The 226,540-nt window shown below is 56.1% G+C and carries 210 protein-coding genes, 3 tRNA genes, 1 other RNA gene, 10 pseudogenes and 1 riboswitch (1 of these 225 cut by a window edge); of the genes and pseudogenes, 97 read left to right on the top strand and 127 right to left on the bottom strand.

All coding sequences use genetic code 11. The features are described 5' to 3' along the window. A protein-coding gene (gene kdsD, locus DBY73_RS09495; RefSeq protein ID WP_112010909.1) for an arabinose-5-phosphate isomerase KdsD crosses the window boundary here: on the bottom strand, positions 1-363 show its beginning. The gene continues 624 nt to the left of window position 1, outside the view; the window shows 363 of its 987 coding nt (coding positions 1-363); it begins with the start codon at positions 361-363; its stop codon lies beyond the left edge, outside the window. Between the two features lie 13 nt (positions 364-376). Then, positions 377-1,354 (bottom strand): calcium/sodium antiporter, encoded by a 978-nt coding sequence (locus tag DBY73_RS09490; RefSeq protein WP_112010908.1) that lies wholly within the window; start codon positions 1,352-1,354, stop codon positions 377-379. Between the two features lie 225 nt (positions 1,355-1,579). On the opposite strand from DBY73_RS09490, the gene mlaF reads away from it, so the two are divergent. The 7 genes from mlaF (at position 1,580) to murA (ending at position 6,372) form a co-directional block, all read left to right on the top strand. Next, positions 1,580-2,392 carry a phospholipid ABC transporter ATP-binding protein MlaF gene (mlaF, locus tag DBY73_RS09485; protein WP_112010907.1) on the top strand — a complete coding sequence of 271 codons (813 nt, stop codon included), beginning with the start codon at positions 1,580-1,582 and terminating at the stop codon, positions 2,390-2,392. 7 nt (positions 2,393-2,399) lie between these two features. Then, entirely contained in the window at positions 2,400-3,182 is a 783-nt protein-coding gene (gene mlaE, locus DBY73_RS09480) for a lipid asymmetry maintenance ABC transporter permease subunit MlaE (RefSeq protein WP_112010906.1), read from the top strand. A 4-nt stretch (positions 3,183-3,186) separates the two neighbouring features. Further along, entirely contained in the window at positions 3,187-3,735 is a 549-nt protein-coding gene (mlaD, locus tag DBY73_RS09475; RefSeq protein WP_112010905.1) for an outer membrane lipid asymmetry maintenance protein MlaD, read from the top strand. Positions 3,736-3,753: 18 nt separating this feature from the next. After that, positions 3,754-4,389, top strand: coding sequence for a phospholipid-binding protein MlaC (gene mlaC / locus DBY73_RS09470; RefSeq protein WP_112010904.1), 636 nt, complete (start codon positions 3,754-3,756; stop codon positions 4,387-4,389). After that, positions 4,389-4,682, top strand: a complete 294-nt coding sequence (gene mlaB / locus DBY73_RS09465; protein WP_112010903.1) for a lipid asymmetry maintenance protein MlaB — start codon at positions 4,389-4,391, stop codon at positions 4,680-4,682. The genes mlaC and mlaB overlap by 1 nt, the downstream gene beginning before the upstream one ends. 126 nt (positions 4,683-4,808) lie before the next feature. After that, complete coding sequence (gene ibaG, locus DBY73_RS09460; RefSeq protein WP_042322109.1) at positions 4,809-5,063, top strand: BolA family iron metabolism protein IbaG; 255 nt, start codon at positions 4,809-4,811, stop codon at positions 5,061-5,063. A 49-nt stretch (positions 5,064-5,112) separates the two neighbouring features. Then, positions 5,113-6,372 carry a UDP-N-acetylglucosamine 1-carboxyvinyltransferase gene (gene murA, locus DBY73_RS09455; RefSeq protein WP_112010902.1) on the top strand — a complete coding sequence of 420 codons (1,260 nt, stop codon included), beginning with the start codon at positions 5,113-5,115 and terminating at the stop codon, positions 6,370-6,372. A gap of 61 nt (positions 6,373-6,433) precedes the next feature. Here murA and sfsB read toward each other — a convergent pair whose 3' ends face one another. Both sfsB and ispB read right to left on the bottom strand, forming a co-directional pair. Next, positions 6,434-6,721 (bottom strand): DNA-binding transcriptional regulator SfsB, encoded by a 288-nt coding sequence (gene sfsB, locus DBY73_RS09450; RefSeq protein ID WP_112010901.1) that lies wholly within the window; start codon positions 6,719-6,721, stop codon positions 6,434-6,436. Positions 6,722-6,950: 229 nt separating this feature from the next. Further along, on the bottom strand, positions 6,951-7,922 hold the full coding sequence (gene ispB, locus DBY73_RS09445; protein WP_112010900.1) for an octaprenyl diphosphate synthase: 972 nt from the start codon (positions 7,920-7,922) through the stop codon (positions 6,951-6,953). Positions 7,923-8,178: 256 nt separating this feature from the next. Here ispB and rplU point away from each other — a divergent pair, with 256 nt between their 5' ends. The 4 genes from rplU (at position 8,179) to cgtA (ending at position 11,017) form a co-directional block, all read left to right on the top strand. Next, positions 8,179-8,490: a 50S ribosomal protein L21 gene (rplU, locus tag DBY73_RS09440; protein ID WP_010436026.1), complete on the top strand. Its 312-nt coding sequence runs from the start codon at positions 8,179-8,181 to the stop codon at positions 8,488-8,490. Between the two features lie 19 nt (positions 8,491-8,509). Beyond that, positions 8,510-8,767, top strand: a complete 258-nt coding sequence (gene rpmA, locus DBY73_RS09435) for a 50S ribosomal protein L27 (protein WP_004385076.1) — start codon at positions 8,510-8,512, stop codon at positions 8,765-8,767. A gap of 95 nt (positions 8,768-8,862) precedes the next feature. Further along, positions 8,863-9,828, top strand: a complete 966-nt coding sequence (locus tag DBY73_RS09430) for a DMT family transporter (protein WP_112010899.1) — start codon at positions 8,863-8,865, stop codon at positions 9,826-9,828. 16 nt (positions 9,829-9,844) lie between these two features. Continuing rightward, positions 9,845-11,017, top strand: coding sequence for an Obg family GTPase CgtA (gene cgtA / locus DBY73_RS09425; RefSeq protein ID WP_112010898.1), 1,173 nt, complete (start codon positions 9,845-9,847; stop codon positions 11,015-11,017). Positions 11,018-11,056: 39 nt separating this feature from the next. Here cgtA and pmrB read toward each other — a convergent pair whose 3' ends face one another. The 3 genes from pmrB to dacB are packed head-to-tail and all read right to left on the bottom strand — an operon-like array spanning position 11,057 to position 14,195. Further along, entirely contained in the window at positions 11,057-12,100 is a 1,044-nt protein-coding gene (pmrB, locus tag DBY73_RS09420) for a two-component system sensor histidine kinase PmrB (RefSeq protein WP_112010897.1), read from the bottom strand. Beyond that, a complete protein-coding gene (pmrA, locus tag DBY73_RS09415; RefSeq protein ID WP_112010896.1) occupies positions 12,097-12,759 on the bottom strand; it encodes a two-component system response regulator PmrA in 663 nt (220 codons plus the stop codon). Before pmrA ends, pmrB begins: the two co-directional genes overlap by 4 nt. Positions 12,760-12,761: 2 nt before the next feature. Next, positions 12,762-14,195 carry a serine-type D-Ala-D-Ala carboxypeptidase gene (gene dacB, locus DBY73_RS09410; RefSeq protein WP_112010895.1) on the bottom strand — a complete coding sequence of 478 codons (1,434 nt, stop codon included), beginning with the start codon at positions 14,193-14,195 and terminating at the stop codon, positions 12,762-12,764. Between the two features lie 248 nt (positions 14,196-14,443). Between dacB and greA the strand changes: the two genes are divergently transcribed. After that, positions 14,444-14,920, top strand: a complete 477-nt coding sequence (gene greA / locus DBY73_RS09405; protein WP_112010894.1) for a transcription elongation factor GreA — start codon at positions 14,444-14,446, stop codon at positions 14,918-14,920. Between the two features lie 152 nt (positions 14,921-15,072). On the opposite strand, the gene yhbY is transcribed toward greA, so the two are convergent. Then, a complete protein-coding gene (yhbY, locus tag DBY73_RS09400; RefSeq protein ID WP_003861814.1) occupies positions 15,073-15,366 on the bottom strand; it encodes a ribosome assembly RNA-binding protein YhbY in 294 nt (97 codons plus the stop codon). A 127-nt stretch (positions 15,367-15,493) separates the two neighbouring features. Between yhbY and rlmE the strand changes: the two genes are divergently transcribed. The 6 genes from rlmE to DBY73_RS09370 all read left to right on the top strand — a co-directional run bounded on the left by rlmE (position 15,494) and on the right by DBY73_RS09370 (position 21,086). Beyond that, a complete protein-coding gene (gene rlmE, locus DBY73_RS09395; RefSeq protein WP_112010893.1) occupies positions 15,494-16,123 on the top strand; it encodes a 23S rRNA (uridine(2552)-2'-O)-methyltransferase RlmE in 630 nt (209 codons plus the stop codon). Positions 16,124-16,222: 99 nt separating this feature from the next. Then, the gene (gene ftsH / locus DBY73_RS09390; protein ID WP_112010892.1) at positions 16,223-18,157 is read left to right on the top strand and encodes an ATP-dependent zinc metalloprotease FtsH; all 1,935 of its coding nucleotides are present in this window, start codon (positions 16,223-16,225) and stop codon (positions 18,155-18,157) included. Between the two features lie 98 nt (positions 18,158-18,255). Continuing rightward, positions 18,256-19,104, top strand: a complete 849-nt coding sequence (gene folP / locus DBY73_RS09385; RefSeq protein ID WP_112010891.1) for a dihydropteroate synthase — start codon at positions 18,256-18,258, stop codon at positions 19,102-19,104. Further along, positions 19,097-20,434 (top strand): phosphoglucosamine mutase, encoded by a 1,338-nt coding sequence (glmM, locus tag DBY73_RS09380; RefSeq protein ID WP_112010890.1) that lies wholly within the window; start codon positions 19,097-19,099, stop codon positions 20,432-20,434. The genes folP and glmM overlap by 8 nt, the downstream gene beginning before the upstream one ends. Positions 20,435-20,658: 224 nt before the next feature. Continuing rightward, positions 20,659-20,991 (top strand): preprotein translocase subunit SecG, encoded by a 333-nt coding sequence (secG, locus tag DBY73_RS09375; RefSeq protein WP_023333590.1) that lies wholly within the window; start codon positions 20,659-20,661, stop codon positions 20,989-20,991. 8 nt (positions 20,992-20,999) lie between these two features. Beyond that, positions 21,000-21,086: transfer RNA gene (locus DBY73_RS09370), tRNA-Leu, on the top strand. A 159-nt stretch (positions 21,087-21,245) separates the two neighbouring features. On the opposite strand, the gene argG is transcribed toward DBY73_RS09370, so the two are convergent. After that, on the bottom strand, positions 21,246-22,592 hold the full coding sequence (gene argG, locus DBY73_RS09365; protein ID WP_112010889.1) for an argininosuccinate synthase: 1,347 nt from the start codon (positions 22,590-22,592) through the stop codon (positions 21,246-21,248). A gap of 286 nt (positions 22,593-22,878) precedes the next feature. On the opposite strand from argG, the gene DBY73_RS09360 reads away from it, so the two are divergent. The 12 genes from DBY73_RS09360 (at position 22,879) to mtr (ending at position 36,551) form a co-directional block, all read left to right on the top strand. Then, a tRNA-Met gene (locus DBY73_RS09360) sits at positions 22,879-22,955 on the top strand. A gap of 207 nt (positions 22,956-23,162) precedes the next feature. Next, positions 23,163-23,615 carry a ribosome maturation factor RimP gene (gene rimP / locus DBY73_RS09355; protein ID WP_146745759.1) on the top strand — a complete coding sequence of 151 codons (453 nt, stop codon included), beginning with the start codon at positions 23,163-23,165 and terminating at the stop codon, positions 23,613-23,615. A gap of 28 nt (positions 23,616-23,643) precedes the next feature. Beyond that, a complete protein-coding gene (gene nusA / locus DBY73_RS09350; protein WP_112010887.1) occupies positions 23,644-25,146 on the top strand; it encodes a transcription termination factor NusA in 1,503 nt (500 codons plus the stop codon). A 24-nt stretch (positions 25,147-25,170) separates the two neighbouring features. Then, on the top strand, positions 25,171-27,858 hold the full coding sequence (infB, locus tag DBY73_RS09345) for a translation initiation factor IF-2 (RefSeq protein ID WP_112010886.1): 2,688 nt from the start codon (positions 25,171-25,173) through the stop codon (positions 27,856-27,858). A gap of 88 nt (positions 27,859-27,946) precedes the next feature. Continuing rightward, complete coding sequence (gene rbfA, locus DBY73_RS09340; RefSeq protein ID WP_112010885.1) at positions 27,947-28,351, top strand: 30S ribosome-binding factor RbfA; 405 nt, start codon at positions 27,947-27,949, stop codon at positions 28,349-28,351. Beyond that, the gene (gene truB, locus DBY73_RS09335) at positions 28,351-29,295 is read left to right on the top strand and encodes a tRNA pseudouridine(55) synthase TruB (RefSeq protein ID WP_112010884.1); all 945 of its coding nucleotides are present in this window, start codon (positions 28,351-28,353) and stop codon (positions 29,293-29,295) included. The genes rbfA and truB overlap by 1 nt, the downstream gene beginning before the upstream one ends. A gap of 148 nt (positions 29,296-29,443) precedes the next feature. Further along, on the top strand, positions 29,444-29,713 hold the full coding sequence (gene rpsO, locus DBY73_RS09330) for a 30S ribosomal protein S15 (protein WP_096755535.1): 270 nt from the start codon (positions 29,444-29,446) through the stop codon (positions 29,711-29,713). 242 nt (positions 29,714-29,955) lie between these two features. Further along, positions 29,956-32,094 (top strand): polyribonucleotide nucleotidyltransferase, encoded by a 2,139-nt coding sequence (gene pnp / locus DBY73_RS09325; RefSeq protein WP_112010883.1) that lies wholly within the window; start codon positions 29,956-29,958, stop codon positions 32,092-32,094. A gap of 109 nt (positions 32,095-32,203) precedes the next feature. Then, positions 32,204-33,088 carry a lipoprotein NlpI gene (gene nlpI / locus DBY73_RS09320; RefSeq protein ID WP_112010882.1) on the top strand — a complete coding sequence of 295 codons (885 nt, stop codon included), beginning with the start codon at positions 32,204-32,206 and terminating at the stop codon, positions 33,086-33,088. 107 nt (positions 33,089-33,195) lie between these two features. Beyond that, positions 33,196-33,276 carry a protein YrbN gene (yrbN, locus tag DBY73_RS09315; protein WP_097397692.1) on the top strand — a complete coding sequence of 27 codons (81 nt, stop codon included), beginning with the start codon at positions 33,196-33,198 and terminating at the stop codon, positions 33,274-33,276. After that, complete coding sequence (locus DBY73_RS09310; RefSeq protein WP_112010881.1) at positions 33,269-35,164, top strand: DEAD/DEAH family ATP-dependent RNA helicase; 1,896 nt, start codon at positions 33,269-33,271, stop codon at positions 35,162-35,164. Before yrbN ends, DBY73_RS09310 begins: the two co-directional genes overlap by 8 nt. Positions 35,165-35,306: 142 nt before the next feature. Next, the gene (mtr, locus tag DBY73_RS09305) at positions 35,307-36,551 is read left to right on the top strand and encodes a tryptophan permease (RefSeq protein ID WP_112010880.1); all 1,245 of its coding nucleotides are present in this window, start codon (positions 35,307-35,309) and stop codon (positions 36,549-36,551) included. 56 nt (positions 36,552-36,607) lie between these two features. Here the strand turns inward: mtr and DBY73_RS09300 are convergent, their stop codons facing one another. The 3 genes from DBY73_RS09300 to DBY73_RS09290 form a co-directional block, all read right to left on the bottom strand. Continuing rightward, complete coding sequence (locus DBY73_RS09300; RefSeq protein ID WP_112010879.1) at positions 36,608-37,615, bottom strand: luciferase-like monooxygenase; 1,008 nt, start codon at positions 37,613-37,615, stop codon at positions 36,608-36,610. Positions 37,616-37,693: 78 nt separating this feature from the next. Then, positions 37,694-38,572 (bottom strand): U32 family peptidase, encoded by an 879-nt coding sequence (locus DBY73_RS09295; protein WP_112010878.1) that lies wholly within the window; start codon positions 38,570-38,572, stop codon positions 37,694-37,696. A gap of 7 nt (positions 38,573-38,579) precedes the next feature. Next, a complete protein-coding gene (locus tag DBY73_RS09290; protein ID WP_112010877.1) occupies positions 38,580-39,575 on the bottom strand; it encodes a peptidase U32 family protein in 996 nt (331 codons plus the stop codon). Between the two features lie 220 nt (positions 39,576-39,795). Here DBY73_RS09290 and DBY73_RS09285 point away from each other — a divergent pair, with 220 nt between their 5' ends. Then, positions 39,796-40,320, top strand: coding sequence for an SCP2 domain-containing protein (locus tag DBY73_RS09285; protein WP_112010876.1), 525 nt, complete (start codon positions 39,796-39,798; stop codon positions 40,318-40,320). Continuing rightward, positions 40,314-40,817 (top strand): N-acetyltransferase, encoded by a 504-nt coding sequence (locus DBY73_RS09280; RefSeq protein ID WP_112010875.1) that lies wholly within the window; start codon positions 40,314-40,316, stop codon positions 40,815-40,817. The genes DBY73_RS09285 and DBY73_RS09280 overlap by 7 nt, the downstream gene beginning before the upstream one ends. Here the strand turns inward: DBY73_RS09280 and DBY73_RS09275 are convergent. Continuing rightward, positions 40,804-41,133, bottom strand: a complete 330-nt coding sequence (locus DBY73_RS09275) for a GIY-YIG nuclease family protein (RefSeq protein WP_112010874.1) — start codon at positions 41,131-41,133, stop codon at positions 40,804-40,806. The two genes, DBY73_RS09280 and DBY73_RS09275, sit on opposite strands and share 14 nt — an antisense overlap. A gap of 14 nt (positions 41,134-41,147) precedes the next feature. Between DBY73_RS09275 and DBY73_RS09270 the strand changes: the two genes are divergently transcribed. Then, positions 41,148-41,582 (top strand): YhbP family protein, encoded by a 435-nt coding sequence (locus tag DBY73_RS09270; protein ID WP_112010873.1) that lies wholly within the window; start codon positions 41,148-41,150, stop codon positions 41,580-41,582. Here the strand turns inward: DBY73_RS09270 and DBY73_RS09265 are convergent. Continuing rightward, positions 41,562-42,080 (bottom strand): type 1 glutamine amidotransferase domain-containing protein, encoded by a 519-nt coding sequence (locus DBY73_RS09265; RefSeq protein ID WP_112010872.1) that lies wholly within the window; start codon positions 42,078-42,080, stop codon positions 41,562-41,564. The genes DBY73_RS09270 and DBY73_RS09265 overlap by 21 nt on opposite strands. 128 nt (positions 42,081-42,208) lie before the next feature. On the opposite strand from DBY73_RS09265, the gene DBY73_RS09260 reads away from it, so the two are divergent. Beyond that, positions 42,209-42,853 carry an NAD(P)H-binding protein gene (locus tag DBY73_RS09260; protein ID WP_146745758.1) on the top strand — a complete coding sequence of 215 codons (645 nt, stop codon included), beginning with the start codon at positions 42,209-42,211 and terminating at the stop codon, positions 42,851-42,853. Positions 42,854-42,894: 41 nt separating this feature from the next. Continuing rightward, a complete protein-coding gene (locus DBY73_RS09255; protein WP_112010871.1) occupies positions 42,895-43,932 on the top strand; it encodes a permease in 1,038 nt (345 codons plus the stop codon). A 50-nt stretch (positions 43,933-43,982) separates the two neighbouring features. Here DBY73_RS09255 and dolP read toward each other — a convergent pair whose 3' ends face one another. Genes dolP through DBY73_RS09235 form a run of 4 tightly spaced genes read right to left on the bottom strand, consistent with a single transcriptional unit; the run spans position 43,983 to position 47,671 of the window. Continuing rightward, a complete protein-coding gene (dolP, locus tag DBY73_RS09250) occupies positions 43,983-44,558 on the bottom strand; it encodes a division/outer membrane stress-associated lipid-binding lipoprotein (RefSeq protein WP_112010870.1) in 576 nt (191 codons plus the stop codon). A gap of 9 nt (positions 44,559-44,567) precedes the next feature. After that, positions 44,568-45,158 carry a DnaA initiator-associating protein DiaA gene (gene diaA, locus DBY73_RS09245; RefSeq protein WP_003861754.1) on the bottom strand — a complete coding sequence of 197 codons (591 nt, stop codon included), beginning with the start codon at positions 45,156-45,158 and terminating at the stop codon, positions 44,568-44,570. Positions 45,159-45,179: 21 nt separating this feature from the next. Next, positions 45,180-45,575, bottom strand: coding sequence for a YraN family protein (locus DBY73_RS09240; protein ID WP_112010869.1), 396 nt, complete (start codon positions 45,573-45,575; stop codon positions 45,180-45,182). Next, positions 45,533-47,671, bottom strand: coding sequence for a penicillin-binding protein activator (locus tag DBY73_RS09235; protein ID WP_112010868.1), 2,139 nt, complete (start codon positions 47,669-47,671; stop codon positions 45,533-45,535). The genes DBY73_RS09240 and DBY73_RS09235 overlap by 43 nt, the downstream gene beginning before the upstream one ends. A gap of 62 nt (positions 47,672-47,733) precedes the next feature. On the opposite strand from DBY73_RS09235, the gene rsmI reads away from it, so the two are divergent. Further along, complete coding sequence (gene rsmI, locus DBY73_RS09230) at positions 47,734-48,597, top strand: 16S rRNA (cytidine(1402)-2'-O)-methyltransferase (RefSeq protein WP_112010867.1); 864 nt, start codon at positions 47,734-47,736, stop codon at positions 48,595-48,597. Positions 48,598-48,651: 54 nt separating this feature from the next. Here the strand turns inward: rsmI and DBY73_RS09225 are convergent, their stop codons facing one another. The 11 genes from DBY73_RS09225 to kbaZ form a co-directional block, all read right to left on the bottom strand. After that, a complete protein-coding gene (locus tag DBY73_RS09225) occupies positions 48,652-50,541 on the bottom strand; it encodes an enterotoxin (protein WP_112010866.1) in 1,890 nt (629 codons plus the stop codon). Positions 50,542-50,558: 17 nt separating this feature from the next. Further along, a complete protein-coding gene (locus tag DBY73_RS09220) occupies positions 50,559-51,731 on the bottom strand; it encodes a PatB family C-S lyase (protein WP_112010865.1) in 1,173 nt (390 codons plus the stop codon). Positions 51,732-51,743: 12 nt separating this feature from the next. Further along, positions 51,744-53,315 carry a maltose/glucose-specific PTS transporter subunit IIBC gene (malX, locus tag DBY73_RS09215; protein WP_112010864.1) on the bottom strand — a complete coding sequence of 524 codons (1,572 nt, stop codon included), beginning with the start codon at positions 53,313-53,315 and terminating at the stop codon, positions 51,744-51,746. A gap of 120 nt (positions 53,316-53,435) precedes the next feature. Continuing rightward, positions 53,436-54,308 carry a tagatose-bisphosphate aldolase subunit KbaY gene (gene kbaY, locus DBY73_RS09210; RefSeq protein WP_112010863.1) on the bottom strand — a complete coding sequence of 291 codons (873 nt, stop codon included), beginning with the start codon at positions 54,306-54,308 and terminating at the stop codon, positions 53,436-53,438. A 12-nt stretch (positions 54,309-54,320) separates the two neighbouring features. Continuing rightward, positions 54,321-55,466: an SIS domain-containing protein gene (locus DBY73_RS09205; protein ID WP_112010862.1), complete on the bottom strand. Its 1,146-nt coding sequence runs from the start codon at positions 55,464-55,466 to the stop codon at positions 54,321-54,323. A 246-nt stretch (positions 55,467-55,712) separates the two neighbouring features. Then, a complete protein-coding gene (nagA, locus tag DBY73_RS09200; RefSeq protein WP_112010861.1) occupies positions 55,713-56,846 on the bottom strand; it encodes an N-acetylglucosamine-6-phosphate deacetylase in 1,134 nt (377 codons plus the stop codon). Continuing rightward, positions 56,843-57,277, bottom strand: a complete 435-nt coding sequence (gene agaF / locus DBY73_RS09195) for a PTS galactosamine/N-acetylgalactosamine transporter subunit IIA (RefSeq protein ID WP_112010860.1) — start codon at positions 57,275-57,277, stop codon at positions 56,843-56,845. The genes nagA and agaF overlap by 4 nt, the downstream gene beginning before the upstream one ends. Positions 57,278-57,292: 15 nt before the next feature. Then, positions 57,293-58,171 (bottom strand): PTS N-acetylgalactosamine transporter subunit IID, encoded by an 879-nt coding sequence (agaE, locus tag DBY73_RS09190; protein ID WP_112010859.1) that lies wholly within the window; start codon positions 58,169-58,171, stop codon positions 57,293-57,295. Continuing rightward, positions 58,161-58,940 carry a PTS N-acetylgalactosamine transporter subunit IIC gene (gene agaW, locus DBY73_RS09185; RefSeq protein ID WP_112010858.1) on the bottom strand — a complete coding sequence of 260 codons (780 nt, stop codon included), beginning with the start codon at positions 58,938-58,940 and terminating at the stop codon, positions 58,161-58,163. The genes agaE and agaW overlap by 11 nt, the downstream gene beginning before the upstream one ends. A gap of 10 nt (positions 58,941-58,950) precedes the next feature. After that, positions 58,951-59,424: a PTS N-acetylgalactosamine transporter subunit IIB gene (agaV, locus tag DBY73_RS09180; RefSeq protein WP_112010857.1), complete on the bottom strand. Its 474-nt coding sequence runs from the start codon at positions 59,422-59,424 to the stop codon at positions 58,951-58,953. A gap of 20 nt (positions 59,425-59,444) precedes the next feature. Beyond that, positions 59,445-60,752 (bottom strand): tagatose-bisphosphate aldolase subunit KbaZ, encoded by a 1,308-nt coding sequence (gene kbaZ, locus DBY73_RS09175; RefSeq protein WP_112010856.1) that lies wholly within the window; start codon positions 60,750-60,752, stop codon positions 59,445-59,447. Positions 60,753-60,991: 239 nt separating this feature from the next. Between kbaZ and DBY73_RS09165 the strand changes: the two genes are divergently transcribed. Then, complete coding sequence (locus DBY73_RS09165) at positions 60,992-61,795, top strand: DeoR family transcriptional regulator (RefSeq protein WP_112010855.1); 804 nt, start codon at positions 60,992-60,994, stop codon at positions 61,793-61,795. Between the two features lie 107 nt (positions 61,796-61,902). On the opposite strand, the gene garD is transcribed toward DBY73_RS09165, so the two are convergent. After that, complete coding sequence (gene garD / locus DBY73_RS09160) at positions 61,903-63,474, bottom strand: galactarate dehydratase (RefSeq protein WP_112010854.1); 1,572 nt, start codon at positions 63,472-63,474, stop codon at positions 61,903-61,905. Between the two features lie 356 nt (positions 63,475-63,830). Here garD and garL point away from each other — a divergent pair, with 356 nt between their 5' ends. The 11 genes and pseudogenes from garL (at position 63,831) to DBY73_RS09105 (ending at position 77,025) form a co-directional block, all read left to right on the top strand. Further along, complete coding sequence (gene garL, locus DBY73_RS09155) at positions 63,831-64,601, top strand: 2-dehydro-3-deoxyglucarate aldolase (RefSeq protein WP_112010948.1); 771 nt, start codon at positions 63,831-63,833, stop codon at positions 64,599-64,601. Positions 64,602-64,623: 22 nt separating this feature from the next. Then, entirely contained in the window at positions 64,624-65,517 is an 894-nt protein-coding gene (gene garR, locus DBY73_RS09150; RefSeq protein WP_112010853.1) for a 2-hydroxy-3-oxopropionate reductase, read from the top strand. Positions 65,518-65,569: 52 nt separating this feature from the next. Further along, an RNA gene (rnpB, locus tag DBY73_RS09145) (RNase P RNA component class A) lies at positions 65,570-65,946 on the top strand. Between the two features lie 686 nt (positions 65,947-66,632). Beyond that, positions 66,633-67,555 (top strand): annotated as a pseudogene (tdcA, locus tag DBY73_RS09140) (transcriptional regulator TdcA). A gap of 110 nt (positions 67,556-67,665) precedes the next feature. Next, complete coding sequence (gene tdcB, locus DBY73_RS09135; protein ID WP_112010947.1) at positions 67,666-68,655, top strand: bifunctional threonine ammonia-lyase/L-serine ammonia-lyase TdcB; 990 nt, start codon at positions 67,666-67,668, stop codon at positions 68,653-68,655. Positions 68,656-68,664: 9 nt separating this feature from the next. Further along, positions 68,665-69,996: a threonine/serine transporter TdcC gene (tdcC, locus tag DBY73_RS09130; RefSeq protein ID WP_112010852.1), complete on the top strand. Its 1,332-nt coding sequence runs from the start codon at positions 68,665-68,667 to the stop codon at positions 69,994-69,996. 30 nt (positions 69,997-70,026) lie between these two features. Continuing rightward, the gene (gene tdcD / locus DBY73_RS09125; RefSeq protein ID WP_112010851.1) at positions 70,027-71,235 is read left to right on the top strand and encodes a propionate kinase; all 1,209 of its coding nucleotides are present in this window, start codon (positions 70,027-70,029) and stop codon (positions 71,233-71,235) included. Between the two features lie 15 nt (positions 71,236-71,250). Further along, the gene (pflB, locus tag DBY73_RS09120) at positions 71,251-73,545 is read left to right on the top strand and encodes a formate C-acetyltransferase (protein WP_112010850.1); all 2,295 of its coding nucleotides are present in this window, start codon (positions 71,251-71,253) and stop codon (positions 73,543-73,545) included. A 152-nt stretch (positions 73,546-73,697) separates the two neighbouring features. Further along, on the top strand, positions 73,698-74,108 hold the full coding sequence (locus DBY73_RS09115; protein WP_112010849.1) for a hypothetical protein: 411 nt from the start codon (positions 73,698-73,700) through the stop codon (positions 74,106-74,108). 260 nt (positions 74,109-74,368) lie between these two features. Beyond that, positions 74,369-75,702 (top strand): annotated as a pseudogene (locus DBY73_RS09110) (hypothetical protein). Between the two features lie 21 nt (positions 75,703-75,723). Continuing rightward, the gene (locus DBY73_RS09105) at positions 75,724-77,025 is read left to right on the top strand and encodes a serine dehydratase subunit alpha family protein (protein ID WP_112010848.1); all 1,302 of its coding nucleotides are present in this window, start codon (positions 75,724-75,726) and stop codon (positions 77,023-77,025) included. Positions 77,026-77,125: 100 nt separating this feature from the next. Here the strand turns inward: DBY73_RS09105 and DBY73_RS09100 are convergent, their stop codons facing one another. Further along, the gene (locus DBY73_RS09100; protein ID WP_112010847.1) at positions 77,126-77,827 is read right to left on the bottom strand and encodes a pirin family protein; all 702 of its coding nucleotides are present in this window, start codon (positions 77,825-77,827) and stop codon (positions 77,126-77,128) included. A gap of 104 nt (positions 77,828-77,931) precedes the next feature. On the opposite strand from DBY73_RS09100, the gene yhaJ reads away from it, so the two are divergent. Continuing rightward, positions 77,932-78,834, top strand: a complete 903-nt coding sequence (gene yhaJ / locus DBY73_RS09095; RefSeq protein WP_112010846.1) for a DNA-binding transcriptional regulator YhaJ — start codon at positions 77,932-77,934, stop codon at positions 78,832-78,834. Positions 78,835-78,874: 40 nt separating this feature from the next. On the opposite strand, the gene DBY73_RS09090 is transcribed toward yhaJ, so the two are convergent. From DBY73_RS09090 to DBY73_RS09040, 11 genes are all read right to left on the bottom strand, one after another. Next, on the bottom strand, positions 78,875-79,240 hold the full coding sequence (locus DBY73_RS09090; protein WP_112010845.1) for a DUF805 domain-containing protein: 366 nt from the start codon (positions 79,238-79,240) through the stop codon (positions 78,875-78,877). A 226-nt stretch (positions 79,241-79,466) separates the two neighbouring features. Further along, positions 79,467-80,453 carry a glutathione S-transferase family protein gene (locus tag DBY73_RS09085; RefSeq protein ID WP_112010844.1) on the bottom strand — a complete coding sequence of 329 codons (987 nt, stop codon included), beginning with the start codon at positions 80,451-80,453 and terminating at the stop codon, positions 79,467-79,469. Positions 80,454-80,525: 72 nt separating this feature from the next. Beyond that, positions 80,526-80,918 (bottom strand): DoxX family protein, encoded by a 393-nt coding sequence (locus tag DBY73_RS09080; protein WP_181573221.1) that lies wholly within the window; start codon positions 80,916-80,918, stop codon positions 80,526-80,528. A 253-nt stretch (positions 80,919-81,171) separates the two neighbouring features. Then, positions 81,172-81,468: a YqjK-like family protein gene (locus DBY73_RS09075; protein ID WP_112010842.1), complete on the bottom strand. Its 297-nt coding sequence runs from the start codon at positions 81,466-81,468 to the stop codon at positions 81,172-81,174. Continuing rightward, positions 81,465-81,863 carry a phage holin family protein gene (locus tag DBY73_RS09070; protein WP_112010841.1) on the bottom strand — a complete coding sequence of 133 codons (399 nt, stop codon included), beginning with the start codon at positions 81,861-81,863 and terminating at the stop codon, positions 81,465-81,467. The genes DBY73_RS09075 and DBY73_RS09070 overlap by 4 nt, the downstream gene beginning before the upstream one ends. A 2-nt stretch (positions 81,864-81,865) precedes the next feature. Continuing rightward, a complete protein-coding gene (locus DBY73_RS09065) occupies positions 81,866-82,171 on the bottom strand; it encodes a YqjD family protein (protein ID WP_112010840.1) in 306 nt (101 codons plus the stop codon). Between the two features lie 29 nt (positions 82,172-82,200). Next, the gene (locus DBY73_RS09060) at positions 82,201-82,569 is read right to left on the bottom strand and encodes a DUF1090 domain-containing protein (RefSeq protein WP_112010839.1); all 369 of its coding nucleotides are present in this window, start codon (positions 82,567-82,569) and stop codon (positions 82,201-82,203) included. Positions 82,570-82,723: 154 nt separating this feature from the next. After that, positions 82,724-83,107, bottom strand: a complete 384-nt coding sequence (gene mzrA / locus DBY73_RS09055) for an EnvZ/OmpR regulon moderator MzrA (RefSeq protein WP_112010838.1) — start codon at positions 83,105-83,107, stop codon at positions 82,724-82,726. Positions 83,108-83,109: 2 nt separating this feature from the next. Then, a complete protein-coding gene (gene yqjA / locus DBY73_RS09050; protein ID WP_112010837.1) occupies positions 83,110-83,772 on the bottom strand; it encodes a DedA family general envelope maintenance protein YqjA in 663 nt (220 codons plus the stop codon). Positions 83,773-84,116: 344 nt separating this feature from the next. Beyond that, a complete protein-coding gene (exuR, locus tag DBY73_RS09045) occupies positions 84,117-84,893 on the bottom strand; it encodes a transcriptional regulator ExuR (protein ID WP_112010836.1) in 777 nt (258 codons plus the stop codon). 123 nt (positions 84,894-85,016) lie between these two features. Continuing rightward, positions 85,017-86,315 carry an MFS transporter gene (locus DBY73_RS09040; protein WP_112010835.1) on the bottom strand — a complete coding sequence of 433 codons (1,299 nt, stop codon included), beginning with the start codon at positions 86,313-86,315 and terminating at the stop codon, positions 85,017-85,019. 475 nt (positions 86,316-86,790) lie between these two features. Here DBY73_RS09040 and uxaC point away from each other — a divergent pair, with 475 nt between their 5' ends. Both uxaC and DBY73_RS09030 read left to right on the top strand, forming a co-directional pair. Beyond that, on the top strand, positions 86,791-88,203 hold the full coding sequence (uxaC, locus tag DBY73_RS09035; RefSeq protein WP_112010834.1) for a glucuronate isomerase: 1,413 nt from the start codon (positions 86,791-86,793) through the stop codon (positions 88,201-88,203). Positions 88,204-88,220: 17 nt separating this feature from the next. Further along, positions 88,221-89,708 (top strand): altronate dehydratase family protein, encoded by a 1,488-nt coding sequence (locus DBY73_RS09030; RefSeq protein ID WP_112010833.1) that lies wholly within the window; start codon positions 88,221-88,223, stop codon positions 89,706-89,708. 92 nt (positions 89,709-89,800) lie between these two features. On the opposite strand, the gene sstT is transcribed toward DBY73_RS09030, so the two are convergent. The 4 genes from sstT to DBY73_RS09010 all read right to left on the bottom strand — a co-directional run bounded on the left by sstT (position 89,801) and on the right by DBY73_RS09010 (position 94,062). Next, a complete protein-coding gene (gene sstT, locus DBY73_RS09025; RefSeq protein WP_112010832.1) occupies positions 89,801-91,042 on the bottom strand; it encodes a serine/threonine transporter SstT in 1,242 nt (413 codons plus the stop codon). 232 nt (positions 91,043-91,274) lie between these two features. After that, on the bottom strand, positions 91,275-92,240 hold the full coding sequence (locus DBY73_RS09020) for a TerC family protein (protein WP_112010831.1): 966 nt from the start codon (positions 92,238-92,240) through the stop codon (positions 91,275-91,277). Between the two features lie 249 nt (positions 92,241-92,489). Then, complete coding sequence (locus DBY73_RS09015; RefSeq protein ID WP_112010830.1) at positions 92,490-93,488, bottom strand: Gfo/Idh/MocA family oxidoreductase; 999 nt, start codon at positions 93,486-93,488, stop codon at positions 92,490-92,492. Positions 93,489-93,558: 70 nt separating this feature from the next. Then, positions 93,559-94,062 carry a M48 family metallopeptidase gene (locus tag DBY73_RS09010; RefSeq protein ID WP_112010829.1) on the bottom strand — a complete coding sequence of 168 codons (504 nt, stop codon included), beginning with the start codon at positions 94,060-94,062 and terminating at the stop codon, positions 93,559-93,561. Between the two features lie 83 nt (positions 94,063-94,145). Between DBY73_RS09010 and rlmG the strand changes: the two genes are divergently transcribed. Further along, a complete protein-coding gene (gene rlmG / locus DBY73_RS09005) occupies positions 94,146-95,282 on the top strand; it encodes a 23S rRNA (guanine(1835)-N(2))-methyltransferase RlmG (protein ID WP_112010828.1) in 1,137 nt (378 codons plus the stop codon). A gap of 121 nt (positions 95,283-95,403) precedes the next feature. On the opposite strand, the gene DBY73_RS09000 is transcribed toward rlmG, so the two are convergent. Further along, complete coding sequence (locus DBY73_RS09000) at positions 95,404-97,425, bottom strand: NADPH-dependent 2,4-dienoyl-CoA reductase (RefSeq protein WP_112010827.1); 2,022 nt, start codon at positions 97,423-97,425, stop codon at positions 95,404-95,406. A gap of 213 nt (positions 97,426-97,638) precedes the next feature. On the opposite strand from DBY73_RS09000, the pseudogene DBY73_RS08995 reads away from it, so the two are divergent. Both DBY73_RS08995 and lsrG read left to right on the top strand, forming a co-directional pair. Continuing rightward, positions 97,639-97,797: pseudogene (locus DBY73_RS08995) on the top strand (3-hydroxy-5-phosphonooxypentane-2,4-dione thiolase LsrF); the annotation flags it as partial. After that, positions 97,794-98,087, top strand: a complete 294-nt coding sequence (gene lsrG / locus DBY73_RS08990; protein ID WP_112010826.1) for a (4S)-4-hydroxy-5-phosphonooxypentane-2,3-dione isomerase — start codon at positions 97,794-97,796, stop codon at positions 98,085-98,087. The pseudogene DBY73_RS08995 and the gene lsrG, both read left to right, overlap by 4 nt. 31 nt (positions 98,088-98,118) lie before the next feature. Here lsrG and DBY73_RS08985 read toward each other — a convergent pair whose 3' ends face one another. The 19 genes from DBY73_RS08985 to ygjG all read right to left on the bottom strand — a co-directional run bounded on the left by DBY73_RS08985 (position 98,119) and on the right by ygjG (position 118,120). Continuing rightward, entirely contained in the window at positions 98,119-98,745 is a 627-nt protein-coding gene (locus DBY73_RS08985) for a hypothetical protein (RefSeq protein ID WP_112010825.1), read from the bottom strand. Continuing rightward, the gene (locus DBY73_RS08980) at positions 98,742-99,452 is read right to left on the bottom strand and encodes a molecular chaperone (protein ID WP_112010824.1); all 711 of its coding nucleotides are present in this window, start codon (positions 99,450-99,452) and stop codon (positions 98,742-98,744) included. The genes DBY73_RS08985 and DBY73_RS08980 overlap by 4 nt, the downstream gene beginning before the upstream one ends. Continuing rightward, complete coding sequence (locus DBY73_RS08975) at positions 99,445-99,975, bottom strand: fimbrial protein (RefSeq protein WP_112010823.1); 531 nt, start codon at positions 99,973-99,975, stop codon at positions 99,445-99,447. The genes DBY73_RS08980 and DBY73_RS08975 overlap by 8 nt, the downstream gene beginning before the upstream one ends. A gap of 9 nt (positions 99,976-99,984) precedes the next feature. Beyond that, the gene (locus tag DBY73_RS08970) at positions 99,985-100,521 is read right to left on the bottom strand and encodes a fimbrial protein (RefSeq protein ID WP_112010822.1); all 537 of its coding nucleotides are present in this window, start codon (positions 100,519-100,521) and stop codon (positions 99,985-99,987) included. Continuing rightward, entirely contained in the window at positions 100,522-101,535 is a 1,014-nt protein-coding gene (locus DBY73_RS08965) for a fimbrial protein (RefSeq protein WP_112010821.1), read from the bottom strand. Next, positions 101,536-104,154: a fimbrial biogenesis usher protein gene (locus DBY73_RS08960; protein ID WP_112010820.1), complete on the bottom strand. Its 2,619-nt coding sequence runs from the start codon at positions 104,152-104,154 to the stop codon at positions 101,536-101,538. It lies immediately after the preceding gene. 42 nt (positions 104,155-104,196) lie between these two features. Further along, positions 104,197-104,883, bottom strand: a complete 687-nt coding sequence (locus DBY73_RS08955) for a fimbria/pilus periplasmic chaperone (protein ID WP_112010819.1) — start codon at positions 104,881-104,883, stop codon at positions 104,197-104,199. A gap of 89 nt (positions 104,884-104,972) precedes the next feature. Next, entirely contained in the window at positions 104,973-105,515 is a 543-nt protein-coding gene (locus tag DBY73_RS08950) for a fimbrial protein BcfA (RefSeq protein WP_112010818.1), read from the bottom strand. Between the two features lie 740 nt (positions 105,516-106,255). Further along, a complete protein-coding gene (locus DBY73_RS08945) occupies positions 106,256-107,962 on the bottom strand; it encodes an O-antigen ligase family protein (RefSeq protein WP_181573219.1) in 1,707 nt (568 codons plus the stop codon). Then, entirely contained in the window at positions 107,959-108,681 is a 723-nt protein-coding gene (locus DBY73_RS08940) for a molecular chaperone (protein ID WP_112010817.1), read from the bottom strand. Before DBY73_RS08940 ends, DBY73_RS08945 begins: the two co-directional genes overlap by 4 nt. Further along, the gene (locus DBY73_RS08935; RefSeq protein ID WP_112010816.1) at positions 108,674-109,183 is read right to left on the bottom strand and encodes a fimbrial protein; all 510 of its coding nucleotides are present in this window, start codon (positions 109,181-109,183) and stop codon (positions 108,674-108,676) included. Before DBY73_RS08935 ends, DBY73_RS08940 begins: the two co-directional genes overlap by 8 nt. Further along, on the bottom strand, positions 109,183-109,713 hold the full coding sequence (locus DBY73_RS08930) for a fimbrial protein (RefSeq protein WP_112010815.1): 531 nt from the start codon (positions 109,711-109,713) through the stop codon (positions 109,183-109,185). The genes DBY73_RS08935 and DBY73_RS08930 overlap by 1 nt, the downstream gene beginning before the upstream one ends. A 14-nt stretch (positions 109,714-109,727) precedes the next feature. Next, positions 109,728-110,735 carry a fimbrial protein gene (locus tag DBY73_RS08925; RefSeq protein WP_112010814.1) on the bottom strand — a complete coding sequence of 336 codons (1,008 nt, stop codon included), beginning with the start codon at positions 110,733-110,735 and terminating at the stop codon, positions 109,728-109,730. Then, positions 110,735-113,371, bottom strand: a complete 2,637-nt coding sequence (locus tag DBY73_RS08920; RefSeq protein ID WP_112010813.1) for a fimbrial biogenesis usher protein — start codon at positions 113,369-113,371, stop codon at positions 110,735-110,737. Before DBY73_RS08920 ends, DBY73_RS08925 begins: the two co-directional genes overlap by 1 nt. A gap of 26 nt (positions 113,372-113,397) precedes the next feature. After that, positions 113,398-114,111 carry a fimbria/pilus periplasmic chaperone gene (locus tag DBY73_RS08915; RefSeq protein ID WP_112010812.1) on the bottom strand — a complete coding sequence of 238 codons (714 nt, stop codon included), beginning with the start codon at positions 114,109-114,111 and terminating at the stop codon, positions 113,398-113,400. Positions 114,112-114,150: 39 nt separating this feature from the next. Further along, positions 114,151-114,693, bottom strand: a complete 543-nt coding sequence (locus DBY73_RS08910) for a fimbrial protein (RefSeq protein WP_112010811.1) — start codon at positions 114,691-114,693, stop codon at positions 114,151-114,153. 59 nt (positions 114,694-114,752) lie between these two features. Next, positions 114,753-115,316 (bottom strand): fimbrial protein, encoded by a 564-nt coding sequence (locus DBY73_RS08905; protein ID WP_112010810.1) that lies wholly within the window; start codon positions 115,314-115,316, stop codon positions 114,753-114,755. 284 nt (positions 115,317-115,600) lie between these two features. Continuing rightward, positions 115,601-116,290: a winged helix-turn-helix transcriptional regulator gene (locus DBY73_RS08900; RefSeq protein ID WP_112010809.1), complete on the bottom strand. Its 690-nt coding sequence runs from the start codon at positions 116,288-116,290 to the stop codon at positions 115,601-115,603. Between the two features lie 450 nt (positions 116,291-116,740). After that, positions 116,741-118,120 (bottom strand): putrescine aminotransferase, encoded by a 1,380-nt coding sequence (ygjG, locus tag DBY73_RS08895; protein ID WP_181573218.1) that lies wholly within the window; start codon positions 118,118-118,120, stop codon positions 116,741-116,743. Positions 118,121-118,554: 434 nt separating this feature from the next. On the opposite strand from ygjG, the gene DBY73_RS08890 reads away from it, so the two are divergent. After that, entirely contained in the window at positions 118,555-120,075 is a 1,521-nt protein-coding gene (locus DBY73_RS08890; RefSeq protein WP_112010807.1) for a PAS domain-containing methyl-accepting chemotaxis protein, read from the top strand. A 239-nt stretch (positions 120,076-120,314) separates the two neighbouring features. Further along, positions 120,315-121,874, top strand: a complete 1,560-nt coding sequence (locus DBY73_RS08885; RefSeq protein ID WP_112010806.1) for a methyl-accepting chemotaxis protein — start codon at positions 120,315-120,317, stop codon at positions 121,872-121,874. On the opposite strand, the gene DBY73_RS08880 is transcribed toward DBY73_RS08885, so the two are convergent. Beyond that, positions 121,871-122,359 carry a PadR family transcriptional regulator gene (locus DBY73_RS08880; RefSeq protein ID WP_112010805.1) on the bottom strand — a complete coding sequence of 163 codons (489 nt, stop codon included), beginning with the start codon at positions 122,357-122,359 and terminating at the stop codon, positions 121,871-121,873. The two genes, DBY73_RS08885 and DBY73_RS08880, sit on opposite strands and share 4 nt — an antisense overlap. A 146-nt stretch (positions 122,360-122,505) precedes the next feature. Between DBY73_RS08880 and DBY73_RS08875 the strand changes: the two genes are divergently transcribed. Beyond that, positions 122,506-123,270 carry a siderophore-interacting protein gene (locus tag DBY73_RS08875; protein WP_112010804.1) on the top strand — a complete coding sequence of 255 codons (765 nt, stop codon included), beginning with the start codon at positions 122,506-122,508 and terminating at the stop codon, positions 123,268-123,270. On the opposite strand, the gene DBY73_RS08870 is transcribed toward DBY73_RS08875, so the two are convergent. The 5 genes and pseudogenes from DBY73_RS08870 to DBY73_RS08845 form a co-directional block, all read right to left on the bottom strand. Further along, positions 123,271-124,440, bottom strand: coding sequence for a DNA repair protein (locus tag DBY73_RS08870; RefSeq protein ID WP_112010803.1), 1,170 nt, complete (start codon positions 124,438-124,440; stop codon positions 123,271-123,273). 402 nt (positions 124,441-124,842) lie between these two features. Beyond that, positions 124,843-125,880 (bottom strand): hypothetical protein, encoded by a 1,038-nt coding sequence (locus tag DBY73_RS08860; RefSeq protein WP_112010801.1) that lies wholly within the window; start codon positions 125,878-125,880, stop codon positions 124,843-124,845. Continuing rightward, positions 125,867-126,885: pseudogene (locus DBY73_RS08855) on the bottom strand (tyrosine-type recombinase/integrase). Before DBY73_RS08855 ends, DBY73_RS08860 begins: the two are co-directional and overlap by 14 nt. Further along, a pseudogene (locus DBY73_RS08850) lies at positions 126,882-127,040 on the bottom strand (Repressor protein CI); the annotation flags it as partial. The pseudogenes DBY73_RS08850 and DBY73_RS08855, both read right to left, overlap by 4 nt. Before the next feature lie 143 nt (positions 127,041-127,183). Continuing rightward, positions 127,184-127,259: transfer RNA gene (locus tag DBY73_RS08845), tRNA-Ile, on the bottom strand. Between the two features lie 124 nt (positions 127,260-127,383). On the opposite strand from DBY73_RS08845, the gene mug reads away from it, so the two are divergent. Next, positions 127,384-127,890: a G/U mismatch-specific DNA glycosylase gene (gene mug / locus DBY73_RS08840; RefSeq protein ID WP_112010800.1), complete on the top strand. Its 507-nt coding sequence runs from the start codon at positions 127,384-127,386 to the stop codon at positions 127,888-127,890. A 104-nt stretch (positions 127,891-127,994) separates the two neighbouring features. Here the strand turns inward: mug and rpoD are convergent, their stop codons facing one another. The 3 genes from rpoD to rpsU all read right to left on the bottom strand — a co-directional run bounded on the left by rpoD (position 127,995) and on the right by rpsU (position 132,081). Beyond that, positions 127,995-129,839 (bottom strand): RNA polymerase sigma factor RpoD, encoded by a 1,845-nt coding sequence (gene rpoD / locus DBY73_RS08835; RefSeq protein ID WP_112010799.1) that lies wholly within the window; start codon positions 129,837-129,839, stop codon positions 127,995-127,997. 165 nt (positions 129,840-130,004) lie between these two features. Further along, entirely contained in the window at positions 130,005-131,750 is a 1,746-nt protein-coding gene (dnaG, locus tag DBY73_RS08825) for a DNA primase (RefSeq protein ID WP_112010797.1), read from the bottom strand. 115 nt (positions 131,751-131,865) lie between these two features. Continuing rightward, positions 131,866-132,081, bottom strand: a complete 216-nt coding sequence (gene rpsU / locus DBY73_RS08820; RefSeq protein WP_001144069.1) for a 30S ribosomal protein S21 — start codon at positions 132,079-132,081, stop codon at positions 131,866-131,868. Between the two features lie 237 nt (positions 132,082-132,318). On the opposite strand from rpsU, the gene tsaD reads away from it, so the two are divergent. Then, complete coding sequence (gene tsaD, locus DBY73_RS08815) at positions 132,319-133,332, top strand: tRNA (adenosine(37)-N6)-threonylcarbamoyltransferase complex transferase subunit TsaD (protein ID WP_112010796.1); 1,014 nt, start codon at positions 132,319-132,321, stop codon at positions 133,330-133,332. Between the two features lies 1 nt (position 133,333). Here tsaD and plsY read toward each other — a convergent pair whose 3' ends face one another. Then, a complete protein-coding gene (gene plsY / locus DBY73_RS08810; RefSeq protein ID WP_006178600.1) occupies positions 133,334-133,960 on the bottom strand; it encodes a glycerol-3-phosphate 1-O-acyltransferase PlsY in 627 nt (208 codons plus the stop codon). A gap of 107 nt (positions 133,961-134,067) precedes the next feature. On the opposite strand from plsY, the gene folB reads away from it, so the two are divergent. Both folB and bacA read left to right on the top strand, forming a co-directional pair. Further along, the gene (gene folB / locus DBY73_RS08805; protein WP_112010795.1) at positions 134,068-134,436 is read left to right on the top strand and encodes a bifunctional dihydroneopterin aldolase/7,8-dihydroneopterin epimerase; all 369 of its coding nucleotides are present in this window, start codon (positions 134,068-134,070) and stop codon (positions 134,434-134,436) included. 104 nt (positions 134,437-134,540) lie between these two features. Beyond that, positions 134,541-135,362, top strand: a complete 822-nt coding sequence (gene bacA, locus DBY73_RS08800; protein ID WP_112010794.1) for an undecaprenyl-diphosphate phosphatase — start codon at positions 134,541-134,543, stop codon at positions 135,360-135,362. 13 nt (positions 135,363-135,375) lie between these two features. Here the strand turns inward: bacA and DBY73_RS08795 are convergent, their stop codons facing one another. Both DBY73_RS08795 and DBY73_RS08790 read right to left on the bottom strand, forming a co-directional pair. Then, positions 135,376-136,617 carry a multifunctional CCA addition/repair protein gene (locus tag DBY73_RS08795; protein WP_112010793.1) on the bottom strand — a complete coding sequence of 414 codons (1,242 nt, stop codon included), beginning with the start codon at positions 136,615-136,617 and terminating at the stop codon, positions 135,376-135,378. Between the two features lie 60 nt (positions 136,618-136,677). Then, a complete protein-coding gene (locus tag DBY73_RS08790; RefSeq protein WP_112010792.1) occupies positions 136,678-137,298 on the bottom strand; it encodes a TIGR04211 family SH3 domain-containing protein in 621 nt (206 codons plus the stop codon). A gap of 237 nt (positions 137,299-137,535) precedes the next feature. Here DBY73_RS08790 and DBY73_RS08785 point away from each other — a divergent pair, with 237 nt between their 5' ends. From DBY73_RS08785 to hldE, 3 genes are read left to right on the top strand one after another with little or no spacing between them, the layout of a single operon-like run. Then, a complete protein-coding gene (locus DBY73_RS08785) occupies positions 137,536-138,837 on the top strand; it encodes an inorganic triphosphatase (protein ID WP_112010791.1) in 1,302 nt (433 codons plus the stop codon). A 21-nt stretch (positions 138,838-138,858) separates the two neighbouring features. Further along, on the top strand, positions 138,859-141,714 hold the full coding sequence (gene glnE / locus DBY73_RS08780) for a bifunctional [glutamate--ammonia ligase]-adenylyl-L-tyrosine phosphorylase/[glutamate--ammonia-ligase] adenylyltransferase (protein ID WP_112010790.1): 2,856 nt from the start codon (positions 138,859-138,861) through the stop codon (positions 141,712-141,714). 40 nt (positions 141,715-141,754) lie between these two features. Beyond that, the gene (gene hldE, locus DBY73_RS08775) at positions 141,755-143,185 is read left to right on the top strand and encodes a bifunctional D-glycero-beta-D-manno-heptose-7-phosphate kinase/D-glycero-beta-D-manno-heptose 1-phosphate adenylyltransferase HldE (protein ID WP_112010789.1); all 1,431 of its coding nucleotides are present in this window, start codon (positions 141,755-141,757) and stop codon (positions 143,183-143,185) included. 77 nt (positions 143,186-143,262) lie between these two features. Here the strand turns inward: hldE and ubiK are convergent, their stop codons facing one another. Next, positions 143,263-143,559 (bottom strand): ubiquinone biosynthesis accessory factor UbiK, encoded by a 297-nt coding sequence (gene ubiK / locus DBY73_RS08770; RefSeq protein ID WP_112010788.1) that lies wholly within the window; start codon positions 143,557-143,559, stop codon positions 143,263-143,265. A gap of 120 nt (positions 143,560-143,679) precedes the next feature. Then, a riboswitch (FMN riboswitch) is annotated at positions 143,680-143,830 on the top strand. 107 nt (positions 143,831-143,937) lie between these two features. Here ubiK and ribB point away from each other — a divergent pair. Then, on the top strand, positions 143,938-144,591 hold the full coding sequence (gene ribB, locus DBY73_RS08765) for a 3,4-dihydroxy-2-butanone-4-phosphate synthase (protein WP_112010787.1): 654 nt from the start codon (positions 143,938-143,940) through the stop codon (positions 144,589-144,591). A gap of 44 nt (positions 144,592-144,635) precedes the next feature. Here the strand turns inward: ribB and DBY73_RS08760 are convergent, their stop codons facing one another. From DBY73_RS08760 to zupT, 5 genes are all read right to left on the bottom strand, one after another. Further along, positions 144,636-145,697 (bottom strand): type 1 fimbrial protein, encoded by a 1,062-nt coding sequence (locus DBY73_RS08760; RefSeq protein WP_112010786.1) that lies wholly within the window; start codon positions 145,695-145,697, stop codon positions 144,636-144,638. Beyond that, a complete protein-coding gene (locus DBY73_RS08755) occupies positions 145,681-146,442 on the bottom strand; it encodes a molecular chaperone (protein WP_112010785.1) in 762 nt (253 codons plus the stop codon). Before DBY73_RS08755 ends, DBY73_RS08760 begins: the two co-directional genes overlap by 17 nt. A gap of 9 nt (positions 146,443-146,451) precedes the next feature. Beyond that, positions 146,452-148,890, bottom strand: coding sequence for a fimbria/pilus outer membrane usher protein (locus tag DBY73_RS08750; RefSeq protein ID WP_112010784.1), 2,439 nt, complete (start codon positions 148,888-148,890; stop codon positions 146,452-146,454). Positions 148,891-148,958: 68 nt separating this feature from the next. After that, the gene (locus tag DBY73_RS08745) at positions 148,959-149,516 is read right to left on the bottom strand and encodes a fimbrial protein (protein ID WP_112010783.1); all 558 of its coding nucleotides are present in this window, start codon (positions 149,514-149,516) and stop codon (positions 148,959-148,961) included. Between the two features lie 346 nt (positions 149,517-149,862). Continuing rightward, positions 149,863-150,636 carry a zinc transporter ZupT gene (gene zupT, locus DBY73_RS08740; RefSeq protein ID WP_112010782.1) on the bottom strand — a complete coding sequence of 258 codons (774 nt, stop codon included), beginning with the start codon at positions 150,634-150,636 and terminating at the stop codon, positions 149,863-149,865. Between the two features lie 131 nt (positions 150,637-150,767). Between zupT and ygiD the strand changes: the two genes are divergently transcribed. Beyond that, positions 150,768-151,556 (top strand): 4,5-DOPA dioxygenase extradiol, encoded by a 789-nt coding sequence (gene ygiD, locus DBY73_RS08735; protein ID WP_112010781.1) that lies wholly within the window; start codon positions 150,768-150,770, stop codon positions 151,554-151,556. Positions 151,557-151,599: 43 nt separating this feature from the next. Here ygiD and DBY73_RS08730 read toward each other — a convergent pair whose 3' ends face one another. The 3 genes from DBY73_RS08730 to tolC form a co-directional block, all read right to left on the bottom strand. Further along, the gene (locus DBY73_RS08730; protein WP_112010780.1) at positions 151,600-152,760 is read right to left on the bottom strand and encodes a glutathionylspermidine synthase family protein; all 1,161 of its coding nucleotides are present in this window, start codon (positions 152,758-152,760) and stop codon (positions 151,600-151,602) included. Positions 152,761-152,762: 2 nt separating this feature from the next. Beyond that, entirely contained in the window at positions 152,763-153,428 is a 666-nt protein-coding gene (locus DBY73_RS08725; RefSeq protein WP_112010779.1) for a DUF1190 family protein, read from the bottom strand. 186 nt (positions 153,429-153,614) lie between these two features. Continuing rightward, a complete protein-coding gene (tolC, locus tag DBY73_RS08720; RefSeq protein WP_112010778.1) occupies positions 153,615-155,093 on the bottom strand; it encodes an outer membrane channel protein TolC in 1,479 nt (492 codons plus the stop codon). A 203-nt stretch (positions 155,094-155,296) separates the two neighbouring features. Between tolC and nudF the strand changes: the two genes are divergently transcribed. Genes nudF through parE form a run of 5 tightly spaced genes read left to right on the top strand, consistent with a single transcriptional unit; the run spans position 155,297 to position 159,704 of the window. Beyond that, complete coding sequence (gene nudF, locus DBY73_RS08715; protein ID WP_112010777.1) at positions 155,297-155,929, top strand: ADP-ribose diphosphatase; 633 nt, start codon at positions 155,297-155,299, stop codon at positions 155,927-155,929. Next, positions 155,926-156,348 (top strand): DUF1249 family protein, encoded by a 423-nt coding sequence (locus DBY73_RS08710; protein ID WP_003862516.1) that lies wholly within the window; start codon positions 155,926-155,928, stop codon positions 156,346-156,348. Before nudF ends, DBY73_RS08710 begins: the two co-directional genes overlap by 4 nt. Positions 156,349-156,375: 27 nt before the next feature. Beyond that, positions 156,376-157,203, top strand: coding sequence for a 3',5'-cyclic-AMP phosphodiesterase (gene cpdA, locus DBY73_RS08705; protein ID WP_112010776.1), 828 nt, complete (start codon positions 156,376-156,378; stop codon positions 157,201-157,203). Next, positions 157,203-157,784, top strand: a complete 582-nt coding sequence (yqiA, locus tag DBY73_RS08700; protein WP_112010775.1) for an esterase YqiA — start codon at positions 157,203-157,205, stop codon at positions 157,782-157,784. The genes cpdA and yqiA overlap by 1 nt, the downstream gene beginning before the upstream one ends. 27 nt (positions 157,785-157,811) lie before the next feature. Then, a complete protein-coding gene (gene parE, locus DBY73_RS08695; RefSeq protein WP_112010774.1) occupies positions 157,812-159,704 on the top strand; it encodes a DNA topoisomerase IV subunit B in 1,893 nt (630 codons plus the stop codon). Between the two features lie 108 nt (positions 159,705-159,812). Here parE and DBY73_RS08690 read toward each other — a convergent pair whose 3' ends face one another. Then, the gene (locus tag DBY73_RS08690; protein ID WP_112010773.1) at positions 159,813-161,951 is read right to left on the bottom strand and encodes a TonB-dependent siderophore receptor; all 2,139 of its coding nucleotides are present in this window, start codon (positions 161,949-161,951) and stop codon (positions 159,813-159,815) included. Between the two features lie 382 nt (positions 161,952-162,333). Here DBY73_RS08690 and DBY73_RS08685 point away from each other — a divergent pair, with 382 nt between their 5' ends. The 5 genes from DBY73_RS08685 to DBY73_RS08665 are packed head-to-tail and all read left to right on the top strand — an operon-like array spanning position 162,334 to position 167,007. Continuing rightward, positions 162,334-163,146: an ABC transporter ATP-binding protein gene (locus tag DBY73_RS08685; RefSeq protein WP_112010772.1), complete on the top strand. Its 813-nt coding sequence runs from the start codon at positions 162,334-162,336 to the stop codon at positions 163,144-163,146. Next, positions 163,143-164,126, top strand: a complete 984-nt coding sequence (locus DBY73_RS08680; protein WP_112010771.1) for an iron ABC transporter permease — start codon at positions 163,143-163,145, stop codon at positions 164,124-164,126. Before DBY73_RS08685 ends, DBY73_RS08680 begins: the two co-directional genes overlap by 4 nt. Next, positions 164,123-165,163: an iron ABC transporter permease gene (locus tag DBY73_RS08675; RefSeq protein ID WP_112010770.1), complete on the top strand. Its 1,041-nt coding sequence runs from the start codon at positions 164,123-164,125 to the stop codon at positions 165,161-165,163. The genes DBY73_RS08680 and DBY73_RS08675 overlap by 4 nt, the downstream gene beginning before the upstream one ends. 9 nt (positions 165,164-165,172) lie before the next feature. Next, entirely contained in the window at positions 165,173-166,123 is a 951-nt protein-coding gene (locus DBY73_RS08670) for an iron-siderophore ABC transporter substrate-binding protein (RefSeq protein ID WP_112010769.1), read from the top strand. Further along, positions 166,120-167,007: a MurR/RpiR family transcriptional regulator gene (locus DBY73_RS08665; RefSeq protein WP_112010768.1), complete on the top strand. Its 888-nt coding sequence runs from the start codon at positions 166,120-166,122 to the stop codon at positions 167,005-167,007. Before DBY73_RS08670 ends, DBY73_RS08665 begins: the two co-directional genes overlap by 4 nt. A gap of 344 nt (positions 167,008-167,351) precedes the next feature. Here the strand turns inward: DBY73_RS08665 and DBY73_RS08660 are convergent, their stop codons facing one another. Continuing rightward, complete coding sequence (locus DBY73_RS08660; protein ID WP_112010767.1) at positions 167,352-168,191, bottom strand: AraC family transcriptional regulator; 840 nt, start codon at positions 168,189-168,191, stop codon at positions 167,352-167,354. A gap of 166 nt (positions 168,192-168,357) precedes the next feature. Here DBY73_RS08660 and DBY73_RS08655 point away from each other — a divergent pair, with 166 nt between their 5' ends. Genes DBY73_RS08655 through DBY73_RS08645 form a run of 3 tightly spaced genes read left to right on the top strand, consistent with a single transcriptional unit; the run spans position 168,358 to position 172,687 of the window. Beyond that, on the top strand, positions 168,358-170,172 hold the full coding sequence (locus tag DBY73_RS08655; protein ID WP_112010766.1) for a DUF2264 domain-containing protein: 1,815 nt from the start codon (positions 168,358-168,360) through the stop codon (positions 170,170-170,172). 33 nt (positions 170,173-170,205) lie between these two features. Then, positions 170,206-171,471: an oligosaccharide MFS transporter gene (locus tag DBY73_RS08650; protein ID WP_112010765.1), complete on the top strand. Its 1,266-nt coding sequence runs from the start codon at positions 170,206-170,208 to the stop codon at positions 171,469-171,471. Between the two features lie 28 nt (positions 171,472-171,499). Beyond that, positions 171,500-172,687 carry a glycoside hydrolase family 88 protein gene (locus DBY73_RS08645; RefSeq protein WP_112010764.1) on the top strand — a complete coding sequence of 396 codons (1,188 nt, stop codon included), beginning with the start codon at positions 171,500-171,502 and terminating at the stop codon, positions 172,685-172,687. Between the two features lie 27 nt (positions 172,688-172,714). On the opposite strand, the gene lysM is transcribed toward DBY73_RS08645, so the two are convergent. The 5 genes from lysM to qseB form a co-directional block, all read right to left on the bottom strand. Next, positions 172,715-173,155, bottom strand: coding sequence for a peptidoglycan-binding protein LysM (lysM, locus tag DBY73_RS08640; RefSeq protein WP_112010763.1), 441 nt, complete (start codon positions 173,153-173,155; stop codon positions 172,715-172,717). Positions 173,156-173,271: 116 nt separating this feature from the next. Further along, entirely contained in the window at positions 173,272-173,586 is a 315-nt protein-coding gene (locus DBY73_RS08635; protein WP_112010762.1) for a putative quinol monooxygenase, read from the bottom strand. 30 nt (positions 173,587-173,616) lie between these two features. Continuing rightward, positions 173,617-174,198 carry an NAD(P)H-dependent oxidoreductase gene (locus tag DBY73_RS08630; protein WP_112010761.1) on the bottom strand — a complete coding sequence of 194 codons (582 nt, stop codon included), beginning with the start codon at positions 174,196-174,198 and terminating at the stop codon, positions 173,617-173,619. A gap of 104 nt (positions 174,199-174,302) precedes the next feature. Beyond that, positions 174,303-175,640, bottom strand: a complete 1,338-nt coding sequence (gene qseC / locus DBY73_RS08625; RefSeq protein WP_112010760.1) for a quorum sensing histidine kinase QseC — start codon at positions 175,638-175,640, stop codon at positions 174,303-174,305. Next, entirely contained in the window at positions 175,637-176,296 is a 660-nt protein-coding gene (gene qseB / locus DBY73_RS08620) for a quorum sensing response regulator transcription factor QseB (protein ID WP_112010759.1), read from the bottom strand. The genes qseC and qseB overlap by 4 nt, the downstream gene beginning before the upstream one ends. Before the next feature lie 138 nt (positions 176,297-176,434). Here qseB and DBY73_RS08615 point away from each other — a divergent pair, with 138 nt between their 5' ends. From DBY73_RS08615 to DBY73_RS08595, 5 genes are all read left to right on the top strand, one after another. Beyond that, entirely contained in the window at positions 176,435-176,836 is a 402-nt protein-coding gene (locus DBY73_RS08615) for a YgiW/YdeI family stress tolerance OB fold protein (RefSeq protein WP_112010758.1), read from the top strand. A gap of 118 nt (positions 176,837-176,954) precedes the next feature. After that, complete coding sequence (parC, locus tag DBY73_RS08610) at positions 176,955-179,213, top strand: DNA topoisomerase IV subunit A (protein ID WP_112010757.1); 2,259 nt, start codon at positions 176,955-176,957, stop codon at positions 179,211-179,213. Between the two features lie 161 nt (positions 179,214-179,374). Then, the gene (gene plsC / locus DBY73_RS08605; RefSeq protein WP_112010756.1) at positions 179,375-180,112 is read left to right on the top strand and encodes a 1-acylglycerol-3-phosphate O-acyltransferase; all 738 of its coding nucleotides are present in this window, start codon (positions 179,375-179,377) and stop codon (positions 180,110-180,112) included. Positions 180,113-180,173: 61 nt separating this feature from the next. Continuing rightward, positions 180,174-181,586 carry a cell division protein FtsP gene (gene ftsP, locus DBY73_RS08600; RefSeq protein ID WP_112010755.1) on the top strand — a complete coding sequence of 471 codons (1,413 nt, stop codon included), beginning with the start codon at positions 180,174-180,176 and terminating at the stop codon, positions 181,584-181,586. Between the two features lie 188 nt (positions 181,587-181,774). Then, complete coding sequence (locus DBY73_RS08595) at positions 181,775-183,952, top strand: YgiQ family radical SAM protein (protein WP_112010754.1); 2,178 nt, start codon at positions 181,775-181,777, stop codon at positions 183,950-183,952. A gap of 59 nt (positions 183,953-184,011) precedes the next feature. On the opposite strand, the gene dkgA is transcribed toward DBY73_RS08595, so the two are convergent. Then, a complete protein-coding gene (gene dkgA / locus DBY73_RS08590; RefSeq protein ID WP_112010753.1) occupies positions 184,012-184,839 on the bottom strand; it encodes a 2,5-didehydrogluconate reductase DkgA in 828 nt (275 codons plus the stop codon). Between the two features lie 106 nt (positions 184,840-184,945). Next, positions 184,946-186,109 (bottom strand): alcohol dehydrogenase, encoded by a 1,164-nt coding sequence (gene yqhD / locus DBY73_RS08585; protein WP_112010752.1) that lies wholly within the window; start codon positions 186,107-186,109, stop codon positions 184,946-184,948. Positions 186,110-186,304: 195 nt separating this feature from the next. On the opposite strand from yqhD, the gene DBY73_RS08580 reads away from it, so the two are divergent. After that, positions 186,305-187,204, top strand: coding sequence for an AraC family transcriptional regulator (locus DBY73_RS08580; protein WP_112010751.1), 900 nt, complete (start codon positions 186,305-186,307; stop codon positions 187,202-187,204). Positions 187,205-187,249: 45 nt separating this feature from the next. Here the strand turns inward: DBY73_RS08580 and yghB are convergent, their stop codons facing one another. Both yghB and metC read right to left on the bottom strand, forming a co-directional pair. Continuing rightward, positions 187,250-187,909 carry a DedA family general envelope maintenance protein YghB gene (gene yghB / locus DBY73_RS08575; protein WP_112010750.1) on the bottom strand — a complete coding sequence of 220 codons (660 nt, stop codon included), beginning with the start codon at positions 187,907-187,909 and terminating at the stop codon, positions 187,250-187,252. 142 nt (positions 187,910-188,051) lie between these two features. Next, positions 188,052-189,239: a cystathionine beta-lyase gene (metC, locus tag DBY73_RS08570; RefSeq protein WP_112010749.1), complete on the bottom strand. Its 1,188-nt coding sequence runs from the start codon at positions 189,237-189,239 to the stop codon at positions 188,052-188,054. A gap of 249 nt (positions 189,240-189,488) precedes the next feature. On the opposite strand from metC, the gene exbB reads away from it, so the two are divergent. Further along, positions 189,489-190,220, top strand: coding sequence for a tol-pal system-associated acyl-CoA thioesterase (exbB, locus tag DBY73_RS08565; RefSeq protein ID WP_112010748.1), 732 nt, complete (start codon positions 189,489-189,491; stop codon positions 190,218-190,220). Positions 190,221-190,226: 6 nt separating this feature from the next. Then, a complete protein-coding gene (gene exbD, locus DBY73_RS08560; protein WP_112010747.1) occupies positions 190,227-190,652 on the top strand; it encodes a TonB system transport protein ExbD in 426 nt (141 codons plus the stop codon). A gap of 37 nt (positions 190,653-190,689) precedes the next feature. On the opposite strand, the gene DBY73_RS08555 is transcribed toward exbD, so the two are convergent. Continuing rightward, complete coding sequence (locus tag DBY73_RS08555; protein WP_112010945.1) at positions 190,690-191,130, bottom strand: cytoplasmic protein; 441 nt, start codon at positions 191,128-191,130, stop codon at positions 190,690-190,692. Between the two features lies 1 nt (position 191,131). Further along, complete coding sequence (locus DBY73_RS08550) at positions 191,132-191,536, bottom strand: hypothetical protein (RefSeq protein WP_112010746.1); 405 nt, start codon at positions 191,534-191,536, stop codon at positions 191,132-191,134. A gap of 103 nt (positions 191,537-191,639) precedes the next feature. On the opposite strand from DBY73_RS08550, the gene DBY73_RS08545 reads away from it, so the two are divergent. After that, a complete protein-coding gene (locus tag DBY73_RS08545; RefSeq protein WP_112010745.1) occupies positions 191,640-192,143 on the top strand; it encodes an ESA_00282 family adhesion-associated protein in 504 nt (167 codons plus the stop codon). An 81-nt stretch (positions 192,144-192,224) separates the two neighbouring features. Beyond that, positions 192,225-192,713, top strand: coding sequence for a TIGR00645 family protein (locus DBY73_RS08540; protein WP_112010744.1), 489 nt, complete (start codon positions 192,225-192,227; stop codon positions 192,711-192,713). Positions 192,714-192,836: 123 nt separating this feature from the next. On the opposite strand, the gene DBY73_RS08535 is transcribed toward DBY73_RS08540, so the two are convergent. Next, positions 192,837-193,877, bottom strand: coding sequence for an aldo/keto reductase (locus DBY73_RS08535; RefSeq protein WP_112010743.1), 1,041 nt, complete (start codon positions 193,875-193,877; stop codon positions 192,837-192,839). Between the two features lie 163 nt (positions 193,878-194,040). Further along, entirely contained in the window at positions 194,041-196,464 is a 2,424-nt protein-coding gene (locus tag DBY73_RS08530; protein ID WP_258458416.1) for an autotransporter outer membrane beta-barrel domain-containing protein, read from the bottom strand. A 699-nt stretch (positions 196,465-197,163) separates the two neighbouring features. Between DBY73_RS08530 and DBY73_RS08525 the strand changes: the two genes are divergently transcribed. After that, positions 197,164-198,708, top strand: a complete 1,545-nt coding sequence (locus DBY73_RS08525) for a methyl-accepting chemotaxis protein (protein WP_112010741.1) — start codon at positions 197,164-197,166, stop codon at positions 198,706-198,708. 85 nt (positions 198,709-198,793) lie between these two features. On the opposite strand, the gene DBY73_RS08520 is transcribed toward DBY73_RS08525, so the two are convergent. Then, positions 198,794-199,126, bottom strand: a complete 333-nt coding sequence (locus DBY73_RS08520; protein ID WP_112010740.1) for a glycine zipper family protein — start codon at positions 199,124-199,126, stop codon at positions 198,794-198,796. Positions 199,127-199,230: 104 nt separating this feature from the next. Then, the gene (gene yghU, locus DBY73_RS08515; RefSeq protein WP_112010739.1) at positions 199,231-200,100 is read right to left on the bottom strand and encodes a glutathione-dependent disulfide-bond oxidoreductase; all 870 of its coding nucleotides are present in this window, start codon (positions 200,098-200,100) and stop codon (positions 199,231-199,233) included. 203 nt (positions 200,101-200,303) lie between these two features. Here yghU and gss point away from each other — a divergent pair, with 203 nt between their 5' ends. Beyond that, positions 200,304-202,166 (top strand): bifunctional glutathionylspermidine amidase/synthase, encoded by a 1,863-nt coding sequence (gene gss, locus DBY73_RS08510; protein WP_112010738.1) that lies wholly within the window; start codon positions 200,304-200,306, stop codon positions 202,164-202,166. Positions 202,167-202,214: 48 nt separating this feature from the next. On the opposite strand, the gene pgaD is transcribed toward gss, so the two are convergent. From pgaD to pgaA, 4 genes are read right to left on the bottom strand one after another with little or no spacing between them, the layout of a single operon-like run. After that, positions 202,215-202,652: a poly-beta-1,6-N-acetyl-D-glucosamine biosynthesis protein PgaD gene (gene pgaD / locus DBY73_RS08505; protein ID WP_112010737.1), complete on the bottom strand. Its 438-nt coding sequence runs from the start codon at positions 202,650-202,652 to the stop codon at positions 202,215-202,217. Continuing rightward, the gene (gene pgaC / locus DBY73_RS08500) at positions 202,649-203,980 is read right to left on the bottom strand and encodes a poly-beta-1,6-N-acetyl-D-glucosamine synthase (RefSeq protein WP_112010736.1); all 1,332 of its coding nucleotides are present in this window, start codon (positions 203,978-203,980) and stop codon (positions 202,649-202,651) included. Before pgaC ends, pgaD begins: the two co-directional genes overlap by 4 nt. Continuing rightward, entirely contained in the window at positions 203,973-205,910 is a 1,938-nt protein-coding gene (gene pgaB / locus DBY73_RS08495) for a poly-beta-1,6-N-acetyl-D-glucosamine N-deacetylase PgaB (protein WP_112010735.1), read from the bottom strand. The genes pgaC and pgaB overlap by 8 nt, the downstream gene beginning before the upstream one ends. 8 nt (positions 205,911-205,918) lie before the next feature. Continuing rightward, on the bottom strand, positions 205,919-208,357 hold the full coding sequence (gene pgaA, locus DBY73_RS08490; protein WP_112010734.1) for a poly-beta-1,6 N-acetyl-D-glucosamine export porin PgaA: 2,439 nt from the start codon (positions 208,355-208,357) through the stop codon (positions 205,919-205,921). Between the two features lie 618 nt (positions 208,358-208,975). Between pgaA and DBY73_RS08485 the strand changes: the two genes are divergently transcribed. Then, positions 208,976-209,554 (top strand): LuxR family transcriptional regulator, encoded by a 579-nt coding sequence (locus DBY73_RS08485; protein ID WP_112010733.1) that lies wholly within the window; start codon positions 208,976-208,978, stop codon positions 209,552-209,554. Between the two features lie 188 nt (positions 209,555-209,742). Here DBY73_RS08485 and DBY73_RS08480 read toward each other — a convergent pair. The 16 genes and pseudogenes from DBY73_RS08480 to DBY73_RS08415 all read right to left on the bottom strand — a co-directional run bounded on the left by DBY73_RS08480 (position 209,743) and on the right by DBY73_RS08415 (position 218,251). Further along, positions 209,743-210,584: pseudogene (locus DBY73_RS08480) on the bottom strand (DUF4942 domain-containing protein). A gap of 128 nt (positions 210,585-210,712) precedes the next feature. Beyond that, positions 210,713-211,204 (bottom strand): annotated as a pseudogene (locus DBY73_RS08475) (DUF5983 family protein). Continuing rightward, positions 211,201-211,578, bottom strand: a complete 378-nt coding sequence (locus tag DBY73_RS08470) for a TA system toxin CbtA family protein (RefSeq protein WP_112010732.1) — start codon at positions 211,576-211,578, stop codon at positions 211,201-211,203. The pseudogene DBY73_RS08475 and the gene DBY73_RS08470 overlap by 4 nt, the downstream one beginning before the upstream one ends. A gap of 92 nt (positions 211,579-211,670) precedes the next feature. Further along, the gene (locus tag DBY73_RS08465; RefSeq protein ID WP_112010731.1) at positions 211,671-211,901 is read right to left on the bottom strand and encodes a hypothetical protein; all 231 of its coding nucleotides are present in this window, start codon (positions 211,899-211,901) and stop codon (positions 211,671-211,673) included. A 2-nt stretch (positions 211,902-211,903) separates the two neighbouring features. Further along, positions 211,904-212,275 (bottom strand): annotated as a pseudogene (locus DBY73_RS08460) (type IV toxin-antitoxin system YeeU family antitoxin). Positions 212,276-212,297: 22 nt separating this feature from the next. Continuing rightward, positions 212,298-212,519: a DUF987 domain-containing protein gene (locus DBY73_RS08455; RefSeq protein WP_112010730.1), complete on the bottom strand. Its 222-nt coding sequence runs from the start codon at positions 212,517-212,519 to the stop codon at positions 212,298-212,300. A 14-nt stretch (positions 212,520-212,533) separates the two neighbouring features. Further along, complete coding sequence (radC, locus tag DBY73_RS08450) at positions 212,534-213,013, bottom strand: DNA repair protein RadC (protein WP_112010729.1); 480 nt, start codon at positions 213,011-213,013, stop codon at positions 212,534-212,536. An 11-nt stretch (positions 213,014-213,024) separates the two neighbouring features. Beyond that, entirely contained in the window at positions 213,025-213,498 is a 474-nt protein-coding gene (locus tag DBY73_RS08445) for an antirestriction protein (protein WP_112010728.1), read from the bottom strand. Between the two features lie 16 nt (positions 213,499-213,514). After that, entirely contained in the window at positions 213,515-213,769 is a 255-nt protein-coding gene (locus DBY73_RS08440) for a hypothetical protein (RefSeq protein WP_112010727.1), read from the bottom strand. After that, positions 213,769-214,586, bottom strand: a pseudogene (locus DBY73_RS08435) (DUF932 domain-containing protein). The gene DBY73_RS08440 and the pseudogene DBY73_RS08435 overlap by 1 nt, the downstream one beginning before the upstream one ends. A gap of 210 nt (positions 214,587-214,796) precedes the next feature. Beyond that, complete coding sequence (locus DBY73_RS08430; protein WP_258458415.1) at positions 214,797-215,432, bottom strand: hypothetical protein; 636 nt, start codon at positions 215,430-215,432, stop codon at positions 214,797-214,799. Further along, entirely contained in the window at positions 215,432-215,614 is a 183-nt protein-coding gene (locus DBY73_RS22385) for a hypothetical protein (protein WP_309300354.1), read from the bottom strand. Before DBY73_RS22385 ends, DBY73_RS08430 begins: the two co-directional genes overlap by 1 nt. Positions 215,615-215,653: 39 nt before the next feature. Further along, positions 215,654-215,815, bottom strand: a complete 162-nt coding sequence (locus DBY73_RS22380; protein WP_309300353.1) for a hypothetical protein — start codon at positions 215,813-215,815, stop codon at positions 215,654-215,656. Further along, on the bottom strand, positions 215,815-215,979 hold the full coding sequence (locus DBY73_RS22375) for a hypothetical protein (protein WP_309300352.1): 165 nt from the start codon (positions 215,977-215,979) through the stop codon (positions 215,815-215,817). The genes DBY73_RS22380 and DBY73_RS22375 overlap by 1 nt, the downstream gene beginning before the upstream one ends. Positions 215,980-216,280: 301 nt before the next feature. Continuing rightward, complete coding sequence (locus DBY73_RS08420; RefSeq protein ID WP_258458414.1) at positions 216,281-217,162, bottom strand: GTPase; 882 nt, start codon at positions 217,160-217,162, stop codon at positions 216,281-216,283. Positions 217,163-217,276: 114 nt separating this feature from the next. Beyond that, positions 217,277-218,251, bottom strand: coding sequence for a hypothetical protein (locus DBY73_RS08415; RefSeq protein ID WP_146745755.1), 975 nt, complete (start codon positions 218,249-218,251; stop codon positions 217,277-217,279). Positions 218,252-218,912: 661 nt separating this feature from the next. Here DBY73_RS08415 and DBY73_RS08410 point away from each other — a divergent pair. Both DBY73_RS08410 and DBY73_RS08405 read left to right on the top strand, forming a co-directional pair. Next, a complete protein-coding gene (locus tag DBY73_RS08410; RefSeq protein WP_258458413.1) occupies positions 218,913-219,635 on the top strand; it encodes an inovirus Gp2 family protein in 723 nt (240 codons plus the stop codon). Between the two features lie 128 nt (positions 219,636-219,763). Then, positions 219,764-219,984, top strand: a pseudogene (locus DBY73_RS08405) (AlpA family transcriptional regulator). Positions 219,985-220,262: 278 nt separating this feature from the next. Here DBY73_RS08405 and DBY73_RS08400 read toward each other — a convergent pair. After that, positions 220,263-221,861, bottom strand: a complete 1,599-nt coding sequence (locus DBY73_RS08400) for a hypothetical protein (protein WP_112010725.1) — start codon at positions 221,859-221,861, stop codon at positions 220,263-220,265. Positions 221,862-222,695: 834 nt separating this feature from the next. Then, positions 222,696-222,782, bottom strand: coding sequence for a magnesium transporter protection protein MgtU (gene mgtU, locus DBY73_RS22320; RefSeq protein WP_258458424.1), 87 nt, complete (start codon positions 222,780-222,782; stop codon positions 222,696-222,698). Between the two features lie 77 nt (positions 222,783-222,859). Here mgtU and DBY73_RS08395 point away from each other — a divergent pair, with 77 nt between their 5' ends. Both DBY73_RS08395 and DBY73_RS08390 read left to right on the top strand, forming a co-directional pair. After that, the gene (locus tag DBY73_RS08395) at positions 222,860-223,594 is read left to right on the top strand and encodes an IS6 family transposase (protein ID WP_112010724.1); all 735 of its coding nucleotides are present in this window, start codon (positions 222,860-222,862) and stop codon (positions 223,592-223,594) included. Positions 223,595-224,350: 756 nt separating this feature from the next. After that, positions 224,351-224,815 carry a lysis protein gene (locus tag DBY73_RS08390; RefSeq protein ID WP_181573216.1) on the top strand — a complete coding sequence of 155 codons (465 nt, stop codon included), beginning with the start codon at positions 224,351-224,353 and terminating at the stop codon, positions 224,813-224,815. A 185-nt stretch (positions 224,816-225,000) separates the two neighbouring features. Here the strand turns inward: DBY73_RS08390 and DBY73_RS08385 are convergent, their stop codons facing one another. Then, the gene (locus DBY73_RS08385; RefSeq protein WP_112010722.1) at positions 225,001-225,360 is read right to left on the bottom strand and encodes a helix-turn-helix transcriptional regulator; all 360 of its coding nucleotides are present in this window, start codon (positions 225,358-225,360) and stop codon (positions 225,001-225,003) included. A 326-nt stretch (positions 225,361-225,686) separates the two neighbouring features. Between DBY73_RS08385 and DBY73_RS08380 the strand changes: the two genes are divergently transcribed. Beyond that, a complete protein-coding gene (locus tag DBY73_RS08380; protein ID WP_112010721.1) occupies positions 225,687-226,484 on the top strand; it encodes an antitermination protein in 798 nt (265 codons plus the stop codon). The last annotated feature ends 56 nt before the right edge of the window (positions 226,485-226,540 follow it).

The raw sequence follows: 226,540 nt of genomic DNA, 5'->3' as shown, positions 1-226,540 counted from the left end.
CCGCTTCAGGACTGGGATCAGCGCCAGTATTTCGTTGGACTCGCCGGAGTTTGACAGGGCAATAACCACATCCTGAGGCGTCACCATTCCCAGATCGCCGTGCGCGGCTTCACCAGGGTGAACGAAAAACGACGAAGTCCCCGTGCTGGCGAAGGTGGCCGCCATTTTGCGTCCAATGTGGCCGGATTTCCCCATCCCCATCACCACGACTTTACCCGCACAGTGGAATATCTTCTCACAGGCCAGGCTGAAATCCTGATTAATATACTGATCTAACTGCGCCAGACCTTCACGTTCAATCTCCAGAACGTTTTTTCCCGCTTTCTGAAAGTCAAAACCCGGCTGCAATTCTATTTGCGACATAATGCGTTTCCGTTTACCCAGAGAGAAGAGGCGAAAGCCAGTAGAGCATCGCCATCCATACGATAAAACCACCCGTCAGCAGCGCGCCCGCGCCTTTGCCGATCTGTCTTTTACGCCGCCAGCAGAGCAGGGCGAAAATCACGCTGACCAGCAGCATCACCCCGTAGTCGCGTGAGAAAGCCAGCGGATTAAACGCGCCTGGCGATATCAGGGCAGGGAGGCCCGTCACGATGGCAATGTTGAAAATGTTGGAGCCGATAATGGTGCCAATGGCGATATCGTCTTCGCCCTTGCGCGCGCCCGCGATGGCGGTAGCAAGCTCCGGCAGGCTAGTGCCGATGGCGATAACCGTCAGGCCAATCGTCAGCTCGCTCATCGCGAAGTAGTTCGCCAGCACCGTGGCGTTATCCACCACCATTCGCGTTGCCATCGGCATAATAATTAGCGCGACGCCGAGCCAGAGCAGGGCAACGGGCAATGTTCCTTCTCGCGGGAGCTCCGCCACATGTTCGCGCGTGAGGCTATCGCTGCCCTGTTTTTCAGCCAGGCTCGCTATCTTAACGCTGTAAAACAGCCAAACCACGGCCAGCGCCAGCAGGAAAATGCCATCCCCAACGCTAAGCACGCCATCATACAATACGCAGCCCGCCAGCAGGCTTACGATCAACATTAGCGGCAATTCTCGGCGCAGAACATCAGAATGTACGCGAAATGGATGCAGCAGCGCCGCCAGGCCTAAAATGAGCAGAATATTGACGATGTTAGAGCCGAGCCCGGTACCAATAGCGAGATCGACCTGGCCATGAAGCGAAGCCGACACTGACACAATGATTTCGGGAAGAGAGGTTCCCACGCTGACGACCGTCATGCCAATAATCATGGGCGGCATACCGATCAGGCGGCACAATATGGATGCAGCAAATACTAAACGGTCAGCACTGTAGACCACTAAAAGTAAACCGATTATTAACAGTGCTGTCGCTAAAAGCATCAAAAGTCCTTTCTTCAGGTATACTCGCCGGTCCACCACGCTGAATGTGTGGCGCTGCATACAGTCTGAACGTAACGAATTCCTAATTTTGACTTTATGCGCCGGAAAAGTAAAACAAATGCCAGCTTTCGCTAACCTCGATAGTGATTATTCTGTAAAAATATCGGGTTTAGGGCTGAATTAAGCGCCATGCTTAACGTGTACCTGGTAAGAAAGGAACCATAAATGAGCCAAACGACGGCGAATTTGGTCGATGTCCGTGGTGTCAGCTTTTCTCGCGGCAACCGATTGATATTTGATGATATTTCGTTGACCGTTCCCCGTGGCAAGATCACTGCCATCATGGGGCCATCAGGGATCGGTAAAACAACGCTGCTACGCCTTATTGGTGGTCAAATTCCCCCCGATAGCGGCGAAATTCTCTTCGACGGTGAAGACGTGCCGAAGATGTCCCGCTCGCGCCTGTATACTGTGCGCAAACGCATGAGTATGCTTTTTCAGTCCGGGGCGCTGTTCACCGATATGAACGTCTTTGACAACGTGGCTTATCCGCTGCGCGAGCATACCCGCTTGCCGCCGGCGCTGCTGAAAAGCACGGTGATGATGAAGCTCGAAGCGGTTGGCCTGCGGGGCGCGGCAAAGCTGATGCCGTCTGAGCTTTCTGGCGGTATGGCCCGCCGCGCGGCGCTGGCGCGTGCAATCGCGTTAGAGCCGGATTTAATCATGTTTGACGAACCGTTCGTCGGACAAGACCCGATCACCATGGGCGTTCTGGTCAAGTTAATTTCTGAGCTAAACAGCGCGCTTGGCGTGACGTGCGTCGTGGTCTCTCACGATGTGCCGGAAGTGTTGAGCATCGCAGATTACGCCTACATTGTGGCAGATAAAAAGATCGTCGCGCACGGGAGCGCTCAGGCGCTGCAGGAAAATGGCGATCCGCGCGTGCGGCAGTTCCTGGACGGCATTGCGGATGGTCCCGTACCGTTCCGCTATCCTTCCGGCGACTATCGCGACGATTTACTGGGAATAGGGAGTTAAGCCACTCATGCTGTTAAATGCGTTGGCCGCTCTTGGACACCGTGGCATAAAAACCATCAGGACGTTCGGGCGAGCCGGATTGATGTTGTTCAACGCGCTGGTCGGTAAACCGGAATTCCGCAAGCATGCGCCTTTGCTGGTGCGTCAGCTCTATAACGTCGGCGTGCTGTCGATGGTGATTATCATCGTTTCGGGGCTATTCATTGGTATGGTGCTGGGGCTGCAGGGCTACCTTGTCCTGACGACCTACAGCGCTGAGACCAGCCTCGGCATGCTGGTGTCGCTCTCTCTCCTGCGCGAGCTGGGGCCGGTGGTCGCCGCGCTGCTGTTTGCCGGGCGGGCAGGGTCGGCGTTAACGGCGGAAATTGGCCTGATGCGTGCGACCGAGCAGCTTTCCAGCATGGAGATGATGGCCGTCGACCCGCTGCGACGCGTGATCTCACCGCGCTTCTGGGCCGGAGTTATCTCGCTGCCGCTGCTGACGATCCTCTTTGTGGCCGTCGGTATCTGGGGCGGCTCGCTGGTGGGCGTTCACTGGAAAGGTATTGATGCCGGGTTCTTCTGGTCCGCCATGCAGGACGCTATCGACCTGCGGATGGACCTGATTAACTGCCTGATTAAAAGCGTGGTATTTGCCATCACGGTTACCTGGATCGCACTGTTCAATGGTTACGATGCGATCCCTACGTCGGCAGGCATTAGCCGCGCAACTACGCGTACTGTCGTTCATTCGTCGCTGGCCGTACTGGGCCTGGATTTTGTGCTCACCGCACTGATGTTTGGGAATTGAGTTCATGCAAACGAGAAAAAATGAAATTTGGGTCGGCGTGTTTCTGCTTCTGGCACTGCTGGCAGCGCTGTTTATCTGCCTGAGAGCGGCGGATATCACCTCTGTCCGCACTGAGCCTACCTATCGCGTTTATGCGACCTTCGACAATATCGGCGGCCTGAAGGCGCGCTCGCCCTTGCGTATTGGCGGCGTGGTCATCGGGCGCGTAGCCGATATTACCCTGGATGAGAAAACCTATCTGCCGCGCGTGGCGATGGACATTGAGGAGCGCTATAACCATATCCCTGATACCAGTTCGCTCTCTATCCGCACGTCGGGCTTGCTAGGGGAACAATATCTGGCCCTTAACGTCGGTTTTGAAGATCCAGAGCTGGGAACGACTATCCTTAAAGACGGTAGCGTGATTCAGGATACGAAATCCGCCATGGTGCTGGAGGATATGATTGGTCAGTTCCTTTACAACAGTAAAGGTGATGATAAAAAATCTGACGATGCCCCGGCGCAGAGTGAAGATCATAGCAACGCCGCACCGGCCCCGGGCGCGACGAATTAATTTCAGGAGAAGTGATTCATGTTTAAACGACTGTTAATGGTTGCCATGTTGGTCATTGCCCCTCTCACTGCGGCGCACGCTGCGGATCAGAGCAACCCGTATAAGCTGATGAATGAGGCGGCGAAGAAAACCTTTGACCGCCTTAAAAACGAACAGACTCAAATTCGCGCTAACCCTGATTATCTGCGCGATGTGGTCGATCAGGAACTGCTGCCATACGTGCAGATTAAATATGCCGGCGCGCTGGTGCTGGGCCGCTACTACAAAGACGCCACCCCGGCGCAGCGTGAGGCTTACTTCGCCGCGTTTCGTGAATACCTGAAGCAGGCTTACGGTCAGGCGCTGGCGATGTACCACGGTCAGACTTACCAGATTGCCCCTGAGCAGCCGCTGGGCGACGCCACTATCGTGCCGATTCGCGTCACCATTATCGATCCAAACGGCCGTCCACCGGTTCGCCTGGACTTCCAGTGGCGTAAGAACAGCCAGACCGGTAACTGGCAGGCGTACGACATGATCGCAGAAGGCGTGAGCATGATCACCACCAAGCAAAATGAGTGGAGCGATCTGCTGCGGACTAAAGGCATTGATGGCCTGACCGCGCAGCTGCAGTCTATCTCTCGCCAGAAAATTTCCCTGGACGAGAAAAAGTAATGACTCAGCAGCTTAGCTGGTCACGCGAGGGGGATGCCCTGAAGCTCTCTGGCGAGCTCGATCAGGACCTGCTGAACCCTCTGTGGGATAAACGCCACGAAGCGATGCAGGGCGTCAGCGTGATTGATCTGAACGGCATCACGCGGGTGGATACGGCAGGTATTGCGCTGCTGGCACACCTGGTCGACGTAGGTAAAACGCAGGGTATGCGCGTAACGCTTTTAGGCGCAAGCGACAACGTCGTGACCCTTGCACAGCTCTACAATTTGCCGCAGGACATTTTGCCGCGCTAACTTTTTCAGTACGTTACTTCTTAAAGCCCCGACTGTTTTCGCGTCGGGGCTTTTTGCTTGTTTAAGACGACGCCACTTTGCTCTAAGATGTTGAGCTTGTTTTCACAATCAGATGATGTAGAACCCATGGAAAATAATGAAATCCAGACAGTGCTGATGAATGCACTCTCCCTTCAGGAAGCCCACGTCTCTGGCGATGGCAGTCACTTCCAGGTTATTGCTGTGGGTGAGATCTTCGACGGAATGAGTCGTGTGAAGAAACAGCAGGCTGTTTACGCGCCGCTGATGGAATACATTGCGGACAACCGCATCCACGCCCTGTCGATTAAAGCGTTCACCCCGCAAGAGTGGGCACGCGATCGCAAACTAAACGGTTTTTGAGCCGGGGGCTAACGCCCACGGCACGGTTGAATTATAAGAGAGTAATCAGATGGACAAATTTCGTGTACAGGGACCCACGCGTCTCCAGGGCGAAGTCACTATTTCTGGCGCAAAAAACGCCGCGCTGCCAATCCTTTTTGCTGCGCTGCTTGCCGAAGAGCCGGTAGAGATCCAGAACGTACCGAAGCTTAAAGATATCGACACCACCATGAAGCTGCTGACTCAGCTGGGTACTAAAGTTGAGCGCAATGGTTCCGTCTGGATCGATGCCAGCAAGGTAAATAATTTCTCCGCACCTTATGACCTGGTAAAAACCATGCGTGCGTCCATCTGGGCGCTTGGCCCGCTGGTGGCGCGCTTTGGTCAGGGTCAGGTTTCCCTGCCGGGCGGCTGCGCGATTGGCGCGCGTCCGGTCGATCTGCACATCTTTGGCTTAGAGAAGCTCGGCGCAGAGATCAAGCTGGAAGAAGGTTACGTTAAGGCCTCCGTGAACGGTCGTCTGAAAGGCGCGCACATCGTCATGGACAAAGTGAGCGTGGGCGCGACCGTGACCATTATGTCTGCGGCAACGCTGGCGGAAGGCACCACCATCATCGAAAACGCCGCGCGCGAGCCGGAAATTGTGGATACCGCGAACTTCCTCGTGGCGCTGGGCGCGAAAATCTCAGGTCAGGGCACCGATCGCATCACCATTGAGGGCGTAGAGCGCCTGGGCGGCGGCGTGTACCGCGTGCTGCCTGACCGTATCGAAACCGGCACCTTCCTGGTGGCCGCCGCGATTTCCGGCGGGAAAATCACCTGCCGCAACGCGCAGCCAGATACGCTGGACGCCGTGCTGGCGAAGCTGCGTGATGCGGGTGCCGATATTAAAATCGGTGAAGACTGGATCAGCCTGGACATGCACGGCAACCGTCCTAAAGCGGTCAACGTGCGTACGGCACCTCACCCGGCATTCCCGACGGACATGCAGGCTCAGTTCACCCTGTTAAACCTGGTGGCGGAAGGAACGGGCTTCATTACCGAAACTATTTTCGAAAACCGTTTCATGCATGTTCCTGAACTGATCCGTATGGGCGCGCATGCGGAGATTGAAAGCAACACGGTCATTTGCCATGGCGTTGAAAAACTGTCCGGTGCGCAGGTGATGGCGACCGATCTGCGTGCGTCTGCAAGCCTGGTGCTGGCGGGCTGTATTGCGGAAGGGACAACTTTGGTGGATCGTATTTACCACATCGATCGCGGCTATGAGCGCATTGAAGACAAGCTGCGCGCGCTGGGTGCGAATATCGAGCGGGTGAAGGGCGAGTAAGCGTTCCGCAGCCCCCTGCCTGAAATGGCCGGGGGATTGCTGTTCCTGTCAAATAAGCGCGTCAGCTCTGGGGCGCTTTCTTTGTTTTCTTCTGACGCATCATGCGCGTTCTGTCGATAAATTCGTGGGTAACGGGATCGTGGTAACGCGATGGCCAAATGATCCATGGATGCGTCTCTAGCGCCGTCGCGATGATCAACTCACCTTTTGGCCAGGGCCTGGTTAACGCATTCGCCAGCGTTGAAGAGCTCAGCCCGCTCCGGCGTGATTCAGCGGCCAGCGATGTCCCTTTTTTGCGCAATGCTGCGATGATATCAGCTGAATGCCAGTCGATAAGTTTCATATCCATAAAGCTGTCCTTGTGTTCGTATTCGTCCACGCCATCTCTGATGAAATGACAGGACTACTATACCGATTTAGTCCGTTCGCTCTAAAAAGTTCGAGTAACTAAAAGCAATATTCAGAATAAGACATGCCTTTATTCATGCGGCCTGTAAGCCGGTTAATTAACGCGTATATGTATTTTATTGGAGCTTATTGGAGCCTCCCCGCAAGGCTGCGGGGAGTGAGGAAAGGGATTAACGATCGCGCTGAACGGCGATGTGGGCCAGGCCAATTAACGCATCACGCCATGGGCTGTCTGGAATGACCTGCAAAGCAGCAATAGCTTTATCGGCTTCTTCTTCAGCGCGCTGGCGCGTCCATTCAAGCGAGCCACAGATTGCCATTGTTTCCAGTACTGGTTCCAGAAGATGTCGACCGTTTCCTTGTTCAATCGCTTCACGGATCATTTTGGCCTGATCGGCAGAGCCGTGGCGCATGGCATGCAGCAGCGGCAGCGTCGGTTTACCTTCGTTAAGGTCATCCCCGACGTTTTTGCCCAGCGTTTCACCATCCGCGCTGTAATCCAGTAAGTCATCAATCAGCTGGAACGCGGTGCCCAGATAGCGGCCATAATCCTGTAGGCCTTTTTCCTGCGCCTCGGTGCAGCCTGCCAGTATGCCTGAGCACTGCGCGGCGGCCTCAAACAGGCGCGCTGTTTTGCTGTAGATGACGCGCATGTAGTTTTCTTCGGTAATGTCCGGATCGTTAACGTTCATCAGCTGCAGGACTTCACCTTCAGCAATCACGTTGACGGCCTCAGACATCACTTCCAGCACTTTGAGCGAGCCGAGGCTGGTCATCATCTGGAAGGCGCGGGTATAAATAAAATCACCCACCAGGACGCTGGCCGCGTTGCCAAACGCCGCGTTCGCGGTGGCTTTGCCGCGACGCATATCGGATTCGTCCACAACGTCATCGTGGAGAAGCGTCGCCGTGTGGATAAATTCGATCAATGCGGCGATGGTCACATGCGCATTGCCCTGATAGCCAACCGCCCGCGCAGCCAGAATGGCAATCATCGGGCGAATGCGTTTACCGCCGCCGCTAACGATGTAATAGCCCAACTGATTGATCAATTGAACGTCAGAGTTGAGTTGCTCCAGGATTGCTGCATTTACACCCGCCATATCTTGCGCGGTTAACTCGTTGATTTTTTCTAGATTCATCGCAAAAGCCGGGCTTTTTATCCTGTTTATCCCACATCACATGGGTAACTGAGGGTTTCGGTTTATCAATAGTAGTGATGATTGTACTGAAAAAATGGCGCAGATAAACGTTACCGTACGTGTTGTGTTTTTTTTCTTCATGTATTGATGGTAGCACTTGTCAAAGGCTCGCGTTTTGCGTAATATTCGCGCCCTATTGTGAATATTTATAGCGCACTCTGATTCATACGAGGATGTGCGCGGAAGCGGAGTTTATATGTACGCGGTTTTCCAAAGTGGTGGTAAACAACACCGAGTAAGCGAAGGTCAGACCATTCGCCTGGAAAAGCTGGACATCGCAACTGGCGAATCTGTTGAGTTCGCAGAAGTTCTGATGATCGCAAACGGTGAAGAAGTCAAAATCGGCGTTCCTTTCGTTGATGGCGGCGTTATCAAAGCTGAAGTTGTTGCTCATGGTCGTGGCGAGAAAGTTAAAATCGTTAAGTTTCGTCGTCGTAAACACTACCGTAAGCAGCAGGGCCACCGTCAGTGGTTCACTGATGTGAAAATTACTGGCATCAGCGCCTAAGACCTGAGGAGAGATTTAAATGGCACATAAAAAGGCTGGCGGCTCCACTCGTAACGGTCGCGATTCAGAAGCTAAACGCCTTGGCGTTAAGCGTTTTGGTGGCGAATCCGTACTGGCGGGTAGCATCATCGTTCGTCAACGTGGTACCAAATTCCACGCTGGTAACAACGTAGGTTGCGGTCGTGACCACACTCTGTTTGCTAAAGCAGACGGTAAAGTGAAATTTGAAGTTAAAGGCCCGAACAACCGTAAATACATCAGCATCGTTGCTGAGTAAGGTTTTCTCGGTCCGGTAACGGATTAAAGCCCCGCAACACGTTGCGGGGCTTTTTACATTGGAAACCCGGAAAATTTTCTGTAGGGAAATCGGGCATGAAGCAGCAGGCCGGCATTGGTATTCTTTTGGCGCTCACCACCGCAATGTGCTGGGGTGCTCTGCCAATTGCAATGAAGCAGGTACTGGAAGTGATGGAGCCTCCTACGGTGGTGTTTTATCGCTTTCTGATGGCAACCATCGGTCTGGGGGCGATTCTCGCCGTTAAAGGCAAGCTGCCGCCGCTACGTCTCTTTCGTAAACCGCGCTGGCTGGTTTTGTTAGCTATCGCGACGGGCGGTCTGTTTGGCAACTTCATTCTGTTCAGCTCTTCCCTGCAGTATCTTAGCCCTACGGCGTCTCAGGTGATTGGTCAGCTTTCTCCAGTCGGCATGATGGTTGCCAGCGTCTTTATCCTCAAGGAGAAGATGCGTGGAACGCAGATTATCGGGGCGAGCATGCTGCTCTGCGGCCTGGTGATGTTTTTCAACACCAGCCTGGTTGAGATTTTTACCCGCCTGACGGATTACACCTGGGGTGTAATTTTCGGGGTGGGTGCAGCAACGGTCTGGGTGAGCTATGGCGTCGCGCAAAAGGTGTTATTGCGTCGTCTGGCCTCACAGCAGATCCTCTTTTTGCTGTACACTTTGTGTACGATAGCATTATTGCCGTTAGCGAAGCCGGGTGTGATTACCCAGCTCAGCGACTGGCAGCTGGCGTGCCTCATTTTTTGTGGCGTAAACACGCTGGTCGGCTATGGCGCGCTGGCCGAAGCAATGGCGCGCTGGCAGGCAGCGCAGGTGAGCGCATTAATCACGCTGACTCCGCTGTTTACGCTGTTATTTTCAGATTTGCTTTCAATGGCCTGGCCCGATGTTTTCGTCAGACCGATGCTCAACCTGTTGGGCTATCTCGGTGCGTTTGTCGTGGTTGCGGGCGCGATGTATTCCGCCATTGGTCATCGTCTCTGGGGGCGCTGGCGCAAAAATGAAGCGGTTGTAACGATCCCCCGCTCAGGCGAATGATTTACGGAGAAGTAAAATGAAGTTTGTTGATGAAGCGACGATTCTGGTCGTGGCAGGTGATGGCGGTAACGGTTGTGTCAGCTTCCGCCGTGAAAAATATATTCCACGTGGTGGCCCTGACGGCGGCGACGGCGGAGATGGCGGCGACGTGTGGCTTGAGGCGGATGAAAACCTCAACACGCTGATCGACTACCGCTTCGAAAAATCTTTCCGTGCAGAACGTGGCCAGAACGGTCAGAGCCGTGACTGTACCGGCAAGCGCGGTAAAGATGTGACCATTAAGGTGCCGGTCGGTACGCGCGTAATTGACCAGGGTACGGGCGAAACCATGGGCGATATGACCAAACACGGTCAGCGCCTGATGGTGGCAAAAGGCGGTTGGCACGGTCTGGGCAACAGCCGTTTTAAATCTTCCGTGAACCGTACGCCGCGTCAGAAAACGATGGGTACGCCGGGCGATAAGCGTGACCTGCAGCTGGAGCTGATGCTGCTGGCTGACGTGGGTATGCTGGGTATGCCAAATGCCGGTAAATCGACCTTTATTCGCGCGGTTTCTGCGGCGAAACCAAAAGTGGCGGACTATCCGTTTACCACGCTGGTGCCGAGCCTGGGCGTTGTTCGTATGGATAACGAGAAGAGCTTCGTGGTTGCCGACATTCCGGGGCTGATTGAAGGCGCAGCGGAAGGTGCCGGTCTGGGTATTCGCTTCCTGAAACACCTTGAGCGCTGTCGCGTGCTGCTGCACCTCATCGATATCGATCCTATCGACGGTTCCGATCCGGTTGAAAACGCGCGCATCATCATCGGTGAGCTGGAAAAATACAGCGAAAAACTGGCGAACAAACCTCGCTGGCTGGTCTTCAATAAGATTGACCTGATGGATAAAGCGGAAGCTGAAGCGAAAGCCAAAGCGATTGCTGAAGCGATGGGTTGGGAAGATAAATACTACCTGATTTCCGCAGCCAGCCAGGTTGGCGTGAAAGATCTCTGCTGGGACGTGATGACCTTCATCATTGAGAACCCAATCGTTCAGGCAGAAGAGGCGAAACAGCCAGAAAAAGTCGAATTTATGTGGGATGACTACCACCGCCAGCAGCTCGAAGAGCTGGAAGCGGAAGAAGAAGACGACTGGGATGATGATTGGGATGAAGACGACGAAGAAGGCGTCGAGTTCATCTACAAGCATTAATCACTTCGTGTAAAAAAGCCCCTCCTTGAGGGGCTTTTTTTATTCCAGCGTCGAAGGTAACCAGCAGCTGGCGATTAAGCCTCCGTCAGCACCGTTCTCCAGCGTTAAGCGGCCGCGATGGATCTGTACGATGCGTTGAACAATACTCAGTCCCAGGCCGCTGCCGCCGTAGCGCTGATCGAGCCGGCGGAACGGTTCGGTAATAGACTGTCGATGCGCTTCATCAATACCCGGTCCCTGATCGATGACGCTCACCAGCGTACCCTGTTCCTGCTCAGCGAGCTTCACCTCAATGGTCGTACCGGCAGGACTGTAGCGGGCGGCATTCTCGAGAAGATTCCTCAGCATCAGCCGCAGCAGTACGGGGTCTCCCTGAACCGTCAGCGGAACTTTCCCCGGCCAAATCACCGTGTGTTCTTTGCCTTCATGCCCGAGGCCTAGCGGCGCAATGATGTCGTCGCTCCAGTTGACGGTATCGTAATACCCGCTGGCCATCGCCTGCCCGGCGCGGGCAAGCATCAGCAGCTGCTCAACGGTGTGCATGAGCTGATCGATGCGGTTAATCAACGGGGCGGCCTGACTCACTCCTGACTGAGCCATGAGCTCCAGATGGAGCTTAATGCCTGCCAGGGGCGTGCGCAGCTCGTGGGCGGCATCCGCCGTGAAAAGGCGTTCCTGTTGGATAGTATGGTCCAGCCGTGCGAGAAGCTGGTTGAGGGACGCGGTAACCGCACCAATCTCTTCCATATCGGAGTACATGGGAAGGGGCGTCAGGTTATCAGCCGAGCGGTTCGCCAGGCTGGCGCGCAGCTTGTTAAGCGGACGGATAATCCAGCTCACCGCCCAGAACGAAAAGAGAAGCGTAAAGCCAACCATCACCAGAGAAGGGACCAGCAGCGAGGCGATGGCTTCGCGGATCTCTTTCTCTACGTGGTTATTGCGCGCTTTAGCCGACAGCGTTTCGTTCACCAGAAAACCAATTTGCTCTCGGCTTTCATGCCATAGCCAGATCACGCTTATCAGCTGGAAAAAAAGCAGAATGACCGCCAGCAAAACCATCAATCGCCGACGCATGCTGTTCATTTTTGGCTCTCCAGTCGATAGCCCACGCCGCGCACGGTTTTAATTCTGTCTTTACCGAGCTTGCGGCGCAGGTTATGGATATGCACTTCAAGCGTGTTTGAGCCCGGATCGTCCTGCCAGGAGTAGATGTCCTGCTGTAGGGTTTCACGGTGCACCGTTTGCCCGCTGCGCATGATGAGGCGCGTGAGCAGGGCGAACTCTTTTGGCGTGACTTCAACAGGCTGGGACTGGCGTAGCACCTGCTGGGTTTGCAGATTCAACGTAATATCGCCGTCAGTGACCAGGTTATCGCTATGGCCCTGATATCGGCGGATCAGCGCGCGGACGCGTGCCTGAAGCTCCGCAAGGGCGAACGGCTTCACCAGGTAGTCGTCCGCGCCGGAGTCGAGGCCGTTAATTCGATCTTCTATGGCATCGCGCGCCGTGAGGATCAGCACCGGATTTTCGACGCCGCGCCGACGCCACTGGCTGAGCTGCGTGGCGCCGTCTTTATCCGGCAGGCCTAAATCAAGGATCACCAGGCTGTACTCGCCGCTTTGGATGAGCGAATCCGCCTCTGCCGCCGTGGCGGCACAGTCGAGTGCATATCCTTCATTGGCTAGCGCCAGCGCTAGCCCTTCCTGCAATAACAGGTCGTCTTCGACGATAAGCAGTTTCATCGCTAGTTATTCTGGTAGATGTCCTTGTAAAGCCTGCTTTCGAAACGTACCAGCGGAATACGACGATTACGCTGGTCGGCCGGTTCGACCGCATAGCCGGAAAGATACTGTACGAATGCCATGCGTTGACCGCTGGCCGTGGTGATAAAGCCTGCAAGGTTATATACGCCCTGCAGCGAGCCGGTCTTCGCGGAGACTTTGCCATCAACACCCGCGGCGTGAAGCCCGGCGCGGTACTGAAGGGAACCGTCATGTCCGGCAAGCGGCAGCATCGAAATAAAGTTTAGTTCAGTGTCGTGCTGAGCAATGTACTGAAGCACCTGCATCATGGTGGCGGGAGAGATTAAATTATGGCGAGACAGCCCGGAACCATCGACGGCAATCGTATTGCCAAGATCGATCCCTGCCTGCTGACGCAGGATCTGGCGAACGGCATCCGATCCTGCGCGCCACGTTCCCTGCACGCCGAAGCGCGCGTGTCCAACCATGCGAAACACCGTATCGGCAATCATATTGTCCGATTTTTTCAGCATAATCCTAAGGAGATCGTGCAGGGGCGCTGACTGCTTAGTCGCGATCACCGTGCCCGGTTCATTAACCTGCGTCTGGCGCAGCAGCGAGCCGGAGTAGGTAATTCCCACCTGCTTCAGCTCATCTTTCAGAATGGCTCCGGCATAGCCCGCACCGTCCTGAATGGCGAAGGCCAGCGGCAGCGGATCGGCGCGCTGCGTCAGGCAGCCCGTGAGCGTGTAGCGGTTAAGATCGCCCGGTACGACGTCCAGCTCGCAGTACTGAGCGTCCGGCGAGCCTTTTGCCAGCGTACGTACCTGGCTAAACATCGTGACGGGGTAATAGGAGGCCACGCGAATAAACGCCAGGTCATTCGGTTTCGGTGCGCTGTACAGCGAAACGGAGAAACAGTTGCGGTCAACAATAGCCGCAGCTGGCGGTGCGCTAAAGCACTGCGTCATGTCGTTCCAGGGCCAACCGGGGGCTTTATCATGGCTGGCGAAAATGGAGGTGTCGATCAGCACGTTGCCATCGATCCTCTGTACGCCAGATTTTTTTAGCACCGCCACCATGTTGCGGATATCCTGGCGCTTAAAGGTTGGATCGCCGCCAAACCGGGCGATAAGGTCGCCTTTCAGTTCACCGCCGTCGACGCTGCCTTTGGTCTCAAGGGTGGTGGTAAAACGGAAGTCGGGCCCGAGCTGTAACAGGGCGGCGAGCGCAGTGATGACCTTCTGAGTACTGGCAGGCAGGGCCATCTGTTGACTGTGATAGTCAATCTCCGGAGTCTGTGCGCCAACCTTCTGCACCATGAGTGCGAGGTTCGCGCCAGCGGGCAGCTGATTTATATACTCATCAACATTCGCGGCCTGAACGCTGAACGTGATACTGGTAGTCAATCCGATGATAAATCTGGAAAATCGCATAGTCTCGCGCTAACAACCCGAAAACAAACCGTCATACTACGGTGCATGGCACTGCAAAGTAAACGATGACCCATAGTGAACTTCGCGGTAAAATGCGTATCAAATTGAAAAATTGCTGCTGACCTGGGGCTTTGCTCCCGGGTCGGTTTTCTTTTTGCTTCTGGCCCGCTCATGGTTCGATGTACGTGGGAACAGGGGCCGGAGCAGGTGATGCTGCTCCCAACAGGAATGTTCAAGAGGTATAACAAATGCAAGCTATTCCGATGACCTTACGTGGTGCCGAAAAACTGCGCGAAGAGCTGGATTTTCTGAAATCCGTACGTCGCCCTGAAATCATCGCCGCTATCGCGGATGCGCGCGAGCATGGCGACCTGAAAGAGAACGCTGAATACCACGCCGCGCGCGAGCAGCAGGGTTTCTGCGAAGGACGAATTAAAGATATCGAAGCGAAACTGTCCAATGCGCAGGTTATCGATATCACTAAGATGCCAAACAATGGTCGCGTGATCTTCGGTTCTACCGTCACCGTGCTGAATTTAGACAATGACGAAGAGCAGACTTACCGCATTGTGGGCGACGATGAGGCCGACTTTAAGCAAAACCTGATCTCGGTGAATTCCCCGATTGCGCGTGGCCTGATCGGTAAAGAACAGGACGACGTTGTGGTGATTCGCACGCCAGGCGGCGAAGTAGAGTACGAAATTATCAAGGTTGAGTACCTGTAATTCGCCTCTCTGCTAAGATGTTGATACATTGTAAAGAAAAGAAAAAGGCCGCGTAGCGGCCTTTTATCAACTCAAGGAGCATGGCATTTTGCTCCCCTGCTAAAGAAAAACCCCTCGTTTTACACAGAAAACGTGTTTAATTCAGGATATCCTTAGCGAGGTAGCGAGATTTTACGCTCTTTAGATGGGCGATAGAGCACCAGCGTTTTACCGATGACCTGTACGTTACAGGCACCGGTTTCACGCACGATGGCTTCCACGATCAGGTTTTTAGTGTCTCTGTCTTCAGAGGCGATTTTCACCTTGATCAGCTCGTGGTGCTCCAGCGCTTGTTCAATCTCGGCGAGCACCCCTTCGGTCAAACCATTGTTGCCAAGCATGACTACAGGCTTGAGCGGATGTGCCAGACCTTTAAGGTGCTGTTTTTGTTTAGTACTCAGATTCATCGTATATTTTTGCTTACGTTGGGATTGAAAACGGTTCATTCTACCGCCATCTCCCTTATATCGCCAAATAGCTGCGTAGAAATTTACGTCACAGGCAAGCAACGATGAACCAGGACGGAAATGTTAAATGACAGGTAAAAAGCGTTCTGCCAGCTCCAGCCGCTGGCTTCAGGAACACTTTAGCGATAAATATGTTCAGCAGGCGCAGAAAAAGGGGTTACGTTCCCGCGCCTGGTTTAAACTTGATGAAATACAGCAAAGTGACAAACTTTTTAAACCGGGGATGACGGTAGTCGATCTCGGTGCAGCACCCGGAGGATGGTCCCAATACGCAGTGACACAAATTGGCGGAGCGGGGCGCATCATCGCATGCGATCTTTTACCAATGGATCCTATCGTTGGCGTTGATTTCCTTCAGGGCGATTTTCGTGATGAATTAGTGCTGAAAGCGTTACTCGATCGCGTGGGTGACAATAAAGTTCAGGTTGTCATGTCCGATATGGCGCCAAATATGTGCGGAACACCGGCGGTGGATATCCCCCGCGCCATGTATCTGGTGGAATTGGCGTTAGAAATGTGTCGAGATGTACTGGCGCCAGGTGGTAGTTTTGTAGTGAAGGTGTTCCAGGGCGAAGGTTTCGAGGAGTATCTAAAGGAAATTCGCTCCCTGTTTACGAAGGTCAAAGTTCGTAAGCCGGACTCTTCCCGGGCTCGTTCTCGTGAAGTGTATATTGTAGCGACCGGGCGTAAACCATAACCGGCAGATTTCAAACGAAAGTTTGAATGAAACTGGATATAGAGTATCCTGACGCTGTTTTTAACACAGTTGTAATATGAGGTTAATCCCTTGAGTGACATGGCGAAAAACCTAATACTCTGGCTGGTCATTGCCGTTGTGCTGATGTCAGTATTCCAGAGCTTTGGGCCCAGCGAGTCGAATGGCCGCAAGGTGGATTATTCTACCTTCCTGCAAGAGGTCAACCAGGACCAGGTTCGCGAAGCGCGTATCAACGGACGTGAGATCAACGTTACCAAGAAAGATAGTAACCGTTACACGACCTATATTCCGGTGAACGATCCTAAGCTGCTTGATAACCTTCTGACCAAAAACGTCAAAGTGGTCGGTGAGCCGCCAGAAGAACCAAGCCTGCTGGCTTCAATCTTCATTTCCTGGTTCCCGATGCTGCTGCTGATCGGCGTCTGGATCTTCTTTATGCGCCAGATGCAGGGCGGCGGTGGCAAAGGTGCCATGTCGTTCGGTAAGAGCAAGGCGCGCATGCTGACGGAAGACCAGATCAAAACCACGTTTGCTGACGTCGCAGGCTGTGACGAAGCGAAAGAAGAGGTTGCCGAACTGGTTGAATACTTGCGTGAGCCGAGCCGTTTCCAGAAGCTGGGCGGTAAAATCCCGAAAGGCGTGCTGATGGTTGGCCCTCCGGGGACCGGTAAAACCCTGCTGGCGAAAGCCATCGCGGGTGAAGCGAAGGTGCCATTCTTTACTATTTCAGGTTCTGACTTCGTTGAAATGTTCGTGGGTGTCGGTGCATCTCGTGTGCGTGACATGTTCGAACAGGCCAAAAAGGCAGCGCCGTGCATTATCTTCATCGATGAAATTGACGCCGTAGGCCGCCAGCGTGGCGCAGGCCTGGGCGGTGGTCACGATGAGCGTGAACAAACGCTGAACCAGATGCTGGTTGAAATGGATGGCTTCGAAGGTAACGAAGGTATTATCGTTATCGCGGCGACTAACCGTCCTGACGTACTTGACCCTGCGCTGCTGCGTCCAGGCCGTTTCGACCGTCAGGTTGTGGTTGGTCTGCCGGATGTTCGCGGTCGTGAACAGATTCTGAAAGTCCATATGCGTCGCGTACCGCTGTCTCCGGACATCGATGCAGCGATCATTGCGCGCGGTACGCCGGGCTTCTCTGGTGCTGACCTGGCTAACCTGGTTAACGAAGCGGCGCTGTTTGCTGCTCGCGGCAACAAGCGCGTCGTGTCCATGGTTGAGTTCGAGAAAGCAAAAGACAAAATCATGATGGGTGCGGAACGTCGCTCCATGGTGATGACGGAAGCGCAGAAAGAGTCCACGGCATATCACGAAGCCGGTCACGCGATTATTGGTCGTCTGGTGCCGGAACACGATCCGGTGCATAAAGTGACGATTATCCCGCGCGGTCGTGCGCTGGGCGTAACGTTCTTCCTGCCTGAAGGCGATGCAATCAGCGCCAGCCGTCAGAAGCTGGAAAGCCAGATTTCAACCCTCTACGGCGGTCGTCTGGCAGAAGAGATTATCTACGGTGTAGAACACGTTTCGACCGGTGCGTCCAACGATATTAAAGTGGCGACTAACCTGGCGCGTAACATGGTGACCCAGTGGGGCTTCTCCGACAAACTCGGTCCGCTGCTGTACGCAGAGGAAGAGGGCGAAGTATTCCTGGGCCGCTCTGTGGCGAAGGCGAAACATATGTCCGATGAGACTGCACGTATCATCGACCAGGAAGTGAAAGCGCTTATCGAACGTAACTACGCTCGTGCACGTCAGATCCTGAACGACAATATGGACATTCTGCATTCGATGAAAGATGCGCTCATGAAGTATGAGACCATCGATGCACCGCAGATTGACGACCTGATGGCTCGCCGCGAAGTGCGTCCGCCAGCAGGCTGGGAAGATCCAGGCGCTTCCAACAATTCTGACAATAATGGCACCCCGCGTGCGCCGCGTCCGGTTGATGAACCGCGTACGCCAAACCCGGGCAACACCATGTCAGAACAGTTGGGCGATAAGTAAGCCACTGCTGTTGAAACGTTTGTCTGTACCTCAAACCCTGGAGCTTGCTCCGGGGTTTTTCATTTCTGTAAAACCATATCATTACCAGGGATTTTGCCATGAAACTATTCGCCCAGGATTCGCATCTCGATCTCTCACATCCCCATGTGATGGGTATCCTGAACGTTACGCCTGATTCATTTTCTGACGGCGGCACGCATAACACGCTCATCGAGGCGGTTAAGCACGCTAATTTAATGATCAACGCGGGCGCCACCATTATCGATGTTGGCGGCGAATCAACGCGTCCAGGCGCGGCGGAAGTTTCTGTGGAAGAAGAGTTGGCCCGCGTGGTGCCTGTGGTTGAAGCTATCGCACAGCGGTTTGAGGTGTGGATTTCTGTCGATACGTCCAAACCGGAAGTGATTCGTGAGGTGGCGAGAGTGGGTGCTCACATCATAAACGACATTCGCTCTCTCACCGAGCCCGGCGCCCTTGAGGCAGCTGCGGAGACCGGGCTGCCGGTTTGCCTGATGCACATGCAGGGGCAGCCCAAAACTATGCAGGAAGCGCCAAAGTATGCTGATGTCTTCACCGACGTAAATCGCTTCTTTATTGACCATATTGCACGCTGCGAGCGTGCTGGTATCCCAAAAGAGAAATTGCTGCTCGACCCGGGATTCGGTTTCGGTAAAAATCTCTCTCACAACTATGAGCTGCTTGCGCGCCTGTCAGAATTTCATCATTTCGGTCTGCCGCTGCTGGTGGGGATGTCGAGAAAGTCGATGATTGGGCAGTTGCTGAACGTCGGGCCAGGCGAACGCCTGAGCGGGAGCCTGGCCTGTGCGGTGATTGCGGCGATGCAGGGAGCACACATTATCCGTGTCCATGACGTCAAAGAAACAGTAGAAGCCATGCGCGTGGTGGAAGCCACGCTGGCTGCGAAGGAAAACAAACGCTATGAGTAATCGTAAATATTTTGGTACCGATGGTATCCGTGGGCGCGTAGGCGATGCTCCGATCACCCCTGATTTCGTTCTGAAGCTCGGCTGGGCTGCGGGCAAGGTTTTGGCACGTCACGGATCGCGTAAGATTATCATTGGTAAAGACACCCGCATTTCAGGCTATATGCTGGAGTCCGCGCTGGAAGCGGGCCTGGCCGCGGCAGGCCTTTCCGCTTCGTTTACCGGCCCAATGCCAACGCCTGCCGTGGCGTATTTGACACGCACTTTCCGCGCCGAAGCGGGCATTGTCATCTCAGCTTCTCACAACCCGTTCTATGATAACGGTATTAAATTCTTCTCCATCGACGGCACCAAGCTGCCGGACGAAGTTGAAGAGGCCATTGAAGCCGAGATGGAAAAAGAGATTACCTGCGTCGATTCCGCCGAACTGGGGAAAGCCAATCGTATCGTCGATGCGGCAGGCCGTTATATTGAATTTTGCAAAGGGACTTTCCCGAACGAGCTTAGCCTTGCCCACCTGAAAATTGTGGTGGACTGCGCAAACGGCGCGACCTACCACATCGCCCCTAACGTGTTCCGCGAGCTGGGCGCAAAAGTGATTACCATTGGCTGCGAGCCGGATGGCCTGAATATCAACGAAGAAGTGGGCGCAACCGACGTTCGCGCACTTCAGGCGCGCGTGCTGGCGGAAAAAGCCGATCTGGGGATCGCCCTGGACGGCGACGGGGACCGCGTGATCATGGTTGACCATGAGGGAAATAAGGTCGATGGCGATCAGATCCTCTATATCATTGCGCGTGAAGGGCTGCGTCAGGGCCAGCTGCGCGGCGGTGCTGTCGGCACGTTGATGAGCAACATGGGCCTTGAGCTGGCGCTGAAACAGCTCGGCATCCCGTTTGTCCGTGCGAAAGTGGGTGACCGCTACGTGCTGGAAAAACTTCAGGAGAAGGGCTGGCGCATCGGCGCGGAAAACTCGGGCCACGTGATCCTGCTTGATAAAACCACCACCGGTGACGGCATTGTGGCGGGCCTTCAGGTTGTCGCGGCGATGGCGCGCAACCACATGAGCCTGCACGATCTGTGCAGCGGCATGAAGATGTTCCCGCAAATTCTGGTTAACGTGCGCTTTACCGCTGGCAAAGGCGATCCGCTGGAAGATGCAAATGTGAAGGCAGTGATGGCGGATGTCGAAGCTACGCTGGGTTCACGCGGGCGCGTTCTGCTGCGCAAGTCAGGCACCGAGCCCCTCATCCGCGTCATGGTTGAGGGTGAGGATGAAGCGCAGGTGACAGAATTAGCGCATCGCATTGCCGATGCGGTAAAAGCTGCATAAGTTTTCATTTTAAGTGTTTAAAAAGGCGGCGCTTGCCGCCTTATTTTTAAGCATTTAATGGCTTTTTGCTGTTTTTTTCCGCAGTTGATACAATGCGTCAAAAATGCCCTTGCGAAGGTGATTCGCTTTGGTTAGTATTCACACCCGCTTCAGTGGGAAACACGAAATCCTGCTAATTGGTCGAAGCATTGGTATGCGGCAAATCCGCAAGGAACAGGTTGATTATGTACGAAGCTCTTTTAGTTATTTTCCTTATTGTAGCCATCGCTCTCGTAGCGCTGATCATGCTGCAGCAAGGTAAAGGCGCTGATATGGGAGCCTCTTTCGGAGCAGGCGCTTCCGGTACGCTGTTTGGTTCAAGTGGTTCTGCGAACTTCATGACCCGCACAACGGCGATTCTGGCTACGCTGTTCTTCATCATCAGTCTGGTGCTTGGCAATATCAACAGCAACAAGACCAGCAAAGGAAGCGAGTGGGAAAATCTGAGCGCGCCAGCGAAAACTGAGCAAACTCAGCCAGCTGCACCGGCTAAGCCGACCAGCGATATCCCACACTAAGTATCTGTACCGAGGTGGTGGAATTGGTAGACACGCTACCTTGAGGTGGTAGTGCCCTAACGGGCTTGTGGGTTCGAGTCCCATCCTCGGTACCAATATTCCAGAAAAAAGACGTCGAAAGACGTCTTTTTTTTCGTCTGTATATGGTGTGTTTTCGATCTTTAGTAGGGGGGGTAGCGCTGCGCTTACCGGGCCTACGAAATACCCAATAAAAAAGGCGTCCATCGGACGCCTTTTACACTTCACATTAGCGATTACTTCTTATCGCTATGTTCCAGGTTTTCAACCTGCGGAAGGCCGTTACCGGAGCTGGCAGAGAGCAGGCCGTTTTCAACATAGTTGAAAAGCTTCTCACGGGTATCGGTGATGTCCAGGTTACGCATGGTCAGCTGGCCAATACGGTCATCCGGAGAAAATACTGAATCACCTTTCTCCATCGTCAGGCGCTCTGCCTTGTAGGTCAGGTTGTCCGACACCGTATTCAGAATGGAGTAGTCGTTACCGCGACGCAGTTCCAGCGTCACTTCACCGGTAATCGCGCTTGCCACCCAGCGCTGCAGCGCATCACGCAGCATCAGCGCCTGTGGATCGAACCAGCGGCCCTGATACAGCAGCTTGCCCAACTGGCGGCCGTGAGAGTGATACTGCTCGATGGTATCTTCGTTGTGAATACCGGTCAGCAGACGCTCGTAGGCAATGTGCAGGAGTGCCATTCCCGGGGCTTCGTAGATGCCGCGGCTCTTCGCTTCAATAATACGGTTTTCGATCTGGTCGCTCATGCCCAGACCGTGGCGGCCGCCGATGCGGTTAGCTTCCAGCATCAGTTCAACGTCGTCAGCGAAGGTTTTGCCGTTCAGCGCAACCGGGTGACCGCGTTCGAAACGCACGGTGACTTCTTCCGCCTGAATTTTGACGTTTTCATCCCAGAACTTCACGCCCATGATCGGGTTAACGATCTTCACGCTGGAGTTGAGGAACTCGAGATCTTTTGCCTCGTGCGTCGCACCCAGCATGTTGGAGTCCGTAGAGTACGCTTTCTCGACGGACATCTTGTAGTCGAAGCCGCAGGCAATCATAAATTCAGACATCTCATGACGGCCACCCAGCTCGTCGATGAAGTCAGTATCCAGCCACGGCTTGTAAATTTGCAGCTCGGCGTTGGTCAGCAGGCCGTAACGATAGAAACGTTCAATATCATTGCCTTTATAGGTGCTGCCGTCGCCCCAGATATTCACGCCATCTTCTTTCATTGCCGCAACCAGCATGGTGCCCGTTACCGCACGGCCCAGCGGCGTGGTGTTGAAATAGGTCAGGCCGCCGGTGGTGTTATGGAACGCACCGCACTGAATAGCCGCAATGCCTTCGGCAACCAGCTGCTTACGGCAATCAATCAAGCGCGCGTTCTCTGCGCCATACTCCATGGCACGACGAGGAATGGCGTCATAATCGTCCTCATCCGGCTGACCCAGGTTCGCAGTATATGCATAAGGAACCGCTCCCTTTTGGCGCATCCACAGCAGTGCAGCGCTGGTATCCAGGCCGCCAGAAAAAGCGATGCCAATACGTTGTCCAACCGGGAGATGCTTGAGAATCGTCGTCATAAATTAAAACCCTGCTTGATTGACTGATAAGAGACCGCTTTCGCTCTCGATGCATGTTTATGCAAAATAAGTGAGTATTCATTTAATCATCTTTTATCGATGACCGAAAGAGACTCGTGCGTTTTTTGTAAAAATTTCCCTCTGTTTACTCTCCCGGAAGTTGGGTTGACAGAGAGGGGGCACTATCAATATACTGAACGCCGATTTAACGTCCCGTCTTCGGTACCAAATCCCAGCATTATTTGCAAATTCTGACCAAAACGCGTAGAATTTGCCACGTTTCAGGCGCGGGGTGGAGCAGCCTGGTAGCTCGTCGGGCTCATAACCCGAAGGTCGTCGGTTCAAATCCGGCCCCCGCAACCACTTTCCCATTAAGTTCTTTTTCAAATATACTGTGAAGACGTTGAGCCTTCGTAGCTGGATTTGAAAAAATGCTTACGGAGAGTGCTCCAGGCCACAGTTGTGGCTATAGGGTTCAGTTATCTAAAGCCCCGATTTATCGGGGTTTTTTGTTATCTGACTACAGAATAACTGGGCTTTACGCCCTTTTTTTATGTCTTGGGGGTGGGCTTGTCCACATTAGAGCAAAAATTAACAGAGATGATTACTGCACCAGTCGAAGCACTGGGCTACGAACTGGTCGGCATCGAATTTGTTCGCGGCCGTACATCGACGCTGCGCATCTATATTGATAGTGAAGATGGCATCAATGTTGATGATTGTGCTGATGTTAGCCACCAGGTGAGTGCGGTTCTTGATGTTGAAGACCCAATTACCGTTGCGTACAACCTGGAAGTTTCCTCACCTGGCCTCGATCGTCCGATGTTCACGGCCGAGCACTATGTGCGCTTTACCGGTGAAGAAGTGGCTCTCGTTCTGCGTATGGCCGTACAGAACCGCCGTAAATGGCAGGGAATAATCAAAGCCGTTGATGGTGAAATGATCACGTTAACAGTCGAAGGCAAAGATGAAGTGTTCGCGCTGAGTAATATCCAGAAGGCGAACCTGGTTCCCCACTTTTAACAGTCTGGATTGAGGTGAAAAGCCCGCGATGAACAAAGAAATTTTGGCTGTTGTTGAAGCCGTCTCCAATGAGAAATCACTGCCGCGTGAGAAGATTTTCGAAGCGCTGGAAAGTGCACTGGCTACAGCAACCAAGAAAAAATATGAACAAGAGATCGATGTTCGCGTAGAAATCGATCGTAAAAGCGGTGACTTCGATACATTCCGTCGCTGGGTTATCGTAGAAGAAGTGACCCAGCCGACCAAAGAGATCACGTTGGAAGCAGCGCGTTTCGAAGACGAAAGCCTGAACGTTGGCGAGTACGTTGAAGATCAGATTGAATCTGTCACCTTTGACCGTATCACCACGCAGACCGCGAAACAGGTTATCGTTCAGAAAGTCCGTGAAGCCGAGCGCGCGCTGGTTGTCGATCAGTTCCGCGATCAGGAAGGCGAAATCGTCACCGGCGTGGTGAAAAAAGTGAACCGCGACAATATCTCTCTGGAACTGAAATCCGAAGGGATGCCGGGAAGCGCTGAAGCGGTGATTCAGCGTGAAGACATGCTGCCGCGTGAAAACTTCCGCCCGGGCGACCGTATTCGCGGCGTTCTGTATGCCGTTCGCCCTGAAGCGCGTGGTGCGCAGCTGTTCGTCACCCGTGCTAAACCCGAAATGCTGATTGAGCTCTTCCGTATCGAAGTACCGGAAATCGGCGAAGAAGTTATTGAAATCAAAGCGGCTGCGCGCGATCCAGGATCTCGTGCGAAAATCGCGGTGAAAACGAACGACAAGCGTATCGACCCGGTCGGTGCTTGCGTCGGTATGCGCGGTGCGCGCGTTCAGGCGGTTTCTACCGAGCTGGGCGGCGAGCGTATTGATATCGTTCTGTGGGACGATAACCCGGCGCAGTTTGTCATTAATGCAATGGCTCCAGCGGATGTAGCGTCTATCGTTGTTGACGAAGACAAGCACACCATGGACATCGCTGTTGAAGCGGGCAACCTGGCGCAGGCGATCGGCCGTAACGGTCAGAACGTACGTCTGGCGTCACAGCTGAGCGGCTGGGAACTCAACGTCATGACCGTTGACGACCTGCAGGCTAAGCATCAGGCGGAAGCCCATGCCGCGATTGATACCTTCACCAAATACCTGGACATTGACGAAGATTTCGCCACCGTTCTGGTTGAAGAAGGTTTCTCTACGCTGGAAGAACTGGCCTACGTGCCAATGAAAGAGCTGCTGGAAATTGACGGTCTGGATGAACCAACCGTTGAAGCCCTGCGTGAACGCGCTAAAAACGCACTGACCACCCTGGCGCTGGCTCAGGAAGAAAGCCTTGGCGATAACAAGCCGGCTGATGACCTGCTGAATCTGGAAGGTCTTGATCGTGCGATTGCGTTCAAGCTGGCTGCCCGTGGTGTTTGTACGCTGGAAGATCTCGCTGAGCAAGGCGTTGATGACCTGGCTGATATCGAAGGTTTAACCGACGAGAAAGCCGGCGAGCTCATCATGGCCGCACGTAATATTTGCTGGTTCGGCGACGAAGCGTAATAAACTGTAGCAGGAAGGAACAGCATGACTGATGTAACTGTAAAATCGCTGGCTGCTGAGATTCAGACCTCCGTGGACCGCCTGGTACAGCAATTTGCTGATGCAGGGATCCCGAAGTCCGCTGAAGACTCGGTGACCGCGCAAGAAAAACAAACCTTGTTAGCGCACCTGAACCGTGAACACGGTTCTACGCCTGACAAATTAACGCTGCAGCGCAAAACGCGCAGCACGTTAAATATCCCGGGTACCGGTGGAAAAAGTAAGTCGGTACAAATTGAAGTCCGCAAGACACGCACCTTTGTAAAACGTGATCCGCAAGAGGCAGAACGCCTTGCCGCGGAAGAGCAGGCACAGCGTGAAGCGGAAGAACAAGCTCAGCGTGAGGCAGAAGCAACTGCCAAGCGTGAAGCAGAATTAAAAGCTGAACGTGAGGCCGCAGAAAAAGCGAAACGCGATGCCGGTGATAAGGCGAAGCGTGACGCTGCGGAAAAAGACAAAGTGAGCAATCAACAGACCGACGAAATGACAAAAACCGCCCAGGCTGAAAAAGCCCGCCGTGAAAATGAAGCTGCCGAGCTGAAGCGTAAAGCGGAAGAAGAAGCACGCCGCAAGCTTGAAGAAGAAGCGCGTCGCGTCGCTGAAGAAGCGCGTCGTATGGCAGAAGAAAATGAGAAGAATGGCGTGAATACCGCTGAGCCGACTGAAGACACCAGCGATTACCACGTGACCACTTCTCAGCATGCCCGTCAGGCTGAAGACGACAACGACCGTGAAGTTGAAGGCGGCCGTGGCCGTACTCGCAGCACGAAAGCTGCGCGTCCAGCGAAAAAAGGCAACAAGCACGCTGAATCTAAAGCTGACCGTGAAGAAGCACGTGCGGCCGTTCGCGGTGGTAAAGGCGGTAAGCGTAAAGGTTCCGCTCTGCAGCAGGGCTTCCAGAAGCCAGCGCAGGCCGTTAACCGTGACGTTGTGATTGGCGAAACCATCACCGTTGGCGATCTGGCGAACAAGATGGCGGTTAAAGGTTCTCAGGTCATCAAAGCGATGATGAAACTGGGCGCAATGGCCACCATCAACCAGGTCATCGATCAGGAAACCGCGCAGCTGGTTGCCGAAGAGATGGGCCACAAGGTTATCCTGCGTCGTGAAAACGAGCTGGAAGAAGCGGTAATGAGCGACCGTGACACTGGCGCAGCGGCTGAACCGCGTGCACCGGTTGTGACCATCATGGGTCACGTTGACCACGGTAAAACGTCTCTGCTCGACTACATTCGTTCCACGAAAGTGGCATCCGGCGAAGCGGGTGGTATTACCCAGCACATTGGTGCATACCACGTAGAAACTGACAACGGCATGATCACCTTCCTGGATACCCCAGGCCACGCCGCGTTTACCTCTATGCGTGCTCGTGGTGCTCAGGCAACGGATATCGTTGTTCTGGTTGTTGCAGCAGACGACGGCGTGATGCCGCAGACCATCGAAGCTATCCAGCACGCGAAAGCGGCGCAGGTGCCTCTGGTTGTTGCAGTCAACAAAATTGATAAGCCAGAAGCCGATCTGGACCGCGTTAAAAACGAACTGTCTCAGTACGGCGTTATGCCGGAAGAGTGGGGCGGCGAAGCGCAGTTCATCCCTGTTTCTGCTAAAGCCGGTACCGGTATCGACGACCTTCTGAACGCCATCCTGCTGCAGGCTGAAGTTCTGGAGCTGAAAGCGGTGCGTAAAGGTATGGCGAGCGGTGCGGTTATCGAATCCTTCCTGGATAAAGGTCGTGGTCCGGTTGCAACCGTGCTGGTCCGTGAAGGTACGCTGAACAAAGGCGATATCGTTCTGTGTGGCTTCGAATATGGCCGCGTGCGTGCGATGCGTAACGAACTGGGTCAGGAAGTGCTGGAAGCGGGTCCATCCATTCCGGTGGAAATCCTCGGTCTGTCCGGCGTTCCGGCTGCTGGTGATGAAGTGACCGTCGTGCGTGACGAGAAGAAAGCGCGTGAAGTTGCACTGTACCGTCAGGGCAAATTCCGTGAAGTTAAACTGGCTCGCCAGCAGAAATCTAAGCTTGAGAACATGTTTGCGAACATGGCTGAAGGCGAAGTTCACGAAGTGAACATCGTTCTGAAAGCTGACGTTCAGGGTTCTGTGGAAGCGATCTCCGACTCCTTGCTGAAGCTGTCTACGGACGAAGTGAAAGTGAAGATCATCGGTTCCGGCGTAGGTGGTATCACCGAAACCGACGCCACCCTGGCTGCTGCGTCCAACGCGATTCTGGTTGGCTTCAACGTGCGTGCTGATGCCTCTGCTCGCCGCGTGATCGAAGCGGAAAGCCTGGATCTGCGTTACTACTCCGTCATCTATAACCTGATCGACGAAGTGAAAGCAGCGATGAGCGGCATGCTGTCTCCGGAACTGAAACAGCAGATCATTGGTCTGGCTGAAGTTCGTGACGTGTTCAAATCACCGAAATTTGGTGCGATTGCCGGCTGTATGGTTACCGAAGGCAACATCAAGCGTCACAACCCAATCCGCGTACTGCGTGACAACGTGGTTATCTACGAAGGCGAGCTGGAATCCCTGCGCCGCTTCAAAGATGACGTTAACGAAGTCCGTAACGGCATGGAATGTGGTATCGGCGTGAAGAACTACAACGACGTTCGCGTTGGCGATATGATCGAAGTGTTCGAAATCATTGAGATTCAACGCAGCATCGATTAATCCACGTTGTGGGCCGGGTTAGCGAAGCGCCACCCGGCAATCATTTCAAAAGGGGCCTTTAGCCCCTTTTTTGTCTGGAGAATTTATTATGGCGAAAGAATTTGGTCGCCCGCAGCGCGTGGCGCAAGAGATGCAAAAAGAAATTGCGCTCATCCTGCAGCGTGAAATCAAAGACCCACGCGTCGGCATGATGACGACGGTATCCGGCGTAGAAATGTCCCGTGACCTGGCCTACGCCAAGGTATTCGTGACGTTCCTGAACGATAAAGACGAAGAAGCCGTTAAAAACGGTATCAAAGCCCTGCAGGAAGCCTCCGGATTTATCCGCTCTCTGCTCGGTAAGGCGATGCGCCTGCGTATCGTGCCGGAACTGACCTTCTTCTACGACAACTCGCTGGTTGAAGGTATGCGTATGTCCAACCTGGTGACCAGCGTGGTGAAACATGACGATGAGCGTCGTGTTAACCCAGCGGACGACAGCAAGGAGGACTAATGAGTCGTCCTCGTCGTCGCGGTCGCGACGTGCACGGCGTGCTGCTGCTGGATAAACCCCAGGGTGCATCCAGCAACGACGTGCTGCAAAAAGTGAAGCGCATTTACAACGCCAACCGCGCGGGACACACCGGCGCGCTGGATCCGCTGGCGACGGGCATGCTGCCCGTCTGTCTGGGTGAGGCGACGAAGTTTTCCCAGTATCTGCTCGACTCCGATAAGCGCTACCGCGTTATCGCGAAGCTTGGCCAGCGCACGGATACGTCCGATGCTGACGGTCAGGTGGTCGAAGAGCGTCCGGTAACCTTCAGCGTGGAACAGCTCGACGCCGCGCTGGAAAGCTTCCGCGGAGATACGCAGCAGGTGCCGTCGATGTATTCGGCGCTGAAATACCAGGGCAAGAAGCTGTACGAATATGCGCGCCAGGGAATCGAGGTGCCGCGCGAAGCTCGCCCGATTACCGTATATGAGCTGCTCTTTATTCGCCACGAAGGTGATGAGCTTGAACTGGAGGTTCACTGTTCGAAAGGAACCTACATTCGCACCATCATCGATGACCTGGGCGAAAAGCTGGGCTGCGGCGCGCACGTGATTTACCTGCGCCGCCTGGCCGTCAGTAAATATCCGGTAGAGCGTATGGTCACGCTGGAGCATCTTCGTGAGCTGGTTGAACAGGCTGAAGAGCAAGGGATCGCGCCGGCCGATCTGCTGGACCCTTTACTGATGCCGATGGACAGTCCGGCAGCGGACTTTCCGATCGTTAATCTTCCTTTAACCTCGTCCGTGTACTTTAAGAACGGAAACCCGGTTCGCACCGCCGATGCGCCGCAAAACGGCCTCGTCCGCGTCACCGAAGGTGAGGACGGTAAGTTCATCGGGATGGGCGAAATGGACGGCGAGGGCCGCGTGGCACCGCGTCGTCTGGTAGTGGAGTATCCTGCTTAACGGCTCACCTTGCGGTAAGCAGGGGAGACGAGTAGAATATTGCCGCTTAACGTTCCGAAAATTGTTTAACAATCGACGGAGCGTGCACATTGGGAATGCTGAATTAGAGATCGGCATCCCTTCATTCTTATTACTTTGGAGTTTTAAAATGTCTCTAAGTACTGAAGCTACAGCTAAAATCGTTTCTGAGTTTGGTCGTGACGCGAACGACACCGGTTCTACCGATGTTCAGGTTGCTCTGCTGACTGCACAGATCAACCACCTGCAGGGTCACTTCTCTGAGCACAAAAAAGATCACCACAGCCGTCGTGGTCTGCTGCGCATGGTTTCCCAGCGTCGTAAACTGCTCGACTACCTGAAGCGTAAAGATGTTGCGCGCTACACCGCGCTGATCGAGCGTCTGGGTCTGCGTCGCTAAGTTTTGCGAGTTTCAGAAAAGGGGGCCTGATGGCCCCTTTTTTCAACCAGACGGCAGCAATTCAATGGAAACTATTGTATTGTTGCTATAAATGATCTTCATTGCAGAGGTTCGCGCGGCTAATGAGAGGCTTCACCCATGGGGGTGTTGGTTGTCATTAGTCGCGAGGATGCGAAGAAGATCGGGTTAAATCGTCAGCACACCGGTGGTGTGCTGTCATTCATTTAAGAAAGGACAGAATTTTGCTGAATCCGATCGTTCGTAAATTCCAGTATGGTCAGCACACCGTCACGCTGGAAACCGGCATGATGGCGCGTCAGGCGACCGCTGCCGTTATGGTAAGCATGGATGACACTGCGGTATTCGTTACCGTTGTTGGCCAGAAAAAAGCAAAACCAGGTCAGGACTTCTTCCCTCTGACCGTTAACTACCAGGAGCGTACCTACGCTGCCGGTAAAATCCCGGGTGGCTTCTTCCGTCGTGAAGGCCGTCCAAGCGAAGGCGAAACCCTGATCGCGCGTCTGATTGACCGCCCGGTTCGTCCGCTGTTCCCGGAAGGCTTCGTAAACGAAGTGCAGGTTATCGCAACCGTTGTTTCCGTTAACCCACAGGTTAACCCGGACATCGTGGCAATGATCGGTGCTTCTGCTGCTCTGTCACTGTCTGGTATCCCATTCAATGGCCCAATCGGTGCGGCGCGCGTAGGTTACATCAACGACCAGTACGTGCTGAACCCAACTCAGGAAGAGCTGAAAGAAAGTAAGCTGGACCTGGTGGTTGCCGGTACCGAAGCAGCTGTTCTGATGGTTGAATCCGAAGCTGAACTGCTGAGCGAAGACCAGATGCTGGGTGCCGTTGTCTTCGGCCACGAGCAGCAGCAGATCGTTATTCAGAACATTAACGACCTGGTGAAAGAAGCCGGTAAACCACGCTGGGACTGGCAGCCTGAAGCGGCAAACGATGCGCTGAACGCACGCGTTGCTGCACTGGCAGAATCTCGTCTGAGCGATGCGTACCGCATCACCGACAAACAGGAGCGTTACGCTCAGGTTGACGCGATCAAATCTGAAGTGACTGCAACCCTGGTTGCTGAAGATGAAGCGCTGGACGCTAACGAGATTGGCGAAATCCTGCACGCAATCGAGAAAAACGTTGTGCGTAGCCGCGTACTGTCCGGCGAGCCGCGTATCGATGGCCGTGAAAAAGACATGATCCGTGGTCTGGACGTACGTACTGGCGTACTGCCGCGTACTCACGGTTCTGCGCTGTTCACCCGTGGTGAAACGCAGGCGCTGGTTACCGCGACTCTGGGTACCGCACGTGACGCACAGAACATCGACGAACTGATGGGCGAGCGCACCGACAGCTTCCTGTTCCACTACAACTTCCCTCCGTATTCCGTAGGGGAAACCGGTATGGTTGGCTCGCCGAAGCGTCGTGAAATTGGTCACGGTCGTCTGGCGAAACGCGGCGTACTGGCCGTTATGCCGGAAGCTGATAAGTTCCCGTACACCGTACGTGTGGTGTCTGAAATCACCGAATCCAACGGTTCTTCATCAATGGCTTCCGTGTGCGGTGCTTCTCTGGCTCTGATGGACGCTGGCGTGCCAATCAAAGCCGCCGTTGCGGGTATCGCGATGGGTCTGGTGAAAGAAGGCGACAACTTCGTTGTTCTGTCTGACATCCTGGGCGATGAAGATCACCTGGGCGATATGGACTTCAAAGTGGCGGGTTCCCGCGACGGTATCTCTGCGCTGCAGATGGATATCAAAATTGAAGGTATCACCAAAGAGATCATGCAGGTTGCGCTGAACCAGGCTAAAGGTGCACGTCTGCACATCCTGGGCGTGATGGAACAGGCGATTAACGCGCCGCGTGGTGACATTTCCCAGTTCGCACCGCGTATCCACACCATTAAGATCAGCCCAGACAAGATCAAAGACGTTATCGGTAAGGGCGGTTCTGTGATCCGTGCGCTGACCGAAGAAACTGGCACTACCATCGAAATCGAAGATGACGGCACTGTGAAGATCGCAGCGACCGACGGCGAAAAAGCGAAATACGCTATCCGTCGTATCGAAGAGATCACCGCAGAAATCGAAGTGGGCCGTATCTACAATGGTAAAGTGACCCGTATCGTTGACTTTGGCGCGTTCGTTGCCATCGGTGGCGGTAAAGAAGGTCTGGTCCACATTTCTCAGATCGCTGACAAGCGTGTTGAGAAAGTGACCGATTACCTGCAGATGGGTCAGGAAGTTCCGGTTAAAGTTCTGGAAGTTGACCGCCAGGGCCGTATCCGTCTGAGCATCAAAGAAGCAACCGAGCAGACTCAGTCAGCTGCTGCGCCAGAAGCACCGGCCGCAGAACAGCAGGGCGAGTAAGTTGCCATTTGCCCTCTGCTTCGGCGGAGGGCCTATTATCAGGCAGGACGCCTTGTTAAGCCGCCGGGGGACAGGACGTTCATCCAATTGTTGTCTTCGGGAGTGGGAAATGAAGCCTTTTTTGCGCTGGTGTTTCGTTGCGACAGCTTTAACGCTGGCAGGATGCAGCAACTCTGCCTGGCGTAAGAGCGAAGTCCTCGCAGTGCCTTTGCAACCGACACTACAGCAGGAAGTGATTCTGGCACGCATGGAACAAATTCTTGCCAGTCGGGCTTTAACCGATGACGAACGCGCACAGCTTTTATATGAGCGCGGAGTGTTGTATGATAGTCTCGGTCTGAGGGCATTAGCGCGGAATGATTTCTCACAAGCGCTGGCAATTCGACCTGATATGCCTGAAGTATTCAATTACTTAGGCATTTATTTAACGCAGGCAGGCAATTTTGATGCTGCCTATGAAGCGTTTGATTCTGTACTTGAGCTTGATCCAACTTACAACTACGCGCACTTGAATCGCGGTATCGCATTGTACTACGGCGGTCGTGATAAGTTAGCGCAAGATGATCTGCTGGCGTTTTATCAAGACGATCCTAACGATCCTTTCCGCAGCCTGTGGCTTTATATCGTTGAGCAGAAGCTTAATGAGAAGCAGGCAAAAGAGGCACTGAAGCAGCGCTTCGACAAATCGGACAAGGAACAGTGGGGATGGAACATTGTCGAGTTCTACCTGGGGAACATTAGCGAAGCAACGCTGATGGAACGCCTCAAGGCGGACGCAACGGATAACACCTCGCTCGCTGAGCATCTCAGTGAAACCAACTTCTATTTAGGTAAGTACTACCTAAGTCTGGGGGATATGGACAGCGCCACGGCACTGTTCAAATTAGCGGTTGCTAACAACGTACACAACTTCGTTGAGCACCGTTATGCATTGTTGGAATTATCGCTCTTGGGCCAGGAGCAAGACGACCTGGCAGAATCGGACCAGCAATAGCTGACGACATAGACATCAGCCCGTAATCTTTTGATTGCCATCACCTTAACTGGTGAGGGCGTTGTTGTTCGTCAATACACCTACTTTGAGCCGGTTCACACTTTTCAATGAAAATTGCTAATCATTTTCACGATGAGCTAAGTAGACTGGCCGCCATTAATATCGAGGCACTTGTACTACATGGCTGAATTCGAAACCACTTTTGCAGATCTGGGCCTGAAGGCTCCTATCCTTGAAGCCCTTAACGATCTGGGTTACGAAAAACCATCTCCGATCCAGGCTGAGTGTATCCCACACCTGCTTTCTGGTCGTGACGTGCTGGGCATGGCCCAGACTGGTAGCGGTAAAACTGCGGCGTTCTCGCTGCCGCTGCTGAACAACATTGATCCGGACCTGCGTGCTCCGCAGATCCTCGTCCTGGCTCCAACCCGTGAACTGGCTGTTCAGGTTGGCGAAGCAATGACGGAATTTTCTAAACATATGCGCGGCGTAAACGTGGTAGCCCTGTACGGCGGCCAGCGTTATGACGTGCAGTTACGCGCCCTGCGCCAGGGCCCACAGATCGTTGTCGGTACGCCGGGTCGTCTGCTGGATCACCTGAAGCGCGGTACTCTGGACCTCTCTAAGCTGAGCGGTCTGGTACTGGATGAAGCAGATGAAATGCTGCGTATGGGCTTCATCGAAGACGTAGAAACCATCATGGCGCAGATCCCAGAAGGTCATCAGACCGCTCTGTTCTCTGCCACCATGCCAGAAGCGATTCGCCGCATTACCCGCCGCTTCATGAAAGAGCCGCAGGAAGTGCGCATTCAGTCCAGCGTTACCACGCGTCCTGACATCAGCCAGAGCTACTGGTCTGTGTACGGCATGCGCAAAAACGAAGCGCTGGTTCGTTTCCTGGAAGCGGAAGATTTTGATGCGGCGATTATCTTCGTTCGTACCAAAAACGCGACTCTGGAAGTGGCTGAAGCCCTGGAGCGTAGCGGCTACAACAGCGCAGCGCTGAACGGCGACATGAACCAGGCCCTGCGCGAGCAGACTCTGGAGCGTCTGAAAGACGGTCGTCTGGATATCCTGATTGCAACCGACGTGGCAGCACGTGGTCTGGACGTTGAGCGTATCAGCCTGGTTGTGAACTACGACATCCCAATGGATTCCGAATCTTACGTTCACCGTATCGGTCGTACCGGTCGTGCGGGCCGTGCGGGTCGTGCGCTGCTGTTCGTTGAGAACCGCGAGCGTCGTCTGCTGCGTAACATCGAACGCACCATGAAGCTGACCATTCCGGAAGCCGACCTGCCAAACGCAGAGCTGCTGGGCAAACGCCGCCTGGAGAAATTCGCCGCGAAAGTACAGCAGCAGCTGGAAAGCAGCGATCTGGACCAGTACCGTGCGCTGCTGTCGCAGATTCAGCCAACCGCTGAAGGCGAAGAGCTGGACATGGAAACTCTGGCCGCAGCACTGCTGAAAATGGCGCAGGGCGAACGTAGCCTGATCGTGCCACCAGATGCGCCGATGCGTCCTAAGCGTGAGTTCCGTGACCGTGACGATCGTTTCGAACGTCGTGGCGACCGTAACGACCGTGGCCCGCGCGGTGACCGTCCAGAGCGTGGTGGTGAAGACCGTCCACGTCGCGAGCGTCGTGACGCTGGCGATATGGAACTGTACCGCATTGAAGTGGGCCGTGATGATGGCGTTGAAGTGCGTCATATCGTTGGCGCGATCGCTAACGAAGGCGACATCAGCAGCCGTTACATCGGTAACATCAAGCTGTTCGCATCCCACTCTACCATTGAGCTGCCAAAAGGCATGCCGGGCGAGGTTCTGCAGCACTTTACCCGCACCCGCATCCTGAACAAGCCGATGAACATGCAGCTGATGGGCGATGCGCAGCCGCGTCCTGACCGCGGTGGCGAACGTCGTGGCGGTGGCCGCAGCTTCGGTGGCGAGCGTCGTGAAGGCGGTCGCAGCGAAGGTCGCGGTGGAGAAGGTCGTCGTTTCTCCGGCGAACGCCGTGAAAACCGCGGCCCGCGTCGCGAAGAAGGCACCAGCCGTCGTCGTTTCGGTGACGCGTAAGCCTTACGCTTCTGACGTAAAGTAAAATATACAGCCCCGATAAACGCTATCGGGGCTTTTTTTATTTCTTTTGTACTCTTGTACTGGTACAGTGCTGCACATTAACATGCGTCACCGCATTATTGACTGGAGAAAAGGCTGTATGGCGACACTTACCACCACCCAAACGTCACCTTCGCTGCTTGGCGGCGTGGTGATTATCGGCGGAACCATCATTGGTGCTGGGATGTTCTCCCTGCCCGTGGTCATGTCCGGGGCGTGGTTCTTCTGGTCGCTGGCGGCGCTGGTCTTTACCTGGTTCTGCATGCTGCATTCCGGGCTGATGATCCTCGAAGCCAACCTGAACTACCGCATTGGCTCAAGCTTCGACACCATCACAAAAGACCTGCTGGGCAAACGCTGGAATCTGATTAACGGCATATCCATCGCGTTTGTGCTCTACATTCTGACCTACGCCTATATCTCGGCGAGCGGCTCGATTCTGCACCACACCTTCTCGGAGATGTCGCTGAACGTCCCTGCGCGTCTGGCCGGGCTATGCTTCGCGCTGGGCGTGGCGTTTATTGTCTGGATGAGCACCAAAGCGGTCAGCCGCATGACGGCGATCGTGCTGGGCGCCAAGGTGATTACCTTCTTCCTGACCTTCGGCAGCCTGCTGGGGCACGTCACGCCGACCACGCTGTTCAACGTGGCGGAGACCAACGCCTCTTACACGCCGTACCTGCTGATGACCCTGCCGTTCTGTCTGGCGTCGTTCGGCTACCACGGCAACGTGCCGAGCCTGATGAAATACTATGGTAAAGACCCGCGCACCATTGTGAAATGCCTGGTCTACGGCACGCTGCTGGCGCTGGGGCTGTATGTGATTTGGCTGCTGGGGACGATGGGCAACATCCCGCGTCCGGCATTTATCGGCATAGCGCAGAAGGGTGGCAACATTGATGTGCTGGTGCAGGCGCTGAGCGGCGTGCTGAACAGCCGCAGCCTGGATTTACTGCTGGTGGTGTTCTCCAACTTTGCGGTGGCGAGCTCTTTCCTCGGCGTGACGCTCGGCCTGTTTGACTATCTTGCCGATCTGTTTGGCTTTGATGATTCCGCGCTGGGCCGCTTCAAAACCGCGCTATTGACCTTCCTGCCGCCGATTTTAGGGGGCCTGCTGTGGCCGAACGGCTTCCTGTATGCCATCGGCTATGCAGGACTGGCCGCCACAGTCTGGGCTGCCGTTGTGCCGGCGCTGCTGGCGCGAAAGTCGCGTAAACGCTTCGGTAGCCCGACGTTCCGCGTCTGGGGCGGTAAGCCGATGATTGTGCTGATACTGGTGTTCGGCATCGGCAACGCGGTGGTACACGTGCTGTCGAGTTTCAATCTGCTGCCTGTGTATCAGTAAAACGTGCGGTTTAAACCCCTCTCCCTCTTCCACAGGGAGAGGGAGAAAAGCAAAAACTACCCCACCAACTCCTCTTTCACCTGCATCGCCAGATCGAACGAGTGCAGGCGCGCCTGATGATCGAAAATCTGGCCGTTAACCATAATTTCGTCCGCCTGCGTCTCGCGCAGCACCGCTTCCAGCCCGTGACGCACTTTTGTCTTATCACCGACCAGGGACATGCTCAGCGCCTGCTGCACGCCATACTGCTCTGACGCAGACCACAGCTGATGCATATTTTCCACCGGCGGCGGCAGCTGGCCCGTCTCGCCGCGGCGCAGCTTCATGAACGCCTGCTGCATTGAGGTGAACAGGAATTCCGCATCGCGGTTGCTGTCGGCGGCAATGATATTGATACACACCATCGCGTACGGCTTCTCCAGCCGCGCGGACGGATTGAAGTGGGTACGGTACAGATGCAGCGCCTGGTGCAGCATATCCGGCGCGAAGTGCGAGGCAAACGCAAACGGCAGCCCAAGCTGGGCGGCAAGCTGCGCGCTATACAGGCTGGAACCCAGCAGCCACACCGGGATCTTCTCACCGTAGCCCGGCACCGGGCGCACGTGCGGGTTAGGATCGCGCGCGTCGAACCAGTCCACCAGCTCCGCCACGTCGCGCGGGAAGTTATCGATATCGCCGCTCATATGTCGACGCAGCGCACGCATAGTCGGCTGATCGCTGCCCGGCGCGCGGCCAAGTCCAAGATCGATACGGCCAGGGTAGAGCGTATTCAGGGTGCCGAACTGTTCGGCAATTACCAGCGGAGCGTGGTTCGGCAGCATTACGCCGCCGGAGCCGAGGTGAAGCGTCGTGGTGTTTGCGGCCAGATAGCCGATCAGCACCGAGGTTGCGGCGCTGGCGATGCCCACCATGTTGTGGTGCTCCGCCAGCCAGTAGCGGTGATAGCCGCGCTTTTCGACCAGTTGAGCGAGATCGAGAGAGTTTGAAAAGGCGTCTCGAGCCGAGGAGCCCTGAGGGATCGGCGCCAGGTCCAGCACCGAGAATGGAATGGTTTTATCAGTCATAGCAGCTCACTTTGTCGACAGCGTATCTTTAATAGTGCATTAAAAATGCAAACACGCTGTTAACAAAGTGAGCTTTTTTTACGCCTGTAATTCTAACCCGGCGAGGCGTTTCCAGTAGCCGTTACAGTCGCTGTTGGCGGTTAACGGCAGCGGTGCCGCCCCATTTTCGTTAGCGCGGAAGGCGTCAAGCATCGCAAACACGCTATTATCCAGCGGGGATAAGCGCACCACGTCCACCAGGCCGTCCATCGACGCCAGCTCGTTGCCCAGGTTGTAAACATAGCCGCTCATGGTCTGAATGCCGTTTAGCACAAACACCTGCTGGTTCTCCTGCGACAGCATGCTGCGCCCGTTCGGATACTTAATGCAGCAGGTCTCGCACTCGTCTTTCGGGCGATCTTCGGAACGCGCGGTAAAGCAGCGGGCAGAGTAGGCCAGCGGAAGATGACCGTAGCTCAGCACTTCTACCTCAAACCGATCGCGGATGCCCAGCGTTTCGCACTGGTCCAGCAGGTTAACGAGCCAGTCGCGGGAGAGTTCGACCGGCATGCACCAGCGCGTCATGCCCTGCTTCAGCAGCAGGCGCAGCGTAACCGCGTTGTAGCAGTTTAGCGCATGCCCCGCGACGAACGGCAGATTGCGTTCGGCGCACAGGTTCACTACGCCGAGATCGCTCGCTTCCAGGAGGAACTCGCCGTTCTCAACGTAGCGCTTCAGCTCGCCCAGCTCGGAAGAGGCCTGTACCAGCGCGAGCGTCGAGAGCACCACCTGCTTGCCGCTTCCCGCCAGGCTTTTCGCCATATCCAGCCAGTCGCCCACTTTGGTGGCGCGGCGCTTGCTGCACACGGCCTCGCCGAGATAAATCACGTCGGCGCTGCTGGTGGCCGCCTGCTGGTAAAAGTCTTCCAGCGTCTCTTTTGGCCAGTAGTACAGCACCGGCCCTAATGAATATTTCATGGTTATCTCACTGCCATTTACGGTGATACGCGCCGAGCGTGGTTTGGGTGCCTTCAGACATGGCGCCCAGCGTCTCCATCCACGCGGGCTGCGCGGCGTAGTTCTGCGGGTCGGCCATGCAGCGGTCGATCGCCTGACGCCACACTTTCGCCACCTGGCTTACGTAGGCCGGGCTGCGCTGGCGTCCTTCAATTTTCACCGACGCGATGTTGGCGGCCAGCAGCTCCGGCAAAAGCTCCAGGGTGTTAAGGCTGGTCGGCTCTTCCAGCGCGTGATAGCGCTCGCCGTCCACCAGGTAGCGGCCTTTGCACAGGGTAGGGTAGCCCGCGTTTTCGCCGTCCTGATAGCGGTCGATCAGCACGTCGTTCAGGCGCGACTCCAGCCCCTGCGGCGTTTGCTGCCAGCGAACAAAGCGGGCAGGCGAGCACGCCCCAACGGTGTTAGGCGATTCGCCGGTTAAATAGGACGAGAGATAGCAACGGCCTTCGGCCATGATGCACAGGCTGCCAAAGGCGAAGATTTCCAGCGGAACGGGCGTGACGCGCGCGAGCTGCTTCACCTGGTGAATGGAGAGTACGCGTGGGAGCACCACGCGGGCCACGTCAAAATGACGGTGATAAAAACGCACGGCCTCTTCGTTCGTGGCGGAGGCCTGAACGGAGACGTGGCGCTCAATATGCGGGTAGCGTTCTGCCGCATACTCAAGCATGGCGAGGTCGGCCAGGATCAGCGCATCGGCACCCAGCTGCGCCGCCATATCGACCGCATGCTGCCAGCGGGCGTAGCCGTCAGGATGGGCGAAGGTGTTAATGGCGATATGCAGCTTGCGGCGATGCTGGTGAACGAAGGTAACGGCTTCCTGAAGCTTTTTCTCCGTAAAGTTTAGGCCAGCAAAATGGCGGGCGTTGGTGTCATCCTTTAGCCCGATGTAGACCGCGTCGGCCCCATTTTCGATGGCCGCCTTAAGCGCCGGAAGGTTTCCGGCAGGGCAGAGCAGCTCCATAATGTTTCCTGCTGTTGACGATCGAAGCGATCGCAAAATTGTTAACGAGCTGGGATTTTAATTAACCCCCAGGCGACAATTTTTGATTTAAGGCAGCTAATGGCGTATTGATGACACCAATAATGGAGTAAGCCGGACGTCGGTTTGTTGATTTATGCCGCTATGTTCCGCCGGGGATATGGCAAAATAACGGGACTATAGATATCAGGGAGTAAAGCTCGTGCTGGATAAACTGCGTTCGCGTCTCGTACAATTTGGCCCATCAATGCTGAGCGTGCCGGTCAGGCTGGCGCCGTTTGCGCTAAAACGCCAGGTGCTGGAGCAGGTACTGAGCTGGCAGTTCCGCCAGGCGCTGCAGGACGGTGAGCTGGCGTTTCTGGAAGGGCGCTGGCTGAGTATTCACATGCGTGATATCGGGCTGCGCTGGTTTACCTCCGTGGAAAACGATCAGCTGATCGTTCGCGAATCCGCCGAGGCGGACGTGAGCTTTAGCGCCAACGCCAGCGATCTGCTGATGATTGCCGCGCGCAAGCAGGACCCGGATACGCTCTTCTTCCAGCGCCGTCTGGTCATTGAAGGCGATACGGAGCTTGGCCTGTACGTTAAGAATTTAATGGATGCCATTGAGCTGGAGCAGATGCCGAAAGCGCTGCGCATGATGTTGATGCAAATGGCAGATTTTGTTGAGGCCGGGCTGAAAACCCCGCCGGACGGTAAACACACTTCAGTAGGTGAGCCATGCTGATTCGAGTCGAAATTGGGATTGATGCCCCGGGTATCGATGCACTGTTGCGCCGCGCCTTCGCGAGCGATGCCGAAGCTCAACTGGTCCACGATCTCCGTGAAGATGGTCTGATCACGCTGGGGCTGGTGGCCACCGATGACGAAGGTCAGGTGGTCGGCTACGTTGCCTTTAGCCCGGTGCTCGTGCAGGGCGAGGATCTTCAGTGGGTCGGAATGGCCCCGCTGGCGGTCGATGAAAACTATCGCGGACAGGGGCTGGCGCGCCAGCTGGTCTTCGAAGGGCTGGATTCGCTCAACGAGTTTGGCTATGCGGCCGTTGTTGCGCTGGGCGATCCGGCGTTCTATGGCCGTTTAGGCTTTGAGCCGGCGGCGCAGTACGATTTGCGCTGCCGCTGGCCGGGTACCGAATCCGCCTTCCAGGTGCATCGTCTGGCGGATGACGCGCTGAGCGGCGTGAGCGGGCTCGTTGAGTATCACGACCACTTCAATCGCTTTTAACCAGGCTCTCGCGCAGCGCCTCAAAGGTGCCGTCTCCGCTAACGAGACGCTCTTTCTGGCGCTTCGTCAGCTGCTTGATGCGGTATTCCAGCCTGAGCGCCAGCGATCTGTCTCCCGCGGGCGCTGAAAACGCCAGCTGAAGCTCGCCTTTCCCCCGCAGCGCCTTTGCCCCTTTCCCCGTCTGATGCTGCAGGAAACGCCGCGCGACGTCGGTAGTTATTCCGGTATACAGTGCATTATCAGCAGTTCGGACAAGATAGAGAAACCAGCACACGGTAGGCATATTCAGTATGTTAAGGTGAGCGCACCATAGCATGAGAGGGAGCAAAAATGGAAACACTTGACGCCATTAGCCGCTGGCTGGCGAAGCAGCACGTTGTGACCTGGTGCGTGTACGATGAAGGGGAAATGTGGTGCGCGAACGCGTTCTACTACTACGATCCGGAGCGCGTCGCGTTTTATGTCATGAGCGAAGACAAAACGCGTCATGCTCAGATGACCGGTCAGCAGGCGAACGTGGCGGGTACGGTCAACGGCCAGCCGAAAACGGTGGCGTTGATCCGCGGCGTGCAGTTCAAAGGTGAGATCCGCCGTCTGGGCGAAGAAGAGAGCGACGCGCCGCGTAAACGCTACACGCGCCGCTTCCCCGTTGCCGCTGCGCTAAAAGCCCCGGTGTGGGAAATCCGCCTTGATGAGCTCAAATTTACCGACAACACCCTGGGCTTTGGCAAGAAGCTACACTGGCTACGCGCCGAGCAGGCGTAGCGCTTCGCGGTTAAACGCCGGGAGATCGTCCGGGGTGCGGCTGGTGATCAGCTGATCTTTGTCGTTGACCACCTCCTGATCGTAAAACTCCGCCCCCGCGTTTTTCAGATCGATTACGATCGGCTTCACGGCGGTGAGCTTGCGCCCGCGCACCACGTCAGCGCTGATCAGCAGCTGCGGGCCGTGGCAGATGGCAAATACCGGTTTACCGGTCGCGACAAAGTCGCGGGTAAAGGTAACGAAACGATCGTCCCCGCGCAGCGAATCCGGCGAATGGCCGCCAGGGAGCAGCAGGGCGTCGAAGTCAGACGGGCTCACGCTGTCGATGGTTTCGTCAATGGTGACTTTCGCTTCGCCCTTATGGCCCGTCACCGTTTTGCCCGCCTCTTTCTCGATGGTGATGACCTCATGTCCCGCCTTGCGAAACGCCTCGGCTGGCGACGTAAATTCTGAATCTTCAAACTCGTCGGTAATCAAGACTGCGATTTTTTTACCCATGGTTCCTCCGTTGTTTTCGCTTCAGACTGTTTTTTTCCCGTTTGTGGTAAATACTTACCGGTAACAGACTGTTAAGTGTGGTAGAGCAGGCTGAAATCGCAAACGGACAATTCTGTAAAGGAGATAACATGAGCCAGGTATTAATAACGGGTGCCACCGGGCTGGTGGGCGATCACCTGCTGCGGCTGCTGATTCAGGATCGCCGGGTGAACTTTATTGCGGCCCCCACGCGTCGCCCGCTGGCCGACGTGTCCGGCGTTTTCAACCCGCACGATCCCCAGCTTACCGACGCGCTTGCGCAGGTGCAGGACCCGATTGATATTGCGTTCTGCTGCCTTGGAACAACCCGACGCGAGGCGGGCAGCAAAGAGGCCTTTGTCCACGCGGACTACACGCTGGTGGTGGATACGGCCCTGACGGCGAAAAGGCTCGGCGCGAAGCATTTCCTCGTGGTCAGCTCCATGGGGGCCAACGCCAGCTCGCCGTTCTTCTACAACAAGGTGAAAGGCAAAATGGAAGAGGCGCTGATCGCCCAGAAGTGGGAGCGCCTGACGATTGTGCGCCCGTCGATGCTTCTTGGGCACCGCGACAAGCGGCGCGTTAACGAGTCTATTTTTGCCCCGCTGTTTCGCATTTTCCCCGGCAACTGGAAATCCATCGAAGCCCGGGACGTAGCGCGCGCGATGCTGAAAGAGGCGCTTTCGCCGTCGCAGGAAGGGGTGAATATTATCCCGTCGGCAAAACTGCGTGAAATCGCGCAGGGCGAGGCGTAAACTCCCCCCGGCTAATTAAACAACACTCTCCGGGGAATGCTATGACTGGTCAGTCTTCATCTCAGGCGGCAACACCTGTTCAATGGTGGAAGCCCGCGCTCTTCTTTCTTGTGGTCATTATTGGCCTCTGGTACGTGAAATGGCAGCCGTATTACGGCAAAGCCTTCACCGCCGCCGACACCCACAGCATCGGTAAATCCATTCTCGCTCAGTCTGATTCCAGCCCGCTGCAGGCGGCGTGGGATTATGCCGTGGTCTATTTCCTTGCCGTCTGGAAGGCGGCCGTGCTCGGCGTGATTTTAGGATCCCTGATTCAGGTGCTGATCCCACGCACCTGGCTGATTAAAACCCTTGGGCAGCCGCGCTTTCAGGGCACGCTTTTGGGCACGATTTTCTCGCTTCCGGGCATGATGTGCTCCTGCTGCGCCGCGCCCGTCACCGCGGGCATGCGCCGCCAGCGCGTCTCGATGGGCGGAGCGCTGGCGTTCTGGATGGGTAACCCGCTGCTCAACCCGGCAACGCTGGTGTTTATGGGCTTTGTGCTGGGCTGGTATTTCGCGTTTATTCGCCTGGTAGCAGGGCTGCTGACGGTGCTTATCGTGGCGTCGCTGGTGCAAAAGCTGGTGAAGGAGAGCCCAACGGAGCCTGCAACCGTTGAGCTGGACATCAGCGAACCGCAGGGCGGCTTCTTCGCGCGCTGGGGTAAGGCGCTGTGGCAGCTTTTCTGGAGCACGATCCCGGTTTATATCCTGGCGGTGCTGGTGCTTGGGGCCGCGCGCGTGTGGCTGTTCCCGCACGCGGACGGCGCTATCGACAATACGCTTATGTGGGTGGTGGCAATGGCGGTTGCGGGCTGCCTGTTTGTGATCCCGACCGCCGCGGAAATCCCGATTGTACAGACCATGATGTTAGCCGGAATGGGCACCGCGCCTGCGCTAGCGCTGTTAATCACGCTGCCTGCGGTAAGCCTGCCGTCGCTAATTATGCTGCGCAAGTCATTCCCGGCAAAAGCGCTGTGGCTGACCGCGGGGCTGGTGGCGTTAAGCGGAGTCATTGTGGGAAGTATTGCGCTGCTGTAAAAAAAAGCCCGGTAGCGCGAGCGCTTACCGGGCCTGCGTTCAGGTGTTGATTACTTGATGTAGGTAAACGCGGTGGTGACGTGCTTCACGCCGCTCACCCGGCTGGCGATATCCGCCGCCGCCTTCCCTTCGCGATCGGTTACCAGACCCAGCAGGAACACTTCACCGTTCTCGGTGGTCACCTTCACGTTAGAGGATTTCACCTGGTCGGAGCCCAGCAGCTGGGAGCGCACTTTGGTGGTGATCCAGGTATCAGATGACGCGGTGCCCAGGCTGATCGGCTGGCCCTGTCGGATTTCATTGAACACTTCCGTGGTGCCCTCTACGCCCATGGCTATCTGTTTCGCACGGCTGGCGAGATCCATGTTCGGCGCCTGGCCCGCCAGCAGCACTTTGCCCTGGTAAGCCGTCACGTTGATACGCGCTTCTTTCTTAATCTGTTCGTCTTTCGACAGCGCGCTGTTAACGCGCAGCTCCAGCGTACCGTCGTCCACCTGGGTACCCACGGTACGCGGGTCGGTCGCGGCCTTGGTGCCCACGGCCGCGGTGCCCACAACGGCCGCAGCGATGCATCCCTGAAGTAACAGCGCAGACGTGAGGACCGCGAGGGTCGATAAAGCCTTCATGAGAACTCCTTAATCATCCTGGTGAGGGAAAAGCGTGTTATCGATCAAATCGCATAAGCAGTTCACCGTCAGCATATGCATTTCCTGAATGCGCGCGCTGCGGTGAGACGGAATGCGGATCTCCACGTCCTGCGGCCCCAAAAGGCCCGCCAGCTCGCCGCCGTCATAGCCGGTTAAGGCAACGATGGTCATATCGCGGGTCACGGCGGCTTCAACGGCTTTGACGATGTCACGGCTGTTCCCGCGAGTGGAAATCGCCAGCAGCACGTCTCCGGCATGGCCTAAGGCGCGCACCTGCTTTGCGTATATTTCGTCGTGCAGGCGATCGTTTGCAATCGCTGTTAAGACCACATTATCGGTATTAAGTGCAATGGCGGGTAAACTTGGACGTTCTGTTTCAAAACGATTGATCATGCTGGCAGCAAAATGCTGTGCGTTGGCGGCCGACGTACCGTTGCCACAACAGAGGATTTTGTTACCGTTCAGCAGAGACTGTACCAGCGTCATGGCCGCGCGCGAGATCGCGTCTGGAAGCGCCTCCGCTGCGGCAATCTGCGTTTGAATGCTTTCTGTGAAGCACACTTTAATTCGTTCGAGCACGTTATCCCTTTTAAATCTTATTTATGCGTCTTCGCCAAAAGCGTTTTTAAGCCAGTCGATCTCATTTCCGGTGAAGGCTACCACATCGAACCGGCAATCCACAGTATCAAAACTCCCATTATGGCGGGCAAGCCACAAGTGGGCAGTCTGTAATAATTTATGTTGTTTGGCGAGCGTCACGCTGGCGGCAGCACCGCCAAAACGGGACGACTGTCGGTAGCGTACTTCGACAAACACGGTCACCCGACCGTCCTTCATGATGAGGTCAATCTCGCCGCCGCGCCCGCGGACGTTGGCGGCGATAAAGCGCAGTCCTTTGCCTTCAAGCCAGCGGCGCGCTTTGAGCTCCCACGCGTCGCCGGTCTCTTTACGGCTTAACTGGCCGGGACGATTTGCCCCTGCTGGTATTTGAGCCATGATAACTTCCTGTTGATCACGCAGTCCTGGGTTGCGGTCAGATCGCCGGTATTGCCGTTAAGCTCAAAGCCCGGCACCTGACGCATCTGGCTAAAGTGGTTGGCCAGCGCCCACGCGTCGGCGCCCATCGCGTACAGGCGCGCCAGCGAGTAATCGTTACGTACCGCGCCGAGCGCCTGCTGCATCAGCTGCGGGTTGCTGCCTGCCAGCATCGGGATTTCGCTGTACTGCAGGCCATCCATCTCCAGACGGAAGTCCGGGCCCGCGGTGCCCTGCGCGCTGCGGGAGCTGGCGTAGAGCGTTGCACCGCTCTGGCTGCCGTTTCGCATGGCAATCATCGGTTTGATAAAGGCAATCTCTTCCGGCGTGGCGACGATGTAGGCCGCGTCCACCTTGCCGCCGCCGCTAATCTGCGCGTCGGACGGTGGCGCAGGGATGGTCAGGCCGCCGATGGTCACGCTCTGCTGCTGCGGCAGGCTGGCGGTCACCGGGCTGCCGTTCAGCGCGATACCCGCGCCGCCGTTCACGCCCGCGCGCAGCTCGTTGGCCGAGCCGAATTTTTGCTGCAGCACGATGCCGCCGCCCAGCTTCTGCCACTCGTCGGCAAAGGCGCTGGCGACGCGATCGCCCAGCGCGCTGCGAGGCAACAGCAGCAGCGGAGCCTGTTTGCCCTGCTCGTGGATATGGCGCGCGGCGTCGCGGGCTTCGTCTTCCGGAGAGAGGGCGAAGTAGCAGATGTTGGCGCGGTTCTGCACCTGTTCCGGCTGGTTGAGCGCCAGCACGTTCAGCGTGGTATTGCTCTTCATCAGCTCCTCCACGTTGTTTTTCAACAGCGGGCCAACGACGATGCTGGCACCGTCTTTCTGAACCTGGGCGAGAACCTGATCCAGCGGCTGAGCGCTGGTGTCATAGATCTTCAGCTCGGCACCCGGGTTGGCGCTGGTGGTGACCGGCGCCTGAGGCTGTGCCGCGGGCTGAGGTTGTTCCGCTGCGGAGGGCTCGGCGGCCGGTGCGGCCTGGGTGTTAGCCGGAGCCTGAGCCTGAACCGGAGCAGCAGGCGTCGGGGCTGTCGACGGCTGGGTCGTTGGCGCGGTGACCGGGTTTTGCATCGTTCCTTGCGCCGGAGCCTGAGCGGCGGTCAAATCACTGGTTTCTGCGGCGGACGGGCTTACCACGTCGTTCACGTTGGCCGCCTGCGCGGCCTGCATCGGTACGGCGCTGCCCGTGACGGCAGTGGTGCCGTTTTTGGCAGCCTCAAAACCCTGCTGGATGGCGCGGCTAAATACCGCCGCCTGGCCGTTCAGCGGCAGCAGAAGCGCGATTTTGCTGGCGGAGGCAGGCCTGAAGTTCTGCACGTTCACCAGCTGCGTCGGCAGCATTTTTGCTCCAGGGTTTTGCGGATAGCGGGTGTGCCAGTCGGTAATCCCGGCTTTCAGCATCTTCGGATCGCTGCGGTTGTTAAACCACATCTGCTGCAGATCCAGCCAGCCCTGCAGGACGTTTTCATCAGCGTTGATCACCAGCGCCTGCGCCTGTTCCTGCGTCATGGAGGAGAGGGCCTGCCAGGTGGCATCAATGTTTTGCTGCTTGTCTTTCCCCGCGAGCAGCGGTTCTTGCGCGATCAGCGCGCGGAGAAGCTGCAGGGAAGGGCGGCCCTGCTCGGCGGTAATGCCTGCCTGCCAGAAGCGGGCCTGCTGGTTTTTATCCAGCGCGCTAATATCGATGGTGCCGAGGATCTTCTTCGCCCCGTCATACTCTTTCTGCGCGACCTTCAGCTCGGCGGAGAGCAGGCTTTGCTCGCGGCGCTGCGTATCGTTCAGATCCTGCGGAAGCTGGTTAAACAGCTCAGCGGCCCGCGCGGTCTTGCCCTCTTTCAGCAGTGCACGAATGGCGAGTAATTGCCAGTTGGTCTTGGTATCATTTGAACTCTGCGACATTTGCTGCAGGTAATAGCCGGAGTCAGCCTGGGCTGCGCCCTGCATATGGGCAGCGCTCTGGTCCGGCGCCTGGGTGCCACAGCCTGCAAAGATCAGGGCTGCCAGCAGAACAGGCACGCTGCGCGCGGCTTTTTTTCGAAGAAACGTTAACGGTACCATACTGTATCCAGTGATTTTTTTTACGCAATGCTCAATATTAAATCGGCAATACGGACGAAACAATGAAACAACACGAATCGGCAGATAATTCTCAAGGCCAGCTTTATATTGTACCTACTCCTATCGGGAATTTGTCTGATATTACCCAACGTGCGCTCACCGTACTGCAAGCTGTTGATTTAATTGCCGCTGAAGATACCCGCCACACAGGTTTACTCCTCCAACACTTCGCAATTAACGCCCGCTTGTTTGCCCTGCACGATCACAATGAGCAACAAAAAGCCGAAACGCTGGTGGCAAAGCTGAAAGAGGGGCAAAACATCGCGCTGGTTTCCGATGCCGGAACGCCGCTGATCAACGATCCGGGCTATCATCTGGTGCGCACCTGCCGCGAAGCGGGCATCCGCGTGGTGCCGCTGCCGGGTCCGTGCGCCGCCATTGCCGCGCTAAGCGCCGCGGGCCTGCCGTCCGATCGCTTCTGCTATGAAGGCTTCCTGCCCGCCAAATCCAAAGGCCGTCGCGACGTGTTAAAAGCGCTCGAAGCCGAACCGCGCACCCTGATTTTTTACGAATCCACCCACCGCCTGCTGGAAAGCCTGGAAGATATGGTGACGGTCTGGGGCGGATCCCGCTACGTGGTGCTGGCGCGCGAGCTGACCAAAACCTGGGAAACCATCCACGGCGCGCCGGTAGGGGAGCTGCTCGCATGGGTGAAGGAAGACGAAAACCGCCGCAAAGGCGAGATGGTGCTGATCGTTGAGGGTCATAAAGCACAGGAGGATGCCCTGCCAGCCGACGCGCTGCGCACGCTGGCGCTGCTGCAGGCTGAACTCCCGCTCAAGAAGGCCGCCGCGCTGGCCGCGGAGATCCACGGCGTGAAGAAGAACGCGCTGTATAAATATGCACTGGAGCAGCAGGGGGAGTAAGTCCCCTGCTGTCGATTTGCCGGATAGCGTCTGCGCGTTACCCGGCCTTCCTGTCTATTTCAATGGCAGCGCCTCAAACACCAGCGTCTCCAGCGGCTGCAGGGTAATGACCACCGGTTTTTTATACTCGGTCGGCACGGTTGAATTGCTGCCGTACACCGCCTTCAGGCTGAACTGCGCCGCCTCTCCCGTCGGGATCTCAAAGTCTTTCGTCAGATCCAGATAGTAGCTTTGCGGTTTGTCCGACGGGTTGCGCAGGCCGAGGATAGCTTTGTCCTTGCTCCACGATGCCCAGCCGTAAACCGCAAGCGCCGTCGGGTCGCCGCCAATCCAGTGGGTGTCGACCAGCACGCTGGCGTTATCCCGCGACCACTTCGCCGCTTTCGCCAGCGTGTCCCACTTCGCCTTGTTCAGCATTGACGGGGTAATGTACAGCTCCTGCAATTGGGTGCCGGTGGCGAAATAGCTCCACACCTGATCGGCAAAATCGCTATCCGTCTGTACTTTCTCCAGCCCGTAATAGGCGTGTTCAGCGCTGACGATCCCGTGGTACATCAGCGAGTTCAGCGGGAACAGCGGGCCTTTGCGCACGATGGAGCGATAGGTTTCGGCATCGCGGTAGGTCATCCACTGCTGCACCGGCGTGCCGGGGCCGTACAGGTTGATATCGTCGCCCTGCCGCCAGATGGAATCGGCGTAGAACAGCCAGGACGGGCTGGCGTCGGTACCGGTGGTCAGGTTGATGAACAGGTTCGGATTCGCGCTGCGCATGTTGTGCAGCAGTGCGATTGAGGCGTCAAAATCGGAGGCAAACGGACTGCCCTTGATGTGCGAGTTGGCGTTCCCCATGCCGTCCAGCTTGAACGAGGTAATGTGCTCGTTTTTAATCAGCTTAACGATCTGCTCGTTAAAGTTCTTAAAGTAGTTCGGGCCAGACAGCGCCAGCTTGCCGTCCACCGTTTCAAAACCGTACTCTTTGGCGTGGGAGACGCGAACGTCGCGCGGCTTGTTGTAGCCGCCCCACGGCGAGAGCCACAGGCCGACCGAGCTGTGCAGGCTGTCGGCTTTTTCCTTCACCTTGCCAAAGCCGTTGCTGAACGCCGGGCCAAACAGCCAGCGGCCGGTAAGATCGTCCCAGCCGTCGTCAAGCAGGAACGCATCCAGCGCCACGCCGCGCCCGGTGATAAATTCCTTATTCCACTCGTCCATTCGCCCGAGCACGTCCTGCTCGCTGTAGGGGGTAAAGAAGCCAATATCCATCCAGCTGTTGTAGTGCAGGTACGGCTTATACGGGCGCGGTCGCACGTCGTTGACGAAGGTATTCACGCTGCGGCGCAGCTGGCTGGTTTCCGGGAAGGTACCGAAGTAGGTGGTATAGCTGACCGGCGTCTCGGGCTGGATCGGCGTTTTCAGCTCCACGTTCAGATTGGTGGTGGCCTCGTAGGCGTAGGTATTCACGATCGGCTTATCCGGCAGGATAAAGAACGAATCGGCGACGATCGGCGAGCTGTTGATCGCGCCGTCAACGTAAGGGGCCTGAGACTGCTTTTTGGTTGGGAAGAAGGTGATTTTTGCCACCTCGCGCGGCTGGCCAACGGCCGCGACGGTGTAATCAATGCTGGCGTACTTTCCCTTCACCAGGTTCAGCGCCACGGTCACGTTAAAATCCGGGCGGGTGAAGTTGATGACGATGGCGTTGTCGCGTTTTTCCACGCCTTCGATTTTAAAATCCGCGGCGTGGATTTTAGTTTCATCCGGCAGCGTCAGGAAAAACAGCTCCTGCGGCGCAAGCGGATGATCGGCGAGCTTGTCTTTCACCACCGCCGCGGCGTTGGCATCGTCAAACGAAAGGGCAATCTTGTCGTTTTCCAGCGCGTAGTTCGCCGCCAGCGCGCCGTGTGAAGCCAGCAGGGCAAGCATCGAGAGTGTGAGCACGTTTTTCATCAGGGCAAGATCCTTATTTAATAATGCGTCAGCATTCGTTGAATGGACTGCTCCAGCCAGTAGCGCTGGGTGCCGAAATTAATGCGCAGGTAGTTTTCGCCGTTTTGCACGTAGTGGCTGCCGTCTTCAATGACCACGCCGGCCTGGCGGGCGAAGTGTTCCGTCAGCTGCGTCGCGCTGCGCTCGTCCGCGCTGACGTCTACCCACGCCAGGTACGATGATTCCGGGTTCATCATTTTCCAGGCGGGGAAGTGGGTCTGGATGGCATCCGCCAGATAGCGCGCGTTCCCGCGCAGATAGTCGTTCAGCGCGTCCAGCCACGGCAGGCCGTGCCGGTAGGCGAAGATAATTCCCCATACGCCGAAAATGTTGGGCGAGGTAATGGAGTTTTTCTCCAGCTGCTGGCGAAAGCGCTGGCGCAGGGTCGGGTCGGGGATCATCGAATAGGACGTTTTCAGGCCGCCGAGGTTGAAGGCCTTGTTCGGCGAGGTCAGCACGATCAGGTTCTCCCGCGCGGCGCAGCCCGATGCCAGACAGCTGACAAACTCGCCGTCCAGCAGGTGTTCCGCGTGAACCTCATCGACCACCAGGATCGTGCCGTAGCGCTGGCAAAGATCGGAGACCTGGCGGATCTCATCGGCGCGCCAGATCCGGCCCGAAGGGTTGTGCGGCGAGCAGAAGAACCACAGCGTCGGACGCTGCGTCCTGAGCTGCTCTTCAACCAGGTCAAAATCGAGGTGATAGCGGTTCTCTTCCACGCGCAGCGGATTCGCGAGCACCCGCACGCCCTGGCGCTGCGTGGCCATTGCGAACGGGTCGTATACCGGCGTGTTCATCATCACGCAGTCGCCGGGCGCGCAGAACGCCTGCACCGTGTAGTGCAGCGTGGAAACGGTGCCGTAGGTGAGGGTAATCCACGATTTCTCCACCTCAACCCGATGGCGCGTTTGCTGGAAGTTAATCACCGCGTCGTAAAACTCGTCGAAGCACCACGTGTAGCCGAAGGTGCCGTGCTCCACGATGCGCTGAAAGCCCTCAATCACCGCGGGCGGCGAGGTGAAATCCATGTCGGCAATCCACAGCGGGATAAACCCCTCCGGGACGCTGCCGAAGCGCGAGCAGACGAACGCGTGGTCCCACTTGCGGCACTTGTCGCTTTTGCGCTCAATGATTTTGTCGAAATCAAACACACCAACCCCCTGTTAAATTAACGCTTCAATGCCGGTTTTCACGCTCTGCACCTGCGGACCAATGATCACCTGCACGCTGTGCGCATCCAGCACCACCACCGACAGGGCGCCCGCTTCCTTCAGCGCCTGCTGGTCGATAAGCCCCATATCCTTTACCACCAGGCGCAGGCGGGTGATGCAGTTGTCGAGCGACTCAATGTTCTCTTTGCCGCCCAGCGCGCGCAGGATCAGCCCGTGATCGTATTTTGATTTTCCCCTTGCCCGGGTGTTGGCCTCCACGGCCTGCAGCGCGCCCTGAGGATCCACCTCGCGTCCCGGCGTTTTGATATCGTGCCTGAGGATGTACCAGCGGAAGACGAAGAAGTAGATGGCAAACCAGGCAATGCCGACCGGGAACACCAGGTACCATTTGGTGGACATGCCCTGCATCACGCCGAAGATCAGCAGGTCGAGGATCCCGCCGTCGGTATTACCGATGGTCACGCCCAGCAGCGCCATCACCATCAGCGCCAGGCCGGACATCACGATGTGGAAGGCGTACAGCGCGGGGGCGATAAACAGGAACAGAAACTCGATCGGTTCTGAAATGCCGGTCACCACCGACACCAGCACGCCGGAGAGCAGCAGGCCCTTAATCACCGGGCGGTTTTCCGGCCGCGCGGTGCGATAGATGGCGTAGGCGACCGCCGGAAGGCCAAAGATAAAGGTTGGCATAAAGCCCTGCGACAGGAACGCGGTGACGTGCGGGCTGAACGGCAGGCCCGCCTTCAGCTCGGCGTAGAAGATGTTCAGCGCCCCGGCGACTTCGTGTCCGTTAACCATCTCGATGCCGCCCGCGGGCGTGAAGCGCACCATTGCCAGCAGGATGTGGTGCAGGCCAAACGGCTTGAGCAGCAGCACGCCGACGCCGTAGAGGAACGGGCCAAAGACGCTGGTGCTCTGGATGATGTGGCCGATTCCGGCGATGCCCATCGCAACGTATTCCCACAGCAGCGGAATAAAGAGGCCCACGAGGGAGAGCGTCAGGGCGGTGATAATCGGCACGAAGCGGATGCCGCTAAAGAAGGCGAAGGCGTCGTGCAGCACCGTGTCCTGAAAGCGCTCGTGCAGGAAGTAAGTGATTACCCCCACGACGATGCCGCCCAGCACGCCCATTTCCAGAGTTTGGATCCCGAGCACGATGGACTGGCCCACCTGGCGCATGGTAGCGGCATCGGCGAGCTGGTGGGTGGCGGTCAGGTAATAGTTGATGCTCATGTTCATCAGCATGTAGCCAACAAACCCGGCAAACGCGCCCACGGCCTTATTGCGTTTGGCGAGGCCCATAGGGATCGCCATGGCGAACATCAGCGGAAGATAGGTAAAGGCGAAGCCGCCCACCATCGCGATAAAGCCAAAGGTCAGCTGCGTGAGTTCGCCGCCGAGAAAAGGAAAGCTTTTAATCGTGGAAGGGCTGGTTACCGAGCTGCCGATGCCCAGCAGCAGGCCCATAAACGCCAAAAGGGAGACCGGAAACATAAAGGTCTTTCCCAGGCTCTGAAAAAACGCCCACGCTTTCGATTTAAATGACTTTTCCTGTGTCATGTAGGGTACTCCTCGGAATTTTTTTATGGTAATGGAAGGCGCGGTCGTGAATAAGAACGCGCCTTCATATTTGCGAGGCTTATAGTTATTTTTTAGGTACTGACGTAATGCGCGATGGGATCAGGCTTCTGCCGGTAGCAGCAGTCGGTTAGCCGAGCCGCAAACGGTGATTTTGCTTTTCACCACCTCCTTCATGGCGTTCATGCCGACGCGCATGTAGTAGCGCGGATCGTTGCCCTGCGGGTTTTCGGCAAACCACTCTTTCACCGCGTCGGCAAACGCAATTTTCAGCTCGGTCGCCACGTTCACTTTGCACACGCCCAGCTCGATGGTGCGGCGCACGTCCTCGTCCGGTACGTCGCTCGCGCCGTGCAGCACCAGCGGAATGCTGACCACCTCGCGGATTTCCGCCAGCCGCTGGAAATCGATTTTCGGACGCCTGGTATAGAGCCCGTGCGCGGTGCCGATGGCGACGGCCAGGCTATCAACGCCGGTCAGCTCGACGAAGCGCTTCGCCTCCTGCGGATCGGTCAGAAACGCGCTTTCGGCATCGACGCTCATGTCATCCTCCACGCCGCCCAGGCGGCCCAGCTCGGCCTCTACGCTGCAGTCGTTGAGGTGGCAGAAATCGACCACCGATTTCACCAGCTTCACGTTTTGCTCGAACGGATAGTGGCTGCCGTCGATCATCGCGCTGCGCACGCCCGCGTTCACCTTGCGGCGAATGTCGTCCAGCGACTCGTGGTGGTCGAGGTGCAGCGCCAGCGGCATGTCGTACGTCTGCGAGTAGGCGCTGCACAGGGCGTAGATCTCCTCCAGCGCAATGTGCTTAAAGGTGCCTGGCGTGCCGGCGAGGATCACCGGCGATCGCATTTCGCTGCACGCTTCGAGGATCGCCTGGATCGTCTCGGCGTTATGAATGTTGAACGCGGGCACGGCGTAGCCTTTGGCCTGCGCGTCCTGCAGAAGGTACTTAGTTGAGATAATGCTCATGATGCGGTCCTCTTAGGCCTGCCACGGATGAATAATGACGCCCTGTACGACGCGGTTTACGGTGCCGCTGGCGGACGGCGTATCGGGAGTGTTGCCCACGCTCAGGGACTGGGTGAGCGCGAAGACCTGGGCATACATCAGGAAGCAGAAGGCCTGCTCCACGTCGATAAACGTCCGTGACGGCGGCAGCAGAATGTGCGGCCCGGCTTCGACAATCGGATCGCTTTCTGCGGCAATCGCCACCACGCGCATCGCCTGGCGATCCCTGCGCAGCTCGGCCAGCAGATCCAGATCGTACCGGCGCGTATACGGGTGGCTGGAAACAAACGCGACGATCAGCGTTTCGCCGTCCACCAGCGATTTCGGCCCGTGGCGGAAGCCGGTAGGGGAGTCATAAAACGCGGCCAGCTTGCCCGCCGTCAGCTCCAGCACCTTCAGCGCCGACTCGCGCGCGGCGCCCTGCAGCCCGCCGCTGCCGAGGTAAACAATCCTTTTCCACGGCTCGCTGCCGAACACGCCCTGGCTGAAATCGCCTAACGACGTCAAGATCGCCCGGCAGCGATCGGCCACGTCGCGGAAGGTGGTGGCGTTGATCGTCTCAGGCGCGAAAACCGCCAGGCAGCTCGCCATCATGGTGGTGATGCTGCTGGTCATCGCAAAGCCGCGATCGTGCGTCTCGGCGGGCATCAGCAGGGCATAGGCGTTATCGCTATCGATCGCGTTCTGGTACAGGCTTCCCGCTTCGTTGCAGGTGATAGACAGGTGGTAGCACTCCGGCACGAACTGATTTGCCAGCTCGACCGCCGCGACGCTTTCCGGGCTGTTGCCGGACCGGGCAAACGAGACCAGCAGCAGCGGGTGCGCCGCGCTGAAGTAATCCATCGGATTGGTGACCAGATCCGTCGTGGGCACGGCGCTGATGTTTTTCCCGGTGTGGCTGGCGAGCCACGGCGCGATAATGTCGCCGATAAATGCGGAGGTTCCCGCGCCGGTCAGCACGATCCGCAGGTCGCTTTTGCGCAGCAGCGGCGTCAGGAAGTCGTCGATCGAGGAACGCAGGCTGTCGATGTTGTTGAGCGAGCGGAGCCAGCTGTCGGGCTGCTGGCGGATCTCGCTTTCTGTCCATGTGCCGGTTGCGGCGGTATTCATTTCAGGCATAACTCAGTCCTTAGTCGCGTGAATGTCACTTCAGACGCAGGCAAACGTATTGCTATCTTTCGTTTCGTTTCACTTATTCACTTCAGCAGTTAAATAAAATCTATAGAAAAGAAATCGAAAGTTCAATGAAAGAAAGGAAATAAAACGAAAAGTGTGATCGCAAAGGAAATGCGAACAACGAAGGAAAGGAAAAGAAAGGCCTTGCGATTGGACGTCGCAAGGCCAAATGGACAGACAATGAAAGGTCTACAGGGGGAGAGCCTGACCTTCAATCCAGATATTTTGCAGGTGTAAACCGTCGTCCAGCGCGATCAGGTTTACGCGCTTGCCCGGCCTCAGCGAGCCAAGCTCGCCGTCAATGCCCAGCAGGCGGGCCGGATGCAGCGAAGCCATATGTATCGCCTCTTCAGGCGCTGCGCCTGCCAGCTCGACCATATTCCTCACGGCGGCATCCAGCGAAAGCGTGCTGCCCGCCAGCCCCCCGGACGCGGTGCGCACCACGCCGCTTTGCATAACAACGTATTCACCGCACAGCGTGTACCGCCCGTCGGGCATGCCTGCGGCCTGCATCGCGTCGGTGATTAACACTACGCGATCCTTCGCGCAGCAGGTGCAAAGCCGCATGGCGACCGGATGAACGTGATGACCGTCGGCAATCAGCTCCAGCCAGGCCCGCGCATCGGTAAGCCCTGCGCCCACCATGCCCGGCTCGCGATGGTGCAGCCCGGTCATGCCGTTGTAGCAGTGCACCAGCCCGTCCGCTCCCGCGTCAAACGCGGCGCGGGTTTGCTCGCACGTGGCGGCGCTGTGCCCGAGCATAACGCGCACGCCCCGCTGCTTGAGGTGGCGAATTGCCGCGAGCGCGCCCGCTTTTTCCGGTGCCAGCGCCACCGCGCGCAGCGTGTTCCGCGAGACGGCAATCAGCGCGTCCAGCCCGGCGATGTCCAGCTCCCGAAACAGCTCCGGCGGGTGGGCGCCTTTGTTCTGCGGCGTAAAATACGGGCCTTCCAGATAGCTGCCGAGAACCCTCGCGCCGGGACCGCCGGACTTCACCCGTTGGGCGATGCGCCCAAGTGCCGCATGAATGGCCGCCAGCGGCGCGGTGACGGTCGTGGGCAGAAACGCCCCCACGCCTTCGCGCGCCTTGTGCATGGCTAAGGTATCAAGCACGCCGGGCGCATCGTCCATCACGTCCACGCCCGCACCGCCGTGGACGTGGATATCGATGTAGGCCGGGCAAAGCCGCTCGGCCTCGCGGGCCGTCACGCCCGCAGGAATCGGTTCGATCGCCGTGATGATGCCGTTATCCATGCGCAGCTGGTGGTCGGTAAGCCAGCCCTGTTCCGTGAGCAGGCGGCGCGCGCGCAGCAGCTGGCTCATATGCCTTCCTCGGCGGGAGCGTCCTCGCGACAGCGCGCCAGCTCGTCAACCAGGCTGGTCAGCCCGCGGTGTCCGCACGCCAGCGCCTGCAGGCGAAACGCTTCGCTGCTGAGCCCGTCGCGCTCCAGCACCATCTCCAGTAAGAGCTGAAGATTGGTGCCGGTTATTACTTCGCTACCCGGTCTTTGCATCGCCAGCGTCGAGGCCACGCGAAACGGCGTGCCGCCCAGCAGATCGGTGAGAAACACAATGTCGTGCCGCGCGTCCAGGCCGTTAACCGCCTGCTCAAGCTGTTCGGTGAGCCGCGCCGTGGTGGACGTCTCGGGAAAATCGATAGCGATAAACTGCGGCTGCTCGCCGAGGATCTGCTTCATCGCCTGCTCAAGCCCGCTGGCAAAGCCGCCGTGACCCGTCAAAATAATGCCTAACATCGCAACCTCTTTGCTTTACAGGAAGTGAAGGAACTTGCCGACCACGCCCAGCACCACGGTGATGCCAATCAGGCGCAGCGGGCTCCAGCCGCGGCGCACCAGCCAGAACATGGTCAGGGTGTAGACCAGCGGCAGGAAGGCGGGCATCAGCTTGTCGATGACGTCGGTTTGCAGCTTGACGACCGCATCACCGGCCTTAATCTCCAGCGTGGTGTTGAGGCGCACGTAGGTCGCCACCAGCGCGCCGATGACCGTCATCCCGACGATGGACGCCGCGTGACCAACCTTTTTGGTGTTGGCTTTTATCAGCGGGATCGCCGCCACGCCCATACGGTAGGCGTAGTGCGCCAGGCCAAACCGCAGGCCGAGGTGGACCACGTTAAACAGCACGATAAAGACCACGGCACCCAAAATGGAGCCCTGAAGCGCCAGGCTGGCGCCGATACCGCCGCAGATGGGTAGCAACGTGAGCCAGAACATGGCGTCGCCGATGCCGCCGAGCGGCGCGCCCACGGCAATCTTGGTGCTCTGAATGCTGTTCACGTCCTGCTTGGAGCGCTCCATCGCCAGGATAATGCCGATCACAAACGTCACCAGGAACGGATGGGTATTGAAGAAGCCCATGTGGCCTTTCATGGCGCGCGCGAGGTCCCGCTTGTTGGTGTGGATCTTTTTCAGCGCGGGCAGCAGTCCGTAAAGCCAGCCGGAGGCCTGCATACGCTCGTAGTTAAACGAGGCCTGCAGCAGCATGGAGCGCCAGGCCACGCGGTTGATGTCTTTTTTCGTCAGCTCGGCGCCGATGCCCTGGTCTTCGTAGACGTTTTCATTGACGCCGGTGAGCAGGGTTTCCTCGCTCTCGGACGCGCCCGGCAGAACGGTGTGATTAGATGCCATCTTCAAATTCCTCTTTTTGCGCAGCGGGAGCAGACGGTTCAGGCGATTTTCGCATCAGGTCGATCAGCGCCATGGCCAGCGCGGCGGCGGCAATCGCCAGCACCGGCAGCTTCAGCCAGGCCGCGGCGACAAAGCCGATAATGAAATAGGGGATATAGACGTTTTTCATCATGATCTTCAGCAGCACGGCGAAGCCGATCGCGGGCATGATGCCGCCCGCCACGCCGAGGCCGTCAATCAGGCGCTCCGGCAGGACGTCAATGGCGGTTTTCGCGTGTTCCGCGCCGAAGTAGATCGGCAGGAAAGCGCACAGGAAGTAGAAGAGGCCGAGCGCCAGCAGCGCCAGGTAGTTAACCCGCTCGATGCCGCGGGTATCGGCATTGGCCGCCATGCGGTCGCAGCGGGACATCACCCCGGACATCACCGAGAACAGGAACGTAATCCCCATCTGTACCGCCACCGCGAACGGCACGGCGACCCCTACGGCGACGTCCGGCTTAACGCCCGTGGTGATGGCGAACGTGGTGCCAACAATGGTGCCGATAATGACGTTCGGCGGCTGCGCGCCCGCCAGCGGGGCCAGCCCCATCCAGACCAGCTCCAGCGTACCGCCGGTTAAAATACCGGTGTGCAGATCGCCCAGTATCAGGCCGACCAGCGGCCCAAGCACCACCGGGCGGTGCATATGCGTTAACCCGTTAAACATGTCCAGGCCCGCGATAAAGGCAAGGATGCCTAACGCGAATGCCTGCAATAGACTGATTTCCATTGTGAATCCCTCAGAGTAGTGTAAAGAGATCCAAAGCAGTTTCTGTTGGAACGCCCTGAACGAAGCATTCCACACCGGCGGCCTTCAAACCGTTAAAGGCCGCAACATCGTTAGCGTCTACAGATACCGTTTTGGCAATTTGCCGTTTGCCATTGGCGTAGTGCATGTTTCCCACATTGATACGGGTGACGGGAACGCCGCCTTCCACCAGCCGGAGAAAATCCGCGGGCGATCTGCAGACCAGCAGAATTTTCTGCCGATCGGCGGCGCGGTGAATGTTGTCGATCGTTTTTTGCAGCGACCAAAAGCGCACGGCGATCCCTTCCGCGAGCACCATTTCCATCAGGTTTTGCTGAACCGGATCCTCTGCAACCTCGTCATTGGCCACCAGCACCAGGTTTGCCCCCGCAAACCCCACCCACTGCACGCCGACCTGACCGTGGATCAGGCGTTCATCGATGCGGCATAAAACAATGTTTGGCATAGCGTTTTCCTCGTTTTTAATTATGCGTTTTGAGCCGTTACGCCTTCACAGGCGGTGTGATACTGCCGGAGTATGTCCTGAATGTGGTCAATGATGAGTTCCCGCGGCGTGGAGTTGAGAGCGCCCTCGCGAACTTTTCCGTACTGCAACGGCAGGTACTGGCTGATCAGCGGCAGCGGGATCGGCTCGTCTGCCAGGTTGCGCACCAGCCGATCGAACGCGTCATCAATCTGCGCGTCGGGCCAGTAATAGCGAACGCGGTCAGAGTAGCTGTAGCCGCGCGCCAGCCGCCTCGCGTTGCCGTCGCCGTGGTAGTGGCTTTGCCAGTATTCCGGGCGGTCGAGCATGACGTTTTCCAGCACGTGGCGCAGGCCGGAGCTGGCTTTGGCGGGCAGCAGCTCCTCTTCAATGGCGGCAAGCGAAAACAGCGCTTCACGCAGGGCGAAGGTGAGCGCCGGGCCGACCTTGAGGATCGCGAAGTGATCTTTCACCAGCTGGCGCAGGGCCTGCGGCGTCTGGTAGTCCGTGGAGTGCGCTTCAAATACCAGCGTGTCGTAGGCTTCCACCATCCTGCTGAGCGCGACGGCTTTCTGCGGCTGATAGTCGCAGACGTTCGCATGGTCGAACTCGACGCCGGGCTGCACCACCAGGCCGATGATGCGCGGCCAGATGTCGCTTAGCCCTTCCTTTTCGAAGGCGTGACGATGCGCCTCAAGGGTGGCGCGTGCCGCCTCCGGCGTGGTGACTTCCAGCTCGGTCAGCGTTTCGTGCGCGCCGCCGGGGACGGGAACCTCGGTGCCGATGACGTAGACCAGGTCGGATATGCCAAAGCACTCACGGCAGGTCTTTTCGGCAATCCTGGCCAGACCCGCCGCGCGTTCGGCGACGATGGCGTCGGTTAAGGGGATCGGATCGTCTTCACAGGACATGCTGCAGTCGAGGTGGATCTTTTTGAACCCGGCGGCGACGTAGCTTTTGATCAGATCTTCCGCGTTCGCCATCGCCTGCTGCGCCGGCTGGTTTTGCCAGCGGTTCGGGCCAAGATGATCCCCGCCGAGGATCAGCTGCGAGGTTGGGAAACCGAGCGACTCGGCCAGCCGGCAGACAAACCCGTAAAAATCGGCGGGCGTCATGCCGGTGTAGCCGCCAAACTGATCCACCTGGTTGGAGGTGGCCTCAATCAGCAGCGGCGTTTGATGCGTATGGGCGTAACGAATTGCGGCTTCAAGAACCAGCGGATGCGCGGAACAGACGGCGTAGATCCCGTTGGTATTCCCCCGTTTATGGTGTTCCACCATTTCTGTCAGATGTTTCACTTTCCTCTCCATTTCGGATGGTGACGGCATTCATCTTTCGTTTTGTTTCATTTGATACTGCATTATGGTGTGGTAAAAATAAAACGAAAGATAATAGTTTTCCGATCTGTTTCACAAAAGAAACATAATGAAAGGTTTCAGCGCCCGTATTGTTGTCATCCTGGGGTGAGGGATAACTTGCATTTGCGTAAAAGAAAGGCGTTAATAGGCAAAACGAAATGAAACGAAAGTTTATTGATTAAGGAGCTCGTATGAGCAGCACCGATTCATCCGCGGAAAAGCGCATCACCGGCACCAGCGAAAGGCGAGAGCAGATTATTCAGCGGTTGCGGGCGCAGGGAAGCGTGCAGGTTAACGATCTTTCTCATTTATATGGCGTTTCCACCGTGACGATCCGTAACGATCTGGCGTTTCTTGAAAAGCAGGGCATTGCGGTTCGCGCCTACGGCGGCGCGCTGATTTGCGAAGGCAATGCGCCAGGCGCGGAGCCTTCTGTTGAAGATAAAAGCTCGCTGAACACCGCGGTGAAGCGCAGCATTGCGCAGGCGGCGGCCGATCTGGTGAAGCCGGGGCATCGCATCATTCTGGACTCGGGTACCACGACGTTTGAAATCGCCCGCATGCTGCGCCAGCATACCGACGTGATCGCCATGACCAACGGCATGAACGTGGCGAATGCGCTGCTGGAGGCGGAAGGGGTGGAGCTGCTGATGACCGGCGGACACTTACGCCGTCAGTCGCAATCCTTCTACGGTGACCAGGCGGAGCAGTCGCTGCAAAATTACCACTTTGACCTGCTGTTTCTCGGCGTCGACGCCATCGATCTCGATCGCGGCGTCAGCACCCACAACGAAGACGAGGCGCGGCTAAACCGCAAGATGTGCGAGGTGGCGGAACGCATTATCGTCGTGACCGATTCCAGCAAGTTTAACCGCTCAAGCCTGCACAAGATTATCGATACGCAGCGCATTGATATGATTATCGTTGATGAAGGGATACCGGTTGAAAGCCTGGAAGGGTTGCGTAAGAGCGGAATTGAGGTGGTGCTGGTGTAAGGGAGTGCTACCCCTCACCCTAACCCTCTCCCCAAAGGGGAGAGGGGACCGTTCGGTGCGATTTTCACCCTCTCCCCAAAGGGGAGAGGGCAGGGTAAGGGGAATCATCACGTCACCGGAGCCGGGTTAAACACCGCCAGCTGGTTATGCAATCCCCACTGGTCGGAAAACGTTTTTTTACGCCCGCTCGCCACGTCCAGAATGAAGTGGAACAGCTTCCAGCCCACGTCCTCAATGCTCTCTTCGCCCGTGGCAATGGTCCCCGCGTTAATGTCCATTAGATCGTACCAGCGGTTTGCCAGCTCGGTGCGGGTCGCCATCTTGATCACCGGTACCGCCATCAGCCCGTACGGCGTGCCGCGCCCGGTCGTAAATACCTGCACCGTAATGCCGGACGCCACCTGCTGCGTGCCGCAGACGAAATCGCTGGCAGGGGTCGCCGCGTAGATTAGCCCGCGCTTCGTCGGACGCTGGCCCGGCGAGAGCACTTCGACAATCGCGCTCTGGCCGGACTTGGCAATCGAGCCGAGGGCTTTTTCCACCACGTTCGCCAGGCCGCCCTTTTTGTTGCCCGGAGACGGGTTCGCGCTGCGATCCGTTTTGCCCATATCCAGATAATTATCGTACCAGGCCATCTCCTCCAGCAGGCGCTTGCCCACTTCTTCGTTGACGGCGCGGGGCGTGAGCAGGTGAATGGCGTCGCGCACTTCGGTCACCTCGGAGAACATCACCGTGGCGCCGCAGCGCACAAACAGGTCCGACGCATAGCCGACCGCCGGGTTGGCCGTGACGCCGGAAAACGCGTCGCTGCCGCCGCACTGCGTTCCCACCACCAGCTCGGAGGCCGGGCAGGTTTCGCGCTGGCGCTGGTTGAGCTTCTCCAGATGGCGCTCCGCGACCTGAATAATGTCGTCGACCATCGATCTAAAGCCCACGTGACGCTCGTCCTGCAGGCGCACGATGCTGGCGCTGTCCACCGCAATAGCCTGCACGTCCTCCGTGCCCTGGAGCAGGCGTTCAGGCTGAAGCTTCTCGCAGCCCAGCCCGATGACCATAATCTCACCGCCAAAATTGGGGTTCAGGGCGATATTGTGAATGGTTCGGATAGGCACCACGGCGGCGGGCGCGTTGATCGCCACGCCGCAGCCGTAAAGGTGGTTAAGACCGACCACGCCATCGACGTTCGCGTATTTCGGCAGAAGGTCGCGCTCGATAATTTTCACCACGTAATCCACAACGCCCGCCACGCAGTGCACGCTGGTGGTAATGCCCAGCAGATTTTTGGTGCCCACGCTGCCGTCGGCGTTGCGGTAGCCTTCGAAGGTATAGCCCTCCAGCGGCGGGAGCGGCTCCGGCACGCGCGTCGCCAGCGGCAGCGTGTTCAGCGGCGGGGCTTCGGGCAGTTCAACCAGCGATTCCTCTACCCAGCTGCCGCGTGAGATAGCCCGCACCGCGTGGCCGATCGTTTCGCCATAGCGCACGATTTCGCCGCCCGCGGGAATATCCACCAGCGCAACCTTATGCCCCTGCGGGATATGCTCAATCAGCGTCAGCCCATCGGGAAAGCGGGTTCCGGCCTTCAGGCCATTGTCGTTAACAATAATCGCCACGTTATCGGTGTCGTGAACTTTTATATAAAACGCCGTCAGCGGCGATTGTCGAATTTCAATGTCGGCCATTGCTCACTATTCTCCAGCAAAGAGTCTGATAATCATTGCAGCCAATTTTCTTATGGCAGAAATAAATACGCGGCTTTCAGAAATAAAGCATGTCAGGAGAATAGACGAGAAAATGTGATAGCGATCGCGCCCGAACCCGCGATGTCTGATTCTGTGCATCAGCGCCCAGTGGTTCGTGCATATGCTCAAAATATTATAAAAATGCGGCGTGATGCTTGAGCATTAAAACAATGTGCCGCCGGGAAGCGGGCATTATACTGAATGTCGATTTTATCACGCTGAAATTACGTCAGAGAATAAAAAAGCGGGCAAATATAAATACCGAATACGGCTGCGGAATTAAAAAGGTAAACGCGATGAATAACGATATCTTCCCGAACAGGTTTAAAGCTGCGCTGGCGGCACACCAGGTCCAGATTGGCTGCTGGTCCGCGCTGGCGAACCCCGTCAGTACCGAAGTGCTCGGCCTGGCCGGATTCGACTGGCTGGTGCTGGACGGAGAACATGCGCCAAACGACATCACCACCTTCATTCCACAGCTGATGGCGCTAAAGGGCAGCAGCAGCGCGCCGGTGGTGCGCGTGCCGACCAACGAACCGGTGATTATCAAACGCCTTCTGGATATCGGTTTTTATAACTTCCTGATCCCGTTTGTGGAAACCGAGGAAGAGGCGGTACGGGCCGTGGCTTCAACCCGCTACCCGCCGGAGGGCATTCGCGGCGTTTCCGTTTCTCACCGCGCCAATATGTTCGGCACCGTGCCGGACTACTTTGCGCAGTCGAACAAGAACATCACCATTTTGGTGCAGATTGAGAGCCAGCAGGGCGTGGATAACGTTGACGCCATCGCCTCCACCGACGGCGTAGACGGTATCTTCGTCGGGCCGAGCGACCTGGCCGCGGCGTTAGGCCACCTGGGCAATGCCGGTCATCCCGAGGTGCAGCGGGCGATCCAGCACATTTTTGCGCGTGCCAAAGCGCACGGTAAACCGTCCGGCATTCTGGCCCCGGCTGAGGCGGACGCGCGCCGCTACCTTGAGTGGGGCGCGACCTTTGTGGCCGTCGGCAGCGACCTGGGCGTGTTTCGCACCGCCACGCAGAAGCTTGCGGACGCTTTTAAAAAATAACCATCCTTGAGGAAAACAGATTATGACGCTGAAAGTGGGTTTTATTGGCCTGGGCATCATGGGCAAACCAATGAGCAAAAACCTCATCAAAGCCGGTTACTCGCTGGTGGTTTCCGATCGTAACCCTGAATCGGTGGCTGAGGTGATTGCCGCCGGTGCGGAAGCGGCGTCCACCGCGAAGGCCATTGCCGAGCAGTGCGACGTGATTATCACCATGCTGCCGAACTCTCCGCACGTGAAAGAGGTCGCGCTGGGAGAGAACGGCATTATTGAGGGCGCGAAGCCGGGCCTGGTGGTGATCGACATGAGCTCCATTGCGCCGCTCGCGAGCCGCGAAATCAGCGAGGCGCTGAAGGCGAAAGGCGTGGATATGCTGGACGCGCCGGTCAGCGGAGGCGAGCCAAAAGCGATCGACGGCACGCTGTCGGTGATGGTGGGTGGCGATAAGGCTATTTTCGACAAATATTACGATCTGATGAAAGCGATGGCCGGCTCGGTGGTGCATACCGGCGAGATCGGCGCGGGCAACGTGACCAAGCTGGCAAACCAGGTGATTGTGGCGCTGAACATCGCGGCGATGTCGGAAGCCCTGACGCTGGCAACCAAGGCCGGGGTTAACCCCGATCTGGTGTATCAAGCCATCCGCGGCGGCCTGGCGGGCAGCACCGTGCTGGATGCGAAAGCGCCAATGGTGATGGATCGCAACTTTAAGCCGGGATTCCGCATCGACCTGCACATTAAAGACCTGGCGAACGCACTGGATACCTCCCACGGCGTGGGCGCGCAGCTGCCGCTAACGGCTGCGGTGATGGAGATGATGCAGGCGCTGCGCGCGGACGGCATGGGCACCGCGGACCACAGCGCGCTGGCGTGCTACTACGAGAAGCTGGCGAAGGTGGAAGTCTCCCGCGCGTAAGGATGCATACCCAAGGGTGACAGCGGGGCGCAAACCCTCTATACTGCGCGCCGAAGCTGACCAGACAGTCGCCGCTTCGTCGTCGTCCCTTTCGGGGGAGACGGGCGGAGGGGAGGAAAGTCCGGGCTCCATAGGGCAGGGTGCCAGGTAACGCCTGGGGGGGAAACCCACGACCAGTGCAACAGAGAGCAAACCGCCGATGGCCCGCGCAAGCGGGATCAGGTAAGGGTGAAAGGGTGCGGTAAGAGCGCACCGCGCGGCTGGTAACAGTCCGTGGCACGGTAAACTCCACCCGGAGCAAGGCCAAATAGGGGTTCACATGGTACGGCCCGTACTGAACCCGGGTAGGCTGCTTGAGCCAGTGAGCGATTGCTGGCCTAGATGAATGACTGTCCACGACAGAACCCGGCTTATCGGTCAGCTTCAACTTCTTCCAGAACCCCGCTCCGGCGGGGTTTTTGCTTCAGGGAGTGCAGGTCGGGTAAGCGCCGCGCCACCTGACAACCCCACAAACGACATCAATTCTCATTTTTGCGACGCTAAGCACATTTCACTGCTTTCCTTTCGTCGATGCGCTCACCCTGCCTGTATACGATCGCAATCACAAAATTTCGCGCTGAAAAGGTGCTGATTTTTAGTGTTGTCAATTTGTTGGCGATGTTGATTCATTGGGGTGAAATGTTTTCTTATTTGATAAATAAATATTGAATATCAAAACATTTACCTGATGAATGTGTGACCTGTTCCACTGTTTATGCTGCGCTGCACTTATTATTATTCCCTTATTTGATAAATTACAAAAATGTTTTAGGCAACATTTGGTTGTTTATTCACCTTTAATTGATTGAAAGTTAGTCTTTATTGATATTCTGTTGAGGAAGGAAATATTTAAGGTTATCGCCATAAAATAAATTTATTACTGCTATTTTTATTGACGTATATCAGCGAAAAGTCATTAAGAGTGCAAGCTAACGTATTGATATTATTTGTTTTTTATTGGTTTTTGTAGGGTGTGTAATTAGTGCGAAAAGACGAATTGTGAGTAACAGCACATACCCTTCACGACAATATTGAGTAGAATCCACGGCGTCATAGGGAAATAAGCGCAGAATATTATGAACACTATTATTCTACCGAAAACACAGCACCTCGTGGTATTTCAGGAAGTCATTAAAAGTGGCTCCATAGGTTCTGCTGCAAGACAACTTGGCCTGACGCAGCCCGCCGTCAGCAAAATCATCAACGATATTGAATCCTACTTCGGCGTAGAGGGATGGTCCGCAAAAATACCGGCGTGAAGCTGACCGCCGCAGGTCAGGTGCTGCTGTCGTACTCTGAGTCGATCACCCGCGAAATGAAAAACATGGTGAGCGAGATCAACAGCCTCAGCTTTAGCACCGTCATGGACGTCTCGTTTGGCTATCCGTCGCTGATTGGTTTCACCTTCCTGTCGGAGATGATCAAAAAGTTCAAGGAAGTGTTCCCGAAGGCGCGCGTTTCGATGTACGAAGCCCAGCTCTCTTCGTTCCTGCCCGCCATCCGCGACGGACGTCTGGATTTTGCCATCGGCACGCTCAGCGATGAGATGCTGCTGCAGGACCTTCACGTCGAGCCGCTGTTTGAATCCGAGTTTGTGCTGGTGGCCAGCAAATCACGAACGTGCACCGGATCGACAACCCTGGCATCGCTCACGCATGAACATTGGGTGATGCCGCAAACCGATATGGGCTACTACAAAGAACTTCTGACCACCCTGCAAGACAACCACATCAGCATTGAAAATATCGTCCAGACCGATTCGGTCGTTACCATTTATAACCTTGTCCTCAATGCCGACTACCTGACGGTTATTCCTCGCGACATGATTGCGCCGTTCGGTTCCGATCAGTTTATCGTGCTGCCGGTTGAGGACGAGCTGCCCGTGGCGCGCTACGCCGCCGTGTGGTCAAAAAATTACCGCATAAAAAAATCGGCTTCCGTATTAGTCGAGCTGGCTAAACAATATTCATCCCAGAACGACGCGCGACGACGATGTTGAATTGATCCGTTAATCCATCAGAACGTTTTTAAAACACCCAGAGCGGCATTATTGAGGCTCTGAAATCCAGGCTTTGCCCGAAAACAATGAATTATTATAACGAGGATATTATGCACATTACCTACGACCTCCCGGTAACCATCGACGATATTCAGGACGCCAGAAAACGCCTGGCAGGAAAAATATATAAAACCGGCATGCCGCGCTCGAATTACCTCAGCGAACGCTGCAAGGGGGAAATCTTCCTCAAGTTTGAGAATATGCAACGTACCGGCTCGTTTAAGATCCGCGGCGCGTTTAATAAATTAAGCTCGCTGACCGATGCGGAAAAACGCAAGGGCGTAGTCGCCTGCTCGGCGGGTAACCACGCCCAGGGCGTTTCGCTCTCCTGCGCGATGCTCGGCATTGACGGAAAAGTGGTGATGCCGATGGGCGCGCCAAAATCTAAAGTCGCCGCCACGCGTGACTACTCGGCGGAAGTGGTGTTGCACGGCGAGAACTTCAACGACACTATCGCCAAAGTGAGCGAAATCGTCGAGACGGAAGGGCGCATTTTCATCCCGCCTTACGACGATGCCAAAGTCATAGCCGGGCAGGGCACCATCGGCCTCGAAATTCTCGAAGACCTCTACGACGTTGATAACGTGATTGTGCCCATCGGCGGCGGCGGATTAATCGCCGGGATCGCCACGGCGATTAAATCCATTAACCCGACGATTAATATCATCGGCGTGCAGTCTGAAAATGTGCACGGCATGGCGGCATCGTATTATGCCGGCGAAATAATGAACCATCGCGTCACCGGCACGCTCGCGGACGGATGCGATGTTTCTCGCCCGGGTAATTTAACCTTCCAGATCGTTCGTGAACTGGTTGATGACATTGTGCTGGTCAGCGAAGACGAAATTCGCGACAGCATGATTGCCTTAATTCAGCGAAATAAAGTGATCACCGAAGGCGCAGGCGCGCTGGCCTGCGCGGCGCTATTAAGCGGCAAGCTTGACCACTACATTCAGGGGCGAAAAACCGTCAGCATTATTTCCGGCGGCAATATCGATCTTTCCCGTGTTTCCCAAATTACCGGCTTCGTTGACGCGTAAGGATGACCTATGAGCAACACTGAAAGCATTACCGTTGGCCAGACAAAAACGTCCACCTGGCGTAAGTCTGATACCACCTGGACGCTCGGCCTGTTTGGCACCGCCATTGGCGCAGGCGTGCTGTTCTTCCCGATCCGCGCAGGGTTTGGCGGCCTGATCCCCATCCTGCTGATGCTGTTACTCGCCTACCCGATTGCCTTCTACTGCCACCGCGCGCTGGCGCGCCTGTGCCTGTCCGGCAGCAACGTCTCCGGGAACATTACGGAAACGGTGGAAGAACATTTCGGCAAGACCGGCGGGGTGGTGATCACCTTCCTCTACTTCTTTGCGATTTGCCCCCTGCTGTGGATTTACGGCGTCACCATTACCAACACCTTTATGACCTTCTGGGAAAACCAGCTCCAGCTGCCCGCGCTGAACCGTGGCTTCGTGGCGCTGTTCCTGCTGCTGCTGATGGCCTTCGTTATCTGGTTCGGTAAAGACCTGATGGTGAAGGTGATGAGCTTCCTGGTGTTCCCGTTTATCGCCAGCCTGGTGCTGATCTCCCTGTCGCTCATCCCTTACTGGAACTCCGCGGTCATTGACCAGGTGAACCTGAGCGATATCGCCTTCACCGGCCACGACGGCATTCTGGTGACGGTCTGGCTGGGGATTTCCATCATGGTCTTCTCCTTTAACTTCTCGCCGATTGTCTCCTCATTCGTGGTTTCGAAGCGCGAAGAGTATGAGCCAGAGTTCGGGAAGGAATTCACCGAGCAGAAATGTTCCAAAATCATCAGCCGCGCCAGCATGCTGATGGTGGCGGTGGTGATGTTCTTCGCCTTTAGCTGCCTGTTCACGCTCTCCCCGCAGAACATGGCGGAGGCCAAGGCGCAGAACATTCCGGTGCTCTCCTACCTGGCCAACCACTTTGCGTCAATGTCGGGCAGCAAGTCGACGTTTGCCACGGTGCTGGAGTACGGGGCGTCCATCATCGCACTGGTGGCGATCTTCAAATCCTTCTTCGGCCACTACCTGGGCACGCTGGAAGGGCTGAACGGCCTGGTGCTGAAGTTCGGCTACAAGGGCGACAAGAAGAAAGTGTCGGTGGGCAAGCTGAACACTATCAGCATGATTTTCATCATGGGCTCCACCTGGGTGGTGGCCTACGCCAACCCGAACATTCTTGACCTTATTGAAGCGATGGGCGCGCCGATTATCGCCTCGCTGCTGTGCCTGCTGCCGATGTACGCCATCCGCAAAACGCCCGCGCTGGCGAAATACAAAGGCAGAACGGAGAACATCTTCGTCACCGTTGTCGGCCTGCTGACCATTCTGAATATCGTTTACAAACTGTTCTAAACCAAGGCTCAGGATGAGCGGAGCAACACCATGATTGAGTTTCCGGTAGTACTGGTTATTAACTGCGGATCGTCCTCCGTGAAGTTTTCGGTGCTGGACGCCACAAGCTGCGAGGCCCTGGTGACGGGGCTTGCAGACGGTATTAACACTGCAGAGGCCTTTATTTCCGTGAACGGGGGCGAGCCGGTAAAGCTGGCTCGCCAGGACTACGAAGGGGCGCTGGCCGCCATCGCCCTTGAGCTGGAAAAACGCGACCTGATGAGCAGCGTGGCCTATATAGGCCACCGCATTGCCCACGGCGGCGCGCTGTTCAGCGAGTCGACCCCGATCACCGATGAGGTTATTGAGCAGATCCGCCAGGTTTCACCGCTGGCACCTTTGCACAACTACGCCAACCTGAGCGGCGTGGAGGCGGCGGAGCGCCTGTTTCCGAACGTGCAGCAGGTGGCGGTTTTCGACACTAGCTTCCACCAGACGCTGGCGCCGGAGGCGTATCTGTACGGCCTGCCGTACCGCTACTTCGAAGAGCTGGGCGTGCGCCGCTACGGCTTCCACGGCACCTCTCACCGCTACGTGGCGGGCCGGGCGCACGCGCTGCTCGGGCTGTCGCCTGACGACAGCGGGCTGGTGATTGCCCACCTGGGCAACGGCGCGTCCATCTGCGCGGTGCGCAACGGTGAAAGCGTGGATACCTCGATGGGCATGACGCCGCTGGAAGGGCTGATGATGGGCACGCGCTGTGGCGACGTCGATTTTGGCGCGATGGCGTGGATCGCCCAGCAGACGGGGCAGTCGTTTGAGGATCTGGAGCGGGTGGTGAACAAGGAGTCCGGGCTGCTGGGGATCTCCGGCATCTCTTCGGATCTGCGCGCGCTGGAGAAGGCGTGGCACGCGGGGAACGCGCGCGCCCAGCTGGCGATCCAGACCTTTGTCCACCGCATCGCGCGGCATATTGCCGGGCACGCGGCGTCGCTGCACCGTCTCGACGCGGTGATATTCACCGGCGGCATTGGCGAAAACTCAGCGCTAATCCGCGCGCTGGTGGCCGAACGCCTTCAGGTCTTTGGCATCACCCTGGACGAGGCCCAAAACGCCCTGCCGGGCAGCGCGGCCGAGCGCGTGATTTCCAGCGCATCCTCCCGGGTCGCCTGCGCGGCAATCCCGACCAATGAAGAAAAAATGATCGCGCTCGACGCCCTCCGCCTTGGGAAGGTTGCGTCGGCTGCGGCTTACGCCTGATAAAGCGAGAATCTCATGAAAGTAACGATCGATACGGGCGTCGCGCCCTACAGCGACGCATGGGCCGGGTTTCGCGGTGAAGAATGGAAAAACGCCGTTAACGTGCGCGATTTTATTCAGCATAACTACACCCCTTATGAAGGCGATGAAGCTTTCCTCGCGCAGGCGACGCCTGCAACGACGGCGCTCTGGCAGAAGGTGATGGTCGGCATTCGCCGGGAGAATGCCACCCACGCGCCGGTGGATTTTGACACCAATATCGCGACGACGATCACCGCCCACGGGCCGGGCTACATCGACCAGGATCTGGAGACGATTGTCGGCCTGCAAACGGACAAACCGCTCAAGCGCGCGCTGCATCCGTACGGTGGGATCAACATGATCCGCAGCTCGTTCGAAGCCTACGGCCGCGAGATGGACCCGCAGTTCGAATACCTGTTCACCGACCTGCGCAAAACCCACAACCAGGGCGTGTTTGACGTTTACTCGCCGGAGATGATGCGCTGCCGTAAATCCGGCGTGCTGACGGGCCTGCCGGACGGCTACGGGCGCGGGCGCATCATCGGCGATTACCGCCGCGTGGCGCTGTACGGCATCAGCTACCTGGTGCGCGAGCGCGAGCTTCAGTTCGCCGATCTTCAGGGCAGGCTGGAGCGCGGTGAGGATCTGGAAGCGACGATCCGCCTGCGCGAAGAGCTGGCGGAGCACAGGCGCGCGCTGCTGCAGATCCAGCAGATGGCGGCGAGCTATGGCTTTGATATTTCCCGCCCGGCGATGAACGCCCAGGAAGCGGTGCAGTGGCTCTATTTTGCCTACCTCGCGGCGGTGAAATCCCAGAACGGCGGGGCGATGTCGCTCGGGCGCACGGCGACGTTCCTCGACATCTACGTCGAGCGCGACATGCAGGCCGGACGCCTGAGCGAGCAGCAGGCGCAGGAGCTGATCGACCACTTCATCATGAAGATCCGCATGGTGCGCTTCCTGCGCACGCCGGAGTTCGACACGCTCTTCTCGGGCGATCCGATCTGGGCGACGGAGGTGATCGGCGGCATGGGGCTGGACGGCCGCACATTGGTCACCAAAAACAGCTTCCGCTATCTGCACACGCTGCACACCATGGGCCCCGCGCCGGAGCCGAACCTGACGATCCTCTGGTCAGAACAGCTGCCGATCGCCTTTAAGAAATACGCCGCACAGATGTCGATCGATACCTCATCCCTGCAGTATGAGAACGACGATCTGATGCGCGCGGACTTCAACAGCGATGACTACGCGATTGCCTGCTGCGTAAGCCCGATGATCGTCGGCAAGCAGATGCAGTTCTTCGGCGCGCGCGCCAACCTCGCGAAAACGCTGCTGTATGCGATCAACGGCGGCGTGGACGAGAAGCTGAAAATCCAGGTCGGGCCGAAAACCGCGCCATTGCTGGACGACGTGCTGGAGTACGACGCCGTGATGGCAAGCCTGGACCACTTCATGGACTGGCTGGCGGTGCAGTACATTAGCGCCCTGAACCTCATTCACTACATGCACGACAGGTACAGCTACGAAGCCTCGCTGATGGCGCTGCACGACCGCGACGTCTATCGCACCATGGCCTGCGGCATCGCCGGGCTGTCGGTGGCGGCGGATTCTCTGTCCGCCATTAAATACGCCACCGTGAAGCCGGTGCGCGACCATAACGGGCTGGCGGTGGATTTCGTGATTGAAGGGGACTATCCGCAGTACGGCAACAACGACGATCGCGTGGACAGCATTGCCTGCGACCTGGTTGAGCGCTTTATGAAAAAAATTCGGGCGCTGCCGACCTACCGCAACGCGGTGCCGACCCAGTCGATCCTGACGATCACCTCGAACGTGGTGTACGGCCAGAAGACCGGAAACACGCCGGACGGACGCCGCGGCGGCACGCCGTTTGCGCCGGGCGCAAACCCGATGCACGGGCGCGACAGAAAAGGGGCGGTGGCGTCGCTAACCTCCGTTGCCAAGCTGCCGTTTACCTACGCGAAGGACGGTATCTCCTACACCTTCTCGATCGTGCCGCAGGCGCTGGGCAAGGATGAGCCGGTGCGTAAAACCAACCTCGTGGGGCTGCTCGATGGATATTTCCACCACGAAGCCACGATAGAGGGCGGCCAGCACCTGAACGTTAACGTCATGAACCGGGAGATGCTGCTGGATGCCATCGAGCACCCTGAGAACTACCCGAACCTGACGATTCGCGTATCGGGCTATGCGGTGCGGTTTAACGCGCTCACCCGCGAGCAGCAGCAGGACGTAATTTCAAGAACGTTTACGCACGCGATGTGACGCCAGCCAGACCCTAAGCCCCCTCCCGCGAGGGGGCTTTTTTGTGCCCGAAGAACATACAAAATTGTTTATATAATTAATCACACATATTCATCCGCTCTTGCAAAACAATGTGCCTGCTTTTCACTACAACAAAATGTAAGGACAGTAAGATGATGAAAATGACCCGTATTGCGCTGGTGGCTGCGTCCCTGACGGTGTGCAGCTTTGCGGCCCAGGCTGCCAACGTAGATTCTGCCCCGGCTCCGGCGCAGGATCCGCTGGTGCAGCACCTGAAGCTGAGTAAAGATCAGGTGAAGAAGATTGAAAATCTCCACCAGACGCTGGAACAGAACGTCAGCAAAATCCCGATGACCGGCGTTAAGGACGGCGCGCTGATTGAGATGTTCCATGCCGGAAAATGGAATGAAAGCACGGTAAAAAGCCAGCTTTCTGCCTTCAGCAAAATTGAACAGCAGGCGCGCTACTACCGCGTGAAATACTACTTCGACGTCAGCCAGGTATTGACGCCGGACCAGCGCAAGCAGGTGAAGGCCGATATGGCGAAGGCGCTGTCTGAGTGATGTCCCACCCGCGCCTGGCGCGGGTTTTATTCCTTGATCGCCGTCACTTTTAGAAAAATTATGATTTTATCCCCTCAGTAGAAGTAAAATTTCCTCCTGGCAATCTAAATCCGCACAAATATTGTGACTTTTTTCTCCCGCGCTCTCGCTATGATCGTTTCACACCAATAACAACCGCCTGCATCCGTCTGGCTCGCTATCGCTGGCAGCCTGAACCTATAAAAATTAAATACTTACCCTACAAAATAAGCGAGTGTCTTATGGATACGGCAACAAACGGCAGTGTGGTTGTGAATGATTCCCCCGCGGCACGGCGGGCGGGAATGAGTGAAAGTGAATGGCGAGAGGCCATTAAATTCGACAGCACCGATACCGGCTGGATCATTATGAGTATCGGAATGGCCATCGGCGCGGGGATCGTTTTTCTCCCGGTACAGGTTGGCCTGATGGGGTTATGGGTCTTTTTACTCTCGTCGATAATCGGCTACCCGGCGATGTATCTTTTCCAGCGTCTGTTTATTAATACGCTGGCGGAATCACCGGAATGCAAAGATTACCCGAGCGTGATCAGCGGCTATCTGGGTAAAAACTGGGGCATTTTGTTGGGCGCGCTCTATTTCGTGATGCTGGTGATCTGGATGTTCGTCTATTCAACGGCGATCACCAACGACAGCGCCTCCTATTTGCATACCTTCGGCGTGACGGATGGATTGCTCTCCGAAAACCCGTTTTACGGCTTATTCCTGATCTGCATTCTGGTGGCGATTTCGTCGCGCGGCGAGAAGCTGTTGTTCAAAGTCTCCAGCCTGATGGTGTTGACCAAATTATTCGTTGTTGCGGCACTGGGGCTGTCAATGATTGGCCTCTGGCATTTAGCCAACGTCGGCATGCTGCCGCCGATGGGGCTGCTGATCAAGAACGCCATTATTACGCTGCCGTTTACCTTAACCTCCATTCTGTTTATTCAGACGCTAAGCCCGATGGTGATCTCCTACCGTTCGCGGGAGAAATCCGTCGAGGTGGCGCGGCATAAAGCCCTGCGCGCGATGAATATTGCCTTTGGCATTCTGTTTGTAACGGTCTTTTTCTACGCCGTCTCCTTTACCCTGGCGATGGGGCACGATGAGGCGGTCAAAGCCTACGAGCAGAATATCTCCGCGCTGGCGATTGCGGCGCAGTTTATCAGCGGCGACGGCGCGGGCTGGGTCAAAATCGTCAGCGTTATTCTCAATATTTTCGCCGTCATGACCGCCTTCTTCGGCGTGTCTATCTCGGCTTTCGCGAGGCGACGCAGGGCATTGTGATGAATATCCTGCGCCGCAAAATGCCTGCAGAGAAAATTAATGAAACCACCGTCCAGCGCGGCATCATGCTGTTTGCCATTCTGCTGGCCTGGAGCGCAATTGTTCTCAATGCGCCCGTATTAAGTTTCACCTCAATATGCAGCCCGATATTTGGGATGGTGGGCTGCTTAATTCCGGCATGGCTGGTCTATAAAGTCCCGGCGCTGCATAAATATAAGGGCGCGTCGCTGGTGATTATTATCATCACCGGGCTGCTGCTTTGTGTTTCTCCTTTCCTCGCGTTTTCCTGAGGAGTAAATAAGGTCGTAACGATGTCTGAGCAAATGAATCCTTTTTGGCAGTCGTTTATTCGTGCGGTGCGGGAAGAAGTTAAGCCCGCGCTGGGGTGTACGGAACCGGTATCGCTGGCGCTGGCCTGCGCGATGGCCGCAGAGCAGCTGACGGGAGAGGTCACGAAGATCGAGGCGTGGGTTTCGCCAAACCTGATGAAAAATGGCCTTGGCGTGACGGTGCCCGGCACCGGAATGGTCGGGCTACCGATTGCGGCGGCGCTGGGGGCGGTTGGCGGTAACGCGCAAGCCGGGCTGGAGGTATTAAAAGATGCCTCCGCCGACGCGCTGGCCCGCGCCAGGGCGCTGCTTGAGGCCGGGCAGGTGCAGGTGAAGCTGCAGGAGCCGTGCGATGAGATCCTCTACTCCCGCGCCTGCGTGCACGCCGGTGATGCGTCCGCAATGGTAACCATCGCCGGTGGCCATACGCGCGTGGTGGAGGTGGTGTTCGAGGGCGAAACGCGCTTTACGCTTGATGAGCAGCGAAATGCGGTGAACGACGATCCGCTGGCGGCGCTCGCGAACGCCACGCTGTCTCAGATCGTGGAGTTTATTGAGCAGGTTCCGCTTGAGGCGATACGCTTTATCCTGGAGGCGGGGCGGTTAAATGACGCGCTTTCCCGCGAGGGGCTCAGCGGAAGCTGGGGCCTGCACGTGGGTGCGACGCTGAATAAACAGCGCTCGCGCGGATGGGTGGCGCAGGATTTGGGTTCGGACATTGTGATCCGCACCAGCGCGGCCTCGGATGCGAGAATGGGCGGCGCAACGCTTCCGGCAATGAGCAATTCGGGATCGGGAAATCAGGGGATCGCCGCCACCATGCCGGTGGTGGTGGTGGCGGAGCACGTCCAGGCCGATGATGAACGCCTCGCGCGGGCGCTGATGCTCTCGCATCTGTCGGCGATCTATATCCACTACCAGCTTCCGCGCCTGTCGGCGCTGTGTGCGGCCACGACGGCGTCGATGGGGGCAGCGGCGGGCATGGCGTGGCTGCTGGACGGGCGCTACCGGACGATCGCCATGGCGATCGGCAGCATGATCGGCGACGTCAGCGGAATGATCTGCGACGGCGCGTCCAACAGCTGCGCGATGAAAGTCTCGACCAGCGTCGGCAGCGCCTGGAAAGCGGTGATGATGGCGCTGGACGATACGGCTGTCACGGGTAACGAAGGCATTGTGGCGCATGACGTAGAGCAATCTATCGCCAACCTGTGCGCGCTGGCGTGTCGTTCAATGCAGGCGACGGATACGCAGATTATCGAGATTATGGCGAGTAAGGTGTAGTTCGTTCCCCTCACCCCAACCCCTCTCCCCAAAGGGGCGAGGGGCTCGATCGTTCCCTCTCCCCTTTGGGGAGAGGGTTAGGGTGAGGGGTAAGGTTTAATCACACCGGCAAATCAATCAGCAGCGCGCGCAGCGGCGTGTCGGCAACCAGCGTGATATTCGCTTCATCACGAATAAACGCGCCGTCGCCGCAGGTGAGCGCTTCTTTCTCTTCCGCGTGCGTGACCGCATGCACCGTACCGTGTATCGATTGCAGATAAGCGCGCGGGCCGTGAAGCTGGAAGCTCGCCTGTTCGCCTTGCTTCAGCTCAATATGGTGTAGCCATACCTGCTGGCGCAGCTGCAGGCTGCCTTTGCTGCCGTCCGGTGACGCAATCAGCTGCTGCTTATCACCCGTGAGATCTATCTTTTGCACCAGCGGGTTTTCCCGCTCCGGGCAGGCATCCAGCCACAGCTGCATGCGGGTCAGCGTTTTATCTTTGCTGAGATTATGCTCGCTGTAGCTCATGCCGGGCTGCGTTGAAATCAGTAACGCTTCGCCCGCCTTGGCCTGGACATGATTGCCCTCGCTGTCGCGGTATTCTGCCTCGCCTTCCAGGATCAGGTTCAAAATATCGACTTTCGGATACGCGCGCGGCTGGAAGGAGGCGCCCGGCGCGAGCACTTCCTGGTTTAACACGCGCAGAGAGGCGTACCCGAGGAGTTTAGGGTCAAAGTAGTGTCCAAAAGAAAAGGTGTAGCGGGCCTGCAGCCAACCGAAATCGGCTTGTCCGCACTCTTTTGCCGTTCTTGTCGTAATCATAAACTTGACCTCTCTTTACACTAAAACAATGGTAAAGGTATGGACGCTTCATTGTTAGCCAGATATTCTGCCCGGTATGTTCAAATTTCCTGAATGAGAACGAGATGGCTAAAGAGAGAGCATTGACGCTTGAGGCGCTCCGCGTGATGGACGCCATTGACAGGCGTGGCAGCTTTGCGGCAGCGGCAGATGAACTGGGGCGCGTACCGTCTGCCCTGAGCTACACCATGCAAAAGCTGGAAGAGGAACTGGACGTAGTGCTCTTTGACCGTTCGGGTCATCGAACAAAATTCACCAATGTTGGCCGCATGCTGCTGGAGCGCGGGCGCGTGCTGCTGGAAGCGGCGGACAAGCTGACGACCGATGCCGAAGCGCTGGCGCGCGGTTGGGAAACGCATCTGACGCTGGTCACGGAAGCACTGGTGCCGACCGAGGCGCTGTTCCCGCTGGTGGATCGCCTTGCGGCTAAGGCGAACACCCAGCTGTCGATCATCACCGAAGTGCTGGCAGGCGCGTGGGAGCGCCTGGAAACGGGCAGGGCGGATATCGTTATTGCGCCGGATATGCACTTTCGCTCGTCGTCAGAAATCAACTCGCGCAAGCTCTACAGCATCATGAACGTCTACGTTGCCGCGCCGGATCACCCGATTCACCAGGAGCCGGAGCCGCTCTCTGAAGTGACCCGCGTGAAGTATCGCGGCGTGGCGGTGGCCGATACTGCGCGCGAGCGTCCGGTGTTAACGGTGCAGCTGCTGGACAAGCAGCCGCGCCTCACGGTGACCTCGCTGGAAGATAAGCGCCAGGCGCTGCTGGCGGGACTGGGCGTGGCGACGATGCCGTACCCGTTCGTCGAAAAGGATATTGCCGAAGGGCGGCTGCGCGTCGTGAGCCCGGAATACACCAGCGAAGTCGATATTATTATGGCGTGGCGGCGCGACAGCATGGGCGAGGCAAAATCGTGGTGTCTGCGCGAAATTCCGAAGCTCTTTGCGCACTACAATAAATAAGCATGTGGGCCCGGTAGGCGTAAGCGCCACCGGGCTATTTTTATGCGTTGAGCTTAGGGTCCGGACCAAAGCGGTTTTCGCCCGGCGTTCCGCTCTGACAGTTGAAGATCAGGATCACCAGCCAGCCAATAATCGGGATCAGCACCAGCAGCAGCCACCACGCGGAGCGATCGGTGTCGTGCAGGCGGCGAAACAGCACGGCCCATGACGGCAGCAGCACGAGCAGGCCATAGATCGTCGTCAGTACCCCTTCACCGCTCGCGCGCTCCCAGCCGAGGATCCTGTCGACAATACCCAGCACCATGATGAGGACGAAGTTCACCAGAACGAACATCCAATATTCTTTGCGGCGGGCGCGGCCACCGAATCCAACGTAGTTGCGCAGTACTTTTAAATACCAGTCCATTTTTCCTTGCCTCAATAGTCAGTCAATCACTTGTTTTTTAAGCGATCAAAGTAAGGATAGATGGAGATGGTGAATTAAAAAAGGGCATCTACCCGTCATACTTCACGTTGCCTGTGCGTTGGCTGTCCTCGCTCACCCCAGTCACGTACTTATGTACGCTCCTGGGGATTTGCTGCGGAGCCGCCTTCATGCAACACGAATTATTTAGGGTATATATACAGAATATTTATCCAAAACGGACGTCGCGCCCGTGCGGCTCATCCAGATCCTGCCACGGGCCGATGGAGATAATGCCCGTTGGGTTAATGGTCTTGTGGCTGCGGTAATAGTGGGTGCGGATGTGGTCAAAATCGACCGTTTCGGCAATGCCGGGCATCTGATAGATGTCGCGCAGGAAGCCGTACAGGTTCAGATAGTCGCTGATGCGGTGCTTGTCGCACTTAAAGTGGGTGACGTACACCGGATCGAACCGCACGAGCGTGGTCCACAGGCGAATATCGGCTTCCGTCAGGCGATCGCCCGTCAGGTAGCGATGCTGGCCGAGGATCTGCTCCAGGCGTTCCAGTGATTCAAACACCTTCCCCACCGCTTCGTCGTAGGCTTCCTGGCTGGTGGCAAACCCGGCCTTATAGACGCCGTTGTTCACGTTGTCGTAGATCCAGCCGTTCAGCTCGTCAATTTCATCGCGCAGTTCAACCGGGTAGTAATCCCCGGCCCGGGCACCGTGGGCGTCAAACGCGGTGTTGAACATGCGTATGATTTCAGCCGATTCGTTGCTGACGATAGTCTGGTTTTTCTTGTCCCAGAGTACCGGGACGGTCACGCGTCCGGTGTAGTGCGGATCGGCGCGAAGATAGAGCTGGTAGAGGAAATCGTGGTGATAGAGCTCGTCGCCCGTTGCGGCCGGGAAATTATCGTCAAAGGTCCAGCCGTTTTCCAGCATCAGCGGGTTGACCACCGAAACGGGGATTAACGACTCCAGCCCCTTCAGCTTGCGGACGATCAGCGTGCGGTGCGCCCACGGGCAGGCGAGGGAAACATACAGATGATAGCGGTCTTTCTCGGCCGCGAAGCCGCTTTCGCCGCTCGGACCGGCCGCGCCGTCGGCGGTTAGCCAGTTGCGGAAGGCCGAAACGGAGCGCTTAAAGCGACCACCGGTGGATTTGGTGTCATACCAGACATCCTGCCAGACGCCGTCTACGAGTTGTCCCATTTTTTTCTCCTCCGTCAGATAGCAAAAGCGAGGAGAGATCTCCTCGCTTTATGTTCAGTCAGTATAGCGTGCTTACCACTTCTTATTCAGAACGCGGTCGATGCTGAATGCGCCAGGACCGGTGATAGCCAGCAGCAGGAAGCCGCCCGCGATGGTCAGGTTTTTCATGAACATCAGGGAGTTCACGCCTTCCGCAAAGTTGCTGTGGAAGATGAACGCCGTCAGCAGGGTGAAGCCTGCGGTGAACAGCGCGGTGGTGCGGGTCAGGAAGCCGAACAGAATGGCCAGTCCGCCGCCAAACTCAAGAAGGATGGTCAACGGCAGCAGGAACCCCGGCACGCCCATCGCTTCCATGTACTGCTGGGTACCCGCATAGCCGGTGATTTTGCCCCAGCCCGCGGTGATAAACAGAATTGGCATCAGAATACGCGCTATCAGAACACCAACATCTTCTAATTTTTTCATTTTACTCTCCAGGAAACCGCTTTTACGGCTAATTATTTTTTATGTGCAAATTCGGTGATATACCGCGTATTTGCTGTCGATGGAGAGGAGTGTAAACGGGGCGGTTGGCAATTGTTAGCAAGGAAAACTGTCAATCTTTTTCAAAGAAATTGAGTAAAGAGGCGTGCGGGCTGGCGCCCTCATCCAATCCCTCTCCCACAGGGAGAGGGTGCAAAAACAAAAAACGGTAACCAGGGTTACCGTTTTGCTTTTATCACCGTAGCTGCTGCTTGCGCAGCGTTGTCTTGACCAGACGCCAGGCGCTCCAGGCGCCAAAGCCGCGGCGGGCCCAGCGGACCAGCAGATTGGGATGACGTATGGTCCAAATCGCCATCACGCTGCTGCCCACCAGCGCCCACGAGCGCAGGCTCAGGATCGTATTCCAGCCGCGATCGTAACGCTCCGTTAGCGCCAGCCAGTCACGGCGGCTGGCGGACAGATCCAGCCGCTGCTGCTGGATCTGGCTTAGCAGGTATGCTTTTCGCTTTTGACGTTCGGCTGTGCTGCTCACGGCTTGTCATCCTCCAGCAGCGCGCGGTCGTTGGCAAGCTCCTGGCGCGTATGGCGCAGGAACGTGGACTGGCGCGCTTTACGCATCGTCCACAGACCGCCAATCAGCGCGGCGACCAGCAGGACAACGGTGGTGGCAATCATCGCATTCAGCCGATACTGCGGGTCAATGGCCCAGATGATCAGCACCATCAGGCTCATCAGCCCAAATGCGGCGAAGAGCATGGTCAGCCCGAGCATTAGCAGCATCTGGAAAAGGTTCGCTTTCTCCTCTTCCAGCTCTACCACCGCCAGACGAACTCGCGTTTCGGCAATGCCGACCAGCGTGGTCAAAATACGCTGGCCGATGCCGAGGACGTTTTTAGCAGGCCCTTGTGCGTGACGAGGATCTTCCATAATTAACGACGCGTCAGCAGAACGCCCAGCACGACGCCAATCGCGGCGCCAATGCCTACGCCGGTCCACGGGTTATCACGCACGTATTCGTCTGCACGCGCCGCGGCCTCGCGGGTCTGTTTTGCCAGCGCATCGCCGGTTTCACCCAGACGATAGCGGCTCTCTTTCAGCGCGCTTTCCGCTTTGCTGCGCAGCTTGCTCAGCTCTTCTTTCGATTTATCGGTCGAGGAGTTCAGCACCTCTTCCAGCGTATCGGCCAGGGATTTCAGTTCAGCGCGCAGATTTTCTGAAGTCGTATCTTTTGACATGATTCTCTCCTGTTGAGATTTCCGTTAACTCAATAATCGCGAGCTTCCAGCGCTTTCAGGTCATCCTGCGCCTCTTTCAGCTTTCTTTCGCGCTTGGTAATTTTATCCGCATCACCTTTCTCTTTCGCTTCCTGCAGGTCTTGACGGCGCTCGGCTATCTCGTCCTTCTGTTCAGCGATTTTTTTCTGGTGGTCGGCACGCAGCTGGCTGTCCGTGCAGTTGGCTTTTACTTCGCTCAGCGCTTTTTTCAGCCCGTCGATCCGGTGCTGGTTGTGATGCTTTTCGGCATAACTGATTTCACGCTGTATATCCTGTTCCTTCTCCTGACAAAGAGAGTTCGCGAAGGATGCTGTGCTTAACGAAAAAAGGGCCAGAGCCAGAGTGATGCGGTATTTCATTATTGAAACCTTCCATTGTGTGACGGCAAACCTGGAGGTATTGCCGTTTTCCAAAGTCATGCGGAGAACATTTGAGGGGTGCTCCGCGTACTTAAGCATAGTAAGTAAACGGCATATTCACCAAAGTCAGTGAAAAGATTCGGAATCCTGGTAATTAACCAAACCGATGCGATGTGTCGCGTAAGCGTGACAGCCACGCCGCTGGCTGGCTGTCATCATCCTGCTGCGCAATGATGTACCCCTGCGGCAGCGTGCGGTCCAGCACCGCTTTTGCGGCGGCGCTTTGCGCGCTGGAGTCAAATTTTATCAGCAAAACGTCGTCCTGCGGCGTGATGCTTTTAAAGCGGATACCGTTTGCATCCAGGTGATGCCAGATGGAAAAACCGTCCGGCACGCTGGCGCCCTGGTTCACGGGACGAATCGCCAGCGTAGATTCTTGATGCTGCAGCGCAGTCCAGAGCAGAACCAGCGTGCTGAACATAATCAGCGCAGCAAGAGCCCAGGAAAAACGACGAAGCGCGCGCGGTGAGATAGCCATGGTTAGCCCTTGGCCCCGTATTTTTTCTTCCACAGCACCACCAGCGAGCCGACCAGGCCAAAGACCAGCAGCACCACCGGAAGCAGCATCAGGCATGACATCAGCTGATCTTCGTATTTCATAAACACCGGCGTTTTGCCCAGCGCGTAGCCCAGCGTGGTGAGGATCAGCACCCACAGCAGGCCGCTCATCCAGTTGAAGAACTGGAAGCGCGCGCTGCTCAGGCCGGAAAGGCCAGCAATGGTTGGCAGCAGCGTTCGCACGAAGGCAATAAAGCGGCCCATCAGCAGCGCGGAGAGCCCGTGCTTGTGGAATAAGTGGTGCGCGCGCTGGTGGTAATGTGCGGGAAGATGCGAGAGCCAGTTTTGTACAATGCGCGTGTTACCGAGCCATCGTCCCTGGATATAGCTCACCCAACAGCCCAGGCTGGCGGCAATCGTCAGCAGCAGAATAGTTTGCGGAAAGGCCATCGCCCCTTTCGCGCACAGGACGCCCACCAGCACCAGCAGGCTGTCGCCCGGTAAGAACGCGGCAGGCAGCAGTCCGTTCTCAAGGAACAGAATCATAAATAAAACGAAATAGAGCATGCCAATCATGGACGGGTTGGCCAGCGTTTCGAAATCCTGAGCCCATAAGGCATTCAGTAGTTGGGTCAAAAGTTCCATTCAGTGTTCCTGGAAATCGGTTAACGTCACGCCTGTTATCCGGGAAAAACAGTACGGCGACATTCTAGTGATTTCATTATGGTCGCTCGCGGACACATGGGTGGTGGCCAGAACTGTTCCCTGTTAATTGGCTGGTAAGCAAGCACTAACTTACTAGAAAGCAAATTGAATCCAATTGTAACAAAGCCCAACGATTCTCGTCACAGAAATTGCATGAGCAAACTGATTTTGGCGTAAGCCCCGGAAGTGAGCGAGGGATTTTACAAAGGCTGACACAATATATGTTTTGCTTACCCACCGGCGCAGGAGTGCGCAGCGATGGGCTTTGTCAGCGAAGCGGGGCGCTATTTTGCCTGACTGGTGGCCGTATCGAGGTGAACGACAGGATTATCGGCAAAAAGATAGCGGTCAGCGTTAAATTCGAAGTCGTCGCTGGTTTCGTTAAACAGCATCTGTTTGGTATTTTCCAGGTGCTGCCACATTGCCAGCTTTGCCGCGTGCGGGTCTTTGCGAATCAACGCTTTAAGAATTTGATCGTGATCGTCACACCAGTTATCCACGGTGCGTGAATCGATATGATCGTGCAGTTTTTTCCAGTACGGGTTGTGAACGCGCTGAGTCCACATTTTTTCCACGATTGCCGCAAGCGCCGTATTTTGGGTTGCCAGCGCAACCTGAACGTGGAACTGCAAATCCCACTCTGAATCGCGGAAACATTTTTCCTTACGCGCTTTCTCCTGGATTTCCATCAGCTTCATGATGTCCTGCTTGGTCACCTGGGTGGCGGCAAACTCGGCAATGTTGCTTTCAATTAGCTGGCGAGCCTGGAGCAGCTCAAACGGACCGTAGCTGGCAAATTCCAGGCTTTCGTCCGGGACGGGCGAGTGTTTGGCCTGGTTGGAGATCACGTGGATGCCGGAACCTTTGCGCACTTCGACATAGCCTTCTACTTCCAGCATGATGATCGCTTCACGCACTACGGTGCGGCTGACGCTTTTTTCATCCGCGATAAAGCGCTCGGCGGGGAGTTTGTCACCAACAAGATAGACGCCTTGCTCAATGCGATCTTTCAGCTCAGCGGCAAGTTGCTGATATAAACGGCGGGGTTCGGTGATTTCCATATGCGCTCCAGGCAGGGTACGGCGGAGTATTTGTTATACCACTTTTGCAGGCCAGTCTCCAGATTTCGCCATCAAAAAAGCCGCCCGGAGGCGGCTTCTACATACCCGGCGGTAAAAAGGTTGCTAACTCTGCGTCGCCGGCCCCCGGAGGGACTCTCTTTCCAGCTCCTCGGCGGATTTGCTCTTCAGCACCGTCCAGATCACCACGGCTCCCATCAGGTCGAAAATGGCCAGCACGGCGAACAGCGGGCTAAAGCCGATGGTATCTGCCAGGGCGCCCACCACCAGCGCGAACAGGGTGCTTGCGGTCCAGGCGGCCATGCCGGTCAGGCCGTTGGCGGTGGCCACTTCGTTACGGCCAAAGACGTCGGATGAGAGCGTAATCAGCGCGCCCGACAGGGACTGGTGCGCAAAGCCACCGACGCACAGCAGGGCGATAGCGATATAAGGGCTGGTGAACAGGCCGATCATCCCCGGGCCAATCATCAGCAGCGCGCCCATCGTCACCACCATTTTACGGGAGACGATCAGGTTCACGCCAAACCAGCGCTGGAACAGCGGAGGCAGGTAGCCGCCAACGATACAGCCGAGGTCCGCAAACAGCATCGGCATCCAGGCGAACATCGCAATCTCTTTCAGGTTAAAGCCGTACACCTTAAACATGAACAGCGGGATCCACGCGTTGAACGTCCCCCAGGCGGGCTCGGCCAGGAAACGCGGCAGGGCGATACCCCAGAACTGACGGGTGCCGAGGATCTGCAGGACGGACATTTTTTTGCCGTTGTTGGTCTGGTGCTGTGCTTCCTGGCCGCCGATGATGTACTCGCGTTCTTCTTCAGACAGCTTTTTCTGATCGCGCGGGTGTTTGTAGAAAATCAGCCAGGCCATGGCCCAGGCGAAGCTCAGCACGCCGGAGATGATGAACGCCAGCTGCCAGCTGTGCATCACGATTGCCCACACCACCAGCGGCGGAGCAATCATTGCGCCAATCGACGAGCCGACGTTGAAGTAGCCGACGGCAATGGAGCGCTCTTTCGCCGGGAACCATTCGGAACTGGCTTTCAGCCCCGCCGGGATCATCGCTGCCTCGGCCGCACCGACCGCGCCGCGCGCCAGCGCCAGGCCGCCCCAGCTGCCTGCCAGCGCGGTTGCGCCACAGAAAACAGCCCAGGTGACGGCGAAGAAGGCATAACCGATTTTGGTGCCCAACACGTCAAGCACATAGCCGGCAACCGGCTGCATGATGGTATAAGCCGCGGAGTAGGCCGCAATGATGTACGAATACTGCTGGGTCGAAATGTGCAGTTCTTCCATTAGCGTTGGCGCAGCCGCCGCAATGGTATTACGCGTCAGGTAACCCAGCACGGTGCCGAGCGTCACCAGTGCAATCATATACCAACGTAACCCTTTAATTTTACGCATGTAAAACCTCATCGTTATGTGATTTCCGCACCGGGTGCGGCAACCGCTCAACCGTCTACGGGAACGATTGTTAACGGGAGGGGCATCACCAGAAAACGTTCCGGTCCGGCCCGAACCCTGCCAAAAGTCATCGTGCTTAAATGGGTATCCATACCGTTAATTCCGGTGTATCTGACACCGGGAATGCATTCCGTCGGCTTATTGATGCGACGGCGAAAAAGATAACTTGTCATACAACTTTAAAAGGTGAGTGACATCACAATTGCTGGAATCTTTGTAGGGGCATTCTGACTGGCGAGAGAAGCCAGTAACGGCGCGGTTTTCAGGCGGGTTTACCTCTTTGATGGTAAATTATTTGTCAGCGTTTATTGATCTGACTCACGAAAAAAACTACGGGCTCTGGAAATTGGTGTGATAACTTTGCAGCATCTGAACATCAAGCTTTCTGACGCTCCCGCTACAGAGGAAGACGATAATGACCCCGTTTATGACCGAAGATTTTCTGCTAGATACCGAATTTGCCCGCCGTCTGTACCACGACTACGCAAAAGATCAGCCGATTTTCGACTACCACTGCCATCTGCCGCCGCAGCAGGTTGCCGAAAATTACCGTTTTAAGAACCTGTATGATATCTGGCTGAAGGGCGATCACTATAAGTGGCGCGCTATGCGCACCAACGGCGTGGCGGAACGCCTGTGTACCGGCGACGCCACTGACCGCGAGAAGTTTGACGCCTGGGCGGCCACCGTGCCGCACACCATCGGCAACCCGCTGTACCACTGGACGCACCTCGAGCTGCGCCGTCCGTTCGGCATCACCGGCAAGCTTCTTTCTCCGGCCACCGCAGATGAAATCTGGGACCAGTGCAACGCGCTGCTGGCGCAGGATCGCTTCACCGCGCGCGGCATCATGCAGCAGATGAACGTGAAGATGGTCGGCACCACGGACGATCCCATCGACTCGCTGGAGCACCATGCGGTCGTGGCGCAGGATGCCTCTTTCGACATCAAGGTGCTGCCGAGCTGGCGTCCTGACAAAGCCTTTAACATTGAGCAGGCGACCTTCAGCGACTATATGGCGAAGCTTGCCGAAGTCTCTGATACCGACATCCGTCGCTTCGCTGACCTGCAGTCCGCGCTAACGAAGCGCCTGGACCACTTCGCCGCGCACGGCTGTAAAGTTTCCGACCACGCGCTGGACGTGGTGATGTTTGCGGAATCAAACGAGGCGGAGCTGGACAGCATTCTGGCGCGCCGTCTCTCGGGGGAAACGCTGAGCGAGCGCGAGGTGGCGCAGTTTAAAACGGCGGTGCTGGTCTTCCTCGGCGCGGAATACGCCCGTCGCGGCTGGGTGCAGCAGTACCACATCGGCGCGCTGCGCAATAACAACCAGCGTCAGTTCAAGCTGCTGGGCGCGGACGTGGGCTTCGACTCCATCAACGACCGCCCGATGGCGGAAGAGCTGTCTAAGCTGCTGAGCAAGCAGAACGAACAAAACCTGCTGCCAAAAACCATCCTTTACTGCCTGAATCCGCGCGATAACGAAGTGCTGGGCACCATGATCGGCAACTTCCAGGGCGAAGGCATGCCGGGCAAGATGCAGTTCGGTTCCGGCTGGTGGTTTAACGATCAGAAGGACGGCATGGAGCGTCAGATGACGCAGCTGGCGCAGCTTGGCCTGCTGAGCCGCTTTGTCGGCATGCTGACCGACAGCCGCAGCTTCCTGTCTTATACGCGTCATGAATATTTCCGCCGCATTCTGTGCCAGATGATTGGCCGCTGGGTGCAGGCGGGTGAAGCTCCGGCGGATATCCAGCTGCTGGGCGACATGGTGAAAAACATCTGCTTTAACAATGCGCGTGACTACTTCGCCATTGAACTGAACTAAGGCCGTCTGAGGTTGATATGCACTACATTAAGATCCATTCGCTGGATAACGTGGCCGTTGCGCTGGCCGATTTAACCGAAGGCGCGGTGGTGACCGTTGAGAACCATACGGTCACCCTGCGCGAGGCGATTTCGCGCGGGCATAAATTTGCCGTGTGCCCCATCGCCAAAGGGGAAAACGTCGTGAAGTACGGTTTGCCCATTGGTCACGCGCTCCAGGATATTGCGCCGGGTGAACACATTCACTCGCACAATACCCGCACCAACCTCAGCGACCTGGACGAGTACAGCTATCAACCTGACGTTCAGGCTGAAGCGGGGCAGGCGGCGGATCGCGACGTGCAGATCTACCGCCGCGCCGGTGGCGAGGTGGGGATCCGCAACGAGCTGTGGATCTTGCCGACCGTAGGCTGCGTGAACGGGATTGCGCGTCAGATCCAGACGCGCTTCCTGAAAGAGACTCGGGATGCCGAAGGCACCGACGGCGTTCATCTTTTCAGCCACACCTACGGCTGCTCGCAGCTCGGCGATGACCATATTAATACGCGAACCATGCTGCAAAACATGGTTCGCCACCCGAACGCGGGCGCGGTGCTGGTGATTGGCCTGGGCTGTGAAAACAACCAGGTGGATGCTTTCCGCGAAACGCTGGGCGAGTTCGACCCCGAGCGCGTGCGCTTTATGGTGTGTCAGCATCAGGATGACGAAGTGGAGGCGGGGCTGGAGCAGCTACACCAGCTGTATGAGGTGATGCGCCACGACCAGCGTGAAGCGGGCAAGCTGAGCGAGCTGAAGTTTGGCCTGGAGTGCGGCGGTTCGGACGGGCTGTCCGGCATTACGGCCAACCCGATGCTGGGCCGCTTCTCGGACTACATGATTGCCAACGGCGGCACCACGGTGCTGACCGAAGTGCCGGAAATGTTTGGCGCAGAGCGAATTCTGATGAGCCACTGCCGCGACGAAGAGACGTTTGAAAAGACCGTTACGATGGTCAACGACTTCAAGCAGTACTTTATCGCCCACAACCAGCCGATTTATGAAAATCCATCGCCGGGCAACAAGGCGGGCGGGATCACCACGCTTGAAGAGAAATCGCTTGGCTGCACCCAGAAAGCCGGCGCAAGCCAGGTGGTGGACGTGCTGCGCTACGGCGAGCGGCTGAAAACGCACGGCCTCAACCTGCTGAGCGCGCCGGGTAACGATGCGGTCGCCACCAGCGCGCTGGCGGGCGCGGGCTGCCACATGGTGCTGTTCAGCACCGGGCGCGGCACGCCGTACGGCGGCTTTGTGCCGACGGTGAAAATCGCCACCAACAGCGAGCTGGCGGCGAAGAAAAAGCACTGGATTGATTTCGATGCGGGGCAGCTGATCCACGGCAAAGCGATGCCGGAACTGCTGGCGGAGTTTGTGGATGCCATCGTCGAATTTGCCAACGGCAGGCAGACGTGCAACGAGAAGAACGATTTCCGCGAGCTGGCGATCTTTAAGAGCGGTGTGACGCTTTAATCGGTGCGGCCTGATGCTCTCACCCCGGCCCTCTCCCACGGGGAGAGGGGGCAAACACTAAAAACGGCAACCTCAGGGTTGCCGTTTTGCTGTTAACCTCGCAGCGCGTTTTTCGCTAATCGCGCGTCTTCCGCCTGACAGGCAGCTGCGGTAAACAGCACGTCGGTAGAGGAGTTTAGCGCCGTTTCGCAGGAGTCCTGCAATACGCCGATGATAAAGCCGACGGCCACCACCTGCATGGCGATCTCGTTCGGGATACCGAACATATTGCACGCCAGCGGGATCAGCAGCAGCGAACCACCCGCCACGCCGGATGCGCCACAGGCACACAGCGACGCCACCACGCTCAGCAGCAGCGCGGTTGGCAGATCGACCGGAATGCCCAGCGTATGCACCGCCGCCAGGGTCAGCACGGTAATGGTAATGGCCGCGCCCGCCATGTTCACGGTTGCACCCAGCGGAATGGAGACGGAATAGGTATCGCGATCCAGGTTCAGCTTCTCCGCCAGCGCCATGTTAACTGGAATATTTGCCGCAGAGCTGCGGGTGAAGAACGCATACACGCCGCTCTCGCGCAGGCAGGTCAGCACCAGCGGATACGGGTTGCGGCGGATCTGCCAGAACACCAGCAGCGGGTTGATCACCAGCGCAACCAACAGCATACAGCCGACCAGAACAACCAGCAGCTGCGCGTAACCCCACAGCGCGTCAAAACCGGTGGTGGCCAGCGTAGAGGAGACCAGCCCGAAGATCCCGATGGGCGCAAAGCGAATCACCAGTTTCACCATAAAGGTGACGGCGTTCGACAAATCGTTGACCAGGTGTTTTGTTGTGTCGTTACCGTGACGCAGCGCGAAGCCCAGACCAATCGCCCAGACCAGGATACCGATGTAGTTACCGTTCATCAGCGCCGTGATGGGGTTAGAGACCATGCTCATCAGCAGGCCGCGAAGCACTTCGACAATGCCGGATGGCGGCGTGATATCACCGGCCGCGCTGGTCAGGTGCAGCGTGGACGGAAACAGGAAGCTGAACACCACGGCCGTTAGGGCTGCAGAGAAGGTTCCCAGAAGATACAGGAACAGAATAGGGCGAATGTTGGTTTTTTGTCCGTGCTGGTGGTTGGCAATCGATGCCATGACCAGCATCAAAACCAGAACCGGTGCGACGGCTTTCAGGGCGCCGACGAAAAGGGTGCCGAGGAGTCCCGTGGCCTCTGCTGCAGGTTTTGACACCATTGCCAGCAGAATGCCCAGCACCAGCCCTGCCAGAATTTGTTTAACCAGACTCCCTTGCGCCAGGCGCGCAAAAAGCCCCGTTGATTGTGTGCTCATACAATATTCCTGAGTGAAATTATGTTCCATTCCGGATGTGCTCTAAGTCACATTTATGTCCGGATGTAAGAAAATGTTTGCCTGGTCGAGTATAGGGAATGTGCGAAAGGAGGGAAGCGTAAAATGCTGGATTTTACGTGCTGCGTCATATTTTTTAACTATTAGTTAACGAGAGTGCCGGGCGGCGCTTTTTTTCACCCTCTCCCTTTGGGAGAGGGCCGGGGTGAGGGTATTACTCCACCTGCTTTTTATCGTGCTGGCGGTTAACCCAGGTATTGATAATCAGCGTCACGATCAGAATGCCAAACACCACGCCGAGCGAAATCGCGATCGGGATATGGTAGAAGTCGACGATCAGCATCTTGATACCGATAAACACCAGAATTACCGACAGGCCGTACTTCAGCATGGAGAAGCGCTCCGCCGCGCCCGCCAGCAGGAAATACATTGCGCGCAGGCCGAGGATCGCGAACAGGTTTGAGGTCAACACGATGAACGGGTCGGTGGTCACCGCGAAGATCGCCGGGATGCTGTCTACCGCGAAAATCACGTCGCTCAGCTCAACCAGAATCAGCACCAGCAGTAGCGGAGTAGCAAACAGCAGACCGTTCTGGCGCACGAAGAAGTGCTCGCTCTCGATCTTGTCGGTCATGCGCAGATGACCGCGGATCCACTTCACCAGCGGCTTCTCGCCAATACCCGTCTCATCTTCTTTTGCCAGCGCCATTTTGACACCGGTAAACAGCAGGAACGCGCCGAAGACGTACAGCAGCCATTCAAACTGGGTAATCAGCCAGCTGCCCGCGAAGATCATAATCGTACGCAGGATAATCGCGCCCAGCACGCCGTACACCAGCACGCGGCGCTGAAGCGACGCAGGCACGGCAAAGTAGCTGAACAGCATCAGCCAGACGAAGACGTTATCGACCGCAAGGGCTTTTTCGATTAAGTAGCCGGTGAGGAAGGCGAGCGCCTGAGGATCGGCAACGGCGCGGCCTTCGGTCGAGGCCAGATACCACCAGAAGGCGGCGCAGAACAGCAGTGAGAGCGTAACCCACACCAGGGACCAGGCGGCGGCCTGCTTCATGGTCATTCCATGCTCACCGCGACGCCCCTGGAGGAAGAGATCGATCGCCAGCATGATGAGTACCACGACAGCGAACCCGCCCCACAGCAGCGGAGTACCGACAGTATTCATACTTTTTCCTTACGCATAAAAAACAAAAACGGCTATGGTCAGAAGACGATAGCCGCTAGCGTTTTATGCATAGACCTCGCCTTCCGGCAAGGTCTCACTTACAACCGTTAAGGTTGCCCGGCGACCGGATGCGCGATTAACGCATCGTAATGACGATCCACCGGCAAGGAAGTTACTCCCCTTTGCAGGTAACAAAATATGTCAGACCATCGGTTTCGTCAATGGTCTGCACGCATTCATTACACTGTTTTACGCGATCGCTTCCGCGTTCAAGCCGTCTGCCGGGAACACCACGCCGGTCTGGCGGCGGATCTCCGTTTGCAGCTTCGCCGTGGTGCGGCTGATCGCAAGCCCAGGGTGATTCACTTCGTTCTCTTCCACCAGACGCGCAAAGACCTCTGCCTCATACAGCATAGTGTTGATATGCTGAGGCTGCGTCAGCTCCTGCGCTTTACCGCCGCGCGGCACGATGCTGACCTTCTGGCACTCGGAGATCTTCTCGATCACCAGCGAGCCGTCTTCACCCTGAATTTCGCTCGGCAGCACCGAGTCGCTCACCTTGGAGTGTTGCAGCGTGACGCTGAAATCACCGTAATCCAGCACCACAATACCGTGTGCGTCCACGCCGCTTTCCAGCAGGCTGGCGGTGGCCGTCACGCCGTGCGGCTCGCCCCACAGCGCCACCGCCGAGGCCAGGCAGTAAAACCCGATGTCCATAATCGAGCCGTTAGAGAAGGCCGGATTGAAGGTGTTCGGGTTCTCGCCGTCAAGGTAGCGCTGGTAGCGCGACGAATACTGGCAGTAGTTGATAAAGGCCTTACGCACCTTGCCAATCTTCGGCAGGGACTGCTGCAACAGCAGGAAGTTCGGCAGGCTCGCGGTTTTGAACGCTTCGAACAGCACCACCTGGTTTTCGCGCGCCAGGGCAATGGCGGCTTCCACTTCCTGAATGTTCGAGGCCAGCGGCTTCTCGCAAATCACGTGCTTTTTGTGGCTGAGGAACAGCGTCGTCTGCGGGAAGTGCAGGGAGTTCGGGCTGGCGATATACACCGCGTCAATGGCGTCGCTTTTCGCCATCTCGTCGAGAGAGGTGAACAGATGTTCGACCAGATAGTCGTTAGCGAAACTCTGCGCCTGCTCGAGGCTGCGGGAATAGACTGCGGTAAGCTTATATTTGCCGGTTTCGTGGGCGGCGTCGACGAACTGGCGCGTGATCCAGTTCGTACCAATAACTGCGAAACGTATCATAAACGTTTACGTACTCCGTAGCGGGGAACCTTTAGCCACTGTAGCACGGGATTATTGCAAAACCAGTGCGCTACTGCGCATTACCATTTAACGATAAATGCGTAAGCCACAGGCGGGTATCAAACTCCAGCTGGTGGTACTGCGGCTCCATGTGGCAGCACAGGGAGTAGAACGCCTTATCGTGCTCTTTCTCTTTCAGGTGCGCCAGCTCGTGGACGACGATCATCCGCAGAAAGGCTTCCGGCGCGTTGCGAAAAACGGTCGCCACGCGGATCTCGGCCTTGGCCTTCAGCTTGCCGCCCTGCACGCGGGAGATGGCGGTGTGCAGCCCAAGCGCGTTTTTCAGCACGTGGATCTTGTTGTCGTACATTACCTTGTTGATTGGCGGCGCGCTCTTGAGATAACGGTTTTTCAGATCCTGCGTATACTGCCAGAGCGCCTTGTCCGTCGCGAAATCGTGCGTGCCGGGATAGCGTTTTTCCAGCACCGCGCCCAGCTTCTGCTCGGCAATCAGGCTGCGAACCTGAGTCAGTAAGTTCTCCGGGTAGCCCTGAAGATAAGTCAGCTGGTTCATCAAAACCCCAAAATAGTGTGAAAACAGGTATACTCACGCACCCTTTTCAGGGATACGCCAAATTTTACCATTCAGGAGGGCCGATGAGCCACTTAGACAACGGTTTCCGTTCACTCAACCTTAAACGTTTCCCGGAAACGGACGACGTTAACCCGCTTCAGGCGTGGGAAGCGGCGGATGACTATCTGCTGCAGCAGTTGGATGACACTGAAATCCGCGGCCCGGTTCTGATCCTGAATGACGCCTTTGGCGCGCTGGCCTGTGCCCTGGCGGAACACTCGCCTTACAGCATCGGTGATTCCTACCTGAGCGAGCTGGCGACGCGTGAAAACCTGCGCCATAACGATATCGATGAAGGCAGCGTGAAGTTCCTCGACAGCACGGCAGATTACCCGCAGGCGCCGGGCGTGGTGCTGATCAAAGTGCCAAAAACCATGGCGCTGCTGGAGCAGCAGCTGCGCGCGCTGCGTAAGGTCGTGACGCCAGAAACCCGCATCATCGCGGGCGCCAAGGCGCGCGATATTCACACCTCGACGCTGGAGCTGTTCGAGAAGGTCCTCGGTCCAACCACCACTACGCTTGCCTGGAAAAAAGCGCGCCTGATCAACTGTACCTTCAGCGCGCCGGAGCTGGCCGATGCGCCAGACACCCTCAGCTGGAAGCTGGAAGGCACCGACTGGACCATCCACAACCACGCGAACGTCTTCTCCCGCACCGGGCTGGATATCGGGGCGCGTTTCTTCATTGAACATCTGCCGGAGAACCTGGAAGGCGAAATCGTCGATCTGGGCTGCGGCAACGGCGTGATTGGCCTGACGCTGCTGGCGAAGAACCCGGACGCCAGCGTGGTGTTTAGCGACGAGTCGCCGATGGCGGTGGCATCAAGCCGTCTGAACGTAGAAACCAACATGCCGGAGGCGCTGGACCGCTGCGAGTTCATGATCAATAACGCGCTGTCCGGCGTCGAGCCGTTCCGCTTTAACGCCGTGTTCTGCAACCCGCCGTTCCACCAGAAGCACGCCCTGACGGATAACGTCGCCTGGGAGATGTTCCACCACGCGCGCCGCTGCCTGAAAATTAACGGCGAGCTGTACATCGTGGCCAACCGCCACCTGGACTATTTCCACAAGCTGAAGAAGATTTTCGGCAACTGCGTCACCATTGCGACGAACAATAAGTTCGTGGTGCTGAAGGCGGTTAAGCTGGGGCGTCGTCGGTAACGTTAAAAACGGCGCGGTCTGATGCCCTCACCCCAACCCTCTCCCACAGGGAGAGGGAGCAAACACTAAAAACGGCAACTGGGTTGCCGTTTTGCTTTTACCGTAGCCACCGGGCACTGCTCTAGATCTCCAGAGCTAATTTCGTCCCCTGCGCAATCGCCCGCCGCGCGTCCAGCTCCGTCGCCACGTCGCACCCCCCAATCAAATGCACCGTAACGCCCGCTTCGCGCAGCGGATCGGCCAGATCCCGCTTTGGCTCCTGCCCGGCACATAAGATCACGTTGTCCACCGCCAGCAGCTGCGGCTCGCCGCCGATCGTCACGTGCAGCCCGTCGTCGTCGATCTTGCTATAGTTCACCGCCGGGATCATTTTTACCCCGCGCGCGAGCAGGGTGGCGCGGTGGATCCAGCCGGTGGTTTTGCCCAGCCCTTCGCCCGGCTTGCTGGCCTTGCGCTGAAGCATCACGATCCGGCGCGGGCTTTTTGGCAGCTGCGGCCCTTCCGGGCGCAGGCCGCCGGACTGGCTGAGGCTGGTATCAATGCCCCATTCCACGCAAAATTCGGCAATGTTCTGGCTGGTGGCTTCGCCCGGCTGGCTTAAATACATGGCGGTATCAAAGCCGATCCCGCCGCAGCCGATAATCGCCACCTGCTCGCCGACGGGCACTTTGTCGCGCAATACATCCAGATAGCTCAATACCTTCGGATGATCGATGCCCTCGATCGCGGGCGTGCGCGGGGCGATCCCGCTTGCCAGGATCGTCTCGTCGAAACCGATCAGATCCGGCGCGGACACAACCTGATTCAGCCGCAGCTCGACGCCCGTCAGGTCGATCATTCTTCTGTAGTAGCGCAGCGTCTCGTAAAACTCTTCTTTACCGGGGATCTGCTTGGCGATGTTGAACTGCCCGCCGATCTCGGCCGCGGCGTCAAACAGCGTCACGCTGTGCCCGCGCGCGGCGGCGTTAACCGCAAACGCCAGCCCCGCCGGGCCCGCGCCGACCACGGCCAGGCGTTTTTTCGTCGCTGCCGGCACGATTGGCATTTTGGTTTCATGACACGCGCGCGGGTTAACGAGGCAGGAGGTGACCTTGCCGACGAAGATCTGATCCAGACACGCCTGGTTACAGCCGATGCAGGTGTTGATCTCATCCGCGCGGCCGCTCTGCGCCTTTGACAGCAGCTCGGCGTCCGCCAGGAACGGGCGCGCCATCGACACCATATCGGCGTCGCCGCGCGAGATCACATCGTCTGCGACCTGCGGATCGTTGATCCGGTTGGTGGTGACCAGCGGAATGGCCACTTTTCCTTTTAGCCTGCGCGTCACCCAGCTAAACGCCGCGCGCGGAACAGGGGTCGCGATGGTCGGAATACGCGCCTCGTGCCAGCCGATGCCGGTGTTGATGATCGTCGCGCCAGCGGCCTCTATCGCCTGCGCCAATTGCACCGTTTCGTCGAACGTGCCGCCGCCTTCCACCAGGTCGAGCATCGAGAGGCGGAAAACGATAATAAAGTCCGCCCCCGCGCGTTCGCGCACGGCGCGCACCACGTCTACGGCAAAGCGCATGCGGCGGGCATAATCGCCGCCCCATTCGTCGTCGCGCTGGTTGGTGCGGGCGGCGAGAAATTCGTTAATTAGATAGCCTTCCGAGCCCATTACCTCGACGCCGTCATAGCCCGCCTCGCGCGCCAGGGCGGCGCAGCGGGCGAAGTCGTCAATCAGCGCCAGGATCTCGTCGTGGCTGAGCGCGTGCGGCGTAAAGCGGTTAATCGGCGCCTGGATGCTGGAAGGGGCAACGAGATGTGGCTGATAGCTGTAGCGGCCGGTATGCAGGATCTGCAGGGCGATTTTGCCACCTTCTTTATGCACCGCGTCGGTGACGATGCGGTGATGGGCAAGCTGTGATGCATCGTTCAGCACCGCGCCGCCTTCCATCGTCACGCCCGAAGACGCAGGTGCTACGCCGCCGGTGACAATCAGCGCTACGCCGTGCCGCGCGCGTTCGGCATAGAAGGCCGCCAGGCGCTCCGGCCCGTCCGGCCGCTCCTCCAGCCCGGTGTGCATCGAGCCCATCAGCACGCGGTTTTTGAGCGTGGTAAACCCCAGATCGAGGGGGGCGAATAACGACGGGTAGCGGCTCATAGTCTCTTCCAGTGTTAATTTATTGTTATGTGGTCGGATGAGTTACTACTGTAGCCAGCGGCAGAAGAAAGGTAAAAGCGGGATCGAATGATTGTGATAGATCTCAAAGAACTTCGCCCCTCACCCTAACCCTCTCCCCAAAGGGGAGAGGGGACTGGCCGGTGCGGCCTTAAAGAATTGGCGCGATCTGGTTTTTTCCCTCTTCCCAAAGGGGAGAAGGGAGCGTCCGGCGTGGACATGGGGCGCAATATTTTCCAGTCCAGCGCGCCGCTGGCGATGCTGAAGGCGGTGAAGAAGGTGGTGCATGAAAACTGGAAGGCGCGAGAGGCGTTCCAGTTCTGGCAGGAAGAAAAACAGGGAGAGGCAAAATGAACGTGACGCTGGTGGAAATCAACATCAAGCCCGAGCGGGTGGGCGAGTTTCTGGAGGTGTTTCGCGCCAACCACGAAGGGGCGATTCAGGAGCCGGGCAACCTGCGCTTTGACGTACTGCAGGACCCGCGCGTGAAAACCCGGTTCTTTATCTACGAAGCCTATAAGGACGATGAGGCGGTGCTGGCGCACAAGCAGACGCCGCACTATCTGGCGTGCGGGGATAAGCTGGAGGAACTGATGTCGGAGCCGCGCAAGAAGCGCAGCTTTGTGGGGTTACTGCCGGAGTGAGCGATGGCCCGGCGGCTGCCGGGCAATACGCTTATTTTTTCGCTTTCTGAATCGCCATGATCAGGGCTTCAGACGAGGTATTTCCGTTAAGGACCGTAACGCGTCGAATCTCCGGATCTTTTTCCTGAGGCATAACGACTATGGCAGGCAGGGCTGAGAGCGCGACTTTTCCCGCGAGATCGACGTTGGCCTGCTGCTCGGACGCTGTAAGCGTGTCAGACCTCGCCTTCACGAATTTGTAGATGAAGCGAATATCGGGGTTGGACGGGGCCACGCTTTCTACCATCGTTTTCGTTGTTTGATACTGAGGATCGGTTTCATCGGCGAATACAATGGCGGCGACCTTCGCATCCCGCGGGCCGTTTTCAACCTTACCGGCAGCAAGCAGCGCACCACGCTGGTGTAATACCGCCTGAACCTGGCCCTGCTGCTGAGCGACCTGCTGACGCTGTCGAAGGTTTTCGCCTGCGGCGACCAGAAATTCAGGATGCTCGGCCAACCAGGTTGCGATGGTTTCACCCAGCACCTCGGGATGATCCTGAAAATAACGCTCGGCGGCTTTTCCCGTTTGTTCGATTTGCGCCGGAGTGTGTTCTGCATTTGCCTGCCACGCTGCGCAGAGCGCAAGAAGTGCGAAGGGGAGAGCTGTGAGCTTCATGGTGTTACCTCAAAAAGTTGTGAACGTGCGGGCATGATCCGCCCGTAATCATTAATGCTTTGCCAGCCTATGAGGCAGCTTTTTGCCCCCAGGCAGCCCGGAATATCTCGTTTGGAAAAGGGGGCAACTATCCCGCCTTCTGGGATCTCTATACCGTTCATTTTCAGGTTGAATAGCGTGACGTAATAAGGCGTAGGGTTTTCCACGCTCACACCCGTTTTCGTCGGCGCCCAGAGCAGTGCCAGGCCTGCTTCTTCCGGATTCCCAGGCAGATATTTAGGGCGATAGAAGAGTTTGAAACGGGAGCGGATCGCCGTTTGTACGCTGTGGGTCGCGTTTTTGCCGGAAGGTATTGAGGCCACGCTTAAGGTGAACAGCGTTTCCCGATCCTGTGGCAGCGCGCCGCCGGTATACAGCAGGCGGACGCTGTTTTCACGTTCGGGGCGAAGGGTGAACAGCTGAGGAGAGGCGATAAACTCACGCTGCTCTTTTTCCGGCTCGTTTGCCCCCGCCCAAATGCCGCCGCGGCTGATTTTCGGATAGATCAGCCAGGACGTGTTTGAAGGATTGCGTACCGTAAAGGTGATGGATTTTTCCCCTTCGGGGAAAATAAAACGCGTCCCACTAATAACCACACCAGCCCGCGCGGTTGCCATGTCTGTCAGCAAGAGAGCGCTAATAAGAAAGGCTTTTACGATCTCATGCATAGTTCAGGATGAATGTTGAGGCGGCGTTAGCGGTACCCGTTGTGACCGTGCTGCGGGTAGCAATGTAGCGGGCGAAGAAGTGGAATGTGACGGTATCGTCGTTTCCGGATAAAGAGATCGAGGCGCTTGCATCGCCCAGTACGATCGGCGTCTTATTTATGTCAAAAATGCCAACGGCAACCCCTGTCGCACTTGTGGCTTCCGTCGTTATTGCCAGCAGAGACGGATTGGCATTATCTGGTGTGCCCTCAAACGTGATGCTCAATGTGTCTTTTGACGTTGCGCAGCTTTCGAGATTAATGGCGAAAGGATGATATGCACCGCCGTCACCCGCCTGGGTAAAGAAATGGTTTTGCTCAGTCCCCATTTTGACGATCAGCTTTTGTGAATCGAGCGAGATCGTACAGGTATGCTCATTGATCTTACCGTTGATATAAACCGTTCCGTCGTGGGCATGCGTTATTGCCGGAGCCAACGCATACAACGCGATGAGATAAGAAAGGCAGTGGAGTACAGTTTTCATTGCGGGCTCTTATTGGTACAGAAGGTCAAAATACATGACGGCCGTGGCATCACCGTGCGTGACGGCCTGTTTTGTAGATTTATAACGTAGGTTAAACGTGAGCTTATTGGTTCCCGGTACGAGTGGGTAAATCAGCGAGTCGGTATTGTTAATCGCGATCGTTTTCTGATCGACATCCAAAATCTCAATGCCCAGCCCCGTCGCCAGAGTTCCTTCCTGACCTTTGCCCGTATTGCTCAGCGCCAGCAGCGATGGATTATCCGAATCGCTTATTCCGTTAAACCAAACCTTGGTACCTTTAATTAACTGTGAACAATTTTTTAGTTCGATATAAAACGGAACGGACGGCGTTGTAGCACCAGCTGACCTGAATTCGCTGGTGGTGAATTCACCCAAATTGACGCTTTGCTCCTCGCTGGCAGTCTCAACTTCGCAGGATTCATTAATAATCGTGCCAGTGAACTGCAGGTTATAAACGACGCCGGTATCAGCAAAGGCGCAGCCTGTTAGCATCGTCAGGATGAGTATTTTCAGTAATGCATTCATTTAAGCAAAGTCCACGCGTAAGCAGGCCAGCGCAGTAAAAATGCCTTCCTGCGGCTGTTTGCCCGTCGTGCTGATCGGATACGCTTTTAACGTGACATCCGCCTTGCCTGATGTATCCGTCATAAAATCCGTGCTGCTGGAAATATCATTCGGTTTTAGAATGGTGCCTGCCGGATCGGTAATGATAATTCCCACATCGCTGTTGGTTGTTGAAATAGCATCTGGAATAGCGCTACTGGCCGTGGCCTGCATACGTAATGTCAGATGTGCAGGTGAAAGAACGTCGGCGTTACATTCGATAGGGACATTGAACGTTTTTTCCCGCACGTTGTAAGGCTTTTGACCCGCGGTGGTGAACGCTCCGCTGTTGAATTTTCCCAAATCGACCATGATGGTCTGCCCACCGTTTATCGTACAGTTTTGCGGTACCGTAACGGTGCCGCTATAGGTAATTTGGTAGACGATTGTACTGAGCGGGTCTTGATTGTTCGTTGTGACATAGACATCAAACATGGTCCGTAAAGGAATAGCAATAGTCCCAATAAATGGCTTAATTATCTTTAATCTAAAAATCAAATTTGAATCATAAATGTTAAACTGTCTCCCTCTTTCAACGGCAATGTTACGCCCCATATGGATGTAATCTCCCGGCGGGTAGAAAACCCCGATGTCCGAGTCGGTAATGCTCATGGCTCCCATAATATAATCGGGATCAAGTATGAGATATTTCCATTGTCCTTCGGTCAAAACGACAGGAAATACGGTTCTGTACGAACGGTAGGTACGGCTGTCAGTATTGGTAAGATCTTCATCAGGGCATATTGCCTCAATTCCAACATCCTGACTTTTGTTCAATTCTACAGCCTGCCCCAGCTGGTTCTGTTCTTTGGTCAGCGTGGTGGTTAAGTCATAGTTAACGATCGAGATGGCATCAGTGACATTGTGGCATACGCCCGCCAGGGCGCTGGAAGCTGCTAATAATGCAGCTAATAATACAGCAATACGTAAATTCACTTATTTGCACTCCGCTTTAAGACGCACCAGCGCTTGTTTTGTTTCGGGGATCTGGTAGCTCGCGTCACACTGATTTTGCTCGCCTTCACCCCATTGAACGTGGAGGTGGCCAGCAGGATCCAATCCGGATAAATAGGCTTCACCGTTTTCACCCACGATGGTATCGCCGCCGTCATCCTCACGCGCGAGGATGGCGCCAAACGGTACAGGTTTGCCGTTATGCGTTAACGTAAAGAGCACGCGTGCGCCCTGGCGGGCCTTGAAGGTTGCACGTACCAGCGCGCCCTGCGTTGGCACAACGTGGGCGACAGATTCATCAATGTCTATATCGTCACCCAGCGTGTTGGTATCGAGCGCCAGTCGGTTACGACGGTACGCTGTTGCATAAGGCACGACGGCGTAGCCCCGGGCATCGGTGTGAATGCCCTGACCTTCCTCGACTTTAATATTACCGGCACCCGGCGCGGCAATAAGGACGTTCGTTTCGCCCAGCGGCTGGCTTAACGTTACGCCATCACGGTGGACGACAATGCCGCCGTCAAGACCGTAGTTAACCTGCTGATAGTCACCGTTATTGCTGTAGTTGTACCCGGCATTAACGTTACCGTAGGCGCTGTCGTATTCGGTATTCAGCGAGCCATTGGCCCCGCTGCCCTGATTTTGATAACCCTGCTGAATGGAGTAGCTCAGGTTATTGTCTTCAAGCAGCGTACCGCTTAACCCGGCCGTATTTGACGTCTTGCCGTGGTTATCGGTGCTCATCCCCGCGGTGGCGTACATGCTGTTGAGGCGTTTAGTGACATCGCCGCCCGGATGCATCCATAAACTCAGCGGCAGGGAGAGCGTGAGGGAGTAGATATTATCGCTACCACTCATCCCCGGGGATTTGCTGTAGTTGTAGCTCAGGTTGTACGTCACGCCAGAGGCGGTTCCGCTATAGCCCAATTGCATCAACGAGCTTTTCTTGTCGGTATGCCAGTACGTCTGCTGACTCCCCGCCAGGAAAATAGAACCATATTCCGCAAACTGCTGGGAAATGTTGAACTGCAGCTTGCCGCGTTTGGTGTAGTAAAGGTTGTAATACTGAGTCCAGATGGGGGGGCCATCATCGTTATATTCAGTATCGTTATCAGTGTCGTAACCCTGCATCTGCTTATAGGTCGTTTCATCCAGGGTATAGAAACCTGATGTTGAATAACGATAGCCCAGCAGCTGGAAGTTAGTGCCCAGTGCGTTCAGCGATTTTGCATATAAAAAGCGTATCGACTGGCCGGAGTGGGTCGAGTCATCCGAAAGCTGACTCCTTGCATGGGTCAAATCCAGTGAAATTGCGCCAACGTTTCCCATATTCACCCCGCCACCCAGGGCGAAGGCGGAGTAGTTTGACGACAGTTGAGCGCCTGAATACGCCGTAAAACCCTTCGGAAGCCCCCAGATGAGGGTTCCCTGGGCGAAGTTCGGCTCGTTTTGCTGGCTGCTGTTACTGCGATACTTAGCGACAGTGGCGGCGTATTTTATCCGGCCTTCACGCTGTAACACCGGCACGGCAGAATAGGGGACGGAGTAGGCGTTAACGCTGCCATCCGCCTCTTTAACCTCGACCGTTAAGTCACCGCTCGATGACGTTGGGAACAGGTCGTTAATAGCAAATGCGCCGGGCGGAACATAGCTCTGATAGATCGTATAGTCGTTCTGCTTGATGGTGACCTGCGCGTTGGAGCGAGCGATACCGCGGATGGTTGGTGCGAAACCTTTCATGCTGTCAGGCAGCATATTGTCATCAGAATTAAGCTGAATCCCTTTGAACGAGAGGCTGTCAAAAACATCCGACGGGGTGTAGTTTTCGCCAACCGTCAGCTGGCTCTTCAGCGGAATAATGGCCCGCTGCGCGTAGGTTGAGATGTGCTGCCATTCACGATAGCTATCAGAACCAGAATGGGTGTAATTCCAGGTTGAGTAGTCACGCAGGCGCCAGGGCCCCACGTTCAACCCGCTGTTCAGGTTGAGGAAATAGTTCCTGGTACTCGCACTATTATTGGCCTGAGTGCGGCTGTTTGATCCGCTAAAGTTATAGTTTAAAAACAGCGCGTTGATGCCGCTATCCCATTGTTCAGGTGGGATATAGCCCTTCGCATTACTTCGAATGGCGGCCTGAGGAACGCTAATGTCCAGCCGCTGTTGCTCAAAGTTAAAACGCGCGGTAGCGGCAGGAATTGTGGCTGAAATATCAATGCAGCGATTGGGGTCGACCCCTTTTAACGCCGGTATACCTTCAATATTGACCCCTAAATCATCCAGTGATTTTAAGGTCAGGCAGGCGATAAGGCCGGTATCATCATTTTCCGGGGCCTCTTTTTGGCGTGCATTAAAGGTGATGTCTCGCGTTGACTGGAAGGTGTCGTTCAGCCATACATCGACGCGATAGCTACCGGGAGCTTGTCCAGCAACGTTGAAGCGTGACAAATCGGCAACCGCGGAGGGGTCGCTGGAGAGAAACGCAGGGTTAAAGTAATAGTCTGCACGTGCATCATAGGATGCAAACATGCTCGATACGGCTATCGCGAGCGGTGCTAACGATAGCCTCCCTTCAATGATACGTTCACTGTGATTACGGTGCATTGTCCCTTATGCCTGCGTTTCAATAAATGAATATGGATGTCCTTAAGCGGCAGGGCATGACTGAACCGGCGTTGTCGCGCCGAAATCATTCACCGTCTGGAAACTGACTTGCCCACCGGCACTACCCGGTACGTCAACCGTGAGGCTATTTTTGGGAGAAACCATATTGTTTTGTAGCAGCGTTGCGCCGACCTTAAACTTGACGAGAGACACGTAGTACGGCGAGGGGTTGGTGAGGGTAACTTTTCCATTTGCAACCTGGCAGCGAAGCGTTTTAGGCGCATCGATGGACGGTGTTGGCAATTTTTTTGGGCGAATGAATAACTTGATGACGCTCTGCGTCGCAATTTGCAACGTATTACCCTGCAATTTGTTCTTATCAACCGAAGGTATCGCTTTGCTGTTCAAATAAAATACGCTTTCACGGTCTTTAGGCAAATCTGGGCCGATATACATTATACGCAGTGTATTCTCTTTTTTGGGATGCATGGCAAACAGGGGGGGCGTCAGAATAAAATCGGAAGATTTTGTCTGATCGGCATTCGCTATCCATGACTGAATCAAAAACGCCGTTGTCGTTGAGGAGTTAATGATCGGCAGGGATATTTGCTTGTCGCCCTGTGGATAAATAATTCGCGTGGCGCCCAGCGCAATGCCGCCTGCATACGCATTTGTAATCATTGATGACACAAATAAGAGTGTGCTGGTTATTCTGATAATTTTATTCATGATTAGGTCTCTTACCTGAAACATTAATGACGTTACTAACGTTTATTGCAGTGAAAATAGCCCTACTTAAAGGGCTATAAACATCTGGATTAGGAATAAACCATCTGGAACGTTGCGGTGGAGGCAACATTGCCCGGAGTTGCTGCACCCGTAGAGATGTAGTCAACGCTCAGTGGAATGATGTTCTCACCATTAATCAGCTTAACGGCGGAGGAGGTCGTCCCCAGATTCAGCGCTTTTCCGTCTGGCCCAAACAGCTGCAGCGCAACGTTTAATGCAGCCCCTGCACCTGCGGTGTTTGCCATCGCGCCAGGCTGAGTTTCTTCCTGCTGCGCGTTAAAGATTACGGCGGCGTTCTGGCTTACGGTGGCATCGCAATCTTCCAGTTTAATCTGGAAATCTTCTTTCTGGTTTGCCAGCATGCCAGCAGTCGTCAGCTTCACGGTACGAACCTGGCTCAGAATAACGGTCTGGTCAACGGAATCCGCGGATACAGAACAGGCCGCATTCACAACCTGACCCAGGAAATCAACTGTACCGCCGTTAACCGTTGTCGTTTCGGCCTGAGCGTTTATTGCCATGCCGCCTGCCATCAGGGACGATATTACCATTGCTATAATGTGCTTTTTCATACAAATCCTTTTAGTAGAACACTATGTTGTCAAAAATAAATATTATTACGTGCGCCTTTATTTTAAAGAGAGGAACCGTTAATGAATGGAATTCATGACGCAATATTAAATAACGATTCAGCGGCGCTATTCTAGTGGTGAGGTGTGAGTGTGGCAATGAATTAGGCTAGCGTTAGACGTTATGTTTACTAAAATAAACATGTAGCTCTAATTTATAAAAATGGTGATTGTAATCAAGTGAATTGCGAAGGATTTTAAGGTAAATATCTCTTTAATTGGCCTGATATATACGCGACGTGAATGTTATGGTCTGTTTCCGCACATAACATTTTTTGTTAAGTAAATCAGGTATTCATCTGTTAGCGCTTCTTATCAAGAGAAAGAGCAGGATATATCGCTAATATTTAAAATTAAAGAAATGTATTCTTACGTTCTGCTTCTGAAATACCGACGCATTTCAAAGAATGCGGTGAGGGAAAATAGGTGAGAAAAGAACGATTATGACGAAAATAGGAACGTGAGGCCCCCTCTAAAATACGGGGGCGTCAGCTTGCTCTTTCCCGAATATCATGGCCGTGTGCGCGCGGTAATGAAATGCGCAAAACCCAGCGGGTGGCCGAATTTCTGAAGAGATTTGGCGGCCATCATGAAAGGGCTATTCAGGACCCGCGCAGTAAGCGCAGCGTTGTGGGGCGGCTGTCGGCTAACGGCCCGGCGGCATCCTGTGCCGCCAGACGCTTTCAGCTAAAGCGAGGATCTTCAGGATAAAGGCGCTGCGCCTCGCTGCGAAGCTGGCGCGCGTAGGTTCCGTTACCCAAAAACTGCTCTACGTTAATCAGGTTGTGATAGATATCCGGATCGGACCAGGTGGCGATCCAGCGTCTGCCGAGGCGGCAGAACCGTTGCAGATCGTCGGGATTGCCGCTGGCCTGATAGCGCACAATCCAGCTAAGCGCCCGATCCTTGAGCAAGCGCTCGCTGCCAATCCTCGTATCGTACAGTCGCAGCACCCGGCTGGCGTACTGCTGTGGCGATTGCTGAAAGTGGATCAGGACCTGGTTTTGCCAGAATGTGAAGCCCACAAGCCCTGTGCCGCAGAGGGCCAGTACGGTGAGGGCGCAGGGAAGAAGCCGTAAGGATGAACGTCTGAACATGTCAGGATGAGGGCGTTCATGCGCATCCAGCCTGTCGGCAAAGCTCAGCAAAATAATCACCACCAGCCAGTGCGCGGGCGACTGATAGAGCGGATATTCCAGCTGCATGTGGAGAAGAACAGGCAGCAGGCAGCCGAGCAGCGCCAGCTTATGCCGGGTGGGGCGGCGTAAAAAGAGCATGACGCCCGCTGCGAGCAGCAGCAGTATGCCCGCCAGCGCAACTATCCCGCCTTCAACCCACCAGAACAGCAGTTCGTTATGGGGATGCGTCAGCTCGTTCATTTCCAGATATAAAGGCTGCGCGCGATCGGCAATGAAATGCGCAAAAGACCATGGGAAGCCGCCGTAGCCCCAGCCTGAAAAGGGATGCAGGGCGATCATCTGCCAGGTTTGTTGCAAAATAAATACCCGGTCAAGGGTGCTGTCCGAATGGTCCTGCAGCGCGCGGGTAATGGTGCCGTTCATTAGGCCTAAGCCAACCGCGATGCCCAGCGCTGGCGCGCAGCGTACCGTCCATCTTCCCAAACCGGAAGCCGCCTCTTCGGTGCGGAAAAAAATGCCGGAAAACATTCCCCAGATGACCAGCCCCGCCAGCCAGCCCGTTCGCGACTCAAGCAGCGTCAGCGTCATAAACAGAAGGACGATCGCGGTAAAGATCGCTATCCGTCGCCTTTTTTCCCGCGCTTCGTGCATCAGCGTAAAACGACTATCTGCAGCAAGCCAGAGCAATACCGCAGCACCCGTGGCGATAAATGAGGCGGTAACGTTGCGCTGCTGAAAAACACCGATGCCGATGTGCGGGCTCAGCATCGCCGCCGTGCGCCCCGCTTCCGGAAGCAGGAACGGCGCCCAAAGCCCGGCCAGCGAATAGACCGTTTGCAGCGTGGCCGCCGCGGCGATGAGCCAAAGGACGTACTGGCGCTGTCTGGCGCTGAAATGGCAGTTCAGCAACAATATATAGAGCGTCATGCCCGCCCAAAGCCCCGCCAGGCGGGGAAGGGCGTCACGCTGCCAGTCCGGCGAAGGGCTCCAGAACAGCGGGAGCGTCAGCAGGATCGCAGCCGCAAGCATAAGGCGGGCGCTAAAGGAGAGCGCGATCGTCTGACGAGCCATGGCCCAGGCGCAGCCCGCGATCGTGGCGGTGATGCCGCACCAGACCAGCAGCGGTTCCGGCAGGTCTGCGCCGCTACCGCCGGTATTACTGAGGGCGACATGCGTAAGGCCGAGGAGGATTAAGGTCAGCATCCCCACCGCCCAGCGCGAGGCTTTTGTGGTCGATAGCCTGTGGGTCATCGCGGCGAACCTTTCCGGGGCTGCTCGCCCGGTTCAACACGGCGAGCAGGTTGCGCCACGCCCAGGTCGTTGAGCGCCTGCCATCTGATCTCACAGCGAGATGCGTCACACCAGGGCCGCGATTCCGTGGCAAACGGGGCGAGCATGGTTGCGTCCTCAATCGAATGGCCATTAACCGTCACGTTGACCAGCGTGACGTAATAAGGGGTTGGGTTGTTTATCTGTACCGCTGCGCCGCTGCGGGCCCACTGCAGCCGCGAAGGGGCTTTTTTGGCAGCGGCGTCCGATAAGCCCGCCGGGCGATAAAACAGCTTCATGCGATTACGCACCGCAAACTGAACGGTATTCGTGTTCCCGCTTTTCGAGGCGGCGGGTATACCGGCAATCACCAGCCAGAACAGGCTCTCCCTGTCCTGAGGCAAGCGTTCACTGATATTGACAATTCGCACCGCATTTTCCCGGCCCGCATTCAGGACAAAAAGCGGCGGGGTCGGCATAAAAGCGCTATCACTCTCCATCGGCTGAGCCTCTGAAGGCATGATTTTTGTCTGAATCAGATAGGGCAACGAGGAGGTGTTACGCACGTGGAGCGACAGCGTGTCTTCACTGCCGTGAAAAACAAACCGCGTTCCGCCTATGACAATGCCCGCCTGAGCCCACGCGCTATAAAGCACTAATAAACAGAACGTAACGATACGCATGATTAATGGATTACTCATACGTCATGCTAAACGTTACCGTTGCGTTTGCCGTCCCTGCCGTAACGCTATCTTTCGTTGCCATGTACTGCGCATAGTAGGTCAGCGAGCCATAGCTATAGGGAAGCGAGTAAGCTACCGTATTGGTATTAATCGGCAGCAGCGAGGAAGTACTGTCTTTAATCGCAATTGCGATGCCGGAGGCTGCGCCAGGATCGCTGTCAATTGCCACCAGATCGGGATTGGTGCTATCGCTGGTGCCATTAAAGCGCAGCGACAGGGTTTTCGTGACGCTGGTGCAATCTTCGAAGCTGATTTTAAACATTATCGGCTGCGAGGTTTCTCCCGGCTGGCTCAGCTGGCTTGAGGCGATATCCCCGAGTGAAATCGTCTGGTTGACCGAATCGGAGCTAACGGTGCAGCCGGGTTCTTCGATGCTGCCGTCGATGTTAATGGTGCCGTCGTGGGCCGCAGCCGACAGCGTCCAGCTTAGCAAAAGCAGGCTAAGAGTAACTTTGATCATTATTGATAGCTCATGTCGAAGTAAACAACGGCGGTCGCGCTGCCGCCAGTCACCGGCATTTTTGTTGCCTTGTAGTGCAGCAGGAAGGAGAGCGTGTTATCGCCATCTTTCAGGGTGAACTGTGGCGAAGGGCTGTTGAGTGGGATGGCGGTGTTATCGCTGTTCATCACTTCCACGCCCACGCCCGTGGCCAACGTTCCGCCGCCGCCGGTATCGGACAAGGCGAGCAGCTGCGGATTATCGGCATCCGCATTACCGCTAAACGTGACCTTCACGCCCGTAGCGTTTGTGCAGCCGGTGAGCTTTATGCTCACCGGAGTGTTGGGGCTGGTTGCGCCAACGCTGCTAAATACCGACGAGGAAATTTTGCCCAACTGAACCGTTTGGTTTTGACTGTCCGCGTCCACGTCGCAGGAAGAGGGCAGTACCGTACCGTTAATGGTCATATTCCAGGTACCAATCTGCGTGTCCGCTCGCGATGTGCCGCTTAACAGGCAGAGCGGCAGCAGTAATAAAACGACGCGTTTCATATCTCTTTCCTGCCTTAAGGTTGGGTCACGGTGATGGTTTCGATCGCGGAGTAATCACCGGCTTCCGGGTTCTTTCCGGTTAGCGCAACGGGGACGTAGGTGAAATCAATATGTGAGGCCCCCTGGTATTGCGAGGCGGTATATTCACCGTTATTGGCTGAAATCGTTTCGCCGCGGGGGTTCAGAACGCGTACGCCGATGTCCGGGTTCGACGTCACGATATCGGTGCCGGAGGTTTTACTGGAGGTGACGTGCAGGTCGATGCTGGCTTCATCGCTTCCGCCAAGGCAGCTGATGGTCATCGTTTGTTTCGTCCCCGTACCGACCTCACCGCCAGCGCCCGCTTTGCCAAAATCAACCGCATAGGTGTCGGGCAGCACCACCACCGAATTGGAGGCGAGCTTGCACGAGGCCGGAATGGTGACAGTGCCTGAAACGTTTACGTCCGTTATCTCCTGACCTCCGGAAAGAGCCTTGCCGGACATGTTTTGATCCGCTAAATAGATATACCCCACCCGCTTGGAATTGAGCGTGATGTTCCTCGCCACGCTGGAGTCGGTGATGTTGAGACGTACCCCGACATAATGCCACTGCCACAATGCACTGGGCATGGGACCCTTGGTCACCGCGGCTGAAGAGAAGGTGGTGCCATAACACCCACCATAGTCTCCGCTTGTGCTTGCGCCGTTTGACACATAGGCGTTTCCACTAATGCCCGGCGCAAGCTGCGATGACGTGCTTCCTGCAACGAGCGTGGTGTCCGTACCGCACAACCACATGGCCTGTGGGGGGGTGGTGCAAATGTAGTTAGTATCCGCATTGCCTGGCCAGAATGACGTGCTCATTGGACGCTCTTTGCTGGATGTGCCATTGCTGTTTGAGGAGAAGGTATAATTTTGTTCTACGAGAGCGAGCGGATCAGCCTTATCCATTTTGCAAGTAGCCGCCATGGCGTGGGTCGATTTACCCCACAAAAAACCTGTGCAAAGCAAAATCAAACTGAATTTTAACCATGTCTTCATTACTGACACCTTTCACCTATCTTATTTATCGGCTGCTTTGTTGCACTTTCCGGTAATTGGTAATTTACCTGGCAGCGTTGATTCGGGCCGTTGCCCCACTGCACGTTCAGCCGCCCAGCCAACGGCAAACCGGCAAGATACGTTTGCCCGTCATCGCCGACGATCGTGCTGTTTCCCGCGTCCTGGCTCACTACGGCACCGAAAGGCACCGGTTTCCCGTTATGCAATAACGTCATGAGCGCGCGAATGCCGACGTGCGCGTTAAATTCCGCCCGCACCATCGCCCCTTGCGTAGGCACCACGTTGGCCACCGTGTCGTCAATATCAACGTTTTGCCCCAGGGTATTGGTGTCCAGCGCCACGCGGTTCTGACGATAGGTGGTGGCATACGGGATGACCGCATAGCCGCGCCAGTCAGTTTTGATACCCGTCGCGTTTTCAAGCGCTACGCCTGCCGCACCTGGCGCTTTCACCAGAATGTTCGTGTCGCCCAGCGGCTGGCTCAGCGTTACGCCGTTGCGATGTACCACCACGCCGCCGCTCATGCCGTAGTTGACCTGATGGTAGCCGTCGCTGTGGTTGTAACCGGCCTTCAGGTTGCCGTAGGTACCCTGGTAGTTAACGCTGGCATTTCCATTATCCCCCTCGCCGTGGTTGCCGTACCCTTCCTGCACGTTGTAGCTCAGGTTGTTATCCGCCAGCAGCGTGCCATTGATACCGGTGCTTTGCGTCATTTTGCCGTGCTGGTCGGTATTCATGCTGTAGGTGGCGTTGGCCGTATTCGTTGTAACGGATGGGGCTTCGCTACCATGGCTGGACAGCCATTTGCCGATCGGCAGCGAAATGTTAAAGGCGTAAATCTGATCCGCTTCGTCTTCATCCGGCGATCTGCTGTAGTTCCAGGTCAGGCTGTAGGAGATATCGTGCCAGCTCCCGTTGTAACCCAGCTGGAGCAGACGATCTTTTTCATCCGTATGCCAGTAGCTCTGCTCCTGGCCCGTGACGAAGATCGATCCTAACTCCCCGATCTGCTGGGACACGTTAAGCTGAATTTTGCCCTTTTTGCTGTAGTACAGGTTGTAGAAGTCGTTCCAGTCCGGAGCGTCTTGTTTTCCGTCATGATCGTCGTCCTTCCAGTCATCGCTGCCGGTATAGCCGCTCATGTGTTTGTAGGTTGTTTCATCGAGGGTATAAAACCCTTCGGTTGAGTAGCGATAGCCCAGCAGCTGGAAGTTGGTCCCCACCTCGTTAAGCGCTTTTGCGTAGAGGAAGCGCAGCGATTGACCGTCGTGCTGGCTGCCGTCAACCAGCGTGCTGTTCGCCTGGGTGACATCCATCGAAATGGCGCCGATGTCGCCCATATTCAGCCCAAGGCCGAGCGCGAACGCGCGATAGTCATTAGTGAACTGGGTACCGCCGTAGGCCGTAATGCCGTGCGCCATGCCCAGCAGCGCGGTGCCCTGAACGAAGCTGTCATCGTTCTGTTCATCGTTGTTGCTGCGGTATTTTCCCGCGGTGAAGTCGTACTTCAGCCTGCCTTCGCGCTGTAGCAAGGGAACGGCTGAATAGGGAACCGTAAAGCTATTTTCACTGCCGTCGCTCTCCTTCACCGTGACAATGAGGTCGCCGCTCGATGAGGTCGGAAAGAGGTCGTTAATGGCAAATGCGCCCGGCGAAACGTAGGTCTGATAGATGACATAGCCGTTCTGCTTGATGGTGACTTTGGCATTGCTTTTCGCAATTCCGCGTACCGTTGGCGCAAACCCTTTCAGGCTGTCGGGCAGCATGTTGTCATCAGAGGCGATTTGCACCCCGCGGAAGCTCAGGCTGTCGAAAATGTCCGATGGCGTATAGCTTTCCCCTACCGTCAGTTCGGCCTTGAGCGGCGCAATGGTGCGCTCAACATAGGTGCTAATGTGCTCCCACTTGTTTTCGGACTCGTCATCGCTGCTGGTATAGTTCCAGGTTGAATAGTCGCGCAGCCGCCACGCGCCGAGGTTAAGACCGCTCTGCAGGTTAAGAAAATAGTTGTCTTCGCTGTTGCCGTCACCGCCGCTGTTGCTGCCGGAAAAGTCATAGTTAACCAGCAGCGCGTTAATGCCCTGATCCCAATTTTCCGGTGGAATATACCCGCGCGCGCTCTGCTTCAATGCCGCCTGGGGGACGCTGACGTTCAGCCGCAGCTGTTCAAAATCGAACTCTGTCTTACCGTCCGGTATGGATTCAAAGGGCACGCACTGTTCCGGCGCCAGTTTTGCCATTTGAGGAAATGCGTCAGTGTTGATACCCATTGCCTGCAGGCGTGCCCGAGTGAAGCAGGGCACCAGACCTGAATCGACTTTTTCCCCTTTTGGGGCCGCATTGAATTTAACGTCTTCGGTAGCGACAAATTGATCGTTAAGGTAAATATCAACGTGATAGTTACCCGGCGCCTGATTACCGCCTTTTTCGAAATGCGATAAATCAGCCACGGCGCTGGGATCGTCAGATAAAAATGCCGGATTAAAGTAATTATCTGCATGGGCAACCAGCGGCAGGAGTGCAAATGACGCCGGCAGGATAAAGCGCTGCTTTCTACGTCGTGAGAATAACACCTGCATGATGGCACAAGAGACAGTGCGCATTCTAATTGTCATATCCTTGCTGACCCACCTTGATTTAATTAGCTCAAATGTGCCTTCTGCGTAGGCGTATTGGCGCCGTAATCATTTACGGTCTGGAAATTAATATCCCCCTGTGCATTCGCCGGGAGTTTCACATCCGCTTTGGACATCGGTGCCACCATGGTGGTTGGCAGGTTGGCAATACCCGCGTGGAATTGCACCAGCGTCAGGTAATATGGCGTTGGGTTAGTAATGGTTAGCGTGTTTCCACTTTTGTGGAATTGCAAATGCGATGGTGCTTCAACAGAAGACATGGATAAATTTTTCGGGCGCATAAAAAGCTTTATGCGGCTCAGGATCGCAATTTGCAGCGTATTTTTATTGTTCGTATCTTTGCTGACTGACGGAATGGCTTTAACGTTAACCCAGTACAGCGTTTCGCGATCGGCTGGCAGGGTATTCGGCCCTACATACATAATTCGCAGCGTATTTTCTTTCTTTGGCTGGATAACAAAGAGCGGTGGCGTTAAAACAAAATCACTGCTTTTGGCTTGTTGCGCATTCTCCATCCACGCCTGAATCAAAAAAACGGCGTTAGGATCGGTATTATTGATTGCCAGTGACGCCTGAGTATTTCCCTCAGGGTAAATAACCCGGGTTGTACCCAACGATACGCCGCCGGGCTCCGCAGCATTTGCAGTGAATGTGAAAAATCCTGTGCTAACCATCAGTAAAATGGCCAGAGAGGAGCGTAGAGAAGAAATGACGGACATGATGAGCCTTGCTAATTATTGCCACCGAGGGCGTTGAATTTATAAATAGGTCAAAGTGAACCAGGTTTCTGTATTTGCATCACCGGCGATAACCTCATTTGAGGTCGCGCGATAGCGCGCGGTAAAATGCAGCGTTGTTGTGCCATCCTGGATCGACGTAAAGGTGAGAGGGCGTTCATTGGGAATAATTTGATTCCCCTGACCGTCAAAAAGACCAAGCCCAACGCCCTGAGCACTTTGTGCGCCATCAATAACGGCCAAAACGCCGGGGTCTTTTTTATCCGTTTGTCCCCGGAACGTTACGCCAACGTCCTGGCTGACGGTAGAATCACAGTCTTTGAGTTCCAGAGTAAATGCCTGAGGATCGGTCCAGCTGCCGAGACCGTGAAATTCATCGGTGCGAATTTCCCCCATCTGGACGGTAAGATCCTCACTTCCTACATCGACCACGCAGGCGGCATTCACCACCGCACCGCGAAATTCAACATCTCCCCCCTTTACGGTGACGTGAGACTCCGCAAACGCCAGCGAAGGAACGATCGCAAGACCGAGTAATCCGATGGCAACGCTATTTTTAATCATTTCTTCCCCCTGTGAACGTAAAGCTGCCCTCCCTGGCAGAGGTTTCATCCTGACGGGAATTACTGGTAAGTAATGTTGAACGTGGCGGTGGTGTCCACGCTACCCGCGGTAGCGGTATCTGCAGTCTGGATATAGTCCGCAGAGAAGTTCAGGCTGTTGTTACCATCAATGAGGTTAACGGCCTGAGACGGGGTGCCAAGATCCAGTGTGGAACCGTCTTTGTCATAAATCTGAATACCCACGCCAGACGCGGAGCCTGCGCCAGCGGTGTTGTCCAGCACGCCGGGTTCACCCGCTGCAGCAGTACCGTCAAACGTAATTGAAGCCTGCTTAGAAACAGTAGAATCACAATCAGCCAGCGTAATCGCGAAAGGCGTTTTCTGATTAGCAACGGCATCTTTACCGGTCAGCTGGGCAAGGCGCACCTGGCCCAGGGTTACCACCTGGTTTACGGAATCGGAAGACACTGCGCAGGCTGCGTCAACAACAGAACCTTTGAACTCAACGGTGCCGCCCTGTACGGTGGAAGACGTTGCGCCGCTCGTTGCTGCTGATGCAGAAGCGATGCCTGCTGCCATGAGAACCGCTACTGCTAAACTTTTAACCATTACTGTTTTTTTCATAATTAAACTCGAAGTGCTTTTAGTTTATTTGGATTATTCCGTCGTTTGTCTCTTATCCATTAAATACGTTCGGATATGAGGATGTCCTTATCAACTCAAGACATATTGTTACTGACGTTTTTTTTGATTTGAAGCAAAAATAAGGTCCTACAAAGGACCCGGGAATTTGATGTGTTTTTCGAGTTTAAATTACGCGCACGGCAAAACGGTCCTGAAAAGGACCGAATGAAATTTTAGTAAGATATAATATTATATGCTTGGGATAACCCAGAGATATATAGCGATTAATACGCTTCTGGCAGCTTCTTAATTGAGGTCAACTTTCCATTGTCAATGCTAATGAAGTCACCCTTGCGTAGTTCGGACAGTATTTTTAGCGTTCGGCTTCGCGACATCATCGTTCGGCGTTGAATAAAGTTCTGGACATTGATTTTTCGTCGGTACTCTTCTGGATAAGCCCACAGCTCAATTAAGAGTGAGCGAACCTTTCGATAAGAGTCTACGCCGACCAGCTCGTTTTCTCGTGCGCTCATGACCATCAGTCGATGGGCCAGAACGCGGGCGACGTCATGCCAAAGATCATATTCATCTGCTACCTTGACAAAATCATCCACCTTAACGAAATAGCCAGTGCAATCCGTTTCGGCACACAGCTTATGCTGTGGCCGTGCGGGAACGTCATAGTAAAGGCTATACCCGTCGATAAATCCAATTATGCTTTTTGCAAAGAAAGAATATATGTGTAAATCATTTTCTTCATGGCAGATGGAACAGATCCCATCATCGAGAAGAATAATCCCGCTATTGTCTCTTTTAGGACTTAGGTTAAATACTTTTTCTGCCTCAAGAGAGAACGGCGAACTTACTGGTTTGAGATGAGCAAAAAGTGTCTCAATGGCCTTTAGCGGTTTTGTATCCTGAGAAAAACGATACGCATGCAATCCGTTGCCAGTGATGTCGAATGTGGAATTCATAAATGTTCCTGCAAGCAATAATCAATGACTGGCATTTTGGTCCGAGGTCCAAAAAGAGCCGCAATTATGCATCGGTAAGAATTTCATTCAACTCATATTATAAAACCTCAAGTTCACACGCAATTCATTGAGTAACGATTTGAATACAGGGGTGTAAAATTATTCATACGTAGGTATGGGGTTTTTACCAGGAATTTACTTATTTTCCATTAAGTTAAGTCATATTTTTCATGTTGTTATAACCTGGAATATTCTTAAGCAATAAATGCTATTTCGGGGGGGCGGCGGTATTGTGTCTATTTGTATGTAAATTTTACCTGGCGGTCGAAAAGTCAATTTTCTCCCAATATTTTTCTTGAGATACCCCATTTAGCGTTTTGGTTTTATAGCAGAGATCTTGAGAATGGCTTCACGGGAGAAAATCCCCCTTCATAAGAAGGGGGAGGAATATCACGCCTCTTCCACGCTTATCCGCAGCGCCGCCAGCGCCTTACGCGCTGCCTTCAGCACCTGCTCACACTGCTCGATCGTCAGCGTCAGCGGCGGTTCGATGCGGATGGTTTTTGAGTTGTTGAGCGTTCCGGCCACCAGCACACGCTGGCGGAACATCTCGCTCGCGAAGGTGTAGCCGATTTCGTTATCGACAAACTCGATCGCCATCAGCATCCCTTTGCCGCGCGCCTCCTGCACCAGATCGGGATATTCCCGACCGAGCTGGCGGAAGCCGTCGAGCAGCATGTCGCCTTTCTGCTCCGCCTGCGCGGGCAGGTTTTGCTCCAGCAGCACGTTGATGGTCGCCAGCGCCGCCGCGCAGGCCAGCGGGTTTCCGCCGAAGGTGGTGGTGTGCAGGAACGGGTTGTCGAACAGCACCGAGAACACCTCTTCCGTCGCCACCGTCGCGCCGATCGGCATTACGCCGCCGCCGAGCGCTTTCGCCAGGCAGAGAATATCCGGCTGCACGTTCTCATGCTCGCAGGCGAACATCCTGCCGGTGCGGCCCATCCCGGTTTGCACTTCGTCCAGAATCAGCAGCGCGCCAAACTCATCGCACAGCTGGCGCACGGCGGGCAGGTAGCCCTGCGGAGGCAGGATCACGCCGCCTTCGCCCTGAATCGGCTCCAGGATCACCGCCGCCACGTCGTCACCGGTTTTACGGCATTCGCTGAGCGCGGTGCGCATGGCGTCAATATTGCCAAACGGCACGTGGCGGAAGCCCGGCAGCAGCGGCATAAACGGCTTGCGGAAGGTGGATTTGGCGGTTGCCGACAGCGCGCCCAGCGATTTCCCGTGGAACGCGCCGCTGGTGGCAATAAAGGTGAATTTGCCGCGCGGCGACTGGTACGCTTTGGCGAGCTTGATCGCCGCCTCGACCGACTCCGTGCCGCTGTTGCTAAAGAAGCTGTACTTCAGCTTGCCGGGCGTTAAGGCCGCCAGCGTTTTCGCGAGCATGGCGCGAAGCGGGTCGAGCAGCTCCTGGCTATGGAGAGGTTGTTTCGCAAGTTGATTCTGTACGGCGGAAACCACAGCTGGATTACGGTGCCCCACGTTGAAAATGCCAAAACCACCCAGGCAATCAATAAACTCCTGTCCCTGGGTGTCGACAAGCGTATTCAGGCTCCCCGCTTGCCACTCTACGGCTCCGTAATCCCCGCCGGCGGTAACAGATTTGCGATACTCCAGAAAACCCGGGTTCACATGCTCTTTAAAGTAGTCGATCACCTCTCGGTTAAGTTGTTTCATCTCCTCATGGTCAAGCGTTCGCTTCTCGATGAGATTCAGTGCGTGCGCGGTACAGGCAAGAGCCGAGGCGCTGGAAGGTAACCTGTTCAAAATATGCTCCCGGGGATCGCGTATCACATGATACTGATTTAAGTATTGCAGGGATTACGCCACCTCAGCGCCCTTAACAAAAATCGGGATAAACGCCAGGGGAATATAATGTTGCACAAAATTTAATCATGCCGGGCTGGCCGAAACGGCGTAACGGGCCAGAAGAAAACGCCGCAGCGTTATAGGGAGTACGCGGGCTTGCCCCCGCGTGGTGCAGGGCCTGCCGCTTAAGCGGGCAGCGGTGAATAATGCTTTGTGAGTAGTTTCAGGATGAAAGTATATAAAATCAATTAATTAAAAAGGCGTGCAAAAAGTGCGGTTTAACTGAAATTTGCGATCTCTATCGTGTTTAACAACTAAAGATAAATTCGTTATCGCCGAAAAAACAATAAACCACAAAATTAACATTCAAATAACCTGCAAGGAATGCCCGCATGTCCTCTTCATCCTGGGTCACACAGAACGAATATCCTCTGGACGCTGACACCACCTTAATGTCGACCACCGATCTCCACAGCTACATGACCCACACCAACGACACCTTTGTGCAAGTAAGCGGCTACTCGCTCCAGGAGCTGCTTGGCCAGCCGCACAATATGGTACGCCACCCCGACATGCCCAAAGCCGCGTTTGCCGACATGTGGTACACGCTGCAGCAGGGCGAGCCCTGGAGCGGGATCGTCAAAAACCGCCGCAAGAATGGCGACCACTACTGGGTGCGCGCGAACGCGGTGCCGATGGTGCGCAACGGCCAGATGACGGGATACATGTCGATTCGCACCAGAGCGACGGCAGAAGAGGTTGCCGCCGTAGAGCCGCTCTACAAGGCGCTGAATGAAGGTCGCTGCAAAAAGCGCATCCACAAAGGGCTGGTGGTGGGCAAAAGCTGGCTCGGCAAGCTGCCCGCCATGCCGCTGCGCTGGCGCGTTCGCGGCGTGATGGCGGTTCTCTTCCTGCTGCTGGCCGCCGCGCTGCTGGCCACCTCGGCGGGCTGGGCGGCGCTGGCGGCGAGCGCGGTTGCGGTGCTGGCGGGCACGCTTATCTTCGAGCAGCAGATTGTTCGCCCGGTGGAAAACGTGGCGCGCCAGGCGCTGAAGGTGGCAACGGGCGAGCGTAACAGCGTGCAGCATCTGAACCGCAGCGACGAGCTGGGGCTAACGCTCCGCGCGATCGGGCAGCTCGGGCTGATGTGCCGCTGGCTGATCAATGACGTCTCAAGCCAGGTGGTGAGCGTGCGCGACGGCAGCGACAGGCTGGCGCAGGGGAATGAGGATCTTAACGATCGCACCCGCCAGACCGTCAGCAACGTGCAGCAGACGGTGGCAACGATGAACCAGATGGCGGCCTCGGTACAAAGCAATTCGGCCACTGCCGCCGAGGTGGATAAGCTCTCCGTGGCCGCCAGCAGCGCGGCGACCGAGGGTGGAAATGCGATGCACACCGTGGTCAAAACGATGGACGACATTGCCGACAGCACGCAGCAGATTGGCTCTATTACCAAGCTTATCAACGACATTGCCTTCCAGACCAACATCCTGGCGCTGAACGCGGCGGTGGAGGCGGCCCGGGCGGGCGAGCAGGGCAAAGGCTTTGCCGTGGTCGCCGGTGAAGTGCGCCATCTTGCCAGCCGCAGCGCAAATGCCGCCAACGACATTCGCAGGCTGATCGACGCCAGTGCCAGCAAGGTGCAGTCCGGCTCTGAGCAGGTTCACGCCGCGGGCCGCACGATGGACGACATTGTCGAGCAGGTGAAAAACGTCACGCAGCTTATCGCCCAGATAAGCCATGCCACCTCCGAGCAGGCGACGGGGCTGTCCGAGCTGACGCGGGCCGTCGCCGAGCTGGACAGCATTACGCAGAAAAACGCCGATCTGGTGGAAGAGAGCGCGCAGATCTCCGCCATGGTGAAGCACCGCGCGGGGCGTCTTGAGGACGCCGTGACCGTGCTGCATTAAGTTATTTTTGGATTTACACAGCCGTTTATTCCATTTGAGGGTAAACGGCTTTTTGTTTTTCTGAATAAGCCACCATGTTAAATAAATATTAAATGACTAAAAAAACGCCGGTTTTTTTATTCCTTCCTCAACGCTCAATCATTGGTGTTACAGAAAAAAACGATCAAAGTCATAAAGTTAGCGAATTCGTTACCGATAACGATGATCGTCTGAGAAATAATCACATCGATGGAGTATATATGTTCATACATGACGTAAGGATCGGCACGAAATTATTTCTGGCGTTTGGGTTCTTTATTGTTCTGATGGTGCTGAGCGCAAGCCTGTCTCTGATGAGCCTCAACCGGGCGAACGACGGAATGCAAACCATCCTTACCCGCGATTATCCGACAACGGTGAAAGCGAACCAGCTGATCGAAAACTTTCAGGAGTTTGTGAGCACCCAACAGCTGATGCTGCTGGACGAGCGGGGAACCTCTACCGCGCGGTCAGAGCAGCGGCTAAAAGAGATCAGCGAGCATATCACGCTGATCCTGGGCGATCTCAATAACGCCTTGCAGGATAAGCAGTCTCAGCAGGTCCTGGCGGATATCCGCGGCGTGCGCCAGCAGTATCTCGACTCCCGCTACCGAATTTTGCAGGCGGTTCAGCGCAACGACCGCGCCGCTGCCGTTGAGGAAATGACCACCACCACGCTGGGCCTCCAGCAGGCCTACAAGGCGAAAGTGCAGGAGCTGATTGCGATTCAAAACGGCGAGATGCAAAGCGCGGGCGCGCAGGTCGACGGCGATTTCAAATCCAACCGCATGCTGCTGATCCTCATTACGCTCTTCAGCGTGGCGGCGGGCAGCCTGATGGGCTGGTACATCGTGCGTTCCATCACCCGTCCGCTGGGCGAGGCGGTGCATTTTGCCGAAGCCATCGCGGACGGTGATTTAACGGCCAGCATCACGCCGCACGGCAAGGATGAAACCGGCCTGCTGCTGCACGCGCTGATGGAGATGAAAACGCGCCTGCTGGAGATCGTACAGCAGGTGCAGACCGGCTCGGAGAACATTTCCAGCGCGGCCGCCCAGATTGTGGCGGGCAACCAGGATCTCGCCGCGCGCACCGAGGAGCAGGCCAGCTCGGTAGAGCAAACGGCGGCGTCGATGGAGCAGATTACCGCAACGGTGAAAAACACCGCTTCCCACACCGGCGAAGCAACGCTTCTTTCCGCCGACGCGGCGGCCGCCGTGAAAAACAACGGCGAGATGATGAAGCAGGTGACCAGCAAAATGCGCCTGATCAACGATACGTCTAACCGGATGTCCGACATTATCGACCTGATCGACGCCATTGCCTTCCAGACCAATATTCTGGCGCTGAACGCGGCGGTAGAAGCGGCACGCGCCGGGGAGCATGGCCGGGGCTTTGCCGTAGTGGCCGGAGAAGTGCGCCAGCTGGCGCAGAAGAGCGCGTCGTCCGCCAGCGAAATCCGCCAGCTGATTGAGAGCTCGACCAGCCAGACGCAGGACGGGATGAACCTGGTGGAGAAAGCCAGCGGCTTAATCAACGGCATGGTCGGCAACGTGGAGGAGATGGACGTGATACTTCGCGAGATCCGCCAGGCCAGCCACGAGCAGACGGAAGGGATATCGCAAATTAACAGCGCGATTGGCCTGATTGACTCGACTACTCAGCAGAACTCCGCGCTGGTGGAGGAGTCCGTCGCGGCGGCGGCATCGCTTAACGATCAGGCGATGCACCTCAAGGCGTTGGTCAACGTGTTCCGCGTGGGCGAACGCGCGCTGGCCTAATCCAGCTGGGAGATCTCCAGCGCCGCGCGGTCGATAACGCCCACGATCTGCTTAAGCTGCGCGTCGCTGAGCTCTCCCTGATTGACCTTAAGGTCCAGCACCGCTTTGAAGTTGTCCAAAGCCCGCTTCATCTGCGGGTTTTTGCGCAGCTGGAACCCGACGCAGCGCGCGCTGATTCGCGCGTGAATGCTCTCCATCTGTTCCTGATTCTCATCGAGCCAGCGCTGCCCGGCAACGGTGATCGCGATCTTCCTGCGGCCATTTTCCTCTTCGGTGATGGTGATAAAGGCCTGATCCTGTAGAAAATCCAGGGTGGGATAGATCACGCCGGGGCTCGGGGTGTAGTTCCCCTGCGTCAGGTTCTCAATCTCTTTGATCAGCTCATAGCCGTGGCTCGCGCTGCGGGTCAGAAGTTCCAGAATGACCAGCCGCAGCTCGCCGTGGCCAAAGAAGCGCTGTCGGCGTCCGCCGTGTTCGTGTCGCATGGTATCTCTCTAAATTGATATATCTAAAGTGTATCTAAGATATATTTAGATGCAATCTAAAAGATCTTGCATTTTGCGTTATTAGCAATCATTATCATTTAAAACGCAATTTAGATATATCGTATTCACAGCATGAAGGCATAAAAATGACGACTACCCGTTACCCTCAGCGCGTTCGTAACGACCTGCGCTTTCGCGAGCTAAACGTCCTGCGCGCTGAGCGCGTTTGCGCGGGCTTTCAGCGCATTGTTCTCGGCGGCGAGGCGCTGGATGGCTTTAGCTCCCGCGGCTTTGACGACCACACTAAAGTCTTTTTCCCCGCGCCGGGCGCGACCTTTGTGCCGCCCGTCGTCACGGAGGAAGGTATCGACTGGGGCGAGGGCGTACGCCCGCAGTCGCGCGACTATACGCCGCTCTACAATGAGGTGAACCACGAGCTGGCGCTCGACTTTTTTATTCACGACGGCGGCGTTGCCAGCCGCTGGGCGATGGAGGCAAAAGCGGGCGACAGGCTGACCATAGGCGGGCCGCGCGGTTCGCTGGTGGTGCCGGAAGATTACGCCTGGCAGCTGTACGTGTGCGACGAGTCCGGCATGCCCGCGCTGCGCCGCCGGCTGGAGGGGATCGCTAAGCTGCCGGTACGCCCGGAGATACATGCGGTTGTGACCGTGGCGGACGGATCCTGTCAGGATTATCTGGCGCACCTGAGCGCGTTCAACATCACGTGGGTTGTGGGCCACAGCGAGCAGGCGGTAGCAGACCATCTGGCCGCGCTTACCGTTCCGCAAGAGGATTACTTTATCTGGCTGACCGGGGAGGGGAAGGTGGTAAAAAACCTGAGCCGGATGTTTGAAACCGACGCAATTGACCCGCAGCTGGTGCGTGCCAGCGCGTACTGGCACGCCAAATAACTACGCAGCCGAGTCCAGCTGCGCTTCGCTCACCTGATTTTCGAGCGAGGCGCGGACCTCGTTCAGCGCTTTCTCCTGCTGGGCAAAGTAGGCTTCCATATTGCTCAGCGAGGAGACCAGCAGCCACGACTCCTCTTTTTCCAGCTCGGCCAGCTCGTTCACCAGCGTGTTGATTTGCTCGCGCACCTGATCCATTTTTTTGCGAATGCGCGCCAGATCGTTCAGCCTGTCGCTCGCCATCAGCGGCTCGAATCCCTGCTGAAGGCGGGCGACAAGCGAGCGAATGGCCTTTACGTCCCCACGCTGTTTGGCCTGGTTGAGCTGGACCATCATCGCGTTGGCCTCTTCCTTCAGGTCGTCCGCGACCAGATCCGGATGGCACAGCTTGCTCGCCTGCCGCCAGAGGCGCTTCAGCTCGTTCCTGTCCTCTTCCGACAGATTTTTCCCTTTACGCAGGCGCACTTCGGCATCGTGATGCTGTTCGCGGTATTTCTCATACTCGTCGTTGGCCTCGTCGCGCGCCTGGCGCGCCGGCTCTTCCTCACGCGTGAGTCCGTTTTCCAGCTCCAGCGCCTCGGCCAGCAGGTTCGCGATCAGGTTACTTTGCTGCTGCAGGTGCTTACGCGCGCCCGCGGCCTGCACGGAATCTGCGGGCAAGTCGCGCCAGCGCTGGGTCAGCGTGTTCAGCACCTCCACCGCCTGCGCCATATAGCGCTGGCAGCGGCGGTAGTCCTCTTCCCGACGCTGCGCTTCGGCCCGCTGACGGCGCAGGTTCAGCTCCGCCAGCGTTTTGCGAAGCCCGAGGATCTGCTGCATCAGCGGCCCGAGGCGGGCGAAGTAGAGATCGTTAAATTCATCAAGCTGCTGCACGCGCGCGTTGCGGCGGTCAATCAGGTCCCGCAGCCGCTCCTCCAGCGCCTTTAGCTCAAGCTTGCTGGCCGCCACCTGCGGGTCACGCCATGGCGTAACGGCGCGCTGGCCCTGCAGCCAGGCAATAATGGCCGCGAGCGCGTCGGTGTAGCGCTTATGCTCAAGCGCGGCGACGATTGCCCTTAGCTCATCGTCAAACGCTTCATTCTTCAGGCGCGCGAGCTGGCTCTGAATGATGTCGTCATCCTCCAGCTCGATGGCATTTTTGATGATCTCTAGCCGTTTGATCGGTGTGCTCATGATGCCTTTCGCTTTTGACGCTTAAGTCGTTGAGTAAAGGTTAGTTGTTGAGAACGCTACAGGAAATAATACACACGGATGATGATCGGCGCGACGGGGGATTTCTTTAGCTGTTTTTGGTGGGGGGAGAAAGGGGAGCGGTGTGTGAGGAGCAATCGTGTGGCAAGCAAAAAAGCAAAAGGGCCGGAGATTTCTCTCCAGCCCTTGCTGTATCTGGTGGCCCCTGCTGGACTTGAACCAGCGACCAAGCGATTATGAGTTCCTTCAGAGATAACCGTAAATCATTTTTTTACGATATTTATCATTGACATAGATTGACAGCGTTTGCCAATGATTACCCTTATTCGTCATTTCTACCGCCACTTTATCGCCATTGAGCATGCTCAGATTTAGATGGAGCATTTACATGTGAGTTTCAATCATAGGGAGCGCATGCTTAACCATCAGATTTTGGTTTAATGCACATTTTTTTGCCTCGTCATATAATCTGTTGAAAAATATTTCAAACCCTTCCTTTTGTGTAAATTCAGTAAAAATTGCAGAGTAGAAGTCCAGGCATGGTTTCCAATTCTCAATAATGAAGTTTATGTCGTTGTCTTGACATTTGAAATTATGAATAATTCTGTTTCTTGACTCTACAAATTTTTTGAATTTATTTATTCCTTTTCTATGCTTATTATATATTTTCGGGGTGATTCTGGAAGAGAAATCTAAGTTTATTCTAAGTAGCAGACTTAAATCACCCATGCCTTGCTTGGATATTGATTTAATATTTTCATCTAATTCTGTAGTTACATTTTTATTCTTGTTTAATAAACGTAAAAATTTCAAACTGCTTAATTTTGTTATTTCACGAATCAAGGGTTTCGAGCAGTCTTCGACATAGCTTGCTAGTGTTCTGGCGAATGAAGATCTTGTCATGTATAACATTGCTTGTTTGTTTTCTGAGTTTGTAGATTCAATGCATTCAAGCACTTCAAGCATTACGGATTGATAGTCAAAAAGAAAATTAAGCACCCCGGAATATATGTCTATTGAATCATTACTTATGCTATTTTCGATAATAAAATCATTTTTTATATCATCCATTATATCTCGTTCTAATGCATTCAGTACATCATTCAATACTTCTTTATTATAAGTGTAAATATCATTATCGGAATCCTCAATAATTTTTTCAATATAATCTGAGGATAAATTGTTTTTCTCTAAAACTACAGTTGTGTGTTCTTGGTAAAGCATCGTTAAGTGGCGAAAATAAAACTCACTCCAATAGTCTTTTGTTTTTAATGTTTCTAATGAGGATCTATTTTCTTTCGGATTTCTGAATAAATTAATAACATATAAACTCAATAAAACACTCAGTGTCAGTGTTAGAGATGCACTTAAATTTCTTTTCAGATCGTTACTGTGCTGGCTTAATTTTTCAGTCGTTGCCATCGATTTTTTCCATTTTTCTTAGGGGATTCAATTTGACCGCATCTTCTAAGTGGTCAGGGGCGAAATGGGCAGATCGCATAGTCATTTTTATATCCGTATGACCAAGGACGCGCTGCAAAACCAATATATTACCACCATTCATCATAAAGTGGCTGGCGAAGGTGTGGCGTAAAACGTGGGTAAGCTGTCCTGCCGGTAGTTTGATGCCGGTTCTTTCCTGAGCAGACAGGAACGCACCATAACAATCCCCAAACAACCGACCTTTTTTATCATCGGGCAGAGACTCGTAGAGCTCTTTGCTAATTGGAACGGTACGGTTTTTTCTGCCTTTCGTGTTGATGTATGTGATTTTGTATTTCGCGAGCTGGCTTTTACTCAGGCTCTCGGCCTCAGACCACCGTGCGCCAGTGGCTAGACAAATTCTTACCACGGTTTCTAAATCAGGGTGGTCATGCCGTTTGCACTCATCAAGCAGTAGCGAAATCTGATCGTGAGTTAGCCAGGCCATTTCCATTTCTTCCGTGCAGAAAGGGCGCATATTTTTCAGCGGATTTTCACCCTTCCACTCACCGAGGCGATTGAGCTCATTGAAGACTGCTCGGAAGTAGGCCAACTCAAGATTAAGCATGCGGGGCGAAACCTCCTTAACCCTATTTGATCGGGCATACTCACCTTTTAATCGCTTCTCTCGGTAGCGTGAAAACATTTGAGCATCGAAATCGCGTGCGAGTGGTTCGCCCATACACTCAAAAGCATGGTGCATGGCTAACTGGCTTTTCAAGCCGTCTTTCAGCGTAATGCCATAAGCGCTATACCATGAATCAACCAGCTCTTTTAACGTGCGCATGTCTTCCTTTTCTTCCTACCTCGGGTTATGAACGGTGTACTGCTCAAACGCCAGAGCCTCGCCCTTGTAGCGAATTTCTTTCTGATACGTTTGCCTTTTGCACCGTTTGGGTAGAGCTCACAAATCAAACCGCCAGCCGGATTTTTACGGACAGTCATCGATTAACCTCGCTGTATACACCCACTACACGGCCAATCGTTTTTATCTCTTCTATCCCGCACTCAAACGGCACTTTGCCACCCGCAACGTGTAACTTTTTACCCGGTCGGAGCGTCAATTCTCTGATGCTGGTAGCCCCCTCAATATCAACCAAAGTCCATCAGAAAGTAAGTTTTTTATGACCTCAACAAATTGGCAGTTAAAAATCCACCGCCATTCTATCGCCACTCGAAAACGAGGCAACAAAAAAGGCCACTCGCGAGAGTGGCCTAACTTTATGTATTTAAAGCTAAAATTTGGTGGCCCCTGCTGGACTTGAACCAGCGACCAAGCGATTATGAGTCGCCTGCTCTAACCACTGAGCTAAGGGGCCGTGGCGGTGAATTATAGAGTAACTCCCCGCTGCAATCCAGCCATTCAAACCTGCCTGCTGTTTTTATAAACAACGCATAATCAATCCTTTATACTTCTATAACGATGTATAGAGCGGAGTAGTCATGATCAACGATATTCTCGCCCCCGGGCTGCGGGTGGTGTTTTGCGGTATCAATCCGGGTAAGTCCTCGGCGCATACGGGTTTTCACTTCGCCCATCCGGGCAATCGCTTCTGGAAGGTTATCCACCAGGCGGGGTTTACCGACAGGCTGCTGAAGCCGGAAGAGGAACAGCATCTGCTGGACACGCGCTGCGGGATCACCATGCTGGTCGAACGCCCCACGGTGCAGGCCAGCGAGGTAAATCTGCACGAGCTGCGCAGCGGCGGGCGCGAGCTGATTAAGAAGATTGAAGACTATCAGCCGGCAGCGCTGGCGATTTTGGGGAAACAGGCTTACGAGCAGGCGTTTAGCCAGCGCGGCGCGATGTGGGGAAAGCAGAGCATCACGATTGGCGTCACGCAGGTGTGGGTGCTGCCTAACCCGAGCGGACTGAACAGGGCGACGCTGGACAAGCTGGTGGAGGCATATCGCGAGCTGGATGAAGCGCTGGTGGTGCGCGGGCTTTAGCGGCCTCTGCGGTCTGATGCCCTCACCCTGGCCCTCTCCCACAGGGAGAGGGGCTAAGCAAAAAAAAGCTCCCCGAAGGGAGCTTTTTCACAACGCAGGACGGATTAGTCGTCCAGGAAGCTACGCAGCACTTCAGAGCGGCTTGGATGGCGAAGCTTGCGCAGCGCCTTCGCTTCGATCTGACGGATACGTTCGCGGGTTACGTCGAACTGTTTACCCACTTCTTCCAGCGTGTGGTCGGTGTTCATATCGATACCAAAACGCATACGCAGGACTTTCGCTTCACGGGCGGTCAGGCCAGCCAGTACGTCGTGCGTGGCGGCACGCAGGCTCTCGGTGGTCGCAGAGTCCAGCGGCAGCTCGAGGGTGGTATCCTCGATGAAATCACCCAGATGCGAATCTTCATCGTCGCCGATTGGCGTTTCCATGGAGATTGGCTCTTTGGCGATCTTCAGCACTTTGCGGATCTTGTCTTCCGGCATCAGCATGCGCTCGGCCAGCTCTTCCGGCGTTGGCTCACGACCCATCTCCTGCAGCATCTGGCGGGAGATACGGTTGAGCTTGTTGATGGTCTCAATCATATGCACCGGAATACGGATGGTGCGCGCCTGATCCGCGATAGAGCGGGTAATTGCCTGACGGATCCACCAGGTTGCATAGGTGGAGAACTTGTAGCCGCGACGGTATTCGAACTTATCTACCGCCTTCATCAGGCCGATGTTGCCTTCCTGAATCAGATCCAGGAACTGCAGGCCGCGGTTGGTGTATTTTTTAGCGATAGAGATAACCAGACGCAGGTTCGCTTCAACCATCTCTTTCTTCGCGCGGCGGGCTTTCGCTTCACCGATGGACATGCGACGGTTGATGTCTTTTACCTGCTCGATGGTCAGGCCGGTCTCTTCTTCGATCTGCTGCAGCTTCATCAGGCCGCGCTGCACGTCTTCTTTCACATCGTGCAGTTTTTCAGACCACGGCTTGTTCATCGCGATAGCGGCGTTGAACCAGGTTTCGCTGGTTTCATTGCCGGTGAAGAGCGTAATGAAGTTCTTCTTCGGCATTTTGCACTGCTCAACGCACAGCTTCATGATGATGCGTTCCTGGGTACGCACGCGATCCATCATCACGCGCATGCTGTTCACCAGGTAGTCGAACTGCTTTGGCACCAGGCGGAACTGCTTGAACACTTCAGACAGCTTCAGGATCTGTTCCTGAGCGGCAGCGTGGCTGCGGCCTTTCGCCTTGATGGTGTCGCGGGCCAGCTCGTACTGGGTACGCAGCTCAGCAAACTTCTCGCGCGCCAGTTCAGGATCGATGCTGTTGTCGTCATCGCTGCTGTCGTCGTCTTCTTCTTCATCTTCGTCTTCGTCGTCATCCATCTCTTCCTGAGACAGCTCGGAACCGACGTGAGTGGCGGTTGGCGCCAGGTCTTCTTCAGCGTTCGGATCGACGAAACCGGTGATCAGATCGGACAGGCGAGCTTCTTCAGCCTCAACGCGGTCGTACTGCTCCAGCAGATAGGTGATGGCTTCAGGGTATTCGGCAACGGAGCACTGAACCTGGTTGATACCGTCTTCAATGCGTTTTGCGATGTCGATTTCGCCTTCGCGGGTCAACAGCTCAACGGTACCCATTTCGCGCATGTACATGCGGACCGGATCGGTGGTACGCCCGATTTCAGACTCAACGCTGGACAGTACCTGCGCAGCGGCTTCTTCAGCATCTTCATCAGTGCTGTTGGAGTTTTCAGCCAGCAACAGATCATCGGCATCAGGTGCTTCTTCCATCACCTGAATGCCCATGTCATTGATCATTTGGATGATATCTTCGATCTGATCTGAATCGACGATATCTTCCGGCAGATGGTCATTGACCTCGGCATAGGTCAGATAGCCTTGCTCCTTACCGCGTTGGACAAGAAGTTTCAGCTGTGACTGCGGGTTTTGCTCCATAAGACGGTATCCACACTTAATTCGTTTGATTGGTGTTGACGATGGGGCTGCCAACCTTTAAAGCGAGGGCGTACTTATATTTTTGCCGCTGCCTCTCAGTGCGGCTGCCGGGGGCTTCCCGATCGATATTCGGCACTTAAGCCGTTAAATTCTTTTGTCTTTGACTTATTTTCTTGCCAGTTCCTGGTTAATCATCCAGAGTTCCCGGCGCTCTTCGCTGCTTAAACCGTGTGTGCGCTCGCGAGCTATCAACTCTTCCTGGCGCAGCTCAAGCATCGAATCAAACATATGGTTGAGTGAGTCGGTGAAGGTTTTTTCTGCGATATCCTTATCTGCTATATCGTCCCACATCGACAGTTTTTCAAGGGTTGCGGCCTCTTTTGTGCCGCGATAGTGCTCTAAAAGCTGTCCGGTCGTCAGGCCTGGCTGCGATAAACAGGTATTCACCAGCTCTGAAAACAGGCTCAGACCAGGCAGCTTTTCGTGGTTCAAACCCGCCAGCGAGGGCACTTGCGGCGCAAGTTCCGGGTTTTGTACCAATAATCCTATCAGTATACGCATGGTTGTGCGTTTTAGCTGTGGCGCGGGGCGAACCGCACCGTTTTCAGCCTGTTTAGGCATTAAACGTTCAAGCTGACTGTCATCGAGAATGCCGAGCTTGTTGCCTAGCTCCTGACGCAGATAGATGCGCAGCGTCTCTCCGGGAACCTGGCTGATTAACGGCAGCGCCAGCGTACTGAGCTGAGCGCGCCCGTCAGGAGTGCTCAAATCAACCTGCGGCATCAGGATGTTAAACAAAAACGTGGAGAGCGGCTGCGCCTGCTCCATCCGCGCTTCGAACGCCGCTTTGCCCTCTTTACGTACCAGCGTATCCGGGTCTTCACCATCGGGCAGGAACATAAAGCGCAGCTGACGTCCGTCGGTCATATACGGCAGCGCCGTTTCCAGCGCGCGCCAGGCGGCGTCGCGCCCCGCGCGGTCACCGTCGTAACAGCAGATGACGTTGTTCGTCACTCTGAACAGCAGCTGGATATGGTCGGCGGTCGTAGACGTGCCTAACGACGCAACCGCGTAGTTAATGTCGTACTGCGCCAGCGCGACGACGTCCATATAGCCTTCGACGACCAAAAGGCGCGGAGGTTCCGCATTATCCTGCTGAGCTTCATAAAGCCCGTAAAGCTGGCGGCCTTTATGGAAAATATCGGTTTCCGGGGAGTTGAGGTACTTCGGCATGCCGTCACCCAGCACGCGACCACCAAAACCAATCACCCGGCCACGCTTGTCGCGGATTGGGAACATCACCCGTTCGCGGAAGCGGTCGTAGCTTCGTCCCTGGTCGTTGGTGACCAGCATGCCCGCATCGATAAGCGATTTACGATCTTCGCTATTGCCGCCAAAACGCTTTAACACGTTGTCCCAGCCGGGAGGGGCGTAACCAATAGCGAAACGCGCAATCACATCGTCGCTCAGTCCGCGCTTTGTCAGATACTGACGCGCAGGCTCAGCAGCAGCGTGCTTAAGAGACTGTTGGTAAAACGAATTAAGACCGTCCATCAGCTGGTACAGCGTTTGCCGTTGATGGCGCTCGATCTGGCTTGGCCCACTGCCTGCTTCATACGGCACTTCGAGATTGTGCATCGCCGCCAGCTCTTCGACGGTCTCAACGAACTCGAGCTTGTCGTAGTTCATCAGGAAATCGACCGCGTTACCGTGGGCGCCACAGCCGAAGCAGTGGTAAAACTGTTTTTCACCGTTTACGGTGAAAGAGGGGGTTTTTTCGTTATGGAACGGACAGCACGCATGGTAGTTCTTGCCCTGCTTTTTTAGCTTTACCCGCGCGTCGATGAGATCGACGATATCGGTTCTGGCCAGCAGGTCATTGATAAATACGCGTGGGATTCTTCCGGCCATATGCCCCAAAAATTTAAGCGACTTATAAACGAAAACAAGCCGCGCATTCCTTCCGGAAGCACGGCCTTACGACTACTACTCTGTCTGTCAATTGAGAGCGCGTGCTCTCAACAGATTAGTACAGACGAGTACGGCGTGCGTTTTCGCGAGCCAGTTTCTTCGCGTGACGTTTCACTGCAGAAGCTTTAGCGCGCTTACGTTCGGTCGTTGGTTTTTCATAAAACTCACGACGACGAACTTCAGCCAGAACACCTGCTTTCTCGCATGAACGTTTGAAGCGACGCAGTGCTACGTCGAACGGCTCGTTTTCACGTACTTTAATTACCGGCATGTAACTCTCACCTTTAATAAATTCGGTTTGCCGCTGGCATCAGCGCCAGCTTATTTCAAAATGGTGCGGAATTTTACTGCAAATGCTGCTGCTTTGTAAAGCACCGATGCGATTTTGAAATGAGACTTTTATAAGGAGGAGGAGTATACACGAGCGGATGTCCTGGGGCGAACAAAGTTTTACATCAACCCGCATTGGCCCTACACTGCGCGGTATTGAAACGAGGTAAAACAAGTCATGCGTGTACTGGGTATTGAAACATCCTGCGATGAAACCGGCATCGCTATTTTTGACGATGAAAAAGGGCTTCTGGCCAACCAACTGTATAGTCAGGTGAAATTGCACGCTGACTACGGCGGCGTTGTGCCCGAGCTGGCCTCTCGTGACCACGTGCGTAAAACGGTTCCTCTGATCCAGGCGGCGCTGAAAGAGGCTGGATTAACGTCCAACGATATTGATGCGGTGGCCTATACCGCAGGGCCGGGCCTGGTCGGCGCGCTGCTGGTCGGCGCGACGGTGGGCCGCTCGCTGGCGTTCGCGTGGGATGTTCCCGCCATTCCTGTGCATCATATGGAAGGGCACCTTCTGGCCCCGATGCTGGAAGATAATCCGCCTGCGTTCCCGTTTGTGGCGCTGCTGGTTTCCGGCGGCCATACCCAGCTGATTAGCGTGACGGGCATTGGTAAGTACGAGCTGCTGGGCGAGTCGATTGACGACGCCGCGGGTGAAGCGTTCGACAAAACCGCCAAGCTGCTGGGGCTGGATTATCCCGGTGGGCCGATGCTGTCCAAAATGGCCTCTCAGGGGACGGCAGGGCGCTTCGTATTCCCGCGACCGATGACCGACCGCCCGGGGCTGGACTTCAGCTTCTCCGGCCTGAAAACCTTTGCCGCCAACACCATTCGTAATAATGACGATAGCGAGCAAACCCGAGCGGACATCGCTCGTGCGTTCGAAGATGCGGTGGTGGACACGCTGATGATCAAGTGCAAGCGCGCGCTGGATCAAACCGGCTTCAAACGTTTGGTAATGGCGGGCGGCGTGAGCGCTAACCGCACGCTGCGCGCGAAGCTTGCGGAGATGATGCAAAAGCGTCGTGGGGAAGTGTTCTACGCGCGTCCGGAATTTTGTACCGATAACGGGGCGATGATTGCCTATGCGGGCATGGTGCGTATGAACGCGGGAGCAACGGCAGACCTGAGCGTCTCCGTTCGTCCGCGCTGGCCGCTGGCGGAACTGCCGGAGGCGTAAATCAGGAGGAGCCGTTTTTCGGCTCTTTTTTCTTTCTCTTCAGCTTCGTCCAGATTTTGGTCTCCTGGCGGCGCCACAGCCGCTGAATATTATCGTGGTGGCGCAGCAGGATCAGGCAGGACAGCATCGACACCGGGAAGGTGAACTGAGGCTTAAACCACCAGACGTAAAACGGCGCGATCAGCGCGCTGACGATGGCGCCCAGCGAGGAGTAGCCGCTAAGAAGGATGGTGAGCAGCCAGGTGCCCGCCATCACGCCCGTCAAATCCCAGCCGATAGGGGCAATGGCGCCAAATGCCGTCGCGACGCCTTTTCCGCCTTTGAAACCGAAGAATACGGGCCAGATATGGCCGACGCAGGCGGCGATAGCAATCAGCCCGAGCCAGAACGGCGTGACGCCGAGCGCATAGGCACCCCAGACGGGAAGCATTCCTTTCAGCACATCGAAAATCAAAACCGCTACGGCTGCTCCCTTGCCGCCAATTCGTAATACGTTGGTCGCTCCCGGATTCCCGGAACCGCTTTCGCGCGGGTCAGGCAACCCGGCAATGCGGCAGACCAGAATGGCGCTGGAGATTGAGCCGCAAAGGTAGGCGAGGAGTATCATTCCAGGCGCGATTGCACTCATAACGCTGTTCCATTTTGAAAAGGTATCGGTATTCTCGGCATCTGTGGATAATACGCATAATTCGCCGGGAGTGGTATCCGGTTTAGCCAAAAAGCAGGCAGGTCGTGATGGATATTGTATTTATAGAGCAACTTTCGGTAATCGCCACCATTGGTGTTTACGACTGGGAACAGACCATTGAGCAGAAGCTGGTGTTCGATATCGAAATGGGCTGGGATAACCGCGCGTCAGCGAAAAGCGATGATGTGAAGGACTGTCTGAGCTATGCCGACATCAGCGAAGCGGTCGTCGGCCATGTGGAAGGGCAGCGTTTTGCGCTGGTTGAGCGCGTTGCGGAAGAGGTGGCCGAGCTGCTGCTGAACAAGTTTAACTCGCCGTGGGTGCGCATCAAGCTGAGCAAACCGGGAGCGGTGGCGCGCGCGGCCAACGTTGGGGTCATAATTGAGCGTGGCACAAATCTGAAAGGTAAGATTTAACGTCATAATTGCTAAACCATTTTCGGTTAAACAGGTCTTAACGCTGTATCTTTCACGGAAGCCGTTGTGGCGACCGTTTTTTATATCTTTTTAGGGGTTTATAGATGAGCGATATGCACTCGCTGCTGGTGGCGGCAATACTGGGTGTGGTCGAAGGATTGACGGAGTTTTTACCGGTTTCCAGTACGGGCCATATGATTATCGTTGGCCATCTGCTGGGCTTTGAGGGTGATACCGCAAAGACGTTTGAAGTGGTGATTCAGCTTGGTTCTATCCTGGCAGTTGTCGTGATGTTCTGGCGCCGTCTGTTTGGTTTGATTGGCATCCATTTTGGCCGTTTGCCGCAGCGTGAAGGGGAAGGCACGGGCCGCCTGACGCTGATCCACATCCTGCTCGGGATGATCCCGGCGGTGGTGCTGGGGCTGGTGTTCCACGACGTCATCAAATCGCTTTTCAACCCGATTAACGTTATGTACGCGCTGGTGGTCGGCGGTTTCCTGCTGATTGCGGCAGAGCTGCTAAAGCCGAAAACGCCGCGCGCGGAAGGGCTGGACGACATGACCTATCGTCAGGCCTTCATGATCGGCTGCTTCCAGTGTCTGGCGCTGTGGCCGGGCTTTTCTCGTTCGGGCGCAACGATTTCCGGCGGGATGCTGATGGGCGTGAGCCGCTACGCGGCGTCTGAGTTCTCGTTCCTGCTGGCGGTGCCGATGATGATGGGCGCGACCGTGCTGGACCTCTATAAGAGCTACCACTTCCTGACCGCAGGCGATATTCCGATGTTCGCGGTGGGCTTTATCACCGCCTTTATCGTGGCGCTGATTGCCATCAAAACCTTCCTGCAGCTGATTAAGCGGATCTCGTTCATTCCGTTCGCGATCTACCGCTTTATCGTCGCTGCCGCAGTGTACGTGGTCTTCTTCTGATAACCGATTGCCCTCAGTCCTTCGGCTGAGGGCAGCGCTGTTCCTTCCACGCGGCTACCGCATCAATTCGTCGCTTCGTCATCTCTTCCCGAATTTCTGGCCCTTTGAAACCCGCCTCCACCACGTCCTTCGTCGGCACCGCTTTGGCCACTTCCCATGCTTCGCGGAGCAGGCGCCCCTGCGGATAATCGCTGGCTTCAAACCCGGTGCGCCCGCGCACGTCGGCCTCGCTGGTCAGCGCGATTTGCTCCACGCGCTGCGGCTTGCGCCAGGCGTCGATGTTGTCGAACAGCCTGACGATGGTCGCCGGTTTCAGGATCGGGAAGGTGTGGATTAGATCGTGGAACTCGGCCACCAGCTTTGCCAGATCGCGGATCTCGTTCGGCACCCGCAGGCGCTGGCAAAGCCCTTCAACCAGCTTTACGCCCGCCGGGCCGTGGCCGTGGTGGCGCGGCCAGAATTCTTTCGGCGTTAAGCCTTTGCCGAGATCGTGACACAGAGTGGAAAAACGCACGTCGACGTCCGGGCTAAGCATGGCGGCCATGCTTAGCGTCATCAGCGTGTGAACGCCGGTGTCGATTTCGGGGTGCCACTTTGCCGGAGCGGGTACGCCAAACAGCGCGTCCACTTCCGGGAACAGCACCTTCAGCGCGCCGCAGTCGCGCAGCACCTGAAAGAAGACCTGCGGGTTGCGCGTAGTCAGCGCGTTTTCCGTCTCTTTCCACACGCGCTCCGGCGTCAGATGTTCCAGCTCGCCCGCGTCGGTCATGGCGGTCATCAGCGCCATCGTTTCGTCCGCGATGCGGAAGCTCAGGTGGGCGTAGCGGGCGGCAAAACGCGCCACGCGCAGCACGCGCAGCGGATCTTCGGAAAACGCGGGGGAGACGTGGCGCAGAATACGGTCGCGCAGATCGTTCTGCCCGCCGTAGGCGTCAATGATGTGGCCGTCCTCGTCCTGCGCCAGCGCGTTAACGGTGAGGTCGCGGCGCAGCAAATCCTGCTCCAGCGTGACGTCCGGCGCGGCATAGCAGGTAAAGCCGGTGTAGCCCGAGCCTGATTTACGCTCGGTGCGCGCCAGGGCGTACTCTTCGCGGCTTTGCGGATGAAGAAACACGGGAAAATCGCGGCCTACCTGCTGGTAGCCCGCGTTAAGCATCTCTTCTGGCGTGGCGCCGACCACGACCCAATCCTTATCTTTGACCGGCAGACCTAACAACGCATCACGAACCGCACCACCGACCAGATAACTCTTCACGCCTGATTCTCCCGTTTTCTCTTTTCCAGAATGATACGTAAGTCTGGCAGAGAAGACGAATTAGTTCATCCAGCGGTCTTTGCGCTTGCGGCTTGGGATCAGCATAGGCAGCACCAGACCCAGCACCAGGCCAACGCCCAGCACGCCGCCGCCGTACATGAACCACTGCATGATGATGGTGCGCTGTTTGTCGTCAAGCTGGAGATTGGCCGCGTTCACTTTCTTCTGCGCGACGATCAGCTCGTTCTTCAGCTTCTGGTTTTCTTCCTTCAGGCCGTTGATCACGCTGTCGCTCTGCGCCACCTTTTGCTGCATTTCTGCGGTGCGCTGGTTCCACGTGCCGTCAATGTTGTTCAGCTTATCGGTCAGGGTTTTCACCTGGTTTTCCAGATCCGGCACGCGGGTGCGCAGGCTAGGCACGTTGCTCAGCTCTTTCATGGGGATCCAGGAGGTGCGGCCGGTGCTGTCGCGAACCTGGCCGTAGTTGGTGTCCGCGTTGGTTTGTAACAGAGTCACTTCCTCGCCGGCGTTTACCGTGCCCACGAGGCGATAATTGTCTCCAGGGCCGCTGCGGACCCAGGTATTCAGTTCATCAGAAACGTAACGCTTCTCTTCAGCGTGGACCGTGGTTGCGGCGCTAAAAGCGAGGAAAGTCAGTCCAATCAGGCGTAATTTAAGCATATTAGTCGTTATTTTCATAAAAAGTGGAACGATAGTAGTGGCATCAGTGTCGCTACGCAAAGGATTCATCATCAATCGGAATCATCTGTGTCCTGATTTCCACTGCTTTAAACTTTTAAGTCCGTCAAAATGCGCATTGCGTGGCAATTTGTCGCAAAATACTATGTACTGACAAACAAATGGCGAGGAAGTTCGCCTTCATTGACGCGTCTGTGACGCACGCAAAAGTACAAGACTATGGCTCAAGAAATCGAATTAAAGTTTATCGTCGAACAAGACAGCGTGGACGCGCTGCGTCAGCATATCAATACGTTTTCCGGCGAACATCATGAACCGGTACAGCTCCTCAACATCTATTACGAAACGCCGGACAACTGGCTGCGCCGCCACGATATGGGGCTGCGCATCCGCGGCGCGAGCGGACGTTATGAGATGACGATGAAAATTGCCGGTCGCGTGGTCGGCGGTTTGCATCAGCGTCCGGAATACAATATCGACATCAGTAAGCCAGAACTTGAGCTGGAACGCTTCCCGGCAGAGGTTTGGCCTGAAGGTGAGCTGCCTTCAACGCTCGCGGAACAGGTGCAGCCGCTGTTCAGCACCGATTTCTGGCGCGAAAAATGGCAGGTAACGGAAGGAAAAAGCCGCATCGAAATTGCGCTGGACCAGGGCGAAGTCAAAGCGGGTGAAAGCCAGGAGCCGATCTGCGAGCTGGAGCTTGAGCTTCTGGAAGGCGATGTGAACGACGTGCTGAAGCTGGCGCGCCGCCTGGTGAGCCAGTCCGGCCTGCGTCAGGGCAGCCTGAGCAAAGCCGCTCGCGGCTATCATCTGGCCGCCGGGGATGCACCGCGCGCGCTGAAAGAGACGACCATTTTGCACGCTGCGCCGAAGGCCAGCGTTGAACAGGGCATGGAGGCGGCGCTCGAGCTGGCGCTTTCCCAGTGGCTGTATCATGAAGAGCTGTGGGCGCGTAACGTGAAAAACGCGAAGACCCACGTGCTGGCGGCAATGGGGCTGGTCCGCCATACCCTGATGCTGTTCGGCGGCATCGTTCCTCGCAAAGCGAGTGCTCACTTACGTGACCTGCTGACGCAAACCGAAGCGCTGCTGCTCTCCGATGTTTCCGCCCAAACGGCGATTTATAGCGCACAAGGCGCGGCGGCAAAGCTGGCGTTGACCGAGTTCCTGGTTACCCGCGGCTGGCGCCCGTTCCTGGACGCGAAGGCGCAGGCCAAAATCAGCGAATCGTTCAAGCGCTTCGCGGATATCCATCTGTCTCGCCATGCGGCCGAGCTGAAAACGACCTTTGCGCACCCGCTGGGCGACCAGTATGGCGATCAGCTCCCTCGCCTGGCGCGCAATATCGACAGTATGCTGCTGCTGTCCGGGGCGTATGACGGCGCCGGGGCGCAGGCCTGGATCGAGAACTGGCAGGGGCTAAAGCACGCCATCGAAACTCGCCAGCACATTGAAATTGAGCATTTCCGAAACGAGGCTATTTCGCAGGAGCCGTTCTGGCTGCACAGCGGAAAACGTTAACTCTGGCAAGGAACCCCAAACATGCCGCTCTCTTCACAGCTACAGCAGCAGTGGCAGACCGTCTGCGAACGTCTGCCTGAATCTTTACCGGCGTCATCCCTGAGTGAGCAGGCTAAGTGTGTGCTCACTTTTAGTGATTTTGTGCAGGAAAGCGTAACGGCGAATCCTGGCTGGCTGACGGAGCTGGAAAGCGCGCCGCCGCGGGCCGACGAGTGGAGGCATTACGACAGCTGGCTGCAGGCCGCGCTGGCGGACGTGTCCGACGAAGCCGCGCTGATGCGCGCGCTGCGCCAGTTTCGCCGCCGGATCATGGTGCGCATCGCGTGGGCGCAGTCGCTGGCGCTGGTGGACGAAGAGAGCACGCTGCAGCAGCTGAGCGCGCTGGCGCAAACGCTGATTATTGCCGCGCGAGACTGGCTGTACGCCGCCTGCTGTCGCGAGTGGGGAACGCCGTGCAGCGAAGACGGGGTTCCGCAGCCGCTGCTGATTCTGGGAATGGGGAAGCTGGGGGGCTGCGAGCTTAACTTCTCTTCCGATATCGATCTGATTTTTGCCTGGCCGGAGAAGGGCTCTACGCGCGGCGGTCGTCGCGAGCTGGACAATGCCCAGTTCTTTACCCGCCTCGGCCAGCGCCTGATTAAAGCCCTGGACCAGCCGACGCAGGACGGCTTCGTCTATCGCGTGGATATGCGTCTGCGTCCGTTTGGCGATAGCGGCCCGCTGGTGCTGAGCTTTGCGGCGCTGGAGGACTACTATCAGGAGCAGGGTCGCGACTGGGAGCGTTACGCGATGGTCAAAGCGCGGATCATGGGCGACAGCGACGATGCCTACGCCAACGAACTGCGCGCCATGCTGCGCCCGTTCGTGTTCCGCCGCTACATCGACTTTAGCGTCATCCAGTCCCTGCGAAACATGAAAGGAATGATCGCCCGCGAGGTGCGCCGCCGAGGACTGAAGGACAACATCAAGCTCGGCGCGGGCGGCATCCGCGAAATTGAATTTATCGTTCAGGTTTTCCAGCTGATCCGCGGCGGACGCGAGCCGTCTCTGCAGTCCCGCTCGCTGCTGCCGACGCTGGCGGCCATTGAACAGCTGCACCTGCTGCCGGAAGGCGACGCGGCAACGCTTCGCGAGGCCTACCTGTTCCTGCGCCGTCTGGAAAACCTGCTGCAAAGCATTAACGACGAGCAAACGCAAACCCTGCCGGGCGACGATCTTAACCGGGCGCGCCTGGCCTGGGGCATGCGCGTGGACGATTGGGCGGCGTTGACCGAAAAGCTGGATGCCAATATGGCGGGCGTGCGACGCATCTTTAACGACCTGATCGGCGACGATGAAAGCGAGTCTCAGGAGGATGCGCTCTCCGAGCACTGGCGCGAGCTGTGGCAGGATGCGCTCCAGGAAGATGACACCACGCCGGTTCTGGCGCACTTGAGCGATGACGATCGTCACCGCGTGGTGGCGCTGATTGCCGATTTCCGGCTTGAGCTGAACAAGCGCGCCATTGGTCCGCGCGGACGGCAGGTGCTCGATCACCTGATGCCGCACCTGCTGAGCGACGTATGCTCGCGGGAGGACGCGCCGATACCGCTGTCGCGCATGATGCCGCTGCTGAGCGGCATCATCACCCGTACCACCTATCTCGAGCTGCTAAGCGAGTTTCCGGGCGCGCTCAAGCACCTGATTACGCTCTGCGCGGCCTCGCCGATGGTGGCGAACAAGCTGGCGCGCTACCCGCTGCTGCTGGATGAGCTGCTCGACCCGAATACCCTGTATCAGCCGACGGCGACCGACGCCTACCGCGACGAGCTGCGCCAGTATCTGCTGCGCGTGCCGGAAGAGGATGAAGAGCAGCAGCTGGAGGCGCTGCGCCAGTTTAAGCAGGCGCAGATGCTGCGCGTGGCGGCGGCGGATATCGCCGGCACGCTGCCGGTGATGAAGGTCAGCGATCACTTAACCTGGCTGGCGGAAGCGATGATTGATGCGGTGGTGCATCAGGCATGGATCCAGATGGTGGCGCGCTACGGCCAGCCGAAACACCTCGCTGACCGCGAAGGCCGCGGCTTCGCGGTGGTGGGCTACGGCAAGCTCGGCGGCTGGGAGCTGGGCTACAGCTCCGATCTGGACCTAATCTTCCTGCACGACTGCCCGATGGACGTGATGACCGACGGCGAGCGGGAAATCGACGGGCGTCAGTTCTACCTGCGCCTGGCGCAGCGCATTATGCACCTGTTCAGCACCCGCACCTCGTCGGGCATTTTGTACGAAGTGGATGCGCGCCTGCGCCCGTCCGGCGCGGCGGGGATGCTGGTAACGTCGACGGAGTCGTTCGCGGATTATCAGAAGAATGAGGCCTGGACGTGGGAGCATCAGGCGCTGGTGCGCGCCCGCGTGGTGTACGGCGACCCGCAGCTGAAAACGCAGTTTGATGCCATTCGCAAGGAGGTGATGATGACCCCGCGCGACGGCAGTACGCTGCAAACCGATGTGCGCGAGATGCGCGAAAAAATGCGCGCGCACCTCGGCAATAAGCATCGCGATCGCTTTGATATTAAGGCCGACGAGGGCGGCATCACGGACATTGAGTTTATTACCCAGTATCTGGTGCTGCGCCACGCCCACGACAGGCCGAAGCTGACGCGGTGGTCGGACAATGTGCGCATTCTGGAACTGCTGGCGCAAAACGACATTATGGACGAGCAGGAGGCGCAGGCCTTAACCCGCGCCTACACCACGCTGCGCGATGAACTTCATCACCTGGCGTTGCAGGAGCAGCCGGGACATGTCGCGCTGGATTGTTTTGCCGCAGAGCGCACCCAGGTGACGGCAAGCTGGCAGAAATGGCTGGTGGAGCCGTGCGTAACAAATCAAGTGTGATATTATCGCGCGCAAATTGTGAATCTTTCTGGAGTCAGGAATGAAAGTAACACTGCCAGAGTTTGAACGTGCTGGAGTAATGGTTGTCGGGGATGTGATGCTGGATCGCTACTGGTATGGGCCAACCAGCCGTATCTCTCCGGAAGCCCCCGTCCCGGTGGTGAAGGTCAATACCATTGAAGAGCGCCCGGGCGGCGCGGCAAACGTGGCGATGAACATTGCTTCGCTGGGCGCGAGCTCGCGTCTGGTGGGCTTAACCGGCATCGACGATGCGGCGCGCGCGCTGAGCAAGGCCCTGGCGGACGTAAACGTAAAGTGTGATTTCGTCTCCGTTCCGACTCACCCAACCATCACCAAGCTGCGCGTATTGTCACGCAACCAGCAGCTGATCCGCCTCGACTTTGAAGAAGGGTTTGAGGGCGTCGATCCCGAGCCGATGCACGAGCGCATCAACCAGGCGCTGGGCAATATCGGCGCGCTGGTGCTGTCTGACTATGCGAAAGGCGCGCTGGCCAGCGTGCAGCAGATGATCCAGCTGGCGCGTAAAGCCAACGTGCCTGTATTGATCGACCCGAAAGGCACCGATTTTGAGCGCTATCGCGGCGCGACGCTGCTGACGCCAAACCTCTCTGAGTTTGAAGCGGTGGCCGGCAAGTGCAAAACCGAAGAAGAGCTGGTTGAGCGCGGCATGAAAATCATCGCTGATTTTGAGCTTTCCGCACTGCTGGTCACCCGTTCAGAGCAGGGAATGACGCTGCTGCAGCCGGGCAAAGCGCCGCTGCATATGCCAACCCAGGCGCAGGAAGTGTACGACGTGACCGGTGCTGGGGACACGGTTATTGGCGTGCTGGCGGCTACGCTTGCGGCGGGCAACTCTCTGGAAGAGGCGTGCTACTTCGCGAACGCGGCCGCGGGCGTTGTGGTGGGCAAACTGGGGACTTCCACCGTTTCACCTATCGAACTGGAAAACGCGGTGCGCGGTCGCGCTGAGACCGGGTTTGGCGTGATGAGCGAGGACGAGCTGAAGGCCGCCGTTGCCGCCGCGCGTAAACGCGGTGAGAAAGTGGTGATGACCAACGGCGTGTTCGACATCCTGCACGCGGGCCACGTCTCGTATCTGGCGAACGCGCGCAAGCTGGGCGATCGCCTGATCGTGGCGGTCAACAGCGATGCCTCGACAAAACGGCTGAAAGGCGAAACGCGTCCGGTGAACCCGCTGGAGCAGCGCATGATTGTGCTCGGCGCGCTGGAAGCGGTGGACTGGGTGGTGTCGTTTGAAGAAGATACTCCGCAGCGCCTGATCGCCGGTATTCTCCCGGACCTGCTGGTGAAAGGCGGCGATTACAAGCCGGAACAGATCGCGGGCAGCGAAGAGGTGTGGGCCAACGGCGGCGAGGTGATGGTGCTCAACTTTGAGGACGGGTGTTCAACCACCAACATCATCAGGAAGATCCAGAAAGACAGTCAGTAAAAAACGGGCCGAATGGCCCGTTCGTTTTTCACCCTCTCCCTGTGGGAGAGGGTTGGGGTGAGGGCAAAAGGCCGCACTTATGGTTGGTCGTCCACCGGTGGAATAGCCGGAGCCGGCTTCACCTCTTCCGGCGCATTGCGGTTTTCCAGCTCGCTCAAACGCTGTTCCAGCAGCGCCAGCTTCTCGCGGGTGCGCAGGAGCACCTGCGTTTGCACGTCAAACTCTTCGCGGCTGACTAAATCAAGGCGAACCAACTGCGCCTGCAGCGTCTGGCGGATTTTCTTTTCTACGTCATCACCAAATTCACGAATGCCTTTTGGCATGGATTCATGAACCTGACGCGCAATTTGCTCAATTTTCTTCGGGTCAATCATAATGGCTTCCCTTGATAAGTCGGTGTTGATGACATTGTAGCGCGTCGTGACCCAGGATAAAGCAGAATTGTTTGAAGCTTATGCATTGCCCAGGATAATCAATAGCGTTATAGTTATCTCGCTTATTCTCAGGGCGGGGCGAAATTCCCCACCGGCGGTAAATCAGCGTCATGCTGAAAGCCCGCGAGCGCTTTGAATGAAAATTCAAAGGTCAGCAGATCCGGTGTAATTCCGGGGCCGACGGTTAGAGTCCGGATGGGAGAGAGTAACGATCCAGTCGGGCATGGGCCCGCTCACGTTATCTTTTTGCCGCTTATACGGCGCTCCTAAGACTGCCCTGATTCTGGTAACCATAATGTTAATGAGGTTTTTTTTACCATGAATCAGACGCTACTTTCCTCTTTTGGTACTTCAACTCAACGTGTTGAACAGGCACTGGATGCGCTGCGCGAAGGCCGCGGTGTGATGGTGCTTGACGATGAAAACCGTGAAAACGAAGGCGACATGATTTTCGCCGCCGAAAACATGACCGTTGAACAGATGGCGCTGACCATCCGTCACGGCAGCGGCATCGTATGCCTGTGTATTAATGAAGACCGCCGCAAGCAGCTCGATCTGCCAATGATGGTTGAAAACAACACCAGCGCCTTTGGCACCGGTTTTACCGTGACCATCGAAGCGGCGCACGGCGTGACCACCGGCGTTTCCGCGGCTGACCGCCTGACCACGGTGCGAGCCGCGATTGCCGACGGTGCGAAACCTTCAGACCTGCATCGTCCCGGCCACGTTTTCCCTCTGCGCGCGCAGGCGGGCGGCGTGTTAACGCGTGGCGGCCACACGGAAGCAACCATCGATCTGGTCACCCTCGCAGGCTTCAAGCCTGCAGGCGTTCTGTGTGAACTGACCAACGATGACGGCACCATGGCGCGCGCGCCGGAGTGCATCACCTTTGCCCGTCTGCACAATATGCCGGTGGTGACGATTGAAGACCTGGTGGAATATCGCCAGACGCACGAGCGTAAAGCCAGCTGACATTGCTGATGTGAAAAAGCCGGGGAAACCCGGCTTTTTTGTCTCTAGTGATAGTTGATTTTAAACAGCACGACGGTTTCAAACGGTCCAGACTGGATAGCCTTTCCGGCGACGGGGGAGAGCTCTGCCGTGTACTCCTGCGAGAACTGCAAGGTGCTACCCGTAAAGTCCGCGTATTCTTTATACTGGTTAAAGGTGTAGGGCGCAGTGCCGTTAAGTATTCTCAGCTTGAGGCCGTTTCCGATAAGCAGGGCCGTGTCATTTTCGTCAAGTTTTTGCGTGGTGTAGAAAGACGAGTCCATCTTAAAACCGTCAGAGCACTGCGCGTCCTGCACTTTAGTCGTCTTCACGGTAAACGTTCGGTTGCGGGTTTTCTGGAGCGTAATGTCTCTCGCGCTAAAGGTGCCGAAGTCGATCGCCTGGTTCTCAGGATAAATGCTGAAGGTTGCGCCGCAGTCAAGAACCGTAATGTTGTTGAGGCCATTGAGGTGATACTTAAGGTTCTGCGCATCGGCCATCTGGTTCACGCCGCCTTTTCCGTCAAACTGGACAACAACGTAATCGCTCAGGGTGCTCACGTAGCCGTGCGGCGGCATCGCTTTGATTTTGACGTATAAACGAAAGCGGACGCCAAACGTTCGCGACGTGTGAATGTCATCCGCGTTGCCTGAACAAAGGCGGTTTTCCCATCCCATTTGCTTTAGCTGCTCGGGCGTATATATCGTGATCTTGTTGTTATCCAGGCACTGGCGCGTATCGACACCGTTAGGTTGGCCGGTGGCGTCATAGTCGATGCCTTCATAGGTTACGCCCAGATCGTAATAAGGATCGGTTGCTGAGGGATAGGGATTCACCCACGCGTAAACGTCTTCTTTTTCAAAGCTTCCGGCCACATCGTGATCGCAGGTCACGATAATTTTTATATCGTTAGATTCCCAGATTTTTTCACCAACCTTTGCATTGCTGGGGATGGCAAAGGGAGAGACGGTTTGCGTTTGCTCGACGGGCCCGCCGGAGGGCCCCATATAGCAGTTCAGCGCCAGCGCTTCCTTCAGCGGCAGCGCGCAAAATATAATTAAGATGAATAAGTTACTGCGCTTTGCCATCTTGCTTACCTCTGCTTGCGCGTAGCTGGCATGTGGCCGTACCGGAACAGCGGACATCCACTTTTTTCAGCGCGCCATAGTCATCGATATAGCCGATGCTGTAGTCGTCTCCGTGATAGCCCGCGGTCGGCGCTGTGGCGGTGGCAAAAGGGGCAATCATCAGGCTGTCGAAGCCGGGAAGCATCGTTTTACCATCTTTGCTTAGCCAGGCGAGCGTGATGTAGTAAGGCGTGGGGTTGTGGATCGTCAGGCCTTTCGCGTTCGGTGCGATCTCCATTTTAAGCTCCGTATCATCGCCCGCTTTTTTAGCGATGCCGGTAGGGCGCCAGAACAGTTTGATGCGGCTTTGCATGGCGACCTGCATGATGCTTCGCTCTTCGCCAGCGGCGGTGCTTTTAGGCGGCACTTCCCGGAGGTTGAAATAGAAAAGCGACTCCCGGTCTTTCGGCAGCTGGCTGGCCGCCGTTTGCTTTACGATCCTCACCTGCGTGGACGCGCCTGGCTCAACGCGCTGTAAGGGCGGTAGCGCCATAAAGTGGCTATCGTCTTTTTTCCCCTGATCGTTCTCGACCCAGGAGAGCGCAAGATAGGGCAGGGATTTGCTTTGGTTATCGATGCGCAGGCTGCTGGCCTTATCTTTTTCAGGAAAGACAATGCGCGTGCGATCGAGGTTGATCGCCGCCTGCGCGGCAAAAGTGGTGCTGAGTAATAACAGGCTCAGGCATTTCAGTGTATTCAGTTTCATCATTGTTTCTTACTTACAGGGCAGTATGAGCTGCATACTGCTGTCCAGACGCGCAGGCAAGGAGAAGCGACATTGATTCTCAGCCCCCCACGTCACCTTAAATTGTTGCTCAGGCCGCACGGCGCCAAGCCAGATGTGACCCTCTTCTGCCACCATGCCGACCTGCTGCCCGTTCTCCTCAAGCGTGACCAGAGCGCCAAGAGGCGGCATGCCGCTGGTGGTGCGCAGAACGCCGAGAATATCTTTCCCCTCGCGCGAGGTGATCTGCCGGTAACCTATCGCGCCTTCTGTCCAGGTCGATGTCACCACCCGGTTATCCACATCAACGCCCTCCGGCAGATTATTCATGTTCACCTGCACGCTGGACGGCGCGTAGCTGGAGAAGGACGGCAGAACGCCGATGCCATACGAATTGGTGCGATCGCGGGAGGCGTTCAGCGGGATATCGGCGATGCCGTCGGTGCTGACCATCACGCGGGGCTCGTTACCGTAGCTTCGACGATGGAACGCCGCGCCGTTGAGCGTGGAGGTAAACGAGCCGTTCCAGCTTGCGCTGAGTGAAGTGTATTCATTGGCCTTATGGCTACCCGAGACGTTCAGGTCGCCAAGCGACGAGTAGTGCTGATAGTTGCCGCTGACCTGGGCCCCCGCATCGCTTTTCTCGCTTTCCGTTCCTGCCGAGACGCCCCACGTGTTATCCACATCTGTAGAGTCATACCAGGAGACGTTTTGGCTCAGCGTGCTGCTGTTTCGCAGGTCATAGTTCAGGCGGTGATCGCTATCCAGCGGAACGCTCAGCGAGAGGTAGAACTGAGTATCGTCCCGCTCGTCTTCATAATGCGTTTTGCTAAACGAGGCCGTGATCCCAAGATTTTTCCACCGCCCAAGATCGACGTTATAGCCTGCCGTGATGCTTCCGGTGGTTGAGGGGGCCTGGTCCCACCACGTCTGACGCAGCAGGCTGACGTACAGATTCAGCGACAGCGGCGCAATGAACTGGCTGGCGGTCACGCTCAGCGTCTGCTTTTCCGTTTCCCGAGCGTCGTTGTCATCATCCAGGAAGCGGGAGTAGCTGAGAAATTGGTTGTCCGAATAGCGATAGCTCGCCAGCGTAATCTGGCTGTTGGTGGAATCAAACCGCTTGCTGTAGTTGACGCGGTAGCTATAGCCCGTTTGCGGGTCCTGATGGGAAAGCTGGCTGGTCGCCTGGGTGACGTCAAAGGAAATGGCGCCGAGCACGGACAGGTTTTGCCCGAGGCCGAGCGCAGCTGAGCGATAGCGATCGCCATCGGCAAGCGTGCCGCCGTACAGCGAGGTTTGAGACAGCATGCCCCAGGAGAACTCTCCGCTCGCAAAGGCATTTCCTTCCAGCGCGTGAGACGTATCCTGGCGGGCTTTCCCGACGGCAAGTTTATAACGCATTTGACCCTGGCGCGTCAGGAACGGGACGGAGGCGGCGGAAACCTGAAAGGCGCTTACCCGGCCGTCCTCTTCGGTGATTTTGACGTCAAGCATCCCCTGCACGGACTGGTTCAGATCCTGGATAACAAACGGGCCCGGCGGCACTTTTGTTTGATAAATCACGCGATCGGCCAGGCTAACGGTGACGGTAGCGTTCGTCTGCGCAATGCCAGAAATCTGTGGCGCGTAGCCGCGAAGCGACCACGGAAGCATGCGTTCATCGCTCACAAGCGATGCGCCCGTATAGGTAAACGACTCAAAAATAGAGGATTGCAGGTCGCTCTCGCCAAGCGTTAGCCTGGCACCCGCTGAGGGAAGCGCGCGAAACAGATAAACGCGGGAAAAACGACCGCTGTGGTCCGCGCCTTCGTCGGTGCGGGTTTGCGAATACTGGTAATCACTGCGCAAGCGCCACGCGCCGAGATTAGCGCCAGCCGTACCGTAGGTGTTGATATTGTTGCTGTCGCTGCCTTCTTCCGGCTGATAGCGGCTGGCGAACAGGTTGTAGTCCAGCAGCACGCCGGACACGCCGTTGTCCCAGGTTGAGGGCGGCATCCAGTCCGCCTGACTGTACAGCAGCCACGCCTGCGGGATCGTTATCTTGAGCGTCTGGCTGGATTGCTCAAAGTTGAGCGTGATGTCCGGCAGGGGGGTAAGATTGACACAGCCCTTTTCCTCGACGAGCATACGGCGGTATTTTTCCTGCAAACCAAACGTATCGGCTAGCTCAGGAGGGATGCAGGCGTCGACCGCATCGTCTTTTTTTTGCCAGGTCAGCTGCCAGCCGTTTTGCATAACGTGGTCGTTTATCGATACGTTAACAAAATAGCTGCCGGGGGCGATGGTGGATTTGTCTTTAAATAACGTCAGATCGACACCGTTGCGCATATCCCGATCGATAGCATCGATGTTAAACTCTGTAGCGAATGAAACTTTTGCCGTTAACAGGGATGAAAAGAAAATAACCACATATGTATATTTTTTCATTATCCCGTTACTCAAAAAAAGAAATAGCCGGCTGGCAATGACTGCCAGCCGGTTTATATGGCGTGAATTTATTTATATGCGAGGATATAATTAGCCGACGCGGTTACCTGGCCTGCGGTAGCCGTTTGACCGCTCGCCACTTCCATCTGCGCTTTAAAGTGCAGGGTCTGCGTTGTTGAGCCCTCGGAAAGCGCGAGCTCATTCTTGGCGCCCAAAACGATTGGATTTTCTGCATTGTCGAGCAGGCGTACGCCAACGTTCTGCGCGCCATTTGCATAGGTGTTGGTCATCAGGCTACTATCGGCGGCTTCCGTTGCCGTGCTGCTAAAGGTGACATCAACTTTAGTAATGGCTGTTGGGGTTTCATCAGCGGCTTCCAGCTGGCAGTTTTGAAGATTGATTTCTACCGGAACTGCAGTGGCTTTTTTATTGGCGTTGATAACTGCGGTGGTCACTTCACCCAGGTCGACTTCTTTGTCTACGCTGTCCGGAGCGATGCTGCAAGGCGCATCGATAACGGTTCCTTTGAAGGTGATTTTTCCAGAGCCCTGCTCATCAGCGAAAGCAGAACCAGAAATGACGGTTGCCATTGCAATGGCCAACAGCGCTTTTTTTCCTGCGTACATGGGAAATATCCTTATCAAATAATCGTGCATTCTAAATATTATTTTTTAGAATTCCGCCAGGATTATATCCATGATGATATTTTCGAGCGATTAGGCAATCTGAAAGATACCTTAAGGGCGATTTAATATATTGATGATGATTATTGATTAGGATGGCGATATTGAATTATGCATCTAATATATCATTGCTTACAGGAACGTTATTAGCGTTTTCGTGTTCATTATTTATCACTTTGCTGTGGCGTTGATGGCTCGGTGCGTGAGTGTTTTCTGAAGGGCTATTATTAAAGGATAATTTAAAAGGAAGGTTTAATATTATATTCCTTCCTTTTCTTTAATGGTATTTTCAGCCAATGCCCATGCTTTGCAAGAGTACGAGGCTTAACCCCATGACCGACATTCCACATAAAACGCCGTAGCTAGGATTATTATTCGGGTCGATTTCTTTGGCCAGCGGCATGAGCTCATCGACGGAAAGGGCAACCATAATTCCGGCCACCGCAGCCATAATTGCAGCCATCACGACGGGGGATACCAGGCTTCCCAGAATGAGCCACGCCAGCACGCCGCCGAGAATTTCCGCCAGGCCAGAAATCCCGGCCCAGAACACCGCCGTGCGCTTCGACCCCGTCGCCGCATACACTGGCCCAGCCACTGCAAGTCCTTCAGGAATATTGTGCAAAGCCACGGCCAGCGCAATGCCAAAGCCAAGCTCCAGGTTATTGCTGGCGGTGACGTAGGTGGCCACACCCTCGGGGAAGTTGTGCAGGCTAATGCCCAGCGTCAACAGAATCGCGGTGCGCTTAATGTTATGCGGAAGCGGTGAAACGCGCTTTTGCATTAAATCCTGAGGATGCGCGTGCGGCAGCATGCGATCCAGCGCGAAGTACCCCAGCAGGCCGACAACAAACATGCCGTAGCCTAGCATTGGAGACATGCCTTTCGTACCCAGCGCGGCGGGCAGCATCTCCATAAGGGAGATGAGCAACATAATTCCGGCAGCGAAGCCCAGCGAAAAGGCCAGCACGCGGTTGGACGGTTTCTGGCCCAGCACGCCCAGCATTGCGCCAATGAAGGTCGCTGCGCCTGCCAGTATGGTCAGAATCAAGGGGGCCGACATTCTTCTCTCCTTCACCTAATCCCTACGTTCAAATTTCCTGATGATGATCTTCATGCTTATCAGCGTTCATCCTGGCCGGATTGCGCGTAGTGTAGAACCATCAAATTGACACCTTCTGTAAGGATATCACCATGTCTTCATCTCGTATGCCAGCACTGTTTTTAGGCCACGGTAGCCCAATGAACGTTCTGGAAGATAACGTCTATACCCGCACGTGGCGTCATCTGGGCGAGACGTTGCCGCGTCCAAAGGCGATTGTGGTGGTGTCTGCACACTGGTTCACTCGCGGAACCGGCGTGACCGCAATGGAAACCCCGAAAACCATTCATGATTTTGGCGGCTTTCCACAGGCGCTGTACGACACGCATTACCCTGCTCCAGGTTCGCCAGCGCTGGCGCAGCGGCTGGTTGAGCTGCTTGCCCCCGTGCCGGTTGCGCTGGATAAAGAGGCCTGGGGCTTTGACCACGGTTCCTGGGGTGTTCTGATTAAAATGTATCCAAATGCGGATATTCCGATGGTACAGCTGAGCATCGACAGCACCAAACCGGCAGCCTGGCACCTTGACATGGGCCGCAGGCTGGCGACGCTGCGCGATGAAGGCATCATGCTGGTGGCGAGCGGCAACGTAGTGCATAACCTGCGTACCGCGCGCTGGCACGGCGAAAATACGCCGTACCCGTGGGCGACATCCTTTAACGACTATGTTAAAGCGAACCTGACCTGGCAAGGGCCGGTGGAACAGCACCCGCTGGTTAACTATCTGGATCATGAAGGCGGTTCGCTCTCTAACCCGACGCCGGAACACTTCCTGCCGCTGTTGTACGTGCTGGGTGCGTGGGATGGTCAGGAGCCGGTTACGATCCCGGTCGACGGTATTGAGATGGGCAGCTTGAGTATGCTGTCGGTGCAGGTAGGGTAACAAAAGCAAAACGGCAACGAGGTTGCCGTTTTTAGCCCTCACGCTACTCCACAAAAATATGCGGATAGAACCGTGACAGATCCTGCGTAATTAGCGCGCGATCTTCGCGAATGCCAATCCCGGCCGGTTGATCGTTGATGAGCCAGCTGCCAATCAGCGTGTAGCTATCGCCAAACTTCGGCAGCTGATAGAACTCCTGAACGATCATTCCCTCTTCACCATAAGGCCCTTCAACCGCTTCCAGCGTTTTACCGTTTTCGATAATCGACACGTTCGCGCCTTCGCGGGAGAAGATCGGCTTCACGACGTATTTCTCCATCGGCGGGAAATCGTCTTCGGCGAAGTACGCGGCCAGCAGGTTAGGGTGGTTTGGGAACATCTCCCACAGCATTGGCAGCAGCGCTTTGTTGGAAATAATGCTCTTCCACGCCGGCTCCAGCCAGCGCACGCCAGCGTCTTCCAGCTTGGTGGAGAACATTTCGCGCAGCATGTATTCCCACGGGTAGAGCTTGAACAGGTTGCTGATGACCTGATCCTGGGTGTCGGTAAACTGACCTTTTTCACCCAGGCCGATATCCTCGATATAGAGAAACTCGGTTGCCAGCTCCGCTTCCGCCGCGCAGTCCTGCAGGTACTGAACCGTGCCGCGATCTTCTTCCGTATCGCGGCAGCAGGCAAGGTGCAGCAGGTTAAATCCGTGCTGTTCGCGCAGCTCGGCAAAGCGATCGATCAGCTTTTCCTGCAGGCTGTTGAACTGGTCGCTGCCTTCCGGCAGGTTTCCGGCGTTGGCCTGGTCTTCGAGCCAGATCCACTGGAAAAATGCCGCTTCGTACAGCGAGGTGGGCGTATCGGCATTATTTTCCAGAAGCTTAGGCTCGCCCACGCCGTCCCACGCCAGATCGAGGCGCGAGTACAGCGACGGCTGGCTGGTTTTCCACGACTGGCGCACGAAGCTCCAGGTGTGTTTCGGAATGCGGAATTTGGTCATCAGCGCGTCGCTGTCGATCACCTTTTCCACGACCTTCAGGCACATCTGGTGCAGTTCGGCGGTCACCTCTTCCAGCTTTTCAACCTGGGCAAGCGTGAGCTTGTAGTAAGCATCTTCACACCAGTACGGTTCGCCGTACATGGTGTGAAAGTTAAAACCGTATTCGGTCGCTTTTTCGCGCCAGTCCGGGCGCTCAACAATGCTGACTCGTTCCATGATCAACCGCCCATTGAGCGTGTAGAGGAACCTGCCGCGCTGCGCTGCATGGTGGATTGTTTCGCCACGGATTCGCCGAACCCGCCGCGGGTTACGGTGGTGGTGGTCGCAGGTTTCGGCGCCATGGCCGTTTTCGGCACGGTCGCGGTACGTCCCGGCGTGGCTGCACCGTAATTTTTGCCGCTGGCGTCGGTATATTTTCCATACGCCGGGCTGTTTGGGTTTTTGGAGCTAAACAGCGGCTGCTGCTGGTAGCCCGCGCCGCCGCTCATCAGGCGACCCATCATATAGCCCGCCATCAGCGGCATCCAGAAGCTGCCGCTGGACTGCGCCTGCGCCTGGTTTTCCGGTGCCATGCCCGCCTGAGCAGGCGTCTGCTGGCACTGGCCTTCACCAAACTCCGCCACGCAGTCTTCGCGCGTAGCGTATTTCGGCGCGGTGCGTTCTGCTTCTTTCAGGGCGTTGTTGTACGCGGTTTTACATTCTGCGGCGTTGCCGGTGGCGGCAGAGCAGTCTTCCGCGTTTTGATACATCGAGACCGTTTCATCGCTTTGTTCACAGCCCGCGAGGAAAAACACCGCACTGACGGCCAGCGCAACCGGCGTCAGGTGGCGAGCGTTCCAGCTTTTGCGGAACGATGCGTGATTAATCGTTTTTGTCCGTTTCATCTTTGTCTTCCAGGACCCAGTGGTAATAACGCTCAGGATAGAGGATGAGTGGTTGAAAATGAAGCGTAGAGGGGGATTAGTGGGGATCTTTACGTTGGCTTACGTTCAAGTGTGATAACGATAAACCCTCTCCCTGTGGGAGAGGGCCGGTGAGGGTATCAGGCCGCAGTAGGCCTGATGACGCTCTTAATGACGGAACGGATTAGTGCCGGTGCTGGCAGGCGCAGTGCTGCGCGCTGCCGCTGGCTGCGCAACGGGTGCGCTGTCGTTACCGTTGAAGTTATCTACCGCTGCAACCTGCTGCGGGTTCTCCGGTGCCACGTTTTCTGGTGAGGTCGAGACCGGTTTGCCCAGCGCATTGTTCAGCGCCAGCAGATCTTGCTCGTTCAGCGTACCCAGAGCCTGTTTAATGTTCAGCTGGTTGATCAGGTACTGATAGCGCGCGTTGGAGAGCTGCTGCTTGGCTTCGTACAACGCGGTAGTCGCATCCAGCACGTCAACGATGGTACGCGTACCAACGGAGTAGCCTGCTTCCATCGCGTCCAGTGAGCTCTGTGCAGAAACTACCGCCTGCTTATAGGCGTTGATGCTGCTGATCGAGGCGTTCACGTTGTTGAAGGAGGAACGTACGGTCTGCACCACGTTGCGGTGCGCGCTTTCCAGCTGCTCGCTCGCGCCAACGAAGTTGTACTGCGCCTGTTTCACCTGGGAGTTCACCATTCCGCCCTGATACAGCGGCAGGGAGAAGCTCAGGCCCACTTTGTTCTGGCCGACGTTGCTGTCGTCGTACTGCGCGCTGTTTGTCTTCGAACCGCTGTAGCTGGTGTCAGATACGCCGGTAGATGCGCTGAGGCTCAGGGTCGGCAGGTGGCCATCCTGTGCCTGGCGAATCTGTTCGCGAGCCAGATCCTGGTTCAGACGCGCCTGCAGCAACGCCAGGTTACGGTTTTCCGCTTCCTTCAGCAGCGCGTTCACCGCCTGCGGCTTATCGGTTTTGAAGCTATCGACGTTCAGAGACGCCAGCTCGGGATAGTAGTTTCCGGTGACCTGACGCAGCGATTCTAAGGCGTTGTCGAGGTTATTACGCGCGGTGACTTCGTTGGCCAGCACGCTATCGTACTGTGAACGGGCGTTCTGCACGTCGGTAATGGCTACCAGGCCTACGTTAAAGCGCTGGGTGGTTTGATCCAACTGGCGGTAAATCGCCTGTTTCTGCGCTTCGGTGTAGGAGAGCGAGTCAATGGCGCTCAGCACGTTGAAGTAGGCCGTAGCGGTGTTCAGGATCAGCGTCTGCTGGTCGGTTTGATACGCCACGTCCTGGATGCCCGCGCTCTTTTCCTGCAGCGTTAACGCACGCCATTTGGACATATCAAACAGGGTCTGCGTTAACTGCAGCGATGCGCTGGTGGCATTGGAGTTAACGCCATTGTTATCGCGAAAACCGTTGCTATAAGTATAATCAGCACCTAAGCCCAGCTGCGGCAGCAATGGGCTGCGCGCTTCGTTAATCTTTTCAAATGCAGCATCACGGTCGGCCGCTGATTTACGCAGATCAGGGTTGCCCAGACGCGCCTGCTGATAGACCTGTAACAGGTTTTCTGCCTGGCTCAATGCACTGAAGCCCGTCAGGCTCAGGCCGATAAGGATGGGGAGCAATTTCTTCATTTGCATTCCTTGTTGTGAAGCAGTATTAGCGCTGATCTAATTAAAAATAATTGCCGATTCTAACAGAATCATCCACACCAAAAGGTTGGCGTTACGTGCCATCTGGCGGTAATTTGCACCAATCTACCATATAGCCTTGCAAACAGCAGCCAAACAGCCTTGAAATTCACAATTTCATCACCATTGCTACCGGGACTCGATTCATGCAAAAAACAGAAAAGTTGCCAGTGACCTTCGCCAAAAACGATGTAGAAATTATTGCACGAGAAACGCTTTATAGCGGTTTTTTTTCGCTGGATCTTTACCGTTTCAGGCATCGCCTGTTTAACGGTGAAATGAGCGGCGAAATTAAACGCGAAATTTTTGAGCGCGGGCACGCGGCAGTCTTGCTACCCTTTGACCCAGTGCGCGACGAAGTGGTGCTGGTTGAGCAGATTCGCATCGCGGCGTATGACTCAAGCGAAAGCCCGTGGCTGCTGGAGATGGTGGCCGGGATGATCGAAGAGGGCGAAACGGTTGAAGACGTTGCCCGCCGCGAAGCGCTGGAGGAGGCGGGTCTGGTTGTTGGGCGAACGAAACCCGTGCTGAGCTATCTGGCAAGCCCGGGGGGCACCAGCGAGCGCTTATCTATTATGGTTGGCGAAGTGGACGCCACGACCGCGGAAGGCATTCACGGTCTGGCAGACGAAAACGAAGATATTCGTGTTCATGTGGTGAGCCGGGAGCAGGCTTACCAGTGGGTAGAAGAGGGGAAAATCGACAACGCTGCGTCTGTCATCGCCCTGCAATGGCTGCAGCTGCATTATCAAACATTACGAAACGAGTGGACAAAATGAAGCGCTATACACCTGACTTTCCCGAAATGATGCGCCTGTGCGAAACCAATTTCGCCCAGCTGCGCCGCCTGCTGCCGCGAAACGACGCACCCGGCGAAACGGTAAGCTATCAGGTGAGCAACGCGCAGTATCGGTTAACGATAACAGAATCAACGCGCTACACTACCCTGGTGGAGATTGAACAAACGGCGCCCAGCATCAGCTACTGGAGCCTGCCGTCGATGACGGTGCGACTTTACCACGACGCGATGGTCGCTGAAGTGTGTTCGAGTCAGCAGATCTTTCGCTTTAAAGCGCGATATGATTACCCGAATAAAAAGTTGCATCAACGCGACGAAAAGCATCAAATTAACCAGTTTTTAGCCGACTGGCTAAGATATTGTTTAGCACATGGAGCAATGGCGATTCCGGTTTGTTAGCGTCATAAACCTACCTAAGGACACCATTTGGAAAGCCTGTTGAACCTGACTGTTGCTGGTGGGGCACCAGTCAGGATATTACAAATCACCGATACTCACCTCTTTGCCGAAAAGCATGAAACGCTGCTGGGTGTGAACACCTGGGAGAGTTATCAGGCTGTACTTAGCGCGATTCACGCCGAGAATCGCGCATGTGATTTGATCGTCGCAACAGGCGATCTCGCACAGGATCAATCCTCCGCGGCCTATCAGCATTTTGCTGAGGGGATTGCGAGCTTCAGCGCGCCCTGCGTCTGGCTGCCGGGCAACCATGACTTTCAGCCCGCCATGTTCAGTTCGCTACACGATGCGGGGATTTCTGCCGCGAAGTGCGTATTTGTGGGCAAGCAGTGGCAGATCCTGCTGCTCGACAGCCAGGTGTATGGCGTTCCACACGGTGAGCTGAGTGAATACCAGCTCGACTGGCTGGAGAAAAGGCTGAGTGCTGAACCGGCGCGACATACGCTGCTATTGCTTCACCATCATCCGCTGCCGGCAGGGTGCAGCTGGCTCGATCAGCACAGCCTGCGCAATTCTGCCGCGCTGGACCGCGTGCTGGTGAAATATCCGCGCGTGAAAAATCTGCTCTGTGGGCACATTCACCAGGAGCAGGATCTCGACTGGAACGGCCGCCGCCTGCTGGCCACGCCTTCGACCTGCGTTCAGTTTAAGCCCCACTGCGCCAACTTTACCCTGGACACTATCGCACCCGGCTGGCGCTGGCTTGAACTGCATGCCGATGGCACGTTGACCACTGAGGTCTGTCGCTTAAGCGGCAGCCAGTTCCGTCCTGATACCGCTTCAGAAGGCTATTAATGTCGACGCTCCTCTATCTACACGGATTCAACAGCTCGCCGCGCTCCGCGAAGGCGACGCAGTTTCGCCAGTGGCTGAGCGAACATCATCCGCAGGTGCAGATGATCGTTCCCCAGCTCCCGCCTTACCCGGCGGATGCGGCGGAAATGCTTGAATCCATCGTGCTTGAACACGGTGGAGAATCGTTTGGCGTTGTGGGGTCATCGCTGGGTGGATACTACGCCACCTGGCTGTCGCAATGCTTTATGCTGCCTGCGGTGGTGGTCAACCCGGCGGTTCGGCCGTTTGAGCTGCTGCGGGACTTTCTCGGGCAAAACGAGAACCCCTACACCGGGCAGCAATATGTGCTAGAGTCACGCCATATTTACGATCTCAAAGTTATGCAGGTCGACCCGCTTGAAGCGCCGGATCTTATCTGGCTGCTGCAGCAAACGGGAGATGAAGTGCTGGATTACCGCCAGGCAGTGGCGTATTACGCATCCTGCCGCCAGACTATAGAAGAGGGCGGAAACCATGCTTTCACGGGCTTTGAGAATCATTTCACCCAGATTGTCGATTTTCTTGGACTGCACAGCCTCTGACAATCAATGCGAATTGCTAGTTAAATCATGACGCAAACCTATAACGCTGATGCCATTGAGGTACTCACCGGGCTTGAGCCGGTTCGCCGCCGCCCGGGGATGTACACGGATACCACGCGCCCAAACCACCTGGGCCAGGAAGTTATTGATAACAGTGTGGATGAAGCGCTGGCAGGACATGCCAAACGCGTTGACGTCATCCTGCACGCCGATCAGTCGCTGGAGGTTATCGACGACGGTCGCGGCATGCCGGTGGATATCCACCCGGAAGAGGGCGTGCCCGCCGTTGAGCTGATCCTCTGCCGCCTGCACGCGGGCGGTAAATTCTCCAACAAGAACTACCAGTTCTCCGGCGGTCTGCACGGTGTGGGGATCTCCGTGGTCAACGCCTTGTCCAAACGCGTGGAAGTGAACGTTCGTCGCGACGGTCAGATCTACAACATCGCGTTTGAAAATGGCGAAAAGGTGCAGGATTTACAGGTCGTCGGCACCTGCGGCAAACGCAACACCGGCACCAGCGTCCACTTCTGGCCTGACGGGAGCTTCTTCGACAGCCCGCGCTTTTCCGTTTCGCGCCTGACGCACCTGCTGAAAGCCAAAGCGGTGCTGTGCCCGGGCGTGGAAATCACCTTTAAGGATCACGTTAACAACACCGAGCAGACCTGGTGCTACGCCGATGGCCTGAACGACTATCTGTGCGAGGCCGTTAACGGCCTGCCGACCCTGCCGGAAAAACCGTTTGTCGGTAACTTTAGCGGCGATACCGAAGCGGTGGACTGGGCGCTGCTGTGGCTGCCGGAAGGCGGCGAACTGCTGACCGAAAGCTACGTCAACCTGATCCCGACCATGCTCGGCGGGACGCACGTCAACGGCCTGCGTCAGGGCCTTCTGGATGCGATGCGCGAGTTTTGCGAATACCGCAACATCCTGCCGCGCGGCGTGAAGCTGTCGGCGGAAGATATCTGGGACCGCTGCGCCTACGTGCTCTCCGTGAAGATGCAGGACCCGCAGTTTGCCGGCCAGACCAAAGAGCGCCTGTCGTCGCGCCAGTGCGCGGCGTTCGTCTCCGGCGTGGTGAAAGATGCATTTACCCTGTGGCTGAACCAGAACGTTCAGGCCGCGGAAATGCTGGCCGAAATGGCGATCTCCAGCGCCCAGCGCCGTCTGCGCGCGGCGAAAAAGGTGGTGCGTAAAAAGCTCACCAGCGGCCCCGCGCTGCCGGGCAAGCTGGCGGACTGTACCGCGCAGGATCTCAACCGCACCGAGCTGTTCCTCGTAGAAGGGGACTCGGCGGGCGGATCGGCCAAGCAGGCGCGCGATCGTGAATATCAGGCGATCATGCCGCTCAAGGGTAAGATCCTCAACACCTGGGAAGTGTCGTCTGATGAAGTGCTGGCCTCGCAGGAGGTACACGATATCTCGGTGGCGATCGGCATCGATCCGGACAGCGACGATCTGAGCCAGCTGCGCTACGGTAAGATCTGCATCCTCGCGGATGCGGACTCCGACGGCCTGCACATCGCCACGCTGCTCTGCGCGCTGTTTGTGAAGCACTTCCGCACGCTGGTGAAAAACGGTCACGTCCACGTGGCGCTGCCGCCGCTGTACCGTATTGACCTCGGCAAAGAGGTTTACTACGCGCTGACGGAAGAAGAGAAAGCGGGCGTGCTGGAACAGCTCAAGCGCAAGAAGGGCAAGCCGAACGTGCAGCGCTTTAAAGGGCTGGGCGAGATGAACCCGATGCAGCTGCGTGAAACGACGCTGGATCCGAACACCCGCCGCCTGGTGCAGCTGACGATCAGCGATGAAGACGAACAGCAGACCAACGCCATGATGGATATGCTCCTTGCCAAGAAGCGCTCGGAAGACCGACGCAACTGGCTGCAAGAGAAAGGCGATATGGCGGATATTGAGGCCTGATGCTTTACCCCTCACCCTAACCCTCTCCCCAAAGGGGAGAGGGAACTTAAAACACCCTCTCCCCTTTGGGGAGAGGGCCTGGGTGAGGGGGAAAACCCCACTCTGACATCAAAACTCCATCTTCACCGTAAACTGCACTTCGCGCGGATCGCCGATCTGGTTGCCCAGGTTATTGGTCGCGATAGAAGAGGTGTAGTAGGTCTTATCAAACAGGTTTTTCACGTTCACCTGCAGCGTCACCGGATACTGTAGCTTCATCTTATAGGCCGCAAAGGCATCCGCCACGAAGTAGCCCGGCAGATAATAATCCGCTCCGTTGGTCGCCGATCTGCGGCTCACGCCGTGCCCGCCGCCGCCAACCGTCAGCGTGTTCCCGGCAAACGCATTGTGAATATCGTACGTCAAGAACAGCGAGCCGGTGTGGCGCGGTACGTTCGGCAGCGGCTTGCCCGCGTAGTCCGGGTCTTCCAGCACTTTCGCATCGGTATAGCCGTAGCTGGCAATCAGGTTAGTGTTTTCGGTCAACCGTCCCGCGAGATCCACCTCCACGCCCTGCGAGCGCACGCGGCCCGCGGTTTTGGCGACGGTTTCATCGCCCACGCTTTCGGTGTACAGCACGTTGCGCTTGTGAATATCAAACAGTGCGATGTTGGCCGTAACGCCGTCGAACAGGTCGAATTTCGCGCCCACTTCGTAAGCATTTGACGTTTCCGGCGGCAGGTTTCCGATGTAGCTGGCAATCGACGACTGCGGCATAAACGTTTGCGAGTAGTTGGCAAAGAGCGACACGGCCGGCGTGAGCTTGTAAACCAGCCCCAGCTTCGGCGTCCACCGGTCGTCGCGGCTGTCGGTGTTGACGTTAAACGGGCGGCCTTTTCCGGCGTACTGGGTGTAATACTGGTAGCGCAGCCCGGCAACGGCGATCCACCGGTCGGTCAGATAGAGCGCGTCCTGCGCGTAGGCGGAATAGCTCTCCTGCTTGATGGTTTGATCGCTGTCGGAGGCTGACACGGTCGTGCATTTGCCGGTATTGCCGTAGGACGGATCGTAAATATTAAAATCCTTCACGTTCTTGCAGCGGATCATGTCCGTGCGCAGCAGATCGTAATTCTCATAGGAGACGCCGGTCAGGATCTCGTTATAGAACCCGGCGATATCCACGTTGCCCTGCAAATCAGCGCGGGTGGAGTGCATTCGCTGGGTCGATCCCTGCGTCGCATCCACGCGGCGGGTGAGGTTGCCCGTTTTGGCATCGTAGGCCATTACCCGCGCCTGATTATCGCTGTACTTGTCCTGGCTAAAGCCGTAGTCAAATCTGGCCGTCCACTGGCTGTTCAGGCGGTATTCCGCATTGAGCTGCGCCAGATCCGAGACGCCGTCCGTCACGTTGAACGGCTCGTCAAAGCGGGTTTTGCGATCGACGTTGACCGCCTTTTTGGTATTCGGTTCGAAGATCGTGCCGCGATCGAACGGCGTTTTATAGTCGCGGTGTGAATAGAGTACGGTCACGGTGGCGTCATCGCCAAACCACGTCAGGGACGGCGCGATGAACGTGCTGCGCTCGGTGCCGAAGTTGCGCCAGTAGTCTTCATCCTGCACCTCGCCCGTCAGGCGATACGCCAGGCGCGTGCCTTCGAGCGGGCCGGTGAGGTCGAGCTGGCCGGTGCCGCCGCCAAAGCTGGACGACGTCGCCGACATCGAGCCGCCGAAGGTGGTTTCAGGGCGTTTGGTCACAACGTTGATCAGCCCGCCCGGGTCGAGAATGCCGTAGAGCGTCGAGGCGGGACCTTTCAGCACCTCGACGCGGTCGGTTGCGGCGTTAAAGCTGCGCGGCAGCACGGTGCGCAGTCCGTTGGTCATGATTGATCCGTCGCGGTTCGCGCCAAAGCCGCGGCGCACAAACGCGTCCTGCGTGCCGCCCAGGGTGTTGGTCTGCACCACGTTGCTGACGTTATAGAGCGCTTCGTCAAGCGTGGTGGCGTGCTGATCTTCCAATACCTTATCGCTGACGGTATTCACCACCTGCGGGATATCCAGCATCGGCATGTTGGTCAGCGTGGCCGTGGACGTATTGAGCGGCTGATAGCCGCTGGTTGCGTCAGGCGCCGCGTTTGGGCTGGCGACCACGGTGAGCGTTTCGCCATCCTGCGTCGTTTTCTCCGCCGCGTGTCCCAGAGGCGCTAAAAAGAGGAGTGAAAAGAGCGCGCGCCCTTTTACCCCTGCATGAAAAGGTGTGAACGTAGCCATTACATCTGTTTTCCCAAATAACCCGCGAAGAAAGGTTCGCGCAAGCGTGTGTGAGTCATTGCCCTTACGGTCCGTTCGTTAGCCGCGGCGGGCCTCGAACTTGTAATTGAGAATCATTCAATCATGAGGCTATGTAGTAGTAAATGGGAAACGGAAAAAATTGACTACAGCGAAGTTTCACAAAAAGGGCCTTCTGCTTTTGTGGGTTAATTTATTGAAAATAAATAATTTATTGTGAAGGTGGTAGGGCTATATTTCCGCTGTAATCCCTGGTATGAGCAAGGTATTTATCCGCTTGACTACTACATGGCGCAGCGGCAAACTTCTCAAAAGAGAATGAGTTTTATTTTTATTTATTTGATTTTATTACGTTGGCATTCACGTGGCGCACAACCTCAAAAATCCTGGCCTGGTTCTGGAGAACCTGTCCGCGGGCTACCACAAAAAAATCATCGTCGATGATATTTCCCTCGCCATCCCGCAGCAGAAAATGACGGTGCTGGTGGGGGCGAACGGCTGCGGCAAATCCACGCTGCTGAGCACCCTTGCGCGCCTGCTGCATCCGCTCGGGGGCTGCGCCGTGCTGGACGGCAAATCTATCCACGCGCAGCCCACCCGGGACGTCGCGCGGCAGCTTGGCATTTTGCCCCAGTCGCCGCTTCTGCCGGAGGGATTAACCGTGTTCGAGCTGGTCTCCCGCGGGCGTTTCCCCTGGCAGAATTTTATGCGCCAGTGGAGCGACGATGACGAACGGGCCGTCGAGGAAGCCCTGCGCCTGACGGGCACGGCGGCGTTTGCCGATCTGCCCGTTGAAAGCCTCTCCGGCGGCCAGCGCCAGCGCTGCTGGATTGCCATGGCGCTGGCGCAGCAAACGCCGTACATCCTGCTTGATGAGCCAACCACCTTTTTAGATCTGCGCTATCAGGTGGAGATCCTCGAATTGCTCCACGATCTCACCCGCCGCCACGGGCGCACCGTGGTCGTGGTGCTTCACGATCTTAATTTCGCCGTCAACTACGGCGATTCGCTGGTCTTTTTGCGCCAGGGCAAGGTCGAGGGCGTTATTCACGAGGGCGATAGCTGTACGCCGGAGCTGATCAAAGCGGTCTTTGACGTTGACGTGCATATGTCGACAAACCCGATGACCGGCAAACCGTTCTTTATGCCGTTTCGCCAGGCGTCCAGAGCATCATGATCCGCATCCCGCTGGCTTTTCTGCTGCTGTCGCTCCTGCTGTTAGCGGGGGCGGTTGCGCATCTCGGGATCGGCGCGCGCGCCATCGCGCCGCAAACGGTGGTGCAGGCGTTTCTCCACTTCGACCCGCGTAATTTTGACCACAGCATCATTATCAGGCTGCGCCTGATCCGCCTTTGCGCGGCGATGGTGACGGGTGCGGCGCTGGGCGTGGCCGGGGCGTTGCTGCAATCGGTGATCCGCAATCCGCTGGGCGAGCCGCACATTCTCGGGCTGAACGCGGGAGCGGCGCTGGCGGTGGTTATGACCAGCGCGCTGGGGCTCACCCTGCCGTTTGGTCGCCCCCTGATTGCCGCTGCCGGTGCCGCCGCGCTGTTTTTGCTGGTGCTGACGTTTTCCTCCGCCGGGCGAGCCGGGCTAACGCCGATGAAGGTGACGCTGTGCGGCGTGGCGATGTCGGCGTTCGCGTCGTCCATCACCGCCGCGGTGCTGATTCTGGACGAGCAGACCCTGCTGGCGATGCGAACCTGGCTGGCGGGCGATTTGGCCGGGGTCAGCGTCGACGCGGTTCGCACTGCGGCCTGGGCTGCCGGAGCGGGATTCATGCTGGCGGTCTGGCTGTCGCCGTCGCTGAACATGCTGGCGCTCGGGGATAGGATGGCGCAGGGGCTGGGCGTCTCGCTGCTCAAAACCCGGCTGTTCGCGCTGCTGGCGACGGCGCTGCTGTGCGGCGCGGCGGTCTCCCTCGCCGGTCCGATAGGCTTTATTGGCCTCGTGGTGCCGCAGCTCATCCGCCGCCGGGTGTCGGTGGATTTACGCCTGATGATACCGCTTTCGGCGCTGTGCGGGGCGCTGGTTCTGCTGGTGGCCGATATCGCGGCCCGCACGCTGTTTGCGCCCTACGAGCTCGCCACGGGCGTGGTGACCGCGCTGGCCGGCGCGCCCGTATTTATCCTCGTTGCGGCGAGGATGTTCAAATGAATCGCGCCGGGCTGCGGGCGATCCGCGCGGGCGCGTTCTCGGCGCTGATCCGCCCCAGGGCGATGATCGTGCTCGGGCTGCTGACGATGGCGGGCGTGGCGCTGATGGGCTTTGGCCTGATCCACGGCTCGCTGCCGATCCCCGGTTCCGCTATTGGCCGCGCGCTGTTCATGCCGGAGAGCCTGAGCGCTGACGCGCGCTACATCGTCATGGATATCCGCCTGCCGCGCCTGCTGATGGCGGCGCTCTGCGGCGCGATGCTCGGCATGGCGGGGGCGGCGATGCAGTCGATCGCCCGCAACGGGCTGGCCGATCCGGGGCTTATCGGCGTCAGGGAAGGCTGTAGCGCCGCGGTGCTGCTGATGATGTTCCAGTTTCCGGCGCTGAGCCTGTTCTGGCGGCCGCTGATGGGCATGGCCGGAGGCGTATTGACCGCGCTGCTGGTGGTCGTGCTGGCGCGCGATATTTCGCGTCCGCGGTTTATTCTGATCGGCATCGGCGTCTCGTGGGCCTTGGCGGCGGCGATGGGCGTCTTTATGACCACCGCGGACGTGCGCGACGTGCAAACGGCGATGCTGTGGCTGGCGGGCAGCCTGCATGCGGCCAGCTGGCCGCTGGTCGGCATGGCGGCGGCATGGGCGTTCCCGGCGTTCGCGCTGCTTCTCTTAACCGCCCGCGCGGCGGACGTCGCCCTGCTGGGCAACCCGGCGGCAACGGGGCTGGGCGTGCGAACCTCGCGCCTGGCGCTGCTGCGGGTATTCGCTCCGGTGATGCTGACGGCGGCCTGCGTCTCGTGCGTGGGCAGCATCGGTTTTGTCGGCCTCATTACGCCGCACATGGCCCGCCTGGTACTGCGCGGCGGGCAGGCCGCGCTGCTGTCGGGAAGCGCCGTGCTGGGCGCGCTGCTGGTGCTGCTGGCGGATAACGTCGGGCGGCTGGCCTTTTTACCGCTCCAGCTTCCCGCCGGGATCGTGATTTCGCTTATTGGCGGCCCCTTTTTCCTGCTGCTGCTCTGGCAGCGCCGTGACCGATTCTAGAGGTATCTGATGCGCATACTGATTTCTGTGCTGTTGCTGGTGGGCTTTGCGGTAAGCGCGGCGGAGCCGACGCAGACCTTTACGGACGATCTCCATCGCAAGGTGGTGGTGCCGCTTCACCCGAAGCGGATCGTTTCGCTGCACGATCTGGACATTACCATTCCGCTGATTGAGCTTGGCGTGCCGCCGGTCGCCAGCCACGGCCGCACGCGCCCGGACGGCAGCCATTTCCTGCGCTCCAGCGGCATGCTGACGGGCGTAGACTTTGACAACTCCGACATAAAATTCATCGGCACCGCCGATATCGACATTGAAGCCATCGCCGCCGCTAAGCCGGATCTGATTATCACCGAGCCCACCCGCAACACGCCGATCGCGCAGCTGGAAAAAATCGCGCCGACGGTGAGCATCGATCACCTCGACGGCGGTGCGCCGGAGATTTACCGCAAGCTGGCGCAGCTGACCGGCACGCAGGCGCGGCTAAAGATCCTGGAGCGTCGCTATCAGGAACAAATCAAGGCGCTGAAGGCGACGGTCGACACCCGCAGGATCGCCGTCTCGGTGATTCAGGCGAACCAGGGAAAAATTACCGTGATGCACAGCTACCACTCGCTTGGCCGCGTGCTGCGCGACGCCGGGTTCAGGTTCCCGCCCCTGGTTGACAGCATTCCCGACGGCGGGCGTATTGACGTCAGCGCCGAGCGCCTGCCGGAGCTGGACGCCGATTTTGTCTTTGCCACCTGGCGCGGGGATACCGGCGGAACGCCGCAGGACGAGCTGAAGGCCATGGAGGCGGTGATGCCGGGCTGGTGCCAGTTCCTCAACGCCTGCCGTACCGGGCGTTACGTGCTCATCTCCCGCGAAGAGGCTATCTCGAACTCGTTTGCCTCCCTGGGGCTGATGGCCGCGCAGGTGCAGTCGCAGATTGCGGGTCGTCCGCTGCCGGGGGCGTCGCGGTGATTCGAAAAGACAAAGCGCGGGTGGATATTTACGGCGATCGCTTTCGCACGCGCGGGCACCAGCTGACGCCGCGCCTGCTGCTGGTGGCGCGCTATATCAATGAAAACCGGGAAGCGGTACTCGAGCAAACGGCGATGGAGATTGCCAGCGTGCTCAAAACGTCGGATGCCACCGTCGTGCGCGCCATTCAGGCCCTCGGCTTTGCCGGTCTGCGCGATTTAAAACAGACGCTGGAGCAGTGGTTTGGGCCAATTGTGACCTCCAGCGAAAAGATGTCCAGCACCGTGGGCTCGTTGACCAGCGACGTCAACGCCAGCATCGACTTTGTGCTTGAGGGCCACCAGCATACCTGCGCGGTTCTCTCCGAGCCCGCCAACCGCTACGCGCTGGCGCAGGCGGTGGCGCTGCTGTCCCAGGCGCGACAGGTGGCGATTTTCGGCATCGGCGCGTCCGGCATTTTGGCCGAGTACAGCGCGCGGCTGTTCAGCCGCATTGGCCTGCCCGCGACGGTGTTGAACCGCACCGGGATAGGGCTTTCGGAGCAGCTGATCGCCCTGCAGCGCGGGGACGTGCTGGTGATGATGGCGCAGAAATCCGCGCATCGCGAAGGCCAAACGACGCTGCGCGAAGCGAGGCGGCTCGGCATTCCCACCATCCTGCTGACCAACGCGCTGGATTCGCGCTTTAGCAAAGAGGCGAGCGTGGTGATCCACGTTCCGCGCGGCGGCGAGAAGGGCAAAATTCCGCTGCACGGCACGGTGCTCGTGTGCCTGGAGATGATGATACTGTCCGTCGCCTCCACCGAGCCGCAGCGCACCATTAAGTCGATGAAGCGCATCAACGAGTTTCACCGTGGGCTAAAGCCGGGGAAGAAGAGTGGGTGATTTTCGCCCTTTCCCAAAAGGCTCAGGTATCCCCCAGGAAATTTTTAACCAGAAGCAATTAAGGTTTTATCAAGAGAATTAATAGCTTAAAGCGACACCCTGGTCTGGCTGAAAATCGCTGAGGCGTTTCCTGCAGGCCGGGGCGCCGCGCAGGGATGCGCGGCGAGTCCCCTTAACACGTTCACAAGTATTGTGATTTCAGAGTAGCAAGGCTCGTAAAGTGAACGGAATTACCACCACAGCCGTATGTTCACCCTCACCCCAGCCCTCTCCCTGAATGGAGAGGGAGTATTCTGTGCCTGCTGTAATATGTGCGGATCCCTCAGCCCCTGAGGGTGAGAGCATCAAACCGCCCGATGATTCTTCCGGTACTGCAGCGGCGTCTCGCCAATTCCTTTCTTAAACGCGCTGATAAACCACGTCACGTCGGAAAACCCTACCTGCGCGGCAATGTCGCGCACGCTCGTGTCCGAGTGAAGCAGGCACTCGCAGGCCTTGCGCAGCCTTAGCGTATTCAGATAGTCGTGGATCTTCTCCCCCGTTTCCGCATGAAATTTCCGCGACACGTAGCTGCGCGAGATGCCCAGCTCGGCCGCCAGCGCGTCCAGGCGGAACTTCTGCTGATAGTGCTCTTCCAGCCAGAACATCGCCCGGCTGGCGACCCCCTGGCTGCTGCCCGGCGCGCCGTCCTCCACGTCCGGCAGCATGGCAAACAGGCCGATCAGCAGCCCCGCGATGCGCTCGCCGGTCATCGGCGGCTGGTAGCAGCTAAACAGGTGCGTAATATGGCTGTGGCAATGGGCCATGTCCGCCACCCACGCCGCGCCTCCGCGCCGTGACAGCGCCCGCAGCCGCTGCTGAGCGTGCGGAAAATCACGCAGCACGTTCATCACCGCATGGTGATCGAGATGAATAATCGTGCGCCGATAGATGGCCTCCGCCCGCTCGTCCACCCTCACCTTATGCAGCGTAAACGGCGGAAAGAAAAACAGCCGCCCGGGGCGCATGGTGAAGTGTTGATTATCGACAATCGCCACGCCAAACCCCTCCTCGACGTAGAGGATCTCCAGACACTGGTGCCAGTGGTGATAGCGCACGGTGTTGGCATACAGGCGGCTGAAGGAGGCAACGGTATTGTTCAGCGTAATCAACTCGAGATGTTCCGACGTTGGCGTGTCGCGCATGGTGCAATAAAACTCAACTTTTTCCCGTCAAAATCCATTTATAAACCACCATTTTAAATTTTATCAACTGGAGGTTTATTAAACGCTCCCACCTGTGACGCGGCTAACATTTCTCCACCTCATGCTTTCACTATGCTTGGCCGCAGTTGACGACGAGGGCGAACCTATGTGGGCGTTAAATAACGAAAAATCAAATCCGTTGTCTTCGCGACGGGATGTGGCAGCGTCGCTGAAGACGATGCTGGAGGCGCTGGATGCGCAGTTTCCGGCAGGCAGCTCGCGCTTTTCGCTGGGGGAAACCTGCGCGCACTACGCGACGGACATTGCGCAGATGGAGGGGCTTTCGCGCGCGCTGTGGGGGCTGTTTCCGCTGATGGCGTCCGGCGAATCCGAGCCCTTTAGCGAGAAGTACCTTACCGCCATTAAGCTTGGTACCGATCCGCACGGCGAAGGCTACTGGGGCGAAACCGGCCCGTACGACCAGCGGCTGGTGGAGATGGCGGCCTACGGGCTCGGGCTGGCGCTGCTGGGGAATACGCTCGCCGAGCGGTTTAGCGAGCGCGAGCTGGAAAACCTGCACGCGTGGCTCAACCAAATCACCGACGCGCAGATGCCGGACAGCAACTGGAACTACTTCGCCATTATGGTCCAGCTCGGTTTTAAGCGCGCCGGGCTGCCGTTTGACCAGCATGCCATCGACCGTCGCTTTGCGATGATGGAAGCCTACTACCTCGGCGACGGCTGGTATTCGGACGGCCCCGGCAGGCCGAGGGATTACTACATCTCGATGGCGTTCCACTTCTACGGCCTGATTTACGCCACCCTCAGCGGCGACGAGGCAAGGGCGGCGGTGCTGCGCGAGCGCGCGCGGCTGTTCGCACGGGATTTTATCTACTGGTCCGCCGCCGACGGCGCGTCGGTGCCGTTTGGCCGCAGCCTGACCTACCGCTTTGCGATGGTTGCCTTCTGGAGCGCGGTCGCGTTCTCCGGGCTGGACGCGTTCACGCCGGGCGTCGTGAAGGGCATTATCCTGCGCCACCTGCGCTGGTGGCAGCAACAGCCGATAGCCGACCGCGACGGCATTCTGACCCTCGGGTTTGCCTACCCGAACCTGGCGATGTGCGAAGACTACAACTCGCCTGGCTCGCCGTACTGGGCGCTGAAAACCTACCTGATCCTGGCGCTGCCGGAGGATCATCCGTTCTGGCTGGCGGAAGAACAACCGCTGCCCACGCTTGCTGAAAAACATGTGATTCCGCATGCGCAGCAGATCCTGATGCATTCGAAAGATTCTCAGCACGTCGTCATGCTCACCGCCGGTCAGCTGGAGCTGAACAATTACGTCAACACCGAAGCGAAATACACCAAATTTGCCTACTCCAGCCGCTTCGGATTCACCCTTGAGCGCGGGCGTTTTGGCCTGAAGCATGCCGCCTGCGATTCCATGCTGCTGCTGGCGGACGGAGATGACTATTTCCGCGGTCGTCGCGAGTGCGACGAGGTTCGGGTGGATGAAAATTACATTTTCTCGCGCTGGTCGCCGTGGCGCGACGTGCAGATTGCGACCTGGCAGATCCCGTTCGGGGAGTGGCACCTGCGGCTGCACCGCATCCACAGCGCGCGCCGCCTGCAAACGGCGGAGGGCGGGTTTGCCGTCATGAAAGCGGAGCACCGGCTTCGCGAGCGCGGCTGCTACCTGGCCGCAGAGAACGGCTACAGCGCGATTGTCGATCTCTCGCCGGAGCTGGCGCGAGAGCCGGACAGCATCGTCACCCCGCCGAACAGCAGCATCATGTTCCCGGAGTGCGCCTCTATTCCGCTGCTAAAAACCGAGATTCCGCAGGGCCAAAGCTGGCTCTGCTGCGCCGTGACGGCCAGCGAAAAACAGCGCGCTGCGGCGACTCCGATACTGAGCATCACCCGCGGCCAGGCCGTGATTCGCGATCCCGAAAGCGAGCGCCTGCTGTCGTTCACATTATAAAAAACCTGACCCCTACACGTCGGCGAGGATGGTATGAAAACGTCATCTACAACAAGCAGAACCGAATATTACAAAATCAGCAGCTTTATCTTTCTCTACTTCTTTACCTGGTCCGCCAGTATTGGCCTGCTGGCCATCTGGCTCGGGCAAAAGGCCAACCTTAGCGGGTCGGTGATTGGCACCGTGTTTGCGGTTAACGGCGTTTTCTCGGTTATTCTCAAACCGATCTACGGCTATATTCTCGATAAGATCGGCATGAGCAAATACCTGCTCTATTTTGTGGTGGCGATGTCCGCCCTGATGGCGCCGTTCTTTATTTATGTCTATCAGCCGCTGCTCATGTCCCACACCCCGATCGGCATTATCGTGGGTGCGCTGTACCTGAGCTTTGCCTGGTACGCGGGCGTGGCGGCGTGTGAATCTTATTCCGACCGCTTTAGCCGTTTGAATGGCATGGAGTTCGGGCAGATCCGTATGTGGGGATCGCTCGGCTGGGCGGTGGCGTCATCTTTCTCCGGCCTGCTGTTCAACCTCTCACCGGCGTATAACTTTATTCTCGGCAGCGTGGCGTCGGTGGTGATGCTGATTGTCCTTCTGAGCCTGAAAGTGAACACTAACTCTGCTCACGCAGGCGAGGTGCTGACGAAAGAGAAAATAGCCCCGTCTGACGTTTACGCCCTGCTGCGTAACCGCAAATTCTGGGCCTTCTGCCTGTACGTGGCGGGCGTGGCATGGATGATGTTTATCGCCGAGCAGCAATTCTCGCGCTATTTCGTCACCTTCTTCGATGATATTCATGAGGGCAACGCCGTATTCGGCTATCTCGGGACCGTACAGTCGGGCATGGAATTTGTCATGTATATGGTGGTCCCGCTGTTTGTGAACTTTATTGGCGCCAAACGCGGGCTGTTAATTGTCGGGCTGGTGGTTGGGGCGCGTCTGATTATTTCCGGCATGTGTGATTCACACCTGTTAATTTCAGTGCTTAAGCCGCTGTACGGTCTGGAAATTTGTCTCCTGCTGGTGTCGGTATTTAAATATATCGCCGAGCATTTCGACAAGCGCGTCAATGCCACCATGTATTTACTCGGCTATCAGGCGATGCTCTACCTTGGCAACGTGGTGGTCTCTTCCCCTGCCGGCTATATGTATGACCGTATTGGCTTTGAGCACACCTATATCATCATGGGCGCAACGGCGCTGACCTTTACCCTTATTTCTGCTTTTACGTTATCCGCCTGTCAGAGCAAATGGCGCGGGGCTCGTGCGCTGAACGTAGCAGAAACGTCAACACGATAAATTACGCCGTCAAAGAAGGAACCGAAATATGTTAAGTCGTATCAAAGAAGAACGTCTGCCTGTTATCGCTGCGCCCGTTGACTCCCGCGCATTCAGCGATGAACTGAATTCGGCGCGCAGACACGTTCTTGACCTGATTAGCCGTCATTTAACGGAGTTCGGCGACAAATTCCCGGCGGAAACCTGCCAGAACGGTTTTTATCCGCTGACCGACAACGTAGAGTGGACCACCAGCTTCTGGACCGGACAGCTCTGGCTCGCCTGGGAGATGAGCGGCGAGGAAAAATTCCGCGCGATGGCGGAAAAGCACGTCCGCTCGTTTGGCCTGCGCATCGCCGGGCGTCATGACACCAACACCCACGATTTAGGCTTCCTGTACACGCTCTCCTGCGTGGCGGCCTGGCGATTAACGGGCAACCGCGAAGCGCGCGGCTTCTCGCTGCTGGCGGCGGAAGCCCTGCTGGAGCGCTTTCACGAGAAGGCGAAGATCGTTCAGGCGTGGGGCGATCTTGCCGATCCCGAGCAGGCCGGGCGAATGATCATCGACTGCAACATGAACCTGCCGCTGCTCTACTGGGCGACCGAGCAGACGGGCGATCCGCGCTTTGCCAACGCCGCGAAGGCGCACGTGATGCAGGCGGCAACGTACCTGGTCCGCGACGACGCCTCAACGTTCCATACCTACTACATGGACGTGGCCACGGGCGCGGCGCGCTACGGCAATACCCAGCAGGGCTACGCGGACGACTCCTGCTGGTCGCGCGGGCAGGCGTGGGGGATTTATGGTTTCCTGCTGAGCTATATCTACACCGGCGATAGCACCATGATTGTTCTGTCAAAACGGCTGGCGAACTACTTCCTCAACCGCCTGCCGGAGGACTACGTTTGCCACTGGGATCTGGCGCTGGTGGGTACCGACGCCCTGCGCGACGCCTCCTCTGCGGCGATCGCCGCGTGCGGCCTGCTGGAGCTGGTGAAGCATCTGCCGGTGACCGATCCGGATCGCGAGCGCTATCTGGACTGGGCGAAAGCGATCGTCTCTTCGCTGACGAAGCATTACCTGATGGGCAAAGAGGAGAGCGGTACCGGGCTGCTGAAGCACTCGGTTTACCATCTCGCAAGCAATAAAGGCGTGGATGAATGCGCAAGCTGGGGAGATTACTTCTACGTAGAGGCGCTGATGCGGTTAACGCAGAGCTGGAAGCCGTACTGGTAAAAGTCGGGGCGAACCCCGACGCACAGGTTACGCCTTAGGAATACGCAGCGTCTGCCCCGGATAGATTTTATCCGGGCTGGAGAGCATCGGGCGGTTGGCCTCGAAAATCTTGTTGTACTGGTTGGCGTCGCCGTATACGGTTTTCGAGATGGCGCTCAGGGTATCGCCGGATTTCACCGTATAGTAGGTGGCTTCGTCTTTGGCATCCGTCGCGGTGATGTTGTTCTCCACCTCGCTGACGCCTGCGATGTTACCGACCGCGACCTGGATTTTCTCTTTCTGCTCCTGGGTCAGCCCGTCGCCCGTGACGCTGGCTTTGCCGTCGGTCACGTTGACCTGCACTTTATCTGCACCGGGAATGTTGAGTTTCTTAAGGTGTTCCGTGACCTTGTCGGACTGGCCCTTGTGGTCAGTCAGGTTGTCCCAGAGCTTTTCGCCCGCTTCTTTCACGAAGTTAAAAAGTCCCATTCCTTCCTCCTGTTAGACATGACGTCAGAATAAGCATAGCAGTTGGGCGATAAGGCGATAAAAAAAGCCCGGTAGCGCTAACGCTTGCCGGGCCTGAAGAGAGGGGGAGGGGAAACTTAAACCCCTTGCTCCAGAATGCGGATGTGGGTTTCCAGCACGTCGCCTTTCACCGCGTCGCCCCACGCCTTCATGTGCGCGGTTTGCAGATGCGCTTCAAGATGCGCGACGGTTTCCCACTGTTCAACCATGATGATGGAGTCCGGCGCGGTGGCCTGGAAGCTCGCCTCTGTAGCAGCATCCACCATCGGCGCATAGCCGTGGCAGCCTTCTTCTTTCAGCACGGTCGGGATAATTTTCGCGAACTGATCCAGCACGGCCTGACGGTGATGTTGGCCCGGACGCGTACGGATTTCAGCAATAACGGTAAGCATAATTAACTCCTTCTAATTCCAGCCTAACAGTTAAGCAAAAATTTCCGCCAGATGCTTGCGATATTCTGCGATATAGCGCGGGACGTCAGGCATTTTAATCACGTCGTTAACGATAAAGGTCGGCAGCGGCTCCATGCCGAGGAACTGGTTGGCCTTGTGGAACGGCAGATACGCGCCGTCTACGCCCACGCCTTCGAAGAACTGATCGCTCTCGGTGAAGGCCTCCAGCGGGGCGTTCCAGGTCAGGGAGAGCATATATTTTTTGCCCTGAATCAGGCCGCCGGAGCCGTATTTTTTAGACGCGTCGGAGCGGGTGCGGCCGTCGCTGGCGTACAGCGAACCGTGGCCTTCGGTGAACACGTCGTCGATGTATTTTTTCACCGTCCACGGCGCGCCCATCCACCAGCCCGGCATCTGCCAGATGATGGTATCGGCCCACAGGAAGTTCTGCACTTCCGCCTTAACATCGTAATCGCCGTCCGCGCGCACGACCTTAACATCATGCCCGGCGTCGCGCAGGAAGCCGTCCGCGACCTCGGTCAGGGTGTCATTCAGCTGGCCTTTAGAGTGCGCAAATTCTTTTGCGCCGTTGATAATCAGAATGTTGCTCATTATTTGTCCTCGATGGGGAGAGTATGCCGGGCATTGTACGCGCGAGAGCGGACCGGAAAAATGAGCAAAATGTGTAAAGTCTTTTGCGTGTGGCGCAATAATCCCTATCCGCTTACCGTCACCCTGAAGCCGCCGTCAGGGGCATTGTTCATGGCGACGCGCATGCCGTGCAGGGCGGCAATCCGCTTCACGATGGATAAGCCCAGCCCGCTGCCGGTCTCATCCTGCCCCGGCGGGCGGTAAAAGCGCTCGCCGATGCGGGCCAGCGCGTCGGGGGCAATGCCGGGGCCGTTGTCCTGAACGGTGAAGCCGTGGGCGTCGAGCGTTACGTCGACCACGCTGCCGCGCGGGCTGTAGCGCACGGCGTTATCCAGAAGGTTGCGAACCAGCAGGCCGAGCAGCAGCGGCTGGCAGGCGCGCGTGACGTGCGGGGTGTTGACGTTCAGCCGGACCTCAATGCCCGCCTGCTGCGCCGGATGGTAGATATCCATCACCGCCGACTGGAGTAAATCCGCCATCGCCACGGTTTCTACGTCGTCAAGGTTATCCAGCGAATCCAGCCGGGAGAGCGTCAGGAGCTGATCCACCAGCCGGGACGCGCGATCGATGCCCGCGTGCAGCTGCGCCAGCGCCCTGGCCTGCGCCTGCGGATCGTCCACGTACAGCTGCGCCACGTCGGTTTGCACCTTCAGCGCCGCCAGCGGGCTGCGCAGCTCGTGGGCGGCGTCTGAGGTGAAGCGGCGCTCGCGGGCCATCATCTCCTGCGTGCGCGCAAACAGATGGTTGAGCGCGTCGAGCAGCGGGCGCACCTCCGTCGGCACGCCGTCGGTGGGCAGGCTGTCCGTGGCGTCCGGCGAGCGCCAGCGCAGCGTCTGCGCCAGCTTTTTCAGCGGCCTGAGCTCGCGGCTCAGCAGCAGGATCAGCAGAAGCAGCATCACGGGCAGCGCGACCAGCCACGGCGTCAGCTGCGAGCTGACCACGTCCAGCGCCATCTCCTGGCGGTACTCCCACTCCTGCCCGACCACCACGCGGTGCTTGCCGTCCGGAGACGTTAGCCACAGGAAGCGCCATTCGTCGCTATCGTCAATCAGCCGTCCGTCGTCAAACCCGTCGCGGCGATAGTGATACGGAATGTCGCGCCCGTTTTCACCGTCGTTGAGCACCATTTTGCCGTCGGTGTCGAAGATGGCGAACGCCAGCGCGTCGTCGTCCAGATGCCCGTGTTTGGCCTTTTTCGGCACCTCGCGCATCCGTTCCGGCGCACGGATCTCGTCCAGATCCATCGTCAGCAGGCGCTTGGCAAACAGCATCTGCTGGGTATCGAATAATTTATCGAGCTTATGTGCGGTCTGCTGCCAGGCGACGATGCTGGCGGCAAACCAGGCGGCCAGCGAGAGCAAAAGGAAGAGGAGCGTCAGGCGCAGCTTCAGGCTTAGCTTCATGCGTCCCCCAGGGTATAGCCGATGCCGTGTACGGTGCGGATAAACCCGCTGCCGAGCTTGCGGCGAAGATGGTGAACGTGGACCTCCACGGCGTTGCTGGAGACGTCGTCATCCCAGCCGTAGAGCTTTTCTTCAATCTGCCTGCGCGGCAGCACCCGTCCGGCGTTGCGCATCAGCAGCTCCAGCAGGGCAAACTCTTTGGGCTTGAGGGTGAGGGTTGCGCCGTCCAGCGTGGCGACCAGGCTTGTCGGGTCAAGCGTTACCCTGCCGTGACGCAGCTCGCTGCGCGTCTGGCCGTGGCTGCGGCGCACCAGCGCTTCTAGCCGCGCCGCCACTTCAATCAGCGCGAAGGGCTTACAAAGGTAGTCATCCGCGCCCAGGCGCAGCCCGTCGACGCGCTGGTTCAGCGCATCCCGCGCCGTTAAGATCAGCACCGGCTCGCTGCGCCCGCCTTCGCGCCATTCGCGCAGGATGTCGAGACCGTCCATTTCCGGCAGCGTCAGGTCAAGCACCACGGCATCGTAGGGGGCGGAATAGAGCGCCGCGCGGCCGGTTTTGCCGTCGGTGAACCAGTCCACGCTAAACCCCATTTTAGTCAGCCCGGCCTTGATGCCGTCGCCAATCAGCCTGTCGTCTTCTACCAGTAAAATGCGCATGTTCCCTCCTTGATGCCGCCAGTAAACCTTCTGTTTACCTGCGCTGTACAGAAAAAATAAATAAATTTTCCCCTTAAGAAGTTGTTAAGGATTACCCTGTTTAATGGACTGCGAAACGACATTAAAGGGAGAGTTAAGATGAAAAAATACGCTGCAATTGCTGCCATCATGATGATGACCACGGCCCCCGTTTTTGCTGCGCAGGGCGGTTTTAACGGCCCGTCCGCCACCGCCGCGCCGACGCAAACCCAGCAGGGCGGTTTTGTTGATAACGACGCGAACCTTACCACGGCGGTGAAAGCGAAGGATTTGCCTGATGACCGCTGGGTTAAGCTGCGCGGGAACATCACCGAGCGCCTGTCCGACGACCGCTACACCTTCCGCGACGAAACCGGCACGGTGGTGGTTGAGATCGACCACAAGCGCTGGAACGGCGTGACCGTCAGCCCGCAGGATAAGTTAGAACTGCAGGGTAAAGTCGATAAAGACTGGAACGAGTTTGAAATCGACGTGAAGCAGGTTATCAAGCTGAACAAATAACCCGGAAAGGGCCGCTGATGCGGCCCTTTTTCTTTGTGACTCAACTCGCCAGATAGGGTAGTATCTGCGGCAATATTGCCTGAAACCCATCGGTTTCTGAGTTGAGGAATCACACGTAATGAGCGATATGGCAGAGCGCCTCGCGCTACATGAATTCACGGAAAATGCCTACCTGAACTACTCCATGTACGTCATCATGGACAGGGCATTGCCGTTCATCGGGGATGGCCTGAAGCCCGTTCAGCGCCGCATCGTCTATGCGATGTCCGAGCTGGGGCTGAGCGCCAGCGCCAAGTTTAAGAAGTCCGCCCGTACCGTCGGGGACGTGCTGGGTAAATACCATCCGCACGGCGACAGCGCCTGCTATGAAGCAATGGTGCTGATGGCGCAGCCGTTCTCCTACCGCTACCCGCTGGTAGACGGGCAGGGAAACTGGGGCGCGCCGGACGATCCGAAATCCTTCGCGGCGATGCGTTATACCGAATCCCGCCTGTCCAAATACGCCGAAGTGCTGCTCGGCGAGCTGGGCCAGGGAACGGTCGACTGGGTGCCAAACTTCGACGGCACGATGCAGGAGCCGAAAATGCTGCCTGCGCGCCTGCCGAACATCCTGCTGAACGGCACCACCGGTATTGCGGTGGGCATGGCGACGGACATTCCGCCGCACAACCTGCGTGAAGTGGCAAAAGCCGCCATCACCCTGATTGAACAGCCGAAAACCTCGCTCGACGAGCTGCTGGATATCGTGCAGGGGCCGGACTACCCGACCGAAGCCGAAATCATCACCTCGCGTGCGGAAATCCGCAAAATTTACCAGAACGGCCGCGGCTCCGTGCGCATGCGCGCCGTCTGGAATAAAGAGGACGGCGCCGTGGTGATCACCGCGCTGCCGCACCAGGTTTCCGGCGCGAAGGTGCTGGAGCAGATCGCCGCCCAGATGCGCAACAAAAAGCTGCCGATGGTGGACGACCTGCGCGATGAGTCTGACCACGAGAACCCAACCCGTCTGGTCATCGTGCCGCGCTCCAACCGCGTCGACATGGAGCAGGTAATGAACCACCTGTTCGCAACGACCGACCTGGAAAAAAGCTATCGCATCAACCTGAACATGATTGGCCTCGACGGCCGCCCGGCGGTGAAAAACCTGCTGGAGATCCTCACCGAATGGCTGGCCTTCCGCCGCGATACGGTGCGCCGTCGTCTGAACCATCGCCTGGAAAAAGTGCTTAAGCGCCTGCACATCCTCGAAGGCCTGCTCGTGGCGTTCCTCAACATCGACGACGTGATCGAGATCATTCGCACCGAGGACGAACCGAAGCCCGCGCTGATGTCGCGCTTTGGCATCAGCGAAACCCAGGCCGAGGCGATCCTCGAGCTGAAGCTGCGCCATCTCGCCAAACTGGAAGAGATGAAGATCCGCGGCGAGCAGAGCGAGCTGGAAAAAGAGCGCGATCAGCTGCAGGCGATCCTGGCGTCCGAGCGCAAGATGAATACCCTGCTGAAGAAAGAGCTGCAGGCGGATGCCGACGCGTTTGGCGACGACCGTCGTTCTCCGCTGCACGAGCGTGAAGAAGCGAAGGCGATGAACGAACACGACATGCTGCCGTCCGAGCCGGTCACGATCGTGCTGTCTCAGAGCGGCTGGGTGCGCAGCGCCAAAGGCCACGACATCGACGCGCCGGGGCTGAGCTACAAGGCGGGCGACAGCTTCAAGGCGGCGGTGAAGGGCAAGAGCAACCAGCCGGTGGCGTTTATCGACTCCACGGGCCGCAGCTACGCCATCGATCCGATCACCTTGCCTTCCGCACGCGGCCAGGGCGAGCCGCTGACCGGCAAGCTGACGCTGCCGCCGGGCGCGACGGTTGACCATATGCTGATGGAAGCCGATGAGCAGAAGCTGCTGATGGCCTCCGACGCGGGCTACGGCTTTATCTGCACCTTTAACGACCTCGTGTCGCGCAACCGCGCGGGCAAAGCGCTGATCAGCCTGCCGGACAACGCCCGCGTCATGACGCCGCTGGTGATCGAGAACGACAGCGACATGCTGCTGGCGATCAGCGCGGCCGGACGCATGCTGATGTTCCCGGTCAGCGATCTGCCGGAGCTGTCTAAAGGCAAGGGTAACAAGATCATTAACATTCCGTCCGCGGAAGCGGCAAAAGGCGAGGATGGCCTTGCGCACCTGTTGATTCTGCCGCCGCAGAGCACGCTGACCATCCACGTCGGCAAGCGTAAGATCAAGCTTCGTCCGGAAGAGCTGCAGAAAGTGGTAGGTGAGCGCGGTCGCCGCGGCTCGCTGATGCGCGGGCTGCAGCGTATTGACCGCATCGACGTGGATTCCCCTGCGCGCAGCAGCGCGGGCGACAGCGAAGAGTAAGCGGTTTGTCCCCCTCCGCCCGGGAGGGGGATATCATTAAAATTTCCCGTAAAATCATTGTTAATTCGTGCGTTGCGATTAACAATACGCGCTCGTAATAAAGTCCTTACCTGGCCACAGGTGAAGTATAATTGTCAGCTGTTGGGGCTTCAGAGGTCGCTATGCTATACATTGTTCGTCTCGTTCTTACCGTCATCTACTGCATTCTGGTCTGTGTTTTCGGCTGCATCTACTGCCTGTTCAGCCCGCGTAACCCGAAGCATGTCGCGACGTTTGGCCACATGTTTGGCCGCCTTGCGCCGCTGTTCGGCCTGAAGGTTGAAAAGCGTCTGCCGGAAGGGGCAGAGAACTTCGGTAACGCCATTTATATCGCCAACCATCAGAATAACTACGATATGGTCACGGCTTCCAATATTGTGCTGCCGCCGACCGTCACCGTGGGCAAAAAGAGCCTGCTGTGGATCCCGTTCTTCGGCCAGCTGTACTGGCTGACCGGAAACCTGCTGATTGACCGCAACAACCGCGCAAAGGCGCACGGCACCATTGCGGAAGTGGTTAATCACTTTAAGAAGCGCAAAATCTCTATCTGGATGTTTCCGGAAGGGACGCGCAGCCGCGGTCGCGGCCTGCTGCCGTTCAAAACGGGCGCGTTTCATGCCGCAATTGCGGCAGGCGTTCCAATTATTCCCGTGTGCGTTTCAAATACTTCGAATAAGATTAATCTTAACCGCCTGAACAACGGGCTGGTGATCGTTGAAATGCTGCCGCCGGTGGATACCAGCAAGTACGGTAAAGACCAGGTGCGCGAGCTGGCAGCACACTGCCGCGAGATAATGGCTCAGCACATTGCGCTCCTCGACAAAGAAGTCGCAGAGAGAGAAGCCGCCGGTAAAATCTAATCCGGCCATGAGATCAGGGAAAACGATTCCCGCGTTGTTAATCGTTTCAGATGGAGCTTATATGTCACTCAGTCGGCGTCAATTTATTCAGGCTTCGGGGATCGCCCTTTGTGCGGGCGCGATACCCTCGACAGCCAGCGCCGCCGGGCAGCAGCCGCCGCTGCCCATTCCTCCGTTGATTGAATCCCGTCGCGGTCAGCCGCTTTTCCTTACCCTCCAGCGCAGCCACTGGTCCTTTACCCAGGGCACGCGCGCGCCGGTGTGGGGCATTAACGGCCGCTATCTGGGGCCGACGATCCGCGTGTGGAACGGGGATGACGTTAAGCTGATTTACAGTAACCGCACCCCTGAAAACGTGGCGATGACCGTTAGCGGCTTACAGGTGCCCGGTCCGCTGATTGGCGGCCCGGCGCGCATGATGTCGGCCAGCGCCGACTGGGCGCCCGTGCTGCCCATCCGTCAAAGTGCCGCCACGCTGTGGTATCACGCGAATACGCCTAACCGCACCGCGCAGCAGGTTTATAACGGCCTGGCGGGCATGTGGCTGATTGAGGACGAGGTGAGTAAATCGCTGCCGATCCCAAACCACTACGGCGTGGATGATTTCCCGGTCATTATCCAGGACAAGCGCCTGGATAACTTCGGCACGCCGGAGTACAGCGAGCCGGGCAGCGGCGGCTTTGTGGGCGATACGCTGCTGGTGAACGGCGCGCAAAGTCCGTATGTCGAAGTGTCGCGCGGCTGGGTGCGCCTGCGCCTGCTCAACGCCTCGAACTCGCGCCGCTACCAGCTGCAGATGAGCGACGGCCGCGCGCTGCACGTCATTTCGGGCGATCAGGGCTTTTTACCGGCACCGGTTTCCGTTAAGCAGCTGTCGCTGGCGCCGGGCGAGCGGCGTGAAATTCTGGTCGATATGACCAACGGCGATGAAGTGTCCGTCACCTGCGGCGAAGCGGCGAGCATCGTGGACCGCATTCGCGGGTTCTTCGAGCCGTCGAGCATTCTGGTGTCGACGCTGGTCCTGACGCTGCGCCCAACCGGGCTGCTGCCGCTGGTGACCGACAGCCTGCCGATGCGCCTGCTTCCGCAGGAGATCCTGAGCGGCCCGGCGGTGCGCAGCCGCGATATCAGCCTCGGAGACGATCCCGGCATCAACGGCACGCTGTGGGACGTCAACCGCATTGATATTACCGCGCAGCAGGGCACCTGGGAGCGCTGGACGGTTCGTTCGGATATGCCTCAGTCGTTCCATATCGAAGGGGTGAGCTTCCTGATCCGCAACGTGAACGGCGCGATGCCGTTCCCGGAAGATCGCGGCTGGAAAGATACCGTTTGGGTGGACGGGCAGGTTGAGCTGCTGGTCTACTACGGCCAGCCCTCGTGGCCGCACTTCCCGTTCCTGTTCCACAGCCAGACGCTGGAGATGATGGACCGGGGTTCCGTAGGGCAGATGCTGGTGAATCCGGCACCGTAAATTTCACCCCTCACCCCGGCCCTCTCCCCAGAGGGGCGAGGGTGAAAGACCGCTCCTGGCAGTCCCCACTCCCCCTTGGGGAGAGGGTTAAGGTGAGGGGACAACGGCCCGCACAATACCCCTTCAATTCCCCCAGCGATCCAGCGTATAATCCCCGCCCTTTTGTCTATTTTTTCTTCGGAAGCATTATGAGCGCAATTTCCCTGATCCAGCCGGATCGCGACCTCTTCTCCTGGCCCCAGTACTGGGCGGCCTGCTTTGGACCGGCGCCGTTTCTGCCGATGTCCCGGGAAGAGATGGACCAGCTGGGCTGGGATAGCTGCGATATCATTCTGGTGACGGGCGATGCCTACGTCGACCATCCAAGCTTCGGCATGGCGATCTGTGGCCGCATGCTGGAAGCGCAGGGCTTCCGCGTGGGGATCATCGCCCAGCCGGACTGGAACAGCAAAGACGACTTTATGCGTCTGGGGAAACCGAACCTGTTCTTCGGCGTGACCGCGGGCAACATGGACTCGATGATCAACCGCTACACGGCGGACCGCAAGCTGCGCCACGACGATGCCTATACCCCGGATAACGTGGCGGGTAAACGCCCGGACCGCGCGACGCTTGTGTACACCCAGCGCTGTAAAGAGGCGTGGAAAGACGTGCCGGTGATCCTGGGCGGCATTGAAGCGAGCCTGCGCCGCACCGCGCATTACGACTACTGGTCCGACACCGTGCGCCGCTCGGTGCTGGTGGATTCGAAAGCCGACATGCTGATTTACGGCAACGGCGAGCGCCCGCTGGTGGAAGTGGCGCACCGCCTCTCTCAGGGCGAGCCGGTGAGCAGCATTCGCGACGTGCGCAACACCGCGATCATGGTGAAAGAGGCGCTGCCGGGCTGGAGCGGCGTGGATTCGCGCATCATTGACAGACCGGGCAAGATCGACCCAATTCCGCACCCGTACGGAGACGATCTGCCGTGCGCGGATAACAAGCCCGTCGAGCCGAAAAAGGCCGAAGCAAAAGCCATTGTCGTTCAGCCGCCGCGCCCGAAGCCGTGGGAAAAAACCTACGTCCTGCTGCCGTCCTTCGAGAAGGTCAAAGCCGACAAGGTGCTTTACGCCCACGCGTCCCGCATTCTGCATCATGAAACCAACCCGGGCTGCGCCCGCGCGCTGATGCAAAAGCACGGCGAGCGCTTTATCTGGATTAACCCGCCGGCGATCCCGCTCTCCACCGAAGAGATGGACAGCGTCTTCGCGCTGCCCTACAAGCGCGTGCCGCACCCGGCGTACGGCAACGCCCGCATCCCGGCCTACGAGATGATCCGCTTCTCGATCAACATCATGCGTGGCTGCTTCGGCGGCTGCTCCTTCTGCTCGATCACCGAGCACGAAGGGCGCATTATTCAGAGCCGCTCAGAGGACTCGATCATTAACGAGATCGAAGCCATTCGCGATACGGTGCCGGGCTTTACCGGCGTGATCTCCGATCTGGGTGGCCCCACCGCCAACATGTATATGCTGCGCTGCAAGTCACCGCGCGCGGAGCAGACCTGCCGCCGCCTGTCGTGCGTCTATCCGAGCATCTGCGAGCATATGGACACCAACCACGAGCCGACGATCAACCTGTACCGTCGCGCGCGCGATCTGAAAGGCATCAAGAAGATCCTGATCGCCTCCGGCGTGCGCTACGACATCGCCGTGGAAGATCCGCGCTACATTAAAGAGCTTGCGTCGCACCACGTTGGCGGCTATCTGAAGATTGCCCCGGAGCACACCGAAGAAGGCCCGCTGTCGAAAATGATGAAGCCGGGCATGGGCAGCTACGATCGCTTTAAGCAGCTTTTCGACACCTATTCGAAGCAGGCCGGCAAAGAGCAGTATCTGATCCCATACTTTATCTCCGCCCACCCCGGCACGCGCGATGAAGACATGGTGAACCTGGCGCTGTGGCTGAAGCAGCGTCGCTTCCGTCTCGATCAGGTGCAGAACTTCTACCCGTCGCCGCTCGCCAACTCGACGACCATGTATTACACCGGCAAGAACCCGCTGAGTAAGATTGGTTATAAGAGCGAAGACGTAGTGGTGCCGAAGGGGGATAAGCAGCGCCGTTTGCATAAAGCGCTGCTGCGCTATCACGATCCGGCAAACTGGCCGCTGATCCGCCAGGCGCTGGAAGAGATGGGTAAAAAGCACCTGATTGGCTCACGCCGCGACTGCCTGGTGCCTGCGCCAACGCTGGAGGAGATGCGCGAAGCGCGCCGCCAGAACCGCCATACGCGCCCGGCGCTTACCAAGCACACGCCGATTGTGCATCAGCGTTCGAACGGCGGGGCGACGGGAACGAAAAAAGCGGGAAAACGTAAGATCGGATAACGATGATGCCCTCACCCCTCTCCCCGAAGGGGAGAGGGACTTGAATACCGGTGAGGGGATTAACCGCCGAACTGATCCGGATCCGGCCCCAAGCGCTTGCCCTGATCCAGCTTCGCAATCTCACCCAGCTCGTCTTTGTCCAGGCGGAAATCCCAGACGTCGAAGTTCTCGGCGATGCGCGACGGCGTGACCGATTTCGGGATCACCACCAGGCCGCTGTCGAGATGCCAGCGGATAACCACCTGCGCCGGGGTCTTGCCGTATTTATCCGCAAGCTCGCGGATAATTTTCCGATCGAAAACGCCTTCGCCGCCCTGCGCCAGCGGGCTCCAGGACTCGGTCTGGATTTTGTGCGTGGCGTTCCAGGCATGAAGCTGGCGCTGCTGCATCAGCGGGTGCAGCTCGATCTGGTTAATCACCGGTGCGACGCCGGTTTCGTCGATCAGGCGCTGCAGGTGATGAACCTGGAAGTTACACACCCCGATGCTCTTCACCAGCCCCTCTTTTTGCAGCTCAATCATGCCCTTCCAGGCATCCACGTAATGATCGATGGCCGGAACCGGCCAGTGCATTAGATACAGATCGACAAAATCGAGCTGGAGCTTGTCCAGGCTCTCCTGCAGGGCGTCGCGGGGGCGTTTCTGATCGTCGTTCCACAGCTTGGTGGTGATGAAAAGATCGTCGCGGGGCATGCCTGCGCTGGCGAGCGCCTTGCCTACGCCGTCCTCATTTTTGTACGCGGCGGCGGTATCAATCGACCGATAGCCGACTTCCAGCGCTTTATGAATGGCGGAGACGACCTCGTCGTTACCGGCTTTCCATACGCCCAGCCCCAGCTGGGGCATCACGTTGCCGTCCTGAAGCTTGATTACGGTTTGGTTTGCCATTTTTCCTCCTTCAAGTGCGCATCGTCGGAGGGGGCCTCCGACGATGTTGGTTTGCATTAAGTCTGGACGAAATGTCAAAAAACGAAAGGCGCGAGGTTAAAAACGCTTAGCGCGCCGCTTCGTAAATGCGGCGGCTCACGTCCAGGGTGATGTCGCCATTCTCGCCGAGCTGGGTCATGCCGTGCTCTTCCAGTTTTGCCAGCAGGGCAGGGATAGAGCTGCCGTCCAGGCCGTAGCCGGAGAGGCGAGTGGGAACGCCCAGGCTTTCGAAGAAGCTGCGGGTCGCTTCGATCGCGGCGTCGATACGCGCATCGTCAGAACCTTCGGTGATGTTCCACACGCGCTCTGCGTACTGCAGCAGCTTGGCGCGCTTGGCGTCACGTTTCTCATTCCACAGCGCGGGCAGCACGACCGCCAGCGTCTGAGCGTGATCCAGGCCGTGCATCGCCGTCAGCTCGTGGCCCAGCATGTGCGTTGCCCAGTCCTGCGGCACGCCTGCGCCGATCAGGCCGTTCAGCGCCTGGGTGGCCGCCCACATCACGTTGGCGCGCACGTCGTAGTTTTCCGGCTCTTTCAGCGCTTTCGGACCGTCTTCGACCAGCGTCAGCAGAATACCTTCCGCGAAGCGATCCTGAATTTTCGCGTCCACCGGATACGTCACGTACTGCTCAACGGTGTGAACAAACGCGTCGACCACGCCGTTCGCGACCTGGCGGGCGGGGAGGGTGTAGGTGTAAACCGGGTCAAGCACCGCGAAAACGGGCTGAACGTGCTCGTTCATAAACGCCTGCTTGTCGCCGGTGGTTTTACGCGAGATCACCGCGCCTTTGTTGGACTCGGAACCGGTCGCAGGCAGCGTCAGCACGGAGCCCATCGGGATCGCGCTGTTAATGTCGCTTCCGCGGGTTTCCAGAATGTGCCACGGGTCGATACCGTCCGCGTAATGCGCCGCGGCGGCGATGAACTTGGTGCCGTCCAGCACGGAACCGCCGCCAACGGCCAGCAGGAAGGTGATGTTCTCTTCTTTGGCAATCTTGACCGCGTTCATCAGCGTTTCATAAGACGGGTTAGGCTCGATGCCGCCGAACTCGCGCACGTCCAGACCGTCCAGCGCGCTGTAAACCTGATCCAGCACGCCGGTCTTTTTCACGCTGCCGCCGCCGTAGGTGATCAGCACGCGGGCGTCTGCCGGGATTTGGTCACGCAGATCGGCGATAGCGCCTTTACCAAACAGAATGCGGGTGGGGGTGTGAAGATTGAAGTTGTTCATTGCTCGTTCCCTTTAGTGGGTGAAAAACCGCGGTGCCGCAGAGGGCAACCTGATGCTGCACATTGTGGGCGCAGGGCGCTATCCCCTCAATGCACATTCCTGCCGATGTCTTGCCCATTTCTACAGAGGGCTGGAGAAAGTGCGGTAAATTGCGCACACTGCATGGGTCGAAAACCGTATCCGGAGTAGCCCGTAATGAACCGCGATGACATCTGTTTACAGCTCACCTCTCAAATTAAGCGATTGATAGATAATGGAAATGGCGCTGAAGGCGTGCTGCCGGATATTCGTCTGCTTTACGGCACGCAGCCGGGTACGCGCACGCCGGTGATGTACCAGCCGGGCATCGTTTTTCTCTTCTCGGGCCATAAAATTGGCTATATCAACGAGCGCGTGTTCCGCTACGACACCAATGAATACCTGCTGCTGACGGTCCCTTTACCCTTTGAATGTGAAACGTTTGCGACAGAGGCGGTGCCGCTGGCGGGCATTCGCGTTAACGTCGATATTCTCCAGCTGCAGGAGCTGCTGATGGAGATCGGCGAGGACGAGCTTTTTCAGCCGTCGATGGCGGCGAGCGGGATCAACTCCGCGACGCTTTCGGATGAGATCCTGTGCGCCATCGAGCGCCTGCTGGACGTCATGGAAAGGCCGCTGGACGCCCGTATCCTGGGCAAGCAGATTATCCGCGAGATCCTCTACCACGTGCTGCTGGGGCCGGGCGGCGGGGCGCTGCTGGCGCTGGTGAGCCGTCAGACCCACTTCAGCCTGATTAGCCGCGTGTTGAAGCGTATCGAGAGCCAGTACACGGAGAACCTCAGCGTTGACCAGCTGGCCGCGGAAGCGAACATGAGCGTTTCGGCGTTCCACCATAACTTCAAGTCGGTCACCAGCACCTCGCCGCTGCAATACCTGAAAACCTATCGCCTGCACAAGGCGCGGATGCTGATGATCCACGACGGCATGAAGGCCAGCGCGGCGGCGATGCGCGTCGGCTATGAAAGCGCGTCGCAGTTCAGTCGGGAGTTTAAGCGCTACTTCGGCGTGACGCCGGGGGAAGATGCGTCACGTATCAGAACGATGCAGGGAGCGTAGGTTTTTTCCCCTCTCCCCAGCGGGGAGAGGGTCAGGGTGAGGGGATTACGCGCTGCAGTACTTTTTCTTAATCACCATCGCGATAGTCCCCACCAGGCCCGCCACCAGCAGGACAATCGGCAGCACCATCAGGAAGGTCATCACCTGGTCTTCATGACGCTTCACGAACGGGATCATGTTCAGCGCGTAGCCGAGCGTGGTGACCACGCCAACCCACAGCAGGGCGCTCAGCCAGTTGAAGAACTGAAAGCGGCGGTTAGACAGGCCCGAAATGCCCGCCATGGTTGGCAGCAGGGTGCGAACAAACGCCAGGAAACGTCCGGCCAGCAGCGCCAGCAGGCCGTGCTGGTCAAACATGCAGGTCGCGCGCTGATGATATTTATGCGGCAGCTGCGCCAGCCAGCCCTTCACCACGCGCGTGTTGCCAAGCCACCGGCCCTGCAAATAGCTCAGCCAGCAGCCCAGGCTGGCGGCGGAGGTGAGGATCACCATGGTTGACGTAAAGTCCATGACGCCTTTACCGATCAGCGCACCCGCCAGCAGCAGCAGGCTGTCGCCGGGCAGAAATGAGGCTGGCAGGAGTCCATTTTCCAGAAAAAGGGTCGCGAACATCACGAAGTAGACGATACCCACCACGTGCGGGTCCGCCAGCGCGGCAAAATCGTGTTGCCAAAGCGCAGCGATAATATCTTGAATAACAGCCATGGACTTTCCTGTGGAACAGCGGATATGACGCTATTGTACACCCTGTTGACGCTTCTGGGATTGATCGCATGCGCAACTCGCGCAGGGGATTTGGATAATAGTGTCCACAAAAGCGTCCAGAGAATACATTTCAGGCTGCACTCTACACGATACGCTCAAACCCTGCTGCTAAATCGGCAATAAGATCGTCAACATTTTCTAAACCGATGTGTAAACGAATCAGCGTGCCGTCGAAGTCCACTTCGCCATCCGGACGAAGGGCGGCGATCTGCTCCGGCTGGTTAGGTAAAATCAGCGACTCAAACCCGCCCCAGGAATAGGCCATGCTGAAAAGGGCAAAGTTATCCAGATAGCTTGCCAGCTCGTCGTTACTGAGCCGCTTTTTCAGCACGAAGGAGAACAGCCCGCTGCTGCCGGTAAAGTCGCGCTGCCAAAACGCATGGCCTTTGCTGCCGGGGAGCGCCGGGTGGTTAACGCGCTCAACCTGCGGATGCTGCGACAGCCATTGCGCCACCTTCAGGCTGCTTTCATGGTGCTGACGCAGGCGCACGCCCAGCGTGCGGATGCCGCGGCTGGTCATGTAGGCGGTATCGGCGTCGACCATCTGCCCCATCAGGTAGGCATTTTCACGCAGCTGATCCCAGCAGCGCGCGTTGGAAACCGCAGTACCAATCATGCCGTCAGAGTGGCCAATCAGGTATTTGGTGGCGGCCTGAATTGAGATATCAATGTCGAACTCCAGCGCCCTGAACAGCACGCCTGCCGCCCAGGTGTTGTCGATCATGATGATGGCTTCAGGCGCTTTGCTGCGCACGGCCTTCACGATAGCGGGCACGTCGTGCACTTCCATGGTGATGGAGCCGGGGGATTCCAGGAACACGATGCGCGTGTTCGGCTGAATCAGCTCGGCAATGTCTTCACCGATGAGCGGGTCAAACCAGCCGGTAGTGACGCCGAGCCTGCTGAGAATTTTGGTGCAAAAGTCCTGGCTTGGCTCGTAGGCGGTATTGGTCATCAGGATATGGTCGCCCTGTTCGACAAATGCCAGAATCGTATTGGCGACCGCCGCCGCGCCGCAGGGGAACAGCGCGCAGCCCGCGCCGCCCTCCAGCTCGCACATGGCTTCCTGCAGCGAAAAGTGGGTCAGCGTACCGCGACGGCCGTAAAACAGCCCGCCTTTTGCACGGTTGCGCGTGGCGATTTTTTTGTCTTCAACGGTATCAAACACCAGCGAGGAGGCGCGCTGAATCACGCTATTGACCGATCCCTGAGTGTATTTTTTGCTGCGTCCGGCCTGCACCAGCGTGGTATCAAGCTGCTTCTTAGTCATGTTCGCCAACCCTTTTTTATACGTCTGGACGTCCAGACTACCACGACTGAAAAAATCTGCACCTGGATGCTTATCGAATAAGCAGAAAATGTTATGAAAAAACCGCATAAGAAATTTTTACTGCGTAAGCGCAAGGAAAGTGAGCGAAAATTACGGCAGTATGCAAATACTAATGAGAACTACTATCAATTCGGCGACGTTTTGATATTATTAGCTCAGAATTTGTGATTTGCGTCCTGGAGATACAGAGTGGGTAATAATTTGATGCAGACGGACCTCTCCGTTTGGGGCATGTATCAGCATGCTGACATCGTGGTTAAGATTGTGATGATCGGCCTGATTCTGGCGTCCGTGATCACCTGGGCTATCTTCTTCAGCAAGAGCGTTGAGATTATTTCGCAGAAGCGCCGCCTCAAGCGCGAACAGCAGCAGCTGGCCGAAGCCCGCTCTCTGGATCAGGCATCGGACATGACCTCATCCTTCCACGCGAAAAGCCTGACCTCTCTTCTGGTGAACGAAGCGCAGAACGAGCTGGAACTCTCCGCAGGCAGTGAAGATAACGAAGGCATCAAGGAACGTACCGGCTTCCGCCTGGAGCGCCGCGTTGCCGCCGTGGGCCGTCACATGGGCCGCGGCAACGGTTATCTGGCGACCATCGGCGCCATCTCCCCGTTTGTCGGCCTGTTTGGTACGGTCTGGGGCATCATGAACAGCTTTATCGGTATTGCGCAAACGCAAACCACTAACCTGGCCGTCGTTGCGCCGGGCATCGCGGAAGCGCTGCTGGCAACGGCAATTGGCCTGGTGGCCGCTATTCCGGCCGTGGTTATCTACAACATCTTCGCGCGGATGATCGGCAGCTATAAAGCCACGCTGGGCGACGTTGCGGCGCAGGTTCTGCTGCTGCAAAGCCGCGATCTGGACCTCAACGCCAGCTCCGTTAAGCCGGTGCACGCGGCGTCTAAACTGCGCGTAGGTTGATGAACTATGGCGATGCGTCTTAACGAAAACCTGGACGATAACGGCGAAATGCATGAAATCAACGTGACGCCGTTTATCGACGTCATGCTGGTTTTGCTGATTATCTTCATGGTGGCGGCGCCGCTGGCGACCGTTGACGTGAAGGTCAATCTGCCGGCCTCTTCCAGCCAGCCGCAGCCGCGCCCGGAAAAGCCGATCTACCTGTCGGTAAAAGCGGATAAATCGATGTTCCTGGGCAATGACCCGGTCACCGATGCGTCCGTTATTCCTGCGCTGGAGCAGCTTACCGGCGGTAAGAAAGACACCACCGTCTTCTTCCGCGCGGATAAAACCGTCGATTACGAAACCATGATGAAGGTGATGGATACGCTACACCAGGCGGGTTACCTGAAAATTGGTTTAGTCGGCGAAGAGAAAGCGGCCGCGAAATAATCACGAAAGCTGGCGAAAGCCAGCTTTTTTGTTTGCCTTACTTTAAATCCTTTCCTTCTCCGCTATTCGACAGCGCGTCCTCATCCAGCGCGACGCAGGTGACGTTCGACGTGCGGTGCTTACCCTCAGCGAGCTTGCGCGTCAGGCGCAGCGTGGCCGTCTCTCGCGCCAGCAGATACTGGTAATTGGCCTCCAGCCGCCCCAAAATTTTCTCTTTCAGCTCGGGGCGCTGTTCGATGATGCTGTTCATCACGGCGCCGTAAATTTCTTCTTTCACCTGTAGCGCATAAACTTCATGGCGATGCTGCCATTTCAAACGCACCAGGGCCGCCGGAATCGAAATCAAATCCTGAGCGATGCGCGCCATTTCGGCATTTTTGGCGTCTCGTAATACCTCAAGATTTTGCTTTAAGATAAATTCATCACTTTTTTTGTTATCTAAAGTTAAATGGTCATTATTATCTGGCGCTTGTTTCATTTTAATCATCACCCAGGTGATAAAAAATGGGGGTGTTTTTTTCTCGCGTAATTAGATTAAGCCAAATTTCATTGCCCGCTTCATTTATTTCTCGGGTTTTTTCAGTCATTATTTGGCTAAGTTTTTGCGCATCTATTTCGCCCTCGGCCTGAAGATCGTTAAGCAGGTGGACGAAGGCCTCAATTTTTATGGCGCGAAATAAGCGCTCTTTGATATGACGGTCATGCTCTTCCAGCAACATATTACGCGACTTACCCGTTCGGGATACGCCAATTAATATGTCGGATTCATAATCGGAGAGTTTTCTTTTCCCCTGAGTGAAATTAGCCTCTTTTTCTGCTTCCGTCGAAAGCTGTTCCACAGACGTGATGTGGTACTTAGCCGGAACAAGATTGTCGGGCAACATTTTTAATTTCCTTTAATTTCAACAGGGTGGGATTGATAAAGGCGTGAGATTCGTTGACAATATCATGAGGCAATTTTAAAATCAAAAAAAATGGAGCCTACCCATGAACAGCATTTTCTTTACGGTCATAACGTTACTATTATTGACCGCAGGCGTGCTTTTTTTGATGCATGAGTTCAATAAAACTCAGATATCAAAAACGCCCCACGCGACGCCGCAACCGGAGCCGATGTCAAAAGAAGAAGGTGAAGACCATTTCTCCTTATTGATGAACGCGGTTACACCCGTTTGGTACTGGCGGGTTAATCACGAATATATTGATTTTTTACACGCAACAATAAAGCGTATGAACATGTCAGACATTAATGACACGCCGGGCTTGTTTGACGCGCAGCGTCGCTGTAGCGATCTCAATTCAGCGGTCTATAAATATTATGACAATATCAAAAAGCGCTGTCTGAATGGAGAAAAGGTATCCCACTCCGATCTGGACGTATTAAACCTGCGCCAGTGTTTTCGCGAGTTTAGCCTTGAGGCTTATCCGGAGCTGGTGGCGCTGGTGTGGCCAGAGTATGCGCGCCCGGAGGTTAATCCTGACGATGTGTAGGGTCTTTGTTGGTTAGTTGTTGCAAACAGTGAGCGCCGTTGAGATATACTGCGCACTGGTTTCGTTTGCTGACAGGACTTTATGGAACGCTTCTTTGAAAATGCAATGTACGCCTCGCGCTGGATACTTGCCCCCGTCTATTTTGGCCTTTCGCTGGCGCTGATCGCGCTGACGATCAAATTCTTCCAGGAAATCATTCACGTCCTGCCGAACATCTTCTCCATTGCGGAAGCCGATTTAATTCTGGTGCTGCTGTCGCTGGTTGATATGACGCTGGTGGGCGGGCTGCTGGTGATGGTGATGTTCTCCGGCTATGAAAACTTCGTCTCCCAGCTGGATATCGACGAGCGTAAAGAAAAGCTCAACTGGCTGGGCAAAATGGACGCCTCGTCGCTGAAAAACAAAGTTGCCGCGTCGATCGTGGCGATTTCGTCTATCCATTTGCTGCGCGTGTTTATGGATGCGAAGAACGTCCCGGACAACAAGCTGATGTGGTACGTGATTATCCACCTGACGTTTGTGCTGTCGGCATTCGTGATGGGGTACCTGGATAAGATCAGTAAGAAGTAAGTGAATTACAATTATTACCCCTCACCCTAACCCTCTCCCCATAGGGGAGAGGGGACTGCTCGGTGCGGCCTTTCTCCCTCTCCCCTATGGGGAGAGGGCCGGGGTGAGGGGGAAATTCCTTTTCTATTTATCCGACGACGCCTGCCATAAATTCAGCTCTCCGTCCGCGACGTGCTGGTCGATCCGCTTCAGCTCCTCTTCCGTAAAGCGCAGGTTGTTCAGCGCCTGAACGTTCTCTTCCAGCTGCTCCGGTCGGCTGGCACCGATCAGCACCGACGTCACGCGATTGTCCTTCAGCAGCCAGCTCAGCGCCATCTGCGCCATGGTTTGCCCGCGCGCGTGCGCCATTTCATTGAGCAGGTGCAGGCTATTCAGGTTGGCATCGGTGAGCATTTTTTCCGTCAGGCCCCGCACCTTCTTGCCTTCGCGCTGCATGCGCGATCCCTCCGGAATGCCGTTCAGGTATTTTCCCGTCAGCAGCCCCTGCGCCAGCGGCGTAAAGGCGATACAGCCCGTACCGTTTTCCTCCAGCGCGTCAAGCAGGCCGGTTTTATCAACCCAGCGGTTAAGCAGGTTATAGGAAGGCTGGTGGATCAGCAGCGGGATCTTCCACTCGCGCAGCAGGTCGGCCATGGCGCGCGTGCGCTCTGTGGAGTAGGACGAAATCCCCACGTACAGCGCTTTGCCGCTCTGTACGGCGTGCGCCAGCGCGGCGGCGGTCTCTTCCATGGGCGTGTTTTCATCCACGCGGTGAGAATAGAAAATATCGACGTACTCGACGCCCATGCGCTTCAGGCTCTGGTCGAGGCTGGCGAGCAGGTACTTACGCGAGCCGCCCGAGCCGTACGGGCCAGGCCACATGTCATAACCCGCCTTGGTGGAAATAATCAGCTCGTCGCGCAGTCCGGCGAAGTCCTCGCGCAGCAGGCGGCCAAAGTTTTCCTCCGCGCTGCCCGGCGGTGGGCCGTAGTTATTGGCGAGATCGAAATGGGTAATGCCGAGATCGAACGCTTTGCGCAGCAGGGCGCGCTGGTTATCCAGCGGCTGAACGTGGCCGAAGCTGTGCCACAGGCCGAGCGAGAGCGCGGGCAGGCGAAGCCCGCTTTTTCCGCAGTAGCGGTACTGCATGTTCTCATATCGGCCAGCGTAGGGTTGCCAGGACATGATGTCTCCTTTTGTCGATGAATTTTCGAAACAGCGTTTTCATTCTGTTCTTATCAAATCACAAATTGGGGAGAGATGCGATGACGCGCCCGACGGCAAAGGCATTTTCCGCGAGCGCGGGAAGCGGTAGGCCGGGCAGGGTGCCGCCGCCCGGCATTCACGATCAGAAGCTGTAGCTCATACCCGCCTGAACGCTGGCGTCGTTATCCACATCGCCGGTGCCCAGATACACGCCGGTATTGAGGGTGAAGTTGTGGGCGATGGTTGCGTTAACCCCGGCACCGAAGATACCCATCGTGTTGTTATGGCCGGAGGTATTGTGATAATCCGCCGCCTTGATGTCGGTATCGTCGCTGAACTCCGCCTGGAAGCGGGCGTCAATCCACGGCATCACCTTCACGTTGCTGTGCAGATCGCTCAGGGTGGTGGTCAGGCGCAGGCCGGCGCCGCCGTTCCATGAGGAAACCTGGCTGTCGGAGAAGGTCACTTCGCTGTCGGAGAAGCCGTTCGCCCTGGTGCGATCCCAGCCGAGGGTCGCGTACGGCTGCAGTAGCGTTTCGTCAGGCAGCAGCACGTTCACGCCGGTGCGGGCCTGGGCAATATAAAGGCTGCCGTCGGTTGAGCCGTGCAGCGCTTCGGTCATGCCGCTGGTGTCGCCCGTCACGTTGTTCGCGGAAAGGGTATAGCGCATGTCGCCATAGCTGAAGCTGCCGTCGGCGAACAGGCCCCAGCCTTTGCCGTTCAGCGCCTGCTGCCAGCCGCCGTAGAGGCTGTAGTAGTTGCCGTAAACGGTGTCGTTGAAGCCGTCGGCACCGCTGTTGGTGTCCTGCACGCGGCTGCGGGTCCAGGCCAGCGCGATACCGCCGGTAACGCTGTCGCCGTTAGCGGTGTGCGCCGTCCAGTCTACGCCGCCCTGTGCGCCCTGGGTGATGCTCTTGTAGTCAACGTCGTTGCTGAAGTTGCCGTTTTGATACAGGAAGTCGCCCCATACCTGCGCGCCGTCCCGCTGGACGCCCAGCAGATTTGCCAGATGAACCTGATTCATATGGTTTGTGATGTCGTCAGCAACCTGATGGCCCGCCTGCTCGGCCGCGTCCAGGCCGGCAACCAGCCCCTGCACGTCGCTTGCCAGGGAGCCTTGCTCGCTGTTAAAGACCACGTTCCAGCTGTAGCTGTTGTCGGCGGTCAGCAGGGTTTGCGGCGCGTCGTCCGCGGCCACGATATCCAGGCTGTTATCGTAGTTATAGGCACCGCTGCGGTTTTCCACGCTACCCTGGCCGTTGGTGAAGGTCGCGGCAGCGTAGTTCTGCGGCGCGCTGCTGCTGGAGGTGCTGAACGTCCCCAGAACCACGCCGCTTTTGCTTTGCGCCGTCGGCGTAATGCTGGCCACCACGATGGCGTTGTTCGCGCCGGTGATTTTGCCAAAGTTAACGAAGCTGTCGGTGCTCATGGTGACAAGCGCGTTGCTGCCGGTAGACGTGGCGACCAGGGAAGAACCGTCCTGCAGGCTCCAGGTGGTGGAATCGTTAATGGTATCAATGCTGATGCTGTTATCGCTGGTGGTATTCACCGTTTCGAACTCGCTGATTTGCCCGGTAATGGAGCTGCCCGCATCCATGGAGAGCGTGTCGCTGCCGCTGCCGCCGTCCACGTTTCCATCAACGTGGGAGTTATTGGTCAACACCAGCGTGTCATCCCCGGCGCCCGTTTTCACATCGCCGTTCACCGTGGCGTTATTATTCAGGGTAATCGTGGTGTTGCCGCTGTTTTTGCTGGCATCGATGTTGCCGGTAACGGTGCTGTTATCTACCAGAAGGGTATTCGACGAATTGCCCTGAAGCGTGACGTCGCCGTTCACCACGCTTTTATTGGTCAGCGAAAGGTTGGTTGTGCCTTTTTCATTAATTACGCCGATATCGCCGGTGACAATGCTGTTATTCAACGTCAGGCCGGTGTTGGTGGTGCCGTAAACGCCGACGGCCACATCATCGAAAGCGTCAAGGTTGATATTCTTATCGGGATATTTCGCTTTAATTTTTGCCGCGAGGGTATCGATATTTTGCGATATTTCACTCTGGGAAGCGTCAATGGTCGAATTCGTCAGTGAAATTTGGGTATCAGCCTTCAGGCTGCCGGCGTAAATACCGCCTTTATCCATGCTGCTGTTGCTCATGGAAATAGTTTGCTTACCTTCGCCCGCGCTGACGATGCTGCCGTGCAGCTTGCTGCCGTTGGTAATATTCACGGCGTGATCGCCGTTGTCCAGCGGGTCGAGGTATATCGCCGAGCCCATCATATAGGCTTTATCACCCGCCTTTTTTCCTGGAGTATCGTAATAGACGCTGTCGTTCTCCCCGTTCAGCGTGGCGTTATCCACCGTCACGGTGGTATTCGTCTTATGTGCTGCGCTCCCGGCTTCGATCATATCCACGCTCGCGCCGTTATTGACCGTAATATTTGCCGTCCCGCCGCTGCTGCCCTGAATATAGTGCCCGTTCATGTTGGTGCCGGAGACGGTTAATGACTGCGTGTCGCTGCTCTTGCGCGCGCCGTCCATATAAATATTGGTTGAAGTAGCATCGGCCATTACCGCATTGGTAACGCCTCTATCCTGATAATAGTTGTTATCGGTATATTTCGTTAAGCCGCAGGTCTGGGAGGTTGAGCCATTTTGGCATGCGGTTGCGCTCCCGGTGGGTTTTGCGGCCGCCTGCGTACCAAACGAAGCTAAAGCCAATAGGACACACTGTGAGATCAACGACTTTTTCATTAGTTTGCGCATTTTTAAAACTCTGAGATATCAAAAAAAGTGGCCCTCTTTTTAAAAGAAAAATAAGGATATAAGAACGTTCTTAGTCTTTGTGAATGTAATTAAACTTAAAGGCGAATTAAGTAATTCTAAGTGTGTTTTAATTATCAAGATGGATGGATAAAGCAAAATGCATTTGCTCTGTGAATTTTAATGCACAATTAGCGTGCTAACTTTATTTGTCATGAATGATTGGGGTGCAAACAATCTGATGTGCAAATGTTCTGAGCTGTTATCGTCGTTGAGGCGAGAAATTGAAACTTTGCGAGTTTTACATTTTTACATCTTGAGCAATATTAACTCATGCGTTTTATAGGGGAATTTCCCGCGCGGCGATGAACAATTTCCGCTAATTGAAAGGACAGCCCTTTTTTTTATCAAAAGCGTCCCGAAAAAGTAGAACTTCGTCATTTCCTGCCGATAACGAGGGTAGTACTCGCCGCAGGGCGAACTCACCCTCACGACCAGGAATACTCTATGCAGATGCTTCGTAATTTTACTATCCGCTTCGTCATGCTGACGATACTGGGGATCTTTTGTTTAATGTGGGCCGGCGTTGGCCTGTACAGCACCTGGTCACTTTCCCGCGTTTCCGACGGCAACGAGGTAGACCGCCAGCTGGTTCAGCAAATGACGGTGCTGAGCCAGGGCAACGATCAATACTTCCGTTTCGTCACGCGCCTGAGCCGCGCCATGGAAGCCAAAGCGGCTGGCGGCACGCCGGATCTGGCCTCTGCCCAGCAGGCGCTGGACAATATGCGGCAAAAGTTTGAGCAGATGAAGGCCATTTCGCCAGGCCCAATGGACGCGCAGGTGTCCGCGCAGGTTATCAGCACCTGGCAGGCGCTGTTGGAGCAGGGCATTACGCCGCAGATGGAGCAGGCTAAAACGTCTCTGGACGGCTATCGCCAGCAGGCCAATAACGTCACGCCGCCGCTGAGCCGCGCGTTTGGCGCCGCCGCCGAGCGCTTCAACAAGGCCGCAGGGGACAGGCTCGACAGCACGCGCGTCGTGGTGGATGCGCTCACCAGCATGACCCGGACGATCATCATCAGCGCCACGATTATTGGCCTGCTAATCCTGCTTTTCACCGATCGCTATCTTGTGGCCATGCTGGTTAAGCCGCTGGACCGCATCCGCCATCAGTTCCGCCAGATTGCGCAGGGCGATCTCAGCCAGCCGATCGAACCGTTCGGGCGCAACTGCGTCGGCCAGCTGGTCCCGCTCTTAAGCGCGATGCAGGACAGCCTGCGCGAAGCGGTGAGCACCATCCGCTCGGGCAGTGAAAACATCTGGCGCGGCGCGACGGAAATCTCCAGCGGGAATAACGACCTCTCGTCGCGCACCGAAGAGCAGGCTGCCGCGCTGGAAGAGACCGCGGCCAGCATGGAGCAGCTGACGGCGACGGTGAAGCTGAACGCGGAAAGCGCGCGGCAGGCAAGCCAGCTGGCGGACGTGGCCTCCGGGACGGCCAGCCGCGGCGGCACGCTGGTGGAAGACGTGGTGACCACCATGAGCGGCATTTCCGACAGCTCGAAGAAAATTGCTGAAATTACCAACGTCATCAACAGCATTGCGTTCCAGACCAATATTCTGGCGCTCAACGCGGCGGTAGAAGCGGCGCGAGCCGGTGAGCAGGGGCGCGGCTTTGCCGTGGTGGCAGGTGAAGTACGCAATCTGGCGAGCCGCAGCGCCAATGCGGCAAAAGAGATCGAGGGCCTGATTGCCGATTCGGTTTCGCGCATCGAGCAGGGCGCCCGGCTGGTCAATGATACCGGCAGCACCATGGAGGCCATCCTGCGCGACGTGACGGAAGTGACGACGATCATGAAGCAAATCGCCTCCGCGTCCGAGGAGCAAAGCCAGGGGATTTCCCAGGTCGGCATCGCGATCGCACAGATGGACGGGGTCACCCAGCAGAACGCCTCGCTGGTGGAGCAGGTCTCTGCCGCGGCGACGGCGCTCGAGCGCCAGACCGAAGCGCTTCAGCGCTCGGTTCAGCAGTTCCGCCTTACCGCGTAGCGTCTGCGAAGGGCCGCACGAGGCGGCCCTCATTCTTTTAGTTCGTATTCAATCGGGCGAAAATGATGTTGCCCGGCGTAGGACATTAGTGCGTCGCTTCACCAATCAGCGCACCTGAACCCGCGCCGACGGCTGCGCCTTTCAATACGCTTTTGCCGGTCACTGCCGCCGCGCCTGCGCCAACGGCGGCCCCAATCGCGCCGCCTTTACGCGCCGCTTTACCCTTCTCACCGTTTTTAAACATTGCGCCCGTCCCCGCGCCGACAACCGCGCCGCCCACGGTTGATTTCACATCTTTACCCGCAACCGCGCCTATAGCAGCACCTGCGACCGCGCCTGCTGCGGTTTTGTCCATTGCCATGCCGGAGGTTGATACGATAAATGCGCTCAGAAAAAGCGTTGTTTTGAGGTATTTCATAACCGTTCCTTGTAATGAGAGATCTGACGACGAGGCGAAGTCTGCCAGCGCGCTCATATACCCGGTAGGCGATTAATGCGGGCGGCAAACCGCCCGCTAGAGGATCAAGCCTGACGCTTATCTTCGGTGTTGGTATCGAAATCGCTCGCCGCATGGCGTTCGTGCAGCTGCTCGTTCAGCTCGCCGTTAGTGCGGTTGACGATGCGCCCGCGCTTCACCGCCGGACGATTCGCCACGTCCTTCGCCCAGCGCTGGACGTTGACGTACTTCTCCGCGTCCAGGAACTCTGCGGCGTTATAGACGCTGCCCAGCGCCACGCAGCCAAACCACGGCCAGATGGCCATGTCGGCGATGGTGTACTCTTCACCCGCCACGTAGCGTCCGCGCGCCAGCTGCTTGTCCAGCACGTCGAACAGGCGCTTGGCCTCCATGGTGAAGCGGTCGATCGCGTACTCAATCTTCACCGGGGCATAGTTATAGAAGTGACCAAAGCCGCCGCCGAGGAACGGGGCCGCGCCCTGCAGCCAGAACAGCCAGTTCAGCGTCTCGGTGCGCCCAGCGGGATCTTTCGGCAGGAAGTGACCAAACTTCTCCGCCAGGTACAGCAGGATGCTGCCGGATTCAAAGACCCGCGTTGGCGGCGTGGTGGAATGGTCGCGCAGGGCAGGGATTTTTGAGTTTGGGTTTACCTCAACAAAACCGCTGGAGAACTGATCCCCTTCGCCGATGCGGATCAGCCACGCGTCGTACTCCGCGCCCGTCACGCCCAGCGCCAGCAGCTCTTCCAGCATGATAGTGACCTTCTGGCCGTTAGGCGTGCCCAGGGAGTAAAGCTGCAGCGGATGCTTGCCGACGGGCAGGTCCTTATCGTGCGTAGCGCCTGAGATTGGACGGTTGATACTGGCGAACGCGCCGCCGTTGGCATTCTTTTTCCATTCCCATACTTTCGGTGGCTGGTAAGTGTTGTCTGACATGTTGGCCTGCCTTTTGAGTGATGTGTTGAGGGAGTGTAGCAGGAGATAAACGATCGGTTTAACGTTGAGAGGCGTTATCCGAAGCGGCTCGATATTTTTCCGAAGGCAGGTGTATGATAAGTCCACCTCTGTCAGGTTAATCTCAATGTGCAGACGACGACAACCTTACAAAAATTGCCGCCTGCCAGCTTCAGGTTGGACACATGCGTAAAGGAAAGTTAAGCAGTGACGCCCCGTTTGGGACGTTGTTAGGCTATGCGCCGGGTGGCGTGGCAATCTACTCCTCGAATTACGACAGCCTCGATCCGCGTCACTACCCGGAAGAGGCGGAATTTCGCAGCTATATCGGCAACGAATACATGGGGCATAAGTGGCAGTGCGTAGAGTTCGCGCGCCGTTTCCTGTTCCTTAACTACGGCTGTGTCTTCACCGACGTCGGCATGGCGTGGGAAATCTTCTCCCTGCGCTTCCTGCGCGAGGTGGTGAACGACAATATTCTGCCGCTGCAGGCGTTTGCTAACGGCTCCAGGCGCGCGCCGCGGGCCGGGGCGCTGCTGATCTGGCAAAAGGGCGGCGAGTTCCACGAAACCGGGCACGTGGCCGTCATTACCCAGCTTTGCGGCGACAAGGTGCGCGTGGCGGAGCAGAACGTTATCCACTCTCCGCTTCCGCTCGGCCAGCAGTGGACGCGCGAGCTGCGCATGACCGTCGAGAACGGCTGCTACACGCTGCATGACACCTTCAGCGACACGGAAATTCTGGGCTGGATGATCCAGACCAGCGATACGGAACACGGCCTTCCGCAGCCGGAAGTGGACGGCGAGCTGCTGAAAATCCGCGGCGCGCGCCTTGAGAATAAACGGCAGTTCGACGGTAAATGGCTGAACGAAAACGATGCCCTTCAGCAGGCGTACGTTCGCGCCAACGGCCACGCGATCAATAAAGATCCCTGCCAGTATTTCACCATCACCGAAAGCGCCGAGCAGGAGCTGATCAAGGCCACCAACGAGCTGCACCTGATGTACCTCCACGCGACGGACAAGGTGCTGAAGGACGATAACCTGCTGGCGCTGTTCGACATTCCGAAAATCCTCTGGCCGCGCCTGCGCCTCTCCTGGCAGTGGCGTCGCCACCATATGATCACCGGCCGTATGGACTTCTGCATGGACGAGCGCGGCATCAAGGTTTACGAGTACAACGCCGACTCCGCCTCCTGCCACACCGAGGGCGGCCTGATCCTTGAAGAGTGGGTGAAAAACGGCTATCGCGGGAACGGGCATAACCCCGCGGAAGGGCTGCTGGAAGAGCTGACCGGCGCGTGGAAGCACAGCCACGCGCGTCCGTTCGTGCATATCATGCAGGACAACGACGTGGAGGAGGACTACCACGCGCTCTTTATCCAGCGCTCGCTGATGCAGGCCGGGTTTGAAACCAAAATCCTCCACGGGCTGGGGGCGCTCAGCTGGGACGCCGCCGGGCAGCTGATCGACGACGAAGGCCGCCACGTTAACTGCGTGTGGAAAACCTGGGCGTGGGAGACGGCGATCGAGCAGATCCGCGAGGTGAGCGAAACCGAGTACGCCGCCGTGCCGATCCGCACCGGCCATCCGGCAGGCGAGGTGCGGCTGATTGACGTGCTGCTGCGCCCGGAAGTGCTGGTCTTTGAGCCGCTGTGGACGGTGATCCCCGGCAACAAGGCCATTTTGCCCGTGCTCTGGCAGCTGTTCCCGAACCACCGCTATCTGCTGGACACCGACTTTGAGGTTAACGACCTGCTGAAGCAGACCGGCTACGCCGTGAAGCCTATTGCCGGACGCTGCGGCAGCAATATCGATCTGATTAGCGCCAAAGATGAACTGCTGGATCAATCCAGCGGCAGGTTTGTCGACCGCAAAAACATCTACCAGCAGCTCTGGTGTTTACCGAAGGTGGACGGGAAGTACATTCAGGTGTGTACCTTTACCGTTGGCGGAAACTACGGCGGAACGTGCCTGCGCGGGGATGATTCGCTGGTGGTGAAAAAAGAGAGCGATATTGAGCCGCTGATCGTACTGAAGGATAAATAGGCATCAGCGCAATACAAGCCCCCGCGGGCGATCCTGCGGGGGCTTTTTTTACCGTTCTTCCTCGTCCTGCTGCTCGTTAATCTTTAAATCAATGATGCGGCCGATCTGGTCATGATAAACCGTCAGCAGGTTGTACTGGCTCATCTCTGAGATGATCTGCGGTGAAACGTTGAAGCTTCGGGCAAGCTCCTCGTGGCGAAGCGATTCCTGCCGCCGGTGCCGCCGCACGTGCGCCCGACGGCGGTTGTACTGATACCAGAGGATCAGCAGCCAGCCGTTTAGCGCGGCGATCAGTAAATAGATCAGCACCGTATTAAAGGAGGCAATGATGAGCCCCCAGCGGTGGTTGCTCTCGTCGGTAAACTGTATCCACAAGTTGGCATAGAAGAAAAAGAGAAATCCTCCCCACGCCAGCAGGGTGAGCGCCGCATCGAAGAGGCGGGGCAACAGCCGATGCTCGGTCAAAATTAACGTATTTTCGCTCATTGAAGGCTTCCTTTTCCGCGATCGGGGCTGATCCAACGCGCCCGCGAGCGCTGGCGCTTAAGCATCACTTTCGGAAATGCCACGAGGGTGGTGAACAGGCCAATCATCCAGTACACCATCGGGAACCAGATCACCCAGAACAGCGAGCCCGCGATCTTTCTTTCATAGCGCCGCTCGATGTAGAGGCTGGCGAGGAATTGCAGCAGGCACATAACCCCGAGCAGCAGCCCGGTAAACTCCGGGGGAAACAGGCTCTCGACGGCGAGGTTCGCAGGCAGCGTAACGGTGTGGCTGAAAATGAACAGCAGCACGGTCATCGCGTAGGCAAACGCCCACAGCGTGGAAAGCGCGTACTCCAGAAACAGGGGCCACATGCGGTGATGTTCCCAGCGCACGATCTTGCGAAGATTGACCAGAAAAACCTCCGCGCCGCCCTGCGCCCAGCGCAATCGCTGTTTCCACAGGCCCTTTAGCGTCTCGGGCATCAGGATCCAGCACAGCGCGCGCGGCTCGAAAAAAATATCCCAGTGGCGAAGCTGAAGCTTCCAGCTAATGTCGATATCTTCGGTGATCATATCCGGGCTCCAGTACCCCACGTCCGCCAGCGCCTGGCGGCGAAAGGCAGCGATGACGCCTGACACGGTGAAGACCCGGCCGTAGATCCGCTGCGTGCGCTTTATCAGGCCAATGATCGATGAAAACTCACCCACCTGAATGCGGCCAATCAGCGTGGAGCGCGTGCGGATGCGCGGATTTCCCGTGACCGCGCCGACGTGAGGGTACTGAATCAGGGGCGCGACCAGATAAGCGGCCGTATCCCTGTCGAGCAGGGCGTCGCCGTCGATGCAGACCAGCAGGTCGCCTCTCGCCGCCGCCGCGCCCGCCTTGAGCGCGAGCGCTTTGCCCTGGTTTTCCGCGAGGTTTATCACGCGCAGGCGCGGCTCTTCCTGGGCCAGCTTGTGCAGCACCTGCGCGGTGTTATCGGATGAACCGTCGTTGATCGCGATAACCTCAATATTCTCGTAGCGCTGATGCAGCGCGGCGGTAATGGTCTCCCGGGCGTTCCGCTCCTCGTTGAAGCAGGGGATCAGGATGGAAATTAACGGCTCGCCGGCGAGAGCAGGGGCGGGCGTTTGCCTGTCCCATGACCAGCGTCGTTCAAGCTGATACCAGAAGTAGAGCCCGCCGGTTATCCACAGCACGGACATGAACAGCGGCCAAAAGAACACAAAATCCAGAATCAGCTCGCCGGTAAACATGGCGGCCACGCCGAGCGGCAGCCCGAATACCAGGCATAAAATTGAGAAGGCGATAATGCGATCAGTCATTGTCCGGATACCAGTACGAGGAAAATTCAGGCCTGATGCGTGAAATATCAGGTTGGTTGTTGATGAAATCGTCGGGGTAGTAGCCATAGTTTTTGATGCCGTTAAGCTGAAGCACGCGCATCCACTCTGCGAGCTGGCTATCGGACACGGCGCGCGGTGGTGTTTGCGCCCAGTCCCTGGCCTGCAGCTCGAAAATGGTTTTATCGAGCGCGCCGGGGCGCGCGGCGACGGCCTTAACCAGCCGCGTCAGCCAGGCATTGCTCTCTTGCGCCGGAACGGACTCCATCAGCGGCATCGCCATGGGCACCGTCCAGTCGTAGGCGGCCAGAAAATCATCGAGATTCTGGGCAAACCACGCTTCGCTTTCGGGCTGCAGAATGGGCAAGGCGAACATATTGCGCGCGGTTTTTATCTGCGGGCCGCGAATGTCCTTCACCGCCTGGCTCAGGGCACGGGTAAACCCGATCAGCATTTGGCTCTTTTGCCGCACGCTCTCCTGCCCGGCATCGTCAACGTCCGTCAGCACCGCGTCGTCATGGAACACGATCCCGTTGAAGCTGGCGTATCGGGCCAGATCTTCATAGATTTCCGTCACCTGCTGGCGAACCTGCGGGCTCCACGGCGCGAGACGAACGTAGGGCTCGGTGGCCTCGCGCAGCCTGCCGGTTTCAGGATCCCGGCGCTGCACGCGCGGCAGGGAAGGGGCAAGACTGAATGAGAGCACCGGCATCCACGCGTAGACTTTGACGCCCGCGCGGGTTTGCAGCTGCCAGGCAACAAAATTGAACAGATCGGCCCGGACCGGAAGCCCGCGGTTGGGGAAGTAAAGCGCTTTGATCTTGCCATCGCCCTGCGGGTCGGAAAACGCCTGCAGAAAAACGTGGCTAATCTTCATGTCGTAAACCCGCTGGATGAGGGCGTTGATGTTTTTGGTTTGCTGCGCCGGATCGCGGTCGTACACGTAGTCAAGATCGACGTGCATCACGCGCACGGGGTCGCGTTCCTGAATGCCGGTGACCGCGCGGGCAAAGCTCTTGATGGAAGGGTTTCCGGCTATCAGCAGGCGCGGAATACTGTCGAGCTGCCGCACGTCCGCCAGCCCGTCCTCAAGCGTAAAGGCAAGCTGATAACCCTGCTTTTTGGCGATAGCCAGCGACGTGCCGCTGGCGGCACCATAGGGCCAGACCCAGGCGCGGGGCGCTTTCCCCGTCACGCGGGTGATTTTGTCGGTCACTTTTCGGACGTCTTCGCCGATCCGCTGGCTGAACTGCGCGTCCGTTTCGTAACGTCCCGTTTTGCTGTCGTAGAAGCGATTCGCCACCGCAGGCTCGCGGCTCCCCTGCGGGTTAGCCGGTATCCCGTAATGCGAGGCCCAGGTGTGTGAACCTATCTCAACCAGCGGAGAGCGGCTGAGCTCCCGCACGTTATCCCAGGTCGCAAAGCGCTCGCGGGGCGTGATCAGCCCGCCGAAATTGACCGCCTGATTCGCCGGCGTATCCACCCAGCTGCCGACAGGTGCCCACAGCGCAGGGACCTTCCAGGCTTCAAGCAGCGGCCAGACGCGGGTGTAGAAGCTGCTGTAGCCGTCGTCAAAGCTGAGCAAAAAAGCCTTCGGCGGCAGCGTCTTAATACCGTTATGGGCATCCAGAATATCCTGCACGCTGATGGCGTTATAGCCGTTGTGCAGCAGCCAGGCGATCTGCTCGTTTAACGCGCTGGTGCGAACGGAGAGGTAGCGCTGGTCGGCGGCATCATCTTCAACGTCGTGGTAGGCCAGCACCAAAAAGCGGTTCTCCGGCCAGGGCTTATTCGCCTCCGTTAACGGCCTCTCTTTCGGAGCAATAAACGGGATAGTCTGGGCGCACGCGCCGGCGCTCAGGCACAGCCAGCCGATGACGATCAGGCCAATATGAAAACGTTTGGTCAGCATATTCATCCTTAAAAACGTATGTTCGCGTCAAACGTGACGGAAAGATTGCTTTCGCGCTTGCCGTCATAGGGGCGTTTATCCCAGTTCAGCATCACGCCGGTATCAATGACGTTGTTCCACTGAACGCGTTGCCCGTAGCCGAGGAGGGTGATGGGCCTCGCGGACTGATTTTTTTGCCAATAGCCGCCGCCGCCCGCAACGATCTGCTGGCTCCAGAGGGTGTCGTAGCGACGGTACATGTCGTGATCGACGGACAGAGCTGCCGTAACGGACAAATCCCGTTCGGGGTTGTAGTAGAGCGTGTCCCGACGGCTGTTGGCGCTGGCCGATACGCCGGGTTCGAGATCCAGCGTCAGGGAAGGCGTTTGCCAAAGGCGCTCTTTGCCGGTGAGCGCGTATTCCTGGCGGCGGTTATGGTCTGAAAAACGGCTGGCCGCCGCGCTGAGCCGGTACTCGCGCCGTTCGTTTTGATACCAACGCACCCAGCCCTCTCCCCGGTCGGATCGAATGCCGTTGCGCAGCGCTCGCAGGGGCGTTGCCCGCGACAGCCGTTCGAGGCTGCCGCCGGTCTGCCAGCCGTCGTTCAGGCTGTAGGCGGCGGTAAGGCGGGCGCCGGGCCTGTTTGCGCCGTGATAGCGGTTCCCGGAAAGTTCCGCCTCGACCAGAAGATCGCGGGGCCGCCATTCGACGCCGCCGAACAGATGGCGGCTGGTGCCTTTGCCCTCGTCAAAATTGCCCTGGGCAAAGCGGGTGCCGCCAAACAGCCGCCAGCTGTCCGCAATGGGAGGGCTATAGAGCGTCGCGTCCCAGCTCAAATCGTGCGTGCCGCTGACGGGGCTATCGGAGTGCAATCCCTTGCCCGCGTTGATCCGCAGCTCGGACATATGATGAACGTTTCTGAGCCTGTCCAGGCGCTTCACGCTGCCGTCGGCGGGCGCGCGGGCGAGAACATCGTCGGCCAGAAGATCCATCTGTCGCCACTCCTGCAGATCCATCGCCACGTAAGCCTGCTGCTGCTCCAGCTCGATGCTGGACGGCTCCAGCGCCTCCGCCATTTTTAGCTTTCGCTCCGCCGCGCGCGGCAGGCCCCGGGCCTGAAGCAGGCTGGCATAGTCAATCTGCAATCCCTGGTTTCCCGGCGCCGTTGCCGCCAGCCGCTGTGCCAGCGCCTGGGCCTCCGGCAGGGCATTCGTCGTTAGCAAATAATGAAACCTGAGCGACCGTCCGGTAAGCCAGCGATCGTTAGGCTGTGCGGTGGGGGAGCCAAAGTCGTAGCGGCTCCAGGGGGCGCTGCGGGCGATGCGCTCAACGTACTCGCGGGCCGCCCGGTACTGCCCCGTGTCCAGCAGGGCGAAAAAAAGCGCATGGTCATCATCCTGCGTCTCGGCCGCGTAGCCGGGATAGCGCTGCAGGAGGGCGAGCGCGGCGTCCGCGTCTTTCTCTTCCAGATAAGCGGAAATAACCCAGCCGATGGCCCACTCGGGAACGGGATGTTGCGCGGACGCGAGCGCGCGATACTCGCGGATGACCTTCGGATAATCGCCGCGGGCGTAAAGCGCGCCGAGGCGGTCGATGCGGGCGCGGGTAATATCCTCCTCTGCCTGCGGCTCTTTTTGCCAGCGGGAAAGCAGGCTGTCATAGCGAACGAGCGCCGCCTGCGCGAGGTTAAAGCGCTCTTGCTCCGAGCGGGCGGGAGCATCGGCAAGACGCACTATTTCGGCGACGGCGTTAAGCTCCAGGCGGCGGCGCTGGGAGGGCGACAAGGTAACCTTTTGCGACAGCGCAAGCGCGGGCGTGCCGATCCGATTATCCGCTAGCGAATGGACGAGCGCGTTCAGGCTCTCTTCATTCTCAGGCGCAAGATTCAGCGCGCGGGTGTCTGCCAGAAGCCGATCCCAGCTTTTCCCCTGACGCAAGTAGACATACGAGAGCGTCTGGAGGTGTGCCTGGGAAGGATCCTCCGCCACCCGCTTCCGGGCTTCCCGCAGGGCCTGTTTATCCATACGGGCATCGGCAAGGGTTTTGATATAGCCGATACGGTAATCGTCGCGCTTTGGCGCCAGGCGCAAGGCCTGCACCCAAAGAGCAAGTGAGGATTGCCACGCCCTTTGGTTTCGCCTGGACTGCGCGGCAGCGGCCACGCCCCGGGCAGGGAGGGGCATATAAACGCTGTAGCGCCGCCAGACCTGAATCACCTCATCATCACGTCCTGCCCAGGACGCCACCTGCAGCCAGTCCGCAACCTGTTCAGGCGTTAGGGCGTGCTGCTGTTGATAATGCTGCAGATAATGAAGAAACGGCGTGTAATTACCGTTACGGGCCTGATTAATCTGCTGTTCATATACGGTTTCTGCGGCCTGACCCATAATCGGGAAAAGGAATAACAGAAGCAATATTTTTGGTGTGCGACATGAGAATGACGTATTGAAACGCGGTGAACTTTCCATATCTATTTGCCATTTATTTATCATGAATCCATTGCATAACACGGCTACCTTTAACGGTGCGTTAAAGGCCATAAATGAGAATGTTTTATCCAAATACGATTTTGTTATGGGGGTACTTACCTAAAGGTAATTATGGTTCCTTAACGTCTGGGTATCGATGGGAGGTAATGTACACCTGATATGTTGCCAGATAAATATGGCGAAAAGGGTGGTTTGTGTTTTGAGATAATTCTGGATGGCGAGAAACATGATGATGATATCAAGTTGAATGAGTTGATTTATCTCTTTGATTTTAATTCATTTATCTTCTTTTTATGAATTGAATAACTATTTTTAATGTATTTTTTTTTAGTGAATCAAAGTACTTTCTGGGAGATGTTTGGGAAGTTTCCTGACAAAAATTCTCAATATCAATAAAAGTCACTTTTCTGAGATTTTTTTTTACTTATAATTAATGTCGGATATTGACGAGTAGTCTTTTGACAGCTTTTCGAGTCGTCGTGTAGTAAAGGGATAAACAAAGCCTGAAAACATTTATCTTTATTGTAAGCGCGCTATAGAACAAATGCGGTCTTCTTCTGAAGGAACATTCTGGCTTAAATCAAAAAGGGATGGCTCGTGGCAACTTCAATTGTGTTAGTGACGCAGGATCGCTACCTCTTCTGGGGAATGAGGATGTTTTTTCCGAATATAATCCTGCTGGATTCGATTGACAGAAACATATTTGATAGCGGTGCCGATGAGTACTCAGTATTGATTGATAGCCGTTCACCGCTGAGTTTATATAGCTACCTGATACGCCATTCGGCAAGAACGAAAAAAAAGATCAACTGCGTGATGCTGGATATGCGGCACCGCGATGAGAATCTACTTAGCATGAAGCTGCTGATGGACACGTCGTTCACGACGTCTGATGCGGCGTCGTTCTTCAGCCTGGTGCTGAACATGAAGGGCAGGCGCGTGACGACAAAGTGGCTGCTTAACCTGAGGCTATGCACGCATGAGGCGATTATGCTGAAGCTGCTTAGAGCGGGAAAGACGATGGAGGAGGCGGCCAGAGAGCTGGGGACGTCGGTCAAAGGCCTCTACCGGAAGAGAACGGCGCTGTCCGAACGGCTGGGCGCGGAGAACTTCAACGAGGCGTGTTTGTTCATCTTTAAAAACAAACTGCTGGACTTAGATGGGAACGATCCCTAAGTTGAGCGGGAGACAAAAGCAAAAAACCAGCCCTAAGGCTGGTTTTTCTAAATAGTGGTGCCGGACTCGGAATCGATTCTTGTTGTTATGTTTTTGATATATATGGTTTATTTTTAATTTGGTGATTTTTGTGCCCTCATTTGTACCCTCGGTCCGTTTGCATTGTTTCTGGTGACTCGAATTTGGGTTCAGGTACGAGGTGGTAGGGTTGCAGGAAAATAGCGGGCAACTATTCCGTTCATCTTATCAATCAAATCAAAGCGTATAAAGATGATATGCACAGTCCCTTTCTGGAAGTAACGTATCTCAACACACTCGTCTTCGAAAACGGAAGCGTGCTGTTTGCGGATATGAGCATCCAGCCTGACGGAAAGATCGTTGCGATTCTCCGGAACAGGTTTACCATCCAGCAGATTCAGCATACGATCTAAATCCGCTAACTGCTCACGTCTGCGCCCATGACGGAAGTGAAATCCCCAACGGTCATATTGTACCAGACCATCAACGATGATCTTCTTCCCGAACTTGCAGGGGCTGTTGCTCTTGTAATCCCAGCTTAGTCCCTTAAACACGTAATGATCCCCCGCTCGAACACCTCCGCTTTACTCTGATGTGGTTGCTCAAAGGTGCTGAGAATATTCTCTTCACTGACAGCGGAAATATCGTCCTTTTCCAGGCTGTTGTACCACTCGTTGCGTGCCTGTGCGTCCATGAGCGCCAGTATTCCCGACTTATTCATCAGGTCTTTCCAGATGCTGCGATCGATATTTTGGGTGATGGCTTTTATCGCTGTTTCTGGTTTATCCATCAACCAGCAGTCATAACGGTATTGCCGTACTCCCCATTTATTTGCTTTACCACCGCCGATGTTGCTGGTCAGTGTCGAGATATCGTCGAGTTGCTGTATCAGCGTTTCAATTTGCGCCAGCGCCGCGTTGCGTCCGGTGACGATACGTTCAATGCTGGTCGAGCAAATTACATCGGTATTGTCGGTTAACACTTCGGATTCGGTGAGAGCAAGTTCTGACATAGTTTATGTCCTTTATATAAAGCAAAACGCCAGTCGGTGAGGGCTGGCGTTTATGCGTGTGGTGAATACAGGGCTGTGATTATTGTGAGCGGATGTGTTGCAGAGACTGAGCATGTCGGAAGGAGAGACTACCAGTTGAAGGTGCTAAAACCCGGCAACAGGTCACCCGCTGCATCCAGATGTAGCATATCGATCCCGTAACGTCGTATCAGTGTGCTCACTAACCGACGGCAGCCCTTTGAAAGCCCCAATCTCTTTAGTTCCAGCACTGGGTATAAGCGAGCGTTAAGTCTAAGCAGGTAACCGTAGCCGGTGTACAGTTTCCAGTCACTGTTGCCGCCGTCGTGGCGTTGAAGAGTGACCTGGTCGAGAATGGCGTTATCCTCACACGTGATATGGGCGGTACTGCACTGGATCCCATTCAGACGGGCGGTACGTGGTAGCTGATCTTCAACAACCAACTTCCCGGCGGTATCAGCAACACGAAGCGAATACCCGTTATCACTGAACACATCAATCAGCGCAGCCAGCTAAATACCATCGATATCGACGGCGATCCGGCCCCCATTAAGGGCCAGTACATTAACGGTATCGGCTTCCACCGTCAGGGACAGCTTCATTGCTGCCCCCTGGATGACTGCCCACTGATGGCGCAAGTCACCGCCTTATAGCCGGTACGTTGCATCAGGCCGGTGGCCTTTCTGGCCCGGAGTATATCAATAGCGCTGATGAACGGAGATTGATGCTGAATGGAGAAAACGGGGCGATCAATTCGTACCAGTTCAGATTTTTCAACGAGAAAATTGAGTGCATCTGCCAGTGAAATCCCGGCGTCAATATGCTGCTGAATCACATTACTATCACCAAACTGTGTGTCGTTAAGCGAAAGGCCGTAATGCCTTTCCAGCAGATAAGTAAGAAGTTGCTGCCAGATTTCAACGGGCGTCGGGCGTGACTGTGCCTTCCGCGTCGGGATGGTGGGTAAGGTTTGCATAAAGGTGATCTCTGTTAAATAAGGAGCTGATGACAGGGGACGTATTACGATGAAGGTGGCCGGTGAGTTAAGATTTTTTTCTGGAAAACCACTTACTGCCGGATGGCGTCAGGTGTGGCCTCCAGTATGAACCAGTTAATACCCTGCTCTGCGTCGTGATGGCTGGCAGCATGGCGTAATGCCGCTCTGGCCGCTTCTGTCGTCACAGAGTCATCCACATTGTGTACATCGTCTTCGTACCAGAGTGAACACAATACGAAGTCGCCATTTTGATGTTGTTGCAGCAGTTCAATGACCTCACTGATTTTACAGGCGTGTGGCATGGCTATTCTCCTGCGGGTTGTGCCATAGGTGGCGTCGGATAAATCGCAAGATAAACGTACCCGCAGGAGCCGAGGGTGTCTGCCTCGCAGGTCAGTCCTTTTGCGTAGAGCGTGACGCCGTGCTGATGTCGGGGAGTGAGTTCACCGCTGGTGAGCATTAACTCAAGTTGTTTCAACAGCAGTGGATATGCCTGGTCCAGATGGCGCAGGTCTGATTCGCTGAAGGTGCCGGTGATGCTGGCGCGATCAGCCAGGTAATGCAGCCGGTTGCCCTCCTGTACCAGTCGTGCGCCAAAACACGGGACAGCTGCAGGCTTAAGTCCCCACTAGGGGGCGGCAATATCGTGGTTTGCTACATTTGTTGAGCTTTGCATTTAAGTAATCCTTAACTAGGTGTTAATTCAGGGTAACGCTGCGCAGGACAACATACGGGCCGTTGTGGTCCTGACGGCGTTCTGCAAAGACCGCGAGCACGCCGCTGATATCCTGGACCTCACGATCAGCGTAGTGGCAGATGCTACCGGACCACTGGTATTTCCCTGTACAGAAGCGGAACAGCCGGGACTGCGGATGCTGACGGTATATCGTCATAGCCTGGCGTTTGCTGATAATCTTCATCGTTGTTTTTTTCCTTAAAGCCAGCCTAGTTCGGCAAAAGACACTATATCCATCCCGCCAACCACCAGGTGGTCCAGCAGGCGAATATCGACCAGCTCCAGGACCTGTTTCAGGCGTCCGGTAATCAGCCGGTCGGCCTGACTGGGTTCAGTCTCTCCGGAAGGATGATTGTGCGCGAGTAGCGCGGCGGCAGCGTTGTGGTGAAGTCCGGCCTTCACGACCTCCCGTGGATGGACGGTGATGCTGTTGATGGTGCCGAGAAAAAGCGTATCGCAGGCGATGAGGCGGTGCTGGTTGTCCAGCCACAGCACCATCAGCGACTCCCTCTCCTGCGTGGCTAGATGCAGGCGCAGCCAGTCGCGCACGGCATTGCTGGACGTAAATGACGCACCGGGTTCACGAAGCTGCCCTTCCAGCAGGGTTAAGGCTTCCCTGACCGTCAGCTGGTCGGCAGAGGGTAATTCACGGGCAAACAGCGGTAACTGTTGTTCCATGGCGGCTGACCTCAGTCGATGATGTGCATGATCGCACTGCATTCCGCATGGCTGAGCGCGTAGTCCCGCAGGCGGTAATAGTGCTCCGTCATGGCGTCGCATTCGGTGCGCATGGCGTGGTGGCTGTAAGTCATCAGGCAGACCGCGATCCCGGCAGCCCCGGCGCTGAGCTCACCGCCGTTACCGTTCAGGGTGTTGAACAGCGACCAGAGTTTATCGCTCTCCGCTTCCGGGGCCATAAACGCGCCGCCGTTGCTGAGAGTGTAAAACTGCCAGATACCGCCGTGGTAGTCTGTGCAGAAGCGGTCCATCCACGCGAAGACTGTCGGTTCGAGGATTATCCACTGCGGGATGCTGCCGAAGTGCCCTGGCCAGAAGCTGATGCGCTGCTCGTCCTGTACGAGTGTGGCGGTCAGCGCTGGCGAAGAACTGGCAGGTTGTGGCGGTAACGGGAGGGTATCGTTAAGGTTAATAATATCGGTCATGTTAGTTTTTCCTTGTTTATTTATCGGGTTGGGGATGCTGGTTCAGCCGGAGTGACGGGCAGGACTGCGCATAGCCATCCTCATCACAGCGTGATGGCCAGTGCCCCTCCGGGAGGCTTAAGCTGCACAGGCTGAGTTCGCCGGGACGATAAAGAAGGTGTGAGCACCAGGCGCACAGGTCGTCATCGGAGATGGAGCGGCTGCAGGGAGTGTTCTCCAGGGCGGTCGGATAAAGGGTTGCCTGGTGGGCGTTATCAGGTAGCGGTGGCATCAGCTCAGCGCTTGCTGAAGTTCTTCCGCCATCACCCAGAGGGCGCGATTGAGCTTAACGTCGCCGTCTATGCCTTTAACCGCGCGGGTGTGGCTGCGTTTACCTCTGGCGGTTCGTCCTGGCAGACCCCCTTTCAGCAGGTTCTCCTGGCAACGATTGAAAACTGACCACAGGTCGTCCTGACGGTCTTCATAGCGGCGGGGCATCAGTATCTGTGCTTCCGTTACCGGCTGGTGCTCTTCCCCAAAGCGGTACGTCAGCGCGGCTCTGGCAAATGCCTGCTGTGCCGGCGGGGGGAGTAACAGCGACTGCATCGCATCCCGATTTTCTTCGACCCGGTCAAATATCCCCAGTACCTCATAAGCCCCTTCAATGACTTTCTCCACCACATTACCCTTATGCGGCACGCGCACCTCCCCAAAGGTTTCGCCACAGATAAGTCCGTTCTGGCAGACAAAGCGAAACAACCCCGGCAGCATCTGGTATGAGCTGGAGCCGTCGTGACTGTTAAGCAGAATGATTTCGGGGACCTGTTGACCGGTGATTTGCCCCTCACGCCGCAGACGCAGCATGTGCTTTGTGTGGTCGCGTTTATCGGGATTACGCACGCGGGTCTGGCAGGCAAAGAACGGCTGAAATCCTTCTCGCTGCAGATTCTCCAGCAGGGTAATCGTCGGTATATAGCTGTAACGCTCAGAGCGTGACGCGTGCTTGTCTTCGCTGAAACGCTGGGAACATGCTGCATCAGTTCTTCACGGGTTAACGGACGGTCACGGCGTATCTGGTTAATCCGGCCAAAGCGGCTGGCTAAACGCATGGGTAACTCCTTTGATTACATAAATAAAAAAGGCCATACCTCCCGAAGGAAGTACGGCCTTTTAGTGAACAAAAATAACGGGGTTAATACCTGGGAGAATACTGTTAGTACCAGGGATGCCAGACGAGCAGGCTATAACCCAGAACAAGAACCAGGACATAAACAATGCAGGATGTCACATAGATAACGCCTGCTATCATGTCAGTATCCTTACTGATGGTCGGCCAGACGCGCGAGGGAGGCAATACGGGTTTCACCCTGCGCCAGGCTGCAGTTATTGGCCTTGGCGGATACCAGGGCGCCAGCGAGCGCCGGAGCCAGTTTCGGAGCCGGATATTGCCAGCTCCATGCCAGTGGACCGTGATCGGATATGCCGTCATTTTCATAGAAATGGAAAACAAAGCTTCCCTTTTTATAATCCAGCATGCGTGACGCTGCGCGTGTCAGATCCAGTGAGAGCTGGCTGTCGAACAGTGTCAGTGGCTGATCCGCATGAGCCTTCATCTGATGCTCTCCCGCCGGGTAATACTGGATGGTCATGCCGGTTGCGCCGGATGCCTTTCCTCCGGTGATGTCCTTCAGCCAGTAGAGGATGTTCAGGTGCTTATCCGGTCCACTGCAGGTCAGAATAAATTTCTGCGATTCCTTCCCCCTCGTGGCGGTAATGATAAAATCATCCACGCCCTCCATGATGTGGTCGTGCGTGACCTGTATGTTTTCTGCCTCCACGCCCGTGTGGCTGAACGGTTTCGGGTCGTATGCTGCTGTCCGGCCCGCCTGGGTCCAGAGTACGGCAACGATAATCAGAAATCTGGCGACAGTTATTACGATCCTCATTGCGTTCATTATCCTGCTTCTGGCAGGACGACGTACATATTCTGCCCCCTGACCTCAATGGTCACGGGCTCACTTTCGCCGGTGCTCAGCAACGCCTGTGCCTGCCAGAAACGACCGCTCACTTCTTCACGCATCTCTGTCACGCGGATACAGCGTTCGTCAAATCCCTCGCCGTGCAGGATTTTTGTCACTGCATGACAGGCATTCTGCGCCAGATTTGCCGTCCCGGACTATTTGTTCAGCAGATATATCCCTGCGAATGACAGTGCCGTACACAGCAGACAGACCTGCATCAGTCGCCAGGGTTTACCCTGCATCTGGTCACGCTGACGGAGATACACCACCGGGAACCAGAACCAGATAAAGGACGGTGGCGTAATGCCCTGCTTCATCAGGTTTGACCGGTCCAGCAACACCCAGACAGGGCAACAATCATATAAATGGTCAGTGCGAGAGGCTGAGGGAAATTCAGGAACAGCACAATCCAGAGAAGCGGGAGAACAACCGCCAGGCACCAGGCGAACAGGTCGGGGCGTACAAACGGGTATGATTTCATGGTTTTGCCTCCCGCTGAATCGTACCGGAGGACAGGATGCAGACAAAGTAAATCATAGAATATTCCTTTATAAACAATTGATTAAATATTATTAATGGCAGGGGTATCTTCACATGCAGCACAGATCGTACTGGCTTATCAGAAGGCGGGATAATTGTTAATTCAGATCGATATGCGTAAACTGATCGTCTATATCTATCAATAAAAACGATCAGTTCTTTGCTATTGATAGCCTAAGGCTATTTAATGGGCTTATTCGATCGTCGAAACAGATCGAAACGGCAGTGGCTGGCACAGAAATTCAGAACAGAAACCGCCAGACGGCACGGATAACGGACAGGAACTGCTGGCGCAGGTGCTGAAAATGACGGATGAGCGTCCCTGAACGCTGCAGGACCACCGTGGCGTCGTCAAAAATTTCTGCCGCCACGCTGACAAAATTGTCCCGGGCAATCCTTTCAGCTGATTCAGTACGTAAATCAGGATGAAGGTGGCAGGTAACGGTGCTGCTGCTTCGTACGGGCAGCGCCCTGAGTAGCGCTTCGGCCCATCGTGCCAGGTTATAGCGTTCTGCAGCTGAAACGGCAATGACCGGATGGACAGCGGCAAACAGTGCGGCCGCAAGCTCAGCGCGGGTGCTGATGTTTATGGCCTGTTGGGGTGAAGGGTGATTGCTGAGCAGATCCCATTCCCGGCAGGGCTCTGTCTTGTCGGCCTGGGAGAGTACGAACAGAAAACTCTCCGGTTTTGCTCCGGCAGCAAGCAGTTCGTGGTAACAACGGAGGTCATCCTTCCATGCCCGGTCGTCTGCTTTAAGTACCCATACAACCAGCTCCAGTCCGGGTGACTCTTCCCGGTAAAGGCGGCAATATATCCGGTCGAGTTCCGGCGTTTCCCCGATACCGGGAAAGTCAAGAATATGAAGAATACGGCTGTCGTGGCGTACCTGATAGCGCTGTATACGTCGCGTACATCCCCTGACGGCATTCACCTTCGCCGGAGAGTTGCGAAACAGGGTATTACAGAGGCTGGATTTACCTGCGCCTGTTTTTCCCATCAGCCCGATGACAGGTTCATAATTAATAATACTGCTGAGTTTATGGCTGATTATACCGGCTACCTCACCAGGCAGTCCGGACAGGAGCTGCGTCAGTGGCGTTTGTGTCGGGGATTCATTATTCATATTTCACCAGTGATAAAAGGACGGGTTATCACGGTGGTAATATAGGGCTGAAAATATTTACAACTTAAATTCTGAACTGTCTTCCTGCCGTCACGACAGAAATACAGCCCTTTCTCAGGGCCGTCGGCGGAACGATTGTATGGCCTTTGTACGTGTGTCCAGTCCCCTGAAACGATCGTCTATCAGCATCTCAAGAACGGACATATTATCCGTCCGGTAAAATTCCACCAGAAATGCCAGTTTGTCGGCATGCTCTTCACTGAGCGTATCCCTGCCTTTACGGGCGGCCTGTTTTTTGCGGAAAGTTTTCTGATAAAACGCTTTATTCAGCTTTCTGATGGTGTCCTGCTGTATTTTATTGTTTATTTCCCATAAATCCAGCAGTGCATAAAAGGTATTAAATGCCTCTTCCGCGTTAACAGGGGAAGGAAGCATCACGGGACAAAGTGGGTTATCAGTTTCAGAAGTAAAAGCCTGCTGATATTTCACAAGGGAGCGGTATGCCCACACACTGGTGTCCGCATCGTCAGGAGTGAGCCATTTAAATCGGGTAAGTCGGATGGCATATTTTCGCCAGATATCAAGATTGTGCGTCAGCCAACTACGGATCGCGGGCGAATTATTCGTGCTGACGCAGAGATAATCCACAAAAGCAATTAGTGCCGTCAGACGTTCATGATGACTGGCCGGAGATAAGGTCAGTCCGGATCCTTTATACCATGAAAAGTAAGCCACATTCTTCAGCGCCTGACTGATGCTCTGGTTGCATTCCGGATCCAGACATGCTTTTCCCCATAACCAGTATGTTGCCCGGGTGTCGTTATCCAGCCATAAAAAGTTTTTCTCAGGAAGGAGCGTTGTGCTGAGCGCCAGTTCCATTTTCCGGATAAATATCAGTCGCTCCTGATACGCCGGGAGATAGGCCTCCAGAACATCATTAATAATCCGGCATGAACGGGCGACATCCGGGTTATTACCGTCAAACGCATGATTTCTGCTTTCGGGGATATTCGCATGAATATAGTGAAAGTAAAAACGACAGGTGCGAATGTCTTTTGTTCTGATGTTCAGTCGGGTGTTGTCCGTCACGAATGTCCCTTGCTGGCAGTGATTGTACATATATTACTCGTTTTGTCGTATCATTATGACACCTTTTTGTAGTGAATACGTAGCACTAATTTGTAAGTAGTAGTTTTTACGTAGTGGTATGAGGTTAACTGGATGTGTTTACGTAATGAGAACGTAGTTCATCGTGGATAAGGGTATGTTACCGGATAAGGCATGACTATGGCCGCGATGAAAAATACCAGACCGCTTTTTCGTGCAATATGATGCAAGTGATACGCGGGTGGAACTCCAGTCCGTAATGAGAAGGGTGAAGACAATAATCTGGTGCTAACTTGAGAGTGAATTTTAAAGGGAAGGCCGAATTTAAACAGCGAAAAACCACTTTTCTTCTTTTATTGCATTTCTCATTTTTACCGGGTTCTTGTTGTCGGGTTGGTAATATATTGTATAGATATTAGATATTAGATATTAGATATTAGATATTAGATATTAAACAGGCATTAATCATCACATAGGTGTTAATCAAGATATGGATGTCATGTTGGTAGGGTGTTTTATGTTGTGTACATTTTGGTTTGTTTATTTATATTGAGTGTGTAACTAAGTGAGATGTAATACTGTCATTTACTCAGTGTGATAAGCGTTTCTGATTTAGTGTGAATAATGCATAGAGTGGTTAAGAATGTATCAGGGCGAAACGCTCTGTAAATATATCAATTTAATACTGCTGATTATTATTCTATTGGATAAACCCACGTTTAAAGGTTATGAACTAATGATTATTAATACAGCCAGCTATGGCATGCTAAAGTCCGTTTATGTAAAACGTATCCAGAACATCATTGATAAAGCCATTCAGGAATACCCAAGAATACTGGTACTGAGAATCGATCTGCGTTTACCTGATACTGATACTACTGCATGCAATACGGATTCATCTCTAATTACACGGTTTTTTGCATCCCTGAATTCACAGCTTATTGCAGACTTACTGAAAAAGCATAATGAGGGCAAGCGTATTCATCCCAGCCGGATACGTTATATCTGGGTACGTGAATTCAATCAGTCCGGTAAAAAACATTACCATGTTACGTTATTGCTTAACAGAGAAGCATATGCCTATCCAGGGCGTTATACAGCCATAAATGGTCGGTATTCGCATAATCTGGCTCTGATGATTATGGAGGCCTGGGTTAGGGCGCTGGGGCTCCATACCATGAAAAACCATACGCAATATTATGTCCTGACAGAATTTCCTGAAAACTGTTATTACCATCTGAGCCGGAACAGCGAAAAGTTTACTGAGAAATATACCGAAATAACTAACCGGGTCAATTATCTGGCAAAAGAGTACAGTAAGGATAGTACCGATGGTCAGCGTAACTTTGGCTGTAGTCAGTTCTGATTACGGGAAAGTATTTTTCTATTGGTGAAAGGAATGTTATGGCGGAGTACCTGATTAACGATAAATCAATCATTCTGGTGCTCCTGTCGTTCATTCCCTTCAGACAGAGAGAAATCGTCATGACAAAAATGCATACTACGGCTGACCTGCTGAATGACAGACTTGTGGATATGGCATTCATTACAGAATTTCGGGACTGAGTGATAAGTGGTTTTATAAACTCATTCAGGACGGACTGTTTCCTAAACCCATTAAACTCGGCCGCAGTTCACGCTGGCTCAGGAGTGAAGTGGAGGTATGGGTACAGCAGCGTATTACAGATTCCCGCACTACTGGTACTGGTCATTGAAGAACTTACGCATATTGGTGACGGCAGCAATAATCCGGATACGGGAGTCTGACGGGAGGATATCAGCAGCTCCTCCTGTCAGTCTGCCTGGCCGCACAGTCAGCCACTCCGGGTACGAATTTTTCGGCGTCATTTTGCCGTAGCGGAACTCAACCCGGCAGCTAAAAGCATTAAGTTCCTGGTTTACATTTTTTCATCGCATGGAGCACCGTTTTAAGGTTTGTTCTGATTTCGCAAGTGAAAACATCCCAGGGATACGTGGGCATAAGCGTGCAGAATCAGCGCAAGGATGTCTGACTGAATGGCCATGTCTCATTTTCAAGGTATTCATGCATAAACTCGCTAACTGAAATGCAGGTAAACTCCTCTATTTTTGTCGCGGCGATTGTGGGGTAGAGTGTAACCATTGCGTAGCCGGCTGTGTTGAGTTCGGTGGTTAAGCCGAATTTGTGATGAAAGTGTTTTTTCACACTGTCAATGTTCTCAAGTACCCAGCGATATTTTTTTATAAACCGGGTACTGTAATTGTCCTGACCGCCTGTGAATTTTGATAAATCATCCAGGTGCATTCTGGGCTCAGTGGCAAAACCGACCTGTTTTACCTCGATAATCACCAGTAATTTTTTCTCCTCATGAAAACCGAGGAAGTCTATCTCGCCGGTGTCGGCCGGGATTTTCAGCCGTTCATTTTTATTAAGGCTTATCGCCTTCACTGATGTCGACCCGACGATGCCGGCGGCGGTCAGATTATTCGCAATCACGTTTTCAAACCAGCGTCCGGCCTTAAGGGACAACGTATTGAGCGCGTTATTCACACTCCGGGAGCGCCACTCGGGTGGAAGCTTGCGGAATGGCACATCAGACACGAGGAGTGTCAGGCACTCTAAAGCCATGCGGCGCGAGAAAAAGACCTGGTCCACGCCATGGGATTGATCCCGGAAGAATCCCCGTTTATATGCCCGGTACTCCTGTTTGGGACGAAATAATTCGCGGTCTTCCATATTGTCAGCACTCAGAGTGAATCCACCGATGATTAATTCGGCCTGCGAGGCGGTTATGCTGAAAGCGTGTGTCAATTTTCTGATGGCGTCCTTCCATACAAAACTTCCGGGCAGTCCGGGCTGCTCTCTGTCACTGTACGTATCGATAAGCCACTGGATCACACCCAGCGTATCCATATAGCTGATGCCGGTTGTTTCCGTAAAGCTCACATTTAACACTTCCGCGTGTGCGGTCGTGTCCTGAAGAAACATGGGTACCGGAACATATTTTGAGATTTCACGGAAGGCCTGACGTTTGTCAAACTGATGACTGCTGTCCTGAGCAACATGGAAGTAGGTGTACACATCAGGATCTAACCTCAGGGTCACTTCGTCCAGTATGTTTCTGTAATTATCACTTCGCATGTAGAGACTCACCAGTTCTTCTGCTGCGATGAAAACCATGGATATAGCCTCCTCCTCCACGGCCTGTCTGCCGCAAGCGTTACCCGATTCCATTCGGGAGCGACAAAGTAATTCCAGAATGTGCTTGATGCCCCGTCTGGCATAAATTGCCCAGGATGACCAGAAGACTTCGTCTTCATCTGAGAGTTCGCCGAGTTTGTGAGCGTCTGATACTTTCCCGTATTGCTCATACTGTTCAGTCAGGAAAGCCACAAATTCCCGGGGAGGGATTGCAGGAAGGTATTCATCGAGAATGTCATAATACTCCCTGTACATCAGATTAACGATGTTAACAATGTCGGTTTTATCGGTGTAGAGTCCCGGACTGAAATGCCTGAAAACGCATTCTTTCACTCTGTTATAGACTTTCCTCTCATGCGCTTCACTCGCGCGGAAAATTTCTGTACCACCAACATTTTTACTATGCAACATCCTTTTCTCCTTATGTTATTCTGCATCACCTGAGGCTCAGCCATCACGCTCTGCTGGCTGGAATCCTGCGCTTCAGAAGTGCAGGGGATATAATAAGAGCAGCAACTGGTCTTTTCGGTTGCTTTTCACGATCCCTTCCTGCCATATCCTGCATGGTGTGTCTGACGGGAATGTCCGGGGTTATCCTCGCTGGACGGCATGAAAGTATATTCATTTTCATTATTTCCCTGTTATTTACACCAGGATAAAAAATAACTTCGCGCTATCATTGCCTATTCATTGATTAACCAGCGGAATGTATGCTAATTACATAATTTGTTTTTTTACCACCATTGTGTCGTCTGTTACCGCTTCCGGGAAGAGGGGAGAGAAAGCATAGTCCACATGTTTTTCCTGATGAGTGGCAATTTGCTGAAATGGCCTCATGTTCGGGGTCTTACTGGAGGAATAATTTCCGGGGGCTTTAACTTAGTGTGTACCTGTTTATGGGCATCATGTGTCGATAAACCCTTTCTCATGTCTGTATTTGCCAGCCTGTAAAATCAGGTATTTTGCCTGTATTGCGCTTCTCCCGGTGTGCTGCGCTTTTTGCCGGGTATAGCTGCCTTGATGCCCGGAAAGGCAGAAATAGGGGTTTTATGCCGGAACCGCCGAAATTTCCGGCCTGTTTTTTTTTAGTGATCTTTCAGAGCCTCGATGGCGTACCAATCAAGCAATAGTTTAATTTCAACCATCACATTCCAGAGCTGGAAGAATTTCAATTTCCTATGCGTGAACGGTTTGCCGGGCAAGATGTTAGCCGCAGCCCGGCAAACAGGCGAGACAAAAAGTCTCTTATCTAATCCAGATTGCCAGCAGAATAATGATTAATGCAATAATAGCCGCCTGAATAAAGACATTATCGAGCGATTCTCTGCGCATCGCGCCCCCTTTCAGAGGTTCTGTCGCATTAAGGCGAGGTCGGGTAATCTTCTGTTTTTTTATGATATTACCTGACCATGACTTTGATCCGGAACGCCTTCAGACGCCTGCATTATCCCGTTGATATCATCGCGCAATGTGTCCGCTGGTATTTGGCGTACTCACTCAGCCTGCGCAATCTGGAGGAGATGATGGCTGAGCGCGGTATCACCGTCGACCATTCCACGCTTCACCGGTGGATCATTCGTCTTGTCCCACTGCTGGATAAGGCATTTCGTCGGCATAAACGTGCCGTGGGTCGCCGCTGGCGAATGGATGAAACTTACATCAGGGTCAGGGGGCAGTGGAAATATCTGTACCGCGCGGTCGATACTGCGGGCCAGACCATTGATTTCCTGCTGACCGCCACGCGGGATGCTGCCGCGGCATTAGGCTTCTTTCGCAAAGCCATTCGACACCATGATGAACCTGAGGTGGTGACTATTGATAAAAGCGGCGTCAACATGGTAGCGCTGACTACACTCAACGCCGGTAAACCTGAAGAAGAAACTATTACCGTCAGGCAGAGTAAATACCTGAACAATCTGGTTGAGCAGGATCACCGAAACATCAAACGCCGGATACGCTCGATGATGGGATTCAAATCATTCCGGCGTGCGCAGACGGTACTGGCAGGAGTTGAGTTAATCCACATGATACGTAAGGGACAATGTCATCACCCAGCCGGAGACGGATTATCATCGGCAGAACAATTTTATTGCTGGCTGTCTGAAAAACAGGCTGCGCAGTTTTCTTCATCTTCCATTCTTTAACGCGACAGAGCCCTGCTGATTGCCCATCGCCCGTAAACCATCGCCTCTGCGGATCGGGTTGTGTATCTGGAGAGGGGAGCTTTAGGGAGTTGGAGGGGTTACGGGATGCCGATGACGATTCTTCGGCAGGCGAGATTGTTGAGAGTGTGGCGGAGATTTAGAGGGAAGTGTAAGAGGGAGTATAATCCTTTTAGTACTACTCACCATTTGGGCTGTCGGGCTTCCTGTTTTCAACGTATTTTCTTTGTCTGTGAACGAACAATGTTAAGTGTGAAGGGGGGGGGAATTTTATTAAAATTCATTAGGTTATGATTTTTTTTAAAAAAAATATGAAACCACACTTGCACTCAAAGGAAATTTTACTTATGTTTATTACAACACTGGATATTTGTGACCTTCAAACATTGAAGCAATTACATTAAATCTGATTTTATTAATTTAGTTGATTCTTACAGTTTAGCTGTTTGATACAAAACGCCTGATACTAATCGGGCGTTTTTTTTTATCAATCTTAAACCACATCCAGCTATCTTTCATGTGGGGCGATGCTCGTAGAATGCCCATCCTAAATACTAGAAAATCAAGGAGTAAATAGCATGAGTGGATATGAATCCACTTCCCACGTATTCTATCGCTGTCAGTATCATCTTGTATAAACAACGAAGTACATAGTTTCCATTTTCTGAACATGACTATAACCTGGTGCTGTTTCCAGAATCCTCAGTGTTGTTCAATTCAAAGTGTCAAGGGGGGGCTTTGTTTTCAAAAAATATCCTTTTTACATTTGTTATTACTATATTGTTATTGTTATTAACATGTGCGATTATATTTTTTGTTTTGTGGAAAAATAGCAAATCACACTTGGAGGCTTCTACATTCGAATTGGCGCTGGCCAAATCCCAGATAACTAATCTTCAACAGAACTCAAGACAGGTACGGAAACTAGATGAAAAACTTACAACTGAGCTCAGGGAAGCAAAAAATACGATTAACCAGCTTGAGTATCGTGTTGAGTCTGATGCTGAGCGGCTGCGTATCGCCGCCACCTGCCCGAGTCGCATGTCTATCCCCACCACCTCCACCCGCGTGGCTGATGCAGCCAGCCCCGAACTTACACGAGACGCTCAACGGGCTTATTTCTCCCTCAGGAGAGAAATTTTGATTTCTGAGAAAATGATTAGCGGTTTGCAGCAATATATTCGAGAGCAATGCTTGAGATAGACATTATCATAGTTGAGAAGTATAAAGAGCCATTACGAAATATTGTAGGGTAATTATGGTAAATATTTTTGTTTAAATGGGAACGGGTGACTAAATGTTTTATTGAAATTTCTGTAATGTGCTCTTTATTTTTGTTTATATGCTATTCATTTTAACGTCTTTGGTGGAATGTAATTTTGTTGTATTTAGTATATTTCATCGTTACTTAATCTCGAATTTAGTACTCTCAAAGAAAAATCTTTTTGAATGCTGGGTGATATTCTGATTTCCTTTGGGTGATCAGAGTGTTGTAAAATGTTATTTCTGAAGTATAGTTTGATAGTATTCATCAATTCCTTTTCTTCATTTTCGGACATAAAAAACCAATATAGAGGTTTGCCAGTCATTTCTGATATTTTGTTTAAAACATCATGGCGTGGAAGAGTGCCGGAAAGACACCAGCCATTAACAGATTGAGATGTGGTGCCTATTCGCCTACCGAATTCGGATTGGCTTAGGCCCATTTCATGAAGTTGTTTTTTTAATCGAATTCCAAATTCAATCATAAATACAATCTATCCTTTAATTTGATGGCAGTTTTGTGGCTATTTCATTGTATGGGGGGCAATAAAAAAATGCAAATAACCATTTGTATTTCTTGATATATGCCTGTAAATTAATCTTACAGCTTAAGCAAGAAGATGGAGTAGTTAAGGTAGCTGTATATTATATGATCATTCTCAGAGTTATAGTGAGTGTTTTTTTATTTTCACGTATGGGATGAGTGGTGATGTGAATTGAGCATCAGGTCATTATGCTTTCTTTAGAAAGGGAAAAGCTATCTTGTACATAACTATGGGTATAATGGATAATCTGATTATGGAGAGATTATATGAATCTTGAGCAAATCGCCCGTTCTTTTTCACCTCAGAATGTTCATCTGAATGGTGTTCCATCAGTTCCATCGGGCAATAATCTTAGAAAGAGTGATCTGTTAGCAGCAATCAGCTACCTTGATAATAAAGGTATTTTTGGCGTCGAGCTTTTTTTGGCTAAAATAGATATTATTTCACCGGAGAAAGCTTTGACTAAGCTTTATTCTGTAGCAATGATGAATACTAAGAAGTATCCTGTCTTTCAATGTTACCCCCCTGAGACATGTAGGCAATTAATAAAAATAATTTGTACTTATGCCTATCAAGATTACTCTAAAAGTGCTTCAAATGTGCGTGACTGTGAGAATTGTAACAGCACCGGATTTATTGAGGCAGAAGTTTTTACCAACAGGAAGCCCTCCCCTTCTCCAGAATCAATCGATTCTACTATCAAAAATGATCATGTTATTCATGAAAATGATCTACATAGGCGTGAAGTGGTAAAAATACTATGCAAAAAATGTAATGGTAAGGGAACTATTCCAAGTAAATGCCAGTGCCGAGGCAGGGGGAAAGTGTTGAATCGAAGAGAAACCTTACTGAAAGAAATTCCGGTGTTTAAAAAATGCCAAAAGTGTGATGGCAGAGGGTTCAATCGAATGAAGTTTTCGACTGTTCTTAAAAGTATACAAACCGTTTTACCATTAAAAAAAACAGTGGCTTATCGTGATGTAAAACCTTTTTTTGAAATGTTGGTTAGTCGATGCTATCAAGAGGAGGCTCTTGCAGAACACCTTTTAACTAAAATGGTCTAATACTCTGAGTAACGGAAAGTCAAATTGTTAAATGGCATTGTTGTTAATTTATAAGA

The organism is Enterobacter sp. RIT418, assembly GCF_003057745.1.
Classification (GTDB): Bacteria; Pseudomonadota; Gammaproteobacteria; order Enterobacterales; family Enterobacteriaceae; genus Enterobacter.
The sequence above is the reverse complement of the archived record's forward strand: the minus strand, read 5'-3'. Positions and strand labels throughout refer to the sequence as shown.

Excerpts from the sequence above, each read along its gene's own strand:
- agaV (WP_112010857.1), bottom strand. The coding sequence starts at position 59,424 with ATGCCAAACATTGTTTTATGCCGCATCGATGAACGCCTGATCCACGGT.
- DBY73_RS08580 (WP_112010751.1), top strand. The coding sequence starts at position 186,305 with ATGAACCGCGATGACATCTGTTTACAGCTCACCTCTCAAATTAAGCGA.
- DBY73_RS08645 (WP_112010764.1), top strand. The coding sequence starts at position 171,500 with ATGTTAAGTCGTATCAAAGAAGAACGTCTGCCTGTTATCGCTGCGCCC.
- DBY73_RS09115 (WP_112010849.1), top strand. The coding sequence starts at position 73,698 with ATGATGAAAATGACCCGTATTGCGCTGGTGGCTGCGTCCCTGACGGTG.
- pgaD (WP_112010737.1), bottom strand. The coding sequence starts at position 202,652 with ATGAGCGAAAATACGTTAATTTTGACCGAGCATCGGCTGTTGCCCCGC.
- mlaC (WP_112010904.1), top strand. The coding sequence starts at position 3,754 with ATGTTTAAACGACTGTTAATGGTTGCCATGTTGGTCATTGCCCCTCTC.
- DBY73_RS09290 (WP_112010877.1), bottom strand. The coding sequence starts at position 39,575 with ATGGAGCTGCTCTGCCCTGCCGGAAACCTTCCGGCGCTTAAGGCGGCC.
- DBY73_RS08890 (WP_112010807.1), top strand. The coding sequence starts at position 118,555 with ATGTCCTCTTCATCCTGGGTCACACAGAACGAATATCCTCTGGACGCT.
- rlmE (WP_112010893.1), top strand. The coding sequence starts at position 15,494 with ATGACAGGTAAAAAGCGTTCTGCCAGCTCCAGCCGCTGGCTTCAGGAA.
- DBY73_RS08400 (WP_112010725.1), bottom strand. The coding sequence starts at position 221,861 with ATGTTGCATAGTAAAAATGTTGGTGGTACAGAAATTTTCCGCGCGAGT.
- rplU (WP_010436026.1), top strand. The coding sequence starts at position 8,179 with ATGTACGCGGTTTTCCAAAGTGGTGGTAAACAACACCGAGTAAGCGAA.
- pflB (WP_112010850.1), top strand. The coding sequence starts at position 71,251 with ATGAAAGTAACGATCGATACGGGCGTCGCGCCCTACAGCGACGCATGG.
- pgaA (WP_112010734.1), bottom strand. The coding sequence starts at position 208,357 with ATGGAAAGTTCACCGCGTTTCAATACGTCATTCTCATGTCGCACACCA.
- DBY73_RS08785 (WP_112010791.1), top strand. The coding sequence starts at position 137,536 with ATGGCTCAAGAAATCGAATTAAAGTTTATCGTCGAACAAGACAGCGTG.
- parE (WP_112010774.1), top strand. The coding sequence starts at position 157,812 with ATGACGCAAACCTATAACGCTGATGCCATTGAGGTACTCACCGGGCTT.
- DBY73_RS08615 (WP_112010758.1), top strand. The coding sequence starts at position 176,435 with ATGAAAAAATACGCTGCAATTGCTGCCATCATGATGATGACCACGGCC.
- pgaC (WP_112010736.1), bottom strand. The coding sequence starts at position 203,980 with ATGACTGATCGCATTATCGCCTTCTCAATTTTATGCCTGGTATTCGGG.
- ibaG (WP_042322109.1), top strand. The coding sequence starts at position 4,809 with ATGGAAAATAATGAAATCCAGACAGTGCTGATGAATGCACTCTCCCTT.
- plsC (WP_112010756.1), top strand. The coding sequence starts at position 179,375 with ATGCTATACATTGTTCGTCTCGTTCTTACCGTCATCTACTGCATTCTG.
- sstT (WP_112010832.1), bottom strand. The coding sequence starts at position 91,042 with ATGAGCACACAATCAACGGGGCTTTTTGCGCGCCTGGCGCAAGGGAGT.
- DBY73_RS08650 (WP_112010765.1), top strand. The coding sequence starts at position 170,206 with ATGAAAACGTCATCTACAACAAGCAGAACCGAATATTACAAAATCAGC.
- ftsP (WP_112010755.1), top strand. The coding sequence starts at position 180,174 with ATGTCACTCAGTCGGCGTCAATTTATTCAGGCTTCGGGGATCGCCCTT.
- mzrA (WP_112010838.1), bottom strand. The coding sequence starts at position 83,107 with ATGGCTATCTCACCGCGCGCGCTTCGTCGTTTTTCCTGGGCTCTTGCT.
- DBY73_RS08660 (WP_112010767.1), bottom strand. The coding sequence starts at position 168,191 with ATGCGCGACACGCCAACGTCGGAACATCTCGAGTTGATTACGCTGAAC.
- DBY73_RS08880 (WP_112010805.1), bottom strand. The coding sequence starts at position 122,359 with ATGCGACACGAACACGGCGGACGCCGACAGCGCTTCTTTGGCCACGGC.
- rpsO (WP_096755535.1), top strand. The coding sequence starts at position 29,444 with ATGTCTCTAAGTACTGAAGCTACAGCTAAAATCGTTTCTGAGTTTGGT.
- truB (WP_112010884.1), top strand. The coding sequence starts at position 28,351 with ATGAGTCGTCCTCGTCGTCGCGGTCGCGACGTGCACGGCGTGCTGCTG.
- zupT (WP_112010782.1), bottom strand. The coding sequence starts at position 150,636 with ATGTCGGCCCCCTTGATTCTGACCATACTGGCAGGCGCAGCGACCTTC.
- DBY73_RS08935 (WP_112010816.1), bottom strand. The coding sequence starts at position 109,183 with ATGATCAAAGTTACTCTTAGCCTGCTTTTGCTAAGCTGGACGCTGTCG.
- DBY73_RS08870 (WP_112010803.1), bottom strand. The coding sequence starts at position 124,440 with ATGAGCACACCGATCAAACGGCTAGAGATCATCAAAAATGCCATCGAG.
- folB (WP_112010795.1), top strand. The coding sequence starts at position 134,068 with ATGGATATTGTATTTATAGAGCAACTTTCGGTAATCGCCACCATTGGT.
- DBY73_RS08920 (WP_112010813.1), bottom strand. The coding sequence starts at position 113,371 with ATGACAATTAGAATGCGCACTGTCTCTTGTGCCATCATGCAGGTGTTA.
- secG (WP_023333590.1), top strand. The coding sequence starts at position 20,659 with ATGTACGAAGCTCTTTTAGTTATTTTCCTTATTGTAGCCATCGCTCTC.
- DBY73_RS08440 (WP_112010727.1), bottom strand. The coding sequence starts at position 213,769 with ATGCCACCGCTACCTGATAACGCCCACCAGGCAACCCTTTATCCGACC.
- yqiA (WP_112010775.1), top strand. The coding sequence starts at position 157,203 with ATGTCGACGCTCCTCTATCTACACGGATTCAACAGCTCGCCGCGCTCC.
- lysM (WP_112010763.1), bottom strand. The coding sequence starts at position 173,155 with ATGGGACTTTTTAACTTCGTGAAAGAAGCGGGCGAAAAGCTCTGGGAC.
- metC (WP_112010749.1), bottom strand. The coding sequence starts at position 189,239 with ATGACTAAGAAGCAGCTTGATACCACGCTGGTGCAGGCCGGACGCAGC.
- pmrB (WP_112010897.1), bottom strand. The coding sequence starts at position 12,100 with ATGAACAGCATGCGTCGGCGATTGATGGTTTTGCTGGCGGTCATTCTG.
- rpsU (WP_001144069.1), bottom strand. The coding sequence starts at position 132,081 with ATGCCGGTAATTAAAGTACGTGAAAACGAGCCGTTCGACGTAGCACTG.
- DBY73_RS08710 (WP_003862516.1), top strand. The coding sequence starts at position 155,926 with ATGAAGCGCTATACACCTGACTTTCCCGAAATGATGCGCCTGTGCGAA.
- DBY73_RS08950 (WP_112010818.1), bottom strand. The coding sequence starts at position 105,515 with ATGAAAAAGCACATTATAGCAATGGTAATATCGTCCCTGATGGCAGGC.
- garL (WP_112010948.1), top strand. The coding sequence starts at position 63,831 with ATGAATAACGATATCTTCCCGAACAGGTTTAAAGCTGCGCTGGCGGCA.
- rbfA (WP_112010885.1), top strand. The coding sequence starts at position 27,947 with ATGGCGAAAGAATTTGGTCGCCCGCAGCGCGTGGCGCAAGAGATGCAA.
- glmM (WP_112010890.1), top strand. The coding sequence starts at position 19,097 with ATGAGTAATCGTAAATATTTTGGTACCGATGGTATCCGTGGGCGCGTA.
- DBY73_RS09240 (WP_112010869.1), bottom strand. The coding sequence starts at position 45,575 with ATGGCTCAAATACCAGCAGGGGCAAATCGTCCCGGCCAGTTAAGCCGT.
- tolC (WP_112010778.1), bottom strand. The coding sequence starts at position 155,093 with ATGAAGAAATTGCTCCCCATCCTTATCGGCCTGAGCCTGACGGGCTTC.
- DBY73_RS08385 (WP_112010722.1), bottom strand. The coding sequence starts at position 225,360 with ATGATTGAATTTGGAATTCGATTAAAAAAACAACTTCATGAAATGGGC.
- DBY73_RS08535 (WP_112010743.1), bottom strand. The coding sequence starts at position 193,877 with ATGTCCTGGCAACCCTACGCTGGCCGATATGAGAACATGCAGTACCGC.
- DBY73_RS09430 (WP_112010899.1), top strand. The coding sequence starts at position 8,863 with ATGAAGCAGCAGGCCGGCATTGGTATTCTTTTGGCGCTCACCACCGCA.
- DBY73_RS09310 (WP_112010881.1), top strand. The coding sequence starts at position 33,269 with ATGGCTGAATTCGAAACCACTTTTGCAGATCTGGGCCTGAAGGCTCCT.
- DBY73_RS09100 (WP_112010847.1), bottom strand. The coding sequence starts at position 77,827 with ATGATTACGACAAGAACGGCAAAAGAGTGCGGACAAGCCGATTTCGGT.
- agaE (WP_112010859.1), bottom strand. The coding sequence starts at position 58,171 with ATGGCATCTAATCACACCGTTCTGCCGGGCGCGTCCGAGAGCGAGGAA.
- DBY73_RS08525 (WP_112010741.1), top strand. The coding sequence starts at position 197,164 with ATGCAGATGCTTCGTAATTTTACTATCCGCTTCGTCATGCTGACGATA.
- nudF (WP_112010777.1), top strand. The coding sequence starts at position 155,297 with ATGCAAAAAACAGAAAAGTTGCCAGTGACCTTCGCCAAAAACGATGTA.
- malX (WP_112010864.1), bottom strand. The coding sequence starts at position 53,315 with ATGACACAGGAAAAGTCATTTAAATCGAAAGCGTGGGCGTTTTTTCAG.
- DBY73_RS09205 (WP_112010862.1), bottom strand. The coding sequence starts at position 55,466 with ATGCCTGAAATGAATACCGCCGCAACCGGCACATGGACAGAAAGCGAG.
- exbD (WP_112010747.1), top strand. The coding sequence starts at position 190,227 with ATGGCGATGCGTCTTAACGAAAACCTGGACGATAACGGCGAAATGCAT.
- lsrG (WP_112010826.1), top strand. The coding sequence starts at position 97,794 with ATGAACGTGACGCTGGTGGAAATCAACATCAAGCCCGAGCGGGTGGGC.
- DBY73_RS08430 (WP_258458415.1), bottom strand. The coding sequence starts at position 215,432 with ATGAACGCAATGAGGATCGTAATAACTGTCGCCAGATTTCTGATTATC.
- DBY73_RS08420 (WP_258458414.1), bottom strand. The coding sequence starts at position 217,162 with ATGAATAATGAATCCCCGACACAAACGCCACTGACGCAGCTCCTGTCC.
- qseC (WP_112010760.1), bottom strand. The coding sequence starts at position 175,640 with ATGAAGCTAAGCCTGAAGCTGCGCCTGACGCTCCTCTTCCTTTTGCTC.
- DBY73_RS08790 (WP_112010792.1), bottom strand. The coding sequence starts at position 137,298 with ATGCTTAAATTACGCCTGATTGGACTGACTTTCCTCGCTTTTAGCGCC.
- DBY73_RS09090 (WP_112010845.1), bottom strand. The coding sequence starts at position 79,240 with ATGGACTGGTATTTAAAAGTACTGCGCAACTACGTTGGATTCGGTGGC.
- qseB (WP_112010759.1), bottom strand. The coding sequence starts at position 176,296 with ATGCGCATTTTACTGGTAGAAGACGACAGGCTGATTGGCGACGGCATC.
- DBY73_RS08635 (WP_112010762.1), bottom strand. The coding sequence starts at position 173,586 with ATGCTTACCGTTATTGCTGAAATCCGTACGCGTCCGGGCCAACATCAC.
- DBY73_RS09260 (WP_146745758.1), top strand. The coding sequence starts at position 42,209 with ATGAGCCAGGTATTAATAACGGGTGCCACCGGGCTGGTGGGCGATCAC.
- DBY73_RS08925 (WP_112010814.1), bottom strand. The coding sequence starts at position 110,735 with ATGAAGACATGGTTAAAATTCAGTTTGATTTTGCTTTGCACAGGTTTT.
- nagA (WP_112010861.1), bottom strand. The coding sequence starts at position 56,846 with ATGAGCCAGCTGCTGCGCGCGCGCCGCCTGCTCACGGAACAGGGCTGG.
- DBY73_RS09490 (WP_112010908.1), bottom strand. The coding sequence starts at position 1,354 with ATGCTTTTAGCGACAGCACTGTTAATAATCGGTTTACTTTTAGTGGTC.
- ygiD (WP_112010781.1), top strand. The coding sequence starts at position 150,768 with ATGTCTTCATCTCGTATGCCAGCACTGTTTTTAGGCCACGGTAGCCCA.
- DBY73_RS08915 (WP_112010812.1), bottom strand. The coding sequence starts at position 114,111 with ATGTCCGTCATTTCTTCTCTACGCTCCTCTCTGGCCATTTTACTGATG.
- yghB (WP_112010750.1), bottom strand. The coding sequence starts at position 187,909 with ATGGCTGTTATTCAAGATATTATCGCTGCGCTTTGGCAACACGATTTT.
- DBY73_RS22375 (WP_309300352.1), bottom strand. The coding sequence starts at position 215,979 with ATGAAATCATACCCGTTTGTACGCCCCGACCTGTTCGCCTGGTGCCTG.
- rlmG (WP_112010828.1), top strand. The coding sequence starts at position 94,146 with ATGAGCCACTTAGACAACGGTTTCCGTTCACTCAACCTTAAACGTTTC.
- DBY73_RS08905 (WP_112010810.1), bottom strand. The coding sequence starts at position 115,316 with ATGAAAAAAACAGTAATGGTTAAAAGTTTAGCAGTAGCGGTTCTCATG.
- DBY73_RS08540 (WP_112010744.1), top strand. The coding sequence starts at position 192,225 with ATGGAACGCTTCTTTGAAAATGCAATGTACGCCTCGCGCTGGATACTT.
- DBY73_RS09000 (WP_112010827.1), bottom strand. The coding sequence starts at position 97,425 with ATGAGCCGCTACCCGTCGTTATTCGCCCCCCTCGATCTGGGGTTTACC.
- mlaD (WP_112010905.1), top strand. The coding sequence starts at position 3,187 with ATGCAAACGAGAAAAAATGAAATTTGGGTCGGCGTGTTTCTGCTTCTG.
- DBY73_RS09065 (WP_112010840.1), bottom strand. The coding sequence starts at position 82,171 with ATGTCAAAAGATACGACTTCAGAAAATCTGCGCGCTGAACTGAAATCC.
- DBY73_RS08470 (WP_112010732.1), bottom strand. The coding sequence starts at position 211,578 with ATGCAAACCTTACCCACCATCCCGACGCGGAAGGCACAGTCACGCCCG.
- radC (WP_112010729.1), bottom strand. The coding sequence starts at position 213,013 with ATGGAACAACAGTTACCGCTGTTTGCCCGTGAATTACCCTCTGCCGAC.
- dkgA (WP_112010753.1), bottom strand. The coding sequence starts at position 184,839 with ATGGCAAACCAAACCGTAATCAAGCTTCAGGACGGCAACGTGATGCCC.
- DBY73_RS08555 (WP_112010945.1), bottom strand. The coding sequence starts at position 191,130 with ATGAAACAAGCGCCAGATAATAATGACCATTTAACTTTAGATAACAAA.
- mlaF (WP_112010907.1), top strand. The coding sequence starts at position 1,580 with ATGAGCCAAACGACGGCGAATTTGGTCGATGTCCGTGGTGTCAGCTTT.
- rsmI (WP_112010867.1), top strand. The coding sequence starts at position 47,734 with ATGAAACAACACGAATCGGCAGATAATTCTCAAGGCCAGCTTTATATT.
- DBY73_RS09300 (WP_112010879.1), bottom strand. The coding sequence starts at position 37,615 with ATGACTGATAAAACCATTCCATTCTCGGTGCTGGACCTGGCGCCGATC.
- glnE (WP_112010790.1), top strand. The coding sequence starts at position 138,859 with ATGCCGCTCTCTTCACAGCTACAGCAGCAGTGGCAGACCGTCTGCGAA.
- pgaB (WP_112010735.1), bottom strand. The coding sequence starts at position 205,910 with ATGCTGACCAAACGTTTTCATATTGGCCTGATCGTCATCGGCTGGCTG.
- DBY73_RS08395 (WP_112010724.1), top strand. The coding sequence starts at position 222,860 with ATGACTTTGATCCGGAACGCCTTCAGACGCCTGCATTATCCCGTTGAT.
- DBY73_RS09020 (WP_112010831.1), bottom strand. The coding sequence starts at position 92,240 with ATGAATACTGTCGGTACTCCGCTGCTGTGGGGCGGGTTCGCTGTCGTG.
- DBY73_RS08520 (WP_112010740.1), bottom strand. The coding sequence starts at position 199,126 with ATGAAATACCTCAAAACAACGCTTTTTCTGAGCGCATTTATCGTATCA.
- DBY73_RS09085 (WP_112010844.1), bottom strand. The coding sequence starts at position 80,453 with ATGGGACAACTCGTAGACGGCGTCTGGCAGGATGTCTGGTATGACACC.
- DBY73_RS09275 (WP_112010874.1), bottom strand. The coding sequence starts at position 41,133 with ATGCTATGGTGCGCTCACCTTAACATACTGAATATGCCTACCGTGTGC.
- dolP (WP_112010870.1), bottom strand. The coding sequence starts at position 44,558 with ATGAAGGCTTTATCGACCCTCGCGGTCCTCACGTCTGCGCTGTTACTT.
- DBY73_RS09060 (WP_112010839.1), bottom strand. The coding sequence starts at position 82,569 with ATGAAATACCGCATCACTCTGGCTCTGGCCCTTTTTTCGTTAAGCACA.
- bacA (WP_112010794.1), top strand. The coding sequence starts at position 134,541 with ATGAGCGATATGCACTCGCTGCTGGTGGCGGCAATACTGGGTGTGGTC.
- DBY73_RS08970 (WP_112010822.1), bottom strand. The coding sequence starts at position 100,521 with ATGAATGCATTACTGAAAATACTCATCCTGACGATGCTAACAGGCTGC.
- garR (WP_112010853.1), top strand. The coding sequence starts at position 64,624 with ATGACGCTGAAAGTGGGTTTTATTGGCCTGGGCATCATGGGCAAACCA.
- DBY73_RS08760 (WP_112010786.1), bottom strand. The coding sequence starts at position 145,697 with ATGGCAAAGCGCAGTAACTTATTCATCTTAATTATATTTTGCGCGCTG.
- DBY73_RS09265 (WP_112010872.1), bottom strand. The coding sequence starts at position 42,080 with ATGGGTAAAAAAATCGCAGTCTTGATTACCGACGAGTTTGAAGATTCA.
- DBY73_RS08860 (WP_112010801.1), bottom strand. The coding sequence starts at position 125,880 with ATGGCAACGACTGAAAAATTAAGCCAGCACAGTAACGATCTGAAAAGA.
- DBY73_RS08900 (WP_112010809.1), bottom strand. The coding sequence starts at position 116,290 with ATGAATTCCACATTCGACATCACTGGCAACGGATTGCATGCGTATCGT.
- DBY73_RS08595 (WP_112010754.1), top strand. The coding sequence starts at position 181,775 with ATGAGCGCAATTTCCCTGATCCAGCCGGATCGCGACCTCTTCTCCTGG.
- DBY73_RS08955 (WP_112010819.1), bottom strand. The coding sequence starts at position 104,883 with ATGAATAAAATTATCAGAATAACCAGCACACTCTTATTTGTGTCATCA.
- DBY73_RS08980 (WP_112010824.1), bottom strand. The coding sequence starts at position 99,452 with ATGCATGAGATCGTAAAAGCCTTTCTTATTAGCGCTCTCTTGCTGACA.
- hldE (WP_112010789.1), top strand. The coding sequence starts at position 141,755 with ATGAAAGTAACACTGCCAGAGTTTGAACGTGCTGGAGTAATGGTTGTC.
- nusA (WP_112010887.1), top strand. The coding sequence starts at position 23,644 with ATGAACAAAGAAATTTTGGCTGTTGTTGAAGCCGTCTCCAATGAGAAA.
- exuR (WP_112010836.1), bottom strand. The coding sequence starts at position 84,893 with ATGGAAATCACCGAACCCCGCCGTTTATATCAGCAACTTGCCGCTGAG.
- greA (WP_112010894.1), top strand. The coding sequence starts at position 14,444 with ATGCAAGCTATTCCGATGACCTTACGTGGTGCCGAAAAACTGCGCGAA.
- DBY73_RS09015 (WP_112010830.1), bottom strand. The coding sequence starts at position 93,488 with ATGATACGTTTCGCAGTTATTGGTACGAACTGGATCACGCGCCAGTTC.
- DBY73_RS09295 (WP_112010878.1), bottom strand. The coding sequence starts at position 38,572 with ATGAAATATTCATTAGGGCCGGTGCTGTACTACTGGCCAAAAGAGACG.
- nlpI (WP_112010882.1), top strand. The coding sequence starts at position 32,204 with ATGAAGCCTTTTTTGCGCTGGTGTTTCGTTGCGACAGCTTTAACGCTG.
- cgtA (WP_112010898.1), top strand. The coding sequence starts at position 9,845 with ATGAAGTTTGTTGATGAAGCGACGATTCTGGTCGTGGCAGGTGATGGC.
- ubiK (WP_112010788.1), bottom strand. The coding sequence starts at position 143,559 with ATGATTGACCCGAAGAAAATTGAGCAAATTGCGCGTCAGGTTCATGAA.
- murA (WP_112010902.1), top strand. The coding sequence starts at position 5,113 with ATGGACAAATTTCGTGTACAGGGACCCACGCGTCTCCAGGGCGAAGTC.
- DBY73_RS09070 (WP_112010841.1), bottom strand. The coding sequence starts at position 81,863 with ATGGAAGATCCTCGTCACGCACAAGGGCCTGCTAAAAACGTCCTCGGC.
- DBY73_RS09010 (WP_112010829.1), bottom strand. The coding sequence starts at position 94,062 with ATGAACCAGCTGACTTATCTTCAGGGCTACCCGGAGAACTTACTGACT.
- kbaY (WP_112010863.1), bottom strand. The coding sequence starts at position 54,308 with ATGAGCATTATCTCAACTAAGTACCTTCTGCAGGACGCGCAGGCCAAA.
- yqhD (WP_112010752.1), bottom strand. The coding sequence starts at position 186,109 with ATGAACAACTTCAATCTTCACACCCCCACCCGCATTCTGTTTGGTAAA.
- DBY73_RS22380 (WP_309300353.1), bottom strand. The coding sequence starts at position 215,815 with ATGAAGCAGGGCATTACGCCACCGTCCTTTATCTGGTTCTGGTTCCCG.
- DBY73_RS08945 (WP_181573219.1), bottom strand. The coding sequence starts at position 107,962 with ATGACCCACAGGCTATCGACCACAAAAGCCTCGCGCTGGGCGGTGGGG.
- plsY (WP_006178600.1), bottom strand. The coding sequence starts at position 133,960 with ATGAGTGCAATCGCGCCTGGAATGATACTCCTCGCCTACCTTTGCGGC.
- ispB (WP_112010900.1), bottom strand. The coding sequence starts at position 7,922 with ATGAATCTAGAAAAAATCAACGAGTTAACCGCGCAAGATATGGCGGGT.
- DBY73_RS08680 (WP_112010771.1), top strand. The coding sequence starts at position 163,143 with ATGATCCGCATCCCGCTGGCTTTTCTGCTGCTGTCGCTCCTGCTGTTA.
- DBY73_RS08960 (WP_112010820.1), bottom strand. The coding sequence starts at position 104,154 with ATGCACCGTAATCACAGTGAACGTATCATTGAAGGGAGGCTATCGTTA.
- DBY73_RS08985 (WP_112010825.1), bottom strand. The coding sequence starts at position 98,745 with ATGAAGCTCACAGCTCTCCCCTTCGCACTTCTTGCGCTCTGCGCAGCG.
- DBY73_RS08930 (WP_112010815.1), bottom strand. The coding sequence starts at position 109,713 with ATGAAACGCGTCGTTTTATTACTGCTGCCGCTCTGCCTGTTAAGCGGC.
- gss (WP_112010738.1), top strand. The coding sequence starts at position 200,304 with ATGCGTAAAGGAAAGTTAAGCAGTGACGCCCCGTTTGGGACGTTGTTA.
- dacB (WP_112010895.1), bottom strand. The coding sequence starts at position 14,195 with ATGCGATTTTCCAGATTTATCATCGGATTGACTACCAGTATCACGTTC.
- DBY73_RS08750 (WP_112010784.1), bottom strand. The coding sequence starts at position 148,890 with ATGAAAAAATATACATATGTGGTTATTTTCTTTTCATCCCTGTTAACG.
- DBY73_RS09105 (WP_112010848.1), top strand. The coding sequence starts at position 75,724 with ATGTCTGAGCAAATGAATCCTTTTTGGCAGTCGTTTATTCGTGCGGTG.
- DBY73_RS08670 (WP_112010769.1), top strand. The coding sequence starts at position 165,173 with ATGCGCATACTGATTTCTGTGCTGTTGCTGGTGGGCTTTGCGGTAAGC.
- tsaD (WP_112010796.1), top strand. The coding sequence starts at position 132,319 with ATGCGTGTACTGGGTATTGAAACATCCTGCGATGAAACCGGCATCGCT.
- yrbN (WP_097397692.1), top strand. The coding sequence starts at position 33,196 with ATGAAAATTGCTAATCATTTTCACGATGAGCTAAGTAGACTGGCCGCC.
- mgtU (WP_258458424.1), bottom strand. The coding sequence starts at position 222,782 with ATGCGCAGAGAATCGCTCGATAATGTCTTTATTCAGGCGGCTATTATT.
- parC (WP_112010757.1), top strand. The coding sequence starts at position 176,955 with ATGAGCGATATGGCAGAGCGCCTCGCGCTACATGAATTCACGGAAAAT.
- ribB (WP_112010787.1), top strand. The coding sequence starts at position 143,938 with ATGAATCAGACGCTACTTTCCTCTTTTGGTACTTCAACTCAACGTGTT.
- tdcD (WP_112010851.1), top strand. The coding sequence starts at position 70,027 with ATGATTGAGTTTCCGGTAGTACTGGTTATTAACTGCGGATCGTCCTCC.
- mlaE (WP_112010906.1), top strand. The coding sequence starts at position 2,400 with ATGCTGTTAAATGCGTTGGCCGCTCTTGGACACCGTGGCATAAAAACC.
- mug (WP_112010800.1), top strand. The coding sequence starts at position 127,384 with ATGATCAACGATATTCTCGCCCCCGGGCTGCGGGTGGTGTTTTGCGGT.
- DBY73_RS08655 (WP_112010766.1), top strand. The coding sequence starts at position 168,358 with ATGTGGGCGTTAAATAACGAAAAATCAAATCCGTTGTCTTCGCGACGG.
- ftsH (WP_112010892.1), top strand. The coding sequence starts at position 16,223 with ATGGCGAAAAACCTAATACTCTGGCTGGTCATTGCCGTTGTGCTGATG.
- DBY73_RS08410 (WP_258458413.1), top strand. The coding sequence starts at position 218,913 with ATGTATCAGGGCGAAACGCTCTGTAAATATATCAATTTAATACTGCTG.
- sfsB (WP_112010901.1), bottom strand. The coding sequence starts at position 6,721 with ATGGATATGAAACTTATCGACTGGCATTCAGCTGATATCATCGCAGCA.
- DBY73_RS08465 (WP_112010731.1), bottom strand. The coding sequence starts at position 211,901 with ATGCCACACGCCTGTAAAATCAGTGAGGTCATTGAACTGCTGCAACAA.
- DBY73_RS08545 (WP_112010745.1), top strand. The coding sequence starts at position 191,640 with ATGAACAGCATTTTCTTTACGGTCATAACGTTACTATTATTGACCGCA.
- DBY73_RS08445 (WP_112010728.1), bottom strand. The coding sequence starts at position 213,498 with ATGACCGATATTATTAACCTTAACGATACCCTCCCGTTACCGCCACAA.
- DBY73_RS09040 (WP_112010835.1), bottom strand. The coding sequence starts at position 86,315 with ATGCGTAAAATTAAAGGGTTACGTTGGTATATGATTGCACTGGTGACG.
- garD (WP_112010854.1), bottom strand. The coding sequence starts at position 63,474 with ATGGCCGACATTGAAATTCGACAATCGCCGCTGACGGCGTTTTATATA.
- infB (WP_112010886.1), top strand. The coding sequence starts at position 25,171 with ATGACTGATGTAACTGTAAAATCGCTGGCTGCTGAGATTCAGACCTCC.
- DBY73_RS08745 (WP_112010783.1), bottom strand. The coding sequence starts at position 149,516 with ATGTACGCAGGAAAAAAAGCGCTGTTGGCCATTGCAATGGCAACCGTC.
- yqjA (WP_112010837.1), bottom strand. The coding sequence starts at position 83,772 with ATGGAACTTTTGACCCAACTACTGAATGCCTTATGGGCTCAGGATTTC.
- DBY73_RS08380 (WP_112010721.1), top strand. The coding sequence starts at position 225,687 with ATGAATCTTGAGCAAATCGCCCGTTCTTTTTCACCTCAGAATGTTCAT.
- DBY73_RS09030 (WP_112010833.1), top strand. The coding sequence starts at position 88,221 with ATGCACTACATTAAGATCCATTCGCTGGATAACGTGGCCGTTGCGCTG.
- yhaJ (WP_112010846.1), top strand. The coding sequence starts at position 77,932 with ATGGCTAAAGAGAGAGCATTGACGCTTGAGGCGCTCCGCGTGATGGAC.
- DBY73_RS08875 (WP_112010804.1), top strand. The coding sequence starts at position 122,506 with ATGACGACTACCCGTTACCCTCAGCGCGTTCGTAACGACCTGCGCTTT.
- DBY73_RS08455 (WP_112010730.1), bottom strand. The coding sequence starts at position 212,519 with ATGAAGATTATCAGCAAACGCCAGGCTATGACGATATACCGTCAGCAT.
- yghU (WP_112010739.1), bottom strand. The coding sequence starts at position 200,100 with ATGTCAGACAACACTTACCAGCCACCGAAAGTATGGGAATGGAAAAAG.
- DBY73_RS08675 (WP_112010770.1), top strand. The coding sequence starts at position 164,123 with ATGAATCGCGCCGGGCTGCGGGCGATCCGCGCGGGCGCGTTCTCGGCG.
- tdcC (WP_112010852.1), top strand. The coding sequence starts at position 68,665 with ATGAGCAACACTGAAAGCATTACCGTTGGCCAGACAAAAACGTCCACC.
- DBY73_RS08550 (WP_112010746.1), bottom strand. The coding sequence starts at position 191,536 with ATGTTGCCCGACAATCTTGTTCCGGCTAAGTACCACATCACGTCTGTG.
- tdcB (WP_112010947.1), top strand. The coding sequence starts at position 67,666 with ATGCACATTACCTACGACCTCCCGGTAACCATCGACGATATTCAGGAC.
- DBY73_RS09255 (WP_112010871.1), top strand. The coding sequence starts at position 42,895 with ATGACTGGTCAGTCTTCATCTCAGGCGGCAACACCTGTTCAATGGTGG.
- DBY73_RS08755 (WP_112010785.1), bottom strand. The coding sequence starts at position 146,442 with ATGAAACTGAATACACTGAAATGCCTGAGCCTGTTATTACTCAGCACC.
- DBY73_RS08910 (WP_112010811.1), bottom strand. The coding sequence starts at position 114,693 with ATGATTAAAAATAGCGTTGCCATCGGATTACTCGGTCTTGCGATCGTT.
- DBY73_RS08975 (WP_112010823.1), bottom strand. The coding sequence starts at position 99,975 with ATGAAAACTGTACTCCACTGCCTTTCTTATCTCATCGCGTTGTATGCG.
- DBY73_RS09280 (WP_112010875.1), top strand. The coding sequence starts at position 40,314 with ATGCTGATTCGAGTCGAAATTGGGATTGATGCCCCGGGTATCGATGCA.
- mtr (WP_112010880.1), top strand. The coding sequence starts at position 35,307 with ATGGCGACACTTACCACCACCCAAACGTCACCTTCGCTGCTTGGCGGC.
- DBY73_RS09235 (WP_112010868.1), bottom strand. The coding sequence starts at position 47,671 with ATGGTACCGTTAACGTTTCTTCGAAAAAAAGCCGCGCGCAGCGTGCCT.
- DBY73_RS09165 (WP_112010855.1), top strand. The coding sequence starts at position 60,992 with ATGAGCAGCACCGATTCATCCGCGGAAAAGCGCATCACCGGCACCAGC.
- folP (WP_112010891.1), top strand. The coding sequence starts at position 18,256 with ATGAAACTATTCGCCCAGGATTCGCATCTCGATCTCTCACATCCCCAT.
- DBY73_RS08530 (WP_258458416.1), bottom strand. The coding sequence starts at position 196,464 with ATGGCCGATGCTACTTCAACCAATATTTATATGGACGGCGCGCGCAAG.
- argG (WP_112010889.1), bottom strand. The coding sequence starts at position 22,592 with ATGACGACGATTCTCAAGCATCTCCCGGTTGGACAACGTATTGGCATC.
- agaF (WP_112010860.1), bottom strand. The coding sequence starts at position 57,277 with ATGTTAGGCATTATTTTGACGGGTCACGGCGGCTTTGCCAGCGGGCTT.
- DBY73_RS08630 (WP_112010761.1), bottom strand. The coding sequence starts at position 174,198 with ATGAGCAACATTCTGATTATCAACGGCGCAAAAGAATTTGCGCACTCT.
- dnaG (WP_112010797.1), bottom strand. The coding sequence starts at position 131,750 with ATGGCCGGAAGAATCCCACGCGTATTTATCAATGACCTGCTGGCCAGA.
- rpoD (WP_112010799.1), bottom strand. The coding sequence starts at position 129,839 with ATGGAGCAAAACCCGCAGTCACAGCTGAAACTTCTTGTCCAACGCGGT.
- kbaZ (WP_112010856.1), bottom strand. The coding sequence starts at position 60,752 with ATGGAGAGGAAAGTGAAACATCTGACAGAAATGGTGGAACACCATAAA.
- DBY73_RS08690 (WP_112010773.1), bottom strand. The coding sequence starts at position 161,951 with ATGGCTACGTTCACACCTTTTCATGCAGGGGTAAAAGGGCGCGCGCTC.
- DBY73_RS09080 (WP_181573221.1), bottom strand. The coding sequence starts at position 80,918 with ATGAAAAAATTAGAAGATGTTGGTGTTCTGATAGCGCGTATTCTGATG.
- DBY73_RS08730 (WP_112010780.1), bottom strand. The coding sequence starts at position 152,760 with ATGGAACGAGTCAGCATTGTTGAGCGCCCGGACTGGCGCGAAAAAGCG.
- agaW (WP_112010858.1), bottom strand. The coding sequence starts at position 58,940 with ATGGAAATCAGTCTATTGCAGGCATTCGCGTTAGGCATCCTTGCCTTT.
- pmrA (WP_112010896.1), bottom strand. The coding sequence starts at position 12,759 with ATGAAACTGCTTATCGTCGAAGACGACCTGTTATTGCAGGAAGGGCTA.
- mlaB (WP_112010903.1), top strand. The coding sequence starts at position 4,389 with ATGACTCAGCAGCTTAGCTGGTCACGCGAGGGGGATGCCCTGAAGCTC.
- yhbY (WP_003861814.1), bottom strand. The coding sequence starts at position 15,366 with ATGAATCTGAGTACTAAACAAAAACAGCACCTTAAAGGTCTGGCACAT.
- uxaC (WP_112010834.1), top strand. The coding sequence starts at position 86,791 with ATGACCCCGTTTATGACCGAAGATTTTCTGCTAGATACCGAATTTGCC.
- rpmA (WP_004385076.1), top strand. The coding sequence starts at position 8,510 with ATGGCACATAAAAAGGCTGGCGGCTCCACTCGTAACGGTCGCGATTCA.
- DBY73_RS09225 (WP_112010866.1), bottom strand. The coding sequence starts at position 50,541 with ATGAAAAACGTGCTCACACTCTCGATGCTTGCCCTGCTGGCTTCACAC.
- DBY73_RS08940 (WP_112010817.1), bottom strand. The coding sequence starts at position 108,681 with ATGAGTAATCCATTAATCATGCGTATCGTTACGTTCTGTTTATTAGTG.
- DBY73_RS08885 (WP_112010806.1), top strand. The coding sequence starts at position 120,315 with ATGTTCATACATGACGTAAGGATCGGCACGAAATTATTTCTGGCGTTT.
- DBY73_RS08725 (WP_112010779.1), bottom strand. The coding sequence starts at position 153,428 with ATGAAACGGACAAAAACGATTAATCACGCATCGTTCCGCAAAAGCTGG.
- DBY73_RS09270 (WP_112010873.1), top strand. The coding sequence starts at position 41,148 with ATGGAAACACTTGACGCCATTAGCCGCTGGCTGGCGAAGCAGCACGTT.